General features: G+C 64.9%; 139 protein-coding genes, 2 tRNA genes, 1 rRNA gene and 1 pseudogene (1 of these 143 running past the window's edge). 73 read left to right on the forward strand and 70 right to left on the reverse strand.

Annotated features, from left to right (window positions below):
• The 3 genes from ASF77_RS15185 to ASF77_RS15195 all read right to left on the reverse strand — a co-directional run.
• On the reverse strand, positions 1 to 463 hold the beginning of the coding sequence (locus tag ASF77_RS15185; protein ID WP_056340978.1) for a Tex family protein. The gene continues 1,892 nt to the left of window position 1, outside the view; only the first 463 of its 2,355 coding nucleotides appear in the window; the start codon lies at positions 461 to 463; its stop codon lies beyond the left edge, outside the window.
• Between the two features lie 106 nt (positions 464 to 569).
• Complete coding sequence (locus tag ASF77_RS15190; RefSeq protein ID WP_056340980.1) at positions 570 to 1,127, reverse strand: DUF2812 domain-containing protein; 558 nt, start codon at positions 1,125 to 1,127, stop codon at positions 570 to 572.
• Positions 1,128 to 1,138: 11 nt separating this feature from the next.
• The gene (locus ASF77_RS15195) at positions 1,139 to 1,462 is read right to left on the reverse strand and encodes a PadR family transcriptional regulator (protein ID WP_229445455.1); all 324 of its coding nucleotides are present in this window, start codon (positions 1,460 to 1,462) and stop codon (positions 1,139 to 1,141) included.
• Between the two features lie 232 nt (positions 1,463 to 1,694).
• Here ASF77_RS15195 and ASF77_RS15200 point away from each other — a divergent pair, with 232 nt between their 5' ends.
• The 6 genes from ASF77_RS15200 (at position 1,695) to ASF77_RS15225 (ending at position 14,499) form a co-directional block, all read left to right on the forward strand.
• Positions 1,695 to 4,811 carry a DEAD/DEAH box helicase gene (locus ASF77_RS15200; RefSeq protein ID WP_056340984.1) on the forward strand — a complete coding sequence of 1,039 codons (3,117 nt, stop codon included), beginning with the start codon at positions 1,695 to 1,697 and terminating at the stop codon, positions 4,809 to 4,811.
• 255 nt (positions 4,812 to 5,066) lie between these two features.
• A complete protein-coding gene (locus tag ASF77_RS15205) occupies positions 5,067 to 6,260 on the forward strand; it encodes a PAS domain-containing sensor histidine kinase (protein WP_056340986.1) in 1,194 nt (397 codons plus the stop codon).
• Between the two features lie 19 nt (positions 6,261 to 6,279).
• Positions 6,280 to 6,960, forward strand: a complete 681-nt coding sequence (locus ASF77_RS15210) for a response regulator transcription factor (RefSeq protein WP_056340988.1) — start codon at positions 6,280 to 6,282, stop codon at positions 6,958 to 6,960.
• A gap of 240 nt (positions 6,961 to 7,200) precedes the next feature.
• Positions 7,201 to 7,905, forward strand: coding sequence for a transposase (locus ASF77_RS15215; RefSeq protein ID WP_056340990.1), 705 nt, complete (start codon positions 7,201 to 7,203; stop codon positions 7,903 to 7,905).
• A gap of 237 nt (positions 7,906 to 8,142) precedes the next feature.
• Positions 8,143 to 12,864 carry a glutamate synthase-related protein gene (locus ASF77_RS15220; protein ID WP_056340992.1) on the forward strand — a complete coding sequence of 1,574 codons (4,722 nt, stop codon included), beginning with the start codon at positions 8,143 to 8,145 and terminating at the stop codon, positions 12,862 to 12,864.
• 171 nt (positions 12,865 to 13,035) lie between these two features.
• Positions 13,036 to 14,499: a glutamate synthase subunit beta gene (locus ASF77_RS15225; RefSeq protein ID WP_056340995.1), complete on the forward strand. Its 1,464-nt coding sequence runs from the start codon at positions 13,036 to 13,038 to the stop codon at positions 14,497 to 14,499.
• Between the two features lie 58 nt (positions 14,500 to 14,557).
• Here ASF77_RS15225 and ASF77_RS15230 read toward each other — a convergent pair whose 3' ends face one another.
• Positions 14,558 to 14,857 (reverse strand): hypothetical protein, encoded by a 300-nt coding sequence (locus tag ASF77_RS15230; protein WP_156648907.1) that lies wholly within the window; start codon positions 14,855 to 14,857, stop codon positions 14,558 to 14,560.
• 264 nt (positions 14,858 to 15,121) lie between these two features.
• Between ASF77_RS15230 and ASF77_RS15235 the strand changes: the two genes are divergently transcribed.
• From ASF77_RS15235 to tatC, 24 genes are all read left to right on the forward strand, one after another.
• Entirely contained in the window at positions 15,122 to 15,925 is an 804-nt protein-coding gene (locus ASF77_RS15235) for an ABC transporter ATP-binding protein (RefSeq protein WP_056340998.1), read from the forward strand.
• Positions 15,922 to 16,704, forward strand: coding sequence for a lipid asymmetry maintenance ABC transporter permease subunit MlaE (gene mlaE, locus ASF77_RS15240; RefSeq protein ID WP_056341000.1), 783 nt, complete (start codon positions 15,922 to 15,924; stop codon positions 16,702 to 16,704). The genes ASF77_RS15235 and mlaE overlap by 4 nt, the downstream gene beginning before the upstream one ends.
• 68 nt (positions 16,705 to 16,772) lie before the next feature.
• Positions 16,773 to 17,246, forward strand: a complete 474-nt coding sequence (gene mlaD, locus ASF77_RS15245) for an outer membrane lipid asymmetry maintenance protein MlaD (protein ID WP_056341001.1) — start codon at positions 16,773 to 16,775, stop codon at positions 17,244 to 17,246.
• A complete protein-coding gene (locus ASF77_RS15250; RefSeq protein ID WP_056341003.1) occupies positions 17,243 to 18,064 on the forward strand; it encodes a VacJ family lipoprotein in 822 nt (273 codons plus the stop codon). Before mlaD ends, ASF77_RS15250 begins: the two co-directional genes overlap by 4 nt.
• A 74-nt stretch (positions 18,065 to 18,138) precedes the next feature.
• A complete protein-coding gene (locus ASF77_RS15255; protein WP_056341005.1) occupies positions 18,139 to 18,786 on the forward strand; it encodes a phospholipid-binding protein MlaC in 648 nt (215 codons plus the stop codon).
• A gap of 2 nt (positions 18,787 to 18,788) precedes the next feature.
• The gene (locus ASF77_RS15260; RefSeq protein ID WP_056341007.1) at positions 18,789 to 19,064 is read left to right on the forward strand and encodes a lipid asymmetry maintenance protein MlaB; all 276 of its coding nucleotides are present in this window, start codon (positions 18,789 to 18,791) and stop codon (positions 19,062 to 19,064) included.
• A 280-nt stretch (positions 19,065 to 19,344) separates the two neighbouring features.
• Positions 19,345 to 20,271: an ABC transporter ATP-binding protein gene (locus ASF77_RS15265; protein WP_056341009.1), complete on the forward strand. Its 927-nt coding sequence runs from the start codon at positions 19,345 to 19,347 to the stop codon at positions 20,269 to 20,271.
• Complete coding sequence (locus ASF77_RS15270; RefSeq protein WP_056341011.1) at positions 20,268 to 21,035, forward strand: ABC transporter permease; 768 nt, start codon at positions 20,268 to 20,270, stop codon at positions 21,033 to 21,035. Before ASF77_RS15265 ends, ASF77_RS15270 begins: the two co-directional genes overlap by 4 nt.
• A gap of 29 nt (positions 21,036 to 21,064) precedes the next feature.
• Entirely contained in the window at positions 21,065 to 21,301 is a 237-nt protein-coding gene (locus tag ASF77_RS15275) for a BolA family protein (protein ID WP_056341013.1), read from the forward strand.
• A 2-nt stretch (positions 21,302 to 21,303) separates the two neighbouring features.
• The gene (gene murA, locus ASF77_RS15280) at positions 21,304 to 22,554 is read left to right on the forward strand and encodes a UDP-N-acetylglucosamine 1-carboxyvinyltransferase (protein WP_056341015.1); all 1,251 of its coding nucleotides are present in this window, start codon (positions 21,304 to 21,306) and stop codon (positions 22,552 to 22,554) included.
• 7 nt (positions 22,555 to 22,561) lie between these two features.
• Positions 22,562 to 23,245 (forward strand): ATP phosphoribosyltransferase, encoded by a 684-nt coding sequence (gene hisG / locus ASF77_RS15285; RefSeq protein WP_056341016.1) that lies wholly within the window; start codon positions 22,562 to 22,564, stop codon positions 23,243 to 23,245.
• A 2-nt stretch (positions 23,246 to 23,247) separates the two neighbouring features.
• Positions 23,248 to 24,564 (forward strand): histidinol dehydrogenase, encoded by a 1,317-nt coding sequence (hisD, locus tag ASF77_RS15290; RefSeq protein WP_056341018.1) that lies wholly within the window; start codon positions 23,248 to 23,250, stop codon positions 24,562 to 24,564.
• Positions 24,561 to 25,403: a site-specific DNA-methyltransferase gene (locus tag ASF77_RS15295; RefSeq protein WP_056341020.1), complete on the forward strand. Its 843-nt coding sequence runs from the start codon at positions 24,561 to 24,563 to the stop codon at positions 25,401 to 25,403. The genes hisD and ASF77_RS15295 overlap by 4 nt, the downstream gene beginning before the upstream one ends.
• On the forward strand, positions 25,400 to 26,497 hold the full coding sequence (gene hisC / locus ASF77_RS15300) for a histidinol-phosphate transaminase (RefSeq protein ID WP_056341022.1): 1,098 nt from the start codon (positions 25,400 to 25,402) through the stop codon (positions 26,495 to 26,497). Before ASF77_RS15295 ends, hisC begins: the two co-directional genes overlap by 4 nt.
• Before the next feature lie 27 nt (positions 26,498 to 26,524).
• The gene (gene hisB / locus ASF77_RS15305; protein ID WP_056341024.1) at positions 26,525 to 27,115 is read left to right on the forward strand and encodes an imidazoleglycerol-phosphate dehydratase HisB; all 591 of its coding nucleotides are present in this window, start codon (positions 26,525 to 26,527) and stop codon (positions 27,113 to 27,115) included.
• A gap of 16 nt (positions 27,116 to 27,131) precedes the next feature.
• Complete coding sequence (gene hisH / locus ASF77_RS15310; RefSeq protein ID WP_056341026.1) at positions 27,132 to 27,773, forward strand: imidazole glycerol phosphate synthase subunit HisH; 642 nt, start codon at positions 27,132 to 27,134, stop codon at positions 27,771 to 27,773.
• A 52-nt stretch (positions 27,774 to 27,825) separates the two neighbouring features.
• Positions 27,826 to 28,602 (forward strand): 1-(5-phosphoribosyl)-5-[(5-phosphoribosylamino)methylideneamino]imidazole-4-carboxamide isomerase, encoded by a 777-nt coding sequence (hisA, locus tag ASF77_RS15315; RefSeq protein WP_056341028.1) that lies wholly within the window; start codon positions 27,826 to 27,828, stop codon positions 28,600 to 28,602.
• Positions 28,603 to 28,619: 17 nt separating this feature from the next.
• Positions 28,620 to 29,384 carry an imidazole glycerol phosphate synthase subunit HisF gene (hisF, locus tag ASF77_RS15320; RefSeq protein ID WP_056341029.1) on the forward strand — a complete coding sequence of 255 codons (765 nt, stop codon included), beginning with the start codon at positions 28,620 to 28,622 and terminating at the stop codon, positions 29,382 to 29,384.
• 3 nt (positions 29,385 to 29,387) lie between these two features.
• Positions 29,388 to 29,804: a phosphoribosyl-AMP cyclohydrolase gene (hisI, locus tag ASF77_RS15325; protein ID WP_056341031.1), complete on the forward strand. Its 417-nt coding sequence runs from the start codon at positions 29,388 to 29,390 to the stop codon at positions 29,802 to 29,804.
• Positions 29,801 to 30,142, forward strand: coding sequence for a phosphoribosyl-ATP diphosphatase (locus tag ASF77_RS15330; protein ID WP_056341034.1), 342 nt, complete (start codon positions 29,801 to 29,803; stop codon positions 30,140 to 30,142). Before hisI ends, ASF77_RS15330 begins: the two co-directional genes overlap by 4 nt.
• A 104-nt stretch (positions 30,143 to 30,246) precedes the next feature.
• Complete coding sequence (locus ASF77_RS15335) at positions 30,247 to 30,621, forward strand: histidine triad nucleotide-binding protein (RefSeq protein ID WP_056341036.1); 375 nt, start codon at positions 30,247 to 30,249, stop codon at positions 30,619 to 30,621.
• 115 nt (positions 30,622 to 30,736) lie between these two features.
• Positions 30,737 to 30,976 carry a Sec-independent protein translocase subunit TatA gene (tatA, locus tag ASF77_RS15340; protein ID WP_056341039.1) on the forward strand — a complete coding sequence of 80 codons (240 nt, stop codon included), beginning with the start codon at positions 30,737 to 30,739 and terminating at the stop codon, positions 30,974 to 30,976.
• Between the two features lie 15 nt (positions 30,977 to 30,991).
• On the forward strand, positions 30,992 to 31,483 hold the full coding sequence (gene tatB / locus ASF77_RS15345; protein ID WP_056341041.1) for a Sec-independent protein translocase protein TatB: 492 nt from the start codon (positions 30,992 to 30,994) through the stop codon (positions 31,481 to 31,483).
• Entirely contained in the window at positions 31,484 to 32,239 is a 756-nt protein-coding gene (gene tatC, locus ASF77_RS15350) for a twin-arginine translocase subunit TatC (protein WP_056341043.1), read from the forward strand.
• A 43-nt stretch (positions 32,240 to 32,282) separates the two neighbouring features.
• Here the strand turns inward: tatC and ASF77_RS15355 are convergent, their stop codons facing one another.
• Positions 32,283 to 32,540 carry an antitoxin Xre/MbcA/ParS toxin-binding domain-containing protein gene (locus ASF77_RS15355; RefSeq protein WP_056341045.1) on the reverse strand — a complete coding sequence of 86 codons (258 nt, stop codon included), beginning with the start codon at positions 32,538 to 32,540 and terminating at the stop codon, positions 32,283 to 32,285.
• Positions 32,541 to 32,696: 156 nt separating this feature from the next.
• Between ASF77_RS15355 and ASF77_RS15360 the strand changes: the two genes are divergently transcribed.
• On the forward strand, positions 32,697 to 35,015 hold the full coding sequence (locus tag ASF77_RS15360; RefSeq protein WP_056341047.1) for a TonB-dependent receptor: 2,319 nt from the start codon (positions 32,697 to 32,699) through the stop codon (positions 35,013 to 35,015).
• A 75-nt stretch (positions 35,016 to 35,090) separates the two neighbouring features.
• On the opposite strand, the gene ASF77_RS15365 is transcribed toward ASF77_RS15360, so the two are convergent.
• The 6 genes from ASF77_RS15365 to ASF77_RS15390 form a co-directional block, all read right to left on the reverse strand.
• The gene (locus ASF77_RS15365) at positions 35,091 to 36,590 is read right to left on the reverse strand and encodes an alpha/beta hydrolase (RefSeq protein ID WP_229445456.1); all 1,500 of its coding nucleotides are present in this window, start codon (positions 36,588 to 36,590) and stop codon (positions 35,091 to 35,093) included.
• 211 nt (positions 36,591 to 36,801) lie between these two features.
• A complete protein-coding gene (locus ASF77_RS15370) occupies positions 36,802 to 38,538 on the reverse strand; it encodes a PHB depolymerase family esterase (protein WP_056341049.1) in 1,737 nt (578 codons plus the stop codon).
• A 341-nt stretch (positions 38,539 to 38,879) separates the two neighbouring features.
• Entirely contained in the window at positions 38,880 to 40,823 is a 1,944-nt protein-coding gene (locus ASF77_RS15375) for a DUF885 domain-containing protein (protein ID WP_082493799.1), read from the reverse strand.
• Between the two features lie 154 nt (positions 40,824 to 40,977).
• A complete protein-coding gene (locus tag ASF77_RS15380; RefSeq protein ID WP_056341051.1) occupies positions 40,978 to 41,448 on the reverse strand; it encodes a hypothetical protein in 471 nt (156 codons plus the stop codon).
• A gap of 48 nt (positions 41,449 to 41,496) precedes the next feature.
• Positions 41,497 to 45,630: a DEAD/DEAH box helicase gene (locus tag ASF77_RS15385; RefSeq protein ID WP_056341053.1), complete on the reverse strand. Its 4,134-nt coding sequence runs from the start codon at positions 45,628 to 45,630 to the stop codon at positions 41,497 to 41,499.
• The gene (locus tag ASF77_RS15390; RefSeq protein WP_056341055.1) at positions 45,627 to 47,570 is read right to left on the reverse strand and encodes a S9 family peptidase; all 1,944 of its coding nucleotides are present in this window, start codon (positions 47,568 to 47,570) and stop codon (positions 45,627 to 45,629) included. Before ASF77_RS15390 ends, ASF77_RS15385 begins: the two co-directional genes overlap by 4 nt.
• Before the next feature lie 194 nt (positions 47,571 to 47,764).
• Here ASF77_RS15390 and ASF77_RS15395 point away from each other — a divergent pair, with 194 nt between their 5' ends.
• The 5 genes from ASF77_RS15395 to ASF77_RS15415 all read left to right on the forward strand — a co-directional run bounded on the left by ASF77_RS15395 (position 47,765) and on the right by ASF77_RS15415 (position 54,898).
• Complete coding sequence (locus tag ASF77_RS15395; RefSeq protein ID WP_056341058.1) at positions 47,765 to 49,357, forward strand: S10 family peptidase; 1,593 nt, start codon at positions 47,765 to 47,767, stop codon at positions 49,355 to 49,357.
• 5 nt (positions 49,358 to 49,362) lie between these two features.
• The gene (locus ASF77_RS15400) at positions 49,363 to 49,698 is read left to right on the forward strand and encodes an EF-hand domain-containing protein (RefSeq protein ID WP_162244861.1); all 336 of its coding nucleotides are present in this window, start codon (positions 49,363 to 49,365) and stop codon (positions 49,696 to 49,698) included.
• Positions 49,699 to 49,760: 62 nt separating this feature from the next.
• Entirely contained in the window at positions 49,761 to 50,843 is a 1,083-nt protein-coding gene (gene hemE / locus ASF77_RS15405; RefSeq protein WP_056341062.1) for a uroporphyrinogen decarboxylase, read from the forward strand.
• 565 nt (positions 50,844 to 51,408) lie between these two features.
• Positions 51,409 to 53,415 (forward strand): primosomal protein N', encoded by a 2,007-nt coding sequence (locus ASF77_RS15410; RefSeq protein ID WP_156648908.1) that lies wholly within the window; start codon positions 51,409 to 51,411, stop codon positions 53,413 to 53,415.
• Positions 53,416 to 53,458: 43 nt separating this feature from the next.
• A complete protein-coding gene (locus ASF77_RS15415) occupies positions 53,459 to 54,898 on the forward strand; it encodes a dihydrolipoyl dehydrogenase (protein ID WP_056341065.1) in 1,440 nt (479 codons plus the stop codon).
• Between the two features lie 92 nt (positions 54,899 to 54,990).
• On the opposite strand, the gene ASF77_RS15420 is transcribed toward ASF77_RS15415, so the two are convergent.
• The 3 genes from ASF77_RS15420 to modA are packed head-to-tail and all read right to left on the reverse strand — an operon-like array spanning position 54,991 to position 57,002.
• Entirely contained in the window at positions 54,991 to 55,476 is a 486-nt protein-coding gene (locus ASF77_RS15420) for an SRPBCC family protein (RefSeq protein WP_056341068.1), read from the reverse strand.
• A gap of 60 nt (positions 55,477 to 55,536) precedes the next feature.
• Complete coding sequence (modB, locus tag ASF77_RS15425; protein WP_056341070.1) at positions 55,537 to 56,235, reverse strand: molybdate ABC transporter permease subunit; 699 nt, start codon at positions 56,233 to 56,235, stop codon at positions 55,537 to 55,539.
• Positions 56,232 to 57,002, reverse strand: coding sequence for a molybdate ABC transporter substrate-binding protein (gene modA, locus ASF77_RS15430; RefSeq protein ID WP_056341250.1), 771 nt, complete (start codon positions 57,000 to 57,002; stop codon positions 56,232 to 56,234). The genes modB and modA overlap by 4 nt, the downstream gene beginning before the upstream one ends.
• Positions 57,003 to 57,082: 80 nt before the next feature.
• On the opposite strand from modA, the gene ASF77_RS15435 reads away from it, so the two are divergent.
• Both ASF77_RS15435 and ASF77_RS15440 read left to right on the forward strand, forming a co-directional pair.
• Complete coding sequence (locus ASF77_RS15435; RefSeq protein ID WP_056341072.1) at positions 57,083 to 59,164, forward strand: UvrD-helicase domain-containing protein; 2,082 nt, start codon at positions 57,083 to 57,085, stop codon at positions 59,162 to 59,164.
• Positions 59,165 to 59,190: 26 nt separating this feature from the next.
• On the forward strand, positions 59,191 to 59,397 hold the full coding sequence (locus ASF77_RS15440; RefSeq protein WP_082493800.1) for a SlyX family protein: 207 nt from the start codon (positions 59,191 to 59,193) through the stop codon (positions 59,395 to 59,397).
• Positions 59,398 to 59,474: 77 nt separating this feature from the next.
• On the opposite strand, the gene ASF77_RS15445 is transcribed toward ASF77_RS15440, so the two are convergent.
• Positions 59,475 to 60,764: an FAD-dependent oxidoreductase gene (locus ASF77_RS15445; RefSeq protein ID WP_056341074.1), complete on the reverse strand. Its 1,290-nt coding sequence runs from the start codon at positions 60,762 to 60,764 to the stop codon at positions 59,475 to 59,477.
• 17 nt (positions 60,765 to 60,781) lie between these two features.
• Positions 60,782 to 61,285, reverse strand: a complete 504-nt coding sequence (gene msrA, locus ASF77_RS15450; protein ID WP_056341262.1) for a peptide-methionine (S)-S-oxide reductase MsrA — start codon at positions 61,283 to 61,285, stop codon at positions 60,782 to 60,784.
• Positions 61,286 to 61,559: 274 nt separating this feature from the next.
• Here msrA and ASF77_RS15455 point away from each other — a divergent pair, with 274 nt between their 5' ends.
• The 3 genes from ASF77_RS15455 to ASF77_RS15465 all read left to right on the forward strand — a co-directional run bounded on the left by ASF77_RS15455 (position 61,560) and on the right by ASF77_RS15465 (position 68,355).
• Positions 61,560 to 63,701, forward strand: a complete 2,142-nt coding sequence (locus ASF77_RS15455; RefSeq protein WP_229445457.1) for a M3 family metallopeptidase — start codon at positions 61,560 to 61,562, stop codon at positions 63,699 to 63,701.
• Positions 63,702 to 63,902: 201 nt separating this feature from the next.
• Positions 63,903 to 66,029, forward strand: coding sequence for a M3 family metallopeptidase (locus ASF77_RS15460; protein ID WP_056341078.1), 2,127 nt, complete (start codon positions 63,903 to 63,905; stop codon positions 66,027 to 66,029).
• A 169-nt stretch (positions 66,030 to 66,198) separates the two neighbouring features.
• Entirely contained in the window at positions 66,199 to 68,355 is a 2,157-nt protein-coding gene (locus ASF77_RS15465; RefSeq protein WP_056341079.1) for a M3 family metallopeptidase, read from the forward strand.
• A 61-nt stretch (positions 68,356 to 68,416) separates the two neighbouring features.
• Here the strand turns inward: ASF77_RS15465 and ASF77_RS15470 are convergent, their stop codons facing one another.
• Positions 68,417 to 70,351: a diguanylate cyclase gene (locus tag ASF77_RS15470; protein WP_056341082.1), complete on the reverse strand. Its 1,935-nt coding sequence runs from the start codon at positions 70,349 to 70,351 to the stop codon at positions 68,417 to 68,419.
• 219 nt (positions 70,352 to 70,570) lie between these two features.
• Here ASF77_RS15470 and ASF77_RS15475 point away from each other — a divergent pair, with 219 nt between their 5' ends.
• The 4 genes from ASF77_RS15475 (at position 70,571) to ASF77_RS15490 (ending at position 74,954) form a co-directional block, all read left to right on the forward strand.
• The gene (locus ASF77_RS15475; protein ID WP_056341083.1) at positions 70,571 to 70,783 is read left to right on the forward strand and encodes a VF530 family DNA-binding protein; all 213 of its coding nucleotides are present in this window, start codon (positions 70,571 to 70,573) and stop codon (positions 70,781 to 70,783) included.
• Positions 70,784 to 70,800: 17 nt separating this feature from the next.
• Positions 70,801 to 71,085, forward strand: coding sequence for a DUF4404 family protein (locus tag ASF77_RS15480; RefSeq protein ID WP_056341085.1), 285 nt, complete (start codon positions 70,801 to 70,803; stop codon positions 71,083 to 71,085).
• A gap of 162 nt (positions 71,086 to 71,247) precedes the next feature.
• Positions 71,248 to 73,440 carry a YgiQ family radical SAM protein gene (locus ASF77_RS15485; RefSeq protein WP_056341087.1) on the forward strand — a complete coding sequence of 731 codons (2,193 nt, stop codon included), beginning with the start codon at positions 71,248 to 71,250 and terminating at the stop codon, positions 73,438 to 73,440.
• A gap of 359 nt (positions 73,441 to 73,799) precedes the next feature.
• Positions 73,800 to 74,954, forward strand: coding sequence for a GGDEF domain-containing protein (locus ASF77_RS15490; protein ID WP_056341090.1), 1,155 nt, complete (start codon positions 73,800 to 73,802; stop codon positions 74,952 to 74,954).
• 5 nt (positions 74,955 to 74,959) lie between these two features.
• Here ASF77_RS15490 and ASF77_RS15495 read toward each other — a convergent pair whose 3' ends face one another.
• From ASF77_RS15495 to ASF77_RS15505, 3 genes are all read right to left on the reverse strand, one after another.
• Positions 74,960 to 77,683, reverse strand: coding sequence for a PAS domain-containing protein (locus ASF77_RS15495; RefSeq protein WP_082493803.1), 2,724 nt, complete (start codon positions 77,681 to 77,683; stop codon positions 74,960 to 74,962).
• Positions 77,684 to 77,833: 150 nt separating this feature from the next.
• Positions 77,834 to 77,910 (reverse strand) — tRNA-Asp (locus ASF77_RS15500).
• A gap of 38 nt (positions 77,911 to 77,948) precedes the next feature.
• Positions 77,949 to 78,024 (reverse strand) — tRNA-Val (locus ASF77_RS15505).
• A 186-nt stretch (positions 78,025 to 78,210) separates the two neighbouring features.
• Here ASF77_RS15505 and ASF77_RS15510 point away from each other — a divergent pair.
• The 4 genes from ASF77_RS15510 to ASF77_RS15525 all read left to right on the forward strand — a co-directional run bounded on the left by ASF77_RS15510 (position 78,211) and on the right by ASF77_RS15525 (position 83,916).
• Positions 78,211 to 79,509 carry a glycerate kinase gene (locus ASF77_RS15510; protein ID WP_056341092.1) on the forward strand — a complete coding sequence of 433 codons (1,299 nt, stop codon included), beginning with the start codon at positions 78,211 to 78,213 and terminating at the stop codon, positions 79,507 to 79,509.
• A 384-nt stretch (positions 79,510 to 79,893) separates the two neighbouring features.
• Positions 79,894 to 81,711, forward strand: a complete 1,818-nt coding sequence (locus ASF77_RS15515) for a S8 family serine peptidase (RefSeq protein WP_082493804.1) — start codon at positions 79,894 to 79,896, stop codon at positions 81,709 to 81,711.
• 208 nt (positions 81,712 to 81,919) lie between these two features.
• On the forward strand, positions 81,920 to 82,933 hold the full coding sequence (gene dinB, locus ASF77_RS15520; RefSeq protein WP_056341094.1) for a DNA polymerase IV: 1,014 nt from the start codon (positions 81,920 to 81,922) through the stop codon (positions 82,931 to 82,933).
• Positions 82,934 to 83,019: 86 nt separating this feature from the next.
• Entirely contained in the window at positions 83,020 to 83,916 is an 897-nt protein-coding gene (locus tag ASF77_RS15525) for a recombination-associated protein RdgC (RefSeq protein ID WP_056341096.1), read from the forward strand.
• Positions 83,917 to 84,071: 155 nt separating this feature from the next.
• Here ASF77_RS15525 and ASF77_RS15530 read toward each other — a convergent pair whose 3' ends face one another.
• Positions 84,072 to 85,673 (reverse strand): catalase, encoded by a 1,602-nt coding sequence (locus ASF77_RS15530; protein ID WP_056341098.1) that lies wholly within the window; start codon positions 85,671 to 85,673, stop codon positions 84,072 to 84,074.
• A gap of 88 nt (positions 85,674 to 85,761) precedes the next feature.
• On the reverse strand, positions 85,762 to 86,247 hold the full coding sequence (locus tag ASF77_RS15535) for an asparaginase domain-containing protein (RefSeq protein WP_056341100.1): 486 nt from the start codon (positions 86,245 to 86,247) through the stop codon (positions 85,762 to 85,764).
• A gap of 137 nt (positions 86,248 to 86,384) precedes the next feature.
• Between ASF77_RS15535 and ASF77_RS15540 the strand changes: the two genes are divergently transcribed.
• Entirely contained in the window at positions 86,385 to 87,140 is a 756-nt protein-coding gene (locus ASF77_RS15540; RefSeq protein ID WP_056341102.1) for a hypothetical protein, read from the forward strand.
• Between the two features lie 174 nt (positions 87,141 to 87,314).
• Here ASF77_RS15540 and ASF77_RS15545 read toward each other — a convergent pair whose 3' ends face one another.
• Complete coding sequence (locus ASF77_RS15545) at positions 87,315 to 88,304, reverse strand: D-2-hydroxyacid dehydrogenase family protein (protein ID WP_056341104.1); 990 nt, start codon at positions 88,302 to 88,304, stop codon at positions 87,315 to 87,317.
• Positions 88,305 to 88,645: 341 nt separating this feature from the next.
• On the opposite strand from ASF77_RS15545, the gene ASF77_RS15550 reads away from it, so the two are divergent.
• Positions 88,646 to 90,526: a phosphoenolpyruvate carboxykinase (GTP) gene (locus ASF77_RS15550; protein WP_056341106.1), complete on the forward strand. Its 1,881-nt coding sequence runs from the start codon at positions 88,646 to 88,648 to the stop codon at positions 90,524 to 90,526.
• A 211-nt stretch (positions 90,527 to 90,737) separates the two neighbouring features.
• On the opposite strand, the gene ASF77_RS15555 is transcribed toward ASF77_RS15550, so the two are convergent.
• The 3 genes from ASF77_RS15555 to uvrA form a co-directional block, all read right to left on the reverse strand.
• Positions 90,738 to 91,220, reverse strand: coding sequence for a hypothetical protein (locus ASF77_RS15555; protein WP_200934187.1), 483 nt, complete (start codon positions 91,218 to 91,220; stop codon positions 90,738 to 90,740).
• A 46-nt stretch (positions 91,221 to 91,266) separates the two neighbouring features.
• Positions 91,267 to 91,728, reverse strand: coding sequence for a DUF2214 family protein (locus ASF77_RS15560; protein ID WP_056341110.1), 462 nt, complete (start codon positions 91,726 to 91,728; stop codon positions 91,267 to 91,269).
• A 215-nt stretch (positions 91,729 to 91,943) separates the two neighbouring features.
• Positions 91,944 to 94,793: an excinuclease ABC subunit UvrA gene (gene uvrA / locus ASF77_RS15565; RefSeq protein ID WP_056341112.1), complete on the reverse strand. Its 2,850-nt coding sequence runs from the start codon at positions 94,791 to 94,793 to the stop codon at positions 91,944 to 91,946.
• A 452-nt stretch (positions 94,794 to 95,245) separates the two neighbouring features.
• Here uvrA and ssb point away from each other — a divergent pair, with 452 nt between their 5' ends.
• Positions 95,246 to 95,749 carry a single-stranded DNA-binding protein gene (ssb, locus tag ASF77_RS15570; protein WP_056341114.1) on the forward strand — a complete coding sequence of 168 codons (504 nt, stop codon included), beginning with the start codon at positions 95,246 to 95,248 and terminating at the stop codon, positions 95,747 to 95,749.
• Positions 95,750 to 95,822: 73 nt separating this feature from the next.
• Here the strand turns inward: ssb and ASF77_RS15575 are convergent, their stop codons facing one another.
• The 8 genes from ASF77_RS15575 to ASF77_RS15610 all read right to left on the reverse strand — a co-directional run bounded on the left by ASF77_RS15575 (position 95,823) and on the right by ASF77_RS15610 (position 103,105).
• Positions 95,823 to 96,182 (reverse strand): DUF1428 domain-containing protein, encoded by a 360-nt coding sequence (locus ASF77_RS15575; RefSeq protein ID WP_056341116.1) that lies wholly within the window; start codon positions 96,180 to 96,182, stop codon positions 95,823 to 95,825.
• A 57-nt stretch (positions 96,183 to 96,239) separates the two neighbouring features.
• Positions 96,240 to 96,644, reverse strand: a complete 405-nt coding sequence (gene mnhG, locus ASF77_RS15580) for a monovalent cation/H(+) antiporter subunit G (RefSeq protein WP_056341119.1) — start codon at positions 96,642 to 96,644, stop codon at positions 96,240 to 96,242.
• A complete protein-coding gene (locus ASF77_RS15585) occupies positions 96,641 to 96,919 on the reverse strand; it encodes a K+/H+ antiporter subunit F (protein ID WP_056341121.1) in 279 nt (92 codons plus the stop codon). The genes mnhG and ASF77_RS15585 overlap by 4 nt, the downstream gene beginning before the upstream one ends.
• Positions 96,903 to 97,421 carry a Na+/H+ antiporter subunit E gene (locus ASF77_RS15590; RefSeq protein WP_056341123.1) on the reverse strand — a complete coding sequence of 173 codons (519 nt, stop codon included), beginning with the start codon at positions 97,419 to 97,421 and terminating at the stop codon, positions 96,903 to 96,905. Before ASF77_RS15590 ends, ASF77_RS15585 begins: the two co-directional genes overlap by 17 nt.
• Complete coding sequence (locus tag ASF77_RS15595) at positions 97,418 to 99,067, reverse strand: monovalent cation/H+ antiporter subunit D (RefSeq protein WP_056341267.1); 1,650 nt, start codon at positions 99,065 to 99,067, stop codon at positions 97,418 to 97,420. The genes ASF77_RS15590 and ASF77_RS15595 overlap by 4 nt, the downstream gene beginning before the upstream one ends.
• Positions 99,067 to 99,411: a Na+/H+ antiporter subunit C gene (locus ASF77_RS15600; RefSeq protein WP_056341125.1), complete on the reverse strand. Its 345-nt coding sequence runs from the start codon at positions 99,409 to 99,411 to the stop codon at positions 99,067 to 99,069. Before ASF77_RS15600 ends, ASF77_RS15595 begins: the two co-directional genes overlap by 1 nt.
• Before the next feature lie 13 nt (positions 99,412 to 99,424).
• Positions 99,425 to 102,325 (reverse strand): monovalent cation/H+ antiporter subunit A, encoded by a 2,901-nt coding sequence (locus tag ASF77_RS15605; protein ID WP_056341127.1) that lies wholly within the window; start codon positions 102,323 to 102,325, stop codon positions 99,425 to 99,427.
• A 234-nt stretch (positions 102,326 to 102,559) separates the two neighbouring features.
• Positions 102,560 to 103,105 (reverse strand): glutathione peroxidase, encoded by a 546-nt coding sequence (locus ASF77_RS15610; RefSeq protein ID WP_056341129.1) that lies wholly within the window; start codon positions 103,103 to 103,105, stop codon positions 102,560 to 102,562.
• 148 nt (positions 103,106 to 103,253) lie between these two features.
• Here ASF77_RS15610 and ASF77_RS15615 point away from each other — a divergent pair, with 148 nt between their 5' ends.
• Entirely contained in the window at positions 103,254 to 105,044 is a 1,791-nt protein-coding gene (locus ASF77_RS15615; protein WP_056341130.1) for a DEAD/DEAH box helicase, read from the forward strand.
• A 2-nt stretch (positions 105,045 to 105,046) separates the two neighbouring features.
• Positions 105,047 to 107,011: a hypothetical protein gene (locus ASF77_RS15620; protein WP_056341132.1), complete on the forward strand. Its 1,965-nt coding sequence runs from the start codon at positions 105,047 to 105,049 to the stop codon at positions 107,009 to 107,011.
• A 12-nt stretch (positions 107,012 to 107,023) separates the two neighbouring features.
• Here ASF77_RS15620 and ASF77_RS15625 read toward each other — a convergent pair whose 3' ends face one another.
• Complete coding sequence (locus ASF77_RS15625) at positions 107,024 to 108,046, reverse strand: lysozyme inhibitor LprI family protein (protein ID WP_082493805.1); 1,023 nt, start codon at positions 108,044 to 108,046, stop codon at positions 107,024 to 107,026.
• A gap of 577 nt (positions 108,047 to 108,623) precedes the next feature.
• Here ASF77_RS15625 and ASF77_RS15630 point away from each other — a divergent pair.
• Positions 108,624 to 109,709, forward strand: a complete 1,086-nt coding sequence (locus tag ASF77_RS15630) for an MFS transporter (protein ID WP_056341137.1) — start codon at positions 108,624 to 108,626, stop codon at positions 109,707 to 109,709.
• 69 nt (positions 109,710 to 109,778) lie between these two features.
• Here ASF77_RS15630 and ASF77_RS15635 read toward each other — a convergent pair whose 3' ends face one another.
• From ASF77_RS15635 to ASF77_RS15650, 4 genes are all read right to left on the reverse strand, one after another.
• Positions 109,779 to 110,609, reverse strand: coding sequence for an AraC family transcriptional regulator (locus ASF77_RS15635; RefSeq protein WP_056341139.1), 831 nt, complete (start codon positions 110,607 to 110,609; stop codon positions 109,779 to 109,781).
• Positions 110,610 to 110,751: 142 nt separating this feature from the next.
• Positions 110,752 to 112,536 (reverse strand): glycoside hydrolase family 2 protein, encoded by a 1,785-nt coding sequence (locus ASF77_RS15640; RefSeq protein WP_162244862.1) that lies wholly within the window; start codon positions 112,534 to 112,536, stop codon positions 110,752 to 110,754.
• Between the two features lie 318 nt (positions 112,537 to 112,854).
• The gene (locus ASF77_RS15645; protein WP_082493809.1) at positions 112,855 to 113,907 is read right to left on the reverse strand and encodes a glycosyltransferase family 9 protein; all 1,053 of its coding nucleotides are present in this window, start codon (positions 113,905 to 113,907) and stop codon (positions 112,855 to 112,857) included.
• A gap of 53 nt (positions 113,908 to 113,960) precedes the next feature.
• Positions 113,961 to 115,319, reverse strand: a complete 1,359-nt coding sequence (locus ASF77_RS15650) for a N,N-dimethylformamidase beta subunit family domain-containing protein (RefSeq protein ID WP_056341142.1) — start codon at positions 115,317 to 115,319, stop codon at positions 113,961 to 113,963.
• Positions 115,320 to 115,619: 300 nt separating this feature from the next.
• On the opposite strand from ASF77_RS15650, the gene nudC reads away from it, so the two are divergent.
• Positions 115,620 to 116,441 (forward strand): NAD(+) diphosphatase, encoded by an 822-nt coding sequence (gene nudC / locus ASF77_RS15655; protein ID WP_082493810.1) that lies wholly within the window; start codon positions 115,620 to 115,622, stop codon positions 116,439 to 116,441.
• A 102-nt stretch (positions 116,442 to 116,543) separates the two neighbouring features.
• On the opposite strand, the gene ASF77_RS15660 is transcribed toward nudC, so the two are convergent.
• Entirely contained in the window at positions 116,544 to 117,449 is a 906-nt protein-coding gene (locus ASF77_RS15660; protein ID WP_056341144.1) for a hypothetical protein, read from the reverse strand.
• Positions 117,450 to 117,595: 146 nt separating this feature from the next.
• Between ASF77_RS15660 and folE the strand changes: the two genes are divergently transcribed.
• The 3 genes and pseudogenes from folE to ASF77_RS15675 all read left to right on the forward strand — a co-directional run bounded on the left by folE (position 117,596) and on the right by ASF77_RS15675 (position 119,343).
• A complete protein-coding gene (gene folE, locus ASF77_RS15665) occupies positions 117,596 to 118,162 on the forward strand; it encodes a GTP cyclohydrolase I FolE (protein WP_056341146.1) in 567 nt (188 codons plus the stop codon).
• Between the two features lie 73 nt (positions 118,163 to 118,235).
• Positions 118,236 to 118,511: pseudogene (locus tag ASF77_RS15670) on the forward strand (transposase); the annotation flags it as partial.
• A gap of 226 nt (positions 118,512 to 118,737) precedes the next feature.
• Positions 118,738 to 119,343 carry a phosphatase PAP2 family protein gene (locus ASF77_RS15675; protein WP_056341150.1) on the forward strand — a complete coding sequence of 202 codons (606 nt, stop codon included), beginning with the start codon at positions 118,738 to 118,740 and terminating at the stop codon, positions 119,341 to 119,343.
• A 61-nt stretch (positions 119,344 to 119,404) separates the two neighbouring features.
• Here the strand turns inward: ASF77_RS15675 and ASF77_RS15680 are convergent, their stop codons facing one another.
• From ASF77_RS15680 to ASF77_RS15730, 11 genes are all read right to left on the reverse strand, one after another.
• Positions 119,405 to 119,815 (reverse strand): hypothetical protein, encoded by a 411-nt coding sequence (locus tag ASF77_RS15680; protein ID WP_229445458.1) that lies wholly within the window; start codon positions 119,813 to 119,815, stop codon positions 119,405 to 119,407.
• Between the two features lie 92 nt (positions 119,816 to 119,907).
• A complete protein-coding gene (locus ASF77_RS15685; RefSeq protein WP_056341152.1) occupies positions 119,908 to 121,323 on the reverse strand; it encodes an efflux transporter outer membrane subunit in 1,416 nt (471 codons plus the stop codon).
• Positions 121,323 to 122,207, reverse strand: a complete 885-nt coding sequence (locus tag ASF77_RS15690; RefSeq protein WP_056341154.1) for an HlyD family secretion protein — start codon at positions 122,205 to 122,207, stop codon at positions 121,323 to 121,325. Before ASF77_RS15690 ends, ASF77_RS15685 begins: the two co-directional genes overlap by 1 nt.
• Positions 122,204 to 122,416, reverse strand: a complete 213-nt coding sequence (locus tag ASF77_RS15695) for a DUF1656 domain-containing protein (RefSeq protein WP_056341156.1) — start codon at positions 122,414 to 122,416, stop codon at positions 122,204 to 122,206. The genes ASF77_RS15690 and ASF77_RS15695 overlap by 4 nt, the downstream gene beginning before the upstream one ends.
• Positions 122,416 to 124,449, reverse strand: coding sequence for an FUSC family protein (locus tag ASF77_RS15700; RefSeq protein WP_056341157.1), 2,034 nt, complete (start codon positions 124,447 to 124,449; stop codon positions 122,416 to 122,418). Before ASF77_RS15700 ends, ASF77_RS15695 begins: the two co-directional genes overlap by 1 nt.
• The gene (locus ASF77_RS15705; RefSeq protein ID WP_056341159.1) at positions 124,446 to 124,913 is read right to left on the reverse strand and encodes a MarR family winged helix-turn-helix transcriptional regulator; all 468 of its coding nucleotides are present in this window, start codon (positions 124,911 to 124,913) and stop codon (positions 124,446 to 124,448) included. Before ASF77_RS15705 ends, ASF77_RS15700 begins: the two co-directional genes overlap by 4 nt.
• Positions 124,914 to 125,003: 90 nt before the next feature.
• Positions 125,004 to 125,657 carry an HAD hydrolase-like protein gene (locus ASF77_RS15710; protein WP_056341161.1) on the reverse strand — a complete coding sequence of 218 codons (654 nt, stop codon included), beginning with the start codon at positions 125,655 to 125,657 and terminating at the stop codon, positions 125,004 to 125,006.
• Positions 125,658 to 125,699: 42 nt separating this feature from the next.
• Positions 125,700 to 127,571: an AI-2E family transporter gene (locus ASF77_RS15715; protein WP_056341278.1), complete on the reverse strand. Its 1,872-nt coding sequence runs from the start codon at positions 127,569 to 127,571 to the stop codon at positions 125,700 to 125,702.
• Between the two features lie 105 nt (positions 127,572 to 127,676).
• A complete protein-coding gene (locus tag ASF77_RS15720; protein ID WP_162244863.1) occupies positions 127,677 to 130,103 on the reverse strand; it encodes a PAS domain-containing protein in 2,427 nt (808 codons plus the stop codon).
• A 116-nt stretch (positions 130,104 to 130,219) separates the two neighbouring features.
• Positions 130,220 to 131,134, reverse strand: a complete 915-nt coding sequence (locus ASF77_RS15725) for an NAD(P)/FAD-dependent oxidoreductase (RefSeq protein ID WP_056341165.1) — start codon at positions 131,132 to 131,134, stop codon at positions 130,220 to 130,222.
• A complete protein-coding gene (locus tag ASF77_RS15730) occupies positions 131,112 to 131,582 on the reverse strand; it encodes an Rrf2 family transcriptional regulator (RefSeq protein WP_056341167.1) in 471 nt (156 codons plus the stop codon). Before ASF77_RS15730 ends, ASF77_RS15725 begins: the two co-directional genes overlap by 23 nt.
• Before the next feature lie 133 nt (positions 131,583 to 131,715).
• Here ASF77_RS15730 and ASF77_RS15735 point away from each other — a divergent pair, with 133 nt between their 5' ends.
• Complete coding sequence (locus ASF77_RS15735; protein WP_056341168.1) at positions 131,716 to 133,344, forward strand: ATP-binding domain-containing protein; 1,629 nt, start codon at positions 131,716 to 131,718, stop codon at positions 133,342 to 133,344.
• Positions 133,345 to 133,353: 9 nt separating this feature from the next.
• Here ASF77_RS15735 and ASF77_RS15740 read toward each other — a convergent pair whose 3' ends face one another.
• Positions 133,354 to 135,033: a diguanylate cyclase gene (locus ASF77_RS15740; protein ID WP_056341169.1), complete on the reverse strand. Its 1,680-nt coding sequence runs from the start codon at positions 135,031 to 135,033 to the stop codon at positions 133,354 to 133,356.
• A gap of 258 nt (positions 135,034 to 135,291) precedes the next feature.
• Between ASF77_RS15740 and ASF77_RS15745 the strand changes: the two genes are divergently transcribed.
• Positions 135,292 to 136,425, forward strand: a complete 1,134-nt coding sequence (locus ASF77_RS15745) for an acyltransferase (protein ID WP_056341283.1) — start codon at positions 135,292 to 135,294, stop codon at positions 136,423 to 136,425.
• A 51-nt stretch (positions 136,426 to 136,476) separates the two neighbouring features.
• Positions 136,477 to 136,995 carry a hypothetical protein gene (locus ASF77_RS15750; RefSeq protein WP_056341171.1) on the forward strand — a complete coding sequence of 173 codons (519 nt, stop codon included), beginning with the start codon at positions 136,477 to 136,479 and terminating at the stop codon, positions 136,993 to 136,995.
• A gap of 11 nt (positions 136,996 to 137,006) precedes the next feature.
• Here ASF77_RS15750 and ASF77_RS15755 read toward each other — a convergent pair whose 3' ends face one another.
• Both ASF77_RS15755 and ASF77_RS15760 read right to left on the reverse strand, forming a co-directional pair.
• Positions 137,007 to 139,148 (reverse strand): peptidase domain-containing ABC transporter, encoded by a 2,142-nt coding sequence (locus tag ASF77_RS15755; protein WP_056341174.1) that lies wholly within the window; start codon positions 139,146 to 139,148, stop codon positions 137,007 to 137,009.
• 27 nt (positions 139,149 to 139,175) lie between these two features.
• Positions 139,176 to 140,483, reverse strand: a complete 1,308-nt coding sequence (locus tag ASF77_RS15760; RefSeq protein ID WP_082493812.1) for an HlyD family secretion protein — start codon at positions 140,481 to 140,483, stop codon at positions 139,176 to 139,178.
• 144 nt (positions 140,484 to 140,627) lie between these two features.
• Here ASF77_RS15760 and ASF77_RS15765 point away from each other — a divergent pair, with 144 nt between their 5' ends.
• On the forward strand, positions 140,628 to 141,911 hold the full coding sequence (locus tag ASF77_RS15765; RefSeq protein ID WP_056341177.1) for an MFS transporter: 1,284 nt from the start codon (positions 140,628 to 140,630) through the stop codon (positions 141,909 to 141,911).
• 59 nt (positions 141,912 to 141,970) lie between these two features.
• Here ASF77_RS15765 and gyrB read toward each other — a convergent pair whose 3' ends face one another.
• The 3 genes from gyrB to dnaA all read right to left on the reverse strand — a co-directional run bounded on the left by gyrB (position 141,971) and on the right by dnaA (position 147,211).
• The gene (gyrB, locus tag ASF77_RS15770; protein ID WP_056341179.1) at positions 141,971 to 144,472 is read right to left on the reverse strand and encodes a DNA topoisomerase (ATP-hydrolyzing) subunit B; all 2,502 of its coding nucleotides are present in this window, start codon (positions 144,470 to 144,472) and stop codon (positions 141,971 to 141,973) included.
• A gap of 99 nt (positions 144,473 to 144,571) precedes the next feature.
• Complete coding sequence (gene dnaN / locus ASF77_RS15775; RefSeq protein ID WP_056341181.1) at positions 144,572 to 145,678, reverse strand: DNA polymerase III subunit beta; 1,107 nt, start codon at positions 145,676 to 145,678, stop codon at positions 144,572 to 144,574.
• A 141-nt stretch (positions 145,679 to 145,819) separates the two neighbouring features.
• Positions 145,820 to 147,211 carry a chromosomal replication initiator protein DnaA gene (dnaA, locus tag ASF77_RS15780; protein ID WP_056341183.1) on the reverse strand — a complete coding sequence of 464 codons (1,392 nt, stop codon included), beginning with the start codon at positions 147,209 to 147,211 and terminating at the stop codon, positions 145,820 to 145,822.
• Positions 147,212 to 147,549: 338 nt separating this feature from the next.
• On the opposite strand from dnaA, the gene rpmH reads away from it, so the two are divergent.
• The 7 genes from rpmH to ASF77_RS15810 all read left to right on the forward strand — a co-directional run bounded on the left by rpmH (position 147,550) and on the right by ASF77_RS15810 (position 152,815).
• A complete protein-coding gene (rpmH, locus tag ASF77_RS23720; RefSeq protein ID WP_040378179.1) occupies positions 147,550 to 147,684 on the forward strand; it encodes a 50S ribosomal protein L34 in 135 nt (44 codons plus the stop codon).
• A gap of 30 nt (positions 147,685 to 147,714) precedes the next feature.
• A complete protein-coding gene (rnpA, locus tag ASF77_RS15785; protein WP_082493813.1) occupies positions 147,715 to 148,125 on the forward strand; it encodes a ribonuclease P protein component in 411 nt (136 codons plus the stop codon).
• Positions 148,122 to 148,382: a membrane protein insertion efficiency factor YidD gene (gene yidD, locus ASF77_RS15790; RefSeq protein WP_056341186.1), complete on the forward strand. Its 261-nt coding sequence runs from the start codon at positions 148,122 to 148,124 to the stop codon at positions 148,380 to 148,382. Before rnpA ends, yidD begins: the two co-directional genes overlap by 4 nt.
• 11 nt (positions 148,383 to 148,393) lie before the next feature.
• Positions 148,394 to 150,067 (forward strand): membrane protein insertase YidC, encoded by a 1,674-nt coding sequence (gene yidC, locus ASF77_RS15795; protein ID WP_056341188.1) that lies wholly within the window; start codon positions 148,394 to 148,396, stop codon positions 150,065 to 150,067.
• A 70-nt stretch (positions 150,068 to 150,137) separates the two neighbouring features.
• Entirely contained in the window at positions 150,138 to 151,517 is a 1,380-nt protein-coding gene (gene mnmE / locus ASF77_RS15800) for a tRNA uridine-5-carboxymethylaminomethyl(34) synthesis GTPase MnmE (RefSeq protein WP_056341189.1), read from the forward strand.
• Between the two features lie 162 nt (positions 151,518 to 151,679).
• On the forward strand, positions 151,680 to 152,258 hold the full coding sequence (locus tag ASF77_RS15805; protein WP_056341191.1) for a DUF1439 domain-containing protein: 579 nt from the start codon (positions 151,680 to 151,682) through the stop codon (positions 152,256 to 152,258).
• Positions 152,259 to 152,608: 350 nt separating this feature from the next.
• Entirely contained in the window at positions 152,609 to 152,815 is a 207-nt protein-coding gene (locus ASF77_RS15810; protein ID WP_229445459.1) for a hypothetical protein, read from the forward strand.
• A 125-nt stretch (positions 152,816 to 152,940) separates the two neighbouring features.
• Here ASF77_RS15810 and ASF77_RS15815 read toward each other — a convergent pair whose 3' ends face one another.
• Together ASF77_RS15815 and ASF77_RS15820 are read right to left on the reverse strand one after the other, a co-directional pair.
• Positions 152,941 to 153,567, reverse strand: a complete 627-nt coding sequence (locus ASF77_RS15815) for an Hpt domain-containing protein (protein WP_056341195.1) — start codon at positions 153,565 to 153,567, stop codon at positions 152,941 to 152,943.
• 4 nt (positions 153,568 to 153,571) lie between these two features.
• Complete coding sequence (locus ASF77_RS15820) at positions 153,572 to 154,636, reverse strand: CAP domain-containing protein (protein ID WP_056341197.1); 1,065 nt, start codon at positions 154,634 to 154,636, stop codon at positions 153,572 to 153,574.
• 137 nt (positions 154,637 to 154,773) lie between these two features.
• Between ASF77_RS15820 and pssA the strand changes: the two genes are divergently transcribed.
• A complete protein-coding gene (gene pssA, locus ASF77_RS15825) occupies positions 154,774 to 155,565 on the forward strand; it encodes a CDP-diacylglycerol--serine O-phosphatidyltransferase (RefSeq protein WP_056341198.1) in 792 nt (263 codons plus the stop codon).
• 3 nt (positions 155,566 to 155,568) lie between these two features.
• Here pssA and ASF77_RS15830 read toward each other — a convergent pair whose 3' ends face one another.
• The 11 genes from ASF77_RS15830 to ASF77_RS15880 form a co-directional block, all read right to left on the reverse strand.
• Complete coding sequence (locus ASF77_RS15830) at positions 155,569 to 155,880, reverse strand: metal-sensitive transcriptional regulator (RefSeq protein ID WP_056341200.1); 312 nt, start codon at positions 155,878 to 155,880, stop codon at positions 155,569 to 155,571.
• Positions 155,881 to 155,888: 8 nt separating this feature from the next.
• Positions 155,889 to 156,803, reverse strand: a complete 915-nt coding sequence (locus tag ASF77_RS15835; protein ID WP_056341202.1) for an aldo/keto reductase family oxidoreductase — start codon at positions 156,801 to 156,803, stop codon at positions 155,889 to 155,891.
• 320 nt (positions 156,804 to 157,123) lie between these two features.
• Complete coding sequence (locus tag ASF77_RS15840; protein ID WP_056341204.1) at positions 157,124 to 158,269, reverse strand: D-alanyl-D-alanine carboxypeptidase family protein; 1,146 nt, start codon at positions 158,267 to 158,269, stop codon at positions 157,124 to 157,126.
• Positions 158,270 to 158,392: 123 nt separating this feature from the next.
• Entirely contained in the window at positions 158,393 to 159,028 is a 636-nt protein-coding gene (locus ASF77_RS15845; RefSeq protein WP_056341207.1) for an alpha/beta hydrolase, read from the reverse strand.
• Between the two features lie 21 nt (positions 159,029 to 159,049).
• Positions 159,050 to 159,373: a ferredoxin gene (locus ASF77_RS15850; protein WP_056341208.1), complete on the reverse strand. Its 324-nt coding sequence runs from the start codon at positions 159,371 to 159,373 to the stop codon at positions 159,050 to 159,052.
• A 45-nt stretch (positions 159,374 to 159,418) separates the two neighbouring features.
• Positions 159,419 to 160,588, reverse strand: coding sequence for a VanZ family protein (locus ASF77_RS15855; RefSeq protein ID WP_082493814.1), 1,170 nt, complete (start codon positions 160,586 to 160,588; stop codon positions 159,419 to 159,421).
• The gene (locus ASF77_RS15860) at positions 160,585 to 161,217 is read right to left on the reverse strand and encodes an ABC-type transport auxiliary lipoprotein family protein (RefSeq protein WP_229445460.1); all 633 of its coding nucleotides are present in this window, start codon (positions 161,215 to 161,217) and stop codon (positions 160,585 to 160,587) included. Before ASF77_RS15860 ends, ASF77_RS15855 begins: the two co-directional genes overlap by 4 nt.
• Before the next feature lie 5 nt (positions 161,218 to 161,222).
• A complete protein-coding gene (locus tag ASF77_RS15865) occupies positions 161,223 to 162,170 on the reverse strand; it encodes an MlaD family protein (protein WP_056341212.1) in 948 nt (315 codons plus the stop codon).
• A gap of 1 nt (position 162,171) precedes the next feature.
• Positions 162,172 to 163,044, reverse strand: coding sequence for an ABC transporter ATP-binding protein (locus tag ASF77_RS15870; RefSeq protein WP_082493815.1), 873 nt, complete (start codon positions 163,042 to 163,044; stop codon positions 162,172 to 162,174).
• Positions 163,044 to 164,177: an ABC transporter permease gene (locus tag ASF77_RS15875; protein ID WP_056341213.1), complete on the reverse strand. Its 1,134-nt coding sequence runs from the start codon at positions 164,175 to 164,177 to the stop codon at positions 163,044 to 163,046. The genes ASF77_RS15870 and ASF77_RS15875 overlap by 1 nt, the downstream gene beginning before the upstream one ends.
• 55 nt (positions 164,178 to 164,232) lie before the next feature.
• A complete protein-coding gene (locus ASF77_RS15880) occupies positions 164,233 to 165,732 on the reverse strand; it encodes a B12-binding domain-containing radical SAM protein (RefSeq protein ID WP_056341215.1) in 1,500 nt (499 codons plus the stop codon).
• Positions 165,733 to 165,876: 144 nt separating this feature from the next.
• Here ASF77_RS15880 and rrf point away from each other — a divergent pair.
• Together rrf and ASF77_RS15890 are read left to right on the forward strand one after the other, a co-directional pair.
• Positions 165,877 to 165,992: ribosomal RNA gene (gene rrf, locus ASF77_RS15885) — 5S ribosomal RNA — on the forward strand.
• Positions 165,993 to 166,148: 156 nt separating this feature from the next.
• Positions 166,149 to 168,584, forward strand: coding sequence for a penicillin acylase family protein (locus ASF77_RS15890; RefSeq protein WP_229445461.1), 2,436 nt, complete (start codon positions 166,149 to 166,151; stop codon positions 168,582 to 168,584).
• Positions 168,585 to 169,143 lie beyond the last annotated feature (559 nt).

Here is a 169,143-nt window from a genome sequence, read left to right on the forward strand (position 1 = left end):
CGCCGTCGGCATTGCTGAAGGCCTCGCGCAGGTATTTATTCGCTTCCTCTTCCGGATTGCGCGACGGGTCATTGAGTAAATCGTCGGCCAGCGGAGCCAGGCCCGCTTCGACGGCAATCTGCGCTTTCGTGCGGCGCTTTTGCTTGTACGGCAGGTAGAGATCCTCAAGGCGGGTTTTGTCCTCGGCCAGGGCGATGGCTTCCAGCAGGGCCGGCGTCATCTTGTTTTGCTCGGTGATCGATTCGATGATCGCCGCGCGCCGGTCTTCGAGTTCGCGCAGGTAGCGCAGGCGCTCTTCCAGCAGGCGCAACTGGATGTCGTCGAGGCCGCCGGTGGCTTCCTTGCGGTAGCGGGCGATGAAGGGGACGGTGGCGCCTTCATCCAGCAGGGTGATGGCGGCGGCGACTTGCGCCGGCTTGGCAGCCAGTTCGATGGCGAGGCGTTGTTCGATGGAAGGCAGCATGGGCGATGTCATTGGTGCGTGAGTCAGGCGGGCAGTGTTACGCAAACCCGCCCGAAGCGCCAGTCTTGACATTCCGATTTTGCTGCGGTCGACACCGCCCGGTTCGTTACTCCACCAGCGTCGTGCGGATTTCGCGCACGCGCAGCAGCACGCGTACCATCGCGTACGGCACCAGCAGCAGGTACACGGCGAAGAGGCTGCCGAAGATGACCATGCCCGACGTCGAGAACTCGGCCAGCATGGCACGCCGCTCCGCACTCGCCAGCAGCATCCAGATCGGCAAACTGGTGCCGATCAGCACCGCCAGCAGCAACTGGAATTTTTTCGCCATCGATACGCGATCCGTGTAGATCTGCGGCTCGCGGCCATTGACTACCGGGATGCACCAGTATTCCCAACCGACCGTGGTGGCAGCCAGCCGCCAGCCGGCGTCCGCCATCAGCTGCTGAAAGTCGCCGCTGCTGTTGGCGCCGGAAAAATCGACGCGGTAGACGACGTCGGCGGCTTGTCCGCGGCGGAATGTCCAGAAACCGAAGGGACTGACCTTCGCCAGGTGCAGACCCTGGCCCGCCTGGGCGCGCAGCCAGGCTTCCTGTTCCCGATCCTGGTGCGCCAGGAAAAATTTGAAAAGGGTGACCGTCGATTTGTGCTTGCCGTCTTTCATTTCCCTGTTCCCTAGTCCTTGGCGGCCAGTGCAAACTGTCCGTTTTGCAGCATGATGGCCAAGCGCCGCACCTGCTCGGCCAGCACGCGCCGGCCCTTGCTTGTCAGCGCATAGGTCTTGCGCCGTTCTTCTTCGCTGACCTTTTCGATCAGCCCCTGCTTTTCCAGCGTACTGAATGCCCCATACAGGGTGCCCGGCCCGATGACGACGTTGCCCTGGCTCATGCTTTCCACCTTCTGCATCAGCGCATAGCCATGCAGCGGCTCGTCGAGCGCGGCCAGTACGTAATAGGTCGCTTCCGACAGGGGCAACAGCTTTCCAAAATCGATGTCCACTTGGGCTCCCCGGTTCATATATCGAGTAGCGACATATCGTGTCCCGATATACTAGCAGCCTGTTTTCTCTTGTCAATGCGTTTTTTGAGATGCCGCATTCCGTGCTGCGGGCGACACAAGTCTTTCGCGTCGTAAAGATATCTCGGCTACGTGCGATTCCGAACAAAACTGAAGTGCCCGTATGAGAGATAATGGCGTTTGTTGTTTTTTTTCATACAGGTTCAAGGACCCAATGCACACAGTTGATTACCCACGCGAACACGCGAGCGATGCCCCGGCCCCGCGCGCGACGCCGGCACGCGCGCCTGCTCTGCCCGCACCGGTGGCGACCTGGCTGCAGCGGGTCGAGGCGGCGGCGCATCCGCAGCCGAAGCTGACCGCCGAGGTCGCCGATCCGAAGGTGACGCAGTACAAGTTCGTGTATGTGATGGCCCCTACCAGCGGCGGCCGCCATGTCGCCATTTGCCTGTGCAAGGCGCGCCTGCGTCCGAACGGTGAAGTGGCTGCGGCCAGTCCGGTGAATGAAGTCTTCTCGCTGCTGTCGGCGCCGCCCGCCTACCTGGAAGGCGAGGACGAAGACCTGGTGCGCTTCTTCATCGCCATGCGCAGCGGCTCCTCGCAAAGCACCAGCGCGACCGAGCCCAAGGGCAAGGTCGGCGCCATCCTGCTCGATTTGCTGCTGCGCCAGGGCAAGCTGCTGTGGGCGAACTCCTGGGCCGACATGGCCAACGGCCTGGTCTATCCGCTGCAGGCCGGCCCGACCCGCCAGGCCAATCTCGCCTGGCGCGACGAAGGCCGCGCCGCCAAGCTCGGCTGGTCGGTGGAGCCGGCGAACGGCGCCAATCACCCGGGCGCCGATCTGATCGACTACATGCTGCCGACCGATCCGCCCTGGTACATCGACAATCTGTCGTGCGGGCCGCTGTCGCTCAATCGCGGCGGCGTCGACATCTCGCTGGCCGAACTGCAGGCCCTGGTGGCGCAAGCGCCCGTCCTGACCGGCAACGATAAAAAACGCGTCTCGCAACTGCTGCTGGCGCATGGTTTGCAGGAATTGATGCCGCTGCCGCAACCGCTGACCCAGCGTCTGCGCAACGACGTCAAGCCGCAGCCCTTCCTGCTGCTCGATTCGGTGGCGCTGGCCGATACCGGCACCCAGCGCTGGCACGATTTCGCCGTGCTGTCCTTCGACTACGACGGCCAGCGCGTTTCCTTCGACCCCTCGCAGCGCGTGGTGCGCCAGATCGGCGACGTCACCGAGATCATCGAGCGCGATGTCGCGGCCGAAAGCCTGGCGCTGGATAAACTGGCGGAACTCGGTTTCCGCAAGCCGGCTACCACACCGCTGTCGGCCGTGGCCGGCGCGGTGCAGCTGGAAAGCCAGGCGCATTGGCTGCGCTTTGCCGAGAACGACCTCGATGCGCTGATCGACGCCGGCTGGCACCTGCAAAAATCGAACAAGTACCGCTACGACGTGGTGCCGGTCGAAGAGTGGTATGCCGAGATCGACGAACCGGAAGAAGCCGGTAAAGCCTGGTTCGAGCTGGAACTGGGCATCGTCGTCAACCGCAAGCGGGTGCCGCTGCTGCCGGTGCTGGTACAGCTGATCCGCAACGCGCCGCTTGAGTTCGATCCGGCCGTGCTGGCCGCCCACGGCGACACCGACCAGATGCTGGCAACCCTGCCCGAAGGTTTACGGGTTGCCCTGCCCTGGGCGCGTGTAAAACCGATCCTGGCGACGCTGGGCGAACTGTATTTCAACGACAAGATCAAGAGCCGGGTGCGCCTGTCGACGCTGGACGCGAGCCGCCTGGAAGAACTGGCGCGCGGCGTCGAAATGCGCTGGTTCGGCGGCGAGCAGTTGCGTGAAACGGGCCGCAAGCTGAGCCAGTTCGGCTCCGTCAAAAAGGTGGCGGCGCCCGCCGGCCTGCAGGCGACCCTGCGCGACTACCAGCTCGACGGCTTGTCGTGGATGCAGTTCCTGCGCGAATACGATCTGGCCGGCATCCTGGCCGACGACATGGGTCTCGGCAAAACCGTGCAGACCCTGGCGCACATCCTGACGGAGAAAGAGGCGGGCCGCCTGACCAGCCCGGCGCTGGTGATCGCGCCGACCAGCCTGATGACCAACTGGCAGGAAGAAGCCGCGCGCTTCGCCCCGAGTTTAAAAGTGCTGCTGCTGCAGGGTAAAGAGCGGGTGGACATGTTCGACCAGATCGAGCAGGCCGACATCGTCCTGACGACCTATGCCTTACTGCCGCGCGACGAGGAAAAGCTGCGCGAACACCATTATCACCTGGTGATCCTGGACGAATCGCATTACATCAAGAACACCCGTTCGAAAGCGGCGCAGACGGCTGGTTCGCTAAATGCGAAACACCGCCTGTGCCTGACCGGCACCCCGCTGGAAAACCATTTGGGCGAACTCTGGTCGCAATTCCACTTCCTGCTGCCGGGATTGCTGGGCGAGGAAAAAGCATTCAATACCCAGTTCCGCCATCCGATCGAACGCCAGGACGATCCGGTGCGGCGCGCCTTGCTGAATCGCCGCATCCGTCCTTTCCTGCTGCGCCGGACGAAAGACAACGTCGCCAAGGAATTGCCGGAAAAGACGGAAATGATCCGCCGCGTCGAATTGACGGGCCCCCAACGCGACCTGTATGAAACCGTGCGCTTGGCGATGGACAAGAAAGTGCGCGAGGAAATCGACCGCAAGGGCGTGGCGCGCAGCCAGATCGTGATCCTGGAAGCCTTATTGAAACTGCGCCAGGTTTGCTGCGATCCGCGCCTGGTGAAAGCCATGCCGTCGAAAAAGAACACGGCCGCGATTTCCGCGAAGCTGACCGACCTGATGCAAATGGTCGACGACTTATTGGAAGAGGGCCGCAAGATCCTGGTGTTCTCGCAATTCACCAGCATGCTGGCGCTGATCGAGGAAGAGCTGGCGGCGCGTGGCATCCGCTACGCCATCCTCACCGGCGAAACGCGCGACCGCTCGGCGCAAGTGGCCGCCTTCCAGCAGGGTGCGGTGCCGATCTTCCTGATCAGTTTAAAAGCCGGCGGCGTGGGCCTGAACCTGACGGCGGCCGATACCGTCATCCATTACGATCCGTGGTGGAATCCGGCGGCGGAAAACCAGGCCACCGACCGCGCCTGGCGCATCGGCCAGGACAAGCCGGTGTTCGTGTATAAGTTAATCGCCAAGGGCACGCTGGAAGAAAAGATCCAGCTGCTCCAGCAAAAGAAATCGGAACTGGCGCAATCGATCCTGGCCGAGGGCGAATCGCAGAAAATGGCGCTCACCCAGGAAGACCTGCAGGCTATTTTCGCTCCGCTCGCCGAACAGTAACCGTTTGATCCGCATACCAAGCCCGCCGCGTGCGGGCTTTTTTCATTTATATGACGGATTTTTATGCGCCATGAATAGGATTCGGCAAATTTGCCCTTGAAATGAAAGATATTGAACAAATTTGCAATTATGGCAATTTTAATGAATCGCCAGTGCTGCAACGCTTACCTATACAGAAGGGCATGCGCGGCGATATACTCTTTCGCGGCTAGAATTCCGGCCCATTGATTTTCTCTATTTCTGGAAGGTGTTTCGATGAACCGCAGCGCCAGCATCGACTGTTCCGGCAACGCCGGCTTGGCGCTGGCCGAGCAGTTCCGTGTCATCGCCGAGATCGGCGGCGACATCGCTTTCAGCATCGATTGCGTCAGCGGCCAGCTGCGCTACGTCAGCCCTTCCATCGAACAACTCGTCGGCTACACCCCGGACGAGGTCGCCGCCGGCATCGGCCCCGGTGCCAACGGCCCGCTGGCGGCCCTGTGCGCCGGCCTGCCGGAACGCATGCGGCGCCTGCGCGCCGGCGACCGCAGCCGCCTGCGCCTGGTGCGCGAAGCGGAATTCCATGGTGCCCACGGCTATCCGGTGCCGGTCGAGATCATCTCGTCGGTGCTGTGCGACGACGAGGGCCGGCCGCAGGCGCTGGTTGGCCTGGTACGCGACCTGTCGCCGCGGCGCCTGCGCGAAGCTGAACAAAAACGCTTCGCCAGCATGCTGAACCATGAGTTCCGCACACCGCTATCGACCATCGACGGCGCCATCCAGCGCCTGGAAGCGACCAGCCCGCATGCAGACGACGCCACGCGCGCGCGCTACCGCAAGATTGCGCTGGCCACCGACCGCCTGATCGCCATGCTCGACGATTACCTGTCGCCCGAGCGCATGGCCGGCATCGGCAGCGAACGCCAGCCGACCTCGCTGGCGCCGCATACCTTGCTGGAAGAGGGCGCCGAACAATTGCGCGCTGCCGGACGCAGCGCCAGCATCAAGGCGCGCGAGCTCCCTGAAACCTTGCGCTGCGAGCCCGAGGGCATGCGCCTGGCGTTGAAGGTGCTGGTCGACAATGCGATCGCCTACTCGCCGCCGACGTCGCCCGTCGTGCTGCAGGGTCGCCTGGCGGCCAGCGGCATCGAACTGGCCGTGCGCGACCATGGCCCCGGCGTGCCGCAGGATGAACAGACACTGGTGTTCAACAAGTTCTATCGCGGCCGTAATGCCGACGGCATGCCGGGCAGCGGCCTGGGTTTATACATGGCGCGCTCGATCGTCGAAGTGCATGGCGGTGTGCTCAGCCTGGTGACGCCACCGGGGGGCGGCGCCGAGTTCCGCATCTGGCTGCCGGTGGCCGGCGCCGCGCGCCACCTTGCACGCCAGGGCGCCAGCCCTGATAATCCGGCGCCCGCCAGGACAAAGGCGGCGGCAACGACCCTGCCACCATCAGGCACACCCTAATGAATAAGATGGCTACCCCATGACGCAGATACTGATTGTGGAAGACAACGGCGACTACGCCGGCGACATGGCCGATTTCCTGCGCGAACTCGAGCATGACGTCACGATCGCCACCTCCGCCGGCGAGATGTGGGCCGCGCTCACGCGCACCCCTGCCGCCGTCGTGGTGCTCGACCTCGGCTTGCCCGACGAAGACGGTTTTACGGTGATCCCGCGCATGCGTCAGCTGTATCCCGAGATCGGCCTGCTGGTGCTGACCGGACGCGTCGCCTTCGACAACCGCATCCTCGGCCTGCAGCTCGGCGCCGACCATTACCTGACCAAGCCGATCAAATTTCCGGAACTGGCGGCCCACATCGAAGCCCTGGGCCGCCGTGTGCGCCCGAACGAACCGGCGCCGGCGCCGGCTAAATGGACGCTGCGCGTGAGCGCGCGCCAGCTCGAATTGATGGGTAAGGTCATCGACTTGACGGAGAAGGAATTCAATTTCCTGCACCTGTTGACGATCAACACCCGCCCGGTGCCGCGCGCGACCATCGTCGCCGGCATGGGCGGCGACGATCCGGACGCCAGCCGCCGCGTGGATATGCTCGTGTATCGCCTGCGCAAGAAGACCAGGTCGGTGCTGGGGCAGGAGTTGCCGCTGCGTAGCGCCTACGGCGAGGGGTACAGCTTATCGGCAGGATTTACGCTGGCATAGCGATAACCGTAGGGTGGACTCCCGAGTCCACGGATACAAGGTTCGCAAGTCGAACATGATGTCTGACTTGCAAGCGCTGCACCATGTGGACTCGGGAGTCCACCCTACAGATCGAAGTGTGCCACGTGTTCGACCAATGGGGACAAGGTCGTTACGAAAATCGCCGTAAGCCAAATAAATGAGGGACATGGTGCTGGGAGCGCGCTAGAATGGCCGCTCAGCGTCCGATAATCTCCCGCCATGGCCCGCCAACCCCGCCTCGTCCTCCCAAAGCAGCCCCATCACATCCTCCAGCGCGGCAACGACCGCCAGCTGATCTTCCGCGAAGCGGAAGACTACGAGCGTTTCCTCGCCTGGCTGCACGAATCGGCCCGCTTCTACCGCGTCGCCATCCACGCCTATTCCCTGCTGCCGACCCACCTGCACCTGCTGGCGACGCCCGAGACGGAAGCAGGCCTGGCGGCGATGATGCAAAAGCTCGGTCGTTTCTATGTTCCCTGGTACAACGGCAAGTACGACCGCGCCGGCGGCCTGTTCGAAGGACGTTTCCGGACGGCGGTGGTCGATACCGACCTTCACTTCCTGATGTGCAGCCGTTTTATCGAGCTGGCGCCCGTGCGCGAAGGCGAAGCCGCCGAACCAGCCGCCTACCCGTGGTCGAGCTACCGCCACCATGCCGGGGTGCAGGCCGACAGCGTCATCACCGACCACGCCAGGTTCTGGGAACTGGGCAATACGCCCTTCCAGCGCGAGGCCGCCTACATCGACCTGGTCGGACAGGGGATCGCAGCTGACGAGCTGGCGCAGATCGCCGCCGCCGTCCAGAAGGGGCAGCCGCTCGGCACCCAAGCCTTCAAATTGCACCTCGAACGCCAGACCCAGCGCCGCATCCTGCCGGCCAAGCGCGGCCGTCCATTTAAGACTCCTTCCACTGAAACGGTCTGAGGCGTACCTGCCCACGTTATAGGCAGCAGCAATTTTCTGCTGCCGAGACCGCGTTTTATTAAATTTAGAAGAAGAAACATCACCAAAACATATCGAAATTCGACCTGTCCCTATTTAAGCAATCGCCGCGTCAATGCTAATTTAATTTGACTCCGACCCTTATTGTTCTTCTTGCCGTCTTTGTTGCATTGCACTATTCTCGGCTTTCACCCCTGAAAAAGCTGTGGAGAGTCCCGCATGATTGCCCAAGGTTTATACGATCCCGCCAATGAACACGATGCCTGTGGCGTCGGTTTCATCGCCCATATCAAGGGCAACAAAAGCCATTCCATCATCGATCAGGGGTTGTTGATCCTGAAGAATCTCGATCACCGGGGCGCCGTCGGCGCCGACGCGCTGATGGGCGATGGGGCCGGCATCCTGATCCAGATTCCCGACCAGTATTTCCGCGACGAGATGGCGAAGCAGGGCGTCGAGCTGCCGCCACCGGGCGAATATGGCGTCGGCATGGTGTTCCTACCGAAAGAGCATGCCTCGCGCATCGCCTGCGAACAGGAAATCGAGCGCGCCGTGCGCATCGAAGGCCAGGTCGTGCTGGGCTGGCGCAATGTGCCGGTCGACGACGCGATGCCGATGTCGCCTACGGTGCGCGCCAAGGAGCCCGTGATCCGCCAGATCTTCATTGGCCGCGGCCCGGACATCATGGTCACCGATGCGCTCGAACGTAAGCTGTACGTGATCCGCAAATCCTCGGGCCACGCGATCCAGGCGTTGAAGCTCCTGCATGGCAAGGAATTCTTCGTGCCCTCGATGTCGGCACGCACGATCGTCTATAAAGGGCTGCTGCTGGCCGACCAGGTCGGCGTCTACTACAAGGATCTGCAGGATCCGCGCTGCGTCTCCGCACTCGCCCTGGTGCACCAGCGCTTCTCCACGAATACCTTCCCGGAATGGCCGCTGTCCCACCCTTACCGCCTGATCGCGCACAACGGCGAAATCAATACGGTGAAAGGCAATTTCAACTGGACGCGTGCGCGCGAAGGGATGATGAAATCGGCCGTGCTGGGCGACGACCTCCATAAGTTGTTCCCGCTGATTTACGAAGGCCAGTCCGATACCGCCTGCTTCGACAATGCCCTCGAATTGCTGGTGATGGCCGGTTATCCGATCGCCCAGGCGATGATGATGATGATTCCCGAAGCCTGGGAAAACCATACGTCGATGGACGACAACCGCAAGGCCTTCTACGAATACCACGCCGCGATGATGGAGCCATGGGACGGCCCCGCCGCGATGGCGTTCACCGACGGCCGCCATATCGGCGGCACGCTGGATCGCAATGGCCTGCGTCCGGCCCGGTATGTCGTCACCGAGGACGACCTGGTCGTCATGGCCTCCGAGTCCGGTGTGCTGCCGATTCCGGAATCGCGCATCGTCAAGAAATGGCGTCTGCAGCCCGGCAAGATGTTCCTGATCGACCTGGAAGCGGGCCGCATCATCGACGACAAGGAGCTGAAAGACACCTATTCGAACGCCAAGCCGTATAAAGCCTGGATCAAGTCGGTGCGCATCAAGCTCAATGAAATCAAGCTGAGCGAATCGCAGCTGGCGCAAAGCCGGATCAAGGACACGCCGGCGCAGGGCGAAAAGGCGGCGATTTCCCTGCTCGACCGCCAGCAAGCCTTTGGCTATACCCAGGAAGACCTGAAATTCCTGATGGCGCCGATGGCGGTGCTGGCCGAGGAAGCGACCGGTTCCATGGGCAACGACTCGCCGCTCGCGGTGATGTCGAACAAGCTGAAACCGCTGTATAACTATTTCAAGCAGCTGTTCGCCCAGGTGACTAATCCGCCGATCGACCCGATTCGCGAAGCGATGGTGATGTCGCTGGTGTCGTTCATCGGCCCGAAGCCGAACCTGCTGGACACGAACAACGTCAATCCGCCGATGCGCCTGGAAGTGTCGCAGCCGGTGCTCGGTTTCGACGACATGGCGCGCCTGCGCAATATCAGCCTGCACACGGGCGGCAAGTTCAAATCGTATGAACTGAATATCTGCTATCCGGTCGCCTGGGGGAAAGAGGGCATCGAAGCCTCGCTGGCCTCGCTGTGCGCGGAAGCGGTCGATGCCGTGAAATCCGGCCACAACATCCTGATTGTGTCGGATCGCGCCGTCTCGAACGAAGTCGTCGCCATTCCCGCGCTGCTGGCGACGTCAACCATCCACCAGCACCTGGTGATGCGCGGCCTGCGCGCTTCGACCGGCCTGGTCGTGGAGACCGGTTCGGCGCGCGAAACCCACCATTTCGCCCTGCTGGCCGGCTATGGCGCCGAAGCCGTGCACCCGTATCTGGCGCTGGAAACCCTGGCCGACCTGGCCCAGCACCTGCCGCACGAAATGGATCCAGGCGCCGCCTGCTACAACTACACCAAGGCGATCGGCAAGGGCCTGATGAAGGTGATGTCGAAGATGGGCATTTCGACCTACATGTCGTATTGCGGCGCCCAGATCTTCGAGGCGGTCGGTTTGAATAAATCGTTGGTGGACAAATACTTCCGCGGCACTTCGTCGACGGTGGAAGGCATCGGCCTGTTCGAAGTGGCCGAAGAGGCGCTGCGCCTGCATGGCCTGGCCTTCGGCGCCGATCCGCTGCTGGCGAACGCCCTCGACACCGGCGGCGAATACGCCTTCCGCGTGCGCGGCGAAGACCATATGTGGACGCCCGATTCGATCGCGAAACTGCAGCACGCGACCCGCGCCAACAATTTCAGCACCTATAAGGAATACGCCCAGATCATCAACGACCAGAGCCGTCGTCACCTGACGCTGCGCGGCCTGTTCGAATTCAAGATCGATCCAAGTAAAGCGATTCCGCTCGGCGAAGTCGAGCCGGCGAAAGACATCGTCAAGCGCTTCGCCACCGGGGCCATGTCGCTCGGTTCGATCTCCACGGAAGCGCATGCGACCCTGGCGATCGCCATGAACCGCATCGGCGGCAAATCGAATACGGGCGAGGGCGGCGAAGATCCGCGCCGCTACCTGAACGAGTTCAAGGGCATCAAGATCAGCAAGGGCGAAACCCTGGCTTCGGTGCTGGGCGAGGATCGGGTGGCGGCCGACATTCCGCTGGAAGACGGGGACTCGCTGCGTTCGAAAATCAAGCAGGTGGCCTCGGGCCGTTTCGGCGTCACCGCCGAATACCTGAACGCGGCCGATCAAATCCAGATCAAGATGGCGCAGGGTGCGAAACCGGGAGAGGGCGGCCAGCTACCGGGCCATAAGGTGTCGGAATACATCGCCTCGCTGCGTTTCTCGGTGCCGGGCGTCGGCCTGATCTCTCCGCCGCCGCACCATGACATCTATTCGATCGAAGACCTGGCGCAGCTGATCCACGATCTGAAGAACGCGAATCCGCGTGCTTCGATCTCGGTGAAACTGGTGTCGGAAGTCGGGATCGGCACGGTCGCCGCAGGCGTCTCGAAAGCGAAAGCCGACCACGTGGTCGTGGCCGGTCACGATGGCGGCACCGGTGCCTCGCCGCTGTCGTCCGTGAAACACGCGGGCACGCCGTGGGAATTGGGCCTGGCCGAGACCCAGCAGACGCTGGTGCTGAACGGCCTGCGCAGCCGTATCCGCGTCCAGGCCGACGGCCAGATGAAGACCGGCCGCGACGTCGTGATCGCCGCCATGCTCGGCGCCGACGAGATCGGTTTCGCCACCGCGCCGCTGGTGGTCGAAGGCTGCATCATGATGCGCAAATGCCACCTGAACACCTGTCCGGTGGGCGTGGCCACGCAAGACCCGGTGCTGCGCGCCAAGTTCCAGGGCAAGCCGGAACACGTCGTGAATTACTTCTTCTTCGTGGCCGAGGAAGCGCGCCAGTTGATGGCCCAGCTTGGCATCCGGACGTACGACGATCTGATCGGCCGGGCCGACTTGCTCGACAAATCGAAGGCGATCACGCACTGGAAGGCGCAGGGCCTGGACTTCAGCAACATCTTCTATCAGCCGAAGACGGACTCGCTGCACAATCTGTACCACAGCGACGTGCAGGATCACGGCCTCGACCGCGCGCTCGACCATAAACTGATCGCGCAGGCGAAAGCGGCGCTGGAAAAGGGAGAACGGGTTTCCTTCATCTCGCCGGTGCGCAACGTCAACCGCACGGTCGGCACCATGCTCTCGGGCGAAGTCGCCAAGCGCTATGGCCACGCCGGTTTGCCGGACGATACCATCCACATCCAGCTGCAGGGCACGGCCGGGCAATCGGCGGCCGCCTTCCTGGCTGCGGGCATTACGCTCGACCTGGTGGGCGAGGGCAACGACTACGTCGGCAAGGGCTTGTCGGGCGGCCGCGTGATCGTGCGTCCGAACACGGAATTCCGCGGCTGGGCAGTGGACAACATCATCGTCGGCAACACCGTGCTGTACGGCGCGATTTCGGGCGAGGCCTTCTTCAACGGCGTGGCCGGCGAACGTTTTGCCGTGCGTAACTCGGGCGCCACCACGGTGGTCGAAGGTTGCGGCGACCATGGCTGCGAATACATGACCGGCGGTACCGTCGTCGTGCTGGGCGAGACCGGACGCAATTTCGCGGCCGGCATGTCGGGCGGCGTGGCCTATGTCTACGATCCGAAGGACGAGTTCGCCGCACGCTGCAACACGACCATGGTGAACCTGGAGCGTGTGGTGTCGACCAAGGAGCAGGGCGACGTGGCCGGCTGGCACAGCCAGAGCCGCGGACTCGAGCGCGAATCCGATGAAACCATCCTGCGCCGCCTGATCGAACGCCATTTCAAGTACACCGGCAGCACCCGCGCCCGCAACCTGCTGGACGACTGGGCCAACAGCCGCGGCAAGTTCGTCAAAGTCTTCCCGACCGACTACAAGCGCGCGCTGGAAGAAATGCACAACAGCAGCATGGAAGAAGCGAACGACAAGATCGAACTCGCGGCGTAAGCATTCAACGAACGCTGACCGGACAAATTCGCATGCGCTGATCTGTAGGGTGGGCGGGGGAAATAAGTCCAGTGGACTGATTTCCTGCCCACGCGTTCACGCAGCGCTAGCGCAGCCCGGCTGATTCAAGAAACAACCGGTGTCCGTCACCGACAAGCAAAGGAATACAACGTGGGCAAAATCACCGGCTTCATGGAATTTCAGCGCCAGGAAGAAGATCACCTGGAACCCGCCGCGCGCGTCAAGAACTTCAAGGAATTCGTCGTCACCCTGACCGACGGACAAGCGAAAGTGCAGGGCGCACGCTGCATGGATTGCGGCATCCCCTTCTGCAACACGGGCTGCCCCGTGAACAACCAGATCCCCGACTGGAACGACCTGGTCTATCACAACAATTACCGCGCGGCGATCGACAACCTGCATTCGACCAACAACTTCCCCGAAGTGACGGGCCGCATTTGCCCTGCGCCGTGCGAAGCGGCCTGCACGCTCGGCATCAACAGCGAACCGGTCGGCATCAAGTCGATCGAACGCAAGATTGCCGACGCGGCCTTCGAGCACGGCTATGTCGTGCCGCAGCCGCCGCTGGTCAAGACGGGTAAAAAGGTCGCCGTGGTTGGTTCCGGCCCCGCCGGCCTGGCCGCCGCCCAGCAGCTGGCGCGCGCCGGCCACGACGTGACCGTGTTCGAGAAGAGCGATCGCATCGGCGGCCTGCTGCGCTATGGCATCCCCGACTTCAAAATGGAAAAGGGTCTCATCGACCGCAGGATAGAGCAAATGCGCGAAGAGGGAGTAACGTTCCGCACCAGCGTCCTGATCGGCAAGGATTTCCCGACCACGGTCAGCAACATGGCGCGCGACACGATTTTTCCTGAAGACCTGAACGCCGAATTCGACGCCGTCGTCATGGCCGGCGGCGCCGAGCAGCCGCGCGATCTGCCGGTGCCGGGACGCGAACTGAAAGGCGTGCATTTCGCCATGGATTTCCTGCCCCAGCAAAACCGGGTCAACGCCGGCGATAAACTCAAGGATCAGATCAAGGCGACCGGTAAACACGTGGTCGTGATCGGCGGCGGCGATACCGGTTCCGACTGCGTCGGCACCTCGAACCGCCATGGCGCGGCGACGGTGACCCAGTTCGAACTGATGCCGATGCCGCCGGAACAGGAAAACAAGCCGCTGGTCTGGCCCTACTGGCCGACCAAACTGCGCACCTCGTCCTCGCACGAAGAGGGATGCGAGCGCGATTTCGCGGTGGCGACCAAACGCTTCGAAGGCAAGAACGGCAAGCTGGAAAAACTGATTGCCTGCCACGTCGAGTGGAAGGATGGCAAGATGACGGAAGTGCCGGGCAGCGAATTCGAGCTGAAGGCCGACCTCGTCTTCCTGGCTATGGGTTTTGTCTCGCCGGTACAGCAGGTGCTGGACGCCTTTGGGGTGCAGAAGGATGCGCGCGGCAATGCGCGCGCCACGACCGAGGGCGAGACCTGCTATCAAACCTCGGTACCGACAGTGTTCGTGGCGGGCGACATGCGCCGCGGCCAGTCGCTGGTGGTGTGGGCGATCCGCGAGGGGCGCCAATGCGCGCGCGCGGTGGACGAGTTCCTGATGGGCGCGTCGGTGTTGCCGCGCTGATTTTTTAAAAGAAAAGGGTGGCGCAGAGGCCACCCTGGTGCAAAAAAATGGACGGTGCTCAGCGCGGTGCGCCGACCGCCGCGACCTGCCCCTCCTCGATCGACTCCGTCACCACCTGCGCCAGGGCCGGCTCCGCGCCATACCGTACCTCTTCCAGCGTCGCCATCCGGCGTAGTCCGCGGGCGCCCGTCATGGCGCTCTGGCGCGGCACCGACAACACGATCTGGGTTCCCTCCGATGCTTCCCGGAAGCACAGCGAGAGCGCGCGGTCAGCCGTGGCGAAGCTGCCGTCGCCATTCGCCGCGAGTTCGCGCCGCTCGCGCTGGCCCAACAGGGCGAATATGCCGCGCTTATGCACTTTGGGTACGGCTGAGAACGCTAGCAAATCGAGCATTGCCAACGCATGCTGCCATAGAGAAACGTTAATGCAAGTCAACAAATAGCAATGTTGTCATATATGCATATCACAGCAAAAACAATGACTTGCGGAACGAAATAGCTGACTTTTCGGTTATTAGTGTTGCGGCGATACGTCGGAACACCGGGTGAAACGGGCCTGTCTCAAGCAGAGATTGCCGTTTCTGCACTACAATGCGGGATTCCCCAAATCTGACGATCCCCTGTGTCTAACCTTGTAGAAATACGTGATCTCGAGTTCGCCTACGGCGATCGCAAGATCTTGTCGAACCTGCGCATGGATTTCCCGCGCGGCAAGCTCATTGCCGTGATGGGCGGTTCCGGCTGCGGCAAGACGACCGTGCTGCGCCTGATCGGCGGGCAGATCCGTCCCCAGCGTGGTTCCGTGCGGGTGGGCGGCGAGGTCGTGCACGAGCTGCGCACCGACGGTTTATACCGCCTGCGCCGCCGCATGGGCATGCTGTTCCAGTTCGGTGCGCTGTTCACCGATCTGACCATTTTCGATAATGTCGCCTTCCCGCTGCGCGAGCACACCGACCTGCCCGAAGAATTGATCCGCGACCTGGTGCTGATGAAGCTCAACGCCGTCGGCCTGCGCAATGCCTCGAAACTGAAGCCCGGCGAGATTTCCGGCGGCATGGCGCGCCGCGTCGCCGTCGCCCGCGCCATTGCGCTCGACCCTGAACTGATCATGTACGACGAGCCCTTCGCCGGCCTCGACCCGATCTCGATGGGCCTGACCGCCAACCTGATCCGCAACCTGAACGACGCGCTCGGCTCTACGTCGATCCTCGTCTCGCACGACGTCAACGAAACTTTTGCCATTGCCGATTATGTGTACTTCATGTCGGCCGGCAAAATCGTGGCCGAAGGCACGCCGGCCGAGCTGCGCGTGTCACAAGATCCGTACGTAAAACAGTTCGTGAATGCCGAGCCGGACGGCCCTGTGCCCTTCCACTATCCGGGCAAATCGCTGGCCGACGACCTCGGGCTGGGAGCGCAGCGATGATCCTGCGTTTCTTTGAGTCCGCCGGCGCCACCGTGCGCGAATCGATCGAAAGCCTCGGTTTCGCCACGCGTGCGTTTTTCAACCTGCTGCGTTTTTCGCCGGGCGCCTTCCGCCGCCCGAGCCTGATTTCCGAGCAGATCCATTTTATTGGTAACTATTCGCTCGTCATCACCATCGTCTCCGGCCTGTTCGTCGGCCTGGTGCTGGGCCTGCAGTTCTACGTGAACCTGATCCAGTTCGGCGCCGAGGAAAAACTCGGTTCGCTGACCGCCCTGTCGCTGATCCGCGAACTGGGCCCGGTCGTGACCGCCTTGCTGTTCGCGGGCCGCGCCGGTACCTCGCTCACCGCCGAGATCGGCCTGATGAAGGCCGGCGAGCAATTGTCTGCCATGGAAATGATGGCGGTGAATCCGGTACAGCGCGTGCTGGCGCCGCGTTTCTGGGGCGGCGTGATCGCCATGCCGGTGCTGGCCGCCGTGTTCTCGGCCGTCGGCATCATGGGCAGCTACCTGGTCGCCGTCAAAATGCTCAGCCTGGACGAAGGCGCCTTCTGGTCGCAGATGCAGGCCGGCGTCGACGTCAACCGCGACGTGGTCAGCAGCGTCATTAAAAGTTTCGTGTTCGGTATCGCCGTGACCTTCACCGCGGTGTTCCAGGGTTACCACGTGAAGCCGACCCCGGCCGACGTGGCGCGCGCCACCACGCGTACCGTCGTGATCGCCTCGCTGCTGGTACTGGGCCTGGATTTCGTGATGACCGCCCTGATGTTCACGCAGTAAGCAACAGTCAATCAATAAGAATCGTTTCGTTTGGCCGCGCACAGACGGCCTGAATACTAGGAATTACTATGCACCGTAAAATCATCGATGTCTGGGTCGGCCTGTTTGTCCTGCTGGGCGCTGCCGCCGTACTGTTTCTCGCGCTTCAGGCCGGTAACATGAGCTCGCTCTCGTTCGCCGAGACCTATGCCGTGACCGGCAAGTTCGACAACATTGGTGGATTGAAGCCACAGGCGCCAGTCAAGAGCGCCGGTGTCGTGGTCGGCCGGGTGGGCGACATCAGTTTCGACGACACTACTTACCAGGCCATGGTTCGCCTTGACCTGGATCCAAGCTATAAATTCCCGAAAGATTCGTCGCTCAAAATCCTGACCGCAGGTCTGCTGGGCGAGCAATACATTGGCATCGAACCGGGCGGCGACACCAAGAACCTCGTCGACGGCGATCGAATCAACCGTACGCAATCGGCGACCGTGCTGGAAGACCTGATCAATCAGTTCATCTACAGCAAGGCTGCCGAAGGAAAGGAAGGCAGCGAATGAATAGCAAGAACAACGTAAGTACCCTGCCGCGCTGGCGTGGACTGGCGCTGGCGGCCGCGTGCGCCGCCCTGGCCGGCTGCGCGACCCCGAGCAACCCGCAAGACCCGCTGGAAAAATTCAACCGCGCCACCTTCGCATTCAACGACACGGTCGACCGCGTGGCCTTGAAACCCGCCGCGACCGCCTACCAGAAGGTGTTGCCCGGCTTCGTGCAAACAGGCGTGAGCAATTTCTTCGGTAACTTGTCGGACGCCTGGAGCTCGGTGAACAACCTGCTGCAAGGCAAGGGCGAAGCGGGCATGAGCGATTTGACGCGCTTCGCGCTGAATTCGACCTTCGGCCTGGCCGGCGTGCTCGATATCGCCTCGGAAGCGGGCTTGCAGAAACACAATGAAGATTTCGGCCAGACGCTGGGCGTGTGGGGTGTTCCTTCCGGCCCCTACTTGATGTTGCCATTGTTGGGCCCATCTACGATCCGTGACACCGCTGCATTGCCTGCCGACATGTGGGCCGATCCCTGGAGCACCGTGACGCCAGTGAGCACGCGCAATATCGGCATCGGCGTGCGCGCGATCGACCAGCGCGCCTCCGTCCTGGAAGCATCGAACCTGTTCGAGGAAGCCGCGCTCGACCGTTATGAATTCATCCGTGACGGCTACCTGCAACGCCGCCAGAGCCGTGTGTTCGACGGCGAATCGGGCCCGGAAAAGGAAACGGCAACGGATACGCCGAAGGAAGAAGCGCAGGAAGCGCCCGCATCGAACACGCAAGTAGTGCCGGAACCGGCCTCGCCCGCCACCGAAACGCAGCGGAAGTAAGAGTTCGTAAAACAGCTCGCACGAGATACCCCGTGTCCGGCAAGCTGTCTCATCAAATATTAGAAAGAGAGCTCATGAAACCAATCGCCCAACTCATCGTTACCGCCGCCACCGTCGCCTTCGCCACCAGCGTCATCGCCGCCCCGGCCCCGGCCGCCAACGAGGCGCCGGACGTGCTGGTGAAACGCATCAGCGCCGACGTCATCGACACCGTCAAGGCCGACAAGGACATCCAGTCCGGCAACCGCAACAAGATCATGGAACTGGTGAACTCCAAGATCCTGCCGTATGTCGACGCCGAAAAGATGACGGCGCAGGCCGCCGGCCGCTTCTGGCGCCAGGCTACCCCGGAACAGCAAAAGCGCCTGTCGGAAGAATTCCGCACGCTGCTGGTCTACACCTACTCGGGCGCGCTGTCGCAGATCAAGAACGAAACCATCGAGTTCAAGCCGATGCGTTCGCAGCCGACCGACACCGACGTCGAAGTGCGTTCGCAGGTGAACGTCACCCGCGGCGAGCCGATCACCTTGAACTACCGCCTGGCCAAGGGTGACCAGGGCTGGAAGATCTACGACATCAACGTGCTGGGCGCCTGGCTGGTCGAGACCTACAAGGGCACCTTCGCCGCGGAGATCAACAAGTCGGGCGTCGACGGCTTGATCGCCAAGCTGGCCGAGCGCAACAAGCAATTGGCCAACAAGCCGCTGAAGGCCCCGAAGTAAGCATGGCCGAAGCGAATCCCATGCTGTCGCTCGACGCCCTGACCTTCGAGACCGCGCAAGCGGCCCTGGAGCAGGGCTGCGCCGCGATCCGGGCCGGCGAGACCGTGTTCGACCTGGGCGGCATCCGCGCCGCCGATTCTTCCGGCGTCGCCCTGCTGCTGGCCTGGCAACGCCGTGCCCGCGATGCGGGGCAGAAGCTCACGTTCATCAATGTGCCGAGCAATATCGATGCCCTGACGCAGTTGTATGGGCTCGAGGGCGTGCTGGCCCGGTCGTAACACGTAGGACGGGCATGCCCGCGTACGGCATGTGCGTGCTCACGGCGTTTTTGTCGAATGCGCCGTAATCCCACATGTCGCCGATACGCATCGTCCGCACGCGGGCATGCCCGCCCTACGGTGCGCTACCGTCAACGATCTCGTTATGTCGACGGTGCGCCGACACCGTGGCAATACCCCTCCCATTCCCGCCAGGCTCTTGTATTCTCGATTTCCCCTATAATGGGTCGTTTCCCCGCCCGGATTGCGCACGCCTGTGCCGCAGCCACTCCCAAGAACAATGACAGCGATCCAGATTAACAGCGTCGAGAAGAGCTACAAGGCCTTTAAGGCCCTGAAAGGCGTTTCCCTGACGATCGAGCAAGGCGAGTTCTTCGGCCTGCTGGGCCCGAACGGCGCCGGCAAGACGACCCTGATTTCCACCATCGCCGGCCTGATCCGGCCCGACGTCGGCAGCGTGCAGATCCACGGCCATGACGTCGTCACCGATTTCCGCGAAGCGCGCCGAAAACTCGGCGTGGTGCCGCAGGAACTGGTGTTCGATCCCTTCTTCACCGTGCGCGAAACCCTGCGCCTGCAGTCGGGCTACTTCGGGATCAAGAACAACGACAAGTGGATCGACGAGGTCATGGAAAACCTCGACTTGACCTCGAAAGCCGACGTCAACATGCGCGCCCTGTCCGGCGGGATGAAGCGGCGCGTATTGGTCGCCCAGGCGCTGGTGCACAAGCCGCCAGTGATCGTGCTGGACGAGCCGACCGCCGGCGTCGACGTCGAGCTGCGCCAGACCCTGTGGAAATTCATCTCGCGCCTGAACCGCGAAGGCGGACACACGGTCGTGCTGACCACCCACTATCTGGAAGAAGCGCAAGCCATGTGCCAGCGTGTGGCGATGCTGAAATCCGGGCAGGTCGTCGCGCTCGACACGATGAATGCGCTGCTGCGCCGCGTGTCGGGCTCGCAGCTGATCGTGCACCTGAAAAGCGGCGATTTGCCGGCTGATCTGCGCCACCTGGTGTCGCATGACGAACACGACAGCAATAACGGCAGCGGCAACAAATACAGCCTGCGCGTGAACGAGTATTCCGAAGTCGAGCCGATCCTCGCTCGCCTGCGCGCGTCGGGCGCCGTGATCGACGAGATGCAGCTGCAGCAGGCCGACCTGGAAGACATTTTCATTCAAATCATGGAAAAGGGTGCCCTGTGAGCGTCGTGTCCGTGGGTTTCCGTACCCTGTTCTACAAAGAGATGCTGCGCTTCTGGAAGGTGGCGACGCAAACCATCGCCGCGCCGATTCTCACCGCCATGCTGTATCTGCTGATCTTCGGCCATGTGCTCGAAGGCCGGGTCGAGGTGTATCCGGGCGTGAGCTATACGGCTTTCCTGGTGCCGGGCCTGGTGATGATGAGCGTGCTGCAGAACGCCTTTGCGAACGCGTCCTCGTCGCTGATCCAGTCGAAGATCACGGGCAACCTGGTCTTCATCCTGCTGCCGCCGCTGTCGCACTGGGAAATCCTGCTGGCCTATGTGGCGGCCTCGGTGGTGCGCGGCGTGGCCGTCGGCGCCGGCGTGTTCGCCATTACCGCCTGGTTCGCGCACCTGAGTTTCGCGGCGCCCCTCTGGATCATCGTGTTCGCCCTCCTGGGTGCGGCCATTCTCGGCACGCTGGGCGTGATCGCCGGGATCTGGGCCGATAAATTCGACCAGCTGGCGGCGTTCCAGAACTTCCTCATCATGCCGGCCACCTTCCTGGCGGGCGTGTTCTATTCGATCCACTCGCTGCCCGCATTCTGGCAGGCGGTCTCGCATTTCAACCCGTTCTTTTATATGATTGACGGGTTCCGCCACGGCTTCTTCGGCCAGTCCGATATCTCGCCGTGGACGAGCCTTGCCATCGTCTCCGCCTTCTTCGCGGTGCTCGCGGCAGTGGCGATCAACCTGCTGCGCCGCGGCTACAAGCTGCGTCATTAAACGCCTTACCTATAGATCTAGGAATTATCGTGTCGACCACTCCAGAACTGATCCACAGCTACATCGAAAACGGCCTGCAATGCACGCACCTGCAGGTCGAGGGCGATGGACGTCACTTCTCGGCCCTGATCGTCTCGCCTGCCTTCGCCGGCAAGCGCCCGATCCAGCGCCACCAGCTGGTGTACGCGGCGCTGGGCGACCGCATGCGCGAAGAGATCCACGCGCTGTCGATGAAGACCCTGACCCCTGAAGAATACGGAGGCTGAGCATGGATAAACTCCAAATCGTAGGCGGCAAGCGCCTGAACGGCGAGATCGCCATTTCCGGCGCCAAGAACGCGGCGCTGCCCATCCTGTGCGCCGGCCTGCTGACGGGCGGCGACGTCGAACTGTCGAACGTGCCGCGCCTGCACGACGTGAAAACCATCCTGAAACTGCTCGAGCAGACCGGCTTGAAAGTCACGCGCGACGACGAGAACGTCACCCTGAACGGCGCCAACATCACCAGCCTGGAAGCGCCGTACGAGCTCGTGAAAACCATGCGCGCCTCGATCCTGGTGCTCGGCCCGCTGCTGGCGCGCTTCGGCGAAGCCAAGGTGTCATTGCCGGGCGGCTGCGCGATCGGTTCGCGTCCGGTCGACCAGCACATCAAGGGTTTAAGGGCGATGGGCGCCGAGATCACGATCGAAGGCGGCTATATCCACGCGAAAGCGAAAAAACTAAAAGGTGCGCGCATCCTGACCGACATGATCACGGTCACCGGCACCGAGAACCTGCTCATGGCCGCGACCCTGGCCGAAGGCGAGACGGTACTCGAGAACGCCGCGCGCGAACCGGAAGTGACGGATCTGGCCAACCTGCTGGTGGCCATGGGCGCCAAGATCGAGGGCATCGGCACCGACCGCCTGGTGATCCAGGGCGTGACCGAGCTGCATGGCGCGAAACACGCCGTGATTTCGGATCGCATCGAAGCGGCGACTTTCCTGTGCGCGGTGGCGGCCACCGGCGGCGACATCCTGCTGACCAATACCCGCACCGATATCTTCGAAGTCGCGCTGGATAAACTGCGCGAAGTCGGCCTGCAGATGGACATCACGGCCGACACGATCCGTGCGCGCATGGATGCGCGTCCGCACCCGGTCTCCTTCCGCACCACCGAATATCCGGGCTTCCCGACCGACATGCAGGCGCAGTTCATGGCGGTGAACACCATCGCCAGCGGCCCGAGCCGCGTAACCGAAACGATCTTCGAGAACCGCTTCATGCACGTGCAGGAGATGAACCGCCTGGGCGCTTTCATTTCGACCGAAGGGAACACCGCCTTCATCAAAGGCGTGGATCGCCTGGTCGGTGCGCCGGTGATGGCGACCGACCTGCGTGCTTCGGCCTCGCTGGTGATCGCCGGCATGGCAGCCGAAGGTACCACCCTGATCGACCGCATCTACCATCTCGACCGCGGCTACGACCGCATGGAAGACAAGCTGTCGAAGGTCGGCGCCGACATCGTACGCATCAAATAAGGCCCGTATGAGCATCGCAACACAATCGACCGACCCGGGCCTGATCCTGGCCCTCTCGAAAGGGCGGATCTTCGAGGACACGCTGCCGCTGTTGGCGGCGGCCGGCATCGTCGTCACCGAGAATCCGGAGACGTCGCGCAAGCTGATCCTGGCGACCAACAACCCCGACGTGCGCGTACTGATCGTGCGCGCCAGCGACGTGCCGACCTATGTCCAGCATGGCGCCGCCGACTTCGGCGTGGCCGGCAAGGACGTGCTGCTCGAGCACGGCGGCGAAGGCTTGTACCAGCCGGTCGACCTGAACATCGCCACCTGCCGCATGTCGGTGGCGGTGAACGCCGGCTTCGATTACGAGAGCGCCGTGCGCCAGGGCGCGCGCCTGCGCGTGGCGACCAAATTCGTCAACACCGCGCGCCAGCACTTCGCCAGCAAGGGCGTGCACGTCGACCTCATCAAACTGTACGGCTCGATGGAACTGGCGCCGCTGGTCGGCCTGTCCGACGCCATCGTCGACGTGGTCTCGACCGGCAATACGCTGCGCGCGAATCACCTCGTCGAGGTCGAGAAGATCATGGAGATCTCCTCGCGTCTGGTCGTCAACCAGGCCGCTTTGAAACTCAAACGCGCGCGCCTGCAACCCATCATCGAAGCCTTCGAACGCGCTTCCAAACAATCACTGCAACAAGGCTGACCATGGCTGTCCAGATCCGCACACTCGATTCCACCCACGAGGGTTTCACCCAGCAGCTGCATGCGCTGCTCGCCTTCGAGGCCGAGACCGACGACGCGATCGAAACGGCGGTGGGTAAAATCCTGGCCGATGTGAAGCGGCGCGGCGACGCCGCGGTGCTCGAGTACACCAACCGTTTCGATCGCGTCAGCGCAACCGGCATGGCCGCCTTCGACCTGTCGCAGGAGGAACTGCAGGCGGCGCTGGCCGCGCTGCCCGCAGCCCAGCGCAGTGCGCTGCAGACGGCCGCCGAACGCATCCGCGTGTTTCACGAGCGCCAGAAGCAGGAACTGAACGGTTTTACGTACACCGAAGCGGACGGCACGATCCTCGGCCAGCGCGTCACGCCGCTGGACCGGGTCGGCATCTATGTCCCCGGCGGCAAGGCCGCGTATCCGTCGTCGGTGCTGATGAACGCGATCCCGGCGCAGGTGGCCGGCGTCAAGGACATCGTGATGGTGGTGCCAACGCCCGATGGCGTCAAAAACCAGATGGTGCTGGCCGCCGCCGCGATCGCCGGCGTCACCCGCGTGATCACCATCGGCGGCGCGCAAGCCGTGGCCGCGCTGGCCTACGGCACCGAGACCATTCCCGCCGTCGATAAAATCGTCGGCCCCGGGAATGCCTATGTCGCCGCCGCCAAGCGCCGCGTGTTCGGCACGGTCGGCATCGACATGATCGCCGGCCCCTCGGAAATCCTGGTGCTGTGCGACGGCACGACCGATCCGGACTGGGTCGCCATGGATCTGTTCTCGCAGGCGGAACACGATGAGCTGGCGCAGGCGATCCTGCTGTGCCCCGACGCGGACTACATCGCGCAGGTGGAAGCGAGCATCCACAAGCTGCTGCCGACCATGCCACGCCATGAAACCATCACCACCTCGCTGACCGACCGCGGTGCGTTAATCAAAGTGCGCGACATGGCGGAGGCCTGCGCCATCGCCAATGACATCGCCGCCGAGCACCTGGAAATCTCGGCCGAGAATCCGCAGCAGTGGGCGGATCAGATCCGCCACGCGGGCGCCATGTTCCTCGGTCGCTTTTCGTCCGAGTCGCTGGGCGACTATTGCTGCGGCCCGAACCACGTGCTGCCGACCTCGCGCACGGCGCGTTTTTCTTCGCCACTGGGCGTCTACGATTTCCAGAAGCGTTCCTCGATCCTGCATGTGAGCGAGGCGGGCGCCCAGACCCTGGGCAAAGTCGCGGCCGAACTGGCCTATGGCGAAGGCTTGCAGGCGCACGCGCGCAGCGCAGAACTGCGACTGAAACAGCCGTCATGACGGACTGGGTCAACCGGGTATTCTGCGAGGATGCGCTGGCAGGACTGGCGCGCATCCCCGATGGCGCCGTTGACCTGATCCTCACCGATCCGCCCTATAACCTCGGCAAGGACTACGGCAACGGCTCCGACCAGCAAAGCGTCGAAGCCTATCTGGCCTGGACCGAGCAATGGATCGATGCCGCGCTGCCCAAGCTGAAACCCAACGGCAGCCTGTACATCTTCCTCACCTGGCGCTTCGCGCCCGAAATCTTCGTGATGCTGAAAAAGCGCATGACGATGATGAACGAGATCATCTGGGATCGGCGCGTGCCTTCGATGGGCGGCAGCGTGCGCAGCTTCAGCTCGGTGCACGACACCATCGGCTTTTTCGTCAATCGCAAGGATTACTATTTCGACCTGGACGCGGTGCGCATCCCGTACGACGCGGCGACCAAAAAGGCGCGTTCGCGCTCGATCTTCGTCGGCGCTAAATGGTTAGAGGTCGGCTACAACCCGAAAGACCTGTGGAGCGTCTCGCGCCTGCACCGCGAACATCCGGAGCGCGCCGACCACCCGACGCAGAAGCCGCTCGAGATCATCGAGCGCATGATCAAGGCTTCCTGTCCGGCGGGCGGCATCGTGCTCGATCCCTTCATGGGTAGCGGCACCACGGCGATCGCCGCGCGCCGGCTCGGGCGCCAGTACGCCGGCTTCGAGCTGAATCCGGAATACTGCGCCATCATCGACGCGCGCCTGGCCGCGCCGGAACCGCAACCCACCATCAAACAACGCAAGAGCATCGCGCGCGCGGCCAAGGCCGTGATCCGCGCCGCCAGCACCACCGAGGAACAAGCATGAGCTCCATGGACAACCTGATCGCCAACGTCATCCGCGCCGACGTGCGCGCCAACAGCGCCTATGTCGTACCGGACGCGAGCGGCTACATCAAGCTCGATGCGATGGAAAACCCCTATGAGCTGCCGGAAGCGCTGCGCCAGGAACTGGGCCAGCGCCTGGCCGACGCCGTCCTGAACCGCTATCCGGTGGCCTCGTATGCGACGCTGAAGGACAAAGTAAAAGACAAGCTCGGCGTCCCGGCCGGCTACGACGTCCTGCTCGGCAACGGCTCGGATGAATTGATCCAGATCGTGACGACCACGGTCGCCAACCAGGAACGCCGCGCCGCCGTGCTGGCGCCGGTGCCCGCCTTTGTCATGTATGCGCGCTCGGCCCAGTTCGCGGGCGCGGATTTCGTGAGCGTCAAGCTGAAGGCCGACTTCACGCTCGACATGGAAGCGATGCTGGCCGCGATCGCCCTGCACCGGCCCGCCGTCGTGTTTCTGGCCTACCCGAACAACCCGACCGGCAACCTGTTCGCGGTCGAGGACATCGAAGCCATCCTGCAGGCGCAGGGCGAGCACGGCCTGGTCGTGGTCGACGAGGCCTATCACCCCTTCGCCCGCACCACCTTCATGGATCGCCTCGGCGAGTTCGAGAACCTGATCGTGATGCGCACCGTGTCGAAGCTCGGCCTGGCCGGCATCCGCCTCGGCTACATGACGGCCGCGCCCGCGCTGCTGGACGAATTCGAGAAGGTGCGCCCGCCCTACAACGTCAACGTGCTCACGCAAGTGGCGGCCGAGTTCGTGCTGGAACACATCGACGTCCTCGACGCCCAGGCCGCCAGCATCAATGCCGAGCGCGAGAAGCTGGCCGGCGAACTGGCGGCGCTGCCGGGGGTCGAAGTATTTCCGTCGGCCGCGAATTTCATTGCGCTGCGCGTACCGGATGCGGGCGCGGTCTGCGCAAAACTCCTGGACGAGAAGGTGCTGATCAAAAATTTGAGTAAAATGCATGGATCGCTGGCCAATTGCATCCGTGTAACGGTCAGCACCCCGGAAGAAAATTCCGCATTCCTGAATGCCCTCAGGACCGCGCTCACGCCAGCGTAAGCGCCCCTGAACCGACGAGCACCTTTCATGACCCGCACCGCTGACATCACCCGCAACACCAACGAGACGCAGATCCGCGTCGCGCTCAATCTCGACGGTACCGGCCGCCAGAAACTCAATACCGGCGTGCCCTTCCTCGACCACATGCTCGACCAGATCGCGCGCCACGGCATGATCGACCTCGAGGTCGAAGCCGTCGGCGACCTGCACATCGACGCCCACCACACGGTCGAGGACACCGGCATCACGCTCGGCATGGCGATCGCAAAAGCGGTCGGCGACAAGAAGGGCATGACCCGTTATGGCCACTCCTATGTGCCGCTCGACGAGGCGCTGTCGCGCGTGGTGATCGATTTCTCGGGCCGTCCCGGCCTGGAGATGCACATCCCCTGGACGCGCGCCATGATCGGCACCTTCGACGTCGACCTGACGGGCGAATTCTTCCGCGGCTTCGTCAACCACGCCGGCGTCACCCTGCACATCGATAACCTGCGCGGCGTGAACGCGCACCACCAGTGCGAGACCGTCTTCAAGGCGTTCGGCCGCGCGCTGCGCATGGCCACCACGCTCGATGAGCGCGCCGCCGGCATCATCCCGTCCACCAAAGGCAGCCTTTAATCGGGCCTATTCAGCGATGGCAAACAAGATCGTAGTGATCGACGGCCTGGGCAACCTGCGCTCGGTGGCGCAGGCGCTGCGCGCCGCGGCGCCGGAAGCGGACATCCTGGTCTCCAGCAAAGCCGAGGACATCGACAGCGCCGACCGCATCGTGCTGCCGGGGCAGGGCGCCATGCGCGACTGCATGAACAGCCTGCGTGCCTCCGGCGCCGAGGAAGCCCTGCTGCGCGCAGTGAAAAGCCGCCCGGTGATGGGCGTCTGCGTCGGCGAGCAGATGCTGTTCGACGAGAGCGAGGAAAACGGCGGCACGCCGGGCCTGGGCCTCTTGCCCGGCAAGGTCGTGCGCTTCCAGCTCGATGGAAAGACGCAGGCCGACGGCTCGCGCTTCAAGGTGCCGCAGATGGGCTGGAACCGCGTGCGCCAGACCCGCGCCCACGCGCTCTGGGAGGGCGTCGAGGACGGCAGCTATTTCTATTTCGTGCACAGCTATTATGTCGCGCCGGAAGAGGCGAGCGACACCATCGGCGAAACCGACTACGGCGGCTTGTACACCTGCGCCGTCGCGCGCGATAACATCGTCGCCACCCAGTTCCACCCCGAAAAGAGCGCGGCCGCCGGGCTGCGTTTGTACCGCAATTTCATCCACTGGAATCCTTGAACCGAATCTTGCAAAATTCGTTCACTCCACCGTTCACTCACTGACCACGACCATGCTGCTGATCCCCGCCATCGACCTGAAAGACGGTCACTGCGTTCGCCTCCAACAGGGCGATATGGACCTTGCCACCGTCTTCTCCGAAGACCCCGCCCAAATGGCCCTGCATTGGCTGCAAAAGGGCGCGCGCCGCCTGCACCTGGTCGATCTGAACGGCGCCTTTGCCGGCAAACCGAAGAACGAGCCGGCGATCAAATCGATCCTGCAAGTGGTGCAGGAGTTCGCAGAAGACAACGGCATCGACGAGATCCCGGTGCAGCTGGGCGGCGGCATCCGCGACCTCGACACCATCGAGCGCTACCTCGACGACGGCATCACCTACATCATCGTCGGCACCGCCGCTGTGAAGAACCCGGGCTTCCTGCACGACGCCTGCGGCGCCTTCCCCGGCTCGATCATCGTCGGCCTCGATGCCAAGGACGGCAAGGTCGCCACTGACGGCTGGAGCAAGATGAGCGGCCACGAGGTCATCGACCTGGCCCAGAAATTCGAAGGCTACGGCGTCGAATCCATCATTTATACCGACATCGGCCGCGACGGCATGATGGGCGGCGTGAACATCGAAGCGACCGTGCGCCTGGCGCAAGCGGTGCGCATCCCGATCATCGCTTCCGGCGGCCTGCACAACCTGGCCGACGTCGAAGCGCTGTGCGCGGTGCAGGACGAAGGCATCGAAGGCGTGATCTGCGGCCGTTCGATCTACGAAGGCACGATCGACCTGGCTTCGGCCCAGGCCCGCGCCGACGAACTGACCGAGGGCGAACAGGCTTAATCGGCCTTGTAAATACTATGCTGGCAAAACGCATCATCCCCTGCCTCGACGTGACGGGCGGGCGCGTCGTCAAGGGCGTCAATTTCACCGAGCTGCGCGACGCCGGCGACCCGGTCGAAATCGCCCGCCGCTACGACGGCCAGGGCGCCGACGAAATTACCTTCCTCGACATTACGGCGTCCAGCGACGGCCGCGACCTGATCCTGCCGATCATCGAAGCTGTGGCCGCCACCGTCTTCATCCCGCTGACGGTGGGCGGCGGCGTGCGCAAGGTCGAGGACGTGCGGCGCTTATTGAATGCCGGCGCCGACAAGGTCAGCATGAACACCTCGGCCGTGCAGAACCCGCAGCTGGTGTTCGACGCCTCGCAGAAGCACGGCTCCCAGTGCATCGTGGTGGCGATCGACGCCAAGCAGGTCGCCCCCGGCAAATGGGAAGTGTTCACCCATGGCGGCCGGAATGCCACCGGCATGGACGCGGTGGAATGGGCGCAGCAACTTGAAAAACTGGGCGCGGGCGAACTGCTCTTGACCAGCATGGATCGCGACGGGACGAAATCCGGTTTCGACCTGGGCCTAACGCGCGCCGTCTCGGACGCGGTCGGCATTCCCGTGATCGCCTCGGGCGGCGTCGGCGGTCTGCAGGATCTGGCCGACGGCGTGCTCAAGGGGCACGCCGACGCGGTGCTGGCGGCGTCCATCTTCCACTACGGGCAGCACACGGTCGGCGAAGCGAAACGCTTCATGGCCGAACGCGGCATCCCGATGCGCCTGGAATCATAAAACATGCCCCATTCGACGAACAATGCGGCATGGCTGAAGAAGGTGCGCTGGGACGAGCACGGCCTGGTGCCGGTGATCGCCCAGGAAGCCTCCACCGGCGACATATTGATGTTCGCCTGGATGAACCGCGACGCCCTGGCGCGCACGGTGGAACTGGGCGAAGCCGTGTACTGGAGCCGCTCGCGTAAAAAGCTGTGGCACAAGGGCGAGGAATCCGGGCACACGCAAAAGGTGCTGGAGATCCGCCTCGACTGCGACGAAGACGTGGTGCTGCTGAAGATCGAGCAGGCCGGCGGCATCGCCTGCCATACCGGCCGCCATTCCTGCTTTTATCAAAAATTCGACGGCGAGGACTGGCAGGCGGTGGAACCGGTGCTGCAGGATCCGAAAACAATTTACGCGGACAAGAAAAAATCATGAGCACGACCCTGGCGCGTGTGGCGCAAACGATCGAATCGCGCAAGCCCGAACACGGCGGCGACCCGGCCACCTCGTATGTCGCCAAGCTGTTTTCCAAAGGCGACGATGCGATCCTGAAGAAGATCGGCGAGGAAGCCACCGAGACCGTGATGGCGGCGAAAGACGCGCGCGTCTCGGGCGATTCCTCCAAGCTGGTCTACGAAGTGGCCGACCTCTGGTTCCATTCGATGCTGCTGCTGGCGAAGTTCGACCTGACGCCGCAGCAGGTGCTGGACGAACTGGCGCGCCGCGAGGGACTGTCGGGCCTGGAAGAAAAGGCGGCGCGCAAGGACGCCTGAGTCCACGCCGCGTCATTGCCGCGTCATCGTTCTCATATAAGATAGTTCGGATTGCCCTGCGGTATAGTGAAGTTGCTGCAGCAACAGAGACTGGAGACAACAAGATGGATAACTGCATTTTCTGCAAGATCGCCGCGAAGCAGATCCCGGCGCAAGTCGTCTACGAAGACGAGGACGTGCTGGCATTTAAAGACATCAACCCGGCCGCGCCCGTGCATTTATTGGTGATCCCGAAGCAGCATGTCGACACCCTGTCCGACGTGACCGAGGCGCACACGGCGGTGCTCGGTAAAATGCTGGCGCTGGCACCGAAACTGGCCGCTGAACACGGCGTCGCCGTAACGCGCGGCGCCGACGGCAAACCGGGCGGCGGTTTCAAAACCCTGATCAACAGCGGGCCGAATGGCGGCCAGGAAGTCTATCACCTGCACATGCACGTGTATGGTGGCGCCCGTCCGTGGCGCGGCCTGGGAACTTGAAAGCCTTCTAAGCCTTTTCTAACCGTTATGCGCGCCTGCATGGCTTATACTGGCGCAGACGTTTCAACCAGGCTTCAACGATTGCGGGCGCCTGCGCCCACTGAGGAGATTTGATATGGGTTCGATGAGCATTTGGCACTGGGTAATCGTGCTGGTCGTGGTGGTGCTGCTGTTCGGTACCAAGAAGCTGGGCAATGTCGGTTCCGACATCGGCAAGGCCGTCAAAGGTTTTAAGGATGGCGTCAAGGGCGAGGAAGAGAAATCCGCCGCCAATCCGTCGACGCCGGTGCCGCCTAGCCAGGTCGCCGACAAATCGACGATCGACGTCGAGACCCGCGAAAAGCACCGTTCGTAATCCGGTCGCGGCCATATGATCGACCTGGGACTGTCGAAGCTCGCCATCATCGGTGTGGTGGCGCTGATCGTGATCGGCCCTGAAAAGCTGCCGAAGGTGGCGCGCATGGCCGGCACCCTGTACGGCCGCGCCCAGCGCTACCTGCACGACGTCAAGTCCGAGGTCAGCCGCGAGATCCAGCTCGACGAGCTGCGCAACCTGCAAAAAGAGGTGGCCGACAGCGCCGCCGAGTTCCAGTCGGACGTCGAGCATCACATGACGAGCAGCCTGCAGGAAGTCGAATCGGCCTGGCGCGGCGACATCCAGCCGACGGCCCCGGCGCCGACGGCCAGCATGGACAACCTCGAGCGCAAGGCCAAGGATTTCCGGCGCAAGAAGCTGGTACGTTCTTCCGCCATCCCGGCCTGGTACAAGCACCGCACCGGTGGTAAAACCCGCGTGTTGTCGGGCGCCGCGCGCGTGCGCAAGTTCCGCCCCGGCGTCAAATCCAATGTATCGTTCTTTTAAATGACAGACGAAGCGCCAGTCGAAGAAACCTTCATCTCCCACCTCGTCGAACTGCGCGACCGCCTGGTCAAGGCCATCATCGGCGTCGCCATCGTCTGCATCGGATTGTTCATCTGGCCGGGGCCGAAGGAAATCTACGACTTCCTCGCGATGCCAATGCTGCAGTCGCTGCCGCCGGGCGCCCAGATGATCGCCACCGGCGTCGTCGCGCCTTTCCTGGTGCCGATGAAGGTCACCCTGATGGCGGCCATCATCGTGGCGCTGCCCTGGGTGTTCTACCAGATGTGGGCCTTCGTCGCCCCCGGCCTGTACGCCCACGAAAAACGCCTGGTGCTGCCCCTGGTGGTGTCGTCCTCGCTGCTGTTCATCGCCGGCGTCGCCTTCTGCTATTTCTTCGTGTTCGGCCGCGTGTTCCACTTCATCGCCGAATTCGCGCCGACCTCGATCGCCGTCATGCCGGACATCGAGAATTACCTCGATTTCGTGATGTCGATGTGCCTCGCCTTCGGCGCCACCTTCGAGGTGCCGGTGGTGGTCGTGATCCTGGTGCGCATGGGCATCGTCAGCATCGAGAAGCTGAAATCGATCCGCCCTTACCTGATCGTCGGCGCCTTCGTCATCGCGGCCATCGTCACGCCGCCGGACGTGGTCAGCCAGCTGGCGCTGGCCATCCCGATGTGTCTGCTGTTCGAACTGGGCTTATTGGTCGCTCCGATGTTCGTGCGGATGACGCGCGCGCCGGAAGAGACCGCATGAATGTAGGGTGGGCTCTCGAGCCCACCCTACGTATCGCAAGTCGCTACTTGCCCGGCTTTAAGCCTCGCACGTATTCCATTACTTCGCTCTCGCGCCCCGCAGCCACCCGTTGCGCCGGCGTCTCGCCCTCGAATGCCGCCAGCGGCGCCTCCATCCAGCTGCTCGCCGCCTCGTCACTGCCCAGCACCCCGCGCACGGCGTGCATGACCGTGTAATACGCCTGCGCCTTGCGCGACTGTTGCTGGAAACGGGCCTGCAGCGCCGCCAGGGCGCCGGAAGTCAATGGTTCATCCTGGTTCATAAAAATCCTGTGCAAAAAAACATCATCGTGCGGAAATTCTGTAAGTACAAGGTAACGCGTTGATATAATTTCGTTTTTACAATTTTGCTCAAGCGTTAACGCATTATCCGCTTGTGCTCTATTGTCGCCGGTTTTCTCAGCTACCTAAGGAACACTATGAAACGTCCAGGATCCCGCCTGTCGCTCCCTACTTGCCGCACGCTGATGTGCATGGCCGTCGCCGCCGCCTTCCCGCTGCAGGCGCTGGCCCAGGAAACGCCCGCGGCCCAGCCGGCACAGGAGGCGGCACCCCAGCCGGCCCAGCCGGCAGCCCAGACCGGGCAGCGTCTGGACGTGGTCATCGTGACGGCCCAGCGCCGCGCCGAAAACATCAGGGACGTGCCAATGGCGATCACCACGCTCAGCGGCGACCGCCTGGAAGCGGTGACGGCCGGCGGCCAGGACATCCGCTTCCTGGCCAGCCGCTCGCCCAGCCTGAACGTCGAATCCGATTACGGCCGTTCCTTCCCGCGCTTTTATATCCGCGGCCAGGGCAATACCGACTTCGACCTGAACGCTTCGCAGCCGGTCGGCCTGGTGGTCGACGACATCGTGCAGGAAAGCCCGATGTTGAAAGGTTTTCCTGTCTTCGACGTCGAGCAGGTCGAGGTGCTGCGCGGCCCGCAGGGCACCCTGTTCGGCCGTAACTCGCCGGCCGGCGTCATCAAGTTCGATTCGGTGCGCCCGGTGCTGGGCAAGACCGAAGGTTACGTCACGGCCGGCGTCGGCAACTACGGCGCGATGAACGTCGAGGGCGCCTTCAATCTGCCGCTGGGCGAGACGGTGGCCGCGCGCGCCTCCATCCAGACCCAGAACCGCGACAACCGCGTCTTCAACGCGCGCCCGACCGGCACCCGCGCCTTCGAGGGCTACAGCGACAATGCCGGCCGCTTCCAGCTGCTGGTGCAGCCGCATAAAGGCTTCAGCGCCCTGTTCAACTTCCATGCGCGCGACCTGGACAACAACGCCACCCTGTTCCGCGCGAATATCATCAAGAAGGGCACGAGCGACCTGGTCGACGGTTTCGACTACGAGCGCTATCCGACCGACGGCGTCAACGTGCAAACCCTGAAAACCCATGGCGCCAACATGCGCCTGCGCTGGAACCTGGATCGCGTGACCCTGCACTCGATCACCGGCTACGAGACGGCCGAGTTCTACAGCCGCGCCGACGTCGATGGCGGCTATGGCGCCGTGTACGCGCAGCCGATGGGCCCGGGCTTCATTCCCTTCGTCGTTGAGACGGCCGACCTGCTGCCCGACCACAAGCAGCTGACCCAGGAATTCCGCGCCGAGTCGAACGTGCCGGGCCCGCTGCAATGGATCGGCGGCCTGTTCTTCTTCAAGGAAGACATCCGCATCGACAGCATCAGCTTCGATTCGCTGGCGCCGGGCAATCCGCAAAATCCGTTCTACGCCACCCAGAACCAGGACACGAAATCCTGGGCCGCCTTCGGTTCGCTGAATTACACGGTGTCCGAGCAGCTCAAACTGCGCGCCGGCCTGCGCTACACGAGCGATAAAAAAGACTTCTCGGCGCGCCGCGTCGAGGCGACCACCGCCGGCCCCTTCGTCATCAACAACGAGTCGAACAACGTCAGTTGGGACGTGAGCGGCACCTATGCGCTCAACCCGTCGACGAACCTGTTCGCGCGCATCGCCACCGGCTACCGCGCCCCGAGCATGCAGGGCCGCCTGAACGGCCTGGCCGACCGCCCGTCCTTCGCCGACGCCGAAAAAGCCCTGTCCTACGAGGCCGGCATCAAGCAGGATCTGTTCGACCGCCGCGCGCGCATCTCGGCCAGCGTGTTCCAGTACACGGTGGACGACAAGCAGCTCACCGCCGGCAGCGGCGTGATCAACATGAACCAGCTGATCAACGCCGACAAGGTCACCGGCCGCGGCGTCGAGCTCGACCTGCAGGCCGTGCTGAGCGACTCGCTGCGCATGACCCTGGGCGCGAGCTACAACGATACCGAGATCAAGGACGGCTCGCTGTTCGTCCAGCAGTGCGGCAACTTCGCCAACACGGGCGGTCTGGCCGGCTGCACGGTGGTCGATCCGGCCGGCCCCTTCCCGGGCACGGTGCGCATCGACGGCAACCCGATGCCGCGCGCGCCGAAGTGGCAGGGTAACTTCACCTTGCGTTACACCGTCCCGGTAGGCAACGGCGACTTCTTCGCCTACACCGACTGGTCGTACCGCAGCACCTACAACATGTTCTTGTACGAGGCGCGCGAATACAAGGCCAAGTCGCTGGTCGAAGGCGGCCTGCGCCTGGGCTACCGCTGGGGCGAGGGCAAGTACGAAGTGGCCGCCTTTGCACGCAACATCACCGACAAGGTGCAAGTGGTGGGCGCGATCGACTTCAACAACCTGACCGGCATCCTGAACGAACCGCGCACCCTGGGCGCCCAGTTCAAGGTCAATTTCTAAGTCCGACGCTGGAAAAATCAAAGCCGGCCCGATCTGCATCGGGCCGGCTTTTTCTATCGCTGCTTCAAACGTCGATCAGGTGCCGGTGCACTGCGGCAGCGAGCGGCGCGTGTTCAGCAGGGTGGCGCTGTCGCCTTCGGACGGGGTGTTGTTGGTGAACTTGCAACCGTACTTCGGATCGGCCACCACCGCCGGCGTCAGCACGTCGTCGCCTTCCGGTTTGACGCCCTGCTGTTCCCATTTGACCATCGCATCGAAGGCGGCGGCCTGCTCGGCGATCGTGAAATCGCAGTGGCTGATGCCGCGGATCGCGCGCTGCACCAGCAAGCCCGCCGTGCCGGCCGCATCGGCGCGGCGCTTGTAGATCTGCTCCATGCTGAAGGGGACGTACATGTCGCCCAGGGTGTGGATCGTCACGACCGGCACCTTGATCTGCGCGTTCGTCTTCGGAATCCAGCGCAGGCCGTCGCGGCGCAGGCGGTTCGCCTCGGGCGAGCCCGGGACGCGGAAGATGGTGGCGTTATAGGCCTGCTCCTCTGCGCTCAGGGCCGGATTGGCGTCGAGCTGGTAGACGATGTCCTTGGTCGAGACCAGGTCTTCGCTCAGGATGCCGTTGACCTTGCCGTCGCGGCCGAAGGTGCCCCAGACAGTGGCCTGCAGCGGGCTGGCGTAGGCGAAGTCGAACAGCGGACGCGGGCCGCCGGTCAGGTTCTGCACGATCTGCTTCAGACGCATGCCCTGCGCCGTCGGCACGGCCGCGCCGTTCGGGGTGCCGCCCGGGAAGCTGGAGAACAGCTTGGCCTGCACCTGCGGCCCGACGGTCGCCCAGTTCGCGACCGGCCAGCTCGTCGCCGGCGTGCCCGCTTCGACCATGGCGGCGGCCTGGTAGGCGGCGAAATAATCGAACAGCTCCGTGTCGCCCAGCACACCGCACATCGGCACGGCGCCGTTGTAGCGGATGCGGTTGTTGGCGGTGGCGATGTTTTCCTCGTCGACGGCGGCGGCCGAGATGTGCCCGCCCATCGACACGCCCGTGATATAGGTCTTGATCGGCGCGCTCAGGGTGCGGCCGTTCTGGCGCGCGATGCCGACAAAGGCGATCGCCAGCGCGTTGGTGTCTTCGACGCCGGCGCGCACGTCGTAGTAATTCTTGCTGTAGCTGGACGCAGCCCAGGCATAGCCCTGGCTGATCAGGTGACGGCGGATCGCCGGCGGCGATACCGACAGGGTCGATCCTTCGCCCGCATAGCCGTGCGCGTACATCACCAGCATGCCGTTCCAGTTTTTCGGCACTTCGATCTGGTAGCTGGCGTTGTTCAGCACGCCCGTCCAGCGGTCGGTGTCGGGCGCGCCGCTCAGCGGCGCCAGCGCCGGCAGGGTGGCCAGGGTCGAGAAGGTGCGCGCGTCCTGGGCACGGGTCGGTTCCGGCGTTACCGTCAGGGGAACCGGGGTGACTACCGCTTGCGGCGGACGCGGCGGCGTGTCGTTGTCGCCGCCGCAGGCGGTCAAGGCGAGCGTTGCCAGCAAGGGCGGAATCAAGCGACCTGACGCGAACATACCGAGCTGCTTTTTCATCGAAATGTCTCCATAAATTATTGTTTTGCACAGCGAAACCAGAGTCCGCTTGGCGGTTTTCATTCTAGAGTTAAACGGAAAACAATGTAAGCGCGGCATGATGGCGTGACGCTGCCGCAACGTCCGTATGGATGGCACGAAATGCGGGCGAAAAAAAACCGGGGCTCAGCCCCGGCAAAGTCCTGCACCTGACGGATGATGGACGCGCCCCTTAAGGGCAGTTACCAATCACGTAGTAGCCGGCCGCGGTCTGCGCCAGCGTGGTCGTGTAAAAGGTATTGTTCAGGCCCATGTTCTGGTTCGAACCGTTGGCCAGCGCATAGCCGCCGCTATTGTGGGCGCGGCCGGCCGTCACGTGGGCGTAGTTGCTGGCGGTGGTCGTGCTGCAGACAAAGCCGGAACCCGTGCTGGCGCTGATGCTCGCCGAGCGCGCGCTCTCGACGCCGCCGTTGCCGAGCGCCGAGACCTGGTAGCTGTAGCCCGTCGCCGCCGCCAGGCCGGTATCGGTGTAGGCGGTGGCGGTAATGGCCGCGCCGTTCACCTTGCTGCCGTTGCGGTAGACGTTGTAGCCGACGGCGCCGTTCGAGGCGTTCCAGCTGAGGGCGATGCTGCTGGCCGTGCGCGTGCCGGCGGCCAAGCCGCCTGGCGGCTGCAGGGCCGGGGCGCTGCCGACCAGGAACTGGGCGATGTTGCAGGCGTTCGAAGTCAAGCCGGTGCCGCTGTCGGTGGCCGTCACGCTGCCGCTGTAGTAACCGTCAACGCGCGCTGTGTAGGCTTTGCTGAAGCTGGCGCCGCTGCCGGCGGCCGCGTCATCCACCGGCGTCGGGCCATTGAGCACCACCTTGTAGCTGCCGATGCTGCCGCTGGCCGCGCCGTTCACCGTGATGGTGGAGCCGGACACGCTGGCGCTGCACGAGGTCATCGCCGGCGGCGCCGCGCGCGCGACGCGCAGGTTGTTCTTGAACCAGAAGTCCATCACGAAGGCCGGATAGTTCACCTTGCTGGCGTCGACGAAATTCGTGCTCTGGCCACCGCTGCCGGCCGGCCAGGCGTGGCCCATGCCGGTGACGGTAATCTCCGAGGTACGCAGTTTGCCGTTGGCGTCCGTATAGGGGATGTTGCTGCCGCCGGTCGGCACGCTGACCGCTGCGCCTTTGGTGAAGCTGCCGCCATAGGCGAGGCGCATCGCCGCCGCGTCGAGCGGGCCATAGGCCTGCGCCACCGTGTAGTCGTTGGTGCCCCAGATCACGCCGGCCACCTGGGTCGCAAATTGGGAAACGTTGGATCCGGCCAGGTTTTTGCAGTTGTTGGCGGCGGTGCTGGCCGTGTACCCGGAGGGAACGGCGCCGATCTGCAGCGTGCTCACGCCCGGCGGCGGCGCCGCGTTGATGCCGACGCCGGCAAAGATGTCGGGCGCGAGGCAACCCATCACCATGGTCTGGGCGCCGCCCGAAGACAGGCCGGCAATATAAATCTGCTTCGGATCGATCGCATACTGCGGGTTGTTCACGAAGCGGTTGACCAGATCGAGCAGCACGCCCGAGTGCCCGGTCGTGCGGCTGTGGGTGCTCTTCGCCCAGTCCCAGCAGTGCGAGCCGTACAGGTTGCCGGTGGCGTTGGGCGCGACGATCACGGCGCCGTACTGGTCGGCCACGCCTTTCCAGTTGTAGCCGCGGTCGGAGGTCGAATCGATGACGTCGCCGGCCGCCGTTTGCGAGCAGCCGTGCAGCACCAGCACCAGCGCGCGCTTGCCGGCGAGGGCGGGCGCGCTGGCGGGCCAATAATAATAGCCGGTGAGGGCGCCGCCGTTGACGGTGTCGCTGGCCCAGGTCTGGTTGCCGCTCCAGGTGCCGGGGCCGGCCTGCACCTGGGCCTGGGCGCCGGCCCAGGGGAGCAATGCGGCGAGCAGAACGGCTTGGCGGGCCGCCGTCGAAAGGGAAAATGCCATGGTCAGTCTCCGTTGCGTGAAGCACGTTGATCAGCCCGGACGCGAGGACGCGACAGCGTCACAGGAGTGCGCCGGGTTTGAGTGACACGGAAAAGCAGGCAGCCGCGCGCAGCTGTGGAACTACGCGCTAGGAGGCGGGCGAAGGAAGGGTGAACATGGCTGGTCTCCGGCTGTCGTTATCGTTTTAGCGCGGCCATATCGAATGCCGCCGAACGATTCTAGACCTCGTGTGCAGCCGCACAAGCAGCACACAGGCACGCCGTTTGTGCGCTTTTGCACAGGGGGACAGGTGAAAAAAACCGGGACACGCGGCCCCGGTTTATTGCGAACGCTGGCGCGGATCAATCGCGCATCAACTCCGCGATCATCTTGACGGGCGCGTTGCCGTAGCTGAGGAACTGGTCGTGGAACTGCTTTTGATTAAAGCGGTCGCCCAGCACCTGGCGGCGCTGTTCGCGCAGTTCCATGATCTCGGCATAACCGCTGAAATAGCTGGTCAGCTGCACCGACGAGAGCTGCACGCGGCGCCATTTTTCGACCGCTTCCTGGCGCGTCTGGAAGGCCTGGCGCGTGAGCAGGTCGAGCGCCTCTTCGCGGCCCATGCCGTTCACGTGCACGGAATAATCGAGGATGGTGTTGGTGACGCTCCTCAGGTTCCACTTCGAGTACATCAGCCACATCTCGGGCGCGTTGCCGCCATAACCCGATTCGAGCATCATGCGCTCGCCGTAGACGGCCCAGCCTTCGACCATCGCGCCATTCCCGAACAGCGATTTCACCAGTGAAGGCGAGCGGTTCGCATGCACCAGCTGGGCATAGTGGCCGGGGATCGCCTCGTGGATGTTCAGGATCTGCAGGATCCACTCGTTGTACTCGCGCAGGCTGCTCTCGGCCTGTTCGGCGGACAGCCCGTCGAGCGGCGTGACGTTGTAGTAGGTCTTGTCCTTCGGCCGATACGGGCCGGGCGCGTCGATGCTGGCGCCGGCCACGCCGCGCTGGTACATCGGCGTCTCGCGCACCTCCAGCGGCTTGTCCGGATCGAGCGTCAACAGATCGTTCTTGATCACCCAGTCCTGCAGCAGCGGGATCTGGCGGCGGATCTCGGGGAAGAAGTTTTCGCGCGCGACATGGCGTGCGGAGAGCCGGTCGATCAGCATGCCGATCTTCTGGAAGCGGTCGTTCGGCTTGCGGGTATCGGCCATGTAGCGCGGCCAGAGTTCGTCCGAAATCGCGTTCATGCGCGTGAGGAGCTCTTCGCGCGCGGTGAGGGCCTTGCGGTACATCTGCTCGGCGCTGCTGGCCGACTGGATCTCGAGCGCGAACTTTTGTTCGTACAGGGCCTTACCGAGGCGGAAGGGACGCGCCTTGCCGGATTCCGACTGCGTCTTCTCCAGGTTGGTCAGGAAGTCGACATAGCCCAGCACCGCGCTGCCGGCTTCGGCGATGCGCTGCGCGAACAGGGCCTTTTCGCGCGCGTTCAGAATCGAGCTTTGCGCCGCCTGGCCGAGGTCGGCCAGCACCACCAGGGTGCCGGGCGCCTGCGAGATAGCCAACTGCGTGTGTTCGCGCGTCGGGTTGACGATCGATGCCTGCGCCGCCTGGTAGTAGGCCGGCACGTTGTCCAGGCGTTTCAGGATGGTGCGCAGGCGTTGCGGTTTCGCCGCGTAGTCGGTGTTGAGGATCAGGTCGAGCGGCTGGGCGATGTTGTACAGCGACGGGTTCCACTCGTATTCGCGCAGCGTCGCCAGGCGCCAGCGGTCGTTCTCGAGCTTGTTGATCAGGAGGGCGACGTCGGTGCGCTGGCGTGGCGACAGCTGGCGCGCGTCGATCTTCTTGAATTTATCGAGCCACTCGTCGGCGAAGGCAAGCTTCTTGGCGCGCGTGGCGGCATCGGGAATGGTGAGGTTGGCGGCCACATCGAACTTGCCGACGGCGATGCCGCCTTCCGGATCGACGCGCCACAGGGCCGTCAGGTACTGCATGCTCAGGCTGTCGGCGCGGCGGTCGAGACGCTTTTCGTTGGAGGCCGGCGCCTGGACTGGCGCGGCGCTCGCTTGCGATGCTGCTGCCACGGCGGCGCCGGTGGCGGCAGCGGCGGCAACGGCTTTACCCTTGTTCGATTTGCCCTTCGCCTTGGCGACCGGGGCGGCGGCGCGCTTGGCGCCGGCCTTCGATTTGACGACCTTGGCCGCCTTCGGCTTCGAGGTCTTGGACTGCTTGGCGCTGGCAGGCGCCAGCGCGAGGCTGGCGATCATGGCTGCCAGCGCGAGTTTCGTTTTCATCATCGTGTTCGGCCCGTAAAGATGGAGATGTCGGGTGGGCTGCGCGGCCTATCAATGGCAGCGCGGCAGCGCGCCAGATTAGCATTTTTCGCGCGGGGTGCGTGGCTCCGGGTTTGTAACAAATGTAGAGCGCAGCTTCGGCTTGCGCGCTGCGCCCTCAGTCGACCAGGCCGGCGCGGATCAAGGCCTGGTGGCGCGCGTTGATGGTCGCCACCGCGCCTTTGCCGCGCGCGATATTCGTCAGCACAATCTCGGCGTCCTGGGTGAAGCGGTGGCGCACGCGGATCGTGTACGAGCGCGTGAGCCAGCTGCGCAGGCCGTTCACGTAACTCGCTTCGTCCATGTCGCGCCACTTGACGCCGATGATCCCCTTCTTCCAGGGCAGCACGCCGGCATGCACCCAGACCCCGAGGTCGTCCATGTAGAGCTGCACGCTGCGCACCAGCAGGAATTCGTAGGCGACCAACATCGCCGAGAGCACCAGCACGGCAAAGGCCGCCAGCTCGTGCCACAGGAAGGCCAGCGGCAGCAGCACGCCGAACAGGACGATCGCCAGCGCCAGCACGCCGGCATAGGCCAGCCACGATTTCAGGCCGATGACCTGGGCTTGCGGGTGCTGTTCGTCCATGGGGGTTCCGTTACAAAAGCGGCATCATCACATGGAATGCGCGGCCGATCAACGGCCGAGACCCTGCTGCAGCATGGCCAGCATGTCGCCGGGGGACATCCGCGCCGACAAGTCGCCTCCTTCGAGCAGGCTGTCGGCCAGGTCGCGCTTGTGGCGGTGCAGGTCGACGATGCCTTCTTCGATCGTGTGGCGCGCCACCAGGCGGTAGATCGTCACCGGGCGTTGCTGGCCCATGCGGTGGGCGCGATCCGAGGCCTGGTCTTCGACCGCCGGGTTCCACCACGGATCCATGTGGATTACGTAGTCGGCCGCCGTCAGGTTGATGCCGACCCCGCCCGCCTTCAGGCTGATGAGGAACAAATCTCCCTCGCCGGCCTGGAAGGCATCCACCCGCCGTTTCCGCTCCTGCATCGGCGTCGATCCGTCCAGGTACTGGTAGCGGATGCCTTGCGCATCGAGGTGCTTGCGGATCAGGCTCAGGTGGTCGACGAACTGGCTGAACACGAGCACCTTGTGGCGGTTCTCGAGCAGACCCTCGACCAGGTGGGCGAAGGTGGCCAGCTTGCTGCTGGCGATGCCGAGGCTGGGCGCCACCAGCGCCGGATTGCAGCAGGCGCGGCGTAATCGCATCATCTCGGCCAGGATCGCGATCGATTTCTCGCCCTGCGGCGCTTCCAATGAGGCCAGCTTGTCGAGCGCCTCGCGCCGCAGCGATTCGTACAGCGCCATTTCTTCCGCACTGAGCTCGACCGGCAGCACGATCTCGGTGCGCGGCGGCAGTTCGCTCAGCACCTGGCTCTTGGTACGGCGCAGGATGAACGGCTGCGTCAGCCGTTTCAGGCGCGCGCGGGCCGCGCTTTCGGCGCGCTTGTCCTGCGCCTTTTCGATGGGGCCGGCAAAGCGCAACTGGAACTGGTCGGCCGTGCCGAGCAGGCCCGGATTGATGAAGCGGAACAGGTTCCACAGTTCGCCCAAGTGGTTTTCCAGCGGGGTGCCGGTCGCCACCATTTTGAAGTCGCCCTGCAGCGCCATCACCGCCTGCGAGCGGCGTGTCGCTGCATTCTTGAACGACTGCGCCTCGTCCATCACGATCGTGTGCCAGCGTTTTTTGGCGAACAGCGGCGCCTCCAGCTGCAGCAGGCCGTAGCTGGCGACGATCACGTCGTAGGCGCCGGCTTCCTCGATCATCGTCGCACGATCCCCCGGCCCGAACAGTTTCACACGCAGGGTCGGCGCGAAGCGTTCCGCTTCGGCGATCCAGTTGGTGCAGACCGAGGTCGGCGCCACCACCAGGGTCGGGCCGTTGGGCGCGCGCAGCAGGATCAGCGCCAGCGCCTGCAGCGTTTTGCCGAGGCCCATGTCGTCGGCCAGGCAGGCGCCCACGCCCCAGTGCGCCAGGCGCGCCAGCCAATCGAACCCCTCTCGCTGGTAGTCGCGCAGCTCGGCCTGCAAGGTCGAGGGCAATTGCGGCTCGTAGGCCGCCGTATCGGCCATCTTCTTGATGTGCGCGCGCCATGCTTTATCGGCGTCGACTCCGCCGGCGTCCAGCGCCAGCTCTTCCAGCGCGAAGCTGGCCAGCGGGTGCACCCGCAGCACCTCGCCGTCGGCGTCCGTGAACGCGGCGACGTCGAGCAGGCGCCGGTGCAGCTCGTTCGTGAGTGCCAGGAACTGGTTGTCGCCGAGCGCAACGAAGCGGCCGTCGCCCGCGCGCACTTTATCGAGCAGCGAGCGCAGATCGAGCACGCGGCCCTCGTCGATGGCGACTTCGCCGTTCGCTGCGAACCAGTCCTTGTCGCGCTTGATGTTGATGCGCACCGACTGGTTCGTCACCTTCTTGCTGACCCTGAACGGTTCGCCCTCGGGCCAGGCGATCACGACCTGGGTTGGGTCGAGTTCCTGCAGTTCGCTCACCAGCTCCAGGCAGGCGACCGGCTGGCCCAGCAGCCATTCGCCATGTTCTTCTTCGGCGCTTTCCAACGCGCGGCAGGCGGCGATCAGCTGGCGCTCGGCTTCGCGCTCGGCGTTCAGGTCGCGCCTGGCCTCGGTGCGGATGCCGTTGAAATCGGCGATCACGCGTTCGGCGCCGCTGCCGGGCGCGTAATAGGCGCCGGTTCCCGGCAGCGGGCGCACCAGGATGCGCATGCGCAGGCCGTGCTGGTAGGGCAGCAGGTGCACGTGCAGGCGCGCGTCGGCTGCGATCTTCTCGATATCGTCCGCGCTGGCGCCGATGTCCGACTGCACGGTAACGATGGAGGAGATCGCGCCGATCGCCTGCAGCACCCGCACCTCGGCCTCCAAAGGCACCACCAGCGCCTCGCCGACGATGGCGCCGATGCGGCGGTGCTCGTCGCGCACGCGCACGACGCGCAGGCGGGTCGGCGTCTCGCGGCTGACGACGACGTCGCCGCTGGCCTCGTTGATCGGCGGGCGCAGCGAAATCGTCACGTGTTCGCGCGCCGCTTTCACCAGCAGCTCCGGCTCGCCCGGCAGCAGCTCGACCCGGGTGCCGGGCGCATCGAACCAGAACAGCAGCGGATGGCCGATCAGGGCGGCCAGCGCCTTGTCGAGGTCGAATTCGTAGCGCAGCCCGCTGCCATAGTACTGGCGAGAAGCGCCGATGCTCGATACGGCCAGCAGATCCTGGGCGGTGAGGAAGTCGAGCGCGGCTGCTTCCTCGGTCAGGCGCTTCAGGCCGACCGGGCGGCCGCGGCTCCAGGCGCCTTGCGCATCGCGCTTCTGTTCGCGCGGCTCGAGTTCCTGCACGCCGAGGTGGGCGTCGTAGCGGATCAGCCAGACCAGGCGCGATTCCTTGACGACTTCGACATTCACGGCCGGCTGCAGGTTGATCAGGGCGTTCAGCTGCCGTTCCCATGGCTGCTCGCGCTCGAACCAGTGGGTCATGTCGGTGAAGCGGTGCTGCTGGCGCAGGGCGATGGCGCGCTGCTCGTGCGAGATGGCGCCCAGTTGCCCCAGCAGGCCGGCCAGCTGGGCGCTGATAAAATCGAAGCCGGCGCTTTCCGACAGCAGCAGCGCTTCCTCCAGGCGCGCGCGCTGGCTGGACAGCTGCGGCATCGCCAGCCACCAGTGCAGCAGGGCGCGGAACATCACCGGCTGCAGCGCCGTCTCCCAGTTGCGCGAGGGCAGCACGTCGCCGTCGACGGTGCCGCCACGGATCTGGCGCAGCATGCTCAGTTGCTGATAGACGGCGGTGTCGTGGCTCTGCACGGCGCGCGTGGCGCTGTCGAGATAGCTTTCGACGGCTTTTTGATGCTTGGCATCGCCGCGCCGCAGCAGGGCGGCAACGTACAGGTGGCCGCCAATCCCGGCGAACACCTGTTTTCGCTTGCCCGTCTCGCGCCGCAGCTGTTTCAGGGCGGCGTCGAATCCGGCCAGCGCCTCGTCGATGTGGTCGCGCAGGAGCAGCAGCACGCTGCGGTAGAACTGGGCGCTGGAGTCGTCGAGTTCCTCTAGCTGCGCGCCGGCGTCGTCCAGGCGCCCGCACAGGATCAGATGTTCGGCCAGGGCGGTGCGCAATTCCATCGAGGCGCCGCCCTGCGCCACGTGCGCTTCGGCGTAGGCGCGCACGGCCGGCGCCGTGGCCGGCTCGCGCTGGACGTGGTCGACCAGCACCGCCAGCACCTCGTCGCGCAGCGCCGGGTTGATGCGTTCGATGAGATCCGGTTCGAACGGGCGCGCGCAGATCTCGACCAGCGGGTGCAGGTAGGCCGCCTCGTGGCAGCGCAGGCAGGCGGACAGGAGGGGCGCGATCGACTTCGGGCCGTCGCCGCCCACCAGGGCCATGCGCAGCAGGGCCAGGCCCTGGCGGTAGCTGCGCAGCACCGGGTGACCTTGCCAGTCGCGCCGCAGCGGGTTGACGGTGTCGTAGGCTTCGCGCAGTTCGTTGAAGCGGCCGTTGCGCAGCTGCGAGGCGATCGCCGCCCAGGCGACGTCCGGCACCACGATGCTGCCGCGCGAGGCCAGTTCCCCGGCCAGGCCGCGCGTGCGCAGGCCGGCTAAGGTTTCGGTGAGCGCGTCCTCGCCCTCGAAGTCGGACAGCGCCTCGAGGTGCTCGCGCAGGCGCGTGCGTCCCAGCGGCTCGCCGGCGACCGCCAGTAGGCCGAGGATCAGCTTTTCCAGCGCCGAACAGGCGGCGAACGTTTCGAGCAGCGCGGTTCGGGTCATGCAGCCAGGTTCTCGATCTCCAGCGCCGGCAGCCCTTCAGGCAGCGCCATGCCGAACACGCGCAAGTAGAAGGCCAGCTCCGCTTCCAGCGTGCGCACCACGCTGTCGGCCTTCCTGAAGCCGTGGCCTTCGCCCTCCAGCGTCAGGTAAGCGACCGGCACGCCGCGCGCGCGCAGGGCGTCGACCATGGTTTCCGACTGCTGCGGCGGCACCACCTTGTCGTCCAGGCCCTGGAAGAAGATCATCGGCCGTTTCAAGGCGTCGGTATGGTGGATCGGCGAGCGCTCGCGATACACGGCCTGCGCCTGCGCCTTGGGGGCGATCAGGTATTCGTTGTAGTGCGATTCGAACTTGTGCGAATCCGCGTCCAGCCCGGCGAGATCCGACACGCCGTAATAGCTGGCGCCGGCCTTGAACACGTCGTGGAAGGTGAGGGCGCACAGGGTCGTCAGGCCACCGGCGCTGCTGCCGCGGATCAGCAGGCGCTCCGGGTCGGCCAGACCCTGATCGGCCAGATGGCGCGCGCCTGCCACGCAATCCTCGACGTCGATGATGCCCCATTGTCCCTTCAACAGGTCGCGGTAGTTGCGGCCGAAGCCGGAGCTGCCGCCGTAGTTCACGTCGAGCACGGCGAAGCCGCGGCTCGTCCAGAATTGCGTCGCCAATTTGAGGGTGCTGGTTGCCATGCCGGTCGGGCCGCCGTGGCCGATCACGATCAGGGGTGGCAGTTCGCCCGGCTGCGCCTCGTGGTCGCGGTTGGCCGGCGCATAGTGGAAGGCGTAGGCAGTGCGTCCATTCGCGCTCGGATAGCGGATGCTGCGCGGGACGGACAAATACGCTTCGTCCGGCAGCTCGGCGATCGATTGCACCAGAACGGTGCGTTTACCGTTGGCCGGATCGATCAGCGCCAGTTCCAGCGCGATGGTCGGCGACCCGGCCAGCACCAGCACGGCCTCGGGCGAGACGCGCAGTTCGCGGATTTCCTGATACGGCGTCTCGATCGGCTCGAGTTGGCAGCCGCGCGTGGACAGGCGGCCGAGGCGGCTGATGCCGTCCTCGATATAGGTGCAGACGATTTCCTCGCTCGAGGTAAAACCGTACATCGAGCCGCCGAAGCTCCATTGCGGCCCGCCGAACTCGGCCTCGCGCGGGCACAGCGGATGGACGACGCCGCCTTCGAAGCGGTACAGGTTCCACCAGCCGCTGCGATCCGAGACGAAGTAGAGCAGGCCGTCGGGCGACCACTCCGGCTGGCAGATCGATTCGTCGATGCCGCCCGCGACCAGGCGCCCGTCGACCAGGCTGCCGTCGGCGGCGATGTCGGCGACCCAGAGTTCCGTGCCCTGCCACGGCATGCGCGGGTGATCCCAGCACAGCCAGGCCAGCTGGCGGCCATCGGGCGACAGGCGCGGCGCCGCATAGAAATCGTTGCCGTCCACGAGGATGGTTTCGGTGCCGTCGAAGCCGACCGCACAGATGGTATTCACGGGATAGGCTTCGCCGGCGAGGTGATCCTCGCGCACGGCGACTAAACGGTTGCGGGCGCGATCCGGCACGAAGTCGGCATAGCGCACGGCTTCCTCACGCGTGATCACGACCGGCGCGGCGCCGTCCTGCACCTGGTACAGGTGGTTGTCGGCAAAGTGCGAGAACCAGACCGTGCCGCCATCGGCCGCGTAGGCGCCGCCGCCGTACTCGTGCACGCGGGTGCGCACGTTGAAGGGGGCGGGCGTCAGTTCGCTGGCAGCACCCGCGCCCGCGCGCAGCCGCTGCAGCGTGGTGCGGCCCGCTTCGCTGGCGCGTCCGGCCAGCCACAGCACGTCGGCACCGTCGAGCGCGATCTGCGCCAGGGGAATGGCGCCGGCGGCGACGGTGGCGGCGCCGATCGGGGAAGTCCAGGTGCCGCAGGGAGCGGCCTGCTTGCGGGTCGGCTGGGTCATGGCTTCGTTTTCAATGAAAAGGTAGAACGCATTATAAGAGCCTGGCCCGCAGGCGGAGTCACGCGAGGCGTGCGCACCGCTGCGCCGCTGCGGACAGCCGCGACGGATTGCTGTTGAGTTTTTCCGGCGTCGGCGCATAATCCAGGCAGACCCAGGCAAACCGGGCAGACCCGTCAGTTCCGACCAGGAGCATCATGGCCACTCACGCTTTCGCGCAAGGACGGCGCCACGCCGGCCCGCTACCCACACTCGTAGGCACGCTGCTCGCGGCCATCCTGTCCGCCTGCGGCGGTGGCGGCGACAACGCCCCGGCACCGGCACCGGCGCCGCCACCGGCCGCGGCGCTGCCGGGCAGTTACGCCGATCCGGTGGTCTATTCGGGCGCGGCCACGGCCTCCCTGGCGAGCGCCCAGGAAGGCGCCGCTACGGTACAGGCGCGCATCAATGTCGACGGCCGCCCGCTCGACTATACGGCCAAGGCGGGCCACCTGACGGCCTCCGACCTGCAGACCGGGCAGCCGGCGGCCTCGTTTTTCTACGTCGCCTACACCGCGGGCACGCAGCCTGCGGCGCAGCGGCCCGTGACCTTTTTCTATAATGGCGGGCCTGGTTCGGCCTCGCTCTGGCTGCACCTGGGCGCCTTCGGGCCGCGCCGGCTCGCCACCACCTTCCCATCCACCACGCCATCGAGTCCCCCGCAGTTGGTCGACAACCAGGAAACGCTGCTGGATCACTCCGACCTGGTCTTCGTCGACGCCATCGGCACCGGCTATTCGCAGGCGATCGCGCCGCGCACGAATGCCCAGTTCTGGGGCGTCGACCAGGACGCGGCGGCCTTCCGCGACTTCGTGCGCCGCTACCTCGCCGCCAACAACCGGCAAGCCTCGCCGCTGTACCTGTTCGGCGAATCCTACGGCGGCCCGCGCACGGCCGTGCTGGCCAACCTGCTGGAGAGCGCCGGGGTGCGCGTCGCGGGCATCATGCTGCAGTCGCCCGCCATGAACTACAACGCCAACTGCGGCGTGTTCGATCCCGGCCAGGTCAGCTGCGAGGGCTACATCCCGAGCTATGCCGCCGTCTCGCGCTACCACCAGAGCGGCAGCCTGCCGACCGATTTCTCGACGGTGCTGGAGCAGGCGCGCGCCTTCGCCGCCGGCCCCTACCGCACCGAGGTCGGCCCCTTCCTCGCCACCAAGACGCCCCCAAGCGAAGCCAGCGTGGCGCAACTGGCCGCCTGGACGGGACTGGCGGCGCAGACCTGGCGCCAGGACTTTTCGATGACGCCGGGCGCCTATCGGGCGCGCCTGATGCCGGGACAGGTGTTCGGGCGCTACGACGCGCGCGTGCGCGCGCCGGCCGGCAGTGCGCTGGCGGCCGGCGGCGACCCCGCGCTCACACTGGTCGGCGGCGCCTTCAACAACAGCATCCGCCCCTACCTCGAGACGGAGCTGCGCTATTCGGCGGCCACGCCCTACCTGGGCTCGAACAACATCATCAACCAATGGAACTTCAGCCACGACGGCAAGGCGGTGCCGGACACGATCCCGGATCTGGCCGTGGCGCTGACGCTCAATCCCGCCATGAAAGTGCTTGCCATGAGCGGCTACCACGACCTGGCGACGCCGTTCTACCAGACCGAACTGGATCTGGCACGGCTGGGCCCAAGCACCGCTATCCAGATCCGCAACTACGACAGCGGGCACATGAGCTATCTCGACGACCGCGTGCGTCCCCTGCAGAAGGCGGATCTGCGCGCCTTCTATAACAGCGTATCGGTGGCACAATGAAAAGCATGTACCTACTTGTTCTGCTCCTGACGACAGCCGGCGCGGCCGCCGCCCAGGCGCCGGTCGGCGTCGACGCCCAGGTGCCGCCGGCGCTGCGCACGCGCCCGTCGGCCACGCCGCCGGCAACGGGCGCGGCCCTGCGCGCCCAGGCGCTGGCCAAGCTCGAGGCGCGCTTCCGGGCGGCCGACCTCGATGGCGACGGCCGCCTGTCGCGCGAAGAAGCGAAAGGCTTCGGATTCGTCGATACGCATTTCGAGGCGATCGACGCCGCCGGCCGCGGCGCGGTGAGCTTCGACGATCTGCGGGCCTACCTGGCGCGGGCGAAAAGCGGGCAACGCTAGCGTGGCCGAGGCGCGCGGAGGGTGCGATAATAGCCCCCTTTCGACGTCCACCATTGTCAGCCATGCCACAATTTGCCCCGCTCAAGAACGACACCTTCCTGCGCGCGCTGCTGCGCCAGCCGACCGAGTACACGCCCGTCTGGCTGATGCGGCAGGCGGGGCGCTACCTGCCGGAATACCGCGCCACCCGCGCGCGCGCCGGTTCGTTCCTGGGCCTGGCAAAGAATCCGGACTACGCCACCGAGGTGACGCTGCAGCCGCTGGATCGCTATCCGCTGGACGCGTCGATCCTGTTCTCGGACATCCTGACCGTGCCCGATGCGATGGGCCTGGGCTTGTACTTCTCCGAAGGCGAAGGCCCGAAGTTCGAGCGTCCGCTGCGCACGGAAGCCGAGGTGATGGCGCTGCAGGTACCGGATATGGCGTCGCTCGACTATGTCTTCAAGGCCGTCACGCAAATCCGCACCGAAATCAACGGCCGCGTGCCGCTAATCGGCTTTTCCGGCAGCCCGTGGACGCTGGCCTGCTACATGGTCGAGGGCCAGGGCTCGCGCGAATTCCACACCATCAAAAAGATGCTGTACGCACGCCCGGATCTGATGCACCGGATCCTGGAGATCAACGCCACCGCCGTGGCCCAGTACCTGAACGCCCAGATCGACGCCGGCGCCCAGGCCGTCATGATCTTCGATTCCTGGGGCGGCGCGCTGGCCGACGGCGCCTACCAGGAATTCTCGCTGCGCTACATGGAACGCGTGGTGAGCCAGCTGCAGCGCGACAAGGATGGCGTGCGCATTCCCGCCATCGTCTTCACCAAGGGCGGCGGCATCTGGCTCGACGAGATGGCGGACATCGGCGCCGATGCGCTGGGCCTGGACTGGACGGTAAACCTGGGCCGCGCACGGGCGCTGGTGGGCGACCGTGTCGCCCTGCAGGGCAACCTGGATCCGGCCATCCTGTTCGCCTCGCCGGAGCAGATCCGCGCCGAGGTCGAGCGCTCGTTGACGGCCTACGGCACGCCCTCGAACGGCCACGGTCACGTCTTCAACCTCGGCCATGGCATCTCGCAATTCACGCCGCCGGAGTCGGTGACGGCGATGGTCGAAGCGGTGCACAACTTCAGCCGCCAGCAACGCGGCGGATAAGTGAAAATGTTGCGGCGCCGCAGGTTTTATGCCCCGGCAGCCGCAGCGAACGGGCGTGCATTTTCACACTTGTTCACATGTTGCAAAACGGTTCAATCATAAGCTGTGGACATGTACAGTAGTCGCGGGAAAAACATAAGTGGTTGAAATTGCTGGAGTTTATCTTTAAATCCTGGCATACATAACCGCTTGGAAGCGAGTCTTCCGGTATAGAAACCGCAGTTTCCCGACCCTTGTTCACAAAGTTATGCACAGGCTGTCTAGCTCAGCCATAAAAATTCCTGCGTTGACAAGTACTTACGCGTGGCATCGCAGAGTCTTGTTTAAATCTTCATACTGCTCAAGCATTTACAAGAAGAAAAACACCAGTTATACACAATCGTTGCACTGTGGGAAGCGAGTTGCTGTGGACTACTTCGTTATTTGCAAGTCATTGAATATAAATGATTTATTCGATCTTGTTTTTGGCTGATCCGTACATCATTTGACTTAACGTAAACTTCTTCACCGGTCAAGCGCTTCATTCTCCACAAAGTTTTCCACAGGTTTTATACAAGGTCGGACATTGGCGCACTGCATCCTCCGAATTGCCCTCGATACCCCGCTCAATAGCGTGTTCGATTACGGCTGGCCGCACGAGGAAGGCACCACGCCGCAAGTCGGCCAGCTGGCGTTGGTCAGCTTCGGGCGCCGCGAAGTCGTTGGCTTGATCGTCGCCATCGTCCAGGAGACCGACGTCCCGCCGGACAAGCTGAAAAACGCGATCGCCGTACGCGATCAGCTGTCTCCCTTATCCCCGCAATGGCTGGCGCTGGCCGGCTTCGCGGCCGACTACTACCAGCGGCCGCTGGGCGAGGTGGCGCTGCCCGGGCTGCCGAAGAACCTGCGGGTGCCGAAAACCGTCGCGCTCGACCGCGCCCTGAAGAAAATGGCGAAGGCGCCGCCGCCGGGCGACCCGGCGCCGCTGGGCATGCCGCCCTTGAACGCCGAGCAGCAGGAAGCGGCCGATGCCATCGGCGGCGCCGTCGGCTTCACGCCGGCGCTGCTCTACGGCGTCACCGGCAGCGGCAAGACCGAGGTGTATTTGCAGGCCTGCGCCCAGGTGCTGGCGCGCGATCCGCAGGCGCAGATCCTGATCCTGGTACCCGAGATCAACCTGACCCCGCAGCTGGAAGGGAATATCCGCGCGCGCTTTCCGGGCCTGATGCTGGCGACCCTGCATTCGAGCCTGTCCGAAGGCGAGCGCATGCTGCACTGGCTCGCCGCCCACCAGGGGCAGGCGCGCATCGTGCTCGGCACCCGGCTGGCGATCCTGGCCTCGCTGCCGCACCTGCAGCTGATCGTCATCGACGAGGAACACGACCCCTCGTACAAACAGCAGGAAGGTTTACGATATTCGGCGCGCGACCTGGCCGTCTGGCGCGCGCGCCAATTGGCGATCCCGATCGTGCTGGGCTCGGCCACGCCTTCGCTCGAGAGCTGGCACCACGCCCAGACCGGCCGCTACGACCTGCTGCAGCTGCGCGAGCGCGCCGTGCGCGACGCCGTGCTGCCGAGCGTGCGCCTGCTCGACATGGAGCGCGACAAGCCGAAAGAAGGGCTGACAGGCGGCCTGCTCGCCGCCCTGCGCGCTCGCCTGGAACGCGGCGAACAGTCGCTGCTGTTCCTGAATCGGCGCGGCTATGCGCCCGTGATCACCTGCGAAGCCTGTGGCTGGATCAGCAACTGCACCCGCTGCACCTCGTTCATGGTACTGCACAAGCCCGAGCACCGGCTGCGCTGCCACCACTGCAGCCTGGAATTGCGCATCCCGCGCCACTGCCCGACCTGCGGCAATGTCGACCTGCAGCCCTTGGGACGCGGTACCCAGCGCTTCGAGGAAGGCCTGCGCGCGATGTTCCCACAGGCGCGCATCCTGCGCATCGACGCCGACTCCACGAGAAAGAAGGGCAGCGCCCAGGAAGCCTTCGACACCGTGCACCGCGGCGAAGTCGACATCCTGATCGGCACGCAGATGGTCGCCAAGGGCCACGATTTCAAAAAGCTGACCTTGGTCGGCATCCTGAATCCGGACACGGCCCTGTTCTCGCAGGATTATCGGGCCAGCGAGCGCCTGTTCGCCCAGCTGATGCAGGTGGCGGGCCGCGCCGGCCGCGCCGGTCTCGCTTCGGAGGTGCTGATCCAGACCCGCTATGCCCAGCACCCGCTGTACTCGGCCGTGGTGCGCCACGACTATGACCGCTTCGCGATGAACCTGCTGGAAGAGCGCCACCAGGCCGCCTTGCCGCCCTACATGTACCAGGCGCTGCTGCGCGCGGAGGCGCCGGAGCTGGCGACCGCGATCGCCTTCCTGGAAGAAGCGCGGGACATTTTTCCGACCGATGCAGTGACGATCAACGACCCGATCCCGATGACGATGACGCGCGTGCACAATGTCGACCGCGCCCAGCTGCTGGTGGAGTCGCCTTCGCGCCCCGCGTTGCAGGCGTTCTTGAAAGAGTGGCTGTCCCTGCTGCGCGCCATGAAGACGCGCGTGCGCTGGTCGCTGGAAGTCGACCCGCTCGACATTTAAGTTTGAAACGGCGTATCGTCTTGTTATGACTTTGGAGAACAGCATGAAGAAACTAAGCGTCGACGTCGCCGTCATCGGCACCGGCACGGCCGGCATGTCGGCCTATCGCGCGGCGCATGCGCAAGGGGCGCGCACCGTCGTCATCGAAGGCGGCCATTACGGCACCACCTGCGCCCGCGTCGGCTGCATGCCAAGCAAGCTGCTGATCGCCGCCGCCGACGCCGCCCACATGCTCGACGTGGCGCCGGGCTTCGGCGTGCATCCGGGCGAAAAGCGCATCGACGGCCGCGCCGTGATGGAACGCGTGCGCAATGAGCGCGACCGTTTCGTCGGCTTCGTGCTGGAAAGCGTCGACAGTTTTCCCGAAGCCGACCGCATCCGCGGCCATGCCCGTTTCACCGGGCCGCACACGCTGCAGATCGACGAGCACACCGAGATCGAGGCGGCGCGCGTCGTGATCGCCACCGGTTCCACGCCGGTGATCCTGCCGCAATTGCAGAACGTCGGGCCCGGCATCGTCACCAGCGACGACGTGTTTTATTGGGACGATTTACCGAGCTCGGTGGCGGTGATCGGCTCCGGTGTCATCGGACTGGAACTGGGCCAGGCACTGACGCGCCTGGGCGTGCGCGTATCGATCTTCGCGCGCGGCGGCAGCCTGGCCCACCTGAGCGACCCGGAAGTGCTGCACGCGGCCACGCGCACGCTGACGGGGGAACTCGACCTGCGCTTCCAGACCGAAGTCGTGCGCGCGGAACAGCAGGGGGATCAGGTACTGCTCACCACGCGCGACGCGCTCGGCAAGGAAACGAGCGAACAGTTCCAATACGTGCTGGTCGCCACCGGCCGCACGCCGAACGTGCACGGCATGGGGCTGGAACACACGGGTCTGGAGCTGAAGGCCAACGGTGTGCCCGCCTTTGACAGCCGCACCATGCAGTGCGGCGCCAGCCACATTTTTATTGCGGGCGATGCCAACAACGAGCTGCCGCTGCTGGCCGAGGCGGCCGACCACGGCAAGATCGCCGGCGAGAACGCGGGCCGCTATCCGGACGTGCGTCCGGGCCTGCGCCGCACGCCGCTCGGCATCGCGTTCACGGAACCGAACATCGCCACGCTGGGTAAAAACTACAAGACCCTGTGCGAGGGCGGGCGCCCGAAATTCGCGATTGGCCAGGTCTCCTTCGAGAACCAGGGCCGCAGCCGGGTCATGTTGCAGAACAAGGGCATGCTGCGCGTGTATGCGGAGTACGGTTCCTGCCGCTTTTTAGGTGCCGAAATGATCGGCCCGCGCGGTGAACACATCGCGCACCTGCTGGCCTGGGCAGTGCAGGCCCACCTGACGGTGCCGCAGATGCTCGACATGCCTTTCTATCATCCCGTGATCGAAGAGGGCGTGCGCACGGCGCTGCGCGATCTGGCGGCGAATCTGGCCAAGGCGACCAATCACACGGATGCGGCTGATTCGGAGCCGGGGACGTAGTCAGCGGCTGTTCAGAGCTTGAAAACGTGTGAAGTCCTGACTCCACGTGTTTTATGACATGCATTGTGGCGACGCATCGCCCACCACATGCATCAATTCAAATAACTCGCATCCAGCTTGCCCTCGCCCGCCATCTGGCGCACGATGCGGATCGTGTCGATGTCGGCTTCCTGGTAGGCCGACTTCTTGAATTCGTCGTACATCTTGCTGGCCTGGTCGAGCGACTCTTCCTTGCCGTCATCGTAGGTAAACCGCACCAGCAGCATCGCCGAGGTCGGGGCTTCGATCGTCATGACCAAGGTCGAGGCGCTGATCTCTCCCTGGGCCGGGACTTCGTAGCGCACTTCCTGCAGCGGGGTCAGCAGCACCGTGTCCTCGACCACCAGCTCGCCGTAGCGCAAGCGGCGTTTAAAAGTGCCGGACTCGCGCGCGCCGATCTCGCAGTCGTCCAGGTGCGGGATGAACAGCTTCGGCGACTCCGCGCGGATCACCAGGCCGCGCCACAGCTGCTCGCGGGTCAGCGTGTCCAGCAGCGGGTTCATCGGGTCGTTCACTTCGATCAGGTGTTCAAATTTCATGTGTCTGCTCGTCATAGGGTAGGCGGGGCGCCAAAGGGGCGATGGTAGCCGATATGGCGCCTAGTTCGATAGCAGGATCGCGTTCTGGCGCCGCTGCAGGAAGGCAATGCCGATCAGGATGGCGAAGGAAATCGCCAGCAATACCAGGGCATATGCGTGCGCCGCCCCATAATTCAACTTCTGCGCCTCGTCATAGAGCGCAATCGAGGCCACCCGGGTCTGCCCCGGAATATTCCCGCCCAACATCAGCACGACGCCGAATTCGCCCATCGTGTGCGCAAAGCTGAGCGACACGCCGGTCAATATGCCGTGTTTCGACAGCGGCAGCACGATCGCCCAGAAGGTTTGCCGGCGCGTCAGGCCCAGCGCCAGCGCCGACTGCACCAGCTCGCGCCCGACGCCGCGGAAGGCGGCCTGGAAGGGCTGCACGGCAAACGGCAGGCTGTACAGCACCGATCCCGCCACCAGCCCGGCGAACGAAAAGGGCAAGGGATGGCCGAACACCGACATCCAGGCCGCGCCCACGGGTTGCTGCGGCGCCATCAGCATCAGCAAATAAAAACCGATCACGGTGGGCGGCAGCACGATCGGCAGGCTGACCAGGGTCTCGATAAAAATGATGCCGCGCATCTTGCTGTTGTTGAGCCAATTGGCGAGGGGAATGCCAATGACCAGGAGCACGATGGAGGTGACGGCGGCCAGGCGCAGGGTCAGGCCGATCGCGTCCCATAGTTCGGCGGGAAACTGCCAGTCGGTCATTCGGCGGCGCCTGCCGGCAAATTGAACCCATTGCGCGCCAGGATGGCCCGCGCCTCGGGCGAGGCCAGGAAGCGGATGAAGCCGCTCGCGTGCGGATTGGCGGCGCCGGCCCTGGTGACGATCGCCCCTTGCTCGATCGGGGCCATCCCCGTTGCCGGCAGCAGCGCGTGGCGGCCCACGCCTTTCAGCTTGGTCGCGTGCAAAGTGGCGTACGAGACGATGCCGATCTGCGCGTTGCCGGTCTGGACGAACTGCGCCGTCTGGGCGATGTTTTCGCCGACCACGAGTTTGGCTTGCACCTCGTCCCACAGGCCGGCCCGTACGAGCGCCGCCTTGGCCGCGCGGCCATAGGGCGCCGTCACCGGATTGGCGATCGCCAGGCGTCTGACATTCGGATCGGCAACGAGGGCGGCCAGGCCGCGCTGCGGGTCGACCTGCGGATCGAGCGACCACAAGGCGATGCGCCCGATCGCATACGGCAGCAAGGTGGCGCCGTCGGCCGCGCCCAATTTCGCCAGCTGGCGCGGGTAGTCCATGTCGGCCGACAGGAAGACGTCGAAGGGAGCACCGTTGCTAATTTGTGCAAAAAAGTTGCCGGATGCGCCAAGCGAGACCTTCGGTTCGGCATCCGGCGCCGTTTTCCGGTACGCACCGACGAGTTCGTCGATACAATAGCCGAGATCGCTGGCGGCAGCGACCAGCAGCGGGCGCGCCAGCGCCGGCATCGACAGGGTGGCGGCCAGCAAAAAGCATAGCAATTTTTTCATGCTGAACATTGTAGCGCGCGGCGCCGTGCCCTTAGCCCGCGCTTCGCTACAATACTCGGCTGTCTTCAAGAATATTTCCCATGTCCAACGCACCAAAGTTCGGCCTGAACGGGCCGCAAAGCGAAGCCGTGCTCTATCTCGACGGCCCCTGCCTGGTGCTGGCCGGCGCCGGCTCGGGCAAGACGCGTGTGATCACGCAAAAGATCGCCTACATGATCGAAGAGTGCGGCTACGATCCGCGCACGATCGCGGCGCTGACCTTCACCAACAAGGCCGCGCTGGAGATGCAGGAGCGTATCGCCAAGCTGTTGAAGCAGCCGAAGCAGGCCAAGCAGCTGACGGTATCGACCTTCCACTCGCTGGGCGTGAAAATCCTGCGCCAGGAAGCGGCCGGCGTCGGCCTCAAGGATCGCTTCTCGATCATGGACAGCGATGACTGCTACACGATCGTGTCCGACCTCGGCCTCACGACCGACAAGCAGGAGATCCGCCGCATCCAGAATGCCATCTCCTTGTGGAAGAACGGTCTCGTGGATCCCGACGACGCGATCAACAACGCGAAAGACGAGGACGAGGCCCAGGCCGGGCGCATCTACCGCAGCTATGTGGCGACCCTGGCCGCCTACCAGGCGGTCGACTTCGACGACCTGATCCGCCTGCCGGTGGAGCTGTTCCGGAATAACGAGCCGATCCGCGACCGCTGGCAGAGAAAACTGCGCTACCTGCTGATGGACGAGTACCAGGACACCAACACCTGCCAGTACGAACTGGTAAAACTGCTGGTGACGGGCCTGGGCAAGAAGCCGATGTTCACGGCGGTGGGCGACGACGACCAGGCGATCTATGCCTGGCGCGGCGCCTCGGTCGAAAATCTGAAAACGCTGCAGACCGATTTCCCCGACCTGCGCGTGATTAAACTCGAACAGAACTACCGCTCGACGACGCGCATCCTGCAGGCGGCGAATGCCGTCATCGGCAACAACCCGAAGATCTTCGAAAAATCGCTGTGGTCGGAACACGGCCTGGGCGAGCCGATCAAGGTGCTGGGCATGCAGAGCGACGAGCAGGAAGCGGATCAGGTGGCGATCATGATTTCGTCGGATCACTTCCAGCGCAAAAATAAATGGTCGGACTTCGCGATCCTGTATCGGGGCAACCACCAGGCGCGCATCATCGAGCAGGCGCTGCGCAAGGAACGCATTCCCTACACGATCTCCGGCGGCCAGAGCTTTTTCGACAAGGCCGAGATCAAGGACATCATCGCCTACCTGCGCCTGATCGCCAACGAGGGCGACGACCCGGCGTTTATCCGCGCCGTCACCACGCCCAAGCGCGGGGTCGGCATGGCGACCCTGGAGGTGCTGGGCGAATTCTCGAAGCAGTGGAACTGCTCGCTGTTCGAGGCGGCCTTGAAGGGCGGGATCGAGGGCAAACTGGCCGACCGCCAATTGCACCCGCTGCGCGACTTCTGCCACTTCATCAACGACCTCGAATCGCGCGCCAGCCGCCCGGGCCCCTCGGGCAGCGGAGAGAACGCGGCCGCGGTGCTGGACGACATGATGAAGGAGATGAATTACGAGCACTACCTGTACGAGAACTTCGACGACCGCGCCGCGCAAGCGAAATGGCAGAACGTGATGGAGTTCACCAACTGGCTGAAGGAGCGCGGCAACGGCGGGCGCGACGGCACGAGTGAAGAGAAGAACCTGCTCGAGCTGACCCAAATGGTGGCGCTGATGTCCATGCTGGAAGGCTCGGACGAGGAGCAGGACGCGGTGCGCATGTCGACCCTGCACGCCTCGAAAGGGCTGGAGTACCCGCACGTGTACCTGGTCGGCGTGGAGGAGGGCATCCTGCCCCATAAAGGCGATCCGGACGACCCGATCGAGAAGATCGCCGCCCGCATCCAGGAAGAGCGCAGGCTGATGTACGTCGGGATCACGCGCGCCCAGCGCACGCTGCAGGTCACCTGGTGCAAGAAGAGGAAACGCGCCGGCGAGCTGGTGCACTGCGACCCCTCGCGCTTCATCAAGGAGATGGCGCTCGACGAGGGCATTGCCGTGCCCCAGGAATCGGAGATCATCAGCCCCAAGGATCGCCTGGCGAGCCTGAAAGCCTTGCTGAATACGCCGAAGCCGGATGCCGGCAAGCTGCTGTCATAATGCGCGTTTTAAGGTAGGGACGCACCGTGGAACACGAAGACCGTTTTGTCGATATCGAAATCAAGCTGGCGCACATGGAGGATCTGGTCGACTCCCTGAACGGCATCGTCTACCAGCAGGCGCGCCGCATCGACCAGCTCGAGGGCATCGTGCAGACGCTGGCCGAACACCTGCGCAACCTGCGCGAGACCGGGCAGCAGATGCCGGCGAACGAGCGGCCGCCGCATTATTGAGCGTGGCGTTTCGGCGCGCATACGTTGTAACGCGTGGGCTCGAGAGCCCACGCCACGTTACCCCGGCAGCGCAGGCTTTATTCTGCAGCTAACAATTCGCCAAGACGCTTACCCAGACACAGCAAAGTCAGCGTCGGCGGCAGCCCCCACGGCTCCGGAATCACCGACGCATCGCACACGAACAAGCCCGGCGTCTTGGTCTGCAAATCCGCATCCACCCCCGCCCCGATGCGCACGCTGCCGCCCGGATGCGCGGCGAAATGCCAGGATTTGAAGAGGTGATGCGCGCCCGCTTCGCGCAGGATCGCCCGGGCCAGTCCGACCCCGTGCGCCAGCTTGCGGCGGTCGCCTTCCTGCAGCGTCTTGTCGGCCCAGCGCGGGCCGACGCCGCCGCCGATCCCGTCGCGGATCTTGACCATCAGCGACAGGGTGCGCCGGTGCGCAAACAGGCGGTCGGCGCGGCCGACCTGCAGCGCAAAGGCCTGGTACATCGGCTGCGGCAAGGTCAAGTCCGCGAGTGCGACGCCTTCTTCCTGCAAATGCAGGCCGGCCGCCATCGGCACTTCGGCGCCGCCCTCGATGTCGTCCACCGTCCCCATCACCGCCACCACCGGGTCGCTGAAGAAGGGACTGCTACGCGGCCCCAGGCCGGAGCTGTGCAGCAGGCGCGGGCTGCCCAGTCCCCCGCCGGCGAGCACGACCCGCGCCGCGGCGATGCGGCGCAGCTTGCCGCCTACCTCGACTTCGACTCCGGCCGCGCGACCATCCTCGACCAGCACCCGCAGCACGCGCGCGCGCTCGACCAGTTGCGCGCCGTGGCGGCAGGCTTCGTCGATGAAATCGCGCGCCGACCATTTGGCGCCGAAAGGGCAGCCGTACACGCAGCGCCAGCAGCCGCTGCGGCAGCTATCCGGCCGGATCATCTTGTCGAGTTTGCGCCAGTCCAGCGACAGTGCCTGCGCCGCCGCCATCATGCGGCCGGCCATCGGGCCGACCAGGGTGTCGGGCAGGGGCGCCATGGGCAGTTCGGCGCGTAGCTCGGCCAAGGCCGGGGCGAGATCGATGCCGTAGCGCGCGAACATGGCGTGCGGCGGCGGCGCGGCGGTGGCGAAATTGATGGCCGAGCTGCCGCCCAGGGTGATGCCGGCCACCAGCAGCGAAGCGTCGCGGTGCAGGTAGGCACCCTTGCCTGGTACCGCCGCCATCGCGGCCATCTGGCCGATGGTGCCCTTCAGCGGATCGGCGCCGCCCTGTTCCAGCACCAGTACGCGCAAGCCGCGCCCTGCCAGCTCGCGCGCCGTGCTGGCGCCGCCGGGGCCGCTGCCGACGACGATCGCATCATACGATGCCCGCAAAATGGGGAGCATAGGGGAAAAGACTGGTTTTACCGGCGCGGCAACTTCCAGTCGGGCCGCACGAAGTGGCAGGTGTAACCGTTCGGGATCCGTTCCAGGTAATCCTGGTGCTCCGGCTCGGCTTCCCAGAACGGGCCTGCAGGCGCGATCTCGGTCACGACCTTGCCGGGCCACAGGCCGGACGCGTCGACGTCGGCAACGGTGTTCTCAGCAACCCGTTTTTGCTCGTCGTTCAGGTAATAAATGGCGGAGCGGTAGCTGAGGCCGCGGTCGTTGCCCTGGCGGTTCGGTGTGCTCGGGTCGTGGATCTGGAAGAAGAATTCCAGGATTTGGCGGAAGCTGATCCGGGCAGGATCGAACACGACTTCGAGCGCTTCGGCGTGCGTGCCATGGTTGCGGTAGGTTGCGTTCGGCACGTCGCCGCCGGTATAGCCGACGCGGGTGGACAGCACGCCGTTCTGGCGGCGCAGCAGCGCCTGCATGCCCCAGAAGCAGCCGCCTGCCAGGATGGCGGTTTCAGTTTGCACGGTCATCATCGGTTCTTTCATGTGGGGGAGGAGCCTCATTCGAGGCGCTAACCTCTCATGATAGCCACTTCGTCCATTGCGCGTATGCGTGTAGGTGCGCTACCGGAAAAATTTCGAATAAGGAAAAAACCCAGCAAATACATACGTCTGGCAGCATGTCTATACATCTTTGTATGCCATTGTTTCACCCGTGCCGACACGACTATAAGCCTGCTATGATCTGGCGCGACCTGTCGGCGGCGATCCCGCGACAGCCCTATTCGTGTCTGTGAGAGAGACCATGAAACGCCCACACATGCTTATCATCGCCGCCAGCCTGGCGTTTGCCGGCGCCGCCTTTGCGGCCCAGCCGGCCCCAAGCGCTGTTCTCGACGCATCGAACCCCTTCGCCAAGCCGAGCGCGCTGCCGTTCAACTACCCGGCCTTCGACAAGATCAAGGACGAGCACTTCCTGCCAGCCTACGCCGCCGGTATGCGCGAGCAGCTGCGCGAAGTGGCGACCATCGCCAACAATCCGAAGGCGCCGACCTTCGAGAACACCATCGTCGCCATGGAACGCTCGGGCCAGATGCTGTCGCGCGTGGCGGCCGTGTTCTCGAACCTGCAGACCGCGAACACCAACGACCGCCTGGACGCCGTCGACCGCGAGATGTCGCCCAAGCTGGCCGCGCACAACGACGCGATCTACCTGAACCCGAAGCTGTTTAAGCGCGTCGACACCCTGCACGCCAAGCGCGAGCAGCTGGGGCTGGATGCCGAATCGAAGTTCCTGCTCGAGCGCTATTACAAGGAATTCGTGCGCGCCGGCGCCAAACTTTCCGCCGCCGACAAGGAAAAGCTCAAGCGCTACAACGGCCAAATCGCCTCGCTGCAATCGGACTTCTCGCAACGCGTGCTGAAGGAAGCCAACGCCTCGGCGCTGGTGGTGAATACCCGCGCCGAACTGGATGGGATGTCGGAGGCCGAGATCACGGCCGCCGCCGCGGAAGCGAAAAAGCGCGGCCTCGATGGCAAGTACGTGATCGGCATCGCCAACACGACCATCCAGGCGCCGCTCGCGAGCCTGAAGAACCGCGCGGTGCGCGAACGCCTGCAGGCGGCCTCGATGAACCGCGGCGCGCGTGGCGGCGAATTCGACACGCGCGAGCTGGTGCTCAAACTCGTGAAACTGCGCGCCGAACGCGCAACCCTGCTCGGCTATCCGAACTACGCCGCCTACTCGCAGGAGCTGGAAACGGCGAAGAACCCGGCCGCCGTGAATAAACTGCTGGCGGAACTGGCGAAACCGGCAATCGGCAACGCCAAGAAGGAAGCGGCCGAGATGCAGAAGATCGTCGACGCCGAGAAAGGTAATTTCAAGATCGCCGCCCACGACTGGGCCTATTACACCGACAAGGTGCGCGCGGCCCAGTACAACTTCGACGAGAACCAGCTGCGCCCGTATTTCGAACTGAACAACGTGCTGGTGAACGGCGTGTTCTTCGCCGCGACCAAGGAGTTCGGCATCACCTTCAAGGAGCGCAAGGATCTGCCGGTCTACGACCCGGACGTGCGCACCTTCGACGTGATCGACGCCGACGGCAAGCAGCTGGCGATCTTCCTGTTCGATCCGTACGCGCGCTCGAACAAGCAGGGCGGCGCCTGGATGAACGAATACGTGTCGCAGTCTCACCTGCTGGGCAAGCATCCGGTCGTGGGCAACCACCAGAACATTCCGAAGCCGCCCGCCGGCGAGCCGACCCTGCTCACCTACGACGAAGTGCGCACCATGTTCCACGAGTTCGGCCATGCGCTGCACGGCATGTTCTCGAACGTGAAGTACCCGCACTTTTCGGGCACCAGCGTGCCGCGCGACTTCGTCGAGTATCCGTCCCAGGTCAACGAGATGTGGGCGATCTGGCCGGAGGTTCTCTCCAATTACGCCAAGCACCACAAGACCGGCGCGCCGATGCCGAAGGAATTGCTGGACAAGGTCGTCGCTTCGAAAAAATTCAACCAGGGCTTCATGACGAGCGAATACCTGGCCGCGTCCCTGATCGACCAGCGCTGGCACCAGCTCACCCCGGCCCAGATTCCGAACGACGTGCTCGCCTTCGAGGCGCAAGCGTTAAAGGAAGCCGGCGTCGATTTCGCCCCGGTGCCGCCGCGCTACCGCACGACGTATTTTTCGCACTCGATGAACGGCGGCTATTCGGCCGGCTACTACGCCTACCTGTGGAGCGAAAAGCTCGACGCCGACACGGTCGAATGGTTCAAGGAAAACGGCGGCCTGTCGCGCAAGAACGGCGACCACTTCCGCAAGACCCTGCTCTCGCGCGGCGGCACCACCGAGGCGATGAACCTGTTCCGCGATTTCCGCGGGCGCGATCCGGTCATCGAGCCGCTGCTCGAGCGCCGCGGCCTGGTGGGCGGCCAACCATAATCATCGTTTACGCGTGGGCTCGGAGAGCCCACCCTACGGTACGCCACTATCCGTGGAAATCACCACCGGCCGAGGCGTAACGTAGGGGACATGGAGGCCAATGGCCTTCATGTCGGGTTCACCGGGCGCCCCGTGCCCACGGGGAAGCACGCACCGTGTTCGCATCACATTTTTACCGCAACATCATTACATAGAGACTTCATGAACCGTTCCCACATCCTGCTCGTCGCCGCCGCCAGCGCCGCCGTCGCCAACCTCGCCTACGCCGCCCCGGCCTCGCTGCTCGACGCGTCGAATCCGTTCGCCAAGCCGAGCACCCTGCAATACGGCTACCCGGCCTTCGACAAAATCAAGAACGAGCACTTCGCGCCGGCCTTTGCCGAGGGCATGCGCCAGCAGGCGGCCGAGATCGAGGCGATCGCCAACAACAAGGCGGCGCCGACCTTCGAGAACACGATCGTCGCAATGGAACGTTCGGGCCAGCTGCTCGACCGCGTGCAATCGGTCTTCTCGGCCCTGATCGGTTCCTACACCAACGACACGCTGCAGGCGCTGGACAAGGAACTGGCGCCGAAGCTGGCCGCCCACGGCGACGCCATCCGCCTGAACCCGAAGCTGTACGCGCGCATCAAGGCGCTGTACGACAAGCGCGACAAGCTGAACCTGGACGCGGAATCCAAATTCCTGGTCGAGCGCTACAACAAGGACTTCGTGCGTGCCGGCGCCCAGCTGTCGGAAGCCGATAAACAGAAGCTGCGCGCCTACAACGGCCAGCTGGCCGCGCTGCAGACCGCCTTCAGCCAGAACGTGCTGAAGGAAGTGAACGCCTCGGCCTTCGTGGTCGATACCCGCGAAGAACTGGCCGGCCTGCCCGAAAAGGCGATCGTCGCCGCCGCCGCCGAGGCGAAAAAGCGCGGCCTGGACGGCAAGTTCGTGATCCCGGTCGTGAACACCACCCAGCAGGCGCCGCTGTCGCTGCTGACTAATCGCGCCACCCGCGAAAAGCTGCTGAACATTTCGACCGTGCGCGGCTCGCGCGGCGGCGAATTCGACAACCGCGCCATCGTCCTGCAACTGGCCAAGCTGCGCGCCGAACGCGCCGAACTGCTCGGCTACGAAAGCCACGCGGCCTATTCGCTGGAAGACCAGACCGCCAAGGACACGGCTTCCGTCAACAAGCTGCTGTCCGACCTGACGGTGCCGGCGGTACGCAACGTCAAGAAGGAAGCGGCCGAGATCCAGGGCGTGATCGATGCCGAAAAGGGTGGCTTCCAGGTTGCGGCCTACGACTGGAACTATTACAGCGACAAGGTTCGCGCCGCCAAGTACTCCTTCGACGCCAACCAGCTGAAACCCTATTTTGAATTCAACAACGTCCTGAACGGCGCCTTCTTCGCGGCGAACCAGCTGTGGGGCATCACCTTCAAGGAGCGCAAGGATCTGCCGGTCTACGATCCGGACGTGCGCGTCTACGACGTGTTCGAGGAAGACGGCAAGCACCTCGCCATCTTCGTGATGGATCCGTATGCCCGCGCCAACAAGCGCGGCGGCGCCTGGATGAGCGCCCTGGTCACCCAGAGCACGCTGCTCGGCCACAAGCCGGTCATCACCAACAACCTGAACCTGGCCAAGCCGGCCTCAGGCGAGCCGACCCTCCTGAGCTGGGACGAAGTGCGCACCACCTTCCACGAATTCGGCCACGGCACCCACGGCTGGTTCTCGAACGTGAAGTACCCGCGCTTCTCGGGCACCAGCGTGCCGCGCGATTACGTCGAACTGCCGTCGCAGGTCTACGAGATGTGGATGGCCTGGCCGGAAGTACTGGCCAACTATGCCAAGCACTACCAGACCGGCGCGCCGATGCCGAAGGAACTGCTGGACAAGCTGCGCGCCTCGCAGCGTTTCAATGAAGGCTACCGCACGACCGAATACCTGGCCGCCGCGGTGCTCGACCAGAAATGGCACCAGATCGGCTCGAAGGCGATTCCGAGCGACGTGAAGAGCTTCGAAGCGCAGGCGCTGAAGGAAGCGGGCCTGGACGTCGGCCCGGTGCCGCCGCGCTATAGCTCGACCTACTTCTCGCACGCCTTCTCGGGCGGCTACTCGGCCGGCTACTACAGCTACCTGTGGGCCGAGCGCCTCGATGCCGACGCCGGCGAGTGGTTCAAGGAAAACGGCGGCCTGCAGCGCAAGAACGGCGAACGCTTCCGCAAGATGGTGCTGTCGAAGGGCGGCACCATGGACGCGACCGAGATGTACCGCGCCTTCCGCGGCCGCGATCCGGTGATCGAGCCGCTGCTCGAACGCCGTGGTTTGACTGCGAATTAATCAACGTCGCGCGTGGGCTCGGAGAGCCCACCCTACGGTGCACCCCCGTCTGCTGCAAGTTCCATGGACGGTTGCGCACAGTAGGGTGGGCGCCCCGGGCCCACGCGTAAACGCCGCACATCCCCAGCCTCTACTTCCCTGCACACTTCCAACATCACAACGAGACCCCATGAACCGCTCCCACATCCTGCTGGCCGCCGTCAGCCTCGCCGTCGCCAGCATGGCGCACGCCCAGACCACCACCCCGGCCCCGGCCGCCCAGACCAGCGCGGCCGCCGCCCCGTTCGACGTGTCGAACCCGTTCGCCCAGCCGAGCACCCTGGCATTCAACTATCCAGCCTGGGACAAGATCCGCAACGAGCACTTCGCGCCGGCCTTCAAGGAAGGCATGCGCCAGGAAGCGGCCGAAATGGAAGCGATCGCCAATAACAAGGCGGCGCCGACTTTCGAGAACACCATCGTCGCCATGGAGCGGTCGGGCAGGCTGCTCGACCGCGTACAGGCCGCGTTCGGCACCCTGGCCGGTTCCTACACCAACGACAGCATTCAGGCGCTGCAGAAGGAACTGTCGCCGCAGCTGGCCGCCCACAGCGATGCGATCCGCCTGAACCCGAAGCTGTACGCGCGCATCAAGGCGCTGTACGACAAGCGCAGCAAGCTGAAACTCGACGCCGAATCGAACTACCTGCTCGAGCGCTACCACACCGATTTCGTGCGCGCCGGCGCCAAGCTGTCCGAGGCCGACAAGCAGAAGCTGAAGGCGTATAACGGCCAGCTGGCCGCCCTGCAGACCCAGTTCGCCCAGAACGTGCTGAAGGAATCGAACGCCTCGGCCCTGGTCGTCGACACCCGCGCCGAACTGGCCGGCATGACCGACAAGCAGATCGACGCCGCCGCCGTCGAGGCGAAAAAGCGCGGCCTGGACGGCAAGTTCGTCGTCCCGGTCGTGAACACGAGCCAGCAGGCCGGCCTGTCGGTGCTGACCAACCGCGCCACCCGCGAAAAGCTGCTGGCGGCCTCGCTGGCGCGCGGCTCGCGCGGTGGAGAGTTCGACAACCGCGACGAAGTGCTGCAGATCGCCAAGCTGCGCGCCGAGCGCGCCGTCCTGCTGGGCTATCCGAACTACGCCGCCTACAACCTGGAAGAGCAAACCGCGAAGAACACGAAGGCGGTCAACAGCCTGCTGGCCGAATTCGCCAAGCCGGCCGTGAACAACGCCAAGAAGGAAGCGGCCGAGATCCAGAAGGCGATCGATGCCGAGAAAGGGGGCTTCCAGGCCGCCGCCCACGACTGGGCCTTCTACAGCGACAAGGTGCGCGCCCAGCGCTATGCCTTCGACGCGTCGCAGCTGCGCCCGTACTTCGAACTGAACCGCGTGCTGGTCGACGGCGTCTTCTTCGCCGCCAACAAGGAATTCGGCCTCACCTTCAAGGAGCGCAAGGATCTGCCGACCTATGTCGAGGACGTGCGCGTGTTCGACGTGTTCGATGCCGACGGTTCTCAGCTGGCGATCTTCACCTTCGACCCGTACGCGCGTTCGAACAAGCGCGGCGGCGCCTGGGCCAATGCCTGGGTGGCGCAGAGCAAGCTGCTGGGTACCAAGCCCGTCATCGCCAACAACCTGAACATCGCCAAGCCGGCCGCCGGCGAGCCGACCCTGCTGACCTACGACGAGGTGCGCACCACCTTCCACGAGTTCGGTCACGCGCTGCACAGCATGTTCTCGGAAGTGAAATACCCGCGCCTGGCGCGCGTGCCGCGCGACTACGTCGAGTTCCCGTCGCAGGTGAACGAGATGTGGATGGCGTATCCCGAAGTGCTGGCCAACTACGCCAAGCACTACCAGACCGGCGCGCCGATGCCATCGGCGCTGCTGGATAAAGTGCAGGCCTCGCAGCAGTTCAACGAAGGCTTCCGCACCACCGAGTACCTGGCGGCCTCGCTGCTCGACCAGGCCTGGCACCAGCTGTCGCCAAGCCAGATCCCGACCGACGTGCTGGCCTTCGAGGCCGAGGCATTGAAGAAGGCCGGCGTGGACATGGCGCTGGTACCGCCGCGCTACCGCACCACCTACTTCTCGCATACCTTCTCGGGCGGCTATTCGGCCGGCTACTACGGCTACCTGTGGGCCGAGAAGCTGGACGCCGACACGGTGAACTGGTTCAAGGAGAACGGCGGCCTGACGCGCAAGAACGGCGACCACTTCCGCAAGACCCTGCTCTCGCGCGGCGGTACGCTCGATGCGATGCAGATGTACCGCAACTTCAGCGGACGCGATGCGCAGGTGCAGCCGCTGCTGGAACGCCGCGGCTTGACGGGGCAGTAAGCCCTGTAGCGGCCGGCGCCCCGCCGGCCGCTGTTTTACACGACACTCTCACGGCGCAGCCTCAGGCCGGGCCGGAGACGACCCGCAGCTCGATATCGCCCGCCGCCGCCGCGCTGGCGGGGTCGCCGTTCACGCGGCCGACGTCGGCGCCTGGGCGCACGCCCATGCAGCAGGTGGCGCGGTTGCGTCCTCCCGTTTTCGACATGTACAGCAAGGCATCGGCCACGCGCAGGGCCTCGGCCCAGTCCTGCGCCGGCCAGGCCGGCCATGCGATGGCGCCGGCGGAAGCACGCACGGGAATGGCCACGCCATTGCACACCACCGGCGCGTGGCCCAGTTCCGATAACGCCTTGGCGGCGACGACCGCCAGGCCCTCGGCCGAGGTGCCCGGCAAGGCCAGCACGAATTCCTCGCCGCCCCAGCGCACGACCGCATCCTGCTCGCGCACGACGCCGCGCAGGCGCTCGGCGACGGCCTTGAGCACCTCGTCGCCGGCCAGGTGCCCATGGGTGTCGTTGATCTGCTTGAAGTGGTCGATGTCGAGCAGTACCAGGCCGATGCCCGCATCCTGCCGCTTCATGAACTGTTCGAAGTGGCGGCGATTGAAGGCGCCGGTCAGCGGATCGTGGATCGACTGCGAGGTCAGCGCGGCATTGTCGACCACGAGCGCCTGGTTGCGCCGGCGCGTCATGCGCAGCCATTGCACCAGCAGCGCCGTCGACAGCAGCAGGGCCACCGCGACGGCGATCCACTGGCGCTGCTCGGCCTCGGCGCGGGCATGCGCGAGCGACAGGCGTTCGATTTCGCGGGTCTTGCGCTCGGTCGAGAATTGTTCCTGGAGCGCCAGCACGGCCTTTTCGCGCTCGGCGGAGGTGATGTCGCCCGAGAGCTTGACCACGCGCCGCAACACGGCGAGCGCTTCGCGGTCGCGGCCGGCGTGTTCGAGCACGTTCACCTGTTCCGCCAGCAGATCCAGCACTTCGCGGCGCCCGCCCACCTGTTCGGCTTTCGTCATGGCGCTGCGCATCAGCGCCATGCCCTCGTCGACGCGGCCGCTGCGTGCCAGGGCGCTGCCGCGGTTACTGATCGCAAATGCCAGGCCGAGTTCATCGCCGGTCTGGCGCGCCAGCTGTTCCGCCGCCTGGGTCGCCGCGATCGCCTGCGGATATTCGCCCCGGTGGATGTGGTAGGCCGAGAGGTTGCCCTGGGCGAGCTGTTGCAGATCCTCGGTGCCGGGGACGCCCTGCGTGATGCGCAGCACATCGAGCAGGGCCTCGTGCGACTTCTTCTCCTGCTCCAGCGTACCGTACAGATAATTCTGGTTGATGCGGGCCTGCGCCATCGCATACCGGAAGCCGATGCGCTCGGCAAGGGCATAGCATTCGTCGGCCACCCGCAGTGCGCTGGCCAGATCCCCGCGCGGCAAATGCACGCGCACCAGCGCATGCAGCATGCGCGCCTCGAGCGCCGGCAGGCCGGCCCGCTCCGCCGTCTCGACCGCGCGCAAGCCCAGGCTCAGCGCAGCGTCGTACTGCTCGTGCCGCACGCGGGCGCCCGACAGCATGTCCAGGCGCTCGGCTTCGAAACGCAGGTCGGAGGAGGGCGGCAACGCGGCAAGCTGATCCATCAGGCCTTTGACGAGCTCGTCCTGGTCATGCATGTCGGCATGCGCGATGCGCACAGCCAGCAGACGCGGGCCGCAGGGCGCGCAGCGGCCGCCGTCCGCCAGGCGCTGCAAGGCCGCCAGCGCGGTATCGAGCTGCGCCTTGTGGCGGCCATGGACGGCCAGCTGCGCCAGCGTGGCGTGGTAGCGCAGTTGCTGTTCGACGGGCGCATTGACATCGGGGCGATCGGTCACCGCCTGCAGGCGCTCGATCGCCAGGCGTGGCGATGCGTAGCCATGCCGGTCGAGATCGTCGAGCGCCAGCGCCAGGGTTTCCGCAGCCGCGGCCAGGCCGCTCGCGCACAGGAGCAGTGCCGCGGCCAGTGTGCGCACGGTCGGCCGTCGGTGGCGCCTCGGCAGGGCGGCAGTGGAGGAAGTGGAAGGGTCAGCCATGGTGGGGAAGAATAGCAGTTCGATGGCGCCAGCTGGTTGTATCGTTGCTACTGCGCAATATTTTTCGGCGGCCCCATGGCACCCATGTGTGTCCATGCCGCCATCGTCCGATCCGGTGTATAAACTGCACCTGATTCCATTTCAAAAAGCACCCCAGCGATGAGTGTTCAAGCCCTGCACGGTATTACCTTAGAATTCCTGTTAACCCGCCTGGTCGAACACTATGGCTGGGAGGGACTTGGCCGCCGGATCGACATCAATTGCTTCCAGAAAGATCCGAGCATCAAGTCGAGCCTGAAGTTTTTGCGCCGCACGCCGTGGGCGCGCGAAGAAGTCGAGAAGCTGTACCTCGAGACCCGCTTCACCAACTAGCGACAGAGAGAACCGCCATGCTGAACGAGAACGATTCGAACCTGAAAGCGCACCTGAAAACGCTGCACCGCAGCCTGGCTGAAACGGACGAGGTCGATGAAGAGCTGCAGATGCTGCTGCGCCAGCTCGACGGCGACATCAAGCACGTGCTCGATCGGCGCGCCGACCAGGATCTCGATGCCAATACCTATGGCCTCGGCTCGCGCACCCAGGAACTGAGCGCCCGTTTCACGGCGCGCCACCCGAACGTGGCCTCAGCCCTGCGCGAACTTGGGAATATGCTCTCAAGTATGGGAATTTAAGTGGGTGCTCAACCACAAGTCATTGAAATCTAAGCAATTTCTGGAAGGGGCAGCAGCCGGCATATCGGTTTTCCGGTAAAATATCGGCCAATGACCCCAACCAATCTCTTCGCGAGCGTTCCCAAGCGCTCCAGCCGCGCACCTGCCGCGCCCTTCCTCCCGATGACCCGCGCCGAAATGGAAGCGCTGGGCTGGGATTCGTGCGACGTCATTCTCGTCACCGGCGACGCCTACATCGACCATCCGAGCTTCGGCATGGCGCTGGTCGGCCGTTTGCTGGAGGCGCAGGGCTACCGGGTCGGCATCATCAGCCAGCCGGACTGGCAGTCCGCCGAGCCCTTCCGCGCGCTGGGTAAGCCGAACCTGTACTGGGGCATCACGGCCGGCAACATGGACTCGATGGTCAACCGCTACACCGCCGACCGTAAAATCCGCTCCGACGACGCCTACACCCCGAACGCCGAGCCGAACAAGCGCCCGGATCGCGCGGTGACCGTCTACGCCCAGCGCGTGCGCGAAGCCTATCCCGGCGTGCCGGTGGTGATCGGTTCGATCGAAGCCTCGCTGCGCCGCATCGCCCACTACGATTATTGGTCGGACAAGGTGCGCCGCTCGGTGCTGTTCGAATCGAAGGCGGATCTGCTGATCTTCGGTAACGCCGAACGGGCCCTGGTCGACGTCACGCGCCGCATCGCGGCCGGCGAAAACATCAAGAACATCCGTGATATTCGCGGCACCGCCTTCCTGGTGCCGCAGGGCTGGCTGCCGGACGAAGAATGGAGCGTGCACAATTCCACCCGCGTGGACGTGCCAGGCCGCATCGACACGCACCCGAACCCGTACGCGATGGCGCAAGAAGACACCAAGGCCTGCGCCACCGAGAACGCGAAACCGGAACCGGAAGTCAAACCCGTCATCATCATGACGCGCGAACAGCGCCAGGCCGCAGCGCGCGAAAAGGCGATGAAGACGGTCGTCCGTTTGCCGTCGTTCGAGACCGTCAGCGAAGACCCGGTGATGTATGCGCACGCCTCGCGCGTGTTCCACCTCGAATCGAACCCGGGCAATGCGCGCGCGCTGGTGCAGGCGCATGGCGACCGCGACGTCTGGCTGAACGCGCCGCCGCTGCCGCTGGCCATGGACGAGATGGACAACGTCTACGACCTGCCGTATGCGCGCAATCCGCACCCGAGCTATGGCAAGGCGCACATCCCGGCCTGGGAAATGATCCGCTATTCGGTCAACATCATGCGCGGCTGCTTCGGCGGCTGCACCTTCTGCTCGATCACCGAGCACGAAGGCCGCATCATCCAGAGCCGTTCGGAACCGTCGATCCTGCGCGAGATCGAAATGATCCGCGATACGACGAAGAATTTCGCCGGCACGATCACCGACCTGGGCGGCCCGACGGCGAACATGTACCGCCTCGCCTGCAAGGAAAAGAGCATCGAGGAATCCTGCCGTCGGCTGTCCTGCGTCTATCCCACCATCTGCAGCAACCTCGGCACCGACCACAGCAAGCTGATCCAGCTGTACCGCAAGGCGCGCGCGATCCCCGGCGTGAAAAAGATCCTGATCGGTTCCGGCCTGCGCTACGACCTCGCCGTGCGCTCGCCCGAGTATGTGAAGGAATTGGTCACGCACCACGTGGGCGGCCTGCTGAAAATCGCGCCGGAACACACGGAGCAGGGCACGCTCTCGAAAATGATGAAACCGGGCATCGGTGCGTACGACGAGTTCAAGCGCATGTTCGAGAAATATTCGATCGAGGCCGGCAAGAAGCAGTACCTGATCCCGTACTTCATCGCCGCCCACCCGGGCAGCACCGACGAGGACATGCTGAACCTGGCGCTTTGGCTGAAGAAGAACAATTTTAAGTTGGATCAGGTGCAGACCTTCACGCCGACGCCGATGGCGATGGCGACGACCATGTACCACACCCGTAAGAATCCGCTGAAGAAAGTGACGGAGGATTCGGAAGTGGTGGAGACGGCGCGCAGCGGCAAGATGCGGAAGGCCCATAAAGCCTTCCTGCGCTATCACCATCCGGAGAACTGGCCGATCCTGCGCGAGACCTTAGTGAAAATGGGCCGGGGCGACCTGATCGGCAATGGCGAGCGTCACCTGGTGCCGGCCTGGCATCCGTCCGAAGAAAACGGCACGGCGCAAGCGGGCGACCGCAAGCGCCAGGGCGGCATGCCGCAGCCGCACCAGATCGCAACGGTCAAGCAACGCAAGCCGGAAGCGCGTCCGGCGCCGGGCGGACGCGCTGCTCCGGTCGCCGCCGCGCCAGAGCGTGCGCGGCCGTCGATCCTGGCTACCATCAAAACGAAGCCGAAGACGATCCGCAAGTAAGCGCACCTGCCAACACCGTCATGGCTGCGTTGCAGCGCCTTGCCCTGACAGTGTTGTCAGATGCTCCAAGCCATCATCAAGTTCGGCAAAAAACCGGCCCCTGCAGTATTGCGCGGGCCGGTTTTTTTATTGTTCATGATGCCTGTTGTACATTGACGACGTAACATTGTCTCCCTTGCACCGTCGTATCGCGTCGATTGTCGAGTATCCACACTAACTCATCAAGGTGTGTGAACCTATTTGACGAAACGATGTAGAATAATTCCTTTGGGAAACAACTGTTAGCTGCAAGATAATATTTCCGCCAGCGATAGGGGAAAGAAGCGCCGATATCGGCGGCAGCGCCTCAAGGACACGCAGTGATCGAACTTCATCAAATGTACATGCTGGCCGTCGGCCTCGGCAACCTTGCGTTCGCCGTGCTGATGGTCGCCTACCTGCGCGCCACCAGCGCCACGCCCGGCTTGCGGGTATGGATGTGGGCGCGCATGGTTTTCGGCGCTACCCAGCTGCTGGCCTGGGTGCGCCCGGCAACCGGGTTGCCCTTGCTGGCCATCGTCGAATCGGCGGGCTGGATCGCCGGCCTGACGCTCGAGGCAGCGGCGTATGCGCTGTTCTTCGGCTATCCGCAATTGCGGCGCTACCTGGTGCCGGTGGCCGCGCTCGGCCTGCTGCTGGCTTGCGCGGCTTCGCTGCACGGCTTGCCGCACCGCGAGCTGGTCGTGTACGTATCGCTGACGATGGGGTTTGGCTCCTTCACCACCGGCGCGATCCTGATGCATCCACGCCTGGCCGGCGCTACCGCATTGCAGCGCCTGATCGGCGCGACCGACATGGGGTGCGGCGCCGTGCTGGCCATCTGGGCGCTGATCGCCGTCACAGGCCGTGCGGTGCCGGGTTATGGCGAGACCATGGCCTATGTGGCCGGCTACCTGCTCCTGATCGTGAACGGCTTCGGCTTTATCTTGATGAGCAAGCAGCGCGACGATGCGCGCATGGAGCGCCTGGCCACCACCGACGACCTGACCGGCCTGCTGAACCGGCGTGCGTTCTTCGCGCGTGCCGATGCGGCGCGTCTGCTGTCGCTGCGCCAGCGCCAGCCGATCGCGCTGCTGATGCTCGACATCGACCACTTCAAACAGCTCAACGACCGCTTCGGCCATGCCACCGGCGACGAGGCGCTGGTGAAATTCGCGGCGACCTGCGCCGAGGCCCTGCGCGAGCACGACATCCTCGGCCGCCTGGGCGGAGAGGAGTTCGCGCTGGCGCTGCCCGGCACCGATCTGCCCGGCGCCCTGCACGCCGCCGAGCGCCTGCGCCAGGGCGTGGCCGATACCCGCCTGCTCACCTGCGGCAACCACTACACGATGACGGTCAGTATCGGCCTGGTCGTGATCGATCCGAACGAGGATCTGCCGGCCGCGCTGGCGCGTGCCGATCATGCCTTGTACGAGGCCAAACGCAACGGCCGCAACCGCATCGAAACGGGTGCCGCCGAGCGGCGCCAGGCCTGACGATCTCAGGTCTCCGCGGGCGCCACGCCCGCCAGCAGATCCTGCACGGCGCTCAGTTGCGCCGGCTTGGTGAGATGGTGGTCGAACCCCGCGTCGCTCGAGCGCAGCCGGTCGCTTTCCGCGCCCCAGCCGGTGAGGGCGACCAGGGTCGCCGTTTCCAGGCCCGGCGTGCTGCGCATGGCACGCGCCGTTTCGTAGCCGTTCAGGCCCGGCATGCCGATGTCGAGGAACGCGACCTGCGGCAGGAAGGCGCGCGCCGCTTCCAGGGCGGCGATGCCGTCGTGTACCACGCGCGTGCGATGGCCGTCGGCTTCCAGGATCATCGACAGCGTCAGCGCCGCATCGACGTTGTCGTCGACCACCAGGATGCGCAGGCCGCGCGGCCGGCGCGACGCCGTATCCTGTTTTTCCATCCCGTACGAACCGGATGCGGCCGCGTCGCCGGCCAACGGCAGGCGCACCTCGAAGCGGCTGCCCTGGCCCGCGCCGGCGCTCTGTGCGCGCACCGTCCCGCCGTGCATCTCGACCAGGCGCCGCACCAGCGACAGCCCGATGCCCAGGCCGCCCTGGGCGCGCTCCATGTGGCGGTCGACCTGCCTGAACATGTCGAACACGGTGGTCAGGGAATCGGCGGGAATGCCGACGCCGTTGTCGGTGACCGTGATGACGGCCATGCCGTCTTGCGCGCACGCGGCCAGCTCGATGCGCCCGCCCGCCGGAGTATATTTCGCAGCGTTGTTGAGCAGGTTGGCGACCACTTGCGCGATACGGGTGACGTCGGCGTCCACCGTCAGGTCGGTCTCGGGCAGCGCCACCCGCAACCGGTGGCGCGCGGCCTCGATCAGGGGCGCGCTGGTTTCGACGGCGCTGGCCAGCACGCGCTTCAAATCGGCGCGCTCGCGCTTGAGTTCGAGCTTGCCGCCGCTGATGCGGGCGACATCGAGCAGGTCGTCGATCAGGTGCACCATGTGGCCGACTTGGCGCTCCATCATCTCGCGCACCTTGCGCACGGCCGTCGCGTTGTCGCCGGACAGGCGGATGACGCCCAGGCCGCTGCGAATCGGCGCCAGCGGGTTGCGCAGCTCATGGGCCAGGGTGGCCAGGAATTCGGTCTTGCGGCGGTCGGCGTCGGACAGATCCGCGGCCAGCCGGCGCAGCTGCTCCTCGTTGCGCTTGCGCGCCGTGATGTCGGTGAACAGCAGGGCGACCTTGCGGCTGTCGGCACCGCCGATGCGGGTGGCGTAGACATCGAACCAGCGCCCCATCGCCGCCGCCTCGTTCTCGAAGCGCACCGCTTCGCCCGTCAGCGCCACCTTGCCATAGGTGTCGAACCAGAAGCGGTCGAGCTCGGGCACCAGTTCGCGCACGGTCTTGCCGGTGGCGCCGGTGAGACCGGTGTGACGCGCGAACATCGCGTTCATCTCCAGGAAGCGGTAGTCGACCGGCACGTCCTGCGCATCGAAGAGCAGCTCGATGACGGCGAAGCCCTGATCCATCGATTCGAACAAGGTGCGGTAGCGTTCCTCGCTGGCGCGCAAGGCTTGCGCGGTGCGCTGGCGTTCCCTGGTGTCGAGCACGATCGCCACCATGCCCTGGTAGTCGCCGGCGGGGCCGTGCAGCGCATTGACACTGCTGGTGGCGGGGACGAGCGAGCCGTCCTTGTGCAGGTAATGCTTGTCGATGACAAAGCCGCGTCCGCGGGCCGCCAGGCCTTCCACCGCGGCGGCGCTCGCTGCGCGCGCGGCCGGCGCCGTTACCTCCATGACGGACATCCCGATCAGTTCCTGTTCGGTATAACCCAGCATGTCGCAATACTTGCGGTTCACGAGCGTGAAGCGGCCCTGGGCATCCGTCTCGACCACGCCGGTGGCTGCCTGGCCGACGAGCTTGGCGAAGTGCTCGCGGCTTTCGAACAGACGCTGCTCGTTCAGCTTGCGCTCGGTCTGGTCGACGCCGTGGGCCAGCAAGCCCGTGATCCGGCCGTCGGCGTCGCGCAGCGGCATGTAGACCAGGTCGACGAAACGCTGCTCCAGCGGTGCACCCGGATGGCGCTGCAGCATGACCGGCATGTCGCTGCCAAAATAGGGCTCGCCGCTGCGGTAGACGCCGTCGAGCAGCTCGAAGAAGCCCTGGCCTTCGATTTCCGGCAGCGCCTGGCGTACCGGCTGGCCGACCAGGTCGCGGTTGCCGACCAGCTGCAGGTAGCGCTCGTTGACCAGTTCGAAGCGGTGCTCCGGCCCGTTCAGCACGCACATGAAGGCCGGCGCCTGGTGAAAGATGTCGGCCATGCGCGCGTGCGCCGCCTGTAGTTCCTTGAGCAGGCGGTCGCGCTCGAGTTCGGCTTCGTGCGCGGCGGTCACGTCGCGCGAGACGGCCAGCAGATTCTGCAAACTGCCGTCATTTCCATGCACGGCGCTGACCACGACTTCCCACCAGCGCGGCGATCCCTTGGCTGTCGGGCAATAGGCCTTGATCTGCCCGGTGCCCCCGGCCCGTGCAATCGCGATCGCCCGGTCGATCGCATCCTGGCTTTCCTGCGGCCAGAAGGTGCGCCAGACGGCGCCGGCGAACGGGCTGAAATCGTCGATTTCCATGGCACACATCCCGTTCCGGTTCATCGCCATCACCCTGCCGTCAGTGCTGAGCAGTTTCACGCAATTGGGGCTGCTTTCGAACAGTTGCAGGCCGAGGGCGTTGGTGTCGATGGCGGGAGCGGGCGTGTGTTGCATGAGAGTCCAGGGCGCGGTGGAGCGGCGAAAGCTTATCTATATCACCGGTGGGAACTGTTGACTGTTCGTTCGGTAACGTCCGGCGACAGGCGAGAGAAAGTAGGGACGAAAAAAAAGGATTCGACGAATCGAATCCTTTTTCTTTGATGCTGGCGGAGCGGACGGGGCTCGAACCCGCGACCCCCGGCGTGACAGGCCGGTATTCTAACCAACTGAACTACCGCTCCGTTTTTACTGATCGGTTCTTCGTTTATCAACTGAATCCTGGTGGGCGCTGAGAGGCTCGAACTCCCGACCTAATCCTTGTAAGGGATCCGCTCTACCAACTGAGCTAAGCGCCCCGCTTACCGTATTCAGTTCATCCGACGTTTGTCATCGCGTCTGAAGAGGCCCGAATCATAGCGTATGGCTTCGCGAATGTGCAAGAGTTTTTCTGAAAAAGATGCAAAACGGGTTTTAGGAGGCAGCCCGGCCGCGCGCATGGTTTTATGCCACTATCTCCGGTACGCCACCACGAAGGAGTCCTGATGACCGTCGCCGACCCACGCCAGTTCCTGCTGCACCTGTTCGACACCGCGCTCGCCGCGGTCGACCCCGGTGCGCTGCTCGCCCGGCACTTGCCGCCACCGCCGCGCGGGCGCACGGTCGTGATCGGGGCGGGCAAGGCGGCAGCGCGCATGGCCGAAGCGGTCGAACGTCACTGGCAGGGAGCCTTGTCCGGACTGGTCGTCACGCGCTACGCGCACGGCGCGCCGACGCAACACATCGAGGTTGTCGAGGCCGGTCATCCGGTGCCGGACGCGGCCGGCGCAGAAGCGGCCGAACGCATGCTGGCGCTGGTGGGAGGTCTCACCGAAGACGATCTCGTGCTATGCCTGATGTCGGGCGGCGGCTCGGCTTTATTGTCGCTGCCGGCGCCCGGTATCTCGCTCGAGGAAAAACGCGAGATCAACCGCGCCCTGCTGCGCAGCGGCGCGCCGATCGGAGAGATGAACCGGGTGCGGCGCCACCTGTCGCGCATCAAGGGCGGGCGCCTGGCGCTGGCATGCTACCCGGCGCGGGTGGTGACCCTGGTGGTGTCGGACGTGCCGGGCGACGATCCGAGCGTGGTCGCTTCCGGGCCGACGGTACCGGACGGCAGCACGGCGCGCGAGGCATTGGAGATCCTCGAACGCTATGCGATTCCCTGTTCGGATGCCGTGCGCGGGGTGCTGACTGATCCGGCCCGCGCCGCGCCCCAGCCCGGCGATCCGCGCCTGGCACGCAACGAGACGGTCGTCATCGCCACCGCCCAGGCCGCGCTCGATGCGGCGGCCGATGCAGCGCGCGCGGCCGGCGTCACACCGCTGGTGCTGTCGAACAGCATCGAGGGAGAGGCGCGTGAGGTGGCCGGGGTGCATGCGGCGATCGCGCGCCAGGTACTCGCGCACGGCCAGCCCTGCGCGGCTCCGTGCGTGATCCTGTCCGGCGGCGAAACCACGGTGACGGTGCGCGGACACGGGCGCGGCGGGCGCAACGCCGAGTTCCTGCTGGCGCTGGCGATCGCACTGGACGGACGCGCCGGCGTGCATGCGCTGGCCTGCGACACCGACGGCATCGACGGCACCGAGGACAACGCCGGCGCGCTGCTCGACCCCGCTACGCTGGCGCGGGCAGCACAGGCCGGATTGGCGGCGCGCGCCATGCTCGCCGACAACGACGGCTACAGCTTGTTCGCGGCGCTGGGCGACCTGGTCGTCACCGGGCCGACCCGCACCAACGTCAACGATTTCCGCGCGCTGTTGATCCATGCGGGATCGAAAGCGGAAATTAGTGGTAACCATTAATTACAGCACGCTGACAAAACACAAATCATTTGTAAAAAATTTCGCTGGAAATAGAATGGCCGCGTCGACGCGGCCTTTTTTATGCCTTGTTCATATTCTAAATACTTGCATTACTTGCAAAGTAATGGTTGTTGTGACGATGATAAGGAAAACATACCATAGGATATTTGGCGTAAATACTGTTCATGCAAATAAACGATGTTTTTGTTAAATGAACGGTAGAAACCGTTGCTAAATTACGTCACTCGATTCGAAATTCCCGACACACATTTTTACTCCGCAGTACATTTTCTCAGCCGCCAGTTCGAGGGCACTTCCGAAATTCGGAGACCATAAAACAGGGCATTTTGCCTTGACGGAAAACTACACAACAAAGGGCTTAACATGAAGTCGACGCATTCGATTCACCCGAAATTGTTGAAAATCGCAGTTGCAGTTTCCTTTGCCGCAGGTTCGCTGAGCTTCGGCTCCGCAGTTGCCGGCAACGCTACCGAAGCACAGGCAGCCGGCGCCCCGCAATACATCCTTAATACCGACCGCATCATCGTCAAGTACAAGGACGCCAACGTCGGTGGCGCCCAGGCACGCGTCGCCACCGCGATGACGGCCGGCCGCCAGGCCATCGCCGACCGCGCCGGCCAGCAGCTCGGCCTGCGCCTGCAGGCGCTGCGCACGACCGCCAACGGCGCCCACGTGATGAAGATCGACCGCAAGGTCTCGCTGAAGGATGCCGATGCGCTGGCCCAGGAAATGATGGCACGCGATTCCTCGATCGAATACGCCGAGCCCGACCGCATCATGCGCAAGATGGCCACCGCGAACGACCCGATGTACACCCAGCAGTGGCACTACACCGAAGCCACCGGCGGCCTGCGCCTGCCGGCAGCCTGGGATCTGTCGACCGGTACCGGCGTGAAAGTGGCCGTGATCGACACCGGTATCCGTCCGCACGCCGACCTCTCGGGCCAGTATGTCGGCGGCTATGACTTCATTTCCGACGCCACCATCGGCAACGACGGCAACGGCCGCGACAGCGACGCTTCCGATCCGGGCGACTGGACCGCCGCCAACGAGTGCGCCGCCGGCGAACCGGCATCGGGCTCGAGCTGGCACGGTACCCACGTGGCCGGCACCATCGCCGCCAAGACCAACAACAGCCTGGGCGTCGCCGGCGTGGCCTACAATGCCCGCATCGTGCCGGTGCGCGTGCTCGGCAAGTGCGGCGGCTACACCTCGGACATCGCCGACGCCATCATCTGGTCGTCGGGCGGCACCGTCTCGGGCGTGCCGACCAACGCCAACCCGGCCAAGGTCATCAACATGTCGCTCGGCGGCGGCGGTGCTTGCGGCACCACCACCCAGAACGCCATCAACAGCGCCCGTTCGCGCGGCACCGTCGTTATCGTCGCGGCCGGTAACGAGAACATGAACGCCAGCAACTCGAACCCGGCTAACTGCGCCGGCGTCGTGACCGTCGCGGCGACCAACCGCAACGGCGCCCGCGCACCGTACTCGAACTACGGCACCGTGGTCGACGTGGCAGCACCTGGCGGCGACGCCAACGGCTACATCCTGTCGACGCTGAATGCCGGCACCAGCACCCCTGGCGCCGACAACTACGCCGGCTACCAGGGCACCTCGATGGCGACCCCGCACGTCGCCGGCGTGGCAGCACTGATGCTGGCCCGTAACAGCGCGCTGACCCCGGACCAGATCGAGTCGAAACTGAAGAGCACCGCGCGCGCCTTCCCGGGCACCTGCTCGGGCTGCGGCACCGGTATCGTCGACGCGGCAGCGGCGACGGCCTCGGCCACCACCAGCACCCCGGTCGGCCCGACGGTCTCGGAAACGGAATCGAACAACACGATCTCGACCGCGAACGCCATCAGCACCACCGGCACCACCGTCAACGGCGTCATCGGCAGCACGACCGACAGCGACTACTTCGTGGTTCAACTGCCAGCCGGCAAGACCCTGCAGGCAGCGATGACCCCGGGCCTGTCGACCGCCGACTACGACGTCTACATCTACAACAGCGCAGGTACGCAGCTGGCCCTGAGCGAAAACGGCGCCGGCGCGACCGACACCGCTTCGGTCTCGAACACGACCACCGCGACGGCCGCACGCTATGTGCGCGTCAAGTACTACAGCGGCGGCACCGGTTCGACCAACGGCAAATACACCCTGAAACTGAACTGGTAAGTTTTTTCCTGGTTGAGTAACAAGGTCGAAAGACGCGCGGCTTGCCGCGCGTCTTTTTTTTCGCATGCCGACCGCCTCTTGCACGGAAAGCCAATTGACGAGATACTGTACGGAATTACAGTAGTCGGCCCCGGCCGCCGCCAGAGTGAACGCCCCCGCACGTAAAATCATCCATTGCGATTGCGACTGCTTCTATGCGTCGGTCGAGATGCGCGACGATCCGTCCCTGCGCGGGCGTCCGCTCGCCGTCGGCGGCCGTCCCGACCAGCGCGGCGTGGTGGCGACCTGCAATTACGAGGCGCGCCGCTACGGCATCCATTCGGCGATGGCCACCGCCCAGGCCATGAAGCTGTGCCCGGAACTGCTGGTGATTCCGCCGGCGATGGAAAAATACCGGATCGCCTCGCGCCAGATCATGGAGATCTACGCCGACTACACGGAGCTGGTCGAACCGCTGTCGCTCGACGAAGCCTATCTCGACGTTTCGAATTCGCCGCACTGCAAGGGCAGCGCCACCCTGATCGCCCAGGAGATCCGCCAGCGCATTTTCGAGACCGTCGGCATCACCGCCTCGGCCGGCGTGGCGCCGAACAAGTTCGTCGCGAAAATCGCCAGCGACTGGAACAAGCCGGACGGTCTGTTCCTGGTGCGCCCGGAAGAAGTCGATGCCTTCGTGGCGGCGCTGCCCGTGAAAAAGCTGCACGGCGTCGGCAAGGTCACGGCGGCGAAACTGAATAAACTGGGCGCGCAGACCTGCGCCGACCTGCGCGGCTGGACGATGCAGGAGCTGCAGCACCACTTCGGCAGTTTCGGCGCGCGCCTGCACGACCTGTGCCGCGGCATCGACAACCGCGAGGTCAGCGCCGAGCGCGAACGCAAATCGGTCAGCACCGAGGAGACCTACACCAACGACGTGCCGGATTTGCCGGCCTGCCTGACGCTGCTGCCCGACTTATACGAACACCTGCTCGGCCGCATCAAGCGCGCCGGTGCCGAAAAATTCATCAATAAACTGTTCGTGAAAATCAAATTCGCGGACTTCCAGCAGACCACCGTCGAGTGCGTCGGCTATGCGCCGCACCTGCCTACTTTTGCCCGCCTGATGGAAACCGGCTGGCTGCGCGCCAGCCGCCCGGTGCGCCTGCTGGGCGTCGGCGTGCGCCTGGGCGACACCGAACATGTCGAACAACTGAGCCTGTTTGACGAACACGCAACACATTAAAACGTTGTTGTTGCCACGTGAAAATACGGCGACAGCAACGTGTAGAATGTCGTTCCCCTGAAATACTGAGACAACAGAAAGCAACTATGTGGTTCAAGAATCTTCAGATTTACCGCCTGCCTGCACCCTGGGCTTTTACGCCTGAACAGATGGAAGAGGCGCTCGCGCCGATGGCGTTTACGCCCGCTAACAGCAACGAATTGCTGCGTCAGGGCTGGGACACCCCGCGCCCGAACGGTGGTCTGGTTCACGTCGTCAACAAGCAGATGCTGATGATGCTGGGCACCGAAAAGAAGCTGCTGCCGAGCTCGGTGATCAACCAGGTCGCCAAGGCCAAGGCTGCCGAACTGGAAGAGCAGCAGGGTTTCCCGCCTGGTAAAAAGGCGATGAAAGAATTGAAGGAACGCGTGGCCGACGAACTGCTGCCGCGCGCATTCACCATCCGCAGCAACACGTTTACCTGGATCGACCCGGTCAATGGCTGGTTAGTGGTCGACGCCGCCAGCCCGGCCAAGGCCGACGACGTGGTGAAACTGCTGCTTAAAGGCGTGGATCGCATGCCGCTCGAATCGCTGCGCGTGCAGCGCTCGCCGGTCGCCGTGATGACCGGCTGGCTGGAATCGGACGAAGCGCCCTATAACTTCACGATCGACCAGGACACCGAACTGCGCGCCACCGGCGAAAGCCGCGCCGCCGTGCGTTACGTAAAACATTCGCTTGATCCGGAAGACATCCGCCGCCACATCGCCGCGGGTAAGCAGTGCACCCGCCTGGCGATGACCTGGAACAGCCGCGTCAGCTTCGTGCTGACCGAATCGCTGGCGATCAAGGGCATCAAGCCGTTGGACGTCATTAACGAAGGCGGCGCCGTCACCCACAGCGACGACGAACGTTTCGACAACGACATGATGCTGATGACCGGCGAGCTGGCGAAATTGCTGGCCGACGTGGTCGACGCGCTGGGCGGCGAAGCCAAGGCCTAAGATTTTGTAGGGTGGACGGCTCCGCCGTCCACGCGTTCAGCGAACACCTGAACCAGCTCGTCGCGGGCTGATCATCCGCTGCTTGAACGCTTGGACGGAGAACCTGTCCACGCTACGTAAAACGGATCCGCTCGGATCCGTTTTGCATTGGCGCTTTACTTCGCGCTTGCCACCTCATCGCTGGTGGCCGGCTCCTCACTTTTTCCATCCGTATAAGTCGCACCCTGGCGGTTCTCGTGCGGTGCCGGCTTGCCCGGCAGCGGCGGCAGCGCCTTCGCCTTTTCGAGGTCGATGCCGGCGACTTGCGCCACGCGGCGGCCGTAGTCCTCGTCGCAATGCCACAGGTGCCAGACCATGCGCAGCTGCACGACTTCCGGACATCCCTTCAGGTCGCCGCCGACATTGTTCACCAGCTCGTCGCGTTCCCAATCCTCGAACGTCCGGTAGCGGTCGCCCGCCTGCTGGTAGTCGGCGCGGGTGTTGGTGGTCTGGTAGCGGCCCAGGTGGCCCTCGACGTACTGGTGGTAGTCGCGCGCCGGCTTCGGGGCTTCCTGGGTGCCTCCCAGCAGGCTCGGCTCGTAGTTGATGTGGCGGTTTTCTCCGCTATCGTCGACGATATACGTCATCTGGCCGTCGCGCTGGTTGGTGCGCGGGCGCGCCCGTTCCTGGGGTGCGTTGATCGGCAGCTGCAGGTAATTCGGGCCGACGCGGTAGCGCTGGGTGTCGGAATAGGACAGGGTGCGGCCCTGCAGCATCTTGTCGTCCGAAAAATCGATGCCGTCGACCAGCACGCCGGTGCCGAAGGCCGACTGCTCCGTCTCGGCAAACACATTCTCCGGATTGCGGTCGAGTACCATGCGCCCCACGGGCAGCAGCGGGAACTGGTCTTCCGGCCAGCGCTTGGTGTCGTCAAGCGGGTCGAAGTCGAGCTCGGGATGCTCGCCGTCGGCCATGATCTGCACGCAGAATTCCCACTCCGGATAATCGCCGCGCTCGATCGCATCGTACAGGTCACGGGTGGCGTGGCTGGTGTCGTGCGCCTGGATCTCGGCCGCCTGGGCCGCGGTGAGGTTGCGCACGCCCTGGCGCGGCTGCCAGTGGAATTTCACCAGGTGGGCCACGCCCTCGTCGTTGATCAATTTATAGGTGTTGACGCCGGAGCCTTCCATCTCGCGGTAATTTGCCGGGATGCCCCAGGGACTTTTCACCCAGGTGACCATGTGCAGCGCTTCCGGCGAATTGGCGACGAAATCGTAAAAGCGCCAGGCTTCCTGCTGGTTCGTTACCGGATCCGGTTTGAAGGCGTGGATCATGTCCGGGAACTTGATCGCATCGCGGATGAAGAACACCTTTAAATTGTTGCCGACCAGATCCCAGTTGCCCTCGACCGTCTTCAGTTTCACGGCGAAGCCGCGCGGGTCGCGCGCCGTTTCCGGCGAATCCTTGCCGCCGATGACGGTCGAGAAACGGACGAACACGGGCGTCTGCACCCCGGTCTCGTTGAGTACGCGGGCGCGCGTGTATTTGGATGCCGGCTCGTCGCCGATCTTGCCATAGGCTTCGAAATAGCCGTGGGCGCCGGTGCCGCGCGCATGCACGACGCGCTCGGGGATGCGCTCGCGGTCGAAGTGGGTGATCTTCTCGATGAACTGGTAGTTTTCGAGCGTGGCCGGGCCGCGCTCGCCGACCGAACGCAAGGACTGGTTGTCACGGACGGGATGGCCCTGGCGCGTCGTTAAAATTGGACGGTCAGACATTTGCAACTCTCCTCTCGGTGCGTGGAGAGAAAAGTATAGGAAGTTCTATGGAAGGGCAGCGCGCTGCTGCCCTGTGGAATCGTGGAGCTTACAGCGGCTGGAACACGCCGGCGGCGCGATTCTTGGTCACATTATCCCAGGCGAATACTTGGCCGTTCATGCCGACATACACGCCAGGGGCCAGCGTTTGCGCCACGCCGCAGGCGAAGCCGAGGTTGAACAGGGCGTCGGAATTGGCGATCTCGTAGGGGATCATGGCGCCGGTCAGGACGACCGTCTTGCCGAGGTTTGCCGCGCCGAGCACGGCGGCCGTCTGCGGCATGGTATCGGTGCCGTGGACGATGACGATCGCCTTTTCGCTTGCGGCCTGGCAGGACGCGAGGATGCGCGCGCGGTCAACGTCCTGCATGTCGAGCGAATCGAGCAGCGGCAGCACTTCCAGTTCGACCGGAATCGTCAGGCGCGCGCGCTTGAGGACGTCGGGCATGTGGCTATCGGAAAAGCCGAGCACGCCGTTCAGCTCGTTGTAGTGTTTGTCGAAGGTGCCGCCCGTGGCGATGAGTCGCAAAGTCATATCGGTTTATACACGCAGTAAAAAAAGGTGGAACATCATAGCGTCAAACCGTAGTGTATCCATATGTGACTACGCTAGAATCGACCGGATCGGATGAGTAGACTGACCTTTTACCAAGGGCAAGCCCTAAGAATTTCATGAAAGCCGTTGCTCCAGGAACCGTTATTTTTCACCGTCATCGTGGCTATGGCGTGATCACCCATGTCAACCTGCTGACGGGCTGGATTTCCGCCCGCTTCGGCAACGAAGCGCGCACGCTCGACCTGAATTTGTCGAGCGACGAAGTGCAGCATGCCGATGGCGAGCCGATCCTGTTCCGGCGCGCGCCGCCCGACCGCATGCCGCATGCGCGCCTGATGGCCGTCGTGCGCGAACTGCACCAGGCCGGTTACCAGAAACTGTATCTGTATTCCTGGCCCAAGCCCTCGGGCCTGCACTGGCGCTGGCATCTGTTCACCGGCCAGCGCAACTGGATGCAGCGTTCCTGGCGCGAAGGCTGGTATGGATCGGGCGCCGAGTACAACAACAATCCGGTCATGGGATGGGGAGATACGCCCGGCGCCAGTACCGAGGAACTGATCCACGCGCTGGCGAAATTCGATCCGCAAGGCCTGGCCCAGGCGCTGGGACGCGACGAGGATCACACGGCCTGGTTCGCCGCCACCTGCGACGCGCTGCTGCCGGGCTATATGTACAGCCTGAACATCGAGCGTCCCCCCGGTGGCGGCCTGATCAACGCGCCGCCGGTGCCGGTGGTGGCCGTGCGCGCCGGCTTGCCGGCCTATGCCGGTCCCGAGATCGGCTGGCCGCCGGGCTGGGCAGGGCTGTGGACGCGCTCCCACGTGATGCCGGCGAAGAAGATCAATCTGACGGGCGAGCCGGAACTGCGCTGACGCATTCAACTAAACCGTTTCCTGTTTCGTTAATTTTTTGGTTAGCAGCGGCATCACGTAGGGTAGGCATGCCCACGCGGAACGATGACCATTGTTCGCTCATGCATTCCACGACGATGCGCAATTGCACGCGGGCATGCCCAGTGAACCCGTAGTCGAGGCCATTGGCCTCGACTACTCCTGCAACACCTCTGGATTCAGGATGTTCGTCGGCTTGCCTGCCGCGAACTGCACGATGTTCTCGAACGCCGCCCTGAAATACAGTTCGTAACTCTCCTGCTCGACATACCCCAGGTGCGGCGTCGCCAGCACCGTCGGAATCCGCAGCAGCGGCGCGTCAGCTGGCAGCGGCTCATCTGTAAAAACGTCCAGCGCCGCCATGCCCGGCCGTCCGGCGTGCAGGGCCGCTTCCAGCGCGCCCGTTTCCACCAGTTCCGCCCGGCTCGTGTTCACGAATAGGGCGTCCGGCTTCATGCGCGCCAGGTCGGCGCCGGTGACGATGCCGCGCGTGGCGTCGGCCAGGCGCAGGTGCAGGCTCAGCACATCGGCCTCGGCAAAGAACGCCTCGCGCGAAGCGGCGGCATCCAAGCCGTCGGCCAGCGCCGCGGCGCGGCTGGCCTCGCTGCCCCAGACCAGCACCCGCATCCCGAAGGCGCGGCCGTAGCCGGCCAGCAGCTTGCCGATCTTGCCGTAGCCCCAGATCGCCAGCGTGCGCCCGTGCAATACCCGGCCCAGTCCGTTGAGCTGGGGATTCACGGAGGCGCTCTGCCACATCCCTTCTTTCAGGTTGTTCGCATAGGGAACGATCTTGCGGCTGGCCGCCATGATCAGCGCCCAGGTCAATTCGGCCGGGGCGGTGGGCGAACCGGTTCCCTCGGCGATGGCGATGCCGCGCGCCGTGGCGGCGGCGACGTCGATATGTCCGCTGACCTTGCCCGTTTGCGAGATCAGTTTCAGGTTCGGCACTTTGCTCAGCAGGGCGGCGGACAGGATCGTGCGCTCGCGGATCAGTACCAGGGCGTCATAGGACGCCATGCGGATCGCCAGCTGGCCGAGGCCGCGCGCGGAATTATTGAACACTTTGACCTCGTGACCGTCCAATATTTTGTAACAGGCGAGACACGGCACGGCGTTCTGGTAGTCGTCAAGAATGGCAATTTTCATCGGAGTTGCGCGAAGTTATGGATGAGCACGTAAAGGAATAACGCGTTCCCGGCGAATCGAAGTAGCCCACTACAATAGTCAACTATATTTCCTACATTTTTCGATTCGAAGAGCTTGAATCGCCGTTTGGGGGGTGTACAATCGGCCGATTATTAAGGGTTTGACAGCACCGAAGTGTATATCAGCCCCGGCTTCACCGTTCCACCGCCTCGCCACCGGGGCCGCCGACACGACCGCCGTACCGCCGCTCCCCTGGCGCCAGGGACTGCATCCAGTCCCGGAACTCTGCGACGATCCTGCCGTGCCGGAACCATACAGAATTCTTAATTGTTGGAGGTACCATGAACCAGCCCGTGATGAGCGGTGTCGCCGCCCTGAACGTCCCAGACCACGTCAAACACCAGAAGCTCATCAATTGGGTGGCGGACATCGCCGCCCTGACCAAGCCTGACGCCATCTACTGGTGCGACGGCTCGGAAGAAGAGTACGACCGCCTGTGCGCCCAGATGGTCGAAGCCGGCACGATGAAGCGTTTGAATCCTGCCCTGCGTCCGAATTCCTACCTGGCCCAATCCGACCCGTCGGACGTGGCGCGCGTCGAAGACCGCACCTATATCTGCTCGGCTACCAAAGAGCAGGCTGGCCCGACGAATAACTGGACCGACCCGGCCGAAATGCGCACGACCCTGAACGGCCTGTTCGACGGCTGCATGGCCGGCCGCACGATGTACGTGGTGCCGTTCTCGATGGGCCCGCTGGGTTCGCCCATCGCCCACATCGGCGTCGAGCTGTCCGACTCCCCTTATGTCGCCGTCAACATGCGCATCATGACGCGCATGGGCAAGGCCGTGTACGACGTGCTGGGTGCGGACGGCGAGTTCGTGCCATGCGTGCACACGGTCGGCATGCCGCTGGTGCATGGTCAGAAGGATGTGCCATGGCCATGCAACAACACCAAATACATCGTCCACTATCCGGAAACCCGCGAGATCTGGTCTTACGGTTCCGGCTACGGCGGCAACGCGCTGCTCGGTAAAAAATGCTTCGCGCTGCGTATCGCTTCGAACATGGGCTACCAGGAAGCCCAGCAAGGCGGCACCGGCTGGCTGGCCGAACACATGCTGATTCTCGGCGTCGAGTCTCCGCAAGGCGACAAGCAATACGTCGCCGCCGCTTTCCCTTCGGCCTGCGGCAAGACCAACTTCGCCATGCTGATCCCGCCGACCTCGTTCAACGGCTGGAAAGTCACGACCATCGGCGACGACATCGCCTGGATCAAGCCGGGCGCCGACGGCAAGTTGTACGCCATCAACCCGGAAGCGGGCTATTTCGGCGTCGCCCCGGGCACCAACGACAAGACCAACTCGAACTGCATGTCCTCGCTGCGCGAGAACGTCATCTTCACCAACGTCGCCCTGACCGACGACGGCGACGTCTGGTGGGAAGGCATGACGAAAGAGGCGCCTGCGCACCTGATCGACTGGCAGGGTAAGGACTGGACGCCGGCATCGGGCACCAAGGCCGCCCACCCGAACGCCCGCTTCACCGTCGCCGCGACCCAGAACCCGGTGATCGATCCGGCCTGGGACGATCCGGCCGGCGTGCCGATCTCGGCCTTCATCTTCGGCGGCCGCCGCTCGACCACCGTGCCGCTGGTCACCGAAGCGAATAACTGGGTCGAAGGCGTCTACATGGCCGCGACCATGGGTTCGGAAACGACCGCCGCCGCCGCCGGCCAGATGGGCGTCGTGCGCCGCGATCCGTTCGCGATGCTGCCGTTCATCGGCTACAACATGAGCGATTACTTCCAGCATTGGCTGGATCTCGGCAAGAAAGTCGAAGCCAAGGGCGGCGCCGCACTGCCGAAGATCTTCTGCGTCAACTGGTTCCGCACCGACGAGTCGGGCAATTTCGTCTGGCCAGGTTATGGCGAGAACATGCGCGTGCTGAAGTGGATCCTCGACCGTAGCAATAGCGGTGCCGAAGGCCAGGCCGGCGCCGGCACCCAGCACCTGTTCGGCACCTCGCCGAACTACGGCGACCTGAACTGGGAAGGCACGGAGTTCACCGAAGCGCAGTTCAAGCAGATCACCTCGATCGACCAGGACGCCTGGCGCGAAGAGCTGAAACTGCACACCGAGCTGTTCGAGAAGCTGTCGTACCACCTGCCGCAAGAGCTGGTGAACACGAAAGCGAAGCTGGAACAGCAGCTGGCGCAGTAAGTTTCTGAGGAGGGCGGCCGTTTGAAAACGGCTGCGCGTAAGAAAGGGCAGCGCCGTGGGGTGCTGCCCTTTTTTTGTGGCGCTGTTTGCGCTGCCGGTTTTCGTAGGGTGGGCTCTGCCCACGCGGGATCATCGCCTGAATAGTGGAAATAAGGCCGCGAGTTCGCACAGGCCGTATCCGCGTGGGCGGAGCCCACCCTACAAGATCGGGTTACTCCAGCAGCGTTACTTCGGTCTTTTTTCCACCAAACCCATCGAACACGCGCCGGTGGCAGGCATACGACATCGCATCGTCGCGCTCGTAGTATCCGCCCACCCATTCCAGCAAAAACTGCAGCTTGCTCTGCTGTGCCTCCATCGACGCATACTTGTGCGGCTCCCACGGCCGCTTGCGGTTGTTCTCCAGGCACACCGCGCGCCCCGGATTCATGAACGTCAATTCGGAACAGTAGGGCAGCGCCGCTTCCACCAGCTCGCCATAACAGCCTTCCGCCACCCAGGCATCGTGCCCGCTGACGAAGGCGAGCAAGTCGGCGCGTACCGCGTCCGGTGCGCGCGGCACGGCGATCTGGCCGGGTTCCCAGACGATGGTGTCGAGATCCAGGTGCGCCAGCCCATGTTGCTGCGCGAGCGCGCGTGCCCGGTAGGACTTGCCGGAACCTGAATTGCCCATGATGAGTAAGCGCATTGTCATGACCCTCTCTGCTTTTCTTTTGAAGTCTGAATATGAACCCCGGGCTTCAGCCGGCACCGTAGCCGACGCCGCGCGCCATGGCCGCGGCAAAGATCGGGATCAGCGCGAACACGTGGATCTCGATCAGCAGCAGGCGGCGCACCTTATTGACTTCCTCCAGCGGCGGCACGAAGGCGGCGTCATGCCTGGCCGCCTTTTTCCAGGCCGCGATGCGCAGGGTCGGCGGGATCGACACCAGGCCGACCACGGCGAAGGTGGCCATCTTGCCCCAGAACGCATGGTTGTGGAAGTAGAAGTCCGGCCCCTTGGCGCCGTAGTACACGCGCACGAACCCGGCGGCGAGGATCGCCAGCGCCAGCGCTCCGTAGGCGGCGTCGAAACGCCCCAGCAGCTTGACGGTGTGCGGCGACATGGCGGCCGGGCGCATGAGGGCCAGTTCGGCGGCCAGCACGGCGGCGAGGCCGAAGACGATCAGGTGGTGGATGCTGGCGAGCAGGAAGTCGGTCATGATGGTTCGCTGAGCAGTGGAGGGTGGTTCCACTGTAGCGCATCTGAATCGTAGGGTGGGCACTTGTGCCCACGCGGATTCAGCGCTTGCGTTCTCGCGGCGGTGTTTCGGCTACTCAACCTGTGTACCGCGTGGGCACGAGTGCCCACCCTACAACATCCAAAAGCAAAAAAGGCAGAGCCGCGGCTCTGCCTTTTCTCAGCGATACATGAAGCTTACTGCTTCAACAGCGGCCCCAGATACTTGCCCGTCACACTGGCCGGATTCTCCGCCACCTCTTCCGGCGAACCGGTCGCGACGATCTTGCCCCCGCCGGCGCCGCCTTCCGGCCCCAGGTCGACGATCCAGTCCGCGGTCTTGATCACGTCCAGGTTGTGCTCGATGATGGCGAGCGTGTTGCCCTGGTCGCGCAAGCGGTGGATCACCTTCAGCAGCAGGTCGATGTCGGCGAAGTGCAGGCCGGTGGTCGGCTCGTCCAGGATGTACAGGGTACGGCCCGTATCGCGCTTCGACAGTTCCAGCGACAACTTGACGCGCTGGGCCTCGCCACCCGACAAGGTCGTCGCGCTTTGCCCCAGTTTGATGTAGCCGAGGCCCACGTCCAGCAGGGTCTGCAGCTTGCGCGCGATCACCGGCACCGGCTTGAAGAACTCGTGCGCGTCTTCGACCGTCATCTCCAGCACTTCGGTGATGCTCTTGCCCTTGTAGTGCACCTCGAGGGTCTCGCGGTTGTAGCGCTTGCCGTGGCAGACGTCGCAAGGCACGTACACGTCCGGCAGGAAGTGCATCTCGACCTTGATCACGCCGTCGCCCTGGCAGGCTTCGCAGCGGCCGCCCTTGACGTTGAACGAGAAGCGTCCGGCCGAATAGCCGCGTTCCTTGGCCGTCGGCACCGTCGCGAACAGGTCGCGGATCGGCGTGAACAGGCCGGTGTAGGTCGCCGGGTTCGAGCGCGGCGTGCGGCCGATCGGCGCCTGGTCGACCGAGATCACTTTATCGAAGTGTTCCAGGCCGAAGATTGCATCGTGCGGCGCCGGTTCCGTCTGCGAGCCGTACAGATGGCGCGACAGGGCCGGGTACAGGGTGTCGTTGATCAGCGTCGATTTACCGGAACCCGAGACCCCGGTAATGCAGGTCATCAGGCCGACCGGCAAGCGCAAGGTTTCGCCTTTCAGGTTGTTACCCGTCGCATTCGTGATCACCAGCTGGCGCTCGGGATTCGACTGCGTTCTCTTCTTCGGCACCACGATCTTGCGCCGGCCGTCCAGGTACTGGGCCGTCACCGAGTGCTCGTTTGCCATGATTTCGTCGAGCGTGCCTTCGGCGATGATCTGGCCGCCGTGCACGCCCGCGCCCGGGCCCATGTCGACGATGTAGTCGGCGGTGCGGATCGCATCCTCGTCGTGCTCGACCACGAGCACGCTGTTGCCGATGTCGCGCAGGTGCTTCAGGGTCGCGATCAGGCGGTCGTTGTCGCGCTGGTGCAGGCCGATCGAGGGCTCGTCGAGCACGTACATCACGCCGGTCAAACCGGAACCGATCTGCGACGCCAGACGGATGCGCTGCGCTTCGCCGCCCGATAGGGTGTCCGCGCTGCGGTCGAGCGACAGGTAGTCGAGGCCGACGTTGTTCAGGAATTTCAGGCGCGCCGTGATTTCCTTGATGACGCGCTCGGCGATTTCCTTCTTGGCGCCGGTCAGCTGCAGGGTCTCGAAGAATTCCAGCGTGTCGCGCAAGGGCTTGTCGGACACCTCGTAGATCGCGCGCTGCTGCGCGCCCTGGCCGATTTTCACGAAACGCGCTTCGGTGCGCAGACGCGCGCCGTCGCAGGCCGGGCACTTCTTCTCGTTGATGAATTTGGCGAGTTCTTCCTTCACCGCCATCGAATCCGTCTCGCGATAGCGGCGCTGCAGGTTGTTGACCACCCCTTCGAAGGTGTGCTCGCGGATCACGGTGCGGCCGCGCTCGTTCACATAGGTGAACGGAATCGCCGTTTTACCGGAACCGAACAGCACGGCATCCTGAGCAGGCTTCGGCAGCTGCTCGAAGGGTTTGTCGAGGTCGAACTCGTAGTGCGCCGCCAGGTTCGACAGCATCTGGAAATAGAACTGGTTGCGGCGATCCCAGCCCTTCACGGCGCCGGAAGCGAGCGACAGGTTCGGGAAGGCGACGATGCGCTTCGGATCGAAGAACTCGATGTGGCCAAGGCCGTCGCACTGCGAGCAGGCGCCCATCGGGTTGTTGAACGAGAACAGGCGCGGCTCGAGTTCCTGCAGCGAATAGCCGCAGACATTGCAGGCGAATTTATTGGAGAACACGGTTTCTTTTTCCGTGTCCATCTCGTAGGCGACGGCGCGGCCGTCGGCCAGGCGCAGCGCCGTCTCGAAGCTTTCGGCCACGCGCTGCTTGATTTCCGGGTTGACTTTGACACGGTCGATGACGACGTCGATCGAATGCTTTTCGGTCTTCTTCAGCTTCGGCAGCTCGTCGATCTCGTAGATCTTGGCCGCGTTGACGCCGCTCTGGATGCGGAAGCGGATGAAACCTTGCGCCTGCATCGCGGCAAACAGATCGCTGTGTTCGCCCTTGCGGCCGGCCACGACCGGTGCCAGGATCATCAGCTTGGTGCCTTCCGGCATGGCCAGCACGGAGTCGACCATCTGCGAGACGGTCTGCGCCGCCAGCGGCTCGTGCGGGTGATCCGGGCAATAGGGCGTACCGACGCGCGCGTACAGCAGGCGCAGGTAGTCGTGGATTTCGGTCACGGTGCCCACCGTCGAGCGCGGATTGTGCGAGGTCGCCTTTTGTTCGATCGAAATCGCCGGCGACAGCCCCTCGATCAGGTCGACGTCCGGCTTTTCCATCAGTTGCAGGAACTGGCGCGCATAAGCCGACAGCGATTCGACGTAGCGGCGCTGGCCTTCGGCATACAAGGTGTCGAAGGCAAGCGAGGATTTACCCGAGCCCGACAGGCCGGTAATTACGATCAGCTTGTTGCGCGGCAGGTCGAGATTGATGTTTTTCAGGTTGTGCGTGCGGGCACCACGAATACGAATTTCTTCCATTAAATTTGGCAGGCTTTCAATAAGTTTTGCGGGGCCACGCACGATACTGTCGCGTTGGGCGGGCCAATCGAGGGGAATCTGCTAGTGTAGCGCGTTTTTATGACGGCTGTACATTCATCCAGTACTATGGTGTACCAGCGATGGCATTTGCCATGCCGTCCCGGCACGCCAGCGGAAATCGACAATACCCCGGTCTGTCGTAAGTGGGCCGTTTGCTGCCGGCTTCAATGGCAAACCGTTCAGAATCCGAAAATAAATTTACGGGCGCTGCCGACGGGCGACGACGACCGCGATTCGTCTGTTTTGCGCCGCTCGAAAGGCTGAGTGAGACCAATAAAATGTTCTTTATAAGCCGGCAGTTCGGCCCCATAATATCGTGCTGCATTACCAGTTCCCTGGCGCTTAGACAGAGTGCAGAGCCAGGGCTTACATCATCCTGAAGGAGCAACATCATGGCATCAGTTAACAAGGTCATCATCGTCGGCAACCTCGGCCGCGATCCGGAAATCCGCTACATGCCGAGCGGCGACGCCATCGCGAACATCGCGGTCGCCACCTCGTTCAAGTCGAAGGATCGCAACACCGGCGAGCAGAAAGAGCTGACCGAATGGCACCGCATCTCGTTCTTCGGCCGCCTGGCCGAGATCGTCGGCCAATACCTGAAGAAGGGTTCGTCGGTCTACGTCGAGGGCCGCCTGCAGACCCGCAAGTACACCGACAAGGACGGCATCGAGCGTTACGCCACCGACATCGTCGCTGAAAACATGCAGATGCTGGGCGGCCGTTCCGGCATGGGCGGCGGCAACGACATGGGCATGGACGACGGCGGCGGCTACGACGCGCCACCGCAGCGCCAGCAGGCCCCACGCCAGGCGCCACCGGCCCCGGCAGCACGCCCGCAGCCGCAGCGTCCGGCGCCGAACTTCTCGGACATGGATGACGACATCCCGTTCTGATCGATCGCCAGGTCGCAGCACATCAAAAAACCCGCAACTTGCTTGCGGGTTTTTTTACGTCCCCCTTCTACACCTATTTATCGACCCGCATCTCGAAGCCGCCATAAATCATGCGCTTGCCGTCGAAGGCCATGTTCTCGGGCTTCATGAACTCGGCCATGCGCGGATCGTTCATGACCTTGTCGTTGGCTTCGTCGCGCTTGGCGCGCGACTCGTAGACGATCCAGGAAAAAATCACGACTTCGTCTTCTTTCAACTGCACGCTTTGGGGAAACGAGGTCAGTTGACCCGGCTTGACGTCATCGGCGACGCACTCGCGAAATTCGAGGGCGCCGTGGTCGCGCCAGATCGTGGCGCATTGGCGCGCCATGTCCAGGTAGGCATCGAGCTTGTTCTTTGGAACCGGAATCACAAAACCATCGACATAGGCCATGACATTCTCCTTGGGTTGAATACCGATGAGACCTCGATGAAGCGATAAAAATCCGTCCTATTCTTTGCCCGGCGCCGGACTGGCCGCCGTTTCCTCCTCGACGATCGTGTAGACCCCGCCCGCCGTGGCGCCAGAATTGTTCTTCCTGGCGCGCAGGTCGCGGTAGACCGCGGCGCGCATGATCAGCATCGACACCACCGGCGCCGTCATCAACAGGAAGACGGAAATGATCACCTCGTGCACAACCAGGCGCGACTGCGCCACCGTGAAGTAGACCATCGAGGCGATCAGGATGCAACCGGCGCCGAGCGTGATGGTGATGGCCGGGCCGTGGATGCGCTGGTAAAAGGTGCGTAGGCGCAGCAGCCCGAGGGCACCGATCAGGATGATCGAGGCGCCGAGGAACAGCAGTAGCGCGACGACCAGCGCGGCCCAGGCGGGCAATGCGGCGATGCCGTTCATTCGATGATCTCCCCGCGCATCAGGAATTTCGCCAGCGCCACCGTGGAGACGAAGCCGACCAAGGCGATCAGCACCGCCACCTCGAAATAGACTTGCGTGCCGAAGCGGATGCCCAGCACCAGGGCCAGCAGCATGCCCGACATCCACAGCGTATCGAGCGCCAGCACGCGGTCGTGGGCGGAAGGGCCAAGCAGCAGGCGTAGCGCGCACAGCAGCATCGCCACCAGCACGCAGACGAGCGCATAGCCGATCGAGAGTTCAAGCAAGGTCGCCACGGGTACGCTCCGTTTCAAAGATGTCGATCAGGGGGCGCTCGTAGCGCGTTTTGATGGTGTCGATCCACCATTGTTCGTCGTGCAGGTCGAACACGTGCAGCGACAGTTCGTGGCGTTCGGGCAGGATCTCGACCCAGACCGTGCCCGGCGTCATGTTGATCAGGCAGGACAGCATGGCCAGGCCATACGGGTCGCGCATGGTCAGGGGGATCAGGATGAATTCGGATTTCACGTTCGCATGGTTGGCGAACAGGATGATGCGGCAGACGTTGAAGCAGGAGCGGACGATCTCGACCGAGGCCATGCCCAGCAGCCGCAACAGGGTGGCGGGCGCGCGCAGGCGCGGGTAGCCGAGCGGCTGCAGGCGCCGCACCAGGGGCGGCACGGCGATGCCGAGCACGGCGCCGAGCAGGATGCTGGCAACATCGAAGGCCTGGTTCAGCAGCAGCCACAGCGCGCACAGCGCCAGCGATACGATGGGGTAAGGCAGCCAGCGGCTCATGGCGTCTCCTTGCCGCTCGTCGGGCCGCTGCTGGGCTTAGCTACCGGTGGCTCTGCCAGCACCCGCCGTGCGTACTTGCCGCTGTCGTGCAGGTCGGCGCTGGCGCGGCCGAGATAGTCGAACAGCGGGCGCGCCTGCACCGTCATCGCCAGCGAGATCAGCAGCAGGGCCGTGATCGGCGCCACTTCCGACAGGTGCAGGCGCGGCGGCGCGACGATCTCGGCGGCCCAGAAGGTGCGCACGCCGAAGCGCAGCATCGAGATCACGGCGATCAGGCCGGAGACGATCACCAGCGCCATCAATGTCCAGCCGGTGGCGCCGATGGCACCGCTGCCACTGCCGCTCAATGGCGGATTGAGCAGCGCATGAAACATGCTGAACTTAGCCACGAAACCGGACAGCGGCGGCAGGCCGGCGATCATCAGCGCGCAGGCGGCAAAGGCGAGCGAGAGGAAGGCCATCGCGGCCGGCACGCCTTTGCCGCGCGGCTCGTCGGGGGTGTCTTCGACCACCCAGGCTTCCATGGTCAGCGCCAGTATCGCCGCGCCCGGGGTGCGGATACGGTCGATCAGTTCGATCAGCAGCAAAAATGCCGCCACCGCCAGCGTCGAGCCAATCAGGTAGTACAGGCCGGCCGTCACCAGCGAGGGCTGGCCATAGCCGATCACGGCCAGCAGGGTGCCCGAGGAGACCACGGCGCTGTAGCCGGCCATGCGCCCGGCGCTGTCGCTCGCGAGCATGCCGGCCGCGCCAAAGACGATAGTGGCCATGCCGCCCCAGACCAGGGCGTCGTAGCCGAAGCCGGCAGCCAGGCCCGCATCGTCGCCGAACAGCAGCAGCCACAGGCGCAGAACGACATAGGCGCCGACCTTGGTCATCAAGACCAGCATCGCGGCCACCGGCGGAGAAGCGGCAGCATAGGTGGTCGGCAGCCAGAACCCGAGCGGCCACATCGCGCCTTTTACCAGGAAGGCCAGCGCCAGGGTCGCCACGCCGACTTTTAATAAGCCAACTTCGTCCGGGCCGATGGCGGCGATGCGCACGGCGAGATCGGCCATGTTCAGGGTGCCGGTGGTGGCGTAGATCAGGGCCGTACCGAGCAGGAACAGCAGGGCCGCGGCCAGATTCACGGCGATGTACTGCATGCTGGCGCGCAGGCGCTCGGCGTTATAGCCGTGCAGTACCAGGCCATACGAGGCGGCCAGCATCACCTCGAAGAACACGAACAGGTTGAACAGGTCGTGGGTCAGGAAGGCGCCGTTGATCCCCATCAGCAGGAACTGGAACAGCGAGTGAAAGTGCACCCCGATCCGGCTCCAGCGCTGCATCGCGAAGTGCAGCGCGGCCAGCGCCAGCACGGCTGTCAGCAGCAGCATCAGGGCCGCCAGGCGGTCGGCCACCAGGGCGATGCCGAAAGGCGCGGCCCAGTTGGCGGCAAGGTAGACGCCGATGCCATCGGGCCAGGCGCCGCCGTCGGCATCTACCATCAATGCCAGCGCCGTGATCAACAGGCCCAGCACCGAAGCATAGCTGAGCGCGAATTTCAGATGGTGGCGGCCCTGGGTCAGCGGCACCAGCAGCGCGCCTACCACCAGCGGCAGCAGCACCGGCAGAATAACCAAGTGTTGGGCGAGTTGTTGCGCCATCATACTTCGGGCTCCTCGCCGTCGACATGGTCGGTGCCGGTCATGCCGCGCGCGCCGATCATCACCACCAGGTACAAGGCCGTGGTGGCGAAGCCGATCACGATCGCGGTCAGCACCAGCGCCTGCGGCAGCGGATCGGCCAGCACGCTGGGGTCGATCTTGCTGCCGGCCGGCGTGAAGGGCGGCTGGTCGAGCCAGACGCGGCCCATGATGAAGATGAACAGGTTGACGGCATACGACATCAGCATCAGGCCGGTCAGCACCTGGAAGCTGCGCGGGCGCAGCAGCAGCCAGATGCCGGCGCCGAAGACGATGCCGATGGCGAGCGAAAGAACAGCTTCCATTAAGCGGCTTCCATTATGCGATCTCCTTGGCCGGCGGGATGGTGCCGCGCGTGGCGCCGGGCGGGGCGCGGTGGCTGCGCAGCGACTGGTGCGCCAGCGCGACCAGGATCAGCATGGTCGTGCCGACCACCACCAGGAACACCCCGAGGTCGAACACGAAGGCGCTCGGCACGTGGATCTCGCCCAGCAGCGGCAGGGTCAGGTGCGCGGTATGGCTGGTGAGGAAGGGGTAGCCGAACAGCCAGGCGCCCAGGCCCGTGCCGCAGGCGGTGAGCAGGCCCCAGGCGATCCAGCGGTGCGGACGCAGGCGCAATTGCGACTCGACCCAGTCGGTGCCGGCCACCATGTACTGGACGATGATCGCGGTGGCGAAGATCAGGCCGGCCACGAAACCGCCGCCCGGCAGGTTATGGCCGCGCATGAAGAAGTAGACGGCGATGATGCCCATGAAGGGCAGCAGGAAGCGCAGGTAGACGGCCGGGATCATCAGGTAGCCGCTGCTCGCCTGCCGGGCCGGCGTCTGCGTCGCCGCCGGATCGACGTCGCTGGCCTGCTGCACGGGGATGGCGACGCTTTCCGGCGCCGGGCGGAAGCGGCGCAGCAGCGCGTACACCGTCAGCGCCACGATCGACAGCACCGTAATTTCTCCCATCGTGTCGAAGCCGCGGAAGTCGACCAGCAGCACGTTGACGACGTTCGCGCCGCCGCCCTCGGTGAGCGCGCGTTCGAGGAAGAAGTCGCTGATGGTGGCGGGCGGTTTTGTGGCGAGCAAGGCGTAGGTGGCGGCGGCCAGCCCCAGGCCGCCGGCCACGGCGACGGTGCCGTCGCGCCCGCGGCGCAGCCAGCTACTGGCCGGGATGCGTGCGGCCAGGCCGGGCGGGGCGAAGCGCGGCGGCAGCCAGCGCAGGCCGAGCAGGATCAAGACCGTGGTCACGGTTTCGACCATCAGCTGGGTCAGCGCCAGATCCGGCGCCGACATCCACAGGAAGGTCAGGCTGGTGACGACGCCGGTGCCGCCCACCAGCAGCAGCGCCACCAGGCGGTGGTACTTGGCCTGGTAGGCCGCGCCCAGGGCGCAGGCCGCGCCGATCAGCCACAGCAGGGCGAACAGCGGGTCGAGATCGGTCACGCGCAGCGGCGGCAGCGCCGGCAATGGCCGCACCAGCAGCAGCGGCACAAGCACCATCGCCACCATCAGCACCAGCAGCTGCAATTGCAGGCGCCGCGTACTCGTCCAGCGCACCAGCCAGGTCGCCGCCTGGGCCAGCGCCAACAAGCTGTTCTCGTAGGCCTGGGCGCCGTTCAGGCGGTACAGCACCGGCACGCGCTCGCGCTCGGCCAGGCCGGCATAGCGCCGCAGCAGCACGTAGAACAGCAGGCCGCCGGCCAGCGCCGCCGCGCTCATCAGGAGCGGCAAGTTAACACCGTGCCAGATGCCGAGATCGTATTCGGGCAGGGCCGGGCCCAGCACGGCGTTCGCCGCCACCGCCAGCACTTCGCCCACCGCGCGCTCGGGCATCACGCCGACCGCGATGCACAGCACCACCAGGCATTCGACCGGAAAGCGCATCCAGCGCGGCGGCTCATGTGGAGCGTGCGGCAGGTCGTCGGACAGCCGCCCGAAGAACACACTGATGAAACGCAGCGAATAGGCCACGCTGAACACGCCCATGGCCACCGCCGCATACGACATCGACCAGTCCTCGGTGCCGCCCACGAGCATAGTCTCGGCGAAGAACATCTCCTTCGACAGGAAACCGTTCAGCAGCGGCACCCCGGCCATGGCGGCGCTGGCGACGATGGCCAGCGCGGCCGTATAAGGCATGGCCTTGCCCAGGCCGCGCAGCTGGCGCATGTCGCGCGTGCCGGTCTCGTGGTCGATGATCCCGACCGCCATGAACAGCGAGGCCTTGAACACGGCGTGGTTCATCGTGTGGAACACGGCCGCTACCACCGACAAGGGCGTACCGATGCTGAGCAGGGTCACGATCAGGCCCAGGTGACTGATGGTCGAATAGGCCAGCAGCCCCTTCATGTCGTTCTGGAAGATGGCGAACAAGGAGCCGATCAGCAGGGTGCAGACGCCGGCCGCGCCCAGGATCCACGTCCATTCGTCGGTGCCGGACAGGGTCGGCCAGAAGCGGATCAGCAGGAACACGCCGGCCTTGACCATGGTCGCCGAATGCAGGAAGGCGGAGACCGGCGTCGGCGCCGCCATCGCGTGCGGCAGCCAGAAGTGGAAGGGGAATTGCGCGCTCTTGGTGAGGGCGCCGAGGGCCACCAGCACCAGCGCCGGCAGGTAGAGGGCGTGGGCGCGCACCCGCTCGCCCGCTTTCAATACGGCGTCGAGGTCGTAGCTGCCGACGATATGGCCGAGGATCAGCACGCCGGCCAGCAGGCACAGGCCGCCGGCCGTGGTCACCGTAAATGCCATGCGCGCGCCGCGGCGGGCGTCGTTGCGGTGCTGCCAGTAGCCGATCAGCAGGAAGGAGGTCACGCTGGTCAGTTCCCAGAACACGACCAGCTGGATCAGGTTGCCCGACAGGACAACCCCGAGCATCGAGCCCATGAAGGCGAGCATGTAGGCAAAAAAGCGCGCCACCGGGTCGCGCCGCGACATGTAGTAGCGCGCATACAGCAGCACCAGCAGGCCGATGCCGAGCACCATGACGGTGAACAGCCAGGCCAGGCCGTCCATGCGCAGCACCAGGTCGAGTCCCAGGTCGGGCAGCCAGGCGTAGTGCTCGCGCAGGATCTCGCCCTCGCTCACCCGGCCGAAGGCGCCGATGGCCAATATCAGCGCCGCCAGCGTGACTGCGCCGGCCACCGCCGCCGGGCGGTTGCGCGACCCGGTCGGCATGCAGGCGGCGACCAGGGCGCCGAGGAAGGGGAGAACGACGAGCAGCGAGAGCATCGGCCTTATCCGGAACGCGGCGGCGGAGGCGTGGCGGCGCGCGGGCAGGCGCACTGCGCGCGCAGGTCGGTGGCGGGCAGCAAGCGGCGTGGTGCTGCGGCATTAATACTGTTGTTCACGCGTGCCTCCACAAGGTTCCGGACTCAAACCTGGTCTACTTTACCGGGTTTGTGGCAAGGACGGCAACGCGTTAGCCGGGCAGGGCGGGTGCAATCCGCCCCGATCGCCTTCGTTTCAGCCCAGCGCGGCCTCGATCGCGGCCACCAGCGCCGGGTCGTCCGGCTTGACGTCGGGGGCGAAGCGGGCCACTACCTGGCCGTCGCGGCCGACCAGGAATTTCTCGAAATTCCACATCACGTCGGACGGGTTCTTCGGGCTCAGGCCGTGCTGCGCGAGCTTGTCGCCGAAGCTGCTGCCGGGCGCTTGCCGCGCCTGCGGCTGGGCGGCGACGAGTTCGCGGTAGAGCGGGTGGCGTCCCTCGCGGTTGACCTCGACCTTTTCGAACATCGGGAAGCGCACGCCGTAATTACGCTGGCAAAAATCGGCGATCTCTGCCTCGCTGCCCGGTTCCTGGGCGCCGAAATCGTTGCAGGGAAAGCCGAGGACGACGAGGCCGCGTTCTTCGTACTGCTCGAACAGCTTTTCCAGGCCGGCGTATTGTGGCGTCAGGCCGCATTGCGATGCGACGTTCACGATCAGCATGACCTTGCCGCGGTATTCGCCGAGGGTGGCGTCCTGGCCTTCGAGGCGATGCAGCGGGATATCGAACAGGGTGCTCATGGAGGCGATCCTCATGGTTGCGGAAATGGCTATCCTACTCCGCATGGCGCATGCCTGCTGGCGCCGGGCGGAAAACGGCTTGCGCGGCAGCGCTTGACGGCGCCGCCCGCGGCCCTTATAAGCCTCTCTTCACAAGGACGAGCCACCCATGACGCAGGACGACCATCGAGCCATTGCCAGTGCCGAGTGCGCACGCCGCCAGGCGCGCCTGCTCCATGGCCTGCGCGAGTTCGTCGCGCGCGAACGCGAGGCGGCGCAGCAGAAGCTCTACGAGGTCTGGCAGCAGCCGCTGCACGATCGCCTGGCCAAGGGCCTGAGCCAGCAGTTCCTGCGCCTGGAGGCGGGCCCCGAGAAAGGAACGGCCTGGGCCTATGTGGGCGGCTACGAATCGCGCTTTCGCAAGGGCGACCTGGTCTGCCTGCATGGCGGCTCGCCCTTCGACGCCATGCTCGCGCGCGGCGCCGTGTTCGAGGCCGAGGAGGAAGGGCGCTGGCTGCTGCGCCTGGGCCAGGCGGCGCGGGTCGTCAAGGAAGCTGGCGGCGCGCCCTGCTATGCCGATCCGGACGATTTCGACCTGACCAAGTATTACAAGGAAGTCCTCGACGACATCGGCCAGACCATGCCGCCATCGCGCGCGCACCGCTGCCTGATGCCGCTGCTCGAAGGACGCATCAGCAACGAATTCGATCCGCGCGATTTCGAGGAAGCGGAAAGCCTGGCCCTGCGCGCAGGCCTGAACGCGGCCCAGGCCGAGGCGGTCGGCAAGATCGTCGCCGCCGACCTGGTGGCCTGCATCCAGGGCCCCCCCGGCACCGGCAAGACGCGCGTGCTGGCGCTGGCCGTGCGCCTGCTGGTCGAACGCGGCGAGCGGGTGCTGGTCACCTCGCACACCCACATGGCGATCAACAACGCGCTCAACAAGATCGCAGGCGAGGGCGTGCGCACCGCGAAAATCGGGCGCCTGACCGGGGTCGACAGCCTGGTGCCGGGCGTGACCCTGGCCGCCAGCTTCGCCGAATGGCATGGCCGTCCCATGGACGGCGGCTACGTGGTCGGCGCCACGCCCTTCGCCACCTGCGGCAAGGGACTGGAAAACTGCGAGTTCGATACCGTCGTGTTCGACGAAGCGAGCCAGGTGACGCTGCCGCTGGCGCTGATGGCGATGCGGCGCGGCGCGCGCTATGTCTTCATCGGCGACCAGAAGCAGCTGCCGCCGGTGCTGCTGGCGCGCTCGGTGCTGGAGGATATCCCCGGCTCCATCTTCGCCAAGCTCACCGCGCACAATGTCGACAGCGTGATGCTGACCGATACCTACCGCCTGAACGCGGAACTGACCGCCTGGCCAAGCCAGGCCTTCTATCAGGGCCGCCTGCGCGCGGCCGGGCCCAACCGCGAGCGCAAGCTGCAACTGCGTCCGCGCGAGGATGGCGATCCGTTCGACGCCGTCCTGCGCGACCCGGCCAGCCTGGTCTTCATTCCGACCCTGGACGACAGCGCGCGCAGCCGCAACCATCAAGATGCGCAGCTCGTTGCCGACCTGTGCGCGGCGGCCATCGAGGGCGGCCTGGCGCCGGGCGAGATCGGCATCGTCACGCCCTTTCGCGCCCACGGCCGCACGGTGCGCAGCGCGCTGGCCGAGCGCTTCGGCTGGCACACGGCACGGGCGATCGTCGCCGACACCGTCGAGCGCATGCAGGGCCAGGAGCGCGAATTGATCATCCTGACCCTGGCCGCGGGCGACCCGCGCTTCCTCGCGGCGATCGCCGACTTCTTCTTCCAGCCCGAGCGCCTGAACGTGTCGGTGACGCGGGCGATGACGAAACTGGTCATCATCGGCCCCGAGCTGCCGCCGGAGTTCGATTCCCATGACGCGCGCATGGCGCATCACTTGCGCCTGTACCGCGGCCTGCTGGCGGCGGCGCGCCGCATGGACTGCTAGCGATGGCGCTCTTCATTCCCGAATGGACGCGCGCCAGCGGCCGCCAGCTGCAGCAGCGCCGCGTGCTGAACGCGCTCGACGAGGCCAGCATCGTGCGCAAACCCCTGCGTGCACAGGGGCGTGCACAGGACGAGGCGCCGGATCTCTTCATCGAGCACCCCGAGCGCGGCTGGCTGGCGCTGGCAGTAATCGAGCTGCCCTTCGATGCGCTCGACGCCAGCGGGCTGTTCGCCAGCGAAACCCGCGCCGCCTTCGAGGCGACCCTGGCCGCCTGGCGCGCGGCGCTGCCGGATGCACTGCCGCTGCTGCTGGTGCTGTGGGCTTGCGCCGACGAGGAGGTCGATGTGCTGGCGCGCCAGCTCGACCTGCCCAAGCTGCGCCTGCTCTCGCGCGAACGTTTTTTAGCGCGTGGTGCGGCCGGGCTGGCGTCCCTGCAGCGGCCGCTGGCACCAAGCGAGGAAGATGCGCTGCGCACCCGCTTCTTCCCGGAGTCCGGCATTCCGCTGCCCAGCGTGGCGCGCAAGCGTTTTAAGCGCAGCAATGGCGCCAGCCTCGGGCTGTTCCTGGATCCGCAACAGGAGTGGGCCAGCAAGCTCGACCTGGAGCTGCCGGACGAGCAGGCGCAGGCCGCCACCGACCTGACGGTGCGCCTGGTGAACGGCGTCGCCGGCAGCGGCAAGACCCTGATCGCCCTCAGCCGCGCATTGCTGCTGGCCGAGATGCATCCGCGCGAGCGCGTGCTGATCCTGATCCATAACACGCCGATCGTGGCCGACATCTGCGAACGCCTGCACCGCGCGCACGGCAGCCTGCCGCCCAATCTCGAGATCACGACCTATTCGGCCTGGATCCACCGCCAGTGGCGCCGCTTGTATCAGGCGCCGCTGGCGCTGCCGGACGGCCCGGCCTACCTGCCGCAGCTAGTGGCGGATCTGCGCGGGCGCTGGCCGGAACTGAAGCTGAGCGAGGGCCAGCTGATCGAGGAATTCGATTTCCTCAACGAGATGCTGGTCGCCAGCGAAGCCGAATACATGGACACCAGCCGCGCCGGCCGCGGCTTCGCATTGCGCGCACGCGAGCGGCGCGAGATCTGGCAGCTGTTCGAGGCGGTCACCAGCGCCCTGCACGCCGACGGCCTGCGCATGTGGAGCGCGGTCGCTTACGAGGTCTGCCGCGCGCCCCGTCACGGCGCGCTGGAAAAATACGAGCACATCCTGGTCGACGAGGCCCAGTTCTTCGCCCCGTCCTGGTTTCACACCGTCAAACTGGCGCTGCGGCCGAAAGGGCGCCTGTTCCTGTGCGCCGACCCGAACCAAGGTTTCATGAAGAGCCGCCTCAGCTGGCGCAACGCGGGCCTGGACGTGACCGGGCGTACCAAAAAACTGCTGCGTTCCTACCGCACCACGCAGGCCATCCTGCACGCGGCCGGCACCCTGCTGGCACGCGCCGTGCAGGCCGATCCCGAGCATTACCTGGAGCCGGACTTCACCGGCATGGAAGAGGGCGCCGCGCCGATCCTGCTGCGCGTCGACAGCCCGCAGGACGCGGTCGACCGCGCCGTCAACGAGATCGTGGCGCTGGTCGACAAGCATGGTCTGCCGCTGTCGAGCTTTCTCGTCATCTACGGCAGCGACACGCCCAAGCAGCTGCTGTACCGGAGGCTGTGCGGCGCTTTGGGTGCGAAACGCGTCTGGTGGCTGAACAAGGACAAGAAGGAGCCGCCCGACGGCTATGGCCCCGACTACCTGCGCCTGGCGAACCTGGAGACGGCGACCGGCCTCGAAGGCGGGGCCGTGTTCCTGCTGGGGATGGAGAGCCTGCTGGCGGCGCGCGAAGAAGGCGAAGGTGCGCGCGAGTTCGATGCGCGCAAGCTGTACATGGCGATGACCCGCGCCAGCCATCGCCTGGTGCTGCTCAGCACTGACGAGGTGCCGGCCGACGTGCTGCCCCTGTTTCGGGCAGCGTGACGGCGTCGCTGACTACCTGCCGGCCGCGGCGTTGTCGAGTTCCGTCAGCTGTTTTAAACGGCGCGCGGTGAGCTGGGCGCGCCAGCCGGAACCGGGCACCTGCGGATGGCGGATCGACCCATATAACTCCATCGCATCGCGGTAGGCCAGCCAGGCGCGCTGCGCCTTCTCGACGCCGGTCTTGCGGATCGTGCCGAGATAGGAGCTGCTCGCCGGACGATTGACCATGAACTGGCGGTAGGTCGCGTTCATCTTCTGTTCCAGGCTCTCGAACTCGGCTTCCGAGTAGCGCGGCGCCTTGCCCGCCTCGGCGGCGAGGATGTCATCCATGAACTGGTCGAGTTCGGCCGCCTGGACATCGACCCGCAGCGAACGGGTGGCGCTGCTGCCGGCGTCGGTCTCGTAGTCGACCCGGTGCTGGGCGAAATACTGCGCCGCCTTGCTTGCCATTTCCAGGCCCAGCTGTTCCTTGGAATTCCAGCCGCGCGTGAGGGCCGCCAGTTCGCTGCTGCGCGACTTGTCGCGCTGGCGCCCGCGCACCGCCGCACACTGGCCGCGCATGTCGGCGGCGGCGTCGTCGCAGACGTCGATCGGCGCACGGTCGTCGCCGCTGGCACGGCGGCGCAGGTGCTGCACCCGGCTCTTCATTTCGTCGACGGGGCTCTGGATGCTGCAGGCGTGCTTCATGGCCAAGTCGAACTGCGGCGTCATGCCGGCGCCGTTCGCATGCAGCATCAACAACACCCCATGCGCCCCGGTGCGGGCGGCGCAGGCATGCACGCGCTGCCAGTCGGCGTTGCTGGCATCGGGCAGGTTCAGGGTGTCGTAGTACAGCGCCGAAGCATCGCAGCGCCCTTTGGCAGCGGACTGGTCGGCAGGCGCCGGCTTCAGGTGTTTCACGCGCAGGCATTGGCGATACCAGTCGCTGCTGCGCAGCGCCTCGGGCGGCGCGCCATACACGTTCGGGTAAGGCGCCGCCTGGACGGCGCCGATCAGCAAGCCCGACAACAAAAGTGGCCAATACGCAGGGGACATCGCTTTCTCCTGAAAAGTTTCCTGTTGGAAGCTTTAACGCTACCGTGGGCGTTGGAGAGCGGTGGTGAGATGGCGCAATTTTTCCGCAGCGTTGACACGAGCAATGGCGCGGCGCTCGGCGCTGTTCGTTTCCAACAAGAATTTTTACATTCGGTAACCCGTTTTTCGACTTTTCCGTGCAAGAGCATAAACAGTCCATAAAGCTCTGCTAACAGCTTGCAATTTCGACTGTGAACGTGACGCAACGCGCATAAATTTTTTCCGTACGGAAAAGAAAAATTGCGTTTCCCTTGCGTAGAATTGCCACCCATCACTTCTTGACGCCAACCAACATACGGTTGGCGTTTGTTTTTAAACCCCTGTTAGCAGTCGGTTACGAACGGCAGAGCAGTCGCAAAGACGCCACCGAACGGGCGCTGTATCGAAGAGTGGAGCCTCTCGGACAGCAACTGAACAGCAGGCTTTGTTTCACTTTGATTCAGACATAATGCACACCACCGTTTCTGCAGTTTCCGCCCCGATCTCGTCGTCGCGCAGCTCGGTTTTCGCACAGGCCCAACAATATGCCCTGCCTGTCATGTTCGCCCTGTTCGGCGTGATCATGGGTTCGTGGGCCGGCCGCATTCCAGCCCTGGCAGAAGGCGTGCGCGTTTCGCACTCGGCCCTGTCGATGGTGCTGCTGTGCGGCGGCGTTGGCGCCCTGATGTCCTTCCCGGTCTCGTCCTTCCTGATGGGCAAGTTCGGTGCCCGCAAATCCCTGCTGATCTCGGGCCTGGCCCTGCTGTGCGTGCTGGTCTCGATCGGCATGGCGCCGACCGTGTCGCGCCTGATGATGGCTGTGCTGATGCTCGGCATCACCGCCAGCACCTACGACGTGGCCATGAACGCCGCCGCTGCGAAGCGCGAAAAGCAGACGGGCAAGTCGGAAATGTCGATGCTGCACGGCCTGGCCTGCGCAGGCGGCCTGGTCGGCGCAACCCTGGGCAGCCTGATGGGCAGCCTGAAGATCGCTCCGGCCACCCACTTCGTGATGGTTGCGATTCCGCTGGCCATGGCCCTGTACGGCGCCTACACCATGCTCGACGCCGATGATGCGGTCGAGAAGGTCGAAAAGAAGAAGTTCGCACTGCCGCGCGGTCCGATGGCACTGCTGGGCCTGCTGGGCTTCCTGGGTTCGATGTCGGAAGGCAGCATCGCCGACTGGAGCGGCGTGTTCCTCAAAGAGCATTTCGGTGCGACCGACGGCCTGGCGCCACTGGCCCTGACCTGCTTCTCGGCCATGATGCTGATCTCGCGCCTGGTCGGCGACAAACTGAAGGCCCGCTTTGGCGCCCAGCGCCTGGTGACGACCGGCGCCCTGGTGTCGAGCGCCGGCCTGTTCTTCGCGGTGCTGTCGCCGAACGCCTATGTCGCCCTGGGCGGCTTCGCGGTCGCCGGCCTCGGCCTGTCGCTGCTGTTCCCGTTCGTGTTCAGCGCCGCCGGCGCTCAGGGCCCGGTCGCCCTGGCCGGTGTCGCCAGCATGGCCTACAGCGGCACCCTGATGGGCCCGCCGGTGATCGGCGCCATCGCCCACCACGTCGGCATGCAAATGGCGATCGCTTATGTCGGCGGCCTGTCGCTGGTCATCGCCTTCGTTGCCAGCCGTACCCGCCTGCTGAAGTAATCGGTTCGCCGTTTTCCCCGCAGTAGATTCGACGCCGGCTGATGCCGGCGTTTTTTTTGAGGGTGCCGCTCACATGGCCGGCACACCCTCCTTCAGCCACTGCCGTGGCGAGACCCCTACCAGGGCCGTGAATGCCCGCGTAAAAGCGGGCGCGCTGGTATAGCCGGCCTGGCTGCTGACCACCTTCACCGGCATCCCCTTGCGCAACAAATCCTGCGCCATGCCGATGCGCCAGCGCGTCAGGTATTCGCCGGGCGGCATGCCGACCACGTTCCTGAAGTGTTCGGTAAAGCGGGCGCGCGACATGCAGGCTTCGCGCGCGAGCGTCTCAAGCTGCCAGGGTTCATGCGGACGCGCGTGGATCGCGCCCAGCGCCGGCGCCAGCTGGCGGTCGGCCAGTCCGGCCAGCAGGCCGACCGACAAGGTGCCGCTTTCGAATTCGTGGCGCAGCACCTGGATCATCAGCACGTCGCACAGGCGGTCGAGGATGACGTCGCGTCCCTGCGCCTTGCCGGCCGCTTCCGCGAACAGCAATTCCAGCGTGTGCGCCAGCGCAGGCATGCCGGCCAGCGGCTGATACAGGCAAGTAGGCAAGGCGCGCGCGAGCGGATTGGCGCCGCCGTCCTCGAAGCAGATGTGGGCGCACAGCAGGGTGGCGCTGGCGCCGTCGGGGATCTCCAGTACATGGGCCGTACCGCGCGGATAAAACACCATCGCCGGCTGGGTCACCCGCAGCGCCGGCGCACCCTCGTGGCGGAACACGACCGGGCCGCTGCGCACCAGGTGCAGCTGGCCGGCCGTCTTGTCTTCCGCAAAGGCATTCGAATCGCAGAACACGCCGTTGAAGAACACGCGGGCACGAAACGAATAGCGTCCGACCAGCGACGAGATCTTGTCCATAAACTCCATTCTTGAGGATTGGCAGCCTATTCTGGACGATCTGCAAACTTTTGAGAAGTGAATTGACGAAATTGTTGAGGGGTGCGCCCAAAAGGCGCTGTGCGCCGGCCGAGTTGACGAACCCGGCCGGCGCGGCGGCGGTTCAGGCGTTTGGCCAGAGCCGGGCGTGCAGGGCCGCGACCTGTTCCGGCGGCAGGCGCGGCACGCGCGCGGCCGTCAACAGGCCGTTCTGCTCGTGCTCGACGTCGGTCAGCTGGGTGTAGCACAGGCCGGCGAGGAAGGGCAGCGAGGCCAGGCCTTCCATCAGCCGGCAGTAGCGCTGGGCCAGCTCGTCCTCGTTGCGCACATTGCCGTAGTGGTCGTAGAGGCGGTCGCGCCGCCGTTCCGGCCGGTCTGGCGCCATCAGGTAGCCGCCGACTTCGGAAAACACGATCGGCTGGCCGCGGTACTGCGTCCCCGCCAGGAACAGGTCGCGGCCCTTGACCCAGGTGGCGGTCGGCGGCAGCCCCGTCTGCAGGGTGCCGGCATAGCGTTCCAGCAGTTTCTCGACCGGGTGGGAATAGTCGTGGATGGTGCAGACGTCGGTGACGTCGGTGTGCTGCCAGCCGTCGTTGTCGACGACGGGGCGGGTCGAGTCGACCAGACGCGTGCGCGCCACCATCCGTTCCAGGAAATCGTGCTGGTGCGGATGGCGCACCAGTTCCGGAAAACCGAAGCTTTCCACCACCGGCACCCAGGCCACGATCGACGGATGGTTGGCGTCGCGCGTGACGGCGCGCAGCCACTCGATCTCGAGGCGCTCTTCGGACTCCTCCGACCACGAGCGCGCATTCGGCATCTCTTCCCACACCATCAGGCCGAGCCGGTCGCACCAGTAGAGCCAGCGCTCGTGCTCGATCTTCTGGTGCTTGCGCACGCCGTTGAAGCCGAAGCGCTTGGCCCACAGAACGTCGTCGCGCAGCGCCTCGTCGTTCGGCGCGGCCAGCAGGGTGTCGGGCCAGTAGCCCTGGTCGAGCGCCATCAGCAGGAAGATGCGCTCGCCGTTCAGGTGGAACCAGCCGTCCTTCAATTCGATCGAGCGCAGGCCGGCATACGATTCGACGCTGTCGACCAGCTGGCCGCGGTGCAGCAGGCGCACCCGCAGCTTATACAGGTGCGGGTCGCGCGGCGACCAGGGGCGCGGATCCGGCACCTGGGTGCGCAGTGCGAGGCAGGCGCTGCGGCTGGCGCTGCGCGCCCCGGCGCAGATGTGGTCGGAGTCGAGTCCGTCCAGCACGTCGAGCTCGGCTTCCCAATCGTTCGAAGGACCGTGCAGGTGCACGTTCAGCGCCAGCGTGCCGTCGGGCCGGGTCTCGACCATGCTGAGGTAGTCGATGCGCAGCGCCGACACCGGTTCGAGCCAGACGTTCTGCCAGATCCCGCTGGTGCAGTAATAGTAGATGCGCACCGGCGTGCCCGACGCGGACTGCTTGCCGCGCGGCTGGTATGGATCCTGGCGATCCTCGGCGCGCACCGTGATGCGGTTGATGCCAGGCTTCAAGTAGGGCGCGATGTCGAACGAGAAGGGGACGTGGCCGCCGCGGTTGCGGCCCGCCACGCGGCCGTTGACCCAGACGTCGGCGCGGTAGTCGACGGCGCCGAAATGCAGCAGCAGCGCGCCGCTGTCCCAGCCCTCGGGAATCTCGACGCTGCGGCTATACCACATGACCTCGTGGATCTCGCGGCTGCCGATGCCGGAGGTCGTGGATTGATAGGGGAAGGGCACCAGGATCCGCTGGGGCAGTTCGCGCCCGTCGAACCAGCGCTCGGACAGGCCGGCGTTGGCGTCGTCGAAGGCGAACTCCCACCAGCCGTCGAGGCTGGCCCAATGCTGGCGCACCATCTGCGGACGCGGATGGGGAGTATCGAAGGTGTCGTAGCTGCGCATGATGTGGGTGGAACCGAGTGGGGGAGGGGACGGCTGTTTGGTGTGCGCTCGAATAAAGTGTACACCCGAAGCGCAGCCGGAATTCAAGCCCCCCGCGGGCTTGCTCGCGACGCGCGCACCATCGAAAACACGCTGCGCCGGTGGGTGTGCATTGCGCCCGATCTGCGTGCGATCGGCGCCCATCGTGCCGTCATCCTGCACCTGCCGGTGAAGCGCGATCCGATGCGCGCGGCAGCGCCATGCCCCGTGCATGACCGGGGCGGCGGCGTGGATATTTTTGTCGCCTGTGGCGCGGAGCAGACAGCGGTGGCCGGGCCGCTAAAAGTACGGCCACAAACCGGCCCGGCGCTGCCGGTTCGGGTCGGTACCGGCGAGCAGGGCGCGCGCGTGCTGCAGCACGGCCCCGGTGCGCTGGGCGTCGGGATCCCAGATGCAGCGGTGCTTGTCGCGGTCGAGCGGCGCCCAGCGCGCGATGTCGGTGCGGCTGAAAATGACCACGCTCTTCAAGCGCAGGCCGGCCGCGATATGCGACACGCCCGTGTCGTTGCAGACCAGCAGACGCGCATTCTTCATCAGCGCCGCCATGGCCCCGATCGAGATGGGAGCGGCGGCATTGATCGCGCGCGCCTGCATGTGGCTGGCCGTTTCCCGCACCAGCTCGGCCTCGTCGGGCGAGCCGGTCAGCACCACGCCGACGCCGAATTCGGCAGCCAGGCGGTCGGCCACTTCGGCGAAGCGCTGTGGCGGCCAGCGCTTGTCGCGCTTCCTGGCGCCGGGGTGCACGCAGATGTAATTGCCGGGTTCGAGGCCGGCGGCGATGCCGCTCGCTTCGAGTTCTTGCCGGTCTTCCGGCGCCACAGGAAATTCGAGATAGTCGCCGGCGGCACTGGCGCCCAGCCGCTCGACCAGGCGCAGCAGCCGGTCGGGCTCGGCGCCCACTTCGGGATACGGGAACAGCACCGTGCGTTCGGTGTCGACCGCCTTGCCCGCGCAGTAGCCGGCCATGGCCTGGGCGCCAAAGCCGGCCACGATCTCGTTGGTGACGGCGCCATTGCCGTGCAACTGCAGCGCCAGCGTGAAGCGGCGCGCGCACAGGCCGGCATAGAAGGGCGTCAGCTCTTCGTGGCGGGTTTCCTGCTCGGGCAGCAGCGGATGGCCGGGAAAGGGCACGAAGTCGTCGATGTAATGGTGGAAGCGGCGCGCGAACTGGCGCGCCCAGGGCAGGCCGACGAGCGTGATGCGCGCCTTCGGCAGCGCCGTGCGCAATGCGCGCAGGGCCGGAACGGCGCACAGCATGTCGCCCAGGTGCAGCGCGCGGAAGACGACAACGGATGCGATGTCGAGTCGGTGGAAAAGCGGACGCCGGGACACAGTTTCCTCCATGGGTATCAGGAATGCAGCGGGCAAGGGGCCGTCATGGGACATCAATGCAGCAGCAGGCGGTCGAGGACGTTGCGGGTGATGCGCTCGACGCTGCGGTCGCGGCCGTCGGCCAAGACCTGCGCCCAGTCGCTGGTACCGGCCGAGAACACGGTGCCGCCGCCTTCGAACAGGCCGAGCGTCGCCGCGTGCATGCCCTCGCCGGCTGCATGGCGTTCGCGCGCCGGCAAGGACTGCCAGCGGGCGTCGAGCGGGCAGGCGGCCAGCAGCTGGTAGCCCGCGGGCGTGCCGGTTTCGTCGGCCCAGGCCGACAGCAGCGCCGTGCCGTTCTCGTGGTCGAAGGCGTCGAGCGGCGCGCCGTCGCATGCGCAGCCGGCCAGCGGCGGCCAGGTGTCGGCGCCGAAGGCCTCGCCCTGCGCCAGGCCGGTGCCCGTGAATACCCAGTGCGCGGGACGCTGGACGACGAAGCCTGCAGACACGCGCGCGCCGTCCCACCAGCTGCCGCCGTGGCGGTGGCTGGCGCCGGTGATGCGGTCTTCGGGCCGTCCGGCGCCGCTGGCCGGCCACCAGCGATCAAACGCCGCGCGCCGCTCGCCCTGGTGGCAGACGAGGAAGCGCCCGCCGCCCACCAGGTGCACGCGCCAGCAGCACAGCCTGGCGCAGAACCAGGCGGCGTTGCCGCCGGCGGCGACGAAATCCTCGACCGCGGCGCGTCCCGCCTCCGTCCAGTAGGCGTCCTGCCCCGCGCCGACCAGCAGGCGGTAGCGCAGCAGCAGTGCGGGATCGGCATGCAGGTCGAGGTCGGTGCAGAATTCCGGCGTATAGCCCTGGCGCGCCAGCCAGTGGATGAAGCGCGCATCCCAATGGGCGAAACTGTGGCGCGGTGACGTCGGGTCGTAATGGTCGGGCGCGCCCCAGGTGGGGCCGCCGATGCCGCCGCCAGGACGCTGCAGCGACACGCGTGCGCCGGGCGGGTCGATCGAGGCCGGCGCTCGATGGTGAAAGCAGGCGCCGCCGCTCAGGTTGTAGGCATGCCAGGTTGCCAGCGGCAGTTTATACAGCATGCCGCCGCGGCGTTCGCCGCGCACCACGAACAGGGCGGCGGCGGAATCGAGCGACAGCGACAGCGGCCGTTTACTTTCGGCTTCCTCCAGGTGGGCGATGTAGACGCCGGACGGCCAGTGCGTCGGCACGGAAAACCCGTAGGGCGGCCAGTCCCAGTCGTCGCCGGCGCCGCGCTCACGCGCGCGTTCGCCGGGCAGCCAGGGCGAGCTGTGCAGCGCCTCGAAGCCATCGTGCCAGCGGTAGAAGTGAACGCGGAAGCGGCGGCTGTCGGTCGCCACGTGCAGCAGCAGGCGTTCGCCGGGCAGCACGCTGGCGCGGCCGGGATAGGCGCGGATCATGCCGGCTCCCGCAGGGAGGACAACGCATCGCAGGTGCCGGGCACGACGGGATCATCGTTCATCGTCTTCTCCTGTTGCTGACGCGGCGCTGGGCTGATCCAGTTCATCTTTGAGCAGGATGAGCTGTCGTTAGTTCGGCCCGCCCGACGCGGCTGATGCAGGTCTGGAGAAGGGAAGAATCAGGAAACCTGGAGAGGGATTTATGGTCTGAGGTGATGTGGCAAGGTCAGCAGTCCGGTGTAGACCACGGCGGCGCGGCTCGCGGTATGATGGACGATCCACTTTCAACGCGACCCGACGATGCTGAAAACGCCTTCGACCTTCACGCCCCTGATGGCCCCGCAAGACCATGCGGATCCATTGATTTTCCTCTTCCACGGCGGACGCGTGCTGGTACGCGAACACGATTTCGCCCTGCCCGACGCCGCCACGCTGTCCGGGCTCGACATCGCGCCATCCCACCTGCAGCCGGTCGGCCTGCTGGGCGAGCGCTATTGCCAGGCCGGCTGGCTCGACAGCGAGGAGACGCCTGCGGGATATGCCTGGCGCGGCCTGCGCACGCTGCTGTTTTCCGAGGCCGACGAGGCGATCGTGGGTGTGGCCGGGCGCGCGGCGCAGATCGCGGAATGGGCGCGTACCCATCGCTTCTGCGGCGCCTGCGGCCAGCCGATGGCGCGCGTGGCGCACGAGCGCAGCTTCAAATGCGGCGCCTGCGGCCATCTCGCCTATCCGCGGATCTCACCGGCGATGATGGTCTTGATCCGCAAGGACGACGCCTACCTGATGGCGCTGCACGTCGCCTCGCCGACGAAGCGCTTCACGCCGCTGGCCGGCTTCCTGGAGGCGGGCGAATCGATCGAGGAAGCGATCCACCGCGAAGTGTATGAAGAGGTGGGGCTGCGGGTGACGAACCTGCGCTATTTCGCGAGCCAGTCCTGGCCCTTCCCGCATTCCCTGATGATCGCCTTTACGGCCGATTACGCCGGCGGCGAGATTCGCCTCGACACCAGCGAGATTGCCGAGGCGCGCTGGTTCGGGCCGGATGACGAATGGCCGGAGCGCGTGCCGCACATTTCGGTGTCGAGTGTGCTCGTCGACGCGCACCGGCCGCCGGGCGCCTGATAAGCCCCCATGGCGGCGTTGCCTCGTCTCGCCGTACTAGCGTACTGTCTTCGACGATGTGCCTTGCCCTGGGGACTTCTCAGGCGCCTGTTAGTTAGCTGGTTAGTTCGGCAGCGCCGGCGTCGTCCGCACCTCGATCGCCGCGGCCGTGCTGTCCTGGCTGGCCGCCACCTGCACCTGCACGCCGGCGTCGGGCCGGGTGCCGGTGCTGCGCAACTGCACCGCGCGCTGCAGCAGGTCGAACCAGAAGGGCGCGCCGAACAGCGTCGTCGAGGCGGTCACGATCCAGCCGGCCGCCTGCAGGGCAAAAGCGGTGTCGAGCACGGGCGGAAAACTCGTCCAGCCGATCGGCAGCGCCCACAGCTGGCGCAGGGTCTCGGCGTCGAGCGCCGTCGGGGCGGCGCCGATGTGGGCCGCCAGCTGCGGCTGCTGCCACAGGGTGCGGAACAGGGCGATGCTGTCGATGTTGAACAGGATGGCCAGCAGCAGCGAGATCAGGAAGGAGATCAGCAGCTGGCGCCGTTTGTAGTTGCCCGACAGGCGCTGCATCGCATTGTCGAACCAGCCGGCGATCAGGCGCTGGAAGCGCTCGAGGTCGCCGCCGGCGCGCGCATACAACCCCTGCAGCGCGCGCCGCACCTGCGGATCGGCGACGGCGTCGATGTCGGCGCCGAGACGGGCGAAATTGCCCGGCACCTGCTGGATGCTGTCGATCAGGGCGATCGCGAAGTAACCCGGTTCGATATAGGATGGCCGCGTCGCGAGTGCGCGCTCGTCGGCGACCTTGCCGTCGCTGTGCGGATTGACCAGCGGGTGCGCATACACCATTTGCGCCAGCGCGGTGAAGCGCGGATCGTTGAGCATGCTTTTGATCCCTGCCAGCAGGGTGTTGGCACGCAGGCGGAAGGCCGCCGCCAGCGCTTCCTGCACGGTCGCCACGATCAGCGCCACCGTGCCGTAACAAAACGTCAAACCGATTGCCAGTTCCAGTACCGAGCTTCCGAACATAGGCCGCCTCCGTAGGGTGAAGTACCGATCCACGCTAGCGCATCCCTGCAACAGATGAGTCTGGTTTGCTCAAGAAAACAGCAGCCCTCCGGTGGGCCCGGCCCATTTTCTATATACTGACGGCAATCGTATTTTTAGGGTTTCCTATGTCTCACAATGATGAATTCACCGAACACGACTGGCGCCGCCTGCTGGCCAGCCTCGGTGAGGATCCGAACCGTCCCGGCCTGCACGAAACGCCTGCGCGCGTGAGTAAAGCCTGGAAGCACTGGACCTCGGGCTACGGCCAGGATCCGGTGTCGGTGCTGAAGGCCTTCGAGGACGGCGCGGAGCAGTACAACGAACTGATCGTGGTGCGCGGCATCCCCGTGTACAGCCACTGCGAGCACCACTTGGCGCCCTTCTTCGGCAAGGCCACCGTCGGCTATCTGCCGAACGGCAAAATCGTCGGCCTGTCGAAGCTGACCCGCCTGGTCGACATCTTCTCCAAGCGCCTGCAGGTGCAGGAACGCATGACGATGCAGATCGCCAACGCGCTGATGGAAGTGCTGGAGCCGAAGGCAGTGGGCGTGGTCGTGAAATGCCGCCACATGTGCATGGAAAGCCGCGGCATCCGCACGCAGGGCGAAGAAACGATCACCTCCTGCATGCTGGGAGAGTTGCAGCCGAATTTAGCATTGCGCACTGAATTCCTGGCGCTGGCCAGGGATTGAGCTACCGCCAGTAACACCCCTCGGGAACCTGTTCCGGAACTTCCCCCTCAAAGCTAATTTGGGGGAGAACGACATGACCAGGCCCGCATTCCCCAGCGATATCGGGCGCGAGCAATTCAATCTCGTGCGCGACATGCTCGAGGCGGCGCGCCGCAAGACGCGCCCGCGCAAGCACGACCTCTACGACGTGTATTGCGCGGTGCTGTACTTCCTGCACACGGGGGCCGCCTGGCGCAGCCTGCCGCGCGACTTCCCGCCCTGGCGCACCGTGCACGAATATTTCACGCAGTGGACGATGCTGCGCGACGGCGAACGCACGCTGCTCGAACAGACCCTCGACAAACTGGGACGCGATACCGAGCTGGCGCAGTTGCAGCGCCTATTGCGGCCGCGCTAGCGGTGGCCTTTGTGCGACGCTTCCGCAAAAAGTTCCGTCTGCGCGATGAAGCCGGCTGATCTTGAACAGATGTCCGTCGAGCTGAACACCGTCTTGTCACAATCTGTTGCGATTTCGAATCGTGCATGCCATACGGCTGGGCTAAGCTGGGATATTGTCATTTTTTCATCCCGGCGCCATGTTCGACCACCTGAACCTCTTCCTGTTTTCCCTGTTGAATGCCGCGCCCGACCTGGACGGCTGGCGCCTGCACGGGGCGATCTTCGCCGCCGAATGGGTGATCCTGGTGGTGCCGGTCGGCCTGGTGCTGATGTGGACGCAGGGTGGTGAGCAGCGCGAAGCGGCCGTGCACGCCTTCCTGGCGGCGGTCGTGGCGCTCACCATGAGCAAACTCATCGGCTTGATGTGGTTCCATCCGCGCCCCTTCATGCTCGAGATCGGCCAGAACTTCCTGCACCATGCGCCGGACAGCTCCTTCCCCAGCGACCACGCGACCAGCATGTTCTCGGTGGCGCTGGCCTTGATGCTGAGCCGGCTGCGCGAGGCGCGCCGCTTCGGTGCCCTCTTGCTGGCGCTGGGCGTGGTCGTGGCCTGGGCCCGCGTCTTCCTCGGCGTGCACTGGCCGCTCGACATGGTCTGCGCCTTCCTCGTCTCGACCCTGGCGGCGCTGCTGCTGTACACCCGCGCCGGCCAGGTGCCGGCGGCCTTGCTGGTGGCGGCGATGCAGGCCGTCTACCGGCGCGTGCTGGCCGCGCCGATCGCGCGCGGCTGGCTGCGGCCCTAGGCGTACCTAAGATAAGCACCATGGCTGCGCCTTGCCCTGGCGCTCATGTCAGGCGCTCTAGTCAGTTCTGCGGGGTTTCCGGCTCCGCCTTCTCGAACACGAGTTCCCCCTTCTCGTCGAGGTGGAACAGGCCGAGCGGCTTGCCCGTCACCTGTTCCGGCGCTTCCAGCTCGCTGCAAGTATTCGTTTCCACGCGCCAGGACAAGTCTCCGGCGCGCAGCGTATAGACGTTCTCGCCCGATTCAAACAGCTCGATCTCCACGTCCGCCATCGGCAAGGTGCCGAGCGGAATGCGGCGCTGGCAGTCCGGCATGCGCGAGGCCAGCACATCGAGCGTGACTTCCTTCTTCCAGAAATACTCCTGCAGCGCGCGCACCGTCAGTGCGTGCTGGTTACCGTCGATGGTATAGCTGGCCGAATCGTCGACGCAGCCGGCGAGCAGCAGGGGAGCGAGCAGAAGTAATTTGCGCATGCAGGGGTTCCAGGTTGCGGCGCGACGATAAGCGCGCCGTGGGCAGTATAGAACGCGGCTTTCTGCGCATGCAACTGTGCAGGGCCGCGTCCTTATCGCTTCGTTTCCCAGCCGCCGCCCAGCGCCAGGAACAGATTGATCTGATCCGTCGCCAGCTTGGCGTTTGACGCCGCCACGGCCGCCTCGTTCGCCGCCAGCGTGCGTTCGGCGTCGAGCGTGCTCAAGAAGTCGGTGCGGCCGACGCGGTACAACCGGGCCGCCTGTGTGGAGGCAAGGGCGCTCTGGTCGCGCGCCGCCGTCAGTGCCGCATGGCGGTCGAGCTCGCGGGCATAGCTCGTCAGTGCCGTCTCTGTTTCGCGCAGCGCGTTCAGCACGACACCGTCGAAACGCGCCAGCGCCGCCGCCGTCCCCGCCTCCGCCTGGGCGATGTGGGCGCGCGCCGTGCTGGTAGACGGCAGCGACCACGCGATCAAGGGGCCGAGGCTGTAGCGCAGGGTCTCGCCCGCCCCGAATCCGGATAGCGCCCCGGTGCTGCCCGCCGACAGGCCCAGGCTGACCTGCGGATAGAGTTCGGCGGTCGCCACGCCGATGCGCGCCGTGGCGGCCGCCAGCTGGCGTTCGGCCTGACGGATGTCGGGCCGGCGGCGCAGCAGCGCGGCGCCGTCGCCGACGGGAATCGCGGCCGCCAGTTGCGGCACGCGTTCGCATTGCGCCAGCGCCGGCGGGAAGCGCGAGGGCGTCTCCCCCAGCAGCGCGGCTAGACGGTAGAGGGCGCTGCGACGCTGGGCTTCCAGCGGTGGCACGGCGGCGCGCAGCTGTTCGAGCTGGCCGCGGGCGCGGCTGTTATCGAGGGCCGTACCGCGCCCGGCTGCGACGCGTTGCGCGGTGGAGCGGACGAATCGATCCTGCAAGGCCAGCGACTGGCGCGCGATCGCGATTTGCTGGCCGGCCGCACAAGCGTCGGCATAGGCGCGCGTGGTGTCGGCGGCCACGGACACACGGGCCAGCTCGCTCGCGGCCTGCGCCGCTTGCGCATCGCCGCCCGCCGCCTCGACCGCGCGCGCGAGCTTGCCGAACAGGTCGAGCTGATACGACACGTGCAGGCCGGCGTCGTAGCTGGCCCGATCCGGCAGCGTATGCCCGGCGCCCGCGGCCCGGCCGATTCCTGGTGCCGCCGAGACGTCGACCTCGGGCCTTCCCATCTGTTCGGCCTCGGCCAGTACGGCGCGGGCGCGCGCCAGGTTGGCGGCCGCGATGCGCAGGTCGGTGTTGGCAGTAAACGCCTGGGCGATCAAGGCGTCGAGCGTGCCGTCGCGGTACAGGCGCCACCACTCAACTGGCAGCGCCTCCTGGCTGAACGGTGTGGCGGCGGCGCCGAGGAAAGGCATGGCCGCCTCCGGCCGCTTGACGGCAGCCCCTTCCGGCACGCGGTAATCCGGCCCGACGACGGTGCCGCAAGCAGCCAGCAGCAGAGACAGCGCGGCCAGGGAGAGCGAACGCGGGCGCATCACGACGCCTTCCGTGCCGCAGCCGGCAGCACTTGCACGGTGGCCGTCTGCCCGGCCACCAAATGGACGTCCTTCGGCAGCGGATCGAGCGCCACCCGCACCGGAATGCGCTGGGCCAGGCGCACCCAGTTGAAGGTCGGATTAATGTTGGGCAGCATGTTCGTGCCCGTCGTGCGGTCGCGGTCGGCGATGCCTTCGGCGACGCTCTCGACGTGGCCGGTCAGCTGCTGGCGCGCGCCCATCAGCGAAACGGTGACTGGATCGCCGGGGTGGATCGCACCCAGCTTGGTTTCCTCGAAATAGCCTTCCACGTAAAACGAGCCGCGGTCGATCAGCGCCAGCACCGGATGGCTGGCGCTGACGTAGGCGCCGGCGCGCAAGTCCAGGTTCGTCACCGCGCCGCCCACGACCGACACCACGCGCGTGCGTTCCAGGTTCAGGCGCGCCGTGTCGCGGTTGACCACGGCCTGCGCCAGCGCCGCCTGCGCCTGCTCGACGCGCGATTGTCCTTGTTCCCGCACTTCCTGCGCCACCAGCTCGCCCAGCTGGACGTTGCGGCGCGCTTCGCGCCGGGCCTGGTTCAGCGCCGCCTGCGCGGCCTGCTCGAGCGCCTGCGTTTGGCGCAGCGCCAGTTCGAAACGCGCGCGGTCGACTTCGAACAGGACGTCGCCCGCGTTCACTTGCTGGTTGTCGCGCACGAAGACGCGGGTGACCTGGCCGCTGACGTCGGGCGCCACCTGCACCACATAGGCTTTTACACGGCCGTCGCGCGTCCAGGGCTCGATTTCGTAGTGACGCCACAGCTGCCAGCCGGCGAAGAGGGCGCCGGCCGTGGCCAGCAAGGTGATGCCGACGCGTCCGATGTTTTTATAGGTGAAGTTCATACGCTAAAACCAGTTGGATCCAAATAAACGAGGCTGCCCAGTACCATCACGAACAGCGAGAAATCGAACAGTGCCGGATGCCACACATGGCGGTAGAAACCGGCCCTCGCGAGCACGCGGCTGCACAGCCGAGACAGGCCAAAGGCAAGGGGCGCCAGCAAGAGCAGCGGCGGAAAATAGATGCCGTAGAGGCTGACTTCGCCGATCATCAAGTCTCCTTGTCGAGCAGAGGGGTGGGTTCGTAGGGCGCCGCCTGCGGGAACAGGTCGCGCCGGATGCCGGCCAGGGCCGCCAGCGCGGTCTGTCTGGCCTGCGAATCGACGGCCGCGCTGACCGAACGCAGCGTGTTGTCGAGCGCGGCGAGCAGCTGAGCGTCTGCGCGCGCGTCGGCCTGCGGGCGCATCGCGAAATGGCGCGCCAGCTGTTCCAGCAGCGCCCCCAGCGCGGCCTGGCTGCGCCCGAGTTCAGCGCCCACGGCGCGCAACTGCGTCATGTTCAGGCCGATGCGCAAGTCGACCAGAGCGTCGGCCGCCTGCAAATCCTGCTGCGGGCCGGCCAGGGCCAGGCGCGGCGTCAGCAGGGCGATGCGGTCGACCATGCGCGCCGAGAATTCCGGCACCGAGGGGCTGCGCTGGCCGATCTGCGCCAACTCTCTCCAGCCGGCGCGCAGCAGGCGCCGCGCCGTCCAGGCGGCGCCAACGCTGCGGAACATGCCGATCACCAGCACGGCCAGGGCCAGGCCGGCCAGCTGCGCCAGGGTCGCATTGATGAAAGAGGCGGCGTCGGCCGTGTTGGTGTCCTGCAGGGCCAGGGTGCCGGCGATGCCGAACATGAAGGGCATCGCCTTGCCGAAGGTGGCCGGGCGTGCAATCAGCACACCGAGGAGCAGAAAGGCCGGCGCGCAAGCCAGTACCAGCATCTCGAAGCTGTGGATCGCCGGCAGCACCGCCAGCAGATAAAAGGCGGAGACCGGCACCGAATAGATCGTCCACACCAGGAAGCCGCGAATGAACGGTACCGGATCGTCCTGGGTCGCGAAGAAGCAGGACATCACGGCCGCCATCATCGGCACCGCCGCGCCGGCCGGCCAGCCGGTGGCGATCCAGAAGGCGCAGCCGGCCAGGGTGGCGATCACGGCCGCCGCCGCCGACACCAGCGCCATGCCGTGATCCAGGTGCAGGGCCTGCGGTTTCACGGGCGGCAGGTGATAGGCCGCTTGCGGCAGCATGCCTGCCGTGCCGGCGCCGATGTGCCGGCGCAGTGCCTGGGTGTCGACGCAGACGTCGACCAGCGCGCGCAGGCGGGCGGCCAGGTTGACCTGCAGGAGATCGCGCCAGTCGGCATGGCGACTCGCGGCGGGTGTCAGCGCGTCGATCGCCGCGCGCAGGGCCGCCGGCGTGGTCTGCGGCGTCTCGCCGCGGCGCGTACCCGTCCAGGCCGCGATATCGGCCAGCAGCGCATCCCAGCGCGCGGACGCATCGACCCCGCGCAGGGCGTGCAGCCGGTCTTCGATGGAAGACAGCAGCGGCACCATGGCGGCGAGGCGCTCCTGCAGCGCGTGGATCGCATTCGCCGTCCAGCGCAGGTGCGAGGTGTCGAAGGGCAGGTGCACCGCCATCATGCGCAGCTCGGTGATGTCGCCCGCCAGCTTGCGCCGGTCGAGCGAGGCATCCACTGCGCCATTCGGGGCCAGTGCATCGCCGATCCAGGCTTGCGCGTCGCGCAGCGCGTGATCCAGACGCGCCAGCAGCACCGGCCCGAACTCCTGCGGGAACACCAGCGAATGCACCAGGGTCGCGCAGCTGATGCCGAGCAGGATCTCCTCGACCCGGGCCAGCGCAATATCGAAGATGGTGCCGGGGTCGTGCACGGCCGGGAAGGCGATCAGCCCGGCGGTGTACCCCGCCAGCATCAGTACGTAGGAGCGCGGCGTGCGGTCGAGCAGGGAAACGTACAGGCAGGCGCCGACCCACAGCGCCAGGGCCAGCGACAGCAGCTCGGGCGAGTTCGCGAACAACGGCACGATGAGGACGGTGGCCAGGGCGCCCAGCAGCGTGCCGCCGAAGCGGTACACGGCTTTCGAGCGCGTCGGGCCGGCGAAGGGCGCGGCGACGATATACGCCGTCATCAGCGCCCAGAACGGACGCGGCAGGCCGATGCGCATCGCCAGGTAAAGCGCGAGCATCGCTGCCGCGAAACTTTTAAGCGAAAACAGGGCCTCGTCGGTCGAGGGCAGCTTCACGCCGGCTGCTCTCCGGTGGCGTCGAGCTTGCCGGTGCGCGCGCCGATGCTGGCCAGTACGCGCAGGCAGGCGTCGATGTCGGCCGGGTCGAGCCCGGCGAACACGCTGCGGCGGAAGGGGATCAATGCCGCTTCCATCTGCGCGGCGCGGCTGCTGCCCTCGTCGGTCAGTTGCAGCAGCTTGGCACGGCGGTCTTGCGGATCCTCGCGCCGCTCGATCAGGCCGCTCTCGATCAAGAGATCCACCACGCGCACCAGCGACGAGGGTTCCAGCCCCAGGGCCTCGGCCAGCACACCGGGACGCACGCCCTCCGGGCGGAGACGGCCGAGGATCAGCACCGGCAGCGCCGTCGCCTGCGACAGGCTGAACTGCGACGCCACCCTGTCCGCCATCGCCTTATAGGCGCGCGAGGCGTGGGTCAATGTAGCGGTCAATTGGATCAGGGTCTGGTCGAAAGTGTCCATGGAGCGGTGATTTACTTTAATACTGAAATTTTAGCATACGAAGTAAATGTGCGCAGAAAGGCATGCAGCCGTTTTCGCAGGACAGGAGGATCAGGGTTGGGCGGCGCGCTTGGCGCGCAGGGTTGCGATCGCGGCCAGCGCGGCGGGCACGTCGAACTCGTGTTCCGGCTCGACCTTGCGCAAGACCTCGATCGGCGCATAGCCCCAGTGCACGGCGGCAAAGGCGACGCCCGCGCGGCGCGCGGCCTCGGCGTCCAGCGCCTGGTCGCCGATGTAGAGCGCGGCGTCGGGCGTCACGGCGGCGCGTTTCAGGACTTTGCGGATGCGTGCGGTCTTGCCGAAGATCGACATGCCGCATTCGTACTGGCTGATCAGGGAAGAGAGTTCCGGCCCCAGCACCTGGCGCACGTTGTCCTCGGCATTCGAGGAGACGATGGTGAGATCGACCCGGTCGCGCGCCAGCTCGCGCAATGCATGGTCGACCTGGGGAAACAGGCGCACCTGGCCGGCGTTCTCGCGCATCAGGGTCTTGAAGCTGGCGGCCGCCAGCGGCAGCTTCCAGGCCGGCATGCCGACGTGGCGCATCATCTCGCGGGTGCCGAAGTAGCGCAGGCGCTCCACATGCGCCGGGTCGATGCGGCGAAAGCCGTGCTCGTCAGCGATCCGGTTGAAGACGCTGAGCAGGAAAGGAAACGAATCGGCCAGGGTGCCGTCGAAGTCGAAAATGGCGAGGCGGTAGCGCATGCCCGGAATGATACACAAGCAAAGCTACCGCCTGATGACCGCTCAAGCTTGTCCCGTGCGCTCCGGCACCACGAAGGCCAGGCTTTCCTCGAACGAGCGCAGCACCATGTCAACGTGTTCCTGCACCACCGCCTGGTTGGCCGCCGTCTCGCCGAAGGGCAGGCGGATCGTCACCAGCAGCGCGTTCGGCAAGCCCGCGCGCAGTTCGTCGGCCACGCGTTGCCATTGCTCCAGCATCGATTCGACCGGATAGATCAGGAACACGGTCGAGACCAGGTCGGCCTTGTCCGGGCCCGGCGTGTCCTGGTCGGCGCCGATGACGACGCTGCGCGCGTCGACGTCGAGTTCGCGCAGCGAGCGCACCAGCAGCTCGGTCAGCAGATCGTCGCGCTCGGTGCCGAGGCCGGCACACAGCACGATCGAGTGCGAAGGCACGTCGAGCGATCCCTGCCAGCGGCCCAGGCGCGCTTCGCGCATCTTGCGCAGGTGGGCGCCGACATTCGCGTCGAGCAGGGACACGCGCCCGCGCCGGCGCTTGCGCATCGGCTCGCTCGAAACCGGCGTCAGCGTCGCGGCGACGTCGGCAATGGTGTTGCGCACGTGGTCTACCTGCGCGCTCTCCAGCTGGCCGGTGCGCTGTTCGGCGGCGGCCATCGAGATCCCCGGCAGCAGGATCTGGTCGCAATAGCGCGCGAAGCTGTGGCGGTCGAGATAGCTGCGTGCGTCGGAAATGATACTGTGTGTCTCACCTGCGAGCACGCGCTGATAGAAGCGCTGGGCCACGTTCACGTTCGGCACGTCGCCCAGCAGGATCGTTACCGGCTCCAGCGCGCGCACGTGGCGCCCGGCCACCACCAGGCACAGCGTCAGCGGCGTCGAGAGCAGCAGCCCGACCGGGCCCCACATCGCGCCCCAGAACAGCGCCGAGACGATTACCGCCAGCGGAGACAGGCCCGAGCTGTGGCCGTATACCTTCGGCTCGACCACGTGCGCCACCACCAGCTCCAGCAGCAGCAACAGCGCCAGGCAGGACAGCGCCATCGTCCAGCCCGGATCGATTGCGGCGACGAAGATCGCGATGAACACGCCCGCCACCATGATGCCGACATAGGGCACGAAGCGCAGCAGGCCGGACAAGGCGCCCCACAGCACCGCATGCGGCACCCCGAAGGCCCACAGCAGCACCCCGACCAGCGCCCCGAAGGTGAGATTGACGACGAACTGCGACAGGAAGAAGCGCGACACGCCGCGCGTCGCATCCGACAGGGCGCGCACCGTGCGGCTGATCTCGGCCTGGCCGGCCAGGCGGATCACGCGGTCGCGCAGGGACTCGTGTTCGAGCAAGATAAAGATCAAGAGCACCAGCACCAGGCCGGTCTCTCCGATCGGCCCCCAGGCCAGCGCGAACAGGCGCGCCAGGGTGTCGCGCGTGGTGGCGCGCGGCGCGCGGATCTCGACCGGCAGCGGCTGGTTCGCGCCCGTGGTCAGTGTGCCGCGGCGCACGGTGACGGGCGGCGGCGGCGGCAGGGGAGATTGCGGCGCCACGGCGCTCAGTTCGGCCTCCAGGCGCGCGAACGGGCGCTCGGTGATTTCGCGCACGCGCTCGATCTTGGAGCGGATCGCGGCGCGGTATTCGGGCAGGTCGCGCGTCACGGCGACCAGCTGGAAGGCGAGGATGGTGCCGACGCCGACCACGCAGGTGCCGGCCAGCACGACGGACACCAGGGTCGCCGGCAGGCGCGGCAGGCCGACGCGGCGCAGCGAACGGATCAGGGGCGCCAGCACCAGGCTCAGGATCGTCGCCAGCGCCAGTGGCTCGAGCACGTCGCGCCCGAAGTACAGCAAGCCGAGGAGGCAGGAAGCGGTAACGACCGAATTGGCGGTGAGGTTGTTGAACAGGCTTGATTCGCGCATGAAGTGCTTATCCATAGATGGCCGGCGCCGGCGCGTGGCAGAGGCACCGGCGCCAGCAGTCTAGCATCAATGGCAACCCGGCAGTTCGGGGCGGACGCAGCTTCCTCAAGCGCCTGCGAGCGCCGCCAGCAGGCTTGATGCGTCGACCGGTTTCACGAAGTGGCGGTCGAAGCCGGCCTGGCGCGAGGACTCGCGGTCGCTGCTCTGGCCATAGCCGGTCAGCGCGACATAGGTCGCCTGCGCCAGCGCCGGCTGCGCGCGCAGCTGGCGCGCCAGCGTGTGGCCGTCGATCAGCGGCATGCCGATGTCGAGGATGAACACGTCCGGCGGGGCAGCCAGCGCCGCGCCGACGGCGTCGCGCGGGTCGTTGATCGTCTGCACCCGGTGGCCGGCCGCGCCCAGCAGGGCGGACAGGGTGGCGGCCGCGTCGACGTTGTCGTCGACCAGCATGATGCGCAGCGCCCGGCCGGTGGCCGCCACCGACAGCGGCGCCGGCGCCACGGGCCGCGCCAGCTGGGCGGCGGCCGGCAGCTCCACCGTAAACGTGCTGCCCAAACCCGGGCCGCCGCTGCGCGCGCCGACCTGGCCGCCGTGCATGCCGACGATGTTCTTCACCAGCGCTAGGCCCAGGCCCAGGCCGCCCTGGGCCCGGTCCGGCGTGCGCTTGCCCTGCACGAACAGGTCGAAGATGTGCGGCAGCAGGCCCGCCTCGATGCCGTTGCCGTTGTCGCTGACGGCGATGCGCACCACACCGTTATCGACCTCGAGCGCCAGGGTGATGCGCCCGCCCGGCGGCGTGTACTTGGCGGCATTCGCCAGCAGGTTGGCGGTCACCTGGATCAGGCGCGCGCGGTCGCCCAGCACGCTCGCCGGCGCCGAAGCAAGCTGCAGCGCCAGCGTGTGGCGCCCGGCTTCCAGCAGCGGATGCACCTGCTCGGCCGCGCTGGTGACGACCTGCTTGACGTCGACCGGCACCCTCTCCAGCTGCACCATGCCGCGCGTGACGCGCGAGACGTCCAGCAGATCGTTGACCAGCGTCGTCATGTGGTTGACCTGGCGCGAGATCACCTCGCTGTACTGGCGCACCTTGTCCGGATTGTTCGGCGCCAGGCGCAGTACCTGGGCCGCCGCGCTGATCGGCGCCAGCGGGTTGCGCAGTTCGTGCGCAAGCATGGCGAGGAACTCGTCCTTGCGGTGGTTCGCTTCCTGCAGCGCCTCTTGCGTCAGCTTGGCTTCGTGGATGTCGGTGTCGGTGCCCAGCCATTTGACGATCTCGCCGCTGGCGCTGCGCAGCGGCAGCGCGCGCGCCAGGACCCAGCGGTACTGGCCGCTGTGGTGCAGCGCGCGGTAGGTCATCTCGTAGGGCTCGCCGGTGGCGACGCTGTGTGCCCAGCGCGCGCGGCCGCGTTCCTGGTCTTCCGGGTGCAGCATGTCCTCGGCCCAGGTGCCGCCCTCGGCCGAACCGGGCGCGACGCCGATGAAGCGGTAGAACTGCTCGTTGTGATAGTCGATCGTGCCATCCGGGCGCGCCGTCCACACCATCTGCGGCGACGCGTTGGTGATGGTGCGGAAGCGCAGCTCGCTGTCCTTGAGTTCTTCCTCGAAGCGCTTGCGCTCGGTGACATCGCGCGTGGTGCCGGCGACCGCCTCGACCTCGCCGTCGGGCCCGAGGATGGGCACGAAGATGTAGTCGTAAATGCGGCGCCCGAAGGCGCCGTTGAACGGCACCTCGCCGCGGATCGGGGCCTTGGTCGCTTTCACCTGCTCGATCTCGCGGTCGTGCATGGCCGCATGCCAGGGCTCGTAGCCCAGTTCCAGGCAGGTCTTGCCGACCGATTCCTCGAAGGTACGGCCCCACATCTGCAGCAGCACGGCATTGGCATAGGTGAAGCGGTGCTCCAGGTCGAACACGTAGACCAGGTCGGGCGTGTTCGACAGCACGGTTTCGTACAGGCGCCGGCGCCGTTCGGATTCCTCGGCCATGGCGGCCAGCTCGTGCTCGGCCGCGGCGTGGCGCGCCGCGTTTTCCTGTTCGCGCAGGTGGCGCTCGGTCAGCAGCGCGACCAGGTCGGTGAAATAGCCGATCTCGCTCACCAGCGCCGCGCCGGGTGCGCTTTGATGGGCATGGAAAAAGGCCAGCGTGCCGAGGATCTTGCCGCCGGCCGAGTGCAGCGGGAACGACCAGCAGGAACGGATGCCGTGTGCCTCGGCCAGGCCGAGATAGGGCGCCATCAGCGGCTCGGTGCGTATGTCCTCGACGATGACGATGGACGCGGCGTGAGCGGCGCGTCCGCAGGGCGGGCCATCCGCGGCGACCGGCAGCCGCGTCAGAGCCGTCGTCAGCTGCGCCGGAACGCCGCTCGCCGCAGCCAGATACAGTTCGCGCGCCGGCTCGTCCATCAGGTAGACCGAGGCCCAGCTCCTGTCGTCGATCAGGCGCCGCGCTTCGTCGAGCAGGCTTTGCAGGATGACGTCGTACGGGGCCCCGCGTACCGCATCCGACAGCACGTGTTTCAATCCGTCGAATTTCAAGCCAGCTTCCTGGGACTTCATCGTGTGTGCGCCGCTGATGGAAAGATCCCGATTCTAGCTCAGCGGCCCCGCGGCGATGACGCTTTATGTTGCGTGCATGAGTCAAGCGTTATAAGTCAGGCCGCCTGCAGCGCGGGAATCAGCGAGCGGTGCGCGGCCACGCCCGCCATCGCGCCGTCGGCCACGGCAAAGGCCACGTTTCCGGCAGCGCGCGCCATGTCGCCGCAGCAGAACACGCCGGGGACGCTGCTCGCCTTCATGGCGTCGGTCTGCACGAAGGCTCCCATCGGCCCTTCTTCAAACGCGCAACCCAGCTGCGCTGCGATCGGACTGGCGGGATGCATGGCCGGCGCGACGAACAGGCCCGCCATCGGCAGCACGCGTCCGTCGGCCAGCACCAGCTCGGCTTCGCCGGCGATACGCGCCACCCGGCCCCGTTCGACGATCACGCCGCGCGCGTCCAGCTGCGCCAGCTGGGCGGCGTCCGGCGCGAACGCGCCGTTCAGGAAGAAGGTGACCGTGCCCCAGTCGGGCAGCATCAGCGCGTGGTGCATCGACACCGGCCCCACGGCGAGCACGCCGATGGCGCCCGCATCGAGTTCGTAGCCGTGGCAGTAGGGGCAGTGGAACACGCTGCGGCCCCAGCGCTCGCGCAGGCCCTCGATGGCCGGCAGTTCGTCGCGCACGCCGGTGGCCAGCACCAGGCGCCGGCCCGCGAGCTTGGCGCCGTCGGCCAGCGTCACCATGAAACCGTCATCCTGCGCACGGGCGCCGGCCGCCGTGCCGTCGATCCAGGTCACGTTCGGATACTTCAGCAGTTGGGCGCGCCCGCTGGCGGCGATGGCGGCGGCCTCGCTGCCGTCCTGGGTCAGGAAGCCGTGCGAATGGCCGGCGTAGCGGTTGCGGCGCTGGCCGCCATCGATCACCAGCACCCGGCGCCGGGCCCGTGCCAGTTGGGTCGCGGCCGACAGGCCGGCATAGCTGCCGCCGATGACGATGGCGTCGAATTCAGGTGTGCTTGCGGTGTGCATGGTGTTCTCCCAGGTGCTGCGCATGTTCCAGGTACTGCGCATTGAAACGTTCGGACAGTTCCGCCAGCGAGACCTCGCCCAGGCGCCGGATCAGGAGCGCCTCGGCCTCGTCGAAGGCGCTCGCCAGCGACTGGTTCACCACCTTCTCGACCAGGCATTCCGGATGGTCGACCCGGTTCCCCATCGCGAACACGGTGGGCGCGCCGACCGCCTCGTAGATGTCGCGCAGGGTCAGCCGCGCCAGGTCGGCCATGATCACCCAGCCGCCACCATGGCCCTTGCCGGAGCCGACATAGCCCCGTTCGCGCAGGCCGGCCAGGGTGCGCCGCACCAGTACCGGGTTGGTCTGCAGGAAGCCGGCCAGCTCCTCCGAGGTGAGCGGGCGCGCGCTGTGGGCCATGTGCAGCAGCAGGTGCAGGATCGAGGAAAGTCGGGAATCGCGTCTCATGTAACTTATAATAGTACAAAACGGTGCGCCGTGCACGAGGCGTAGCTGCGCGCCGCCATTTTCAATAGTGTGTTTCCTTCGGGTGAACAGCCTTACAATCTTGCCATCTTCATCATCTGCGAAGCGTCGATCCATGGCCCAAATTCATCCTGCCGGCTGGCGTGAGATGTCCGTCACCGGAAATGCCGCACGCGAGATCGAAACCCTGTCCCTGCTCGAGCAGCGTCTCTTGGACACGCCGTACCACATCTACCACGGCGTGCACTGGACGAACGTCGAGCACGGGTACTCGGTGTATGGCGACGTCGACTTCATCATCCTCGCCCCCAACGGGCGCATGCTGCTGATCGAGCAGGTCGCCGGCTTTCTCAACGAGACCGCCGACGGCCTGCTGAAGAATTTCCAGGGCAAGCCCCGCAAGATCCGCGCCCACATCCTGCACACGATCGAAGGGCTGACCCGCCGCTACCAGGGCGAGCTGTCGATCGACTACCTGCTGTACTGCCCCGACTACACGGTGCGCGACCCGAACCTGGCCGGCATCGACCCGCGCCACATCGTCGACGCCGCCAGCAAGGGGCGGCTGGCGAAGATCATCCGCGAGGCGCTGCCGATCACCGACAAGACCGACGAGTTCGACAAGATCACGCGCTTCCTCGGCGACACCCTCAGTTTGCGGCCCGACCCCAGCTCGATGATCGGCTCGGCGACAAAAATGGTGACGCGCCTCTCCGGCGGCCTGGCCACCTGGGCGCGCCGGCTCGAATTCTCTCCCTTCCGCCTGCGCGTGGTCGGCACCGCCGGCAGCGGCAAGACGCAGCTGGCGCTGGCCGAATACCAGGCCGCCCTCGACGCCGGCCTTCGCCCGCTGTATGTCTGCTTCAACCGGCCGCTGGCCGACCACATCGAGAGACTGGTGCCGCCGGGCGGGCGCGTCTCGACCTTCCACATGCTGTGCGACGCCTACATGCGCGCCCAGGACATGACGCCCGATTACTCCTCACCCGAGGTCTGGAACGACATCGAAACCGCGCTGGCCGAGGTGGCCCTGCCCGAGACCTGGCAGTACGACGTCCTGATCGTCGACGAGGGCCAGGATTTTTCGACGGGCTGGCGCGACATCGTGCTCCGCATGGTCAAGCCGGACGGCCGCGCGATCTGGCTCGAAGACCCCGACCAGAATTTATACGGCAAGCAGATGGTCACCTTGCCGGGCTGGGTAAAACTCCATTCTGACACCAATTATCGGAGCCCGCGCCAGATCGTGCAGATGCTCAAATCGATCGGCGCCGCACGCGAGCCGGTCGAGGCGGGCAGCCCGTTCAAGGGCGCCGACATCGAGGAGATGACCTATCCCGAGGGTGACGTCGAGGCCATGCTGGCCCAGACCCGGCGCGCCGTCACCTCCTGCCTGGCCGCCGGCTTCGGCCGCCACGACATCGCGATCTGCTCCTTCCGCGGGCGCGAGAAATCCGCCATCCTCAACATCGACAAACTGAGCGATGCGCATACCCTGAAATCGTTCACGGGCTCGTACGACCTGTTCGGCAATCCGGTGTTCCGCGAGGGCGGCTTGCTGGCCGAATCGGTTTACCGTTTCAAGGGACAATCGGCGCCGGCGCTCATCTTCACCGAGATCGATTTCGAGGACATGACCGACCTCGTGCTGCGTAAGCTGTTTGTCGGGATGACGCGGGCGCGGCTGAAACTGGTGCTGGTGATGAGCGACCGCGCCTCGCTGCAGCTGCTGGATCGGATGTAGATCCAGCCTTCAGCCGACGGCGGACGGATCCGCTTGCGCCACCCGCACCTGGTTGCGTCCGTTGTGCTTGGCCTCGTACAGGGCCAGATCGGCGGCGTGCACCAGCGTTTGCATGTTGTGGCCGTGCGCCGGATACGAGGCGACGCCGATCGAGGCGGTGGCGCCGATGCGCTCGCCCCCATGCAGGAGGTCGCCGGCGGCGATCGCCAGGCGCAGGGCGTCGGCGCGCTTGTGCGCATGCTCGGTGCCGCAATCCGGCAGCAGCACCACCATCTCTTCGCCGCCCATGCGGCAGGCGACGTCGCAGGAGCGGATATTCTCGCGCAGGATCAGCGCCACCTTGCGCAGGATGGCGTCGCCTGCCTCGTGGCCATAGGTGTCGTTGATGCGCTTGAAGTGATCGAGGTCGAGCACCAGCACGCTGACCGGTAAACCGTTGCGCTGCGAACGGGCCAGCTCGCGTTTTAAAACCTCGTCCATGTAGCGCCGGTTGTAGAGCTGGGTCAGCGGATCGACGATCGACTGCTGGCGCAGCGACACGCGCAGGCGCACGTTGCTCAGCGCCAGGCCCAGCTGCTCGGCGAGCTGGCCGATCCAGGCGCGCTGATCTTCGGCGCCATGCGCCAGGCCCTGGCCGGTGACGGTGAGGCAACCGATCACGTCGCCCTGCGTCACCAACGGCAGGCACAGGCGGTCGAGCTCGGGATTGGGCGCGTGGCGGCAGGCCAGGCCGCCGGCGCTGTAGGCGTGCGGGCTGCCGCGCCGCAGCGCCCAGCAGTCGAGCGCCTCGATGATGTCCGGTTCGCCCGCGACGCTGCCCCAGCCGGCTTTTCTCTCGAGGATGTCGCGCGAATTGTTGTACAGGTAGAGGCTGCCCGACAGGTTCGGCAGCAGGCGCGGCAGGTAGCTGGCGATGACGCCCGCCGATTCGTCGGTCGATTCGGCCAGTTCCAGCGAGTGCATCAGGTCGGCGCTGCGAAACAGCAGGTCGTTCTGCAGCGAGATGCGCTCGCTGGTCAACTGGGTCTGGACGGCCGCTTCCTTCGCCTTGTGTTCGGCCGCGTCGCGCTGGCGCAGCACGCGCGTGGCCGCCAGCAGCACGCCGCCCAGGAACAGGATGTTGGTCAGCGTCGCCACCAGGCTGGCGGTGGCCGCCGAATTCGAGGTGGCCAGCAGCTGCTCGCCCAGCGCGTTGCGGCGCTCGGCATAGATGGCCAGCTCCTTGCCGATCAGTTCGCGCAGGGTGTCCATCTGCACCTTGCCGGTGCCGGCCGCGATCAGGGCCGTCGCCGCACCGAAGCCCGCGCGCCGGCGCAGTTCGATGGTGCGGGCGACGGTCTGCATTTTCGCGGCCGTGGCCTGCTCGATGGCGCCCAGGCGCGCCACTTCGGCGCCGCTGGTCAGCTCCTTGCGCAGCGCTTCGCGCGTCGCCGGAATGCCGTTCACCGCCGAGTGGTAGGGGTCGAGGAAGCGTTCGTCGCCGGTCACGACGAAGCCGCGCTGCGCGGTCTCGGCATTGAGCAGCAGTTCGAGCAGCGTCAGCTGCAGGCGTTCGACATTCGAGGCGCTGCGCAGCTCGGCCATCACCATCGTTACCTGGCGGTTGACGATCATCGGCAGCGCCGCCACGGTCGACATCACGAGGATGATCGCACTGGCGGCGACCTTGATCTTGGTTTCGAATTTCATCGTTGAGGCTGGTGTAGGACGGGATTGCCCATTGCCTGGGCCCCAGTGCGGGCATCGGCACGGCGCAGATTACCATAGGTAAAGAAGAGCCGATGTCCGCTTTTTCGCCGCGCTGAACCCAGGGCCGAAAATGTTTCAAACTGTTTATTGAGTGGTAACAGTTCGGCAAGCTCGGCTATGATGGCGCCCGGTCGGCAATATCAGCAGCATCCGCTTCTGTAGGGTCGGGAAGCAAATGTTGTCTGGTATGGGATGTCGATGGAAACAGCAAGTCGCGTGATGCCCGCAGGCGCCGGGGCGCAGCAAACACAATTCGGTCTGATCAACCTGCTCAAGGCGGGCGCGGCGCAGCTGATAGTCCTGCATCACCTGGCCTTGTATGGCCCGATGGCCGATCACGCGCGATCCCTTCTGCCGGCGCTGTTCGACTGGCTTGCGGGCGACGCCCGCATCGCCGTCCAGGTCTTCCTCGTCATCGGCGGCTTCCTCGCCGCCAAATCGCTGGCGCCGCAGGGCCTGGCGCGCCCGGGCAATCCGCTGTCCGCCATGGCGCGGCGCTATACCAAGCTGGCGCCGCCCTTCATCGCGGCGACCCTGCTGGCCGCCGTTGCCTCCATCCTCGCTTCGTTCTGGATGACGCACGACTCGATCTCCAGCGCGCCGAGCGTGCCGCAACTGGCCGCGCATGCGCTGCTGCTGCACAGCGTGCTCGGTTACGAATCCCTGTCCGCCGGCGCCTGGTACGTGGCCATCGACTTCCAGCTGTATGCGGGCGCTTCCCTGTTGCTGTGGCTGTGCGCGCGCGCGTCCGGCGGGGTGCAGCGGCCCTGGCTGGCGTCGGCCGCGATGACCTTGGTCGTCATGTCCTCGCTGTTCTATTTCAACCGCGATGCCGATTGGGACGTGTGGGCCCCGTATTTCTTCGGCAGCTACGGACTCGGCATGCTGGCCTGGTGGGCGGGCGACCCTGCGCGCCGGCCGCACGCGGTGGTGGTGCTGTTCCTGCTGATGGCGCTGCCGGCCCTGAGCGCCCTGATGCTCGATTTCAGGAGCCGGATCGCAGTGGCGCTGGGCGTGGCCTGCGTGCTGATGCTGCTGGGACGTGCGCGTACCGGCGAGGGCTGGGGACTGGCGAACTGGCTCGGTAAAATTTCGTATTCGATCTTCCTGGTGCACTTTCCGGTGTGCCTGGTCGTGAACGCGGCGTTTACGCGCTTCGTGCCGGCGCAGGCGGAATGGCAGCTGGTCGGGACGCTGCTGGCCTGGGCGGCGAGCGTGGCGGCGGGGGCGGGGTTTTATCGCTGGGTTGAGCTGCCGCTGGGGCGCATGGTGCACATGCGGCGCGGTCGGCAATTTGAAGCTGGGAAACCTTGCGAAATTGCAGTACATTGACCGGGAATCAAACGCTGGCTTCCCTCGACTGCTGTTTTGCCCCGTCCATTCATGAAACTCAAGGCCCCGTTCTACCTCTGGTTCGTTGTCGCTTTCCTGATTTCCTACCTGGTGCACGAGTCCGCGCACTGGCTGATGGGAGCCGCGTTCGGCATCGACATGGAATTCCGGCTCAACGCGGTGCGCTATCTGTCGCCGATGCCGGACTGGCAGCGGGCGCTGGCCGACGCCGCCGGGCCGCTGTTGACGATCGCGCAAGGCGTGATCGCCTATGTGCTGGTGGAGCGCCGGGCGTCGGTAAAGGCGTTTGCCTTTCTGTATGTCGCGGCCTTCATGCGCCTGGCCGCGGCCGTGGTGAGCGTGATCCACCCGAATGACGAGGCGCGCCTGAGCCTGTATCTCGGCCTCGGAAAATGGACGTTGCCGATTCTTGTCGTGCTGGGTCTGGGTGCGCTGGTCTGGAAGGCCAGCCCGCGCCTGCAGCTGACGTGGAAGGATCAGCTGCTGTGCTACCTGGTGGCTTCGCTGGCTGTTTCCGCAATTGTCGGCGCGGATCGATTCGTGCTGTAGGGATGGGCCCCTCAAGCCCGCAACTTCTGAATATCACTCTGCCGGTGATCCTGCACGATCGTTCCCTGCTGCAGCACGACCACCCGCTCCGCCATCGCGATCGTTTCCGGCCGGTGCGCCACCAGTACCCGGGTCAGCGCCAATGTTTTAATCGCCGCATTCACCGCTTGTTCGTTCCAGACATCGAGATGGCTGGTCGCTTCGTCGAGCACCAGGATCTTCGGCTGTTTATACAGCGCGCGCGCCAATAACAGGCGCTGTTTCTGGCCGCCGGAGAGGCCGCTGCCAATGTCGCCGACCAGCGTGTTATACGCCATCGGCATGGCCATGACCTCCGCGTGGATGGCCGCCAGCTGGGCGCAGCCTTGAATGCGTTCCATATCGGCGCTGGGCGAAAAGAAGCTGATGTTGTCGGCGATCGAGCCGGCAAACAGGCCGTCTTCCTGCATGACGGTGCCGATCAGCTTGCGGTAATTGGCGGTGCCCAGCTGCGCCAGCTTGACGTTGTTGATCAGGATTTCGCCCTCGACCGGTTCGAGCAGTCCCAATAACAGTTTCATCAGTGTGGTCTTGCCGCAGCCGGAAGGGCCAGTCACGGCGACGCATTGGCCGGCCGGAATTACGAGGTTCAGGTTTTTCAGGATGAAGGGCTCGCTGTCGCCGTAGCGGAAGGAGACATTCCGGAATTCGATCGAGGGATTGACGGCCTCGAGATCGATCTCGCATTCCTCGGTGACTGGTTCCGGTTCGGTCATGACGATATCGGCGAGGCGGTTGCCGTGCAAACGCAGCATCTTTAATTCGAACACCTTGTCGACCAGGCTGGTCATGCGGCTGCTGAACTGATCCTTGTAGCTGATAAACGCGAACAGCATCCCCACCGACAGCGTGTTCTCCATGACGAGAATCGCAGCCAGCCAGATCACCAATACCCGCTCGGTGCTGAACAGGAAGGTATTCGCGCTCTGGTAGGTAATGCCAAGCTTGGCGATGCGCAGGTCGGCATTGAATTGTTCGACCAGGGCATTCATCCAGCTGGCACGCCGCTCTTCGCTGCGGCCGAACAGGCGGATGCTCTGGATGCCGCGCACCGATTCCAGGAAATGCGTCTGCTGCTTGGCCGCATGGATGATCTGCTCGGCCGTCGCATTGCGCAGGGCGCCGAAAATGGCCAGGCGCAGCAGCACATACAGGAGCACGGCGATACAGGCGACGCCCGCCAGTTTCGGGCTGTACGAAAACATCATGGCCAGCGTGCCGAGCACCAGCACGCCATCGATGATCCCTTCCACGAACTGGGTGGTGAGGCTGCGCTGGATGGTTTCGATCGACGTAAAACGCGACACGATATCGCCCGTGTGGCGCTTTTCGAAATACGGCAGCGGCAGTTTCATCAGGTGGGTAAAGGCATTCCCGAACCACTGGAAATTCAGATTCGTCGCCAGCGCCGTCGTGATCCAGCCGCGCACCGCCCCAATGGCCGTCTGCAGCAACACCAGCAAAAGAAATCCGCAACCGAGCACGGTGAGTAAATCGCGGTCGGCAGCGAGCAGGGCTTCGTCGATCACCCACTGCATATAAAAGGGCGCGATCAGCGCGCATAACTGCAGCGTCAGCCCGAGCAGCAATAATTGCGTCAGTCCGCGGTGCAATCCGATCACCCGGCCCATCAGCGACAGCAGCGGAAAATTCTGGGTCTCGTCCTTCCTGACGAAGCCGCTGGTCGGCTGCAGCTCCAATGCCACGCCGGTGAAATGCCGGGAAAACTCGGCCAGGGGCAGGCGCCGCACGCCGATGGCGGGATCGTGGATCAGCGCATGAGTGCCAGAGACTTCTTCCAGCACGACGAAGTGGTTCATGTCCCAGTGCAGCACACACGGCGTTTTCAGTTGCGGCAGATGCGTCATGTCGAGTTTCAAGGGCCGGGTCTGGAGCGCCAGGCCCTGCGCCATATTGATGACGCCCTTGAGCGTCGCGCCTTTCAGCGAGACCGAAAAGCGCGCCCGCAAGCTGGCCAGGTCGAGCCGGTGGCCGTGGTAACTGGCCACCATGCACAGGCAAGCCAAACCGCATTCGGCCGCTTCGGTTTGCAGGATGACGGGGAGTTGATTACGGCGCCAGAAAGAAAACCGCGGTGCATGGTCGAGTTTCATCGCTGTCCTGATGGAGTAGATGCGTTGTCAGCCGCGGCCGGTAATGCTGAACAGGGGTTCCAGGATCCATTCGTAGAGCCGGCGGTGATCCAGGTGGATGCTGGCTTCGATCAGCATTCCGGATTTGAGCGGCACCTGCTTGCCATAGGCCGTGATCGCCTGGGAATCGAGCCGCAAGCGGATCCGGTACAGCGGTTCCGATGCGCTTCCCTGCGGCAGGCCCAGTTCCTGCGGCAGCAGCGAGGTATCGGCCACTTCGCGCACATGCGCCCGGTATTGGCCGAATTTCTGGTACGGATAGGCCTGGTAGCGCAGCAAGACCAGCATGTCGCGTTTCACAAAACCGATCGAACGGGAGGGCACGTAGATTTCCGCTTCCAGTTGCGCGCCTTCCGGTAACACCGAAGCCAGGGTGGCGCTCGGGGCGATGGTCTGGCCGACTTCCGCGGCAATCGCGGTGACCACGCCATCCACCGGAGCGCGTACCAGGATTTCGCGGCGCGCCTCGTTTTCGGTGAGATTCTGTTCCAGCGACGACAGGTTCCGGCCCAGGGCGCTGGTTTCGCGCTGGGCCTGCAGTTCGAGATCGGCGAGATCGGCTTCGGCCGCGGCCAGTTCGCGCCCGCTGGCGGCGTGGACGCGCTGCAGATCGGCCAGGCGCTGGCGCTGGTCGATCAGCTCGCCCTGCTTGTCCTGTAGCTGGGCAGCAGAGATAAAATTTTTCGCGGCCAGGTCGGCGTAGCGTTTGAAGGACTGCTCGGCGATCGTTACCCGGTTTTTTTGCAAGCCAATCTGCGCCAGGGCGCGTTCCGCTTCGAGCGCCAGGTCGCGCGCGCGGCGCCTGGCTGCGGCGATGCGCTGGCTGCCCTGCTGTGCCGACTGCTGCAACTCGCTGCGCAGGCTGGCGAGCTGGCGTTCGAGCAGCATCGAGATGCGCTTTTCGGGCGAGGCCTCGCCCCCGCCATCGCGCTCGGCGGAGAGCACGAACATGACTTGCCCGGCCTTGACCGCCTGCCCCTCGCGAATGCGTTTAGCGGTGACGATGCCAGCCTGCCCCGGCGTCACACGGATCACGCCGGCGGTCGGCAGCAGCACGCCCGTCGCCTGGGCTTTACGGGTGGTGCTGAACAGGAAGAAGAAGGCGAGGATGCACAGGGCGATGCCAACGAACACGCTAGTGAGCACACGGTGGCTGACGGGGCTGGCAAGGATGACGGTGCCATATTGCCGCGCTTTCACATGCTCGACGGCTTGCGAGCGGAACAAGGGACGGCTGGCGCTTTCCTGTTGCGTGTCCGGGGCGCTTGGTGCTTGCTGCTTGTTGGGAGAAGTCATCGGTGGGGGCGATCGTGGATGGGCGCAAACACCCACGGTAGCGCAGGCTCCCCGGAAATTTATTGATGTTTGGCAATGTCCAGCCGAGCGTGCACATCCGAAAAAACTTTCGCTCTATCAATGGTCGTTTGGTAGCATTCCGCCATGAAGACATTCGATCCCGACGCCACACCGCCGCACATCCGCCGCCGTCAAATTCTTTCCCTGATCCTGCTGGTCGTCACCGGCGTCATCAACTACCTCGACCGCGCCACGCTCGCCGTCGCCAACGAATACATCCGCGCCGACCTCGGCCTCTCGTTGGGCCAGATGGGCCTGTTGTTGTCGGCCTTTTCCTGGAGCTATGCGCTGTGCCAGCTGCCGGTTGGCGCCCTGGTCGACCGCATCGGGCCGCGCTGGCTGCTCGGCATCGGGCTGGTGGTGTGGTCGCTGGCGCAGGCCGCGGGCGGACTGGTATCGAGCTTCGGCTGGTTCGTGGTCGCACGCATCGTGCTCGGCATCGGCGAGGCGCCGCAATTCCCGGCTGCGGCGCGGGTGGTGAGCAACTGGTTCCCGCTGCGCGCACGCGGCGCGCCGACCGGCGTCTACAACTCGGCCTCGCCGCTGGGCGTGGCGCTGGCGCCGCTGCTGCTGTCGCCCCTGATCCTGGCCACCAGCTGGCACTGGGCCTTCTTTGTGACCGGCGCCATGGGCCTGGTGGCGGCGGTGGTCTGGGTGATCTTGTACCGCGACCCGGTGCGCAGTCAAATGTCCGAGGCCGAGCTTGCCTACCTCGACGCCGGCCAATCCGCCGAGCCCGCGCCGGCCACGAGTTTCGCTTCCTGGCGCGCCTTGTTCCGCTACCGCGCCACCTGGGGCATGCTGTTCGGCTTTTCCGGCTCGGTCTACCTGAACTGGGTATATTTGACCTGGCTGCCGGGCTACCTGCGCACCGAGCGCCAGATGGACATCGCCTATGCCGGCCTGGCCGCCTCGGTGCCTTTCGCCTGCGGCTTCGCCGGCGCCCTGATCGCGGGCTGGGCCTCGGATCGGGTGGCCCGGCATTCGGCATCGCCTCTGGCCGGCCGCCGCCGGGCGGTGGTCGCGGCCATGCTGGGCATGGTGGCGTTCACGATCCCGGCGGCCCTGGTCGAGAGCAACACGGTCGCCATCGCCTGCATCTCGATCGTGATCTTCCTGGCCAATGCCGCCTCGGCATGCTCCTGGTCGCTGGTGACCGTGGTGGCGCCGCGCAGCCGCGTCGGCTCGTTGGGGGCGATCCAGAACTTTGGCGGGTTTATTGGTGGGGCGCTGGCGCCGATTCTTACCGGGTATATCGCGCAGACCTGGTCGTTCGTGCCGGCCTTGCTGACCGGCGCCGGGATTGCTTTCCTGGGAGCGATGGCCTATCAATTCCTGGTGGTGCGTGCGATTCCCGAGCAGGAGTAAATCAGCCATAAAAAAAGCCAACCTCGACGGTTGGCTTTTTTGTCACATGCCAGGGTACATCAAACGTCGATATTCCCCGCCTGCAGCGCATTGCTCTCGATGAAGTTACGACGCGGCTCGACTTCATCCCCCATCAGCGTCGTAAAGATCTGATCCGCCGCAATCGCGTCCTCGATCTGCACCTTCAGCAGGCGGCGCACGGTCGGATCCATCGTGGTTTCCCACAGCTGTTCCGGATTCATCTCGCCCAAACCTTTATAGCGCTGCTTCGACACGCCGCGTTCGGCTTCTTCGCGCAGCCAGATCATCGCTTCGTGGAATTCGCGCACGGCGAACTCCTTCATCTTCTCGCCTTCGCCGCGGCGCATGATGGCGCCTTCGCCCATCAGGCCCTGGAAGGTGGCGGCGGCGTTCGCCAGCACGGCGTAGTCGTTGCTGAGGACGAAGTCGGCGTCGATCGAGGTCACGTAGACGTTACCGTGGCGCATGCGCTCGATGCGCAGGGAGTGCTTTTCGCTGATCTCGTCCGAACGCACGACCACGCGCACGGCCGGGTCGTTGATCGCCGCTTCCATGGCCTTGGCCGAGACCTCGGCCGCGTCCAGGGTCGCCATGTCGAGCGTGATGCCGCTCATGATGGCGGTCAGCGCGGCGCGGTCGATCACGCGCGTCAGGCGCATCATGATGGCGTTGGCCAGGTTGTACTGGCGTACCAGTTCGGCCAGGGCGTCGCCGGTGATCGGGTCGGCGCCGTCGCGCGGGATCAGCGAGGCGCCGTTGAGCGCCACCATCATCATGTAGCTCGCTTCCTCGACGTCGTCCTTCAGGTAGCGCTCGTCGCGGCCGGCTTTCACCTTGTACAGCGGCGGCTGGGCGATATAGATGTGGCCGCGTTCGACCAGCTGCGGCATCTGGCGGTAGAACAGCGTCAGCAGCAGGGTGCGGATGTGGGCACCGTCGACGTCCGCATCGGTCATGATGATGATGCGGTGGTAGCGCAGCTTGTCGACGTTGAATTCGTCCGGGCCGATCGAGGTGCCGAGCGTTGCGATCAGGGTCGTGATCTGTTCCGACGACAGCATCTTCTCAAAACGCGCCTTTTCCACGTTCAGCACCTTGCCGCGCAGCGGCAGGATGGCCTGGAACTTGCGGTCGCGGCCCTGCTTGGCGGAGCCGCCTGCCGAGTCACCCTCGACGATGTACAGCTCGGCCAGCGCCGGGTCGCGTTCCTGGCAGTCGGCCAGCTTCGAAGACAGGCCCAGGCCGTCCATCACGCCCTTGCGGCGGGTCAGGTCGCGCGCCTTGCGGGCCGCTTCGCGGGCGCGGGCCGCTTCCACGATCTTGCCGCAGATGATCTTGGCGTCGTTCGGCTTTTCGTTCAGGAAGTCGGTCAGCGTCTTGGCAACAATCTCTTCGACCGGGCCGCGCACTTCGGACGACACGAGCTTGTCTTTCGTCTGCGACGAGAATTTCGGTTCCGGCACTTTCACGGACAGCACGCAGGTGAGACCTTCGCGCATGTCGTCGCCCGAGATCTCGACTTTCGCCTTTTTGGCGAAATCGTTCTCGTCGATGTATTTGTTGATCACGCGCGTCATCGCCGCACGCAAACCGGTCAGGTGGGTGCCGCCGTCGCGCTGCGGGATGTTGTTGGTAAAGCAGAGCACCTGCTCGTTGTAAGCGTCGTTCCACTGCATCGACACGTCGACCGAGATGTTGGTGCCATGCTCGGACATGCGGTCGCCGGTGGCCTGGAACACGGTCGGGTGCAGCACGCTTTTCGTTTTGTTGATGTACTCGACGAAGCCGCGGGTGCCGCCTTCGAAAGCGAAAACTTCTTCCTTGCCGGTGCGGTGGTCGCTCAGCTTGATGTTGACGCCGTTATTCAGGAACGAGAGTTCGCGGATACGCTTGCTCAGGATCTCATAGTGGAATTCGACAGTGGTGAAGATTTCCTCGTCGGCCCAGAAATGCACTTCGGTGCCGCGCTTGTCCGTTTCGCCGATCACCTTGATCGGGGAGACTTCGAAGCCGTCGACGATCTCGATTTCGCGGTTCTGCGGCACGCCGCGCACGAATTCCATCTGGTGCACTTTGCCTTTTTGGCGCACGGTCACGCGCAGCAGCTTCGACAGCGCATTCACGCAGGACACGCCGACGCCGTGCAGGCCGCCCGACACCTTATAGGAGTTCTGGTTGAACTTGCCGCCGGCGTGCAGTTCGGTCAGGGCGATTTCGGTCGCCGAGCGCTTCGGCTCGTGCTTGTCGTCCATCTTGACGCCGGTCGGGATGCCGCGGCCGTTGTCGGCGATCGAGATCGAATTGTCGGCGTGGATGGTGACGTGGATTTCGGTGCAATAACCTGCGAGCGATTCGTCGATCGAGTTATCCAGCACTTCGAACACGAGGTGGTGCAGACCGGTGCCGTCCGAAGTATCGCCAATGTACATGCCCGGGCGCTTGCGCACCGCTTCCAGGCCTTCCAGAATTTGAATCGAGGCGGCGCCGTATTCGTCCGACGGCATCGGCGATTGGGGCATTTCGTTGGTGGTATCGGACATGGACTGCTTTCTCAAAAAACTGTGTATTCAGACTGCTCAGTTCGGGCCGCCTCCTGATTAAACAAGAGGCAGCCCGAGTCGCCGAATTAACGCGCTTACTTAGATACGCATCGGCATGACGACATATTTGAAGTCGCCATTGTCGGGAATCGAGATCAGGGCCGACGAGTTCGAATCGCCCAGGGCAATATTCACCTGGTCGCACTTCAGGTTGTTCAGCACGTCGAGCAGGTAGGTCACGTTGAAACCGATGTCGATCTGGTCGCCGCCGTAGTCGATCTCGAGTTCTTCGACCGCTTCTTCCTGGTCGGCATTGGTCGAGCTGATCTTCATGCTGCCTGGGGTGATGATGCAGCGCACGCCCTTGAACTTATCGCTGGTCATGATCGCGGCGCGTTGCAGCGAGCGCAGCAGTTCGTCGCGGCTGATCGTAAAGTCGTTCTTGTAACCCTTCGGGATCACGCGGGTGTAGTCCGGGAATTTGCCCTCGACCAGCTTCGACACCAGTTCGATATCGGCGAAAGTCAGTTTTACCTGCGAGGCGGCGATGTCGAGCTGGACGGTTTCGTCGCTTTCTTCGAGCAGGCGCTGCAGTTCGATGATGGTTTTGCGCGGGATGATGACTTCCTGGCGCGCGAATTCCTGCTCGGCTTCGACCTGGCAGAAGGCGAGGCGGTGGCCGTCGGTGGCGACCGCGATCACCTTGTTACCGTCCAGAACCAGCAGCAGGCCGTTCAGGTAGTAGCGGATGTCCTGCTGGGCCATCGAGAAGTGCACCATGTTGAACAGGTGCTTCAAGGTCTTTTGCGGCAGGGTGACGGTGGCGTTGTAGGTATCGGCGACCGAGACCGTCGGGAATTCCTCGGCGGCCAGGGTCTGCAGCGCGAAGCGCGACTTGCCGCTTTGCACAGCCAGGCGCTTGTTCTGCAGCGTCATCGTGACGTCGCCCGATTCCGGCAGCGCGCGCAGGATGTCCAGCAGTTTACGCGCGGCGACCGTGGTTCCGGTGATGTCGTCGCCGGAACCGATGTTCGCATGCGTCGTGATCTGCACTTCGGTATCGGTCGACAGGAAGGAGACGCTTTCGCCGTCCTTGCGGATGAGGATATTGGCCAGAATCGGCATGGTGTGCCGACGCTCGACAATACCGCTCACGATCTGCAGTGGCCGGAGAAGCGTGTCTCGGGTGGTTTTGACCAATTGCATAATTTTCCTCAGAGGGTTAATACAGTGAAATTGTTGCTACAGCACTATTTTGCCGGTTGTGTGGGGCAAACACAATCGCAGGATCCTCGGCTGAACGCGTGGACGGCAGAGCCGTCCACCCTATAGCCAGCACCGGTAGCATCAGCCCTTCAGGGTCTGCTCCAGCACGTGCAACTCGTGGTTGCACTCGGCGTTTTTCTGGCGATCGCCGGCGATCTTGCGCACCGCGTGCAGTACGGTGGTGTGGTCGCGGCCGCCGAAGAGTTCGCCGATTTCCGGCAGGCTCTTCTGGGTCAATTCCTTGGCCAGGTACATGGCGATCTGGCGCGGGCGGGCGATGTTCGCCGGGCGCCGCTTCGAATACATGTCGGCGACCTTGATGTTGAAGAAGTCGGCAACCGTCTTCTGGATGTTCTCCACCGAGATCTGGCGGTTCTGTACGGATAACAGATCCTTCAGGGCTTCCTTGACGATGTCGATCGTGATGTCCTTGCCGTGGAAGCGCGAGTACGCGAGGATCTTGCGCAGCGCGCCTTCCAGTTCGCGCACGTTCGAACGCAGGTGTTTTGCGACAAAGAAGGCGACGTCGTCCGACAGGGTCACGCCTTCGGATTGCGCCTTCTTCAGCAGGATCGCGACGCGCATTTCCAGTTCCGGCGGTTCGATCGCGACCGTCAGGCCGGAATCGAAGCGCGAGATCAGGCGGTCGTCCATGCCGGTGATCTCTTTCGGATAAGTATCCGAGGTGATGATGATCTGCTTTTTCGCCGCGATTAGCGCCTCGAAGGCATAGAAGAACTCTTCCTGCGTACGGCTCTTGCCGCCGAAGAATTGAATATCGTCGATCAGCAGCATGTCGAGCGAGTGGTAGTAATGCTTGAAGTCGTCGAAGCCTTTTCGTTGGTAGGCGGTGACGACGTCGCGCACGTACTGCTCGGCGTGGATGTAGCGGATGCGCGCGCCCGGCTGGTCGGCCATGACCTGGTTGCCGATCGCGTGGATCAAGTGGGTTTTACCAAGGCCGACGCCGCCGTAGAAGAACAGCGGGTTGTACGACACGCCCGGGTTGTTCGCCACCTGGATCGCGGCGGCGCGCGCCAGCTGGTTGGCCTTACCGGTGACGAAACTGTCGAAAGTCAGATCGGGGTTGATGCGGCTTTGTTCGCGTTTCGGCGAATTGGCGATGTTCAGGTTCGGCTGCGGTTCCACGCTGGGCGCCGACGGGCGCAGCTGGCCTTCGTTCGAAGCGGCCGGGGCAGGGCGCACGGCGTCCGGCTTCTTGGCTGCGTTCAGGCGCGGGTCGAGCACGAACTGCACCTCGACCGGGGCTTCCCAGTACTGGCAGGCCAGCGCCGTGATGCGGTTGGCGAACTGCGACTTCACCCAGTCGAGCTTGAAGCGGTTGGGCGCAGCAATGCGCAGCTTGCCGTCCTCGTAGTCGAGGGCGACGAGCGGTTTGATCCACGCGCTGTATTGTTGCGGCGTCAGCTCGAGCTCCAGTTGCGCGGAGGCGGTCTGCCAGAAATTTTCCATGTGTGCGGCTAGTTGATACGTAACACGCTATTTTACCTGTCTCCGCGCTAGTTATCCACAGGTTGCCCCAGATTTTTCAGCATGACTGGGGATAAAGGCGAAGTTATCCCTACGTCGCCAGAAACAACAGCTGCCTTGACAGCCGGGCACCAAATCGAGTCTAATTCAGGGTTCCCTGTCCGCCCACCTGTCAGCCGAGCAATTGTTGGTTGAGAAAATGCGGACTTTGCTGTGGCGTGACGCTGGCTTAACGACTGCGAACTGTCATTGGCGCCTGTTCCTGACGAGAAGACGTCAGACCCGATTTTGCATCCTATTTTGCTTTAAGCGAGACCACCATGAAACGTACTTACCAACCTTCCGTCGTTCGTCGCAAGCGCACGCACGGCTTCCGCGCACGTATGGCTACCCGTGGTGGCCGTCAAGTCCTGAACGCACGCCGCGCCAAGGGCCGCAAGCGTCTGGCTGTCTAAGCCAGCTCGTCTGCACCCCTGCGGTCGGCCATGACAGGCGAAGGTTCGCACGACTTCGCGCGCGCTCGGCGCATTTTAAAAACGGATGAATTCTCATCCGTTTTTCGTTTGCGGCCAACGCAAAAATCCGCGCATTTCGTGCTGTACACCCGTCCCAGCCCGCTGCCCCATGCGCGGCTGGGCATCGTCGCGGCCAAGCGCTTCGCGCCGCGCGCCGTCACCCGCAATACCATCAAGCGCATCACGCGCGAACTGTTCCGCACGAACGAGATCCAGGCCGTCGACTGCATCGTCCGCCTGGCGCGTCCGGTGAACACCAAGGCCGGCCCGGCCACCAACGGCGCATTGAAGCGCCTGTTGCACGCCGAACTGTCGCGCCTGCTCGCTTCGCAGCGTCCACGCCGTCCCGCAGCGTCGGTCGCGGCGCCGCCGACGCCATGAAGACCCTGCTCATCTGGATCGTGCGTGCCTACCGGCTCGTGCTGTCGCCAATGCTTGGGCAGAATTGCCGCTTTTATCCGTCCTGTTCCAGCTATGCCATCGAGGCGCTCCAGACCCATGGTGCGCTGCGCGGCAGCTGGCTGGCCGCGCGCCGCCTCGGCCGCTGCCATCCCTGGAACGCGGGCGGCGTCGACCCGGTACCGCCGGGCCGGCACAAGCATTCCCACTCAGCCGCTTGCGGTTGCAACCACTCCTGATCAATACCTCAATGGAAATCAATAAACGTACCATTCTGTGGATTGTCTTCGCCGTCTCGCTTGTCATCCTGTGGAACAACTGGATGGTGTCGAACGGTAAGCAATCGATGTTCGCGCCGACGCCGCCGGCCAAGGTTGCCCAGGCGCCGAGCACTGCCGCCACCGGCACCACGACCGGCGTGCCGGCCGCCGCCGCCCAGCCGGGCACCGTGCCGGGCACGCCGGGCCAGCCGGCCGCGCCTGCGCCCGTGCGCGCCGAACGCATCACCGTCACCACCGACGTCGTGAAAGCCGAGATCGACACCGTTGGCGGCGTGATCCGCCGCCTCGAGCTGCTGAAGTATCCGGATCATCTCGACAAGAAGAAAAACCAGGTGCTGTTCGACGTGGTGGGCAATAACGTCTACCTGGGCCAGACCGGCCTGATCGGTTCGACCGCCGCCGGCGTCCTGCCGAACCACAACACGCCATTCGTGGCGCGTCCCGGCCTGCGTACCCTGGACGGCGGCAATGCCGTGCAAGTCGTGCTCGACGCCGAGCAGGGCGGCGTGCGCCTGACCAAGACGCTGACCTTCAAGCGCGGCGACTACGTCGTCGACGTGCGTCACGACATCACCAACCTGACGCAAGCACCCGTGCAGCCTTCGCTCTACCTGCAGCTGCAGCACGACGGCAATCCGGCGCCCGGCGGTTCGTGGTTCATGCCGAGCTTCGGTATCCACCCGACCCTGTGGACGCCGAACGACAAGTATCAGAAGCTGACCTTCGAAGACATCGAGAAGGGCAAAGCCGAACACGCCACCAAGGCGAACGGCGGCTGGGTCGCAGTCTCGCAGCACTTCTTCGTCTCCGCCTTCATTCCGGCCGAGAACGCACAGCGCGACATCTTCACCAAGAAGCTGGCGACCAACCTGTATGCGATCGGCACCGTCCAGCCGCTGGGCACCGTTGCGCCGGGTGCCACCGTCTCGAACACCGCGCGCCTGTATTCGGGCCCGCAGGACGAGAAGAAGCTGGAAACCATCACCCCGGGCCTGGAACTGGTCAAGGACTACGGCATGTTCGCGATCATCTCCAAGCCGCTGTTCTGGGTCATGGATCAGATCCACACGCTGCTGGGCAACTGGGGCTGGACCATCATCGCCTTCACCATCCTGATCAAGCTAGCCTTCTTCCCGCTGTCGGCCGCCGGCTACCGCAGCATGGCGAAGATGCGCGTCGTGACGCCGAAGATGCAGGCGATCCGCGAGCGCTACAAAGCCGACCCGATGAAGATGCAGCAGGCCACCATGGAGCTGTACAAGAGCGAGAAGATCAACCCGCTGGGCGGCTGCCTGCCGATCCTGGTGCAGATGCCGGTGTTCCTCGCCCTCTACTATGTGCTGCAAGCCTCGGTCGAGATGCGCGGCGCGCCGTGGATCGGCTGGATCCAGGATCTGACCCAGCCTGACCCGTACTGGATCCTGCCGATCCTGTACGCGATCTCGATGTACATTACGGCCAGGCTGAACCCACAGCCGGCCGATCCGATGCAGGCGAAGATGATGCTGTTCATGCCGCTGGCCTTCTCCGTCATGTTCATCTTCTTCCCGTCGGGCCTGGTGCTGTACTGGGTGGTCAACAATCTGGTGTCGATCGCGCAGCAGTGGGTGATCACCAAGAAGTACGACACGGCCGCCAAGTAAGCTGCTGCTGCCGAATGCGAAAGCCCGTGGATTCCACGGGCTTTTTTATTTATCCACTACAATTCGCCCCATGAAGCTAGACACCTCTCCCATCGCGGCGATCGCCACCGCACCCGGACGCGGCGGCATCGGCGTGGTGCGCGCCTCCGGCAAATCGCTTGCGCCCCTGATCGCATCGCTGTTCCCGGACGCCAAACTGGCGCCGCGCCACGCGACCTATATTCCCTTCACCTCCGGCGACGGCAGCGTCATCGACCAGGGCCTGGCCCTGTATTTCAAGGCGCCGCATTCGTACACCGGCGAAGACGTGCTCGAGCTGCAGGGCCATGGCGGCCCGGTCGTGTTGCAGATGCTGCTGGCGCGCGTGCTGGAAGCAGGGCGCGAACACGGCCTGCGCCTGGCCGAGCCGGGCGAATTCACGCGCCGCGCCTACCTGAACGACAAGCTCGACCTGGCTCAGGCCGAAGCGGTGGCCGACCTGATCGACGCGTCCACGGAAGCGGCGGCGAAATCGGCCTCGCAGTCTTTATCGGGCGCCTTCTCGCAGGTCGTTCACCGGCTGGTCGAGCAGACCATCAACCTGCGCATGCTGGTCGAAGCGACCCTCGATTTTCCGGAAGAGGAAATCGATTTTCTGGAAAAGTCGAACGCGCGCGGGCAGCTGGCCGGCATCGTCGACTCGCTCGAACATGTGTTCCGCCAGGCCGCGCAAGGCGCGCTCCTGCGCGAAGGCCTGAACGTCGTGCTGGTCGGCCAGCCGAACGTGGGTAAATCCTCGCTGCTGAACGCGCTGGCGGGGGCGGAAGTCGCGATTGTCACCCCGATCGCCGGCACCACCCGCGACAAGGTCAGCGAGACGATCCAGATCGAGGGCATCCCGCTGAACATCATCGACACGGCCGGCATCCGCGCGATCGACGAGGGCATCGACGTCGTCGAACGGATCGGCATCGAGCGCACCTGGGGAGAGGTCGGCAAGGCGGACGTGATCCTGCACCTGCTCGACGCCAATCTCGGCCCCAGCGCGGCCGACGAAACCATCGTCGCCGCCTTCCCGGCCGGGGTGCCGGTGGTGCGCATCTGGAACAAGATCGATCTGTCCGGCCACCGCGCGACCGTGGAAGGCGCGCCTGACGCCACCCACATCTATTTGTCGGCCAACGAAAAGACCGGCATCGACCTGCTGCGCACCGAGCTGCTGCGCATCGCCGGCTGGCAGCAGACCGGCGAATCGCTGTATCTGGCGCGCGAACGCCACCTGATCGCCCTGCGCGCCGCGCGCCAGCACCTGGACGTCGCCGCCCAGCACGCGGCCCAGGATGACCAGTCGCTCGACCTGTTCGCCGAGGAACTCAGGCTGGCGCAGGATCAGCTGTCCAGCATCACCGGGGAATTCACGCCGGACGATTTATTGGGGGTGATTTTCAGCCGCTTCTGTATCGGCAAGTAGGGTAGACGGGTCTCTCGTCCACGCGGTGATCGTTACGGGCTCCGATTTCGTGCTCGACGATCTCGCCTGCGCGTATCACCGCGTGGAGTCAGGACTCCACCCTACATAAACATCGGTTCCGCCAGCCCATGCTACCCTTGAGCCCGAACCCAAGGAGCGAGCATGGCTGACCAACACACCTTCCGCGCGCGGCGCGTCTTCCTCATCGCTTCAAGCCTGGCCGTCGCCGCGACGCTCAGCTCCTGCGCCAGCATCCTCGGCCCCCGCGAAGTCGACCTGCCGCTGTCGAAACTGCAGGCCAGCCTCGACCGCCGCTTCCCCATGGACAACCGCTTGCTTGAACTGTTCGACCTGCGCCTCTCGCGTCCGCAACTGAGTGTGTTGCCGGGCGACCGCGTCGCGCTCAGCATGGATGCCAGCGTGGCCCAATCTTTCCTGCGCAATCCGCTGTCCGGCAGCCTGGCCTTCTCGGGCCGCCTGTACGTCGACCAGGCGAAAAATGGTGTTTATCTCGCCGAGCCGCGCCTGGAGCGTTTCGCCATCAGCGGGCTCGACGAGTCGGTCAGCCGCCAGCTGTCGCGCGCGGCGAACGGCCTGCTCGACCAGGCGATCCTCGATATTCCGGTCTACAGCTTCCGCATGGACGAGTTGCGCTATGCCGGCGTGCAGTATGTGCCGACCCGGATCGCCACCACCGCGACCGGGCTGCGCGTCTCGCTGGAGCCGGCGCCGCGGCCGTGACCGGTCTGTAGCAGGCTTGCATCCTGTTACAAAATGCCCCGATAAAGCGCGCCGCACGATTGGATGGGCGCCGGATTGCGTTATCGATACTGCTATGATTTCCGCAGCTGACATCGCCTTTCACGGCTGCCGCCGCGCCGGCTGACGATCTGTTGCAGACGTGCCGCAACGGGTGCAATGCGCGTAATACGGCGTTGCGGCAGCGCCGGGTTGGGCGCACACTGGATCTCCAGAACGGCTGTGGCAGCGCTGCAGCACCGGAACACCCCATTGCGATTGCTCATGCCTGGAATGTTCCACTACAGTAATCTTGCTTGACGAATTGACGTGCTGCCGGTAGGGGGTAGACCTTGGAAACGATACAAGACAGTGTGATGAGCGACGGTGCGGCATCGGAATCGCCGCCCGCCGTGTCAGCCCAGACCAGGCCGTCGCGGGTCAGCCTGCCGCCGAAAGGGTCATGCTGGTACTGCGACAAACCGGTCGACAGCGTGCGCCGCTTCTGCGGCAAGGACTGCACCGACGCCTTCGACGAGGAAGCCGAATACACGCGCTGAGAGCGTGTGAAAAAATCGCCATGGCTGCGTTGCATCGCCTCGCCATACCGTTGTACTGTCTTCGCCGATGCGCCTTGCCCTGACGATTTTTTCATACGCTCCACGCGCGCGGTTCCCGATTTGATTTACTCCTGACCGCTCCGCCCGGATCGGTCGAGCACTTCCAGCGCGCGTTCGTACTCGAAGTCCGAGACCGCCGCGCGCAAGACCGCATACTCCCGCTCTCCCAGATACCCGCTCAGTTCGCCCTGCGCGGCCGCGACCAATTCGAGCGCCGCGCCGTCGCCGATGTCGAGCATGACGCGCAGCTGTGCGCGTGCGTCGCCAGTGGCCACCGGGGTGGGTGGCGCCGCGGCCGGCGCAGTCAGATCCATTCCGTCGAGTACGCGCAGCACGGCCGCCAGCGCCGCGTCGAGTTGCTGCAGGAGCGGCGCCGGATCGCGCGCGCCGTGTACCGCATCTTCCAGCGCCAGCGCAGCGCCGTGCAGGGCAGGGGCGTCGATCATGCCGGCCGCACCCTTGATGGTATGGGCCAGGCGCCGCGCCAAATTGTGCTCGCCGGCGGCAAGCGCTTCCCGGATGGGGGCAACGGCGTCGCGGTAATCGCTGCGAAAGCGTGCCAGCACGCGCAAGTAGAGGGCGCGGTTGCCCATCATGCGCTCGACGCCGGCCTCGAGATCGATGATCGGCTCGGGAAGCGGCGCCGGCTGCGGCGTGTTTGGAGAAGGGGGCAGGCTGTCGTGCCGGGTCATCCGCTCAGCGGGTCGTGAACGACCAGGTACGCGCGACCGGCGTGCTGCTGAGGACGGTGCCGCCGCTGATGAGGTTGGTCGAACCGGTAAAGCTGACGTCGTACACCGTGTTCGCCGCCAGCGGCGCCAGCGGCACGATCGCGGCCGAGGAACGTCCGGTATGGCTGTCGTTTGCATTGCTCAGCAGGCGCACCGGCAGCTCGGCGCCGTTACGGGGACGGATCGTGAACGTCGTCACCCGGATGGTGAGGTCGATGTTCGCATGCACGCTGACCGGATAGCCGACTTCATTGCGGTCGGGAACCGGGTCGGGCGTTTCGGTGTTGCTGAAGAAGTTGCGCGGTACGGCAGTCTGGCCGCTGAAGGGCCATACCGCGACGTCGCCGCCGAGGATGCCGACACCGTAGCCGTTATTCGCGGTGAAATTGGCCGTGAAATAGTTATAGCCGGCGCTGGTAGTGGCCGCGCCCGTGCCGATTTCCTTGAACACCGGTTCGAAGATGACGAAGCGGTGGTAGACCGCTGTAATTAGTTCCTCGGCCATGTACTGGCCCGAGCCGTTGCCGGCGGCGGAGATGACTTCGCCGAATGCGCGCGAGGCGCTGGTGTTGAATTGGTAGCCGGCGGCGGCCAGGCGCGCGCTGACGTCGACGCCGGTGAATCCCGGCCGGCCCACGATCTGGTCATGGGTGATCGTGTTGTTGAGGCTCTGGTATTCGGAGTGTTTCTGGGCGGCGATGTCGATCTCGCGGTTTTGCGTGAGCGTCGACATGCCGACCTGGCCGCGGCGGAAATTGAGCCAGTTGCGGCCATCGACCGCGATATTGCCGGTGGCGGTGGGCGCGCCCGGCACGGCGGGCGTGACCGGGGTTTCAGGTGTCGGCGGTGGCGGCGTCAGCGGATCGGGCGTGGCGGGCACGGCTGGGGGCGGGGACACGACCGGTGGCGTGGTAGCGACCGGAACCGGATCCGCGCTGCCGCCACCACCGCCCCCGCCGCCACAGGCAGCCAGGGCCAGGGCGGTCACGCAGCCCGCCACCACCATTCTCGCGCGAAGCAGTTCGCTCATCCGTTTACTCCTGATTCAAATCAACATCGTAAGGGCACATTCTAGGGCAAATCAAATATGCACGACGCTTGGGTTCGTGCGCGACCGGGCGCGGGCGCACTGTAAAATAGGTCATCATTCTCTTGCCCGGATCCGAATTGAACCCCTCCCGCCCAGCGCGCCTCGCGCGCGCCAAGTTCGCTCTGCCGAGTTTTGTCACCCTGCTGTCGATTGCCTGCGGCTTCGGCAGCATCGTCATCTCGGTCGACAACGCCCAGGTCGGCGCGCCGGGAGACTTCCGCCTGGCGGCCATCCTGCTGGTGCTGGCCGGCGTGTTCGACGCGCTCGACGGTTTTGTCGCCCGCGCCACCAACACCCAGTCCGACTTCGGCGTCCAGCTCGATTCGATCGCCGACGTCATGAACTTCGGCTGCGCCCCTGGTCTGCTGCTGTACTGCTACGGCTTCGCCCAGATGAGCGCCGCACATCCCACCATCGTGCGCATGGGTGGCCTGGCCTGCTTCATCTTCGTCGCCTGCGGCGCGCTGCGCCTGGCCCGTTTTAATATTTCGGTCGGCCGCACCGATCCTCGCTATTTCGTCGGCATGCCGATCACCGCCGGCGCCGCCTGCGTGGCCGCGGTGGTGGTGGCCTGGCCCGATCCGGTCGTGAACATGACGCAAGCCTTTGCCGTGATGGCGCTGATGGTTGCCGTCGGCACCTTGATGGTGTCCACCGTACGCTTTCCTAGCAGCAAGCAACGCCTGAGCAAAGGCATGTTAGTCGTGATCGGCGTCGCCGTTCTGCTCCTGCTCATACTGCAGACGCGCTTTTTCGTGTTGTTCTTCCTGTTGTACATCTGCGCCACGCTGCTGCTGAACATTGCATGGCGCACCGGCTGGCGCGGGATTGCGCCGCCGGTCGTATACGCGGACGAGGAAGAAGTTTAAGTTTCAGGCGAACTTGTCGAGCAGCGCGGCCAGCCGCGCCGCCACCGCGCGCGCGTCGTCGAGATCGGCGGCGCCCTCGCTGTGGGTCACGACGGTGGCCGTGAGTAGTTGCACAAAGGAGCGGTCGAGCGCTTTTCTCGCCGCCGCCATCTGCTGCGCCACCGCCTCGCAGTCGGCCGGTTCCGATGCCAGCGCAATCAATTTCTGCACGCCGCGCAGCTGGCCTTCGATGCGGGCCAGGCGGTTCAACAAATCCTTCTTTTGCTGGGCCGTCAGCGCAGTGCCCTCGACGATTCTGACCGGGTCGCTTGCCATCGCTCGCCTCAAGCTACTTCGTGACCGCGCGCCGCGCGCAAGATCTCGAACCAGTCGCTGCGTGCGAGCGTAAAGCCGGTGGCGGCCACCGCCGCGGCGATCGAGGCGATCTTGCCGCTGCCGGTGAGCGGCATCGGCCGGCTCGGCAGCGCCATGATCCAGGCGAACACGACGCTCGCAAACGACTGACCGCTGCGGTCGGCGATGGTCTGGATGGTCGCGCGCAGGGCGGCGCTGCGGGCGTCCTCCGCGCTGAACAGGCGCCCGCCGCCCAGCGGCGACCAGATCATCGGCGCGATGCCCAGATCCTGCAGGCCATCGAAGGTGTCGTCGAACAGCGGCGCCGTGTGCAAGGGCGAAAATTCGACCTGGTTCGTCGCCAGCGGCACGCGCCGGTTGAGCGACTCGAACTGGTGCCGCGTGAAATTCGACACCCCGACATGGCGCACCTTGCCCGCCTGCTGCAGGCGCACGAAGGCTTCGGCAACCTCGTCGAAGTTCATCAGCGGGTCGGGGCGGTGGATCAGCAACAGGTCGAGGTAGTCCGTGCCGAGCTGGCGCAGCGATTCCTCGCAGGAAGCGACGATGTGCTCGAAACTCGTGTCGTAATGCTGGATCCTATGCGCCGGACGCTGGTTCGACACCAGTTTGATGCCGCACTTGCTGACGATTTCCATCCGTTCGCGCAGCCCGGGCTGGGCACGCAGGGCTGCGCCGAACAAGCCCTCGACGCTGTAGTTGCCGTAGATGTCGGCATGGTCGAAGCTGGTCACGCCGAGTGCGAGGCACTCCTCGATGAAGCCGACACGCCCCTGCACCGACATGTCCCACTCGCCCAGGCGCCACATGCCGGCGATCACGCGCGACAGTTCGAGGCCGCCAGGGCGGGTGACGGTGCGGGGGCAGGAGGGGAGAGCGGTCATGGCGGCTTGTTTGCTTGAAAAGTAACAAGGCATTATAGCCGCGCATGGATTTGCGTTCGCGCAGCAGCGGTAGGGTGGTCGGCTCCACCACGAAACATGCGAGCCGGCGGCCCATGCGCCGCCCACGCGTTCAACAAGCAGGTGATATGTCGCGAGGTTTCACCGGACGGCTGAACGCGTGGGCGGCGTCCACGCAGCGTGATCGCAGATTGCAGGGCGGAGCCGACCACCCTACCGCCAATAATTTGCACCAATATAGTGCAAATAAAAATGCCCGCTGGGCATACACCGGGCGGGCATCGTTGGAGCGTATAAAACGCTTATTTGATCATCAAACGCAGCGAATCCCAGGCGCGGCCGAAGATGCTCGCTTCCTGCACTTCTTCCAGCGCGACCACCGGCAGCACCAGCAGCGGCTTGTTGTCGACCATCATGCGCAGGGTGCCGACGCGGCCGTTGCGCGGCAGTGGGGCGACCAGCGGATCCTTGCGCTCGAGCACAGGTTTCAGTTTGCCGGCCACGCCCTTCGGCACCGTCACCAGCACGTCGTTGGTGAAGCCGATTTTGACGCTGCCCTGCGAACCCTTCCACACTTCCGGGGTGGCAATTGCCTGGCCCTTCGAATACAGCTTCACGGTATCGAAATTCTGGAAGCCCCAGTTCAGCAGCTTCTGGCTTTCCTGGGTACGCACCGCGTCCGAGCTGGCGCCCGAGACGACGGAAATCAGGCGGCGCTGGCCCGAAGCGCCGTTAGGACGGCGTGCCGAGGCGATCATGCTGTAGCCCGAGGATTCGGTGTGGCCGGTCTTCATGCCGTCGACGGTCGGGTCGAGCCAGAGCAGGCGGTTGCGGTTCTGCTGGGTGATCTTGTTGTAGGTGAACTGCTTGACCGAGTCGATCTTGTAGAACTCGGGGAAGTCGCGGATCACATTGGTGGCCAGCTGCGCCAGATCCTGCGCGGTCGAGTAGTTGTCCGGGCTCGGCAGGCCGTGCGGGTTGGCGAACTTCGTGTTTTTCAGGCCCATGCGCTGGGCTTCGCGGTTCATCAGCACGACGAAGGTGCCTTCGTCGCCGGCGACCGCTTCGGCCAGGGCGACGGCGGCGTCATTACCCGACTGCACCATCAGGCCGTGCAGCAGGTCGTCCACGCTGACCGGGGTGGCCGGGTCGATGAACATCTTCGAGCTGCTCGAATCGACTTTCCACGCACGGGTCGACACATTCACCATCGTGTTCAGGGCCAGCTTCTTGTCGCGGATGGCGCCGAAGACAACGTAGGCCGTCATGACCTTGGTGAGCGAGGCGGGCTCGATGCGCGCATTCGGATCCTGGGCCGCAATGACCTGGCCGCTGGTGGCGTCGAGCAGCAGCCACGATTTCGCCGCGATCGATGGGGCAGGCACGGTTTGCGCGCCCGCCGACATCATCAGCAGGCTGGCGGCCACGGCCGCAATCAGTTTTTTCATGGGAGCTAAATGTAAGTCAGTAGGGGTGGTGCGGATGCCGATGGGTGTCAAAAGAATATTGCCCACCGGCATGGAATCGATGAAGTGCTTAATTATAGGCCAGTGCGGCTAGACTGTAACCCGTCAATTGTCACGCCGCCACATCTGCACGACAAGATTTTTGATCGGATTGAGACGCTTGTGGAAGAAGTGATCCGCGCCTGGAATCACGATCACCGGGATTTCCTGCGGGCGTGCCCAGTCGAACACCATTTGCAGGGTAATGGTGTCGTCCAGCTCGCCATGGATGAGGATCGTGTCTTCCGGCACGCTCGGCAATGGCCATTTGCCGGCGGCGGTACCGACCAGCACCATGCGCTCGATGGCGTCCGGTTTGCCTTCGTTGACCAGGCGCGCATGCAGTTGCGACTGCACGAAGGTGCCGAAGGAAAAGCCTGACAGCGCCACCGGCAGGCCGGGGTATTGCGACTGCATGTAGTCCAGCATGAAGGCCATGTCGTCGACTTCGCCATGGCCGCGGTCGTGTTCACCCTCGGACTGGCCGACGCCGCGGAAATTGAAACGGGCCGTCGCGTAGCCGAGCGTGACGAAGGTGCGCGCCAGCGTTTGCGTGACCTTGTTTTCCATCGTGCCGCCATAAAGCGGGTGCGGGTGCGCTACCAGGGCGATGCCGCGCGGCGCGCCTTCTGGCAGGTCGAGCATGCATTCCATCTTGCCGGCGGGGCCGTCGAGGGTAAAACGTTTCGAAAACTTGTTCATGGTGCAGTAAAAGGTGAAGCGTCAGATTTTCAGGCGTTCGACGACCTGGCCGCCGAGGATGTGGGTGTCGATGATGTCGTCGATGTCGTCGGTATCGACATAGGTGTACCAGGTGCCCTGCGGGTAGACCACCAGCACCGGGCCTTCTTCGCAGCGTTCCATGCAGCCGGCCTGGTTGATGCGCACCTTGCCCGGCTCGCTCAGACCGAGTTTCTTGATGCGCTTCTTGGCGTGCTTTTGCGCGATCGCGCCGGCCTTGCCGCAGCTCTGGCGGCAGTTATCGCCATCGCGCTCATTCATGCAGAAGAATACGTGGTGTTCGTAAAACGGTTTGTTGTCGCTCATGTCGTTCTCGCTATGTGACGTGATTAGCCGCCATTCTACGTGTTCCTAGCCGCGATTCAGTTTATGGGAAGGAAGAAGCAGGAACCACAGCGCAAAAAACGGCCACAGCAAGGACAAGAATTGGGCCGCCCCATTAAAGTTCAGGAATTTGCCCTGCACCCAGCCTTGTAGAGTCAGCGTGAAATACGGGTTCGCCGGAATCGTGTTCACCACGATCAGGCTCAGCACCAGGGTGACCACCGCCAGCCGGCGCTGGGCGATCTGCGGCGCAAAGGCCAGGCCCGCCAGCATGATCAGGCCAATCAGGAAGCCGCCTTCGGCGCCCGGCGTCACCCAGACGAAGGCGTTATCGGGCCGGAACAGCAGCGAGCTGGCCAGGGTCTTCATCACCAGCGCGGCGGCCAGCATCAGCAGCATCAGGGTATAGCGCGGCGCGCCCCGGCGCAGCAAACAGAGCAAAGTGAGCGCGGCGCCGGTCATGCCGCAGGCGGTGATGATCGTTTCCGACAGCCAGTACTGCTCGACGCTCATCGCCGGGCCCGGACGCAGCATGGCGATCAGGTCGATGTCCGTCTCGAACCAGCTGGACAGCCAGCCCGAGATGATCGGCAGCACCTGGCCATGGCCGAATAAAAAACTTTGCGGATAGATCTGCGCCAGCGGCCATAGCGCGAGCAGCACCAGGCCCTGGCTGGCGTGCGGGGCGAACCAGCGCTTGCGCAGGCGGTACAGGCGGCCCTGGTCGAGCAGGCTTCTCGCCATGAAGGGGCCGATGCAGGCGCCGACGAAGCAGCCGGCCGCATTCGTGAACAGATCCAGGTTCGAGGGCACGCGGCTGGGCAGGAAGTTCTGCACCGTCTCCATGGTGCCGGTGACGAGGAAGCCGAACAGCGTCGCCAGCAGCGCGGCCCATACCCCGCGCACCAGCGGATACAGCGCCAGCACCAGCAGGATGCCGAGCGGGACATAGCCGACGACGTTGACCATCACGTCGAAGCCCGTCCAGTAGCGCTGCTTGACCAGATTCATGAACGAGAGCAGCGGCAGGCCGTTGCTGCGCCAGCCCGTGAACGGATACCAGCTGGCGTAGACGATCAGCAGCAGGTAGGCGAGCAGCGCCGCGCGGGCGACAGGCGAGCCGCGGCGCGGCGCCTCCTGTCCTGCCGCGTCGTGCCCGGCGTCGTGCCCATTCGCGTGCTGCTTCACTGCGGTCATCGTTTGCGGTTGTCGAAGCCCGTCATCCAGGCAATGAGCTCGGCGGCGACGGCGTCGGTGCTGGCCGCCAGGGCGCGCGCGCCGCCGGCCGCGTCGGCGCTCGTTGCCGCGGTGGCGCGCGTAAACGTCTTCTGGTCGTGCAGGGTGTGGCCGTTGAACAGCGAGGCGCGCAGCATGAGCTGGCCTTCGCTGGCCGTGGTGCTGGAAAACGCGTGCGAGAAGTCGTCGATCTCGATGCGCAGGATCGGGATGTTGGTGCTCGAATCGGTTGCCGACAGCACCTTCACGCCGGCCTGGGCCAGGCGCGATTTCAAACGCTGCGTCACCAGCAGCAGGGGATTCGCGCTCCAGCGGCTGTTGGCATAGGTGCGCGCCTGCAGCGGGTCGTTGTAGTTCAAGCGGTAGACCATGCGCTCGTTCTCGAAGGTCGGCGAGCCGGTCGCATCCATCACGATGATGGCGGCCAGCGGAGCCTGCGCTACTTGCGCGGCCGGGGTGCCCAGCGGGCCGAAGTCGAACTGGGTGGTGGCGCCGGTATTCTTGTTCGAGGCGCAGCCGGCGACGGTGGCGCCCAGTGCGAGGGCGAGGCCGGCGGCGCCGAGGAAGCGGTGCAGGGAAGTGGTCAACATAGTCCTCATTTGGTCGGGGCGACGAAGCCCGGCTCGCCGGGGCCGGGTTGGACGTTCGGATTGCCGAACAGGATGCTCTGCGGACGATCCGACAGCGAATCGGCCGTGCGCCGCACCGAGCGCAGCGCCGTGCGCGCTTCGTCCGTCATGCGGGTCAGGTGCGGCAGGGTTTCCGCTTCCAGGTCGCTGGTCACACCCTGCAGCGAGCCGATGGCGCCGTTCAGGCGGTTGATCGGGCCGTCCGGCGCCTGCAGCGTGGTGGCCAGCTGGTCGTAGTTGCGCACCGTCGTGGTGGCGCTGGCGGCGAAGGTGTCGAAGGAAGTCAGGCTGCGGTCGATCTTGTCGGCCAGCGCCGGCATGCGGTCGATCGTCGGGCCCAGTTCTTCCGGGATCTCGCCATAGGCGGCGGCCGCCTTGCCGATGTTGTCGAAGGCGCCGATGATGATCTTCTGGTTCTCGTCGCTGACCAGCGCATTGAGGCGGTTCGTGATCTGCTCGGTGCGGTCGAGGATGGCGATGCCGCGCTTTTCCAGCTGGTCGAGCAGGCCCGGACGCAGCGGAATGCGGCCCACGTGCTCGGGATCGGTCTTCAGCAGGGGCGAGCCGGTGCGGTCGTCGTCGAGCTGGATGAAGGCGATGCCGGTCACGCCCTGGTAGCCGAGCGAGGCGAAGGTGGTGGTGGTGACGGGCGAACCTTCCTCGACCGACAGGCGGATCAGGATCTGGCCGGTTACCTTCGGATCGAACACGATCTCGTCGACGCGGCCCACTTCCAGGCCGCGGTAGCGCACCGTGGCCTGCGGGTTCAGACCCGGAATCGACTGGGTGGTGACGATCTCGTAGGGCGACAGTTCGGTCTTGTCGCGGTTCAGCCAGAGGCCCACCAAGACGGTCGCCACCAGCAGGGCGATCGTGAAGACGCCCGTCATCAATGCATACGATCGGTTTTCCATGTCACTCCTTCGGTTCTTCCTCGATTGCTTCGTCGCGTTCCTCATCGCGTTCATCAAGCACTTCGAGTGCCCGCTGGCCGCGCCCGCCAAGGAAGAATTGTTTGATGAACGGATGGTTCACCCGCAGCACGTCGCGCGACGGGCCTACCGCCAGCACGTGCTTCTCGGCCAGGACGGCGATGCGCGAGGACAGCGCAAACAGCGTATCGAGGTCGTGGGTGACCATCACCACAGTCAGTTTCAGTTCCCGGTGCAGGGCCTGGATCAGCGTCACGAAGGCGTCCGACGCATCGGGGTCGAGGCCCGCGGTCGGCTCGTCCAGGAACAGCAGCCGCGGTTCCAGCGCCAGCGCGCGTGCCAGGGCCGCGCGTTTGGTCATCCCCCCCGACAGATCCGCCGGCATTTTATTGGCGTGCTCGATGCCCAGGCCCACCATCTCCATCTTCAGCAGCACGGCGTCGCGGATCACGTCCTCGGGCAGGGCGCGCAGTTCGCGCATCGGCTGGGCGATGTTGTCGAACACGGTCAGCGCCGAATACAGCGCGCCTTGCTGGAACAGCATGCCCCAGTGGTTGCGCATGCGCTGCAGCTGCTCGGGGCCGGCTTCGCTGATGTCCTCGCCGAACACGCGCACGCAGCCGCGCGACGGGTGTTCCAGCCCCAGCATCTGGCGCAGCAGCACGGTTTTACCGGTACCCGAACCGCCCACGATCGACAGGATCTCGCCCGAATAGATTTCCAGGTTCAGATCCTGGTGCACGACGGTCTTGCCGAACTTCGTCCACAGGCCGCGGATCTCGACCACCGGCGGGCCGACGTCTTCCTCGGGCTTGCGGTTGAGCTGCTGGGGCGGGCGCTTGATCGCATCAATCATCAGAACCCCACGCCGCTGAAGATGATCGCGAACACGGCATCGGCCAGGATCACGACCGTGATCGCGGTCACCACCGAGGTCGTCGTGCCGCGTCCCAGGCTTTCCGTATTCGGCTTGATGCGCAGGCCGAAGTGGCAGGACACCAGCGCGATCAGCACGCCGAAGGTCATCCCTTTTAATAAGCCGATGATGTAGTTCACCAGCGGCACCGCGTCCGGCAGCTTGTGCAGGAAGTAGCGGAAGGACAGCCCGAGTTCGATCTTGGCCGAGGCCATGCCGCCGATCAGGGCCATGGCGTCCGTCCACACCACCAATAAGGGCATCGAGATGGCCAGCGCCACCACCTTGGGCATGATCAGGCGATAGCCGTGCGAGATGCCCATCACCAGCATGGCGTCGAGTTCTTCCGTCACCTTCATGACGCCCAGTTGCGCCGTGATCGAGGATCCGGAGCGGCCCGCCACCAGGATCGCCGCCAGCAACGGCCCCAGCTCGCGCACCACGCTCATGCCGAGGATGTTGACCAGGTAGATGTCGCCGCCGAACTGGCTCAGCTGCTGCGCCGACAGATAGGACAGCACGACGCCGATCAGGAAGCCGACCAGCGCCGTGATGCCGAGCGCCTGGAAGCCGGAGTGGTAGATGTTGGCCGAGATCTCGCGCCACGGCCCCGTGTTCGGACGCCGGATGAAGCGGCCCAGATCCTGTATCAGGCGCCCGATCAGTTCGACGAAGCCGTGCAGGTGCTCGAAAAAGCTGAGCAGGCCGGCGCCGAGCACGATGATCCAGTTCAGCGGACTGACCCGGGTGCGCGGCAGGGTGTGGTGGCTGGCCTTCTCGATGCGGGCGAACAGCTCTTCCTGGCGCGGATCGAGGGCCAACGAGGCGGGGCGCTTCTTGCCCCAGGCGTTCCAGAGCAGCTGGGCGCCGATGTGGTCGATGCTGGCCACGCCGGTTAGATCCCAGGCCAGGTTCGGTTTCTTCTTAAGTGCGAGCAGGGTGCGGTTGATCCCCTTGAGCATGCCCTTCTGGCTCAGCGCATGCACCTGCCAGACGCCGCTTGCCATGACGGACTGCCCTGCACCGCTGGCAGCCTGTTCGATGGTCAATGTTGGCGTATTTTCAATCTGCATTGTTGCAGTGTAAAAGGAATTCGCCGTCTCTGCCATTCAAGCGGATCTAGCGTGCTCAGGCCGCCAGGTGGCGCACCTGCCTGGCGGGCGCCGCCACCGTGCCCGCGTTCGCCGCAGCTGCTTTCTTATGCGCGCCGTCGATGCCGCCCGCGTAATCGCTGGCGACCAGGGCCAGTGCCCGTTCGCGTTCCATGCCGGTCACCTGCAGCCACTCGGCCACCAGCTTGGCCAGGCGGTCGAGGGCGATGCGGTGGGTGGCGTCGGTTTTGGTATAAATCCAGTCCGAGAAGGCCATGAAGTTCTCGAACGGGCGCACGCCCAGCAGTTCGTGGATGGTGTTGGCGAAGCGCCCCGAGTTCGCCACCAGATCCCAATAGCGCGCGAAGCGCACCAGGCGCTGCATGGTCGGGAAGTCGATCAGGCTGGTGGCCAGCACGGTGTAGGGCGGATACGGGTCGTACACCATCTTGTAGGACTCGGTATGGCGGATGATCGGCGTGCCGCGCAGGCGTTTCAGGATGCCGAACTGGATCTCGTGCGCGCCCAGACTGACCAGCTGGTCGAAGCCGCGCGCGAAGCTGGCGATGTCCTCGCCCGGCAGGCCCGCGATCAGGTCGACATGCAGGTGGGCCTGCGAGTGTTGGCACAGCCAGCGGATGTTGTCCGCCGCCTTGGCGTTGTCCTGGCGCCGGCTGACCAGGGCCTGCACCTCGGGATTGAAACTCTGGATGCCGATCTCGAACTGCAAGGCGCCGGCCGGGAAGCGCGCGATCATCTCCTTCAAGGCTTCCGGCAGGTGATCCGGCACCAGCTCGAAGTGGGCATACACCGGGTCGTCCGGGGCCGCTTCCAGTTTATCGAGGAAGAACTGAATGATCTTCATGCTGGTCTTCACGTTCAGATTGAAGGTACGGTCGACGAATTTGAAGAGTCGCGCACCGCGTGCATATAAATCCTCCATCTGCGCGAGAAAACTCTCCAGCGGGAAGGGCCAGGCGGTCTTGTCGAGCGAAGACAGGCAGAACTCGCATTTGAAGGGGCAGCCGCGCGAGGCTTCCACATATAAAGTGCGGTGGGCGATGTCCTCGTCGCTATACAAAGCGTAGGGCAGGGCGATCTCGGCCATCGGCGCCTGCACGCCGGCGTGCACCTTCATCAGGGGCTGGGGGCCGTTCAGGATCTGGGCGCACAGCTGTGGAAAGGTGATTTCGCCCCAGCCGGTGACGACGTAGTCGGCCAGTTTCACGATCGCCTGCTCGTCGGTCTCGAAGGACACTTCCGGGCCGCCCAGGATGATTTTGACGTCGGGCGCGATCCGTTTCAACATCGCGACCACCCGCGTCGTTTCCTCGACATTCCATATATAGACGCCGAAACCGATGATGCGCGGATGCTGGGCCAGCAGGCGCTCGACCACTTCGGTGGTCTTGGCGCCGATGACGAATTCCTGGATCCGCGTGTCGGGGCCGAGCGGGCCCATGTTCGCCAGCAGGTAGCGCAGGCCCAGGGATGCGTGGGCATAGCGGGCGTTCAGGGTGGACAGGAGGATGGTCATGGCGGGAAGCGTTCGGGCAAAGGGGCCATTTTACGCGCTGGCGCTCCAATCCGTGCTGGCGCTTTGGGAAGTTGCCTGTTAGAATACGCCCCGGAATTCAGGGAGTTGTTGCCCCGTTGTGGAACAGCATCCCAGCAAGTTATGCCTGATGACCATAGCAAGTCGGTCCCACCCCTTCCCATCCCGAACAGGACCGTGAAACGACTTTGCGCCGATGATAGTGCTGCAACCAGTGTGAACCACCAGCGTCGCTGGTGGGCTTTTTTCTTTTCCGTCGCTTTTTTTGCGTACCCATCAGTTTCGATAGGTAAAAAAGCAGTTGCTGTAGTTACACTGTATCTCCCGTCGCGCATTGTCCTGGCGGGAATCCAGTTTGTCTTTCATTCGCCACGCGCACAGCCGCAGAAAGCGTCCACATGAAACGTCAGCAACTGCAATCCACCTCTTTTCCCTCGCTACGTGCGTCCGGTCTCGCCGCCATGCTTGCCCTGGCCCTTGTCGGTTGCAGCAGCAGTGACGATGCCGACAGTCCCGGTACGACGGCGCCGCCGCCGGTCGCCACCGCATCCCGCATCGAAGTCGACGTCGCCCGCACCACCTATGGCGTACCGCACGTGCGCGCCAAGGACTTCCGCAGCCTCGGCTACGGACTGGCCTATGCCTATGCCCAGGACAATGTCTGCATGTTCGCCGATACCGTATTGACGGTGCGCGGCGAGCGTTCCCAGTTCTTCGGCGGGGAAGCGCGCGCGACCCAGCGCACCGGCGACGAATACGGCGCCGCCAGCGGTTTTATGGATCTGAAGAACGAGGACAGCGACTTCTTCTTCAAGGGCTATCTCGACATCGAGCAGCTGCGTGCCAGCTATGCCGCCGGGTCGGCCGAGCCGCGCGAGCTGGTCGAAGGCTATGTCGAAGGCTATAACCGCTACGTGAAAGCCTTCGCCGGCCTGTATCCGGCCGCCTGCAACAACGCCAAGTGGGTGCGTCCGATCACGGTCGACGACATGTACCTGATCATGGCCGAAAAGGCCCTGCACGCGACGGGCCAGGTGTTCGCACGAGAATTCGTGGCCGCCGGACGGGTGGCAGGTGCCCCCGCCAGCCTCGCCGCGCACAGCCCGCGCAAGTTCGACCCGGGCTTCCTGCTGGCGCGCTTGGATAAACTCAATCAGCAAGGGATCGGCAGCAACGCGCTCGCTGTCGGCAAGGAGCTGTCCGCCTCCGGCCGCGGCCTCCTGCTGGGGAACCCCCACTATCCGTGGACCTCGGCCGACCGTTTTTATCAGGCCCACCTGACCGTGCCGAACAGCTATGATGCGATGGGCGTGATCATCGGCGGGATTCCAGCCGTCGTGATCGGCTTTAACAAGGACGTCGCCTGGAGCCATACGGTCACCACCGCGATCCACTTCACGACCTTCCGCCTGGCGCTCGACCCGGCCGACAGCAGCGGCACCACCTACCTCTATGATGGCGTGCCGAACAAGATGAGCTTTAAAACGGTGTCGGTCGACCTGCTGCAGGCCGACGGTACGCTCGCCAAGCGCACTAAGACTTTCTGGTTCAGCCAGCAGGGCGCGGTGATCGTCAAGCCGGAGGCGGGCATGACCTGGACGGCAAGCGCGGCCTATGTGCTGGCCGACCCGAACCGCAACAACACGCGCATGCTCGAGCAATGGCTGGGCATCGGCCGCGCGAATACCGTGCAGGCGCTCAAAGCCGCGCTCGACAAGACGATCGGGCTGCCCTGGGTGAATACGCTGGCGGCCGACCGTGACGGCAATGTCTTGTTTGCCGACGCCAGCGTGGTGCCGCACATGGGTGCACAAAAGTTCGCCAATGGGTGTTTGCTGCTGCAGGCGGCGCTGCTGTTCGACGGCTCGCGCAGCAGCTGCGCCTGGGGCCAGGATGCGAATGCCCCGGCCGGGATTTATTCGGCGGCCAACGGGCCCTGGACGATCCGCACCGATTATGTCGGCAATTCGAACGACAGCTATTGGCTGAACAATCCCAAGGCCCTGTTGACCGGCCCGGCGCCGCTCGGCTATTCGCCGCTGTACGGCCGCGTCGGTGTCGAGCAGAGCCTGCGCACGCGGATCGGTTTCAAGCAGTTCGAGGAGCTGGCGCAGACAAAAAAGATCGGTCTGCCCGATATGCAGGCGCTGGCCTTCGCCAATCGCCTGTATGCGGCCGAGCTAGTGCTGCCCGAACTGCTGCCGGCCTGCCAGGCCAGCGGCGACGCCGTCCTGGTGCAGGCTTGCACGGCCCTGGCTGCCTGGGATCGCCGCGTGAACGTCGACAGCCGCGGCGCCGTGCTGTTCCGCGAGTTCTGGAACAGCGCCGCCGTCATTCCCAATAAATGGGCGGTGCCGTTCAACCCGGCCGATCCGGTGAATACGCCGAATGGCGTGGCGCCGGCCGCCATGCCAGCCATGCTTGCCGCCCTCAAGAATGCGGCGCTCAAGCTGCAGGGCCTGAATATCCCGTTCGACGGCAGGCTGGGCGACTACCAGACCGAGACCAGGAACGGCGTGCGCATCCCGCTGCACGGCGGCATTGGCAATATCGACGGCTCGTATAACTCGCTCACCATGCGCAGCGGCTTGACCGCTACCGGTTATAACGGCGTGTATTGGGGGCAGAGCTATATACAGACGGTGACCTTCGACGACGCCGGCCCGGTGGCCCAGGCCATGCTGACCTATGGCCAGTCGACCGATCCGAAGTCGCCGTATTACGCGGATCAGACCAATGTCTACTCGCGCAAGGAATGGCCGGTGCTGCCGTTCACGGAAGAGAAGATCAAGGCCGATCCGAACTACCAGCCGATCAGCCTGAAGGCCGACTAAGCCGCTGTTGTACAGGCAAAACCCCGGCCGCAAAAAAGCACTTGCGAAGCCCGGCCGGGGTTCGCTATAATTCGCCTCCTCGCGAAAACGACAACGAAATCAAGTAGTTGAGGTGGGAACGAGAGCCGCAGACAGTGCGGTGTAGCAAAAAAGAAGTTGACGAGAATCAGAAATTGCTTCATACTCTTCTTCCTCTGCTGCTGACGAACAAAACGATTCGCAGGACGCAGCAAGGCAGTACCGAACAAGTTCTTTAACAATTNCAAACTGGCCGACAGCGCCAGTGCGGTGTAGCAAAAAAGAAGTTGACGAGAATCAGAAATTGCTTCATACTCTTCTTCCTCTGCTGCTGACGAACAAAACGATTCGCAGGACGCAGCAAGGCAGTACCGAATAAGTTCTTTAACAATTAACAGTCGATAAGTGTGGGCGTTTGATGAAGGTGCCAGTGGCTTCGGTCGCTGATTACTTAAATTATCAAATGTTCACACAAAAGAAATACGTTGTCTCAGCAATGGGATGACGGTCAGTATTTTGAGTGAGCGACTCCTGAGAAATC

The organism is Massilia sp. Leaf139 (assembly GCF_001424165.1).
Lineage (GTDB): Bacteria > Pseudomonadota > Gammaproteobacteria > Burkholderiales > Burkholderiaceae_D > Telluria.

What these genes read in the sequence shown, in the direction of transcription:
- ASF77_RS15190 (WP_056340980.1), bottom strand. Translation starts at nt 1,127, where the DNA reads ATGAAAGACGGCAAGCACAAATCGACGGTCACCCTTTTCAAATTTTTC.
- ASF77_RS15200 (WP_056340984.1), top strand. Translation starts at nt 1,695, where the DNA reads ATGCACACAGTTGATTACCCACGCGAACACGCGAGCGATGCCCCGGCC.
- ASF77_RS15205 (WP_056340986.1), top strand. Translation starts at nt 5,067, where the DNA reads ATGAACCGCAGCGCCAGCATCGACTGTTCCGGCAACGCCGGCTTGGCG.
- ASF77_RS15210 (WP_056340988.1), top strand. Translation starts at nt 6,280, where the DNA reads ATGACGCAGATACTGATTGTGGAAGACAACGGCGACTACGCCGGCGAC.
- ASF77_RS15215 (WP_056340990.1), top strand. Translation starts at nt 7,201, where the DNA reads ATGGCCCGCCAACCCCGCCTCGTCCTCCCAAAGCAGCCCCATCACATC.
- ASF77_RS15220 (WP_056340992.1), top strand. Translation starts at nt 8,143, where the DNA reads ATGATTGCCCAAGGTTTATACGATCCCGCCAATGAACACGATGCCTGT.
- mlaE (WP_056341000.1), top strand. Translation starts at nt 15,922, where the DNA reads ATGATCCTGCGTTTCTTTGAGTCCGCCGGCGCCACCGTGCGCGAATCG.
- mlaD (WP_056341001.1), top strand. Translation starts at nt 16,773, where the DNA reads ATGCACCGTAAAATCATCGATGTCTGGGTCGGCCTGTTTGTCCTGCTG.
- ASF77_RS15250 (WP_056341003.1), top strand. Translation starts at nt 17,243, where the DNA reads ATGAATAGCAAGAACAACGTAAGTACCCTGCCGCGCTGGCGTGGACTG.
- ASF77_RS15255 (WP_056341005.1), top strand. Translation starts at nt 18,139, where the DNA reads ATGAAACCAATCGCCCAACTCATCGTTACCGCCGCCACCGTCGCCTTC.
- ASF77_RS15260 (WP_056341007.1), top strand. Translation starts at nt 18,789, where the DNA reads ATGGCCGAAGCGAATCCCATGCTGTCGCTCGACGCCCTGACCTTCGAG.
- ASF77_RS15265 (WP_056341009.1), top strand. Translation starts at nt 19,345, where the DNA reads ATGACAGCGATCCAGATTAACAGCGTCGAGAAGAGCTACAAGGCCTTT.
- murA (WP_056341015.1), top strand. Translation starts at nt 21,304, where the DNA reads ATGGATAAACTCCAAATCGTAGGCGGCAAGCGCCTGAACGGCGAGATC.
- hisG (WP_056341016.1), top strand. Translation starts at nt 22,562, where the DNA reads ATGAGCATCGCAACACAATCGACCGACCCGGGCCTGATCCTGGCCCTC.
- hisD (WP_056341018.1), top strand. Translation starts at nt 23,248, where the DNA reads ATGGCTGTCCAGATCCGCACACTCGATTCCACCCACGAGGGTTTCACC.
- ASF77_RS15295 (WP_056341020.1), top strand. Translation starts at nt 24,561, where the DNA reads ATGACGGACTGGGTCAACCGGGTATTCTGCGAGGATGCGCTGGCAGGA.
- hisC (WP_056341022.1), top strand. Translation starts at nt 25,400, where the DNA reads ATGAGCTCCATGGACAACCTGATCGCCAACGTCATCCGCGCCGACGTG.
- hisB (WP_056341024.1), top strand. Translation starts at nt 26,525, where the DNA reads ATGACCCGCACCGCTGACATCACCCGCAACACCAACGAGACGCAGATC.
- hisH (WP_056341026.1), top strand. Translation starts at nt 27,132, where the DNA reads ATGGCAAACAAGATCGTAGTGATCGACGGCCTGGGCAACCTGCGCTCG.
- hisA (WP_056341028.1), top strand. Translation starts at nt 27,826, where the DNA reads ATGCTGCTGATCCCCGCCATCGACCTGAAAGACGGTCACTGCGTTCGC.
- hisF (WP_056341029.1), top strand. Translation starts at nt 28,620, where the DNA reads ATGCTGGCAAAACGCATCATCCCCTGCCTCGACGTGACGGGCGGGCGC.
- hisI (WP_056341031.1), top strand. Translation starts at nt 29,388, where the DNA reads ATGCCCCATTCGACGAACAATGCGGCATGGCTGAAGAAGGTGCGCTGG.
- ASF77_RS15330 (WP_056341034.1), top strand. Translation starts at nt 29,801, where the DNA reads ATGAGCACGACCCTGGCGCGTGTGGCGCAAACGATCGAATCGCGCAAG.
- ASF77_RS15335 (WP_056341036.1), top strand. Translation starts at nt 30,247, where the DNA reads ATGGATAACTGCATTTTCTGCAAGATCGCCGCGAAGCAGATCCCGGCG.
- tatA (WP_056341039.1), top strand. Translation starts at nt 30,737, where the DNA reads ATGGGTTCGATGAGCATTTGGCACTGGGTAATCGTGCTGGTCGTGGTG.
- tatB (WP_056341041.1), top strand. Translation starts at nt 30,992, where the DNA reads ATGATCGACCTGGGACTGTCGAAGCTCGCCATCATCGGTGTGGTGGCG.
- tatC (WP_056341043.1), top strand. Translation starts at nt 31,484, where the DNA reads ATGACAGACGAAGCGCCAGTCGAAGAAACCTTCATCTCCCACCTCGTC.
- ASF77_RS15355 (WP_056341045.1), bottom strand. Translation starts at nt 32,540, where the DNA reads ATGAACCAGGATGAACCATTGACTTCCGGCGCCCTGGCGGCGCTGCAG.
- ASF77_RS15360 (WP_056341047.1), top strand. Translation starts at nt 32,697, where the DNA reads ATGAAACGTCCAGGATCCCGCCTGTCGCTCCCTACTTGCCGCACGCTG.
- ASF77_RS15365 (WP_229445456.1), bottom strand. Translation starts at nt 36,590, where the DNA reads ATGAAAAAGCAGCTCGGTATGTTCGCGTCAGGTCGCTTGATTCCGCCC.
- ASF77_RS15370 (WP_056341049.1), bottom strand. Translation starts at nt 38,538, where the DNA reads ATGGCATTTTCCCTTTCGACGGCGGCCCGCCAAGCCGTTCTGCTCGCC.
- ASF77_RS15375 (WP_082493799.1), bottom strand. Translation starts at nt 40,823, where the DNA reads ATGATGAAAACGAAACTCGCGCTGGCAGCCATGATCGCCAGCCTCGCG.
- ASF77_RS15380 (WP_056341051.1), bottom strand. Translation starts at nt 41,448, where the DNA reads ATGGACGAACAGCACCCGCAAGCCCAGGTCATCGGCCTGAAATCGTGG.
- ASF77_RS15385 (WP_056341053.1), bottom strand. Translation starts at nt 45,630, where the DNA reads ATGACCCGAACCGCGCTGCTCGAAACGTTCGCCGCCTGTTCGGCGCTG.
- ASF77_RS15390 (WP_056341055.1), bottom strand. Translation starts at nt 47,570, where the DNA reads ATGACCCAGCCGACCCGCAAGCAGGCCGCTCCCTGCGGCACCTGGACT.
- ASF77_RS15395 (WP_056341058.1), top strand. Translation starts at nt 47,765, where the DNA reads ATGGCCACTCACGCTTTCGCGCAAGGACGGCGCCACGCCGGCCCGCTA.
- ASF77_RS15400 (WP_162244861.1), top strand. Translation starts at nt 49,363, where the DNA reads ATGTACCTACTTGTTCTGCTCCTGACGACAGCCGGCGCGGCCGCCGCC.
- hemE (WP_056341062.1), top strand. Translation starts at nt 49,761, where the DNA reads ATGCCACAATTTGCCCCGCTCAAGAACGACACCTTCCTGCGCGCGCTG.
- ASF77_RS15415 (WP_056341065.1), top strand. Translation starts at nt 53,459, where the DNA reads ATGAAGAAACTAAGCGTCGACGTCGCCGTCATCGGCACCGGCACGGCC.
- ASF77_RS15420 (WP_056341068.1), bottom strand. Translation starts at nt 55,476, where the DNA reads ATGAAATTTGAACACCTGATCGAAGTGAACGACCCGATGAACCCGCTG.
- modB (WP_056341070.1), bottom strand. Translation starts at nt 56,235, where the DNA reads ATGACCGACTGGCAGTTTCCCGCCGAACTATGGGACGCGATCGGCCTG.
- modA (WP_056341250.1), bottom strand. Translation starts at nt 57,002, where the DNA reads ATGAAAAAATTGCTATGCTTTTTGCTGGCCGCCACCCTGTCGATGCCG.
- ASF77_RS15435 (WP_056341072.1), top strand. Translation starts at nt 57,083, where the DNA reads ATGTCCAACGCACCAAAGTTCGGCCTGAACGGGCCGCAAAGCGAAGCC.
- ASF77_RS15445 (WP_056341074.1), bottom strand. Translation starts at nt 60,764, where the DNA reads ATGCTCCCCATTTTGCGGGCATCGTATGATGCGATCGTCGTCGGCAGC.
- msrA (WP_056341262.1), bottom strand. Translation starts at nt 61,285, where the DNA reads ATGACCGTGCAAACTGAAACCGCCATCCTGGCAGGCGGCTGCTTCTGG.
- ASF77_RS15455 (WP_229445457.1), top strand. Translation starts at nt 61,560, where the DNA reads ATGAAACGCCCACACATGCTTATCATCGCCGCCAGCCTGGCGTTTGCC.
- ASF77_RS15460 (WP_056341078.1), top strand. Translation starts at nt 63,903, where the DNA reads ATGAACCGTTCCCACATCCTGCTCGTCGCCGCCGCCAGCGCCGCCGTC.
- ASF77_RS15465 (WP_056341079.1), top strand. Translation starts at nt 66,199, where the DNA reads ATGAACCGCTCCCACATCCTGCTGGCCGCCGTCAGCCTCGCCGTCGCC.
- ASF77_RS15475 (WP_056341083.1), top strand. Translation starts at nt 70,571, where the DNA reads ATGAGTGTTCAAGCCCTGCACGGTATTACCTTAGAATTCCTGTTAACC.
- ASF77_RS15480 (WP_056341085.1), top strand. Translation starts at nt 70,801, where the DNA reads ATGCTGAACGAGAACGATTCGAACCTGAAAGCGCACCTGAAAACGCTG.
- ASF77_RS15485 (WP_056341087.1), top strand. Translation starts at nt 71,248, where the DNA reads ATGACCCGCGCCGAAATGGAAGCGCTGGGCTGGGATTCGTGCGACGTC.
- ASF77_RS15495 (WP_082493803.1), bottom strand. Translation starts at nt 77,683, where the DNA reads ATGCAACACACGCCCGCTCCCGCCATCGACACCAACGCCCTCGGCCTG.
- ASF77_RS15510 (WP_056341092.1), top strand. Translation starts at nt 78,211, where the DNA reads ATGACCGTCGCCGACCCACGCCAGTTCCTGCTGCACCTGTTCGACACC.
- ASF77_RS15515 (WP_082493804.1), top strand. Translation starts at nt 79,894, where the DNA reads ATGAAGTCGACGCATTCGATTCACCCGAAATTGTTGAAAATCGCAGTT.
- dinB (WP_056341094.1), top strand. Translation starts at nt 81,920, where the DNA reads ATGCGCGACGATCCGTCCCTGCGCGGGCGTCCGCTCGCCGTCGGCGGC.
- ASF77_RS15525 (WP_056341096.1), top strand. Translation starts at nt 83,020, where the DNA reads ATGTGGTTCAAGAATCTTCAGATTTACCGCCTGCCTGCACCCTGGGCT.
- ASF77_RS15530 (WP_056341098.1), bottom strand. Translation starts at nt 85,673, where the DNA reads ATGTCTGACCGTCCAATTTTAACGACGCGCCAGGGCCATCCCGTCCGT.
- ASF77_RS15535 (WP_056341100.1), bottom strand. Translation starts at nt 86,247, where the DNA reads ATGACTTTGCGACTCATCGCCACGGGCGGCACCTTCGACAAACACTAC.
- ASF77_RS15540 (WP_056341102.1), top strand. Translation starts at nt 86,385, where the DNA reads ATGAAAGCCGTTGCTCCAGGAACCGTTATTTTTCACCGTCATCGTGGC.
- ASF77_RS15545 (WP_056341104.1), bottom strand. Translation starts at nt 88,304, where the DNA reads ATGAAAATTGCCATTCTTGACGACTACCAGAACGCCGTGCCGTGTCTC.
- ASF77_RS15550 (WP_056341106.1), top strand. Translation starts at nt 88,646, where the DNA reads ATGAACCAGCCCGTGATGAGCGGTGTCGCCGCCCTGAACGTCCCAGAC.
- ASF77_RS15555 (WP_200934187.1), bottom strand. Translation starts at nt 91,220, where the DNA reads ATGACAATGCGCTTACTCATCATGGGCAATTCAGGTTCCGGCAAGTCC.
- ASF77_RS15560 (WP_056341110.1), bottom strand. Translation starts at nt 91,728, where the DNA reads ATGACCGACTTCCTGCTCGCCAGCATCCACCACCTGATCGTCTTCGGC.
- uvrA (WP_056341112.1), bottom strand. Translation starts at nt 94,793, where the DNA reads ATGGAAGAAATTCGTATTCGTGGTGCCCGCACGCACAACCTGAAAAAC.
- ssb (WP_056341114.1), top strand. Translation starts at nt 95,246, where the DNA reads ATGGCATCAGTTAACAAGGTCATCATCGTCGGCAACCTCGGCCGCGAT.
- ASF77_RS15575 (WP_056341116.1), bottom strand. Translation starts at nt 96,182, where the DNA reads ATGGCCTATGTCGATGGTTTTGTGATTCCGGTTCCAAAGAACAAGCTC.
- mnhG (WP_056341119.1), bottom strand. Translation starts at nt 96,644, where the DNA reads ATGAACGGCATCGCCGCATTGCCCGCCTGGGCCGCGCTGGTCGTCGCG.
- ASF77_RS15590 (WP_056341123.1), bottom strand. Translation starts at nt 97,421, where the DNA reads ATGAGCCGCTGGCTGCCTTACCCCATCGTATCGCTGGCGCTGTGCGCG.
- ASF77_RS15595 (WP_056341267.1), bottom strand. Translation starts at nt 99,067, where the DNA reads ATGGCGCAACAACTCGCCCAACACTTGGTTATTCTGCCGGTGCTGCTG.
- ASF77_RS15600 (WP_056341125.1), bottom strand. Translation starts at nt 99,411, where the DNA reads ATGGAAGCTGTTCTTTCGCTCGCCATCGGCATCGTCTTCGGCGCCGGC.
- ASF77_RS15605 (WP_056341127.1), bottom strand. Translation starts at nt 102,325, where the DNA reads ATGCTCTCGCTGCTCGTCGTTCTCCCCTTCCTCGGCGCCCTGGTCGCC.
- ASF77_RS15610 (WP_056341129.1), bottom strand. Translation starts at nt 103,105, where the DNA reads ATGAGCACCCTGTTCGATATCCCGCTGCATCGCCTCGAAGGCCAGGAC.
- ASF77_RS15615 (WP_056341130.1), top strand. Translation starts at nt 103,254, where the DNA reads ATGACGCAGGACGACCATCGAGCCATTGCCAGTGCCGAGTGCGCACGC.
- ASF77_RS15620 (WP_056341132.1), top strand. Translation starts at nt 105,047, where the DNA reads ATGGCGCTCTTCATTCCCGAATGGACGCGCGCCAGCGGCCGCCAGCTG.
- ASF77_RS15625 (WP_082493805.1), bottom strand. Translation starts at nt 108,046, where the DNA reads ATGTCCCCTGCGTATTGGCCACTTTTGTTGTCGGGCTTGCTGATCGGC.
- ASF77_RS15630 (WP_056341137.1), top strand. Translation starts at nt 108,624, where the DNA reads ATGTTCGCCCTGTTCGGCGTGATCATGGGTTCGTGGGCCGGCCGCATT.
- ASF77_RS15635 (WP_056341139.1), bottom strand. Translation starts at nt 110,609, where the DNA reads ATGGACAAGATCTCGTCGCTGGTCGGACGCTATTCGTTTCGTGCCCGC.
- ASF77_RS15640 (WP_162244862.1), bottom strand. Translation starts at nt 112,536, where the DNA reads ATGCGCAGCTACGACACCTTCGATACTCCCCATCCGCGTCCGCAGATG.
- ASF77_RS15650 (WP_056341142.1), bottom strand. Translation starts at nt 115,319, where the DNA reads ATGATCCGCGCCTATCCCGGCCGCGCCAGCGTGCTGCCCGGCGAACGC.
- nudC (WP_082493810.1), top strand. Translation starts at nt 115,620, where the DNA reads ATGCTGAAAACGCCTTCGACCTTCACGCCCCTGATGGCCCCGCAAGAC.
- ASF77_RS15660 (WP_056341144.1), bottom strand. Translation starts at nt 117,449, where the DNA reads ATGTTCGGAAGCTCGGTACTGGAACTGGCAATCGGTTTGACGTTTTGT.
- folE (WP_056341146.1), top strand. Translation starts at nt 117,596, where the DNA reads ATGTCTCACAATGATGAATTCACCGAACACGACTGGCGCCGCCTGCTG.
- ASF77_RS15675 (WP_056341150.1), top strand. Translation starts at nt 118,738, where the DNA reads ATGTTCGACCACCTGAACCTCTTCCTGTTTTCCCTGTTGAATGCCGCG.
- ASF77_RS15680 (WP_229445458.1), bottom strand. Translation starts at nt 119,815, where the DNA reads ATGCGCAAATTACTTCTGCTCGCTCCCCTGCTGCTCGCCGGCTGCGTC.
- ASF77_RS15685 (WP_056341152.1), bottom strand. Translation starts at nt 121,323, where the DNA reads ATGCGCCCGCGTTCGCTCTCCCTGGCCGCGCTGTCTCTGCTGCTGGCT.
- ASF77_RS15690 (WP_056341154.1), bottom strand. Translation starts at nt 122,207, where the DNA reads ATGAACTTCACCTATAAAAACATCGGACGCGTCGGCATCACCTTGCTG.
- ASF77_RS15695 (WP_056341156.1), bottom strand. Translation starts at nt 122,416, where the DNA reads ATGATCGGCGAAGTCAGCCTCTACGGCATCTATTTTCCGCCGCTGCTC.
- ASF77_RS15705 (WP_056341159.1), bottom strand. Translation starts at nt 124,913, where the DNA reads ATGGACACTTTCGACCAGACCCTGATCCAATTGACCGCTACATTGACC.
- ASF77_RS15710 (WP_056341161.1), bottom strand. Translation starts at nt 125,657, where the DNA reads ATGCGCTACCGCCTCGCCATTTTCGACTTCGACGGCACCCTGGCCGAT.
- ASF77_RS15715 (WP_056341278.1), bottom strand. Translation starts at nt 127,571, where the DNA reads ATGCGCGAATCAAGCCTGTTCAACAACCTCACCGCCAATTCGGTCGTT.
- ASF77_RS15725 (WP_056341165.1), bottom strand. Translation starts at nt 131,134, where the DNA reads ATGCACACCGCAAGCACACCTGAATTCGACGCCATCGTCATCGGCGGC.
- ASF77_RS15730 (WP_056341167.1), bottom strand. Translation starts at nt 131,582, where the DNA reads ATGAGACGCGATTCCCGACTTTCCTCGATCCTGCACCTGCTGCTGCAC.
- ASF77_RS15735 (WP_056341168.1), top strand. Translation starts at nt 131,716, where the DNA reads ATGGCCCAAATTCATCCTGCCGGCTGGCGTGAGATGTCCGTCACCGGA.
- ASF77_RS15740 (WP_056341169.1), bottom strand. Translation starts at nt 135,033, where the DNA reads ATGAAATTCGAAACCAAGATCAAGGTCGCCGCCAGTGCGATCATCCTC.
- ASF77_RS15745 (WP_056341283.1), top strand. Translation starts at nt 135,292, where the DNA reads ATGGAAACAGCAAGTCGCGTGATGCCCGCAGGCGCCGGGGCGCAGCAA.
- ASF77_RS15750 (WP_056341171.1), top strand. Translation starts at nt 136,477, where the DNA reads ATGAAACTCAAGGCCCCGTTCTACCTCTGGTTCGTTGTCGCTTTCCTG.
- ASF77_RS15755 (WP_056341174.1), bottom strand. Translation starts at nt 139,148, where the DNA reads ATGAAACTCGACCATGCACCGCGGTTTTCTTTCTGGCGCCGTAATCAA.
- ASF77_RS15760 (WP_082493812.1), bottom strand. Translation starts at nt 140,483, where the DNA reads ATGACTTCTCCCAACAAGCAGCAAGCACCAAGCGCCCCGGACACGCAA.
- ASF77_RS15765 (WP_056341177.1), top strand. Translation starts at nt 140,628, where the DNA reads ATGAAGACATTCGATCCCGACGCCACACCGCCGCACATCCGCCGCCGT.
- gyrB (WP_056341179.1), bottom strand. Translation starts at nt 144,472, where the DNA reads ATGTCCGATACCACCAACGAAATGCCCCAATCGCCGATGCCGTCGGAC.
- dnaN (WP_056341181.1), bottom strand. Translation starts at nt 145,678, where the DNA reads ATGCAATTGGTCAAAACCACCCGAGACACGCTTCTCCGGCCACTGCAG.
- dnaA (WP_056341183.1), bottom strand. Translation starts at nt 147,211, where the DNA reads ATGGAAAATTTCTGGCAGACCGCCTCCGCGCAACTGGAGCTCGAGCTG.
- rpmH (WP_040378179.1), top strand. Translation starts at nt 147,550, where the DNA reads ATGAAACGTACTTACCAACCTTCCGTCGTTCGTCGCAAGCGCACGCAC.
- rnpA (WP_082493813.1), top strand. Translation starts at nt 147,715, where the DNA reads ATGACAGGCGAAGGTTCGCACGACTTCGCGCGCGCTCGGCGCATTTTA.
- yidD (WP_056341186.1), top strand. Translation starts at nt 148,122, where the DNA reads ATGAAGACCCTGCTCATCTGGATCGTGCGTGCCTACCGGCTCGTGCTG.
- yidC (WP_056341188.1), top strand. Translation starts at nt 148,394, where the DNA reads ATGGAAATCAATAAACGTACCATTCTGTGGATTGTCTTCGCCGTCTCG.
- mnmE (WP_056341189.1), top strand. Translation starts at nt 150,138, where the DNA reads ATGAAGCTAGACACCTCTCCCATCGCGGCGATCGCCACCGCACCCGGA.
- ASF77_RS15805 (WP_056341191.1), top strand. Translation starts at nt 151,680, where the DNA reads ATGGCTGACCAACACACCTTCCGCGCGCGGCGCGTCTTCCTCATCGCT.
- ASF77_RS15815 (WP_056341195.1), bottom strand. Translation starts at nt 153,567, where the DNA reads ATGACCCGGCACGACAGCCTGCCCCCTTCTCCAAACACGCCGCAGCCG.
- ASF77_RS15820 (WP_056341197.1), bottom strand. Translation starts at nt 154,636, where the DNA reads ATGAGCGAACTGCTTCGCGCGAGAATGGTGGTGGCGGGCTGCGTGACC.
- ASF77_RS15830 (WP_056341200.1), bottom strand. Translation starts at nt 155,880, where the DNA reads ATGGCAAGCGACCCGGTCAGAATCGTCGAGGGCACTGCGCTGACGGCC.
- ASF77_RS15835 (WP_056341202.1), bottom strand. Translation starts at nt 156,803, where the DNA reads ATGACCGCTCTCCCCTCCTGCCCCCGCACCGTCACCCGCCCTGGCGGC.
- ASF77_RS15840 (WP_056341204.1), bottom strand. Translation starts at nt 158,269, where the DNA reads ATGAAAAAACTGATTGCGGCCGTGGCCGCCAGCCTGCTGATGATGTCG.
- ASF77_RS15845 (WP_056341207.1), bottom strand. Translation starts at nt 159,028, where the DNA reads ATGAACAAGTTTTCGAAACGTTTTACCCTCGACGGCCCCGCCGGCAAG.
- ASF77_RS15850 (WP_056341208.1), bottom strand. Translation starts at nt 159,373, where the DNA reads ATGAGCGACAACAAACCGTTTTACGAACACCACGTATTCTTCTGCATG.
- ASF77_RS15855 (WP_082493814.1), bottom strand. Translation starts at nt 160,588, where the DNA reads ATGACCGCAGTGAAGCAGCACGCGAATGGGCACGACGCCGGGCACGAC.
- ASF77_RS15860 (WP_229445460.1), bottom strand. Translation starts at nt 161,217, where the DNA reads ATGTTGACCACTTCCCTGCACCGCTTCCTCGGCGCCGCCGGCCTCGCC.
- ASF77_RS15865 (WP_056341212.1), bottom strand. Translation starts at nt 162,170, where the DNA reads ATGGAAAACCGATCGTATGCATTGATGACGGGCGTCTTCACGATCGCC.
- ASF77_RS15870 (WP_082493815.1), bottom strand. Translation starts at nt 163,044, where the DNA reads ATGATTGATGCGATCAAGCGCCCGCCCCAGCAGCTCAACCGCAAGCCC.
- ASF77_RS15875 (WP_056341213.1), bottom strand. Translation starts at nt 164,177, where the DNA reads ATGCAGATTGAAAATACGCCAACATTGACCATCGAACAGGCTGCCAGC.
- ASF77_RS15880 (WP_056341215.1), bottom strand. Translation starts at nt 165,732, where the DNA reads ATGACCATCCTCCTGTCCACCCTGAACGCCCGCTATGCCCACGCATCC.
- ASF77_RS15890 (WP_229445461.1), top strand. Translation starts at nt 166,149, where the DNA reads ATGAAACGTCAGCAACTGCAATCCACCTCTTTTCCCTCGCTACGTGCG.